Here is a 230686-nt window from a genome sequence, read left to right on the forward strand (position 1 = left end):
ATACAGGATCATACGCGCAAATAAGAGCATTCAAATTTGTATGCTCGCCACAAAAGCAACCTAATTAAATTGCTTTTATCTAAAAAATACGATAAAACTAGTAACACGTATATTAAGGAATAATAGTTTAATGCTAATTGCGGTCGAAACCAGTGACATTGTTGCATCAACGAAGCTCTCTAAAGCCTTGCGCTCAGAAGCGGTAGCTAGTATCAAAGACTGCTATTCAAAAGCCTTAGTCAATCAATATGATCAGTTTGATTTCTTTCGTGGCGACGCGTATCAGGTTCTTTATTCACAAGCGCAAAATAGTTTAAAGCAGTCATTACTGACTAAGCTATTTCTTATGTCAATGTTGCCCCAGGAAATAAGTGTTACGCAATCAATCGCGCTTGGTCATACGTCAAATATTGAAACAAACCTTGGCGAAAATATGGATGATGTTTTCGTTATTTCAGGAAGAACTTTAGATACACTTAAAAGTGGCTATTTAAACATTAATTATTCAGAATTAAGTGCTGATTTTAGCTTGCTAATGGAGTTTGCAAATCGCCTGTTATCAGGAATAACAGCAAAGCAAGCGCAAATATTATATTGGTGGATTTTGTTAGGTTTTCCTGAGCATAAGGTAATTGCTGACCAACTAAGTGTTAGTAGGCAAAACATCAATACACACCTATTACGTTCCAATGCTGATCTTTTTAAAAAATTACTCCTTAATTTTTCTGAACAGATTGAAAGGCTCACAATACATGACTAGTTTAATACCATTGTTTTCAAGTTTATTATTTGTCCATATATTAGCTGATTTTTACTTACAGCCGAATGCTTGGATAGCCTCAAAAGTAGAGCATAAAGAACGTTCTCTTGGTTTATTCAAACACATGTGTACTCATTTTGTTTTAACGGCAGCGATCTTATTTATATTTATTCAACAACTTAATGCTGAATTCTTTATTGGCTTAAGTGCAATTATTTTGACTCATTACGCTATAGATATTTGGAAAACGTATATGGGTTTTACGTTTAAGTATTTTGTAATTGACCAAGCTGCTCACCTTGCAATTCTTTTTGCCGTGAGCGTTTATATCAGTCCTATCACTTTTAACGCCTTGGTTTCTGATTTAATAACCATGGTCTCAATAAAGCATGGCGTGGTTCTTATCGCTTACTTATTGTCATTCAAGCCCTTATCTATATTGATTCAATTGTTACTTCGACCCTATTTAACACAGTTTGGTGACAATATTCAGCAACAAGGTTTGCAAACTGCGGGGGAGCATATAGGCGCACTTGAACGTGCTTTAATTATTACTTTTATATTGCTTGGACATTTTTCTGCCATTGGATTTTTGCTTGCCGCTAAAAGCGTGTTTAGATTTGGAGACATGCGAAGACAACACGATCGAAAATTAACGGAATACATTATGTTAGGAACTCTGCTTAGCTTTTCGTTTGCCATCGCTCTTGGCGTACTTGCGAGTCGATTTTTATAAAGAGTTTAACTAGCGACTTTTAATTTGATCTAAGAAATCATTTATGGGCGAAGGCTTTCCTAACAGGAAGCCTTGAAATTTACTGACACCCGATGATTGCAATATACTAAACTGGCTTTCTGTTTCTATCCCTTCTACCACCACATCTAAATCTAACGCAGTACAAATATTCATAATTGCATCAAATAATTTGCGCGCTTTAAGGTCTTGTTCAATTTCTATAATGAAAGACCGGTCTATTTTTACAAGGTCAAAATTATACTGCCCTAAATAACTTAATGATGAATATCCTGTACCAAAGTCGTCAAGGCTAATTCTAATACCTAAAGCTTTAATATCTTTGAGCTTACTCGTTGCTTGGCTATCGTCATCTATAAAAACAGATTCAGTAATTTCTAATTCTAATAAATTAGGCGAAATACCAGCACGAGAAATATAACCGTGCAATTGCGCTAAAAAATTATCATCGAGTATCTGCGATGCCGAAATATTTACTGATATAGGAACAGCAACACCGTAAGTTGACAAGGTTTTGATATAAGCAATGGCGCTTCGTATCGCTAATAATCCTAATTGAGACTCCATTCCATACTTTTCAATTAGTGGGATAAACGCAGTAGGTGAAACCAAGCCGTGCTCACTGCTAGTCCATCTACATAATAATTCGGCGCCAATTAACTCTCGAGATTGATTGTACTTTCCTTGTAGCACGAAGTTGAGTTGCTCTTTTTCAAGCGCCTCTCGTAAATTATTAACTAGACGAATTCTATTTAATATTTCACTGGCCATGCCTTTTGAGTAAATTGAAAACCGCTCTATGCTATTTTCTTTACTATAATATAAAGCTGCGTCGGCACGGCGAATAAGTTCGCCAGACGTTTCTGCGTGCTCAGGAAACATGCTTGAGCCTATATGTGCGCTAATACTAAATTTCTGCCCTGAATTGATAAATGTGTTATTGCTGATTGTTTTTTGAATAAGAGTAACTAGCCTCTGCCGCTCTGCATGATTAAGAGCCTTGTAAACTATAATAAACTCACTGCTGCCCCAAGTAGAAATGTGCAAAGCATCGTCAAGCTCTTCAATCAAACCTGTGGCCACATTTTGTAAGAGCCTATCTCGGTTTTCGTGACCTAAGGCATCACTGACTTCTTTCTCGCCGTTTAAGTCAATGTAAAACACTTCAAATTTTATCTTAGTGCTAATTAAATGATCTAATTGATTTTGTAATTCAAAGCGATTGATTAAACCCGTCACTTGATCGCGAGTAGCTAAACGATGCAGCTCTTGTTTAGTCGCTATTGATTCTGAAAGGTCTTTTGCAACTACAATATAGTATTTGCTTTGTGTATCTTTAGATTCAAATTGATTGATGAGAAGCTCAATTGGGCATTCATCTTGTTCGGGAATAGATAGCGTAGTAGATTTTTCAATAAAGCCCTTTGATTCTAGGGCTACCATATCGTGCTTTGTTATTGGTACTAAATCAGCCAACGATAAGCCGTTTAAAGAAACCTCAAATGGGTCAAATTGTTCTATCCATGCATCGTTGTATTCGCTTATCAGCATGCTTTGACTTAGTACTAGCATGGCTTGTTTCGATTTTGAAAATGCTTGTGACATAAGCGATAGTTTAGTTTGCTTGCTTATTGCATCGGTAATATCGGCGAATGTACCAACAATCGCGGTTGCCCCGTTATTATCAGTAGACGTAACCTTCCCTCTTAAAACATACCACAAATACTCCTTGTTTTTCAGATACCGAAATTTAATCAATAGTTCACTTGTTTGCCCCTTACAATGGCTTTTCCATGTGTCTAAAAAGCTTTCTGCATCGTCAGGATGAATGTTGACCGTTAAGCTGTTAAACGGTACGCTAATTTCATTAAATTCAAATCTATTCTCAACGTAGAACTTCAAATCAATAGTGTCACTTGTTTTTGACCACATCCACACCGATTGACCGCTGCCCCATAGCGCAAGTTCCAGTTCTTTTTTTGTGCTAGGAGAGCCTATATTTATATCGTCTAATAGTTCATCTTCAAGGTGAGTACCTATTTGCGAGTGTATGCCAGATTGGCTACAACCCTGTTTGATGTCGCTGTCGAATAGTTCGATAGCGTTTGTATGTTCATGTTGATCATGACGCATGTAAACAACCTAAATGAGATAGCTTGAAACAAATTGAACACCATTATTATCATCAAAATATAAGCGATGAATATGGGTAACGTTTGCTTGAAAGTGGCTACAATTATAGCTTTGCAAATAATAATTGTATACTTATCAACAAGGTTCAAAGCTTTCAAAACGCTTCTATCTGTGAAAGGTTTTAAATTTTATACTTTATTTCGCCTGCATTTTTGAGAACAATAAATAACATCATCCCAGTTTTTCTCCCACTTTTTTCGCCAAGTGAAGGACAAGTGACAAACAGGGCAAATCTTAGTTGGCAAATTTTGTTTTTTAACGTGGCGAGGCAAGCTTAAAGTTCCTTCAAAAACAACTCACTATCTTCTAGCATATGTGACAGCTTTTTTTCGTCCATGCGAAGCATTGTTTTATAAATCATAGCCATTCTAGGATTATTTTTAAATTTGTCTGCGTGTTTGTTTATGAATCCCCAATATAAATAATTGAATGGACAAGCCTGTGGACCGCTTTTTTCTTTCACACTATATTCGCAATGCTCGCAGTAATTAGACATCTTGTGAATATATGCTCCGCTTGCTGCATATGGCTTGCTCGCAAGCTTGCCGCCATCAGCAAACAACACCATTCCACTCACGTTCGGTAGCTCTACCCATTCATACGCATCTCCGTATACAATGAGATACCATTCATTTATGTATTTTGGGTCAATTCCTGCCAATAATGCAAAATTTCCCAATACCATTAAGCGTTGAATATGATGTGCATACGCATGTTCTTTAGTTTGTTTAACGCTTTGGCTAATACAATTCATTGAGGTATCGCCTGTCCAATAGAAATCAGGAAGCTTGCGTGATGCTTGTAAATAGTTTTCATCGGTGTAGCCAGGCATCATATACCAATAAAAACCACGTACATATTCTCGCCAACCCAAAATCTGTCGTATAAAACCTTCAACAGAATTTAAAGGCGCTTTTTCGTTGTAATACGCTTGCTCGGCCGCATCAATAATTTCAAGTGGCATCAAAAGGCCGCTGTTCAAGTAAAAAGAAATGTGTGAGTGATACATCCAAGGTTCGTCTTGCACCATAGCATCTTGATACTGTCCAAAGTTAGGCAAACGTTGGTCAATAAACTCATTGAGTACAATTAAGGCATCTTCTCGTGTAACGGCATAATGAAAATTATCAAGGTCACCAAAGTGCTCAGAAAACTCTACACTGACTAAATCAATCACGTCTTTCGTGATTTCATCAGGCTCAAACATAGTTGGTAAGGGAGGTTTGATGTCTTTTGGCAGTTTTTCTCGGTTTTCGGCGTCAAAGTTCCATTTACCACCAATGGGTTTGTCACCATCCATTAAACAACGCGCCTCTTTACGCATTTCGCGGTAGAAGTATTCCATGCGTAGTTGCTTTCGCCCGTCGGCCCACTCTTTGAATCGTTCTTCTGTCGCTATAAAGCGATTATCTGAATATATCGATGTTGAAATGCCTAGTTTTTTATCCCATGTGGATACATCTTCGAACAAGCGATATTCTGCGGGTTTGCTGATGTAAATGTTAGTAACATTTTTAGTGCTTACGATTTGCTCAACTACCTTGTATATGCTGCTGTTATCACGCTCATCGTTATACTTAACATACTCAACACTATAGCCTTCTGACACCAATTGCTGAGCGAAGTGTCGCATAGCACTGAATACATAAGCTATTTTTGTTTTATGATGCTTTACATAACTCGCTTCAGCTTTCACTTCGGCCATTAAGATAGTATCTACGTCTTTATTTACGGCTTGCAACGAGCTCATTTTCATTGAAAGCTGATCACCTAAAATGACACAAAGAGCGCTCATTTATTCCCCCTTAGTTTCAGCGAAGGCATCTAAGGCGCGCTGCCTTGATACTTTCAAATCTACAATGGGAGCCGGATACTCTTCACCTAAGGTCACTTCCGCTTGGGATAGTATATCTTGCGGTGCATTCCATGGTTGGTGAATATACTTCGCCGGTAGCTCATTTAACTCGGGGCAATAGTGCTTTACATACTCCCCTTGCTTATCAAATTTTTCTCCTTGGAGAATTGGGTTAAAAATTCTAAAGTATGGCGAAGCGTCTGCCCCTGAACCCGCAACCCACTGCCAACTGGCTGCATTACTGGCTGAATCAGCGTCTAACAAGCAATCCCAAAACCAACGCTCCCCTTCTCGCCAATCAATCAACAAGTTCTTTACTAGAAACGAACCTACAATCATTCTAACTCGATTATGCATATACCCCGTTCGATAGAGTTCACGCATACCTGCGTCAACAATAGGAATACCTGTGTTACCAGATTGCCAGGCTTTCAGTGCTTTTGAGTCAGTACGCCATGGGAACTTGTTGAATTTCGCATTGAAGTTGTCAGTTTGAATATGCGGGAAATGATAAAGTAAATAATACGAAAATTCACGCCAACCAAGTTCACTTAAGTAAACGTCTACGCCTTTATTTTCAGTATTTCCACCGAAGAAATCTAGTATTGAATACCATGCTTGGTTGGGCGACATAATACCAAAATGAAAATAAGGAGATAGCTTTGATGTGCCTTCAATAGACGGAATATTGCGACCGTCGTTATAGTCTTTTATCGCATCATTTAGAAATCGTGATAGCCTGTCTTGAGCGCCAGCTTCGCTAATGTCCCACAGCTTTTTCATTTCGGCGTCCCAAGGTATAGTAGGAAGCAAATTTAGGCTGTCAATATCCAGGGCTTTTAGCGAACAATCTTCTGCGCTATCTTTTGTTTTTATAAATGATAATTCAGGTTTTGCTAAGGGATACCTAGGATGAGATTTAGACAAACAACCTTTTCGATAATAAGGTGTAAAGACTTTGTAGGGGGTGCCATCTTTCTTAAGCACATCCATTGGCTCCCACAACAAACTGCCATTATAACTTTTGGCGATTTTTCCGCTCTCTTTAATAACACTCTTCAGTTCGCTATCTCGCTCTCTAGCCCAAGGTTCGTACATTCTATTCCAATGAACTGAATCTATATTATGTTCATCCATTAGTTGCGGTATGATTTTAGAAGGATTGCCCTTCAGTATGAGTAAGTTATTATTCAAGGCCTTATTTAGCGCTTGCAAAGCATGATGTAAGCACCAATCAGATGCTCCGCCTAAACGTGCGTTTTCAGGTGTACTCGTATCATAAATATATACCGGTAGCACTTCTGCGTTATCACTAGCGCCTACTAGTGCTGGGTTATCTATTAGGCGTAGATCTTGTCGAAACCAAATAATGCTATTCATGAAAGTCCTGTCATCTGTAAAATGTAAACGTATATTCACGTTTTTTTACTCAAACACTATTAAATAAGATCGGTTTGCCCTTCAAATAAGTAAACATTTTCAAAGTAGAATTGTAAGTAACAACATTCAATATGCATAAAACAGGTTTACATTGGTTTAGAACTGACCTACGAGTTAACGATAATGAAGCGTTGGCGCGCTTATCTCACGAGTGTGAACAAGTAGTGGCGGTGTTCATATTAACGCCTGATTTATTTGCGCCATCAGAGTTTGGCTTGTCGCGTTTAGGAAAGAAAAGACAGGCATTCATTAATGAAGCTTTGGATGATTTAAAAAAGACGCTGTTACCACTTAATATTGAGCTACAACTTGTTTATGGCAGTAGCGTAGAAATAATTTCAAGCATGATTGAAGAAAATGACATAGACGCTATCAGCTATGAGCATCATTGTGGGGTGTTTGAACAAGACAACATTAGCAGTTTGAAAGCCATGTTTCCGAATAAAACCTTTTACACAGGCTATAGTAATTATCTTTATAGTATTGAAAATTTACCTTTCGAAGTCTCAAACTTACCTGATACCTTTTCGCCCTTTAGAAAGGCCGTAGAAAAATACACGTCTATAAATTCGCCCAGCACATTAACTGTAAAACAGTGTGAGACATTCCTTTGTAAGGTGAAAAGTGAAGTCAAGATGAGTAACTATTACCAACTTGAAGCTGATATTGAACCTGCAAAATATAGCGGCGGCGAAAATGAAGCGCACAGAAGAATTAACGACTATTTTTATAAAACTAATGGTATTGCTAGCTACAAAGAAACACGAAATGGACTTGATGGATGGAATTTCTCAAGTCGTTTGTCAGCGTATTTAAGTTTAGGTTGCATATCACCTAGGCAAGTTTGCCAATATTTATATAGTTATGAAAAGAATGTGGTAAAAAATGAGTCGACTTACTGGCTATTTTTTGAATTATTGTGGCGTGAATTTTTTCAGTGGCAAATGACAAAACATGAAGCTCTCATGTTTGTAAAATGGGGCTTAAGAGAAAGTAAGCTCAATATACCCAGTGTCTGTCATCACAATAGTGCACTATTTGATAAATGGTGCAAAGGTGAAACTGACTTTAAGATTGTGAATGCATGCATGAAACAGTTAAACGCAACGGGCTTTATGTCAAACCGTGGGCGGCAGCTTGTTGCAAGTTGTTTTATTAATGAATTAGGCTTGGATTGGCGCTACGGTGCAGCCTACTTTGAACATCATTTAATTGATTTTGATGTAGCCAGTAACTATGGAAATTGGCAATACCTAGCGGGTGTGGGTTCGGATCCGCGCGGCTTGCGCCAATTTAACTTAGCTAAACAAACTCAAATTTATGATCCAGAGGAATCGTTTATAAATAAATGGTTGTAGAAAACGAGTTCTCCGTTGTTTGGTTCAAGCGCGATTTACGTTTGCGAGACCACGCCCCCTTAAAAAATGCAATAGATGCAGGTAAACCTGTTTTATTACTTTATATTGTTGAACCAATAATGCTTGCTGATGAGCATATGGATATTAGGCATTGGCGATTTATTAATGAATCGATTAAGGATATTAATGAGCAGTTATTACCTTACAATGTGATTTTACATACGGTTTTCGGCGATGCTGAAAAGGTATTTGAAAAGTTATTGCGCATAGGAAAATTTGGACTATTTAGCCATCAGGAAGTTGGTTTATTTCATACCTATGAAAGAGATAAATCAATACTACAGTGGTGTAAGACCAACAATGTAAGCTGGTATGAATATGAGCTCGGGGCGGTTAAGAGGCCCATGGCTAATAGAAAAAGTTGGCGGAAACACTGGAATGAACGAATGTTTACGCAGGTTCAGGATCCAGAGCTTGCCAAACTCAAGGCTTTTAATCTTAAATCCTGTTTACACACTTTTCAAATACCCAAAGCATGGAAACTGCCGCACGATAACTTTCAATCAGGTGGCGAAAAGCGCGCATGGTATACAATGAAGCACTTCTTCGCTCAAAGAGGTAAAGACTACTTCGGCAACATTGGTGACCCAACCACCTCGAGAAAGACATGCTCTAGACTATCTCCCTATTTAGCTTGGGGAAACATTTCAATAAGACAAGTCGTGCAATTTACGGAGAATTTAACAGTCAAAAAAGGCTGGCAACGCTCTGTTGATGCGTTTGGTTCTAGGCTCACTTGGCATTGTCACTTTATACAAAAATTTGAATCAGAATATGAAATAGAACATAGGGCAATAAATAAAGCATATGAGCAGTTTAGCTACGCTAACATTGACATATCAATGCAAAACCTAGAAAGATGGAAGGCAGGTACTACCGGTATTCCAATTATAGATGCCTGCATGCGAGCGGTTGTGTCAACCGGCTACTTAAATTTTAGAATGCGTGCAATGTTGGTAAGTTTTCTGTGCCATCATTTAAATATTGATTGGCGCTTAGGTGTTAAGCACTTGGCCAGATGTTTCTTGGATTTTGAGCCTGGCATACACTATCCACAGTTTCAGATGCAGGCTGGGGTAACTGGCACAAATATTATTAGAATATACAATCCTATAAAACAAGGAATGGAAAAAGATCGAGAAGGCCACTTCATTCGAAAATGGGTACCTGAACTAAAGAAGCTTCCAGCAGAATATATTCATGAGCCTCATAGAATTCCGCCACTTGAAACCCTATTTTTAGATTTTGACATTGAGCGTGATTATTATTTACCCATAGTCAATGTTGAAGAAGCCGCAAAACATGCTCGTGATAAATTATGGGCTTTTCGTTCGCGTAGCGATGTAAAGAATGAAGCTAAACGAATTTTGTATAAGCACACTAGTTAAATCTTCTCCCTATTCTAAGCTAAATTATTCATCAATTTGTTTGCTTACATTAGAATTATCGATAATTTCAGGCTCGGCCTGCGCTGACATAGACGATATGTTTTTTAATCGCTTTTTCCTATCATCTTCTTGCAACCATTTATTCAAAAAACGAATTTGTCCATTTTTATAGGCTGCGTAGGTTATGCGTAACGAGTTTGAGATAATATCATTATCAGTCCAGCCTGTTTTCTCAACAATTTCTTTATAGTTTTCCATTGCAACCGGCGATAAGTACCCTCTTACCATTTTCTTTCCCAAGGCCTTTTGTTTGTCTCGAAATCTCTTTTGCTTTTCAGCATTCGCGCTTAGTTTTTTATTTTTCATACATACACACTATTAAAATTTCCTTCATATAATCATATTAGTATACGGGAAACTAAATTTATTTTAATTATTTTACTGCTCAGAGTTGTTAAGCGTACAAGTGTTCGCTAAATTAGCACCTTAGTTTTTAAATAAGTAGAAAAAATGACTGATAAACAAAATAGTTTTAATAGAGACGAGCTACTTTCTTGTAGCACAGGTGAAATGTTCGGACCAGGAAACAGCCAACTTCCAGCGCCTAATATGTTGATGATGGATCGGATTGTTACTATTTCTGAAGAAGGTGGAGAGCACGGCAAAGGATTTATTGAAGCCGAGTTAGATATTCACCCAGATCTGTGGTTTTTCGAATGTCACTTCCCTGGTGACCCGGTAATGCCTGGTTGCTTAGGTTTAGATGCTATGTGGCAACTTGTTGGCTTCTTTTTAGGTTGGTCTGGAGGCCCTGGTAAAGGCAGAGCGCTAGGAGTAGGCGAAGTTAAATTTACTGGGCAAATATTGCCAACAGCGAAAAAAGTCAGCTATAGAATTGACTTTAAACGAGTCATTAAGCGTAAATTGTATATGGGGCTAGCCGACGGCAAAGTATCGGTAGATGGCCGCGTAATATATACAGCAAATGATTTAAAAGTGGGTTTATTTCAAGACACTTCAAAGTTCTAGGTTTTCTAAAACTTAGGCAGTAAAAACCCCGCTTAATGCGGGGTTTTGTGTATTTGATTTTACGGAAGTATTGCTACCTTGTATTCAAACCCAGTTGTCTATCGGTGAGGGCTTCTCTCCACCCCCCTAACCACTCTGAACGAGCATCTGATGCTTGAAATGGACAGATTTCTTTTGAACGACCAGTGATACCTGCTTGATAACCTTTAGCATGCGCTCTGGTCAGCTTGTCTCTTTTTTGTCTCTTCATTGATAACCTCTTTCGTGTTTATAAATATAAAGAATGTTGAGATATCATCTAGATGACAACTCTCAATTTTCCCTACACCTTATTAGTACACCTAATTATAAAATCGTTCAATGTAATAAAAGTGAAATATTGCAAAAACGTGCTTAACTAACTGAATTTATTAGTAGCTTTTTTTAGCAATAAAATAGTCTATAAATACAGTTTTTATGAAGCTAAGTTATAAAAAATAAAAAAGCCGCTAAAATAGCGGCTTTAAAGACGTTAGGATGAATATCCTATAAAAAGCACAAAGTATAAAATGGTTTGCTCATTATCTATACTTTAGTCGACGCGCTATTCCAAACACTAATAAACCAACTAGTCCAAAGAAACCCAATGAAGCACCTTGGCGTGTAGAATCGGCAATTTCAACATCTGATAATTCGCATTCTACAGGTGAGCCTCCGGTTGGGCTAAGTTTCACCGCAATGACTGTATCAACTAACACTTCTTCACCATTTGAATCAGTGACAATTTCGCCCTTTGCATTTCTAAATGGTTTCTGTACTAGGGCTTCACCTACAATTTCGTTGTTATCATTAATATCGTTAGCCGTCATAATTTCATAGTCTGAATCACAAGCTATTAAGGTGTTAATATTGGTAAAAGTATTTGCGTTTACATCATATAAAAAGGCATTGCGGCGACGTGTATCTGCATCTGATTCAGCGTCACCCACTACTAAACCGTTGTTATTAATAGCTCTAGGAATAGATGTGGAGCTAGTAAAAAAGTCATCTGGAAAGATAAGCTCATCAGTATTTATGTTGTAAACAAAGAATTTAAAGCGAGTAGCTGAGTTAATGACAACAGTATTATAACCCGCCACTAAACCATCATCGTTGATAGCAACAGCTGCGTTAGGTAATAAATCATCATCAGCAAGTAAACGTTGTGTTTGCCCGTTTTGAAAAATTGCGGCAGCTTGCGTATACGTACTTTCAATAGGGACAGGTGTTGAACCAACTGCCTGGCCTTCGTTGTTAATATCTGTCGCCACACTAGAGAATATTATATCTACGTCATTGTCAGGCTCAAATGTAAGCCCGTAGCTTTGCGTACTTATTGTATTACCAGCCGTATCAAGCTGCCACACTGTTGCGTGGCGCGTTAAGCTCGACTCAAACTCATTTATAATCGTGTAGTAACAAACTTCAAGAGGTATATCGCCGCGAGTGTCAGGGTCATCACAGTTCGCAATTGCACTCGTTACTGAATCAGAAACGGCAACACTAGAGTAACCTGCAACTTGTAAATTGCTATTGATTGCGGAAGCTTCACTTATACCACCTAAAGTTGCGTCTACAGGTAATAATGGCGCAACGTAGTCATCTACCTGTACGAACGCTCTATTTTTTACATCATTAACCACATAAATTAGTTCATCGCCAGATTCGTTAATATAAGGAATTTGCGTAAAAGCGCCCGTCATTGAACCAACAATGTAAGTGCCGTTATAAGAATCACCTAATTCAGTGTCTAAAGAGTAAGTGAAACCATTGGTAGCATCAGTTTCTGTATCAAACCCGTTAATATATTCAGTACTAACACCGTCGGTTTTATACGCTACATACTGAGCTAGTTTTTGGTTGAAAGCAGAATTTGATTGCGTGCTTGTATATAACGCCGCTGTAATAGCACTTAAGTCGGTACCATTAAAATTGCCCTGTGCAGCCGCATCAGGGTCGCTTAACGTGAGCGAATCTAAGTTAATTAATGATAAATCAATGGGTTGGTTAAATCGCTCTTCAACAATATTGAGTATAAGCCCTGTTTCATCTATTGATGATGCATATTGGTTGGTCGATAAGTCACTGGTAGGCAGTTCTACTACTTCATAAGATTGCGCTTTAGCAAGCATTGGCACTGCACTAATGGCAAGCAATGTAGGTAAAAGTGAAGCAGTGATACGGTTTAATTTCATGTAAATTCCTGTTACTACGTTTTATTTTGTTTTGATTCTAATTCTTCCCAACGCTCAAATGCGGTTTCTAATGCAGATTCAGCTACACTTAGGGCATCTAAAATGGGTTGGGTTATTTTTACATCTTTGCTAAAGAAATCATTCTCGTTTACTTTAGCTTGTAATTCTTCAATTTCTTTTTCAAATTTTTCAATTTCTTTTGGCAAACCTAATAATTCACGATTTTCATTGTACGAGAGCTTCTTAGCTTTCGAACTCGCGGCAGGTTTTGCACTTAGTTGATCTTTATTACTATCAGCCTTCGGCTTTGCCGTATTACTTTGAGGTTTGTCATCGGCCGAAGCTGCTTTGTTTTTATTCGCGTACCAGGCCTGTATATCATCATAACCGCCCACGAACTGGTTTATCTTGCCTTCGCCTTCAAAAAACAAACTTGTGGTAACTACGTTATTGATAAACTCTCTATCATGGCTAACTAAAATAATAGTGCCTTGATACTCAACCAATAATGACTCCAATAATTCAAGCGTTTCGACATCAAGATCATTTGTTGGTTCATCTAATATCAACAAATTACTTGGCTTTAGCATTAGCTTTGCCAGCATAAGGCGGTTTTTCTCGCCACCAGATAAGGTCGATACAGGCGCATTGACCCGCTCAGGCGAAAATAAATAATCTTGTAAATAACTTATCACATGGCGCGTTCCGCCATTCACTTCAACTTCGCGCTTACCATCGGCAATTACATCTATTAAGGGTTTATCTAATTCTAGTTGATTTCGATGTTGGTCAAAATAAGCTACTTCAATGTTACTGCCTTGAAAAACCTCACCGGACTGCGCTTCAAGTTGGCCTAACAATAACTTAATAAGTGTGGTTTTACCGCAACCATTTGGCCCTACCAAGGCAATTTTTTCGGAACGACTAATCAACAAATCAAGGTTCTTAATAATGAGTTTGTCAGGATAACCATAGCTCACATCATTAAGCTCAAATACGCGTTTGCCTGATTTACCACCGCCAGCACTCACAATAGTGGCACTGCCTAACTGGTTTCTTCGAGCCTTAAACTCTTCGCGCAATGATTTTAACGCTCTTACGCGGCCTTCATTTCTGGTTCGCCTAGCCTTAATTCCCTGCCTAATCCACACTTCCTCTTTGGCAAGTTTTTTATCAAACTCTTTGTTATGGGTTTCTTGCACCTCTAAATCATGCGCTTTTTGAACTAAATAAGCCTCATAATTTCCTGGATAGGAGGTCACTGCACCTCTGTCTATATCAATAATTCGCGTTGCGATACTTCTTATGAACGCCCTATCGTGACTAATAAATACAATGGAACCGTTATACGTTAATATCGTCTTTTCTAGCCATTTTACCATTTCAATATCTAAATGGTTGGTAGGCTCATCTAACAGTAGAACGTCAGGCTGAGACACTAGGGCACGAGCTAAAGCAGCTTTACGTCGCCATCCACCTGAAAGGCCTTGCAAACTCACCTCACCATCTAATCCTAGCTGAGTAAGTACATTAACGATTCGTTGCTCTAACTGCCAAGCGTTATTCGCATCAAGTAGTTCTTGTAAACGTTGAAGCTCATTCAGTGCTTCTTCAGATGTATCAGTCGCTACTTTTGCGGCTTGTGCATAGTAGGCCTTTATTGCTTGAGCATCCTCAGCTAAGCCTTCTGCCACATAATCAAAAAGAGATATGTCATTATTGCTTGGTGGGTCTTGTGCTAAACGAGCTATATTAACGTGGCTTGCAACAATGCGCTGGCCGCCGTCTAATTTTATTTCGCCGCTTAGTACTTGCAGCATAGTTGATTTACCGCTGCCGTTTCTGCCTACAATACAAACCCTTTCCTTTTCTGCTAGATTAAAGTCTGCATTATCTAAAAGTGGTGGCTGTCCAAATAAAATACTGCCTTGTTTTATTTGTATTAAATTCACGCTAAAAATATCCTAAGTGTGGCCAAATCAAATGGCCAATGTAATTCTTCTTGTGTATCGCTTCTTTTGAAAACGGGGATTTTAACCGCATACAAATGATATAAATCAACGGAGTCTCTTATGTTGATTTTTGACACTTCCCACTGGCTTGCTGGTAGCTGATGATACAAATCAAGCGCGTCATCACATAAACTACATTGTGGGCCGGTATATAAAATTAGTTTCAAAGTGTGAGTACCCAGCAATGATGAATTTTAGGATGCCTTTTAAAGTCTTCATCAATGGTTTTAGGCCCAATGTTTTCAACTTTGAACCCTAGGGCTTCTAAACCTGCTAAATCAAGTTTAAAACTTCGTAAATTGTTACTAAAATAAATAACGCCATTCGCCGATAAATGTTTTTTTGCGTTGCTAAGTAAGGCTAAATGGTCGCGCTGCACATCCCAAGTATTTTCCATTCGCTTAGAATTCGAAAATGATGGCGGGTCAATAAATATGCAATCAAATTTAGTTGATATCTTGCTTTCTTCAAGCCACTTAACACAGTCTGCCTGTATGAATTCATAAGCGCCTTGCAGTTTATTAAGCGAAAAGTTGTCTTTGCCCCACTGTAAATAGGTATTTGACATATCAACCGAAGTAACCGATTTTGCCCCGCGTAATGCGCAATGCACCGATACACTCGCCGTATAGCAAAATAAGTTTAATACATGTTTCCCGCGGCACTGCTGTGCAAATAAATCACGCGTTATACGGTGGTCAAGAAACAAACCAACATCAAGATAGTCAGTAGGGTTAATATAAAACTTAGCGTTGTGCTCATTAACTTCTACGCGCTGCCCTTTCGCTTCCACTTTTTCGTACTGCTTTTTACCTACTTGTTTTTCACGTACTTTCACTGAAATTTTGTGCTTATCTACATTTAAAATATGAGGTATATGCAGTAATGCCTGAGCGAGGCGCTCTTGTGCTACCGACTCAGGAATTGTTTTGGGAGGGGCATACTCTTGAACTACTACCCAATCACCGTAGCAATCAATAGCGAAGTTATAATTGGGTAAATCAGCATCGTATATACGATATGCATTGCTATTGAGATTTTTCACCCAATTTTTCATGCGCTTTACGTTTTTGCTTAAACGGTTACTAAATTCATCATCACTAGGTTTTGCTGAAAATTGTTGCAAATTGCCTTCATTCAGTTCGTATAAAGCCAGTTGCGTTTCAAGCTTGCCGTTAAAAAACTTATATTTTTTGCTCGCGCGAAGCTTTAATGCTTTAAGTAATTTTTCGTTTGAACATAATAAAGCAACATGCCAGTTCGCGAACTGCTCTTTTAAATGTTGCCCTAATTTATTGTAAACCGGCAATAAACCTACGTAGTCATCAAGTCGCTCGCCGTATGGCGGGTTACTTACAATATAACCACTTTTGTTAACTACACTGGCATTGTTCACATCGCATTGTTTAAATTCAATAAAATCACTTACCCTTGCGTTTTCAGCATTTTGTTGAGCAAGTTCAAGTACTTTTGTACTTATGTCAAACGCATAAATTTGAGCTTTTGGTGCCCGCTCCTGCGCCTGTGCATCTTGTTTTATGGCTTCAAATACTTTTGCGTTATGACCAAACCAATAATCAAAGCCCCAGAACCGGCGGTTTAAATTTGGCGCAATATTAGCCGCGATCATTGCGGCTTCAATGGCAATTGTGCCAGAACCGCACATGGGGTCTAATAGCACCTCATGTTGGTTGTCAGCCCAACCGCTCCTATATAGCATCGCCGATGCGAGTTGTTCTTTTAATGGCGCATCGCCTGTGCCCTCACGATAACCGCGCTGGTGTAAACTTGTGCCAGAAAGATCTAAGCAAATAGAGGCCGTTTCACGGCGCAATCTTGCGTGAACTTGAACATCTGGATGTTGGCGTTCTACATTAGGTCGCTCTTGGCCGTCTTCAACAAAGGCGTCAACTATGGCGTCTTTTACAGTTAGGGCCCCAAATTGGCTATTATTAATAGCATGGCTAGTTCCTACAAATTGCACTGCAAAACTTGATTGGTGTGAAAACTGTTGCGGCCAGTCAACTTGGTACGCTAAATCATAAAGCTCTTTAGCGCTGGCGGCAGCGCCTGTGCAAAGTACAAGTAACACGCGGTTTGCTAGGCGCGAATGCAAACATATTTTATAAGCATCGCTTATGTCGCCACTAAAGCTAACCTGTCCAGGTTGCACTTTACTCTTAGCTAATATTTCGTTTTTTAGTTCGCTGTTACCGCCGCTTAATAAATTAGCTATTTCAATTTTTAGAAGTTCGTCTAAACCCTTTGCTGCCGTTACGATAAAATTATGCATTTACAAGCTCTTTAATTAGTTTAGGGCCTTGGTATATGAAGCTAGAATATATTTGTAGCAAAGAAGCCCCGGCTTCTAGTCGGCTTTTAGCATCTTCTGCATTGCTAATACCGCCTACACCTATAATTGGAATGCGAGCGTCCAAAGCTTTTGCTAGTAAGGCTGTTATTTGCATACTTCGTTCAGTAAGTACTTCACCGCTTAAACCGCCGGCCTCGTTTGCAAACTCATGGCCTGCTACTGCGCTTCTATCTAGGGTTGTGTTAGTCGCAATCACCCCATCCATTTTACTATCTAACAACGATTTCGCTATTTGCTGAACTGCAATTTCATCTAAATCGGGTGCTATTTTTACTAAAAGCGGAACGTATTTATTATGCATTTTTGCTAAATTGGTTTGTTCATTTTTCAATCCAATTAATAAGTGATCAAGCGCATCGCCATACTGTAAATCACGTAAACCCGGCGTGTTAGGTGAGGAAATATTAATGGTAATATACGAAGCATGCTCGTATACCTTATTCATACAAATTAAGTAATCATCAAGCGCTTTGGTTTCAGGCGTATCTTTGTTTTTACCAATGTTAATACCTAAAATGCCTTTAAACTGAGACTTTTTCACATTTTCAACTAAGTAATCAACGCCCTTATTGTTAAAACCCATTCTATTAATAATAGCCTTGTGCTCAGGTAGCCTAAACATTCTAGGCTTCTCATTGCCACTTTGTGGACGTGGCGTAGTCGTACCTATTTCAATAAAACCAAACCCCATCGCGGCAAAGGCATCAATGCATTCACCGTTTTTATCAAGCCCTGCGGCTAAGCCTATTGGGTTTGGAAAATGCAAGCCTAAGCACTCTGTGGGTTTACTTGGGGTTTCTTGTGCGTATACAGATTGTAGAAATGTCCCTTGGCTACGTTGCAAAAAGTTAAGCGACACGTCATGACTCCACTCTGGGTCACACTTTAATAATGTTTTTTGAACTAATGAGTACACGGTTTTCCTGGCACAAAAAAGCCCTGCAAGCAGGGCTGATTACTTGAATGGGCTATAGTTTAATGGTTTGCGCTAATACTTAACAGCATCAATTCACGTAAAGCGACAGAAAACTTGGCAAATTCGTGATTATCAGAGGTTTTGAACTCTGTCATCATATGATGCCAGCGAGAAAGCTTACTCTCGTTTTGGGTAATCCATTGATCCAACATCGAATCTGCGTCCTTACTTTTTGTATCAGATTGTAGTAATACAATAGTAATAGCTCGCTGTTGCCAGTCTAACTCTTCTCGGTATGAAGCTCTTGCAAGTGCTTGCCAATGGTTTGCCACACTTTGTTGGTTAATTTGTTCCAAGAACCAATGCAGCTCTAACTTGTTTCCTAATTGATAATACAAGCGAGCAACCACATCAACAGGTCTATTCTCTAGGGCTGAAACTTGCGCTAAGTCTAAGCTTGAAAATAGATTACTCAAAGAAGCTATTTTAACAGCACTATCTTCAGGTACTTTTTGGCTGACTAAAAATGCAACTCGCTCTTGTACTTCGTTCACTTCAGAATCTACAAGATACTTGCTTAAGTTGTTACTGATAGTGCTAAACGCTTTACTATACGATTCAGTAACCGAATGTATATCAGCATTAAATTCACCGTGGCGAATGAACCATCTAACCGTACGGCGCAGGGTGCGACGCATTTCGTCTAGAATTTCTAACTGTAAGTCAGCATCAATAGTATTATCGAGTTGCTCTACATTTTCCCATAATTCGCCCATCTTAAAGATTTCTTTAACTACTGAGTAGGCAAAACAAATTTCAGTTACCTCTGCACCGGTTTCTTCGCTCAAACGATGAACAAAATTTAAGCCCATATCATTAACAATTTCATTGGTTAACTTAGTGGCAATAATTTCACTACGAAGAGGATGCTCTTGCATTTGAGCTGCATACTTTTTACGTAAAACTAGCGGGAAGGCTTCTATTAAGTAGCGTTCGTAGTATGGATTATTCGTAATAGATTCTATATTTAACTCTTCTTTGAGCACCATTTTACCATATGCAATGAGTACTGAAAGTTCTGGGCGAGTAAGCCCTTGTCCAATCACTACACGTTCCGATATTTCTTCATCTGATGGGATAAATTCAAGCTCACGGTTCAATGAGCCGTCGCGTTCAAGACCATGGATGAATCGAAGCTGCTCTTTTAATTGCTTAACGCCCATCATTTGAGTGATAGAAATAGACTGAGTTTGACGATAGCAATCTTGCAGTACAATTTCACTCACGTCTTCGGTCATATCGTACAGTAACTTGTTGCGTTGTTTAACGGTTAAGTCGCCATTACGAACCAAGGTGTTAAGTAAAATTTTAATATTTACTTCATTATCAGAACAATCAACACCACCCACATTATCAATAAAGTCAGTGTTTACACGCCCACCATTTGCGGCATACTCTATGCGGCCTAATTGGGTTAAGCCCAAGTTACCGCCCTCACCCACTATTTTGGCTTTAACGTCTTTACCATTAACACGTAAAATATCATTAGCGCGGTCACCCACATCGCTATGAGACTCTTTACTGCTTTTTATGTAAGTACCAATGCCGCCATTCCAAATTAAATCAACTTCCATTTTAAGTACATTATGAATAAGTTCATTTGGCGTCATAGACATCTGACGTGTACCCAGCCATTTTTTCATTTCAGGGCTTAATTTAATGGATTTTTCACTGCGCTTGAATATGCCGCCCCCCTTTGAAATTAGGCTACGGTCATAGTCATCCCAGTTTAAGCTAGGGTCGGCAAATAAGCGTTCACGTTCTTTGTACGTAGCCGCTGGATCTGGGCTTGGGTCAAAGAAAATATGCATATGGTTAAATGCGCATATAATTTGAGTTTGAGGCGACAACAGCATCCCATTCCCAAATACATCTCCTGACATATCTCCTACACCCACACACGTAAATGGCGTTGTTTGGCAATCCACACCTATTTCTCTAAAGTGTCGTTTAACCGATTCCCATGCCCCGCGTGCGGTGATACCCATTTTTTTGTGGTCATAGCCAACACTTCCGCCCGAAGCAAATGCATCGCCTAACCAAAAATCAAATTCATCAGAAATACCATTAGCTATATCTGAAAATGTAGCGGTTCCTTTATCAGCTGCAACCACTAAATATGGGTCATCTTCATCCAATCGAACCACGTCTTTTGGCGGAATAATAAGACCTTCTTTAATATTGTCAGTAATATCTAAGAGGCTTCTGATAAATATTTTGTAACACGCTTGCCCTTCTGCTTGCATTTCAGCGCGGCTTGCATTAATTGGCATTTTTTTACATACAAAACCGCCTTTCGCGCCTACCGGCACAATAACTGTATTTTTTACCTGCTGGGCTTTCACTAGGCCAAGTACTTCTGTACGAAAATCTTCCATTCGGTCAGACCATCTTAAGCCACCACGCGCAACTTTCCCGCCTCTTAAATGCACACCCTCTATTCTTGGCGAATATACAAATATCTCAAATTTTGGCATTGGTAAGGGCATTTCAGGAATGTTAGCCGGTAACAACTTAAATGAAACGTAGCTCTTCACTTCGCCTTGTTCGTTATTTTGATAAAAATTAGTTCTTAATGTGGCTTTAATTAAGTCAAGATAACGCCTAATAATTCTGTCATCATCAAGATTAGACACTTTGTCTAATTTTTCTAATACGTTGTTCTCAATACTCTCAATTTTACTTTTATTCGGACGTAGTTTCGGATTGAATTTTTGATTAAATAAATCAATAAGTAATTTAGCTATTTCTGGATAGCTTGCCATTGTATTGGCAACGTAATCTATACTAAAAGAAGAGCCAATTTGACGCATATATTTTGCATAAGCGCGAATAATTATGACCTTACGACCCGTAATCCCGCCACCTAAAATAAGGCGGTTAAAACCATCATCTTCTAACTCACCATTCCAGGTGTTTGAAAAAGCCTGTTGAAATAATTCTTGAGATTTTTCCATATCAAAATTGCCATGCTTTTTATACAGCATGGTAAAATCCATGACCCAACTAATTTCGCCTTGTTCATTGGTCACTCTGTATGGGCTTTCATCTACCACTCTCAAACCGAAGTTTTCAAGCATTGGTAAAACATCTGAAAGATGAATCGGTTCATTTTTGTGATAGAGCTTTAGTTTAACAGTATTGCTATCAGCCATTTCTTCTTGTGGCTTATAAAACAAAATATCTAATTTTTGTTGTTCGCTTAACTGTTCTATTCGTTGAATATCAACTAAGGCTGCACTTGGCAGATTTTGTTCAGAGTAACTTCTGGTAAATGCATTATCATATTTGCGAACAATTCCTTTTCCTTGCTCTTCACCGTAAACTTTAACAATTTTACTGTTAAGTTTGTCTTGCCAAGTTTTCGTTAATTCGATCAAGTTTTTTTCAATTTCGTTCACATCTAATTCCATATTATTGTTGTCAACGCGAGCTATATAATGAGTTCGAGCATATACTGATTCAGAGAAATACGTATTAAATTCTACTTCGCCAACGGCACTGAATGAACGTTGTAATAATTCTTGGGTATCTTTTCTTAACTTAGTGTTGTAGCGCTCTCGAGGCACGAAAACCATGCAAGAAAAGAAACGGCCAAAGGTATCTTTACGCACAAATAATCGTGACATACCGCGCTCTTGCATTTGGAATATACCCAAAATGATTTGCGCTAATTCGTCATCTGATGACTGAATTAATTCATCTCGAGGATACGTTTCAACAATATTTACGAAAGCCTTGTAAGCATGGGTACCTTTTTCAAAACCTGACAAAGCACACATACGGTCAATTTTTTCTTTTAGCATGGGTAGATCAGTTGCACTACTATTGTAAAATGAAGCTGAATACAATCCTACAAAGCGATGTTCACCGCACACTTGCCCATTCTCATCAAACTCTTTGATACCAATGTAATCCATATATGCTGGCCGATGCACGCGCGATTTGGTATTGGTTTTAGTTAGCATGAGTGGATTATCACTCAATGCTTCTTCTCTAGCAGAGGCGGGTGATTGAGATAACAAACGTTGTCTGTCGCTAATCGAGTTTTTCATTAAACCTAATGAGCTTTTATTCACCGGACACCAGCGATGATCACCTTCAATGGCTTTTACGTCATAGTAACGATAGCCCATAAGTGTGAAATTATGATCATTTAGCCAGTTTAAAAACGTTTTACCTTGTGCTTTTACTTGAGCGGACGCCTTGCTTTTTGATTTATCAAAATTTTGCGTCAAATTAGTAAGTTGATCACGCATCTTTTGCCAATCAGACACTGACAACGATACCTCGCTCACCACTGAGCGTAATTCTTCCGTTAAACTTTGTAAGTCTTTGTCTCTTGATTGGCGGTCTATTTCAATAAATAAAACGGTTTCTTTAGAATACGTGTTGTCATCTGCCTCACCTTCAATGAATTGTGTCACTTGGTTATTTTTATTACGCACAAGTTTCATTGGCCTATGTAATATAAGGTGTGAGGTGATATTGAACCTATTTATTGCCATACGTATTGAATCAACTAAAAATGGCATGTCGTCAATCATAATTTCAATCACAGTATGAGACGATTGCCAACCATGTTTGGCTATTTCTGGATTAAACACTTTTATGGTTGGTTCACCCGGCTTTTTGTTTTGCAGCAAGTGCCACAAGCTTAGAATGCTGCCATATAAATCGCTGTCACTTCTACCGTCAATATCATCAAACGCCATTGTTTTAAGTAGAAGCTGGCCGAATTTCATAATTTGAGATGACTGTTTGCTATCAACTTTTTCATTGATAAGTGAAAAAACACGTTCTAATAACACTGAATGTTGATGGTGAGTAACCGACATATAATTGGTCTCGTTTTGGGGTTGATTAAAAATTAGGCGAATCTGCCTTATCTATAACGGCATTTTGCTAAAAAAATTAAGGGTTTACCAGTGAATATTAACCTTATTTTTACAAACTGAATAAGCATTACAATATTTTGCATAAAAAAAAGGCCTTAACGGCCTTTTTTGTCATAACTACGCAAAATTAATTTTTGCCACGTTTGAACCATAACATCCTAGCAATAGCCGGTAAAACGATAATCGCCCCTAACATATTTACTAAGAACATAAAGGTAAGCAATATTCCCATATCCATTTGGAATTTCAGACTAGAGAATACCCAAGTACTCACCCCTATAGCTAATGTAATACCTGTAAATAACACTGCACTACCCCGCTCTTTAAGGGCGGCGATATAAGCTTGTTTAACATCCTCGCCTTCGCGTAGACGCTGGGCCATGGTTGATAGTATATAAATGCCATAATCAACCCCAATACCCACACCTAGCGCTATAACTGGCAAGGTTGATACCGTTAAACCAATTTGTAGGTAAGTCATTAGGGCCTGCGCCAATACCGAAACCACATACAAAGGAATAACAACAGACAATGTTGCGCGAAGCGATTTAAAGCTCAGCAAACATAACAATATTACCGCGCCAAAAACGTAGTAAAGCATTGGGTCTTGTGAAGCGTCTACCGCTTCGTTGGTTGCCGCCATTACTCCTACAGGACCTGATGCTAAGCGAATAGATAAATCATCTGTTTGATATTCGTCGCGAAGCTCTTTAACAGCCTTAACCACATCGGAAATAGTTTCCGCTTTGTGATCTTCCATAAACAAAATAATGGGCATAACTGAACAATCACCGTTCAATAGTCCAGAAGATGTAGGAACGCGTGACACTGCTTGAACCATAGTTGATTGATTACGCGGAAGCACTTGCCACTTAGGGTTACCTTCGTTGTATCCAGCGTTAACTTTTTTCGCTACCGAGGCTAATGATATAGCTGACTGGACACCAGGAACGTTCTGCATTTTCCACTGGAATTCGTCTATAGCACTCATTACATCGAAACTCGTACAAGCTTCCGGAGAAGTTTCAATAATAAGTGAAATATAATCGACCGTTATCTCATACTTGTCGGTAATTAAAAACGTATCTTGGTTGTATCTCGATTCCTCATGTAAAGCCGGAGCTCCTGCGTGTAAATCTCCAATCTTAAGGTTTTTCGCCTGGAAATGTCCCCAAGTAAACAAGGCTAAAGTAAGCACAGAAATAACAATTGCCACTTTTGGGGATGCACATGCGGCAACTTTTTCCCATACAGCATCCATTTTAGATGATTGATTATATTTTTCTTTATGTTTAGTTGGTAACTTAACGTATGACATCAAAACAGGTAGTAAAATCAAATTAGTGAGTATAATTACGGCTACACCCATACTTGCAGTTATAGCTAACTCCTTAATGATACCTATATCGATTACCAGTAAGGTCATAAAGCCTATTGTGTCAGACAAAAGCGCTACGCCACCAGGTACTAAAAGTGTTCTAAAAGCATGTTGAGCAGCAACTTTAACATCAATGCCTTGGGCTGCCTTTTTACCTACCGCATTGATCATTTGCACACCATGGCTAACACCAATCGCAAATACCAAAAATGGAACAAGTATTGACATTGGATCCATACCGAAACCAAACAGTGTCAATAAACCTAACTGCCAAGCTACCGCCACAATTGAACAAGCAATAGGTAAAATAGTGAGCATAATTGAACGGCTGAAGAAAAATACCATAATGGCAGTAATGGCTATGGCTATTCCAAAAAAGACAACTACATCTTTAGCGCCGTTAGCAACGTCACCAATCATTTTAGCAAAGCCAATAATATGAATGCTTATTTTATCATTCTCAAACTTGCCACGTAATTGCTCCTCTAATTCAGCGGCAATTGTAAGCGTATCTAATGGCTCACCTGTTTCTGGATTAATATCAAGCAGCTGCGCGGTAACCATTGCACATTTAAAGTCGTTGGAAACTTGTCTACCAACGATACCCGCTTTATCAATATTTTTTCTAACAGCTTGAAGCGCACTGGGGTTCGATGAATCAAAATCAGCAGGTATTACCGGGCCGCCAGAAAAACCACCCTCAACGATTTCGGTGAAACGTGTTGAAGGGGCAAACAGTGATACCACTAAAGACCGGTCTATTCCGTTAATGAAAAACAATTGGTCATGCACATCTTTTAGCGTATCAAAGAAGTGTTGATTGAAAATAGTACCTTGTGTATCACACACCGATACTAGAATATTATTCGCACCACCGAAGTTTTCTTTGTGCTTCATGTACGTTTGCATGTACTCGTGGTTCAAAGGAATGTTTTTGGTAAAGCCAGCATCTAGCTTGAGCTGAGAAGCTTGAAATACTAAATAAATAGTACTTAACAAGAAAATAAAAATAACCGCCATACGGTTACGGAAAATTAATTTTTCAAAAAAATCGACTAATGCATTCATTATTATAATTCCACGTTCACAGATTTAAGACCACCAGCTGTGATAGCGGTTACGGTTTCATTTACAAAGAGCAGTGTTAAGATTGCATCGGATAGCCCTGTATCGACCTTTTTAATCGATACTTGCGCTTTACAGCCTTCAGAGTTTGATTTCCCTTGTTCATCCCTGTTAAGTTTAGATGGATCTACGCTAAGCAACACACCATTATTGCCCGCAACGTAAAGCTTTTCACCCTGCACTTCTATTGAGTTTAGGGTCGTGGTTACGCAGCTTTCAATACGCTTCCAACTACTTTCTTGTAATAAGAAAATATTACCACGCAGACCTACAGCTAACGTTAATCCGTTTTGAATTTCTTTCACATCAAAGAAAGAACCATAATAATCAATATCTAAGCGCTTCCATGTGTTGCCTCGGTCTTGACTTAAAGCTACTAAACCGGCTTCACCTGCCACGTACAAGTTGCCATTGGCTTCACTTAACCGATTAAAATGGGGAGAAATAAAAGATAGCTCTTCAAGATAAAACTCTTCATCATCTTTGATTGAATCTAAGTAACTAATATCGTCTTGCGATAGCACCGATGCATGGCTTTCTTGAACCCAAGATTCTCCGCCATCAATACTGCGATAAAATAAACCATATGCACCTACTGCAATACCTTCACTTTCATCAAAAAAATGAACATCTAGTAAAGGTCTATCTAAGTCGGGATCTTGCTGAATAATGGTCCAAGTTTGGCCTGCATCTGAAGATTTAAGAATTGTAGCATCATGACCAACGGCCCAAACAGTGTTATTAAGGCTAGTCACTGCGGTTAGAGTCGTTTTAACAGGCGATTGTTTTTGCACAAAATCTAAAGCGTCTTTGGGGGCCAATAAAATATGACCGCGCTCACCTACGACTATACTGTTTTCGCTCGTGGTAGCGTCTAGCAACAAAGAACTTTCAACTAGCGGTGCTTCAAACGACCCGTCTAATTGAATTGCTTGAATATTAGCAGAATGGAAACAAGCAATGCTTGCGAATACAGCTATAAATTTTAATTTCACTCAATATCACTCTCGGTAAAAAAAAACGGCTGGCACTGCCAGCCGTTTCTGCGATTAACGTTTGCCTTCTCGTCTTAAGGCTTGTGGCGTAAAGTCTCTGTCATCCATTTTGATAGAGAAGTCATACATTGATTCTTCATTATCTAAACCAATTGCCAAGTAACGACGTGAATTTAGGTCATGATAAACATCAAGCGTTGACCAATGCGTTGGTACGTCATAGTAGTTTACCCCATGGGCAATGGCCACTCGGTACAAATCACCACGATTGTCATACATATCAGCTACATGTACTTGCCAGCTATCTTCGTCTATATAAAATACACGCTTTTGATATACATGGCGGAACTCTTCTTTAAGCGTCGCTTCAACCACCCAAACTCTGTGTTTTTCATAACGAGTTAGTGCTGGGTTTACATGCCCTGTATGAAGAATATCTTCATATTCAACTTTATCACTATGTAACGCGTAGTTATTGTAAGCAATATACATTTCTTGCTTACCTTTTAGCTCCCAATTGTAACGATTTGGAGAGCCGTTAAACATATCAAAATCATCGGTAGTACGCAATCCGTCAGCTTGAGTACCCGGTGCATCATACGCAATGTTTGGTGCTCTGCGAACTCGGCGTTGACCAGTGTTGTAGGTCCATGCTTGACGAGGTTGCTTTACTTGATCAACAGTTTCATGCACGAGTAAGGCAGTGCCGGCTAATCTAGCTGGCTTGGTAACTGACTGTTTAAACATAAAAAGAATGTTGTCTTCAGTGAGCTTTTCCGGTGTCATATCAGGTTCAGCATATTTAATCATTAACTGTTCATTGAAGCCTATAACGTTATAATCACCACCTGCTGTTACAGCTGCTTGACCACCCTTGCGCTCAACAGACTCACCGCGATAACGTAAAGTATGATTCCATATTGCTTCTATACCTGTTTTAGGAATTGGGAATGGAATCCCAAGCGTAGCACCCTTTAGACCGTTTCCGCCTTCTAATAAGTCAGCATTAAGCGCGTTCTTTTTCGTCGCATCGTAAACCTCTTGAGGGTTTGACGCTGTTCTACGCGATTGATACACCGGCATTTGATAAGTATCAGGGTATGCTTCGAAAAGTTTCTTTTGCCCATCACTTAAAAATTCCGAGTACTCTTTGTAGTTGCCACCGGTAATAGTAAATAAAACTTTGTCTTCTGGAAAAGGATCAATGTGAAAATCACCTTTAGAATAGCCAGCAGGAGCACTTGTAATACCACCCGTCCATGCAGGAATACTGTTATCTGCATTACCGGCTTTTTCGGCACCAAGTGGAGTTAAACTTTGTCCAAGTTTAGCGGCTTCCTCTTCAGACACTTTTGCAAACGTTGACTGGCTAGTAAGCGCAATAGCGATACTTGCTGCAACAATACCAAATTTATTCATCATAGATACGTCCTTAAATAGCATATTTGATGTTGAAAGATACAAAATCACGATCAGACAAGGCATTTGTTGTGCCTATTCCACCCCAAAACGCACTGTATGAAGCACTAAACGACCATTTACTTAAGTAGTCAAAGGTCATGCCAAGGTTGGCTGATTTTCTATCTTCTAAGAAAAGAAATAAAGGATCTGGTGTAGTTCCTCTAACGTCGTGTGCAAATGTTCCTCTTACGCGTAAATTCATGCCTGCAAATACGTTATTGTAATCAGCAATAGCTAATAAACGATAACCCCAAGCACTTCCCGTCCCAAATGGATTAGTTTCTGGTCCATCAGACAAACCTGCATGCAAGCCTGCTCTATCACTAATGATATCGCCGAATTCGTCAACAACAGGCTCTAACGATGGCGTTCTTGCCGTGCCAGGTGCATTTAAACGAATTACATCAGGGTCTGGCATATCAACAATCTTAACATAACCGGCTTCACCCAATAATATTAAATTATCTGTACCAAATTTCGGGCCAAACACGTGTGACGCGGTCATTTGCGCTTGCCAAGTATCCGACAACAAGAAGCCTTCAGCTGTTTCACCAGGCCCTACATCGCGGCCTATATTATTTAGTTGTGAAATACCTTCGAAATCAGGACGCAAACCGGCGTTAGCTAGTTGCTCAGGCATACCCATGTACAATAATTCAACGTCATCAATTTGCAAAGGTTCGTCTTGTCTATAAGCGAACTCACCAGCAAGTGCTGTTTCACCTACGGTGGTGTTAAAGCTTACGCCATACAATTTAATATCTTCAGGATATGCAAAACGAGACTTCGTGAATGCACCTAAGTCAGTTAAATTATCACGAGTAATTGTTGTGCTAGCAATTAAACCTAAGTCTGCACCAATACCTGCAGCGGTAAAGTCGGAAGTGACACCTGATACCACAGGACGTGTAGAATGATAGTTAATATGATAAAAGCCAAATTCAGTGTCATTAAGTTCTTGAGCAAACCATGATAACTTAACACCGTATTGGCCAGAATCACTGGCTTCATCGTGAGCTTCACCGCTTACGTCTCTTACAGCCACTTTTGTTGGGTAGGCTAAATAAGCCGCTCCGGCATCAGCTGGAGAAATTTGTCCATTACGCAACGCATCACCAATGCCGTTTAATTGGCTAAGTAATGTGTCTGCATCAATGTCAGGGTTACCGGTAAAGCCTAATTGCACTAAGTTAAACGAACCGCCTTCACCACCAAAGTCGTTATTTGCAAAGTAGCTTCCAGCAACCGGCAATAAAGAACGCTCATATTCGTATTGGTAGTATGCTTCAAGGCCAATTGTATCGGTTAAACCAATTGAACCATAAACCATGCCTACTGGAATAAACACTTCTTTAAGTTCTGCGCCAGGAGTACGAGCACGAGGAACATCGACAGGGTTTGTTGTATTAATACCGTGCTGAATAAACGTGCTTTCACCCCAACTGACTACTTGATCACCCAAACGGATGCTAACAGGCATGTCACCGGCGTAAAAATCGTAGTAAACAAAGAAGTCTAATAAACGAACGTCTCTACATAATTGTTCTGTCGCTTTGTCATCTCGACATGGATCAACTGTAACGCCGGTGATAGGGTTCGCCCAATCTCTATCGTTATCTGACATCTCGAAATCATAAAAATAGTAACCACGAGCAAACAAACCAAAATCACCATAACGAACATCTAATTCGTGTAGGCCAGAAATTTGTGTAGAAAAAGCTTCGCCTGGATCATGACTTAAATTACCTAAGTCGCCGTTTGTAGAGTATGCACCATCGGCTAAAGCCCAAACATCAGCACTTGGATATATAGTATTCGTAGCCGCGTTGTACCCAGACCAATTAAAATTGCTTTGGTTACTATGGCCAATTAAGTTCATGTCTCTTTCTTCAGTTCTTATACTAGTAGACAACGTAAATGTTGAATCCAAATTTACTTGTAAATCACCAAATGTCCAGTCGGCAGCACTTGCGCTGTGCGAGGTAGCCGCTAAAACAGCAGCAACACCTATTGCGATGGAGGTCTTGTTGTATGCGCTAGGCTTTATTGTCATGAGTTTACCTTCTTCAAACTAATCGTTAACACGAAAACACGCTTCGTATATTTTAAATTAACAAAATGATTACATCATTTGCGCTTGATCGCAAGAACAAATCGTACCAGTACTGCTAATATCGCTATAAATATACTGTTTTAAAAGCAAAACTTTACTAATTGATGAAAAATTGCACAGGTAAATAGTTTGTTAACCGTTACTTTATTACATCAATAGAGACAATTTTGTGTTTATCGTCAATTTCCATTTTAAAATGCCCTTTCAAACCTGATGGACTTAAAAATTTACGCATATTCTGTTTGGGTAATTGAATTCGTTTTCCGTCAATTGACGTAACAATTAAATATTTCACAGCTTGTAAATAAAGCTCTTCACATTGTGAATATGTCAAATTGACGGAAAAGATAAAATGTTTGTTTGGCATACTAATAAAACCAGTAAATGCTTAGTTTCTCACTAAACACTTACTTATTTTTTCAAATAAGTCTTTGCTAAGCTTTTCCTGCGCAAAGATTCGCTCAAGTTGGCGAGTCATTAATTCGCGCGTTTGCTCACCATATTGGTCAAGTTGTATTAAAGGAGTTATTAAACGAGAAGCAACTTGAGGATTGATTTTATCTAACTCAATTAAATAATCGCTTAAATATTTGTAGCCGCTACCATCTTCGGCATGAAAGCCCTGTGTATTATAAAAAGCAAATGAACCTACCAATGCGCGCACTTTATTTGGATTTTTGTTTGAGAAATGTTGATGTGATTGTAATAAATCAAGTTGTGACAAAATATCGTGGCGCCTGCTCGTTGCGTGCATAGAAAACCATTTATCCATAACCACTGCGTCAGTGTTAAACTGAGACTCAAACGATATCATAAGTTCATTGAAAATCTTATCGCAATAAAAGTCACTTACAATCTGCGCTGCTTGTAAGGCTGAAATTTTATCCGTCATATTGTCGCAGCTATCATATTGGTTTTTTATTAGCGCACTTACATTCTCAAAATTGCTTCTTGCTAAAATATGTAAACATGCCGATTTTAGCGCACGTTGATTCACTTGCTCTTTTTCGTAACGATAAGAGTCGGAATTTATATTCTCATGGTAAAGGTTTTTACAGGCTGGACTTAAGGCATCGGCTATAATGAGTGATAATGCATCATGCGCTTTAATGATAATTTGCGGTTCTACGTTTTTAACATGAGCCATACAAGACTCAACACTAGGTATAGCCAGTAAAGCTGCTAAAACTGATTTATCAAGCTTCAAAGTAGTTAAAACTTGCGCCATTACAGCAACGCTTTCTTTAATGCTTGTAACATCAACAGATGATTCCACATCGCCGATTTCTTTTAAGCGAGCGTACATCAATTTAAATTGTGCATAGAAAAATCTTTGATAAGCATCCCACTTGGCGTAATCGTTATCAGTATTTTCAATAATATTAATTAGGTCAGTATTCGAATAATCATAATGCACAATAACAGGCGCTGAAAAATCTTGTAATAACGACGGTGAAACACGTGAATCAAGCCCTTTTAGAACAATAGTATGTTCTTGTTCTGTTAATATTAGGGTGTCATTTTCTAGGCCCGTGTTTAACTTATCTCCATTCTCACTGAAGCACTCAAGCTTAATAGGAATGTACATCAACTCTTTAATTGCTTGATCGGCAGTAGGTGCCAGCGTTTGGGTAAAGTTTAATAAGGTATTCCCATGGACATCAATAGTTTGCTTAACGCTAACTTGAGGCGTCCCCGATTGAGAATACCAGCGTTTAAAATGACTAAGATCCGTGCTATTTGCATCTTGCATTGCGCTTACGAAATCGTCACACGTTACTGCACAACCGTCATGGCGCGAGAAATATAAATCCATGCCACGCTTAAAGCCTGAAGGGCCTAGCAAAGTATGTAGCATTCGAATAACCTCGGCGCCTTTATCGTAAACTGTAACGGTGTAGAAATTATTCATTTCCATTACTTCATCTGGGCGTATCGGGTGGCTCATAGGGCTAGCATCTTCAGCAAATTGATGCTCTTGCATTACCTTTACTTGTGAAATACGCGTGCTCAAATAACTAAACATGTCAGCAGAGAATTGTTGGTCTCGAAAAACGGTTAAGCCTTCTTTTAAGCTTAATTGAAACCAATCTCGACAAGTTACTCTATTGCCAGTCCAGTTATGAAAATATTCATGAGCAATAATTGATTCAATATTAAAATAATCAGTGTCGGTAGCGGTATTGGAATTTGCGAGGACATATTTAGAATTAAATACATTTAAACCTTTATTTTCCATTGCGCCCATGTTGAAGAAATCTACAGCTACCACCATATAAATATCCAAGTCATATTCTAATGAATAGGTTTCTTCATCCCACTTCATGGCTTTCTTCAATGAATCGAGCGCATGCTGACCTTGGTCAAGACGCCCTTCATCTACAAATAACTCAAGCTTAACGTTTTTACCTGATAGTGTGGTGTATTCATCTTCAAGACGGTCAAAATGCCCTGCCACTAAAGCAAATAAGTAGGCTGGTTTAGGGTGAGGATCATGCCATACACATGTACGTTTTCCGTTTACCATACCTGAATCGCTAATTAAATTACCATTGCTAAGAAGATACGTTAAGCTAGGATCATTACTAGTAATTGCCACCGTGTATATTGATAATACGTCGGGACGGTCTAAAAAATAGCTGATTTTTCGAAACCCTTCCGCTTCACATTGCGTGCAAAATGCTTTATTTGAGTAATACAAGCCTTCTAGGCTCGTGTTATTTTGCGGGTCAATACTCGTTTTTATAGTGAGTTCGAAATTCTCCAAGTCGCAATAAATACATAAACCATTTTCAAGTAATTCGTAATCGGTATTTTCGGATAGTAAATTCCCATCAATGCTCGCTGACACAAGGTTTAGGTTTTCACCATCTAAAAATAAGCGTGATGCGTTACTTTTATTGCGTGATATCTGCATGGTGTTTGAAACAAGTGTTTCATTGAGGCTTAAATCGAATTGAAGGTTTACTTGGCTAATTAGATGTGTAGATGCTTTATAGTCTAGTCGTTTTTTACTTAGGGAACTTGTGCTCATAACGGTCACCTTTTAAAGAAAGTTTAGCTTAATACATAAGCTAAACCCATTGTCTGTTAGTTGTCTTTAATTACCACTTTTGGGGGCTCTAAGCGAAGTATTTTAATTCCAGCGTAAGCATAGATAATGGCAAGTATAGGATTAATAAGGTTGAAGAAAGCATAAAATATATAAGCAAAAGGATGCACTCCTAATACACCGTGCATATATGCACCGCAGGTATTCCATGGAATAAGTGGCGAGGTAATTGTTCCACCATCTTCTAAGCTTCTTGAAAGATTCAATTGATGTAAATTACGCTTTTTAAATTCTTCTTTATACATTCTTCCAGGCATTACAATTGAAATGTACTGGTCTGCGGTTACTAAATTAGTACCTATGCAAGTTAATATAGTTCTGCTAACCATGTCACCAGCGCTATGTGCGCCTTTCAAGCAAGCTGATACAATGGCCGTTAATAAACCCACTTTTTCCAACACCGCGCCAAAAGACATCGCACAAATTATTAGCCAAATAGTATTCAGCATACTCGACATACCGCCTCGGCTTAATAATGAATTAAGATTGTCATCAGGAGTTGAGAAGCTTACCCCATCAAATAGTGCTGTCCAAACAACCATTAGACTGGTTATAAAATCGGAATGTTCAGTAGTTAGCATACCCATTACTAGTTCAGATTGAAAAAGAAGTGCCCAAACACCACCTAAAATAGCGCCTATTGCAACGGCCGGAAACGCCGGCATTTTATTAATTGCTAGAAACAGTAAAACGAACAAAGGAATAAGTGTGTACCAAGCTATATTAAACTCAAGAGAAAGTACTTCTTGCATTTGAATGATGCGCTCTGCAGAACTAGCAGCGTCTTCTTGAAAACCAAGAATAACAAATAGCACCATAGCAATTAAAAAACTTGGAACCGTTGTCCAAAGCATATATTTGATATGTTCAAAAAGGTCTGTGCCGGCAATTGCTGGAGCTAAATTAGTCGTTTCAGACAATGGGCTTAATTTGTCACCAAAATATGCGCCCGACACTATTGCGCCTGCGGTGATAGGTAGAGATAAATCCATGCCGGTAGCTACGCCAATAAGCGCAACACCTATGGTAGCAGCAGTAGTCCAGCTACTACCAATACTCATGGCTACTACCGCACAAATAGCGCAACTAGCTGCATAAAATAAACTAGGGCTCAGTAGCGAAAGACCATAATAGATAAGTGTAGGAACAGTGCCAGCTAACATCCAAGTACCAATTAACGAACCCACCGCTAACAGAATCAAGCAAGCGCCTAAGGACATTGAAATGCCTTTAACCATGCCCTTTTCAATGTCTTTCCAAGTATGACCGTTTTTAAGACCAATTGCCGCAGCTAAAAACATACCAATTAATAAGGCAATTTGATTGGGACCAAAAGAAGAGTCTGCCCCAAAAAGTACAACCGCACTGAACATCATCACAATTAACGTAATAATGGGAATAAGGGCATCTACTAAAGTAGGCTGTTTAATTATTTTTTGTTCCGTCATTTTATATTACCGATCTGTAAAACATAAGCGCAATAACCACGGGGCAAACAAACTTTACATACCACGGCCAAATTTTCCAAAACAGGCTAGACTCGGTGTCTTCATTGCCGTTTTTTAATTCCGTTAAGATTTGATCTCGCTTCCATACCCACCCGGCAAAAATACAAAGTACTAAGCCTAGTAGCGGCTGGCTATATTCTGTAGTAATCGTAATGACTAAACCAAACAATTGCTCAAAGTTCAGTACAATGATAGAACTAATAAAAAATACAATAACAGAGAGCAGAATGGTTGCTTTTGTACGCTTTATACCTTTGCTATCTACCAAGTAAGCCACAGGCACTTCAAGCATAGAAATAGATGAAGTCAGTGATGCAATAACCATTAAAGCAAAAAATCCAAATGAAACAATCGTGCCAATGTAACCCATTGAGCTAAATAATGAAGGAAGAACCTGAAAGATAAGATCGGGCCCCGATATCAATTCGTCACCGTTAAATATTTGTACGCCGTTGGCTAAAGCAACATACATAGCTGGGATGATTAACATGCCCGCTAATACAGCCACACCAATATCAACCAATGCCACTGAGGCACCTAATTTGGGTAAATTCTCATGTTTTTGAACATACGAACCATAAACAAGCATGGTGCCTACCCCTAAAGACATAGAGAAAAACGCTTGCCCCATTGCATCAATCATTAGGCCTGCATCAAGTACGCTTGACACATTTGGAATTAAAAAGGCTTTCCAACCATCAATAGCACCATCTAAAGTACTTACATAAATAATCAAGCAAGCAATCAAAATAAGAAGAGTAGGCATTAAACGCACCGACCATCTTTCGATGCCGTTACTCACACCACCAATTACCACTATGCAGGTTAAGCTTAAGAATAAAGCCATAAAGATAAGATTGCGTGCAATTGAATCGGCGGTAAGCCAAGCAAGTTCAATAGATGCAACACTGGCTAGCGAATCAAGCAGATAGGAAATCATCCAACCAGCTACGATGCTATAGAAAGCTAATATGAGAATTACGGTTACTGCACCTATGCTGCCAGTAAAAGTCCCCCATTTACTCCCCGAAATTTGTTTAAGGGCGTCAATCATATTGGCACGTTTTGCCCGGCCAATTATCAGTTCAGCCATCAGTACTGGATATGCTAATAAAAATGCCATAACGAGGTACATGGCAACAAATGCGGCCCCACCATTCTCAGCTACTTTAGTAGGGAATCCCCATATATTGCCCAAGCCAACAGCTGAACCTGCCGCGGCAAGAACAAAACCAAGCTTCGAGGAAAATTGACCTCGTGCACTCATAACAACCTCTTTTTATTTTTATTATAATGTTACAAAGCCACAACTATGTGGCTTTGTTTATTGGCTAAAGTATCACGACTTTTACAAGCTGTATATTATTGCTCGCTTGCTACCCTGTTTAAGGCATAACTTGAGCTATTTATCATATCAAATGTTATGTTAGCCGCCTCTGCTAGAAATGGGTCTATATCATCCAAAGCTTCAGGTAAGTCGTCTTCTAGTGAGCTTAACTTCTCTAAACCTAAACGAGATAGTCTTTCATTCACTCTGTTTAATTGCTTAGCTTCAATTTCAGTTTTCTCAGCTAAACGCTCAGATGCAACTAAGGAAATGAATTTCTGATCCTTCTTCTTATTATATTCTTCAATGTCTGAAAAGATATATTGAAACTCAGGGTCTTGCTTAGCTCGAGCTATGTGCTTTTCGTTGAGTGCAGCTATTATTTGTGAGTTATCTTGGAACGTAGTGTATTGTGCGCGTTTAATACTATCCCATGGAAGCGCAGTTTCTTCGCTACTTTCGCCCCACTCGGCAGGGTCAATTGCCGACGGATACAAAATATCAGGCTTCACGCCTAAGTGCTGAGTGCTTCCACCATTAATTCTATAAAACTTACCAGTGGTAAACTGAACCGCGCCTAGTGGATTTTCAAAAAAGTCATAAACTCGACCTAAACCACGATGTTGCTGAACAGTCCCTTTACCAAAGGTTTGTTCGCCAATTACTATACCGCGATTAAAATCTTGCATAGCCGCGGCAAAAATCTCACTGGCTGATGCGCTATAACGGTCTACCATTATGGTTAACGGACCGTTGTAATGAATGATACCGTCATTGTTTTTTTCTACGTCAATTCGGCCGCTTTCATAGCGAATTTGCACAACAGGGCCTTTGTCGATAAATAGACCACTTAAGGCGATGGCTTCAGGTAAACTACCACCACCATTGCCACGTAAATCAACAATTAAACCTTCGATTTCATCGGCTTTTAATTCGTTGATTAACTTAATCACGTCAATATGTAGCTTGTGATAAAACGACGGAATCTCAATAACCCCTAGCTTTTTGCCAGCATAATCACCTGAGTTAGGCGTGTATACTTCTGCTTTTGCTTGGCGGTCTTCAAGCTTAATTTTGTCACGCGTAACCTCTACAATATTAATTGCAGAACTTGCACTGCCTTTTTGAACCTGCAAGCGAACCTTAGAGCCTTTAGGACCTTTGATTAGTTCAACTACGTCATCTAAACGCCATCCAACTACGTCAACAAATTCTTCTTCGCCCTCTTGTGCAACACCTACAATTTTATCATCAGGCTTTATTTGCCCTGTTTTATCAGCAGGCCCGCCTGGCACTAAGCTAACAATAACAGTGAAGTCTTCATCGGGGCGTAAAACAGCGCCGATTCCTTCTAAAGACAAATTCATGTCCATTTGAAAACGTTCAGTATTGCGAGGAGACAAGTAACTAGTGTGAGCTTCTATGCTATGCGCAAAAGCGTTCATAACCGTTTGAAAAACATCTTCGCTTTTAGTTTGGGTCAATCTTCTAATTGCGCGTGTATAACGCTTTTCCAGTAATTCCTTTGCTTCTTCTTGTGTTTTTTCAGCAATAACTAAGTTAAGTACATCGTACTTTACTCTTTGACGCCACAGCTCATCCAATTCAGATGTTGTTGCAGGCCAAACAGCGTCTTCTCTATCGTAATAAAATTTATCGCCGGCTTTTTCAAAATCGAATTCATTTTTTAATTGCGTGAGTGCAAATTCAAAACGTTCTTTTCTTCGCTCTAAGTTGGCTTCGTAGATGTTATATGCCACATCCAAATCACCTAACTTAATCGCCTCATCAAATTTCTTTGCGTACTTTTGAAATGCATCAATGTCACTTTGTAAGAAAAAATGCTTACTGCCATCTAGCGTATCTAAATAGCGTTCAAAAACCTGTATTGATAGCGCATCATCAATTTTTATTTTTTTGTAGTGAGCACGTGTAAAATAATCAGAAATTCTTTTAGCGGAAATCGAATGTTGTTTTTCTTGCACCAAATCTGGCAAAACCAAAGGTTCAGTAACAACTTCTGCCAATACACTTGTTGAGAAAACTAGCGCACTGAGCATAATTGCTTTAATTGGGGTAATACGTTTAGTCATTAAAGTATTATCTTGAATCTTTTTTGCCATTAACTTATTCATCTTCACCTGCGTAATGTGAAACCGGCCCACTAAGGTCGATAAAACTATCAATAATGCAGCTATTAGTAATATTTAAGGAATCTTATATAGCTGCTCTTGTTGAACTCTGACTGTCATACCTGATTTTAGTTGCACAGAAATACCATCTTTACCAATATCAGTGATCGTTACTGGCATAGGTTCTTTACCTAATTTGATAAGTGCGTTTGTACCTAACTTGAGATCCGTATCCGAAATATTCTCTTTTACTTTAATCTCGACCGCGGCTGGTTTTGCACCGTTATTAGAGCCTGAGTTAGTTTTCTTTCTGGTGGGGAACGACTTATTGCGCTTAGATGGTGCTCTTTCAGTGCTGTTGTTTGCACCCTTGCCGCTATAGCCTTTATGTTTACTTGGCTCAGTTATACCCTGCTCTTTGTTTTTAGCTTCTTTAATTTTAGCGGCTTTAGCTTTGCTTTCTTTTAACTGCTCTGCAGCATGCTCAGCGTGTTGAAGTTCAACTTTATCACCGTCTTCACCAAGTAGGTTAATTCTAGGCACACCTTCCTTAACAGAGGCTAAATATCGCCAACTACTTGTATAATGACGCAAACTCATGCGTAACAAGCGCTTGCTAACAATATCTTTGTCTTCCAAATCTTTCGCTAAATCTTGGAATATACCAATTTTAAGCGGTTTTACTTTTCCGTTCGCGACAAAGCATTTAGGGTATTCTTTTTGTAAAAATACCAATGTATCTTTTTGGTTGGTTAGTTTAGCTTGTTCCATTAACTGCGCTTACTTCTCTTTATTCAATATCGTTTAGGGCTTCATTATCCCAATTATTCACTAGATGATCCACCCAATCAACTAAATCGTCAACCTCAATATCCGATAAATACTTATCTTGGTGCCAATGTTCCCACACAAACGAAAGTATTTTTTCTGCATCTTCGGCATTTATGTCTTCATGGAGTTGGTCATAAACCATATGCAGAACCATATTGAGCTTTTCACTCGCTTGCTCAGGGTCATCGTGCAAATCGTCCATATCCTCTGGTGTAGAAAGGATTGTGTGGATATCTATGAAGTGTTTCATCTTACATTATTCCATGCCATTGACTAATATATCGACAACCTTATTTAAATTCACAGCATCATTATTGCTAAATCTTGAAAATAAAGGGCTATCAATATCCAACACACCAATTAATTGGTCATTTTTTATAATTGGAATAACAATTTCCGAATTTGAAGCTGAATCACAAGCAATATGCCCTTCAAATTGATGTACGTCTTCAATCACTAATGTTTTACGTGCTTCTGCTGCACTTCCGCAAACGCCCTTTCCCATTGGAATACGAATACATGCGGGTTGACCTTGAAAAGGACCTAAAACTAACTGATCATCTTTAAGAAGATAGAAGCCCGACCAATTTACTTCTTCTAAACTATTAAACAATACGGCACTAATATTTGCCATATTTGCGATTATATCTTTTTCATTAAATGTTAAGGCTGAAATTTGCCCTAAAATTGTGTGATAATCGCTCTCTATTTGGTTTGTCATACACATACTTCTTTATTGTGGGATGATTAATCATCCAGTCATTTAAAATTTTTCCGCACTATATCAAAAAGTGCCGGTAGTTTATCTATTATTGCTACAGGTGCATATTGCGCAAGTTCATTAACATTGTGCGCTCCATACGAAACGGCTATGCGTGGCATATCAATTGCCGCCGCCATTTTTAAATCATGAGTTGTATCACCTACCATAATTGCTTGCGCAGGAGTAATTCCCCACTCATCAAGTAGTTGATTAAGCATGCTCGGGTGTGGCTTTGACATAACGTTGTCATCGTCAGCACAGCGAGTTTTATCAAAATAATGTGCACTATTAGAATTTTGTAAAGCGCGTGTAAGACCGCGTCGAGCCTTGCCCGTGGCTACCGCTAGTGTGTAATACTCTGACAATGCTAAAAGAGTTTCATGAGCGCCTTCAAATAAATTACATGCCACTGTATCTTGCTCTAAAAATGCACTTTTGTAGTGGTCGCGCACAACAATTGCCTCTTTGACATCAATTGAGAACAATATTTCAATCGCGGGTAACAAACTAATACCGATAATTTGTTTGACTTGCAAAGGTGTTGGAATAGGTAAATTACTGCGAATAGCGGCTTCTTGCATACAACGTACAATTTTGTCAGTCGAATCCATAAGCGTGCCATCCCAGTCAAATATAATATGACTAATTTTGGGCATGTAATTTATTCACTAATTGTTGGAGGGCTTCATCATAAGGCGCTTCAAACTTAACTCGTTTGTCATTTGCAGGATGATTGAATTCAATACTTTTCGCATGTAAGAATAAGCGTTTACAGCCCATATTTTTAATTTGCTTGGTAAAGGCTTCATCACCGTATTTTGAATCGTTTGCTATAGGGTGTCCAGCGTATTGGCAATGAACCCTAATTTGATGCGTTCGCCCAGTAATTGGTTTTGCCTGCATTAAGGTTGAATGTTCAAAATGCGCTAAACAAGAAAAATGTGTTTCACTTTGCTTTCCTTCAGGATCGGCAAATACCATGCGTTCTCCACTTTGCAGCTGATTTTTTTGCAAACGCGCCGTTACCTTATTGCGTTTTATGGGCCAAGCCCCTTTCACCAGCGCATGATATGTTTTGTCCATTACATTTTCACGTAATTGCTCATGTAAATGCCGTAGTGCGGAGCGTTTTTTTGCAATTATTATACACCCAGAGGTATCTCGGTCTAACCTATGTACTAATTCTAAAAATGGACTATTTGGGCGTAAAGCACGTAAAGCTTCAATCAAACCGTAATGCAAACCACTTCCACCATGAACAGCCATACCAGAAGGTTTATTGACAATTAGAACACGGTCATCTTCATAAATTATAGCTTGCAGTAGGTAATCAAGTTTTTGCGCATTTAAAACAGGTTCTTTTGCTTCTTCTAATCTAATGGGCGGAACTCGAACCTGATCATCAGTCTGTAATTTATAATCAGGCTTAATGCGTTTTTTATTTACCCGCACTTCACCCTTTCTTAAAATTCTATAAATTTTACTTTTTGGTACGCCTTTCATTTTGCTAATTAAAAAGTTATCAATTCTTTGTAGATGATTATCTTCGGTTATAGTGAGAAATTGCACTTGGTCGAAATCATTCGCCATTAAACATAAATTCCTGAGTTATTTTAGATGTTTGGGCATGAATGTTGTATGCCTGTCAAATTAGTTGTGATAATATCACGACTTGCAAGGAAACGCTCTACGAAATAATGCAATGCATTTGTTTGGAGAGTGGCAATTTTATACTTATTTGTAGCTTTAAGAGAACCGTTTGTTCCCTAAAATTTAGACAAATCAAGTTGTTGTAGAGCCAGTGCTTTACAATATTTAAAGTATATAATTTTGCCCTCCAAATTTCTGTAAATGCAGTAACTGTTTACGCTTTAGGCATGCTGATAAATAAGATGGACGTCTTATATTTAGTTCAGCTCTTATAATCAATCACCTAATGTGTTGACACAGAACTACAGTTTCATAGCGTGTTGAGCACTTTTAACAGTGACTTTTGATGAAGGCATCTTCTTGTAAAAATGAATTTACTGTGAACTACGTCATATCGAAATATGACTAAATGATGACAAAAAATTGGCGTAGTACACCAAACAAAATTATACAGAATTAGCAGCAAACAAAACAAAAACCCTAGTTAGAAACAATTAGGTCATTAAGATAAATCTACAATTTAGCCGTGATAAGTTGTCGCGAAATAGATTATTCACTGCACAGGCGTGAGTCTCTGTTATGCTTGTTTGCTGATAGATCTGTATATAAACAGAGCTATTAAAATATGAAAAGAATGTTAATCAACGCAACTCAGCAAGAAGAGTTGCGCGTAGCCTTAGTAGATGGCCAAAAACTCTACGATCTAGATATAGAAAGCCCAGGACACGAACAAAAAAAGGCGAACATATACAAGGGCACAATCACCCGAGTTGAGCCAAGCTTAGAAGCCGCTTTTGTTGACTACGGCGCTGACCGCCACGGTTTCCTCCCCCTCAAAGAAATTGCTAAAACCTACTTCCCGAAAGACTACAAATACGACGGTCGTCCAAATATTAAAGAAGTAATAAAAGAAGGCACCGAAGTCATCGTTCAGATTGATAAAGAAGAACGTGGTCAAAAAGGTGCTGCATTAACAACTTTCGTTTCTTTAGCCGGTAGTTATTTAGTGTTAATGCCAAACAACCCTCGTGCAGGTGGTATATCACGAAGAATTGAGGGTGAAGAAAGAACTGAACTAAAAGCGGCACTTAGTGAGCTAAGTCTACCGCATGGTATGGGGCTAATCGTCCGTACTGCTGGTGTTGGAAAATCTTCTGAAGAACTTAAATGGGATTTAGGGGTATTGATTCACCACTGGGAAGCAATCTCTCAAGCTGCTGAAAGCAAACCAGCCCCTTTCTTAATTCACCAAGAAAGCAACGTTATTGTAAGAGCTATTCGTGATTATTTACGCCGTGATGTAGGTGAAATACTTATTGATAACAAAGCAATTTTTGATAAAGCACTGCAACATGTTCAATTGGTTCGCCCTGATTTCGTAAGCCGTGTTAAGCAATACACGGGTGACGTACCTTTATTTTCACATTACCAAATTGAATCTCAAATTGAGTCAGCTTTCCAGCGTGAAGTAAGGCTTCCATCAGGTGGTTCAATTGTGATTGACCCTACCGAAGCCTTAACATCAATTGATATAAACAGTGCTCGCGCCACGAAAGGCGGAGACATTGAAGAAACAGCATATAATACAAACTTAGAGGCGGCTGACGAAATTGCACGCCAACTTAGATTGCGAGATTTAGGCGGTTTGGTAGTTATTGACTTTATTGACATGTCACCGGTTAAACATCAGCGTGAAGTTGAAAACCGCATGAAGGATGCTGTACGCTCTGATAGAGCCCGTATCCAATTAGGTAAAATATCTCGTTTTGGTTTGCTAGAGATGTCGCGCCAGCGTTTACGTCCATCGTTAGGCGAGTCTGCTCATAACGTTTGCCCACGTTGCGACGGCCACGGTACTATTCGCGGCATAGAGTCATTGGCACTGTCTATTCTACGTATAATGGAAGAAGAGTGTATTAAAGATAATACAGGGCAAATTGAAGCACAAATGCCTGTTTCTGTAGCCACTTACTTATTAAATGAAAAGCGCCCTGCTATTCAGAAATTAGAAGCCAATCATAAAGTTAATTTACTTGTTATCCCTAATCCAAACCTAGAAACGCCTAAGTTTCAAATACTTCGTCGTAAAGCGGCTGAAGTAGTAACTGACTATAGTTACAAGTTAGAATTAGTGGCGGAACAAGAAACAGCAGCTGATACTCCTGCTGCAAAAGTAGCTAAGCGTGAAGAGCCAGTTCTACAAGGTATGTCTGCACCTGGTCAAGCTCCGGCTCCTACACCTGCGACTCCGGTAGTGAAAGAAGAAGCCAAAGAAGCTGGTTTACTAAGCAAATTAGGTGCTTGGATTTCTGGATTATTTACTCCACCAGAGCCAGAGAAGCCTGAACCTAAAAAGCCAGTTCGTAAGCATAATACCAATAAACGCAGAAATAATCGCAACGATAGAAAAGATAGAAATGATCGTACAGGTGAAAGAAGCGAAAAGTCAGGCGAGCGCAACGAACGTAATAATCGCTCTAGAAACAATAAGCGAAATCGTCCGAACCAAGAAAACCGTGCAGATAAAAACGCTAATACAACTGACGCAGTAGCGACTGAACAAGTTAAAGAAAAAGCGGTAGAATCTAAAGCGAATGACAAACCTAAAGCTCCTGTAAACAAAAAGCCTCAGCAACGTAGAAATCGCAGACCGGCTCGCAACAGTGTTCGCGTAGCTGATGATAATGCCGTAGCGAAAGAAACAAAGGCTATTAAGGACAAGGTTGAACAAGCACCTAGTACTGAATCTAAAACGACTAAACCTGATGCGCAAAAAGACCAAGTAAACACTGTAGTGAACGAAATAGAGCAACCACGTGTTGCGCCAATTCAAGAAGCTAAAAGTGATGAGTTAGAAGTATCTAAAGTCGAAAATCAGGCAACTGAGTCACAGGATGTTAACCCTGAAGTGAAAGCTGAAGTTAAGCCAGAAAAATCTGATTCAACAAAGCCTGACCTTAAGACGGAAGCTAAAATCGATGAGTTAGACGAGTCAGCAGAATCTCAACCGACCAGTGAAGATGAAGACTCTAAGCCTCGCACACGCGGCAGACGTTCGGCTCGCCACGTAAGAGCAGCGGGCCAAAAGCGTAAGCAAAGCCCACAAGATGAAGCTCATCAAGTAGAATTAATGTTTGACGCTGAAGTAAGCAAACAGCAAGAAAACAATGATGAATCTACCCCTTTACAGGCTGAAATTGAACTTGGCTCTGATACTCAAGCAAGTGAAGCTGAACCTGTTAAAGCGGAAACAGCTGTGGAAACTAAAGAATCTAGCGCTAAGCCAGAAAAGCAAGTAGAACAAAAGGTAGAAACGACTAAGGAATTAGTTGAGCCTGTTGCTACTAGCGAAGCAAGTGAAAGCGAAGCTAAAGCCCCTACAGAAACGGCTCCAGAAGTTAAAGCTCCAACGCCAGTTAAAAAGCCAAAAGCGACTAAAGCAAAGGCAAGTAAAGGAATCAGTGCTTCTGATGAGAAACAAACGTATGAAAGCATGCGCTTCGTTTCTCACCCTATGACTAATCCTGAATCAGTTGAAATGCCTCAAGAAAGTGAAGCGGTTAAGCCGATGCCTAATGAGAATAGAGCCGCTTATGTTACCAGCGGTAATACTGCAGCCCTAGCTAACGCAAAAACAACAACTAGTGCACCCATGACTACTCCTAGCGCGTAACAACGCTAGGGTAAATAGTGTTAACTATTGCTGTTTAAATTTAGAACAAAAAAAGAGAGTCATTGAAAAATGACTCTCTTTTTTATTGCGTAAGATTTATATCAAGTTTTCTGAATACTTATACTATTTCTTTTTCTTAGCCGCAGGCTTTTTACGTTTATCATCAACTACCCACTTATTATCTTGATACCACGCAGACCAACCTGTCGCCTTTTTATTGCCATCTTCTGACATTACGTACTGCTGCTTTGTTTTGCGGCTGTAGCGGACCATTGTGGGGTTGCCATCAGGGTCATTAGCAGGTGCATCAGCTAAATAGTAAAATTTAGGTGAAATTCTGTCTCTGAAGCGCGCTAATTCCTCAACTAGTGGTGCTCGAGTTTCTCTTGACTTAGGGAAGGTAGAAGCCGCCATAAATACACCTGAAGCGCCATCTCTGAAAACAAAATGTGCGTCTGAATTTTCACATTTTAGTTCCGGCAAAAATACAGGATCTTCTTTTGGTGGAGCCGCTTCGCCGTTGCGAAGTAATTTACGGGTATTTTTACATTCTTCGTTAGTACAACCGAAGTATTTACCAAAACGTCCGTTTTTTAACTCCATATTGCTCTGGCATTTGTCACATTCAATTATGGGGCCATCGTACCCTTTAAGTTTAAATGTGCCTTTTTCTATTTCGTAACCACTGCAACTAGGGACGTTACCGCAAACATGCAGCTTTCTATTCTCATCTATTAAGTAGCTATCCATGGCGGTTTCACAAACCGGACAACGTTTCTTAGCTCGAAGCGCTTCCGTTTCTAGCTCATCTTCATCGTCAACCTTTATGACTTCATCACCAGGGGTAAGATTCATTGTTTGAGTACAACGCTCTTTCACCGGTAGCGAATATCCTGAGCATCCTAAAAACACGCCAGTACTGGCGGTACGTAAATTCATATGGCGTTGACATTTAGGGCATTCCACATCTACTGGAATTGCCTGATTAGGCAACATACCGCCCTCTTCTTGGCCTAACTCTGCTTGTGCCAGTTTACCTTCAAAGTCAGCATAGAATGAATCAAGTACTTTTTTCCACTTGCGCTCGCCATGAGCAATATCATCTAGCTGCTGTTCCATGTTAGATGTGAACTCATAGCTTATTAGGTCTGAAAAGTTGTCAACTAAACGATCATTTACTATTTCACCCATTTTTTCTGCGTAGAAGCGTTTGGCATCTAAACGAACATAGCCGCGATCTTGTATGGTTGAAATAATGCTCGCATACGTAGATGGACGACCTATGCCTCGTTTTTCCAACTCTTTAACTAAAGATGCTTCATTAAAACGAGCAATAGGTTTAGTGAAATGTTGTTTAGGCTCAACTTTCAAGCAAGTCAAGGTGTCACCGGTTTTCACGTTCGGTAACTCCACTTGCTCGTCGTTTTTCTTTTTCATTTGCTTAAGAACACGTGTCCACCCATCAAAGACTAACACTCGCCCTTTTGCAGATAATTCAAATTCGCCCGATTTAACTTTAATTGTTGTTGCGTCATATTTAGCGTTATTCATTTGGCATGCTAAGAATTGACTCCAAATGAGCTCGTATAAACGCTGCGCATCACGCTCCATTTCTTTCAAACTAAGTGCTGTCACATTCACGTTTGAAGGTCTTATGGCTTCGTGGGCCTCTTGAGCGCCATCTTTACTACCATATACAATTGGATTAGCGGGTAAATAGGCTGGGCCAAATTCCTTTGTTACATAGTCTCTACATGCATTAACCGCTTCAGCGCTTAAGTTTGTAGAATCGGTTCTCATGTAGGTGATATGGCCTGCTTCATACAGCCTTTGCGCCATGGTCATGGTTTTCTTCACACCAAAACCTAAACGAGTACTCGCCGCTTGTTGAAGCGTAGACGTAATAAAGGGAGCTGAAGGACGGCTTTGAGTTGGCTTAGATTCACGGCTAATGACTTCATACGAACCCGATTCCAGAGCTTTAGCTGCCGTCATGGCCTGTTCTTCATTTACGGGCTTGAAAGGCTTATCGTTTTGTTTGTTTACCAACATCCGCAAATTTTGCGCATCAGCAATGTTGGTTTTTAAATCCGAATGAATATCCCAAAACTCTTCAGGAATAAACGCCTTTATTTCACGCTCGCGCTCAACAACCAAACGAACAGCTACCGACTGCACTCTTCCTGCAGATAAGCCGCGAGCAACTTTCTTCCAGAGTAATGGAGAAAGCATAAAGCCAACAACACGGTCAAGAAAGCGACGCGCTTGTTGAGCGTTCACTCTATTAATGTTTACTTCACTAGGTTTAGAGAAAGCATCTTGAATAGCCGACTTTGTGATCTCGTTAAACACTACGCGTTTAAATTCTTTATCTTTGCCCTTTAGGATCTCTTGCAAATGCCATGCAATTGCTTCTCCCTCTCTATCCAAATCGGTTGCGAGATAGATAGTGTCAGCTTGTTTGGCAAGTTTCTTTAGTTCATTAACAACCTTTTCTTTGCCCTGCAAAATTTGATAATGGGCATGCCAATTTTGATGAGGATCAACCCCCATTCTATCAACAAGCTTATTGTACTCATGCTGTTTTAAATAATCAGCTTTAGCCTCTTCATCCCATTCTTTGAGTTCTTTGGCTGTTTTTTTAGGCTCAATAAGGCCTAATGACTTAGTAGGAAGATCTCGAATATGACCCACACTGGATTTTACGATAAAATCTTTGCCTAGATATTTATTTATCGTTTTCGCCTTAGCAGGTGATTCCACAATAACCAGTGATTTACTCATGTATAATTAAAAACCTTGTAAAAAGAGAGATTTGCTATAAAACACATTGCCATAGCGGTGTGCTTTTAACTTAAATGCTTATTAAAGATATATCTTCAAAGTGAATAGAAAACAAGCTGTTCTATATAAATATCTAATCCATATGCCCAAAAGCCTTTGTTTTTACTATGATTTTCGTAAAAAATAATTGGCAAGCAAGTTTAAGTCAGTATACTTCTTGACTAAATATCTATTCACAACTGCTTAAAAAAGGCGATATTAATATATTTAAGCAGCGATAACACGAGCGCAAGGGTAAAGTATGAAAGCAATAGAAGCAAATTTTGATGGTTTAGTTGGTCCAAGCCATAACTACGCAGGCCTTTCATTTGGTAACGTTGCATCTAAATCGAACGCTAATGCTGTTAGTAATCCTAAGAAAGCCGCATTGCAAGGATTAGATAAAATGAAAGCCTTAGCCGATTTAGGCATGTTTCAAGGGGTGCTTGCCCCCCAAGAACGACCAGACGTGCATTCATTACGACGTGTAGGCTTTACCGGCAGTGATGAGAAAGTGTTGAGCGACGCTTATAAGAAAGCGCCAGCCATATTTTTGGCTTGCTGTTCAGCATCAAGTATGTGGACGGCTAACGCAGCTACCGTTTCACCAAGCGCTGACTGTAAAGACAATAAACTCCATTTTACACCCGCCAATTTAACTAACAAGTTTCACCGCGCAATAGAGCCTAAAGTTACTGGTAATATCTTAAAAGCGGTATTTAATAATAGTGAGTATTTTGAGCACCATCAACACCTGCCTGAAAATGACCACTTTGGTGATGAAGGCGCAGCTAATCATACCCGCTTTTGCAGTGAGTATGGCGATGCAGGCACTGAGTTTTTTGTGTATGGAAAATATGCATTTGACAGCAGTAAAATTGCGCCAAAGAAATTTCCTGCTAGGCAAACGCGCGAAGCTAGCGAAGCGATTGCCAGATTGCATCAGTTAGATGATACTAAAACGGTTTTTGCGCAACAAAACCCTGATGTTATTGACCAAGGCGTATTTCACAATGACGTGATAGCCGTGGGTAATAAGAACGTCTTGTTTTATCATGACCAAGCCTTTTTGAATACTCAGCAAGTAAAACAGGATATTTTAAAAAGCTTTGGTAATAATGATTTTCACTTCATAGAAGTACCAAGCGAACAAGTGAGCGTGCAAGATGCGGTAAAAAGTTATTTATTTAATACCCAACTTATTAACTTGCCAAACGGTGACATGGTGATAATTGCACCTAGTGATTGCGAAGAAAACCAGGCGGTTAATGCCTACTTAAATACGCTTATTCAGGATAATAATCCAATAACAAATGTCCACTATTTTGATGTTAAACAAAGCATGCAAAATGGTGGCGGACCGGCCTGCTTACGTTTACGCGTAGTATTAAATGAACAGCAACAACAAGCGGTAAATAAGAACGCAGTAATGAACAATGGCTTGTACTCTAAATTAACGACTTGGGTGAATAAGCATTATCGCGACCAATTATGCGCCGCTGACTTAGCAGATCCATCATTTTTACTTGAGTCTAGAACGGCTTTGGATGAACTCACGCAAATTATGCATCTAGGCTCGGTATACCCGTTTCAACGTTAATTTTCGGCAATAAAAAAGGATCTGCTAGCAGATCCTTTTTTTATTCGTTAGTTTTAGTCACTCACACTGCAAAAAGCACTAGAACCAAATGGATTACTTGGCGGAGAAATGGCTTGTGTTGTCAAATCCTCAGCTAAAATCGGCAATCCAAATATTTGCGAAGTTTTTGACTCTGTTCCAGATGATTGGCCTAATATAGTGAGCTTGACTCGCGACCAAACCGCGTATTGTTGAGGATAGCGAACCTGAACAACGGCCTGACCAAACTCATTAGTAGTAGTTTCATTTTCTTTAAAATTAACGGTTGCTACATTACCCGGAGTGAGTAAGCCATCATCATTTGTATCTTCGCCGGAATCCAAACGACCATTTTGATTAACATCTTCAGATTGGCAGCTCGCAGTTATTTGAGCAACATAAATGTCATTTTCATCATCCCAACTCCAATAGCCTTTATAGTAAGCAATTCCACTTACCGGGACAACACTCGCTGATAAAGAAGCGTTACTTACAGGCTGGCCTGACGCATCTGTCACGAATACTGAGAACTCTTTAATATAGCTGGTATTGTCTTCATCACCAATATCATTACCCGTTCCCACTACAATATCAAAGGCGCGTGCGCCAACAGATAAATCAACCGTACTTTCAACGCCATCGCTTTGCGCACCAATAGTAACACCGTTGTCACCGCTTACTGCATTTGACGTATAAACGGTTGAAGCAATACCGTTGCTGTCGGTGGTGGCGCTATTAGGAGAAATACTGCCGCTAGAAGCGTCGGCAATTAGTCTAAAGTTAACGGTTTTTCCTTTTACTAAGTTTCCAACTTCATCACGCACCGTTGCCGTTATGGTAGAGGTTTGTCCTTCAGGGCCAATTAAATCAGGGCTTGCATCAACGAAAATGCTATCCACTGTTTCAGCTACAAACTCAAGTTGTGTACGAGCTGTAACTTCATTACCATTAGCATCGGTTCCTACAGCTGAGATAGATGTTGGGCCCGCGTAACTTGAGTTAATAGTAATACTGGCTATGCCTTGTGCATTGGTTACCGCACTATTATTACCTGCCCCAATAATGCCGCGAGATGAAGTCACAACAATATCGCCGTTTGCAAATGCGCTGCCATCTTTAAACCAACGCAGTTCTAGAGCATGATCTGTATTTAAGCTTAAATCTTCTGTAGGTAAATTGACAAAACTAAAGTCATCTTGCTGGACCGTTATATCGAAAGTAGTATTTGCTGATAAAGCACTTGCACTTATTTTATCATTACCTGACTGCGATGAAATGTAGTTAACGGTTACTTGGCCATTTGTTCCTGTAACAGGTGTTTCGTTATCTAAAGTGCCAAGCGTGGCTGATAAATTGACAACTTGATTGGCAATACCATTGCCATCAGAGTCTGACAAAACTACAGTAATAGGCGCAGAATCGTTAATTATAACTGAACTTGCACCGTTAATATTCACTTCCGTCCCCACCACTTGCACAGTTACATTTTCGCTTAATGCAGACGTGCTTGCAGAAACTTCTATATCACGATTTTCACGATTATTTTGCGTACTTAATGTTGCTCTTGCTGTTCCATCAGCCTGAGTTTGCGTATCAATAATAGTTAAAGACGCATCTTGGCCTGCTGAAAAAGAAACGGGTACATTAGCCAATAAGATATTTTGATCATTTTTAACCACAGCAATCAGTTCAATCTCATCGCCACCACTGGAAGCTAATTGCAATGAACTGGCAAACAACTCTAAGCTAAATGGGTTTTCTTGTTGAAGCCCTGCACTTTGAAAACCAATTGTTACCGATTCTGCGTCTTCCACGCTTGCTGTTATTGTGCCACTGCCCGATAAGCTCCCCACCGTTAATTCAATTGTTGCTAGACCTTCTGAATCAGTTAGAGCTGTACCGGTATCGTTATCAAAATCAGCTAATTCTGTTTGACTCAATACAAACGTAACTACCTCATTTGCAATTCCTTGCCCACTACTATTAGTAACAGACGCCCGAACGGTTAACGGAGCACCGTCACCAACTTCTGTTGCAACTTCTCCTTGTGCATCAACAAGGCTTAAAGAGATAGTATATATCTCTGTTGTATCTGTATCATCATCTGTACTCGTGTCATCTCTATCTAAAGATTCACTGCCACCGCCACACGCGAATAAAACAAACAAAGTAGCATACAGAAGAATAAGCTTAGCGATTTTCATTTAATTACCTATAAGTCAAAAATTGGTTCATATCAGTCACATGAATGTATTAGAGTGTATAAAAGGATTTAGATTTTACGTTATACTTGTTAATCTTAAGTATCTAGACTAATAACCAAAACAACAGGTCTTTACATGTCAAACGTAGTAGCTAAATCAAATTTAACCATTCAAATCCTTATCGGCATGCTCGCCGGAATCGTGATAGGTGCGTTAATACAAATGTCATATGACGAAAGTGGCGATTTCGTTTTTTCACTTTTAGGTATAAATGTTTCGTTTCAAGGGCTATTTGTACAAGGAATATTTGAGGTTGGCGGTAAAATTTTCGTCAATTCTTTGAAAATGTTAGTGGTGCCACTCGTATTTGTATCTTTGGTGTGTGGAGTCAGTAGTTTGTCTGACCCTTCTAAATTAGGTCGTTTAGGAGGGAAGTCGCTAGCGTTGTATATATTAACTACTTGTATAGCCATCACCTTTGCGTTGCTGGTTGCGCTACTTGTTTCTCCAGGTGAAGGATTCACAATGCCTACAGAGGCGCAGTTTCAAGCCAAAGAAGCGCCTGGTTTAGCCCAAGTAATTATAAATATGTTTCCTTCAAACCCTATTGCTTCAATGGCAGAAGGAAATATGTTGCAAGTCATTGTGTTTTCTTTACTGTTTGGTGTTGCTATTACAATGGCGGGTAATCATGGTACTAAGATTAAAGAAGCTTTTGAGTCTTTAAACGAAGTTATTATGAAAATTGTTATTATTATTATGAATTTAGCCCCTTATGGCGTATTTTTCTTAATGGCAAAATTAGCGGCAACTGTAGAAATGGAAGCCTTTGTCAATATACTCACCTATTTCTTATTAGTGTTTGTGCTACTTATTGCACACGCTCTAATCACATACCCTTTGTTACTCGCAAGCTTAGCCCGATTGAACCCCGTAACCTTGCTACTCAAAATGAAAGAAACGGCTATTTTTGCATTTAGCTCCTCAAGTAGCAGTGCCACCTTACCTATCACTATGGCAACTGCACGCAACAAGATGGGAGTAAACGGTTCCGTTGCATCATTTACTATCCCATTAGGGGCCACAATTAATATGGATGGCACTGCCATAATGCAAGGCGTTGCTACGGTCTTTATTGCGCAAGTATACGGTGTTGACTTAAGTACCAGTGATTTAATTATGGTAGTGCTTACTGCTACATTGGCATCTGTTGGAACCGCAGGGGTGCCAGGCGTGGGCTTAATAATGCTGGCGATGGTATTACAACAGGTTAATTTACCCGTTGAAGGCATTGCATTAATTATAGGCATTGACCGCCTACTAGACATGACTCGAACGGTGGTAAATGTTACAGGTGACTGCACAGTAGCATGCATTGTTGCTAAATCAGAAAACGAGCTAAATGAAGCGGTTTATAACAACCGCTCTTTGTAAATATTAGTGAAGATTTGCTGCAGGTTTAATGCCTGCGGCTTTCATTGCAGGGTAAAGCGTGGAGCAAATAGAAATAAATAACACTAAGCCTACGGTAAATGCCACATCTATTACATTTAGTTTTGATGGTATAACGCGAGTAAAATAAATGTCGCTAGAGAATAACTTGGTATTAAAGATAAATTCAATCGCTTGAATAATATCAGCTAAAAACAAAGCCAAAAGTACACCTATAACACTTCCCCACAAAGCCCCTTTCACGCCATGGTACAAGCCTTTTAGAACAAATATATTAGCAATATCTTGGTTGCTTGAGCCTATCGTTTTTAAGATTGCGATCTCTTTACTGCGTTCTTTCACTGACATAACCAACGATGACACAATATTAAACGAGGCAACCGCAATGACTAAGGCAAGAACAATGTACACAACGGTGCGAATGAGCTGAATATCTTGGTATAAGTGTCCATTCGTGCGTGTCCAATCTGACATATAAGCAGCTTGGTCAAAGTTATAACCATATTCGCGTACTAGTGAATAAGCTTCAAAGGGGTCCTTAAGCATTATTTCAATATGGCTTACATTATTCTGAAGATCTAATAAGTTTGCTAACATCGCCTTGTTTACTAGCCCTAACTGCTTATCTAATTCGCCGCCTAGGGAAATACTTCCCACCACTTGCAGCCAAGCTGTTTTAGGCGCTTGAAAACTTAAATCTTGGGTACTTGCGGGTAACAATATTTGAATCTTATCCCCTACACTCACCTCTAGTTCACTTAGTATCTTAGTGCCCAACACAATTGCGTTTTCATGCATTTGAAGTTTAGAGTATAAGGCTTTGTCTGAAAACTTATAGTTTATATAGCTTTCATCAACGCCAACTAATGAAACCGCCTTCATATTTTTACCGGCTTGCAACAAGCCAGTGGCTTTGTTGAGTAAAAATACATGCTCCACTCTTGCATCATTTTCTATACCAGCAATATAAGACTTATTAATTTTTAAGCCCTCACTATTAATAGCAAAGATTTCAGCATGGGGAACTACTTTTAATAGTTTGGTACGTAGCTCATGTTCAAAGCCATTCATTACTGACAACAACAATATAAGAATAGCGCAGCCCAAAGTAATACCGGCGGTTGATGATTTAGATACAAAACTTATGTATGAATCTTGTTGTTTAGACTGGCGAAAACGCTTTGATATTTCATATATATAAGAATGCAAAAGCCCTACTCCACAAATTTTCCATTCACTAGCGTTAAGGTTCTGTCTAGCTGTTTTGCTAAATCATGATCATGGGTCACAATAACAAAACTGGTTTTTTCTTCATGATTAATCTGTTTAATAAGCTCAAGGATGTCACGACTTGATTCGTTGTCTAAGTTACCGGTGGGTTCGTCAGCCATAATAATACTAGGTTCGTTTATCATTGCTCGCGCAATAGCTACCCGTTGGCGCTCACCGCCCGACATCTGATAAGGCTTATGTGATAATCGGTGAGAAAGCCCTACACGCTCTAACATGGCAGCCGCTTTAGCATGTGCTGTTTGTTTACTCTTACCTAAAATAAGTTGCGGCATGGCGACATTTTCAGTGGCATTAAACTCAGGTAGTAAATGATGGAATTGGTAAACGAAACCGAGCTCTTGATTTCTAAATTTAGCCTGCTCTTTTGCAGTTAATTTTAACAAGTCTTTGTCTTTGTATAGGACTTCACCAGCGGTGGGTGTATCAAGCGTGCTCAAAATATGTAGTAAGGTACTTTTACCAGAGCCTGACGCTCCTAAAATGGCAAGCGTTTCTTGTTCAAAAACTTGGATATTTATATGGCTTAAGATATCGACTTTTTGTTCTGCATCGCGAAACGATTGGCAAATATTGTGACCAGATAACAATGTGATAGACATGATTCTTAAAAATTGGAAATTATGTGCAAAGTGTAACTGCTAAGTGCTTAAGGGGGAAGTAATTGCGAATATATTTCTTTTACTAGAACTGCAAAAGAAATGGCGGAGTGGACGGGACTCGAACCCGCGACCCCCGGCGTGACAGGCCGGTATTCTAACCAACTGAACTACCACTCCACATGGTAATAAACCTTATTTCTCTACCAAGCTTGCGCTTAGTAATGTACACACTGTTGGCGGAGTGGACGGGACTCGAACCCGCGACCCCCGGCGTGACAGGCCGGTATTCTAACCAACTGAACTACCACTCCTCGTGATGACTATAAAACTTATAGTTAACAGTGAAATGTGCACAGGATGCTTTAAAAATGGCGGAGTGGACGGGACTCGAACCCGCGACCCCCGGCGTGACAGGCCGGTATTCTAACCAACTGAACTACCACTCCACACGATCTTTAAAACATAACGCTATAAAACAACGAGTTATCATAATTTTATGAATAGCTCCTCGTTCATTGCGGCGCAGATAATACGGTGACACGCATCTTGAGTCAACCGCTTTTTTCAATGAATCGTTCTCTTGCCTGTTTTTCAATCAATCCTTGCTTGTTTTTGTGTCTTCTTCAGCAGTTTTTGATTTTTTAAACTTAATACTACGAATTTTGACTATTAAGCGTTTTGTAATATGATCTTCAGGATTACTCCGTTTATTGGCTATTAAAAACAATACGAGTACACCCACCACTAATAAAATTAAATTTAGACTTATTATTAGCATAACAGGTGGGCTATCATCTTCTTCTAATTGCACCGGCTCTTCAAGGACTTCTTGTGATTCATCTTCGGCAACAGGCTCAACAACAATAGGCGGTGGTTCGGTAACAAATGAATACTCAGGCACAGTTAAAACTAAATCACGCCCTGATAAGGTTCTGGCAAATACTTTCATATTCACTTTATAAATACCGTATTCAGTATTAATAATTTCAATATTTTTTTCTTCGTCTGAAACATCGGTAACTGAAAATCGCACACGCTCGCCAGAGGGATGACGCACAGTACCATCAATTAAAAGGCTGCTATTTGTTACGTATTGCGGATCTGCAGCAATCGTTAACAAATGGTCTTTTTCTTCATCGTATTCAACTGTATGTGTGACCTTTATTGGAATTGGCCTTAAAATAACTTTTTCGTTGATTTGTTGTCTTGAAAACAAAGGCGTGCGAACAGTAAAAATTGGCTGCCATTCCCCCTCTGTGATAGTGAGATCAAATTGACCGGTAAAAATGCCATCGGCATTTTGTTCATCAAAGTCAGTACCGTTATCTTCAAAATTAGCCACCGCATGGGTACCTAATCCGAAATTTGGAAAGTTTGGGTTATTTGTACTCACAAACTCTATCGACAAAGACACCACATCACGAAATTGTGTCATATCAATCTTTTCGCCAGCGTTTTGTAGTATAGCCGTTTGTTTTAAGGTTTCACCAGAAAAAACGAGGTCAGGAATAGGCTCAGCTTTTAAGGTGATATCCGCAATCACCATGACTTTACTTTCTGGTAAAATGTTGCCAACTGCCTGCCAAGGACCAGGCATAGGATTGGTTAGAGCAATCATGTCGTAGGTGTCAGTTTCAAACCACGTGTAGCTGTCATCATCAGCATCACCTTCCAAAAATAGCTTGCTGCCGTCAGGACGTACTAGCACAACGGGCGCACTGCCATATTCTCGAAAGAATATTAAAGTAACTTCTTTGACATCCTCATCAACTCGAAATCGATTATTTAACAGCTTAATACTATTTAAATATTCCGTTCCAATGGGGACTACATGGTCTTTTATTTCAGCGCTTGTTTGTGCAAAAGAATGCGCAGAAAGCACGAAAATAAAGGAAATTGACAGATATAGAGTACGCAAGAAAGAGCGCCCTGCTTCTGCAAAAATGGCAGAGGGCCTAGAAAAGATTGCACATTGCTTAAGGTGCATCTTTTGAAATAATGCACCTAATTCAAGATATACCGTTTTGTAAATCGAAATCACTGTCCGCCAAAAATAGCCTGCTGCTTTGCTATATCATCGGCACTAGCACTTATAATCTTTAAGTTTGCTTCTCTTTTAATTTTTTTAACCACTTCAATGCCATCAGCACTTGCCTCTTCATTGCCCGACGCCAAGGAAAGGCTTGTTTGCCCACCCGTCATGTATAAATATACATCTGCTAAAATTTCGGAATCTAGCAATGCGCCGTGATAGGTTCTATGACTATTGTCTACGTTGTAAAAGCGACATAAAGCATCAAGGCTATTCTTTTGCCCAGGGCGCATTCTTCTTGCCAGCACCAAGGTATCTAAAACAGTGCATATATCTTCAGTTTTAGGTAAAGATGCATTGGCTAGTGCAAACTCATGATCCATAAAACCAACATCAAAAGGAGCATTATGAATCACTAATTCAGCGCCTTTTATAAACGCAATGAAATCGCTAACAACATCTTTGAATAAAGGTTTATCTTTCAGAAATTCATTGGTAATTCCATGAACTTCAACAGCTTCTTGTTCAACTTCACGCATAGGGTTTACGTACACGTGATAAGTGTTACCCGTTAGTTTTCGATTGACTAACTCAACACAGCCTATCTCAATAATTCGATGCCCTTGCTTTGGGTCAATACCTGTTGTTTCTGTATCTAAAACAATTTGACGCATAAGTACTTTTTCTTTTTCGCTTTCAATTACCTTGAGCGCTAGTATACTTGTGAATCAAATTTGTGCCTACCCAAATAATAAAATTTCAAAGACGTAAATATTAATGAAAAAAGTAAGTATATATACAGACGGTTCGTGTTTAGGAAATCCAGGCCCTGGCGGCTACGGTGCCCTTCTAGAATTTAACCAGCATGAGAAACGTATTTCGCAAGGGTTTACACATACAACTAATAATCGTATGGAGTTGATGGCACCTATTAAAGCCTTGGAACTGTTAACAGAGAAGTGTGATGTTGATATTTACACTGACAGCCAATACGTAAAAAATGGTATTAACCAGTGGATCCATAATTGGAAGCGAAATGGCTGGCGGACAAGCAGTAAATCAGCCGTTAAAAATGCTGATTTATGGAAGTTATTAGATGAACAGTGCGCACAGCACAATTTAAACTGGCACTGGGTTAAAGCTCACAACGGCCATCCGCAAAACGAAGCGGTTGATGACTTAGCACGTTTGGCCGCATCTTCTAGTGAACTAATCACCGATGAGGGGTTTTCTGAATGAGCCCACGTATTATTTTAAAAGCTGAACGAGAGAAGTCTTTATTGCGCTTTCATCCTTGGGTGTTTGATGGCGCTATTGAAGAAGAAGTTGGACACATAAAATTTGGCGCCACAGTAGATATTTATTCACATGATGGAGATTGGTTAGCGAAAGCAGCCTATTCACCGCACTCACAAATTAGAGCGCGAGTATGGACTTTTAATAAAGAACAAGTAATTGATAACACGTTTTTTAAAATGCGAATCCAACAAGCCTATGAAAAACGTAAGGCTTGGTTAGATGCAGAATCAAGCGACGCGTTTAGGCTTGTAGCTGGAGAATCCGACGGTTTACCGGGTATTACCGTTGATGTGTATGCGAATGTAGTTGTAATGCAATTGCTTAGTGCTGGTGCCGAAAAGCATCGTGATAAAATCATTCAAGCTATTAACGCACTGTTTCCTGACTTTTGCATTCACGAGCGAAGTGATGTGGAAGTGCGGAAAAAAGAAGGCCTTGAATTATACGTAAAAACTCATCAAGGAATCCTTCCTGAAACCGTTGTAATTCGTGAAAACGATATAAAAATAGAAGTTGATTTAGTACAAGGTCACAAAACTGGATTTTATTTAGATCAACGAACCAACCGTAAAATAGCTGGACAATATTCAAAAAACAAAGCTGTTTTAAATTGTTTCAGTTACACAGGAACGTTTTCTCTATATGCCATAGCCAATGGCGCTAAGCACGTTACTAATGTAGATGTGTCCCAAAATGCTTTAGATACAAGTGAGCGTAATTTACATCTGAACTTCAATCAAAATGATTGTGATAAAGTAAGCCATGAAAAACAAGATGTGTTTGAGCTTTTAAGGCGCTACAAGGAAGAAGGTAAACGCTTCGATGTGATTATCATGGACCCGCCTAAATTTATTGAAAACAAACGTCATGTTGTAAAAGCCGCCAGAGGCTATAAAGACATCAATCGCTTAGCTTGTGAAATATTAAATGATGGGGGCGTACTCATAACATTTAGCTGTTCAGGGCTTATGCCAAGTGATTTATTTAATAAAGTGATTGCAGATGCCGCGCTAGATGCTAATTGCTGCTTACAGATAGTGCAACGTCTGAATCAAGACTACGACCATTTAGTCGCTTCAAGCTTTCCTGAAGGACACTATTTGAAAGGTTTAGTCTGTGTTAAGAGCCCTAAGCTTTAGTTAGGTTTTAACGTAAAGATGTGATTACGAAAGATAAATTTAAATGATATGAATAGCGGATTATGTTAATCCGCTATTGGCAACTAAAGATATGACCACTAATCGTACCCCGTACCCTTTTCAAGGAAGATAATACGATTAGATAAAGCTCACCTAACTGCAAAATGGCAAGCTAAAATAAGCTTAGTTCATCTCGTTTATTTCTACGCCAACTAAACAACTTGAATCAGTCTCGGCATCACAGCGAACAACCTTTGCTTTAGCGACTAGAGAAGGAATTTGCTCACCATTTGTTTCAATGGTTATTTCCATTAATCCACCCACTTCTACACTAGGCGACTCTAACTCAAGTGACATTCCCGTAGCGCTAATGTCACGGCATACAGCTGATATTTGCTGTGAAGATGGGCTGTCCACCATTTGAACTTGGCAGGGTGAATTTACCATCATACGGTAAAAATTACGCTTATCGTCATACGCTAACATGAGTGACTCCTCGTTATACTCTAGTTGTTATAATACTGTTATATGGTTTGCTCATAAAAGAGTCAACAATTGTTTTAAAAATCGTTCATTTTATTCATTATTCTTTTTAAGGATATTGGGTACTGGGTACCTAATTGTTGAGCAAATAAACTGATTCGTAATTCTTCCACCATTTTATAAAGTTCTGTAAACTCGTCAAGGTTTCTTAGCTCTTTCTCGTATTTTTGGCGCTTATCATCAATCGCATTCAAGGCTTTATCTATTTCTATTTGGTTTAACCTATCTCTATTTGGGTCAACCTTAAGCTTCTCACAGCGCTGCAATAAGCCTTTTAAATATCGGTTCCAGTTTATTAACTCTTTTTCACCGGTAGCAAATACAAAGCCTTTAAATACTAATTGATTTAGGTGCTGCTTAACATTACTAATATTACTAATAATATTAATGGGTATGCTGCCTTTACAATATTTCTGAACGCTATTAGCGATGCTTAATCCGCTTTCTACCTGCTGGGCAATTTTAAGTGCTTCATCGTTAATATCCATCCTGACAATATCAAGTGCTTTTTTATACTGCGCTTGCTCACGAATATTGTATTGGCCTATCTTATTTTCCAATATACTTAATATTGCTGTATCAATAATGTCATCAATCAATAACTTAATTTCGCCAAAGGGATTAAAGTATAAACTTAATTTTGCTTTGTTCGGCAGCTTTGACTGTAAATATTTAACTGGTGAAGGAACATTATTCTTTATCAGTTTTATTATAGCTAATTTATGCTTTCTATCAGCTTCTTCTTTTGACGTAAAAAGGCTTACATCAATTTTGTGGCCATTTACAGTAAAAGCCGGATAGGCTTTAAGTTCGAAGCCATTTTGCTTTTTCGTATACACTTCTGGCAAGGTTTCAATATCAAAGCTTGAAATATCTTGTTGTTCAATTTCATTACTCACTACTTTTTCAATCGTATCCTCAAGTTGGCCCTTCAGGCGTTGCTTAAGTTCAATCAGCGACTTCCCAATGCCTAACTGCTTTCCACTTTCGTTTACAACCGCAAAGTTAAACTGTAAATGGCTATCAAGGCTGCTAGTATCAAAATCTTCTTCTTCTACTTTAACACCCGACATTCTAAAGAGCTTAGTTGATAGCGCTTGTACAATACTTTGTGTTTGCCCTTTTTTATCAAGCATAGATAACTCTTGCAAACACGCTTGTGCGTAATCAGGAGCAGGCACAAAATTCCGACGAAGCTTTTTAGGTAATGATTTAATCAATGCCACAACTAACTCATGGCGCATACCCGGTACTAACCAATCGAAGCCCGTATTTTGCAATTGATTAAGTTGCTCCAAGGGGATTTGTAAACAAACTCCATCGTATGCTTGGTTTGGTTCAAACTGATACTCTAAAGGCAAAATAAGATGATTTTGTTGCCAAACATCGGGGTAATCTTGTTCGGTGACTTCTTTGGTATCACGTTTTAAAAGTTGATGCTTTTCAAAATTTAGCAGATCTGGGGTCTGCTGAACCGTTTTTTGCCACCACTTTTTAAAACTAGCTTCACTGCATACATGACTAGGGATTCGTTGGTGATAAAAATCAATCAAATCTTCTTCATCAACAAGAATATCTCTTCGCCTAGTTTTCTTTTCAAGTAACTCCACATCCTCAACTAAAGACTGATTTTGTCGTAAAAAGGCATAATCGATTTTCGTATCGTTTTCGACCAACGCATGGCGTATAAATAAGTTTTGAGACTCTGCCTCGTTCACCTTCGAATAATTAATAAGCCGGCGGTTAACTATGGGTAAACCAAATAACAGCACGTTCATATATGCCATTACAGCCCCGCGTTTTTTACTCCAATGTGGCTCAGCAAAATTTTTCTTAGTAAGGTGCTCGCTTATACCTTCAATCCATTCCACTTCAATTTTAGCGACTTGCCGTGCGTAAAGCTGCGATGTTTCAACAAGCTCGGCAGCCATTATCCACTTTGGATTAGCTGAGAAAACACTTGAGCCAGGAAATATTTTGAATTGGCTATTTCGCGCGCCTAGGTATTGGCGATTATTATCTTTCATGCCAATTTGCGATAGTAAACCTGTCGCAATCGCCATGTGAATATGTTGATACTCGGCCTCTTCTTTGTTTAAACGTAAGCCCGCCGAAACCAACATGTTTTTAACTTGATGAACAATATCTTGCCATTCGCGCATTCGTTGGTAATGAATAAAATGTTGGTTGCACCATTTTCTTAACTGATTTTGAGTTAATAATTGTTGTTGCTGTTTAAATGTTTGAAATACATTAAATAAGCTTAGTAAGTCTGAGTTTTTATCAGCAAACTCACCGTGAGCCAAATCGGCTTTTTGTTTTTGCTCATGAGGGCGTTCTCGAGGGTCTTGTACGCTCAAGCCTGCCGTTATAATCATAACTTCATAAACGCAGTCATATTCTTTTGCGGCCAACAGCATGCGTGCATATTTAGGGTCAAGTGGCAGTTTCGCCATATTCCGCCCATAAGGCGTCAGCTTCAACTGCCCTCTTACCGGTTCTACCGCTTCTAATTCTTGTAGTAAGCGTACACCGTCTTTAATGAATTTCTCTTCAGGTGCTTGAATAAATTCAAATTGCTCAATTTCACCTAAGCCTAACGACAGCATTTGTAAAATGACACTGCTCAAATGAGTTCTGGTAATTTCAGGATCGGTGAATTCATCGCGTGACAAAAAGTCCTGTTCAGAATACAAACGTATGCATATACCACTAGATGTTCGCCCGCAGCGCCCTGCTCGTTGCTTCGCCGAAGCTTGCGAAATTGGTTCAATTGGCAGGCGCTGTACTTTTAAGCGATGGCTATAGCGCGACATTCTCACAAAACCAGTATCTATCACATATTTGATTCCTGGCACCGTTAGTGAGGTTTCAGCCACATTGGTTGATAGCACTATACGGCGCTGACCTTTAGGGTGAAATATTTTTTGCTGGTCGCTGGCCGATAAACGCGCATATAAAGGAATTACTTCGGTATGGCGATATTGTTTTTTTTGTAGCGCTTGTTGTGTTTCTCGTATTTCACGTTCGCTGCTTAAAAATACTAGAATATCGCCCTTTCCATTAGCGAATAATTCATCAACCGCAAGCGCTATGGCCTCAATTTGGTCAGGCGCATTCTCTTCATCAAGATAATCTCTGTATCGTATTTCAACAGGAAAACTTCTTCCGCTTACTTCAACAACGGGGGCATCGTTAAAGTGTTTAGAAAATCGTTGGGGGTCAATTGTGGCTGATGTGATAATAACTTTAAGATCAGGACGTTTAGGTAAAATGCGTTTTAAATAACCAAGTAAGAAATCAATGTTCAAGCTTCTTTCATGAGCTTCATCTATTATGATGGTATCGTATTGATTCAAAAATCTATCTTGTTGCATTTCGGCAAGCAACATACCGTCAGTGAGTAATTTAACTAAACTGGTATCTGATACTTGGTCAGTAAATCGCACTTTAAAGCCAACTGTACTACCAATTTCAGTTTGTAGTTCATCGGCTATACGATTAGCAACACTTCTTGCTGCTAATCGACGCGGTTGCGTATGGGCAATCATGCCTTCACGGCCACGCCCCAATTCCAAACACATTTTAGGGATTTGAGTGGTTTTACCTGAACCCGTTTCGCCCGCAATTATTACCACTTGGTGTTTTTCGATAAGAGACTTTATATCATCTTTTTTGTCAGATACGGGAAGGTCTGGATAATTTATGTAAGGCTTAATTGATAAACGTTGCTTAAGAATCTCACTTGATTTAGCCATATCTTGGTCAAGAATTTGACGTTGTTGTTCTTGCTTATCTACATCGCTTATTTTGCGGTTTTGATGGAAACGTTTTGTAAATTTAAAACGGTCTTTGAGCAAACATGTGCTTACGTCAATCTTATTTTCGTGAATCATTACACTCTTTCAATTATAAGTTTGAACATCTTAGTTTGGTTAAGATAAAAGATGAGCAACTTAATTCTAATTTAGGAAAACCCTAAGTATTTCAGAATTTCTAAGTAGATTCCAATAATGTATTGTTGCGCTTACGTATAAGACAAACTAAGAAAGCGATATGAGAGAAAGAAAAAGTCTCTAAACAATGATGTATTATTTAGAGACTTTATAATTTTAGCTAATAAAACAGCGGCTTAACGTGCAGGAATTTATCTGCGCGCTGCGATTGCTTGCCATTTATTTAGCTCTAACTGAGGGGCTACCGAATTGAGCACTTGGTGTTTAAAATCATCAAACGTGTGATACTCAAACTGCTCAGTCCCTGTCAACTCATTATATATAAGACGTAATTTACGCATGGAAAAAAACGGAGCGGTTACACCTGCTGCATTAGCATACGCAAAATTATTGATATCGCCTTGATACATTGTACTTTGTGCCACTATCGATTCTCTCATTGGTGTTCTCCATTTGAGAATTCATTTTACGCGCAAACTTAAGTACTTTTATATAAGCAAATAAACTAAATAGCTTTGTTGTTATAACTTTTTTGAGGTTGAATTATTTAATCCTTCACTACCTCTCTGCTCTGGGTTTATGTCAATTAATTGACACCCGTCATGCATACAAAAATAGTCTAATCACTCTAAATAAATTGAAAAAACAGAATAACGAGCAAACTTAAACGCTTAGAAAAAATATAAAATATAAGCACCTGAAAATATTGAGATATTTACAAGTTAAAAATAGACATGTTCTGTATAACCAAGGCTCATTTAGATTAAATTATGCACCACTTAGAACAATTTTTTATCAGTCTATTTTTGATGTACACTTACCAATAATATTCACTTCTATTTAGGACATTTAGTGTCATCTACTATTCTTTGGCATGATTATGAAACATGGGGCATTCGACCTAGTGTTGACTTTCCCGTCCAGTTTGCAGCCATTCGTACCGATTTAGACCTTAACATTATAGAAACTAGCAAAGCTATTAATTGGATGTGTGCTATTCCCCATGATTACCTTCCGCATCCGCAAGCATGCTTAGTTACCGGTATTACACCCTCTTTTAGTATGCGAAAAGGAATGTCGGAGCCTAATTTTGCTAAAAAAATTCATGCAGAAATGTCAGTCCCAGAAACATGTGTGGCGGGCTACAATAGTATAAGATTTGATGAAGAAGTAAGCAGACATCTATTTTTTCGAAATTTTTACCCCGTTTACGAACGCGAATATGCAAATAGAAATTCTCGTTGGGATATTATTGACTTAGTTAGGGCTGCCTATGCACTTCGACCTGAGGGAATAAACTGGCCAATGAGCGATGAAGGCCTCCCCATTTTTAAATTGGAACAATTGAGCAATGAAAATAGCATTGAGCATGTTAGCGCCCACGATGCATTAAGTGATGTACATGCCACTATTGCCTTGGCTAAGTTGATTAAGACTAAACAACCTAAACTTTATGATTATTATTGGAAACTTAGAAGTAAACGCGAAGTCGATAAACTTCTTGGCAAATTTCAGCAGACTATTTTGGTGTATATTTCAGCGTATATTGGTTCTAAGCAAGGCTGTTGTACCTTAATTATGCCTATATGTAGGCACCCACATAATAATAATTCGGTGATTTGCGTTGATCTCAACAATCCAATTGATGATTTGTTATCTATGACCGCCCTTGAGTTGCGCGAAAGTATATTTAAACGCTTTGATAGCAAACAAAACGATGATGATACTAAAGCGAATAAATTACGATTATTTACAGTAGCAATTAATAAGTGCCCTTTTGTTGCCCCTTTAAATACCTTAAGTGAAAACAACGCTGAACGTTTAGGCATTGATTTAGCGCGTTGCCGACAAAACTATGCGCAAATAGCCTCCATTCAAACCTTAACTGAACTATGCCAGAGCGTTTATAAGCAAGAAGATAGTAAACCCATACCCAATAATATTGACGAATGCTTATACGCTACAGATTTTCCTAGCGATGCCGATAAAATGCTGACAACTAAGGTTAGAGCATCTGAACCTGAGCAACTGATCGCTTTTCAAGGCGGGTTTGAGAATGAGCATTACAATTCCTTATTGTTTCGGTACCGAGGTAGGAACTTTCCTTTCTCGTTAGAGGAGCACGAAATACGTAAATGGCAACAATATTTACAAATGCGTTTTTACGAAAATAACAAGCGTGAATGTTTATCTTTGCAGGAGTATTTTGTTGAAATTGAGACCCTCATGTCTCAATTTATCAACGTTCCCGATAAATTGCGTATTCTTCAGGCATTAAAGCAACATGGCAACGCTATTGCTGACACATAATCATAGAGGTTAGTTTTGGAAACAAGAGGCATTAAACTCAAAACGCAAAAAAATAAGCGCGAGTTAATACTACAGGTGGAACCCTTGTTGTTAGATTCACCGATTAACGCCAAGGCTGTAACAAAAGCGGTATCTGCTTCGCCATTCAATAAGTATTTTCTTTCTGATAAAGCCATTTCTGATGCTTGCAATGATATATCTATACAACTTGCTCAGAACAATATGGAAGGCTTGGAGTATTTAATTGGAGAAGCAAAAGATGCTGGTATTGAGGTTTCAGTAACGCAAGAAAATATGTGCGCCGAATTGATTATTACCGCCGCGTATGCGGGGCTCACGCCAAATTTGTCCCAATTAAAAGATATCTTAAAATCCAATGGCGTTGTTCGCGGCATCAGCGATAAATCGATCAAGCAGCTTCTACGTATAATACTTGATAGTGGCCCTGGTATGGTTCGAGGCAGAATTGTTGCTAAAGGCCTGCCTCCTAGAAATGGCAAAGATTCTAAGCTTAAACCCATAGTGCCAAATGTGCTTGATAGAGTATTAGCTCCTAAGCAAGAAGATGAAAAAATTGACATGCGTGATTTTGGTGAAATCATTTGTGTTGAGAAAAATGCAGTAGTTGCCATAAGATTAGCGCCTTCATCAGGAAGAAGTGGCTTTACCGTTAAGGGCGAAATCATTCCGCCCACTCCAGGACAGTGGAAAAAGATTAAGCTTGGGAATAACGTGTTTGTTTCTCCCAAAGACGAAAATAAAGTGCTAGCAAAGCTTACAGGCCTTCCTAAATTTGCTAACGGCAAAGTGAGCGTGGATGATGTACTTGTAACACGCGGTGTTAATGTTGCCACGGGCAACATCAAATACGCAGGCGCCGTTATTGTTAATGGTGATGTGACTGAAAAAATGAGAATTCAGTGCGGTGGTGATATCACCGTAAATGGGTTTGTAGAGTCAGCTTATATTGAAGCGGGCGGCGACATTATTATTACTCAGGGTGCTACGGGTAGAATACAAGATGAAGATTGCCAGTTGATTGCTAAAGGGAATATTTACTTAGCCCATGGGCAGGGTTTGCATATTAAATCTGGCTATAATGTGAATGTAGCTAAACAACTGGCGTACTCAAAAGTAAAATGTCATGGTGATTTGATAGTAGGTCATGCAACGAACCCTATGGGGAAATTATTTGCCAGTTCAGTGGAAAGTCACGGGAGTGTTAAAGCCGGCCATGTTGGCGCAGTTTCAGGCAGTGAATTATTAATTGACTTTACTGTGGGTTACGAAACACTACAAAAAAAATTAGAATCAATGGTTGCGCTATTTAAAGATCTTTCGAGTAAAAATGCTGACCACGAAATCAAAATATCTAATATTAATAATCGTAAAGATTCTGACAAACAAATTGCCTTAAGAGAAAAACTCAATCAAGAATTAGAATTAGAACGCGTATTTGTTAACTGGCTAAGAATAAATATGGAAGAAGTTCGCTCGCAACTCACTAATTATGAAAACTATATCAAAGTGGTGGCTAATCGAAGTTTGTATAATGGTGTAATAGTAAAATTAGGTAAAGCTAATTTTAAAGTAGACAAAGAGTATACCCATGCAAAGCTTATTTATGATGAAACATCTTGGCAATGTCAGTCTATTTAATTGCTGTTTAATCATGTACTTTTAAAACGAATAGAGATAAAAGATGAAAGGTTTGTCATTAACCACAAATAAAGAAAAATCAGAGCTCATTGCATCAGTCGACCCTCTAATGTTTGGTCCGTTGCTAGATAAAGAAAAGCTAGTTGAATTTGTAAACACTTCTGAGTTTGGCCATTTTCATTTGTCAGCGAATTCAATACTAGAATTAGAAGAAAGTATTGCTATTGCCAGCGATGAGAACGATATGGCGATAATTACTCAAGTTATTGGCGAATTGAAAGAAGTGGCGGTAAGCGTTTCATTATCAGAAGATAATATGGAATGTACAGCAAGTATTGCGGCTAATAGTGGCAGCATGCTTCCTAATATTAATACGGTTAAAGAACAACTTAAAACTGCCGGTGTAAAACGTGGTATTAGTGAAAAACGTATTCGCCAACTACTGCAATTAGCTCTTGATAATAGCTCTGATAAACCAGTAAAAATTGTAGTTGCGAAAGGTCTTCCTCCTAAAAAAGGTAAAGATTCGATAGTTAAACCAACGGTGCCTAACGCTATTGATAGAATTTTAGCGCCTCAAGAATCAGACGACAGTAAAGTGGATATGCGTAATTTAGGAGACATACTAAGTGTTGATGCGCGCCAAGTTGTTGCTAAACGAATTGCTCCAACTAAGGGGCGAAGTGGCTTTACTGTTACCAATAAAAAACTTGCCGCCTCTCCTGGTGAATGGAAGGTGATTAAACTAGGCAAAAACACGGTTATTTCAGAACAAAATGAAAATACCGTTATTGCTACGATCGCAGGGCAACCAAAGTTTAAAAACGACGTAATGAATGTTGATGATACCTTCACTTCTAAAGGCGTAAATGTTGGTACAGGCAATATTAAATATAACGGTTCAGTAGTGGTTAATGGTGATATTACAGAACAAATGCAAGTGGTAGCAGATGGTGACGTCACGGTAAACGGCTTTGTAGAATCCGCACTTGTCCGCGCTGGAGGTGACATAATTATCACTCAGGGCGCTACGGGAAAAATGAATATAGAAGACTGTCAGCTAATTGCGGGTGGCAGTATTTTCATACAACACGGGCAAGGTTTAGATATTATTTCGGGTAAAGACATTCATGTCGCTAAGCAGTTAGCCTATTCTAAAGTTAAATGCAGAGGAGAAATAATAGTTGGTAGCGGTGAAAAACCAATGGGTAATCTATTCGCAAGCAGCATAATTTGCCATAAAACATTGCGTGCTGGTAGTGTTGGTGCAGTATCGGGAAGCCAACTCATCATAGACTTTAGTGAGGGCTACAACGTATTAGCACAAAGAGCAGAGGCCTTAACAGATTTGTTTAATACTTTATCTAACGCAAACGCCGACCATGAAATTAAAATTGCCGCATTAAATAGTAGGCACATACCCGCGCAGCTTAAGAAAAAACTAGCCACACTTACTAATGAATTAGACTCGGAAAGGATACTGTTGAATTGGTTGAGGCTAGCGAAAGAAGAAATGGCGCAAAAAAAGCAAGACTATGAAATGCACGCTAGAATCATTGCAAACAAAGAACTCTTTCCGGGTGTAATTGTGAAACTGAACAAGAAAATGTGGAAAGCAGAAAAAGAGTACCAGCGGTGCCGAGTCATTCTCGAAAATGGCGCATGGTTATATGACCCATTGACCCAGTAGGAGTCTACTTTACCAATGGGTTTACCTTTTGTATTTACATCATTTCCACAGCTATCGCTGTAGCTTCACCGCCGCCAATACAAAGTGAAGCAATGCCTTTTTTTGCATTTTTCTGCTTTAAGGCATGAAGCAAGGTCACCAAAATTCTAGCGCCTGAAGCACCTATTGGATGGCCTAAAGCGCACGCCCCACCCTTTATATTCACTTTGTTAGCATCTAGTTTAAGCTTATTAATAGCTAGCATTGTTACCATAGCGAATGCTTCATTTATTTCATATAAATCAACTTCATGTTTTTGCCAATCTGATTTCGCTAACACTTTTTCAATGGCTGAAACAGGCGCAAGAGTAAAATCTTCAGGCGCTTGCGCATGATTTGCGTGAGCCACAATTTTTGCTAAAGGTTGTAAGCCTAAACTTTTTGCCTTTGACGCTGTCATCAACAGAAGTGCTGCTGCGCCGTCTGAAATTGAACTGGAATTAGCTGCCGTAACCGTGCCGTCTTTTTTAAAAGCAGGCCTTAGTTTAGGTATTTTTTCAATGTTCGCTTTACCTGGCCCTTCATCTTCACAAATCAGCACATCACCCTTGCGACTCGAAACAGTCACTGGCGAAATCTCATCAACGAATTCAGCATTTTCTATTGCGCGTTTAGCCTTATTCAGAGAATTTACCGCAAATTCGTCCATTTGTTCTCGTGAAAAATGTTGTGCGTCAGCGGTATCTTGTGCAAAACACCCCATTGCCTTACTGTCATAGGCGTTTTCAAGGCCATCTAACATCATGTGGTCAAGCATTTGCCCATGGCCCATTCTGTAACCCTCTCTGGCTTTAGGCAGAATATATGGCGCTTGGCTCATATTTTCCATACCACCCGCAATTACAACTTGCGCGCTTCCAGCAAGAATAAGGTCATGGGCTAGCATGCACGCTTTCATGCCAGAACCACATACCTTGTTAATGGTGGTAGCCGCCACTTGTTGTGACAACCCTGCCCCTAAACAAGCTTGGCGAGCGGGCGCTTGACCTAGGCCGGCTGGTAATACGCAGCCCATAATCACCTCATCAACTGTAATATTTTCTACCCCTAAAGCAGATATTACCGACGCGCCTAGCTTTGTAGCTGGCACACTTGAAAGGCTGCCCATAAAGGCGCCCATAGGGGTGCGTTTAGCATTTACAATAACGACGGGGTCACTGTTGTGGTTTGTATTAGCCATGCTTTTTCCTTTTCTAAAATAATTATGCTGAGTTTTATGACTGTAATTTAGTCAGCAATTGAGTAATTTTGCAAACTTTACGTTTACGTTAACTTGACTTTACGTAAACGTAAAGTGCATTATTGTCACATGCTATTAATATTTAAGTAACAACTATGCCGTTAACTACCTTTACTATTGGTGAATTATCTAAACATTTTGATATTACGCCTCGTTCAATTCGCTTTTATGAAGAGCAAGAACTGTTATTACCAGAACGACAAGGCCAAGCTAGAATTTATCATAAGAAAGATAAGGTTAGACTCAAACTCATCCTTCGAGGAAAGCGTCTTGGCTTTTCTTTAGCAGAAATAAGACGTTTATTTTCTTTATACGATACTAACCCTAATTCAGCAGCGCAGCTTGAAACTATGCTTACCCTAACAAAAACAAAAAGAGCTATTTTGGAGCAACAACTGAACGACATCCAAATGTTAATGAACGAATTAGATGATGTTGAGGCCAGATGCCAAGACGAACTAAATGAATTAAAACGAGGCGATTTATGATAAGTGCACCCTACTTAAGCTTAAACTTTGGATTAGGCGAAGAAATAGATATGTTGCGTGAACATGTGTTCAACTTCGCGCAAAAAGAAATTTCGAATTTAGCTGCTCATGCAGATGAACACAATCAATTTCCAAATGAACTTTGGCCAAAATTTGGTGATATGGGCCTACTTGGCGTTACTGTTAGTGAAGAGTTTGGTGGCTCTAATATGGGATATTTAGCCCATACCGTTGCCATGGAGGAAATTAGCAGAGCATCAGCTGGCATTGGCTTAAGTTATGGTGCGCACTCAAATTTGTGCGTGAATCAGTTGCATAAAAATGGGACACAAACACAAAAAGAAAAATATCTCCCTAAGTTAGTGAGTGGGGAACACATAGGCGCATTGGCTATGAGTGAGCCAAACGCAGGCTCTGATGTAGTCAGTATGAAATTGCGCGCTGATAAAAGTGGGAATGATTACATATTAAATGGTAATAAAATGTGGATTACTAATGGCCCTGACGCTAACGTTTTTATCATTTACGCAAAAACCGATGTATCAGGTGGCTCCAAGGGGATTACCGCGTTTATTGTTGAAAAAGACACCCCTGGATTTAGCCAAGCACAAAAGTTAGACAAATTAGGCATGCGCTCTTCAAATACATGTGAGCTAGTGTTTGAAGATGCAAAAGTGCCTAGCGAAAATATTCTTGGTGAAATAGGTGGCGGCGTAAAAGTGCTGATGAGCGGCCTTGATTACGAACGCTTAGTTCTTTCGGGTGGCCCTTTGGGAATCATGCAAGCATGCATGGATTTGGTTGTTCCCTACATTCACGATCGTCAGCAGTTTGGCCAGGCTATTGGTGAATTTCAACTAATACAAGGAAAAATTGCTGACATGTATACACAAATGAATGCCGCCAGAGCATATGTTTACAGTGTGGCAAAATCGTGTGATCGCGGAGAAACCACGAGAAAAGATGCCGCTGGTGCTATTTTATATTCAGCGGAATTAGCCACTAAAATGTCACTTGATTGTATTCAATTATTAGGTGGAAATGGCTATATCAATGAGTATTCAGCCGGACGATTACTTCGAGATGCCAAACTATATGAAATTGGTGCGGGTACTTCAGAAATACGCAGAATGTTAATTGGTCGCGAGCTATTTAATGAGTCAAATTAGAAATTTTTTTCATTTTAATATCATGACTTTAAACAAGTAAACGAGGTAATCAAGTGGCAGTCATACATTCTAAGATTAATCTTAAAAGTGATGAATTTAAGCAAAACGCTGAGCATTTACAAGCGCAAGTAAATGACCTTAAAAAAACGGTTGCTCATTTAATGCAGGGAGGCTCTAAGGCATCTTGTGAGCGCCATAAAAGCAAAGGAAAACTACTTGCAAGAGAACGTATTGAAGCACTAATTGACAATAACAGCGCTTTTTTGGAGATAGCACAATTAGCCGCTTGGGAAGTATACGATGACTACGTGCCTTGTGCTGGAGTAGTGGCAGGCATAGGCTCAGTGAGTGGCATTGAATGCATGATAGTAGCCAACGACGCCACGGTTAAAGGTGGGACATACTACCCTCTTACGGTAAAGAAGCATTTGCGTGCACAAACCATTGCGCAGGAAAATAACCTACCGTGCATATACTTAGTCGATTCCGGTGGTGCGAATTTACCCCGGCAAGACGAAGTTTTTCCTGACAAAGAGCATTTTGGCCGTATATTTTTCAATCAAGCTAACATGTCGGCATTAAATATTCCGCAAATAGCAGTTGTAATGGGCTCTTGCACAGCTGGTGGAGCATACGTACCAGCCATGGCTGACGAATCTATTATTGTGCGTGAGCAAGGAACAATATTTTTAGCTGGCCCACCGTTAGTGCAAGCAGCCACAGGTGAAGTGGTAAGCGCAGAAGAATTGGGTGGCGGCGATGTTCACTGCAGAACTTCAGGAGTGGTTGACCATTTAGCGAACAATGACCACCACGCCCTGAGTATTGCACGGGATGCCATAGCACGACTGCATAAAACAAAAGTAAATAGTTTACAACGTGTTGCACCAAAAGCTCCCGCGTATTCTAGCGAAGAGATTTACGGCCTTATACCTAAAGATACAAAGCAGCCTTACGATGTACGAGAGCTTATTGCTCGAATAGTAGATGGCAGTGACTTTCACGAATTTAAAGCCTTATATGGCACCACCTTAGTGTGCGGATTTGCACATATAGATGGCTATGAAGTTGGTATTATCGCGAACAATGGCATTTTATTTTCAGAGTCGGCGCAAAAAGGTGCACATTTTGTCCAGCTTTGTTGTCAGCGTAATATTCCGCTCGTGTTTCTACAAAATATTACTGGCTTTATGGTAGGTAAACAATATGAAGCAGGCGGTATTGCTAAACACGGTGCTAAATTAGTAACTGCGGTAGCCTGCGCAAAAGTACCGAAGTTCACAGTATTGATTGGCGGTAGTTTTGGTGCGGGCAACTACGGTATGTGCGGGCGAGCTTACGACCCAAGATTTTTGTTTATGTGGCCGAACGCACGAATATCAGTGATGGGCGGTGAGCAAGCCGCGGGTGTGCTTGCTCAAGTTAAACAAAGCCAAAGTGAACGCGCTGGAACCCCACTAAGTGATGAACAGATAAATGACATAAAAGCCCCCGTTATTGCTACTTATGAAAAGCAAGGGCATCCCTACTTCGCATCAGCACGCCTATGGGATGATGGTGTGATTGACCCAGCCGATACGCGCTCAGTTCTTTCATTGGCCTTAAGTGCAGCAAGTAATAGTGAAATTAACGATACCCAATTTGGCATATTCAGAATGTAACTTCTGTAAAAGCAAAGAGAATATTAATTATGAGTGATGTGATTTTATCAATAGAAGGTGCATTGGCTAGGGTTACGCTTAATCGTCCCGATGTGCACAATGCATTTAACGAAGATGTTATAAATAGCCTTATTGATTGCTTTGAGCGAGTGGCAATTGACGACAACATTAGAGTAATGGTTTTACAAAGTTCAGGAAAGTCATTCAGTGCAGGGGCAGATTTAAATTGGATGAAAAAAATGGCGTCTTATTCTGAAGCCGAAAACATGGCCGATGCTCAACGCCTAGCTTTGATGTTAAACAAGCTTTACAACTTACCAAAACCAACGATTGCAAGAGTACAAGGCGCAGCCTATGGAGGTGCAGTGGGGCTTATTGCGTGTTGTGACATAGTAATAGCCAGCCGCTTGAGTAAATATTGCTTAAGTGAAGTCAAGTTAGGCCTTATTCCCGCAACTATTTCCCCATACCTTGTAAAAGCGATAGGCCCCCGCAACGCCAAGCATTTATTTATGACGGCACAAGTATTCTCAGCCAGAAGAGCAAGAAGAATTGGACTTATAAGTGAAGCGGTTAGCGAAGATGAATTAGATAGCCAAATAGAAGATGTTATTTCAGCTATATTGAAAAATGGACCTTATGCGGTGGCACAAGCTAAAGCATTAGTAGATGAAGTAGAAAACCAAGAGATTGATGAAAAGCTAATGTGTCTTACAAGTAAGCATATAGCCAAAATTAGAGTGTCTGAAGAAGGGCAAGAAGGTTTAAAAGCCTTTCTAGACAAGCGCCCAGCGAATTGGGTAGATTCTTATGATTAATAAAATACTTATTGCCAATAGAGGGGAAATAGCCTGCAGAATAATACGCACTGCAGCAAGGCTAAATATTAAAACGGTTGCCGTTTATTCCGAGGTTGATGCAAACGCATTACATGTTCAAATGGCCGATGAAGCCATTTGTTTAGGCGAAGCCGCTGCATCCAAGAGCTATTTAAATACTGCATTAATTATTGAAAAAGCAATACAATATAACGTTGATGCTATTCACCCTGGTTACGGTTTTTTATCTGAAAATGCAGAATTTGCGCAAGTTTGCCAAGAAAACAATGTTACATTTATAGGGCCATCGAGCGAAGCAATACAAGCGATGGGATCTAAATCTGCAGCAAAAACCATTATGGAAGCGGCTAATGTTCCTTTAGTGCCTGGTTATCATGGCAATGAACAAAATCCTGGTTTCTTACATAAACAAGCACAAGCCATGGGGTATCCAGTACTGCTAAAAGCAGCAGCAGGTGGCGGTGGTAAGGGAATGCGTCAAGTATGGAGTGACGAAGAATTCCATTCAGCCTTAATTAGTGCTAAACGTGAGTCCTTAAATAGTTTTGGCGATGACCACATGCTGGTTGAAAAGTATTTGACACAACCTAGGCACATTGAAATTCAAATATTTTGTGATAATCATGGCAATGGTGTGTATTTATTTGAACGTGACTGCTCTATTCAACGTCGCCATCAAAAAGTAATAGAAGAAGCTCCTGCTCCCAATTTTCCGAGTAATGTTCGAACAGCCATGGGTGAAGCGGCACTAAAAGCGGCTCATGCAATCAACTATACCGGTGCAGGCACGGTAGAATTTCTATACGACACTGACGGTTCGTTTTATTTTATGGAAATGAACACCCGTTTACAGGTTGAACACCCTGTTACCGAATTTATCACGCAAGAAGATTTAGTTGAGTGGCAAATTATTGTTGCTAACGGCCTCCCCTTGCCGAAATCACAAACGCAGTTGAGTATTAGTGGGCATGCGTTTGAAGCGCGAATTTACGCAGAAGACCCAAACAATGAATTTCTGCCTTCAACCGGTAAAATAGAACATTTAATTACGCCTAAGATTTCACCATTCGTTAGAGTTGACACGGGTATTCAAACGGGTGACGAGGTAAGTATATTTTATGATCCAATGGTCGCTAAGTTGATTGTGTGGGGGGAAGATAGAAACAAAGCGCTATCGTTACTTATAAACAGTTTACAACAATTTATGCTGTGCGGTATTACAAGCAACATCGACTACTTAATTAAATTGGCTCAAAGTGAACCCTTCGTTAATGCAGAATTATCAACTGATTACATTGAGCGCCATAACAAGCTAATAAACCTTGAGAAAGCCCCCCTACTGCCTGAGCAGCAAATTGCAATTTTAGGCATAATAAGCGCTCAAAATATTAGTGAAACCAACGAACTAAGTGGCTATAGAGTTAATCATGTTGTTAATAAAGCCTATGAATATACTTACAATCAAGAAACTTTCAGCTTTGAAGTGCAACAATTGGCACCTTGTTTATTTCAAACCAAGGTAAGCAAGGTGAGCTATACATTTGAGGTTGAAAAGCACGATTCACACATTACGATTATTACACCTGATAGCAAATTGACTTACGCTTACTATGAAAATAACAAGTGTATTTATTTACAAATACAGTCAGGAATGGTTTGTATTGAAAAAGCGAGTATAGATTTTGGCACAGCTGATGAATCAGCAAGTGCTGGCGATGTTGTAGCTCCCATGAATGGTAATGTGGTTAAGGTAATGGTCAGCCAGAACGAAAAAGTAAAAAAAGACCAAGTACTTATTATTATAGAAGCTATGAAAATGGAGCATAGTTTAAAAGCCCCTTTCAGCGGTGTAGTAAAGGAATGCCGAGTTAACGCAGGTGACACCGTTGAAGGCAATGAGCTATTACTGACTTTGCTAGCCAATGAGCAATAAGGCCCAACAACTATGAAAAGCACCCTATTTGACGATATTCCTCACCAAGTTGAAGTAGTAGAAGTAGGCCCACGAGATGGCCTGCAAAATGAAAAGTCATTGCTAAGTGTGAATCAAAAAATTGACCTTATTAATCAACTTAGTGATTGCGGCTTTTCTCATATTGAATCAGGCAGTTTTGTTTCGGCTAAATGGGTACCGCAAATGAGTAGCTCTGCCGATGTTATGCGCGGAATAAAAAAATTCGATAACATAGTATATAGCGCGCTAACACCTAATTTAAAAGGTTACCATGACGCCATAAATGCCAGTACAAAGCAGGTCGCTATTTTCGCTAGCGCATCACAAACATTCTCTCAAAAGAATATTAATTGCAGTATTGAAGAGAGCCTCGTGAGATTCGAAGATGTGGTTCAGCAAGCCGTATCTGACAATATACCTGTTCGGGCATATGTTTCTTGTGTGTTAGGTTGCCCCTATGAAGGCACTATTGATAAGCAAGCGGTTTTAGATTTAAGTTTGCGTTTGCTTGAAATGGGGTGTTATGAGGTGTCGTTAGGTGACACCATAGGTGTAGGTACCCCGCTCAACACAAATAAATTGCTTAACTTGCTATTGTCGCGCATAAGCGCAACTCACTTAGCACTGCATTGTCACGATACATATGGGCAAGCTTTAGCAAACGTACTTGTGGGATTACAGCAAGGCATTTCGAGTTTTGATAGTTCGGTAGCTGGCTTAGGTGGCTGCCCCTATGCGGCAGGTGCTTCAGGTAATCTTGCAAGCGAAGATTTAATTTATATGCTCCACGAAATGGGTGTTACAACCGGCGTTAACCTAACAAAATTAATTAATGTGGGGAATAATATAAGCGAGATATTACAACGCCCTAATCAATCAAAAACGGGAAAAGCCTTGGCAGCAGGTAAACTGTAATTAGCGCACCTAAAATATTTATTTTACTTGCGCTATTGAGCTTATGCCCTTTTGAGCTAAAACTATATTGAGTAAAAATTACACGGTATTGCATAAGTAATTCGTAGTATATAACTTGTTGCTAAATTTACACAGTTACATAAATTTTTAAACCACTGTTTTTAATGGCTTTTTTAGATTTCATTGAAACGGCATGACGTTTGCTATTTTATATTCATAACTCACCACTAAATTTGTTTAAATATTAACAATAAGGAAAATTATGAGTAATTTAAAAGTAGCTTCATTTACTGCACCAGGTCTTAAAAATGACAAGGCAGAGCAAACGATAAAATTTTTGGAACAACGAATGGTTGCGCTAATTGATTTACAGCTAACCTTAAAGCACATTCACTGGAACGTTGTAGGGGCTAATTTTATTGGCGTACACGAAATGCTTGACCCACAAGTAGAATCAGTGAGAGAAATGACAGACACAATTGCGGAACGCATTGCTACATTAGGCGGAGTTCCGGTAGGTACGCCTAAATCAGTAGTTGAGCGTCGCACTTGGGAAGAATACAGCTTAGGTAAAGCACTTGTAAAAGATCATCTAAGCGCCCTAAACGCTGTTTATGATGGTGTAAATGAAGACCACCGAAAAGCGATAGATGAAGTAAGTGAATTGGATCCAGTATCTGAAGATATGCTGACAAGTCAGCTTGCAGATTTAGAGCAATTCCAATGGTTTGTAAGAGCTCATCTTGAATCAGCTTCTGGTGATTTAAGCTAACACCAATATTGATATTACATCGAAGCGCCTCGCACCCAGTGTTAGGCGCTTTTTTGTTCCATCATGCCGTCTAATATTGTAAAAAGGCGTTATGAATTTGTGCATATCCAAATGGTTTCTCAAACAAGCTCTATAGAACGCCATTAAATTTAAGTATGTGTTTGCTCATACTTACAAAGTACTTTAGTATAGAAATTGCTCATAACAATAACAAGAAGTTTACATTATGGATAAAGTCAATAACCGTTATATCAGTAATTTAACACGTGACACCTACGCCCTTGTGTTAGCAGGCGGCAGAGGTTCAAGACTTCACGAACTGACTAATTGGCGAGCGAAACCTGCATTGTATTTTGGTGGTAAATTTAGAATCATCGATTTTCCTCTCTCTAACTGTATTAATTCAGGTATTCGTAACGTAGGTGTCCTTACCCAATACAAATCTCACTCTTTAATTCGGCATTTAGTAAGAGGATGGGGACATTTCAAAAAAGAGTTGGGTGAATCTATAGAAATACTTCCCGCTTCTCAGCGTTTTTCTGAAGACTGGTATCAAGGTACGGCTGATGCCGTGTATCAAAATATTGATATCATAAAGACGGAATTACCCAAATACGTAATGATATTGTCGGGCGACCACATTTATAGAATGGATTATGGGCCGATGTTGGCTCAACATGTTGAATCTGGCGCCAAAATGACAGTAAGTTGTATGTCAGTGCCTGTTGAACAAGCCCGTGGGGCTTTTGGCGTGATTGGTGTTGATGGCAACAATCAGGTCACCGGTTTCATTGAAAAGCCAAGTGAGCCAGAGACGCTGCCTCATGATCCAAGCCAATGTTTAGCTTCCATGGGAAATTATGTTTTTGATACCGAATTCTTAATTGAACAATTAGAGCAAGATTCTCAAAACCCGGGTTCTGATCATGACTTTGGTAAAGATATTATTCCCAGCATTATTGATAACCATAAAGTCTGTGCATTCGACTTTAAAAAGAGCGCTAAAAATCACTCATATTGGCGTGATGTAGGAACCTTAGATAGTTACTGGGAAGCCAATATGGAATTGGTCTCCCCTGTTCCAGAATTAAACCTATATGACAAGCGTTGGCCGATTTGGACGTATCAAGAACAACTCCCCCCAGCCAAATTTGTGTGGGAACACGAAAGCAGCCCAGGCGAAGCATTAAACTCGTTGGTGTCAGGCGGGTGTATAATTTCAGGCGCATCAGTTAAGCAGTCAATTTGTTTTTCTAATGTTACGGTTAAATCAGCAAGTGTAGTAACAGAATCGGTTTTGTTACCAGAGGTAGAAATCGGTAAAAACTGCATAATTAAAAAGGCGATAATAGATAGAGGCTGCACTATTCCTGATGGCACTATTATTGGCGAAAACCATGAGAAAGATATTGAGCGTGGATTTAGAGTATCTGAAAATGGTGTCGTGTTAGTTACCTCAGAAATGCTCTAGTTATTTTATATTTCTCTTTGCTTATTTGTTGAAATAAGCATCGAGGAATGTAAATTGCCTCTACTAAGAAGTCTTAGTTACATACCTTTAAGAATCATATTTACTTTTTTAGCGAGTTCCACAGGCTTCTCCAGTGGGAACATATGGCCGCCAAAATCGAGCTCTAAATGTTCTATATCACTATTATTTTTCAAAAATGGATTACGTAAAACGGGTACGCATACATTGGTATTTTTGCCTGTAATTAAGGTACTCGGCACTTTAAGCTTGCCTTTGTAAGAAGGTAAATTGTGCGGAATTGTGCGAAATATATTAGCCTCTATTTCAACATTAAAATTCAGGGTCTTAACATTATTTGATTCGTCAATCACCGCATCAATATAGTCGTGTATGCAATCTGCATCAAAATCTTTAAATAATGCTTTACTTGAAAAATACTCAAACAAATTATGATGACTCGCCCACTTTTGGTTTCTTAATCGCGTAATGCCCGCTGGTGTTAACTTATCAATTAGCCTATTCGTTTTGGCGAAACGAAATAAATAACGAGATAAACCTGTAATTAATGGTGGATCAAACATTATTAAACCAAAGAACAAATCAGGCCGCCTACACACAGCCATGTATGAAAGCACCGCACCGAAAGAATGACCAATGGCAATTACTTTGTCATTTGTCTTGTTTTGCTCGATATAGTCAATCATCTCGTCAATCTGATTTTCCCAATTATCATTCAGCGGATACTGTGGGTCATGTGCGTATTTATCTTTCGCGATAATTGCGTAGTCAGGTGACAGGTGATTTAGGAATTTTTTATAGCTACCAGCAGGAAAACCGTTAGCGTGGGCAAAGTGAATAGTTTTGTTGGTCACTATTAGTTTGTCCTAGTGTTTGGATAATGAAGGAAAGCCAATAAGATTATCATGTAAGACGCGCCAAGGCGCGTCTTAATTACATAACTAATTGCTAAGCAGCCGCTTGCCTTTCCTCTGCAGCAGCCCAATCTTTCTCAATTTTCTTTGACGACCAAAAGAAAATAACAATTGAAAGTACATATGGAATCGTTAGCAAGGCTAGTGAAAAGCGCAAAGCTTCACCAGAACCCATGGTTTCTGAATACATGTTACTTATTATACCTATAAGCGTTGGCCCGCCACCTAGCGCAATAATATTGAGTACAAAGAAGAATAAAGCGGTAGACATTGCCCTTGCGTTAACTGGTGCAAGTGTTTGTGCAATTGCGAAACAAGGTCCTAAATACATACCGCTGGTGAACAATAATACAGTGAGTAGTGCAATAGACACCCAAGCTGAGCCCACATAAAGTGACGCAACAAAGCATGGCACACCAATAATTAAGGCATAGGCCGGTAATAAAGCATAACCCCTGCGATTCTTTTTACCCCATTTATCAGCTATTACGCCACCTAACCATACGCCTAAGGCGTAAGCAGTACCATTAATTATACCAAACGAAATAAGCAATTCTTGAATGCTGACTTCGCTGTGGATGCGAACATAAAAATCTATTATCCAAGTAGATATTGCATAATTGCCGAACGAACCGAATGATATACCTAAGCACATGCCCCACCAAGTTGGTATCTTTAACAGTGTACGAATGGCTTCACCCAGTTTCATACTGCCAACGTTACCACTAGGCGCACTGGTTCTCTTAGGCTCTTTAACCGTAAACTTAAGTAACAAGGCTAATACGACCCCCGGGATACCCACCGCTAACATGACTGTTCGCCAATCGGTTGTTCCTCCTTGTAAAAAAAACGCTGCAGCAAAATATGCAGCCATTACGCCAAACGGAATGCCTAAGGAATAAATGGCGAGCGCTTTTGCTCGTTCGGTAGGTTTGTATAAATCAGAAATCATGGAATGTGATGGAGGACTTCCGCCTGCTTCACCAATACCCACTCCTACTCTCGCAACCGCAAGTGACATAAAGCTTGTTGCAAAGCCCGACAAAGCAGTAAATCCACTCCACACTGTTAAGGAAATAGCGACTATATTAACGCGGCTGTATCTATCAGCAAGCCAAGCGATGGGAATGCCTACTACGGTATACAATAAGGCGAACGCGAAGCCCTTTAGCCAACCAAGTTGTGCATCGTCTAGACCTAAATCAGCTTTAATAAACGGAGATAAAATACCTATAATTTGACGATCTACAAAGTTAAAAGCATATACAAGTGTTAGTATTAGTAAAACGTAGCGCCGATACGCGACGGAAGGTGCAGCTGTTACGGTGGAGTCGGTTTGCATAAAATGGTAATCCTTTTAACAACATTTAGTCTTTACACTGATACATATGTTAATAGAACGCAAATTTATGTGAATTATTTGTTAATATATACCAAATGAATGATGCCTAAGTCCGCATATAGCTTGATTAACAACTACATTTAAACAACAATAGCACTACTCCGACCAGATGAGACTTTAGTTTATATGCATATAGATGAATATTTGAGTGTAGCTCAATCTTTAAAAGACCAGCCTAATAACACCATGACCGTTAGCAAAGAATGGTCTCAAGGCCGCACTGTGTATGGAGGTTTATCAGCCGGCATTTTATACGCTGCGGCTAAAGTGTACGTTGATAGCGCCCGCGTGTTACGTTCTATGACCACTAATTTTGTAGGCCCACTACTTTCAGAAAAAGCATTTGAAGTGAGTGTTGAAGTTGTCAGGGCGGGCAAAAATGTATCTCAACTTCAAGCAAGAGCAATTCAAGATGGCAAAATATGTGTAGTATCGCAGTTTTGCTTTGCAGAGAATCGCAGCTCTAAAATTGAAGTGCCAAATACCGAAACACACGGCCTTTCTATTCCCATCAAAGGCAATTTTATTCCACAAATTCCCAAGGTAACCCCTAAGTTTCTTAGACACTTTGACCTTTCGATACAAGATGGTGGCATTCCTTTTTCTGGTAAAAAGAATAGCCATTATTATGGCTGGATGCGCTTTAAAAAGCCGCCTTTAACTATAACAGATGCTCACATTGTAAGCCTTATTGACGCATGGCCTCCTACCTTGCTTCAAATGCTTAAGTGGCCGGCACCGGCTAGCACAGTCAGCTGGAATTTAGAGTTTATTCACCCTCATAGAGAGCTTAGTCCTACGGATTGGTTTGCTTATAAAGCGGATACTAGGCAGGCAGCAAATGGATATGGACATACTGAGGCCACCATATGGGATATTCACGGTGAAGTAATTGCTATTAGCAGACAAACCGTCGCTATATTTGATTAATTTAGTGTGAAGTAAACCTTTATTAACCGCAATAAGGATGCGTTTATACTGACTGAACTCGGAAGATTGAACAGAGCGCTTCTAGTTCAGGCTTACAATGTTCAATTGCCTCATTAATAGTATCTAAATTTAACTGTAAGCTCGCATATAAGAATTCAGGAATGTCTTCCTCAATTCTGTATATGTCTGGGTAAGTTTCTACTACGGCTAAATTGTATGCTAGTTGAATAATTTGTGATTCAACAGTAACCGCGGGCGCATCATCATGGTGCTGCATAGCAACGGTTGAAACTAATGCATCAGGTATCAGCCAGCGTTGTAACAGCGACGCTGACACCTCTGCGTATGAAAAACCTAGTACAAGTTCTTGGGCTTGTTTAGGCAGGGTATTAGGTCTTAAACGATTGCACTGCTTAATAACGGAAGGCGTAACGCGCAAAATAGCAAGCTCGCCTACGTTATGCAACAAGCCGCTTGTGTACATACGCGCCACATCTTTCTCTTTTATTTTTTTTGCGAAAAAAACGCCATATAGCCCGCACAGTATACTTTGTTTCCAAAAGTTGTTTAGGTTGATGTATTTCTCGTGTTCTGGTCCAATAATATTTGTAATACCGAACACAAGCGCAAATTCGTAAACCGCTTTTACACCTATTACTTGAATAGCTTTTTCTAAAGATTCTATTTTACGTTCAAATCGAAAAATTGGACTGTTGGCATATTTTAATAAGTGAACCGCTAAACCAGGATCACCCGACACTACGCTAGCAATGTCTTTCATTGTAGAACCTTCTCTATCAAACAAAATTCTGAGTTGATTCGCCGTTTCCGGCACCGCAAATAACTCCGTTGCTTTTTGCGCATATTCAATAGCGTTCATATTGATAAATTAGCTCCTAACTTAACCATTTATTAGTAGTTCTTAATTGCATTTTCTGCCCATTCAAAAAAAGCAGTCGGTGATACCCTGTCGCCCTCTTCTGCTTTTAAAATAAAATCTACAATTTTTGCATTTATTGGTGCATCAACACCTATCTGCAAGGCGGTTTTTACAAGCTTTTGGTTTAAGTACATAATCTCACTTGTTTTACCCCCATGTAAATCCCACCACATACTTGTTCTTACCTTTGGATCGATTGCAAGCATTGATTGTGCTACGCGATTAAATATAAAGTTAGGTAAAAACAATATCTTCGGTATCCACTTATTCGGCAAATTTGCAATTTTCGGTAGTTTTATTTGTTTTTTTTCTGTGACTTGCAGTAATTCTTCCATCATTTTGGCAATTAAAACTCGATACACACGTGTCGATAGCATTTCCTTAACGGGAATATCAGCAAGTGCATTAACCGCATTACCTAAATTTAATTGTAATTTAGCCCATTGAAGTGCCGTCATGTGGTAGCTTGTATCGGTGGGAAGTAAACTAGAACTGATTTGCCTAGCTAACCATTTTATAGAATCACTTGCACTACCTTCGCACTCTAGAACAAAATGACCTTCAGAGCCTCGGTAAAAGTTGTTGCCGCTTTTAATCACAACATTAAAAGGAACCATTGCTCTTAAAACAATGTTAGCAGGAAAGGCTTGCTGAATTATCTTATGGTTGGCTACGCCGTTTTGACAACAAATAATAATCGTTTTGTCGCTAATACAGTCAACAATAGTAGGAATAACCGATTCTAGAGCTGTACACTTTACACTAAGCCACAAAACATCAGCTCGCGCCTCTAAATTGTTGAGCTCGTGATCATTGATTGCAGAAAAAGTTAAAGGAACATCGAACGCGTTATTTTTGTAATCACTTATTGTGAAACCGTTCTCAATGATGCGCTTAAAACTATTTCTAGCAATAAATGTTACTTTCTGTTGGCTATGAATAAGCGCCCCACCAAGATAACAGCCTATTAATCCGGCACCTAAAATAACGTGATGAGCTTGATGTTGTGGTATCATTCTAGATCCATTGTTACGTTGTGGGGCTTAGGTAAATAGGTATATCGCCTATGCTTTATCGCCAACTACATTTACAGCTTATATCACTATATACAATAACTTAAGCCTAAGGAAAGAAGAATTGCGAGTTTTATTTATTGGCTTTGTATGGCCTGAACCAAAATCATCAGCGGCCGGTCAAAATATCCTAAGCTACATGTACGCTTTAAGGGATGATGGCAATGAAGTTTTCTTCTGTAGTGCCGCAGAAAAAACGGAACAATCTCAGAATCTTGAAAACGATGCTATTCCTTCTTTTCCTATCGTATTAAATTGCAGTAGCTTTGATTCGCAAGTTACAGAACTCGCCCCTGATATAGTCATATTTGACCGCTTCTTATGCTACGAACAATTCGCTTGGCGCGTTAAAAAGTCTTGTCCAGAAGCACTGTTAGTATTAGATGCTGAAGATTTACATTTTTTACGCAAAGCTCGCCAACAAGCAGCCAAAGTATTAAGTCATCGCTTTGTTTCATCGGCATCAATATTAGCAAATGAACAGCGCTCTCTATTACTAAACGAACTGACAAAACGCGAATTAGCTTGTATTTATCAAGCCGATTTAACCGTCGTTTTATCAGATTTTGAACAAGAGCTGCTGACAGACATAATGCATGTGCCTAAAAATCAAATCGCTCATTGCCCCTTTATTATTAATAGCAAAAATGCATCATTAACTAACCTTCCCAGATTTCAAGAGCGCGAAGATTTTGTATTCATAGGTAATTTTAGACATGCTCCTAATTACCACAGCGCTAAAATTTTACGCGAAAATATTTGGCCTTTTATTGTAAAGCACTTTAAGAAACTAGGTATAACGGTAAAGTGCCACGTATATGGGGCTTATTTATCGCCAAAAGCTAAACAACTTGAAAACGCCGCGATTGGATTTCATGTGCATGGGTTTGCTGAAAATCAATTTGACGTCATTAAAAACGCTAGAGTTATGTTAGCGCCAATCCAGTTTGGAGCGGGAGTAAAAGGAAAATTTCTAGATGCAATGTTGTGTGGCACGCCTAGTATAACGAGCCCGATTGGGGCTGAAGGCATTTCTAAGCAAGCTTGGGGTGGTTTTATAGTGGATGATTTTGAGGCCTTTATTTCAAGCGCAATTGAATTGTACAGCAACGAGAAAGCATGGACTAAGGCAGTGAAAAATGGCGAAAAAATCATCCAAATGGACTACGCACCCGCACTCATATCTCGCAAATTCATTGATATTATACAAAGTGGATATACCAATAGAATGCAAAATAGATCTTTGAATATACTCCAACAAGTAATGAGTCATCATCAGTTTCAGACAAGCCAGTATATGAGCCAGTGGATAGAAGCAAAAACCCAATTAAGTAAATTATTGTAGCTAAAACTACCAGTTAGCACTGTATTTTTCGTTAGCTTTAAAAGCTTCTACTTCTAGCGGCGCTTTATCATACCTTACTAACACATCGCCCACTTGAGCAAACAAAACCTTGGCTATAATAGTTAATCGAAATGTAGCCAACACCATTTAATTTAATATAGCCCATCATAACTTTCTAATTTAAATGATTTCATAGTTAACTGCATTAATAATGTATAAGTGCTTAAAAAAACTAATTATCTGTCGATAAACTATACTAAAGAGTTGTTTAAAAAATTCACCTTCTTAAGTGTACTTAAACAGCATCATGTCGCTGCAATTTAAAGCATTATTCTTTTAATTTTCTTTCGTGTAGGAATGAGTTTGGTGAATATAACAAAAAACCTAGCATGGCCATTATTATTGATTTCTCCATTGGCGATAGCGTCATCTCTCAATAATGAAGATTTTGATCTCGATGCCCTGATGGGAATGGATGTGCAAGCCACCTCTGCAATGAAGCGAGCGCAATCGGCTTTTGATACCGCGTCTTCTATTTATGTTTTAAGCAAAGAACAAATAACAAACTCCGGTGCAATGTCGGTACCTGAAGCGCTTCAGTTAGTACCGGGGCTAATAGTTAGAAAGCTCGATAACAATCAATGGGCTATCACTGCTCGCGGTGTCGCCTCGCGTTATTCTAGTAAATTATTGGTAATGATTGATGGCCAAAGTTTATATTCACCTCAATTTGCTGCCGTTTATTGGGAAGCATTGAATGTGCCTTTATACGATATTGAACGCATTGAAGTTATCCGTGGACAAGGCGGCTTATTATGGGGAAGTAACGCCAATAACGGGGTTATCAATATAATAACTAAACATAGTCTTGATACCCGAAACGGTTATGCAGATTTTTCTCTTGGTAATCAAATTAAACATGATGCAAACATTCGCTATGGAGGTGACATTGGTAATAAAGGCAGTTATCGAATTTATGCTCATTTTAATGATGGTAAAGCGTCTAAAGATGGCACAATTTATAGAGATGAAATCATCACGCCCGTTGATACTGCAGAGCAGTATGCTTTTGGTTTTAGAACAGACTTTACGCCAAATAACGAGTGGGATGTATTACTTCAAGGTGATATTACGTATTCAAAATTAGCTCAGAACTTAAGAGCAGCCATTGATGAAACGAATACGAACCTAGCATTTTCTGAAAACTTTGACCGCACCGATACGCGTTTAATGGCGCGTGTTGACAATAGAATATCAAACACAGCTAATCAGATGTTACAGCTATCATGGTTGAAACAAAGTGGAACCGAACTGTATTTGAAGGAAGATTTTGAATCGATAGATATTGATTATCAAATGAACTTTATCTACAGCAGTGTTCAGCTAGATTGGGGGCTGAATTATCGATACAACGCGGTTAACTCTGAAGAAGGGATTGTGTTTACTTCAGATAAAGACATTCATTTTTTAGAGCAATATGGCGGGCTATTCCAAATGCAATATAGTGTTGTTCCCGACAGCGTTGATCTTATTGTAGGAACAAAACTTGAACACAATGATCTAACTGGATGGCAAAACCAACCCTCCGCTAGGTTAACTTACAAACCAGTCGCCAACCATTTGGCATGGGGCGCTGTTTCAAGAAGCGTAAGAATCCCTATGCTTTTAGAATACGATTACAATTTTAAAGTGAGTGGAATAGAGCTTAGTCGCCTGTTAGGTGAAAGCACCGGAATCCCTCAACTTGATAATTATAGAATAGAAACCTTTTTGAATGGGAATGATGAAGTTGATTCTGAAACCTATGTCTCTTATGAGCTAGGCTATCGGTTTAGTAATAATTATTGGTCTATCGACTTATCGTTATATAAAACTGAGGGGGAAAATGTGGTGGCATATACCTCAAATTTTGAAGACCAATCCGCACAATTTCTACCGGCACTGGCACTATTACAAGCGAACCAATTCGAACTGGCAGGTTTAGCGCTAACCACAACTAAGCTTGAATTAGATGTGGTGTCTGCAGCCGAAGCTACTACCAATGGAGGTGATTTTGTATTGGCTTGGCAAGCCGCAAAAAATATAAAAATGGAGCTTGGCTATAGCTACACTGATTTAACGTACGATTTACCACTAGGCACCACGCCAGCAATAGGATACAACTCAACAAATAGACAATTATTCGCTAAAGCTGACTACTCACCTTTTACTAATCACGCGGTGCTTGCGACTATTCGCATAGAGAACTCAAATGCTTATAACACTAACAATTACGCGGCATTAGACATAACGTGGAATTGGCTAGTCGACTCGCATTGGTCAGTAGGCTTGACGGGTAAAAACTTATTTGCGGGTTCACATTTAGAGTTTAATAATGTTAGTGAAACCTACACCATCCCAAATTATATTGATGAAAATTTTGCGCTTACCATCTCAGCAAACTTCTAAAATATAAAGAGTTTTCAATGAGAACCTTCTTTTTCAGCATATTAATAATACCACTACTTTCTTACAGCAGCGGCTCTTTTGCGAACGAGAAAGAATACAAGTTAAAAGCTGGTTTTTTGTATAACTTTGCGCGATTTGGGCATTGGGAAACATCACTAGAGAGTAATGAATATTTCGAATTATGCAGCACAAGCTCAGACTTCGTAAAGGTAGCAAGCAAGACCCTACAGGGTCGCAATGTTCACAACTTACCTATTCTCATTCGTCATATCTCCCTTGAAAAAGAAATGCTAGCTTCTTGCCACATGCTTTTCATTACAGAAGACACTGCGACTGATGCGCAAAATAGTGAACTAATATCGCTTAAAAATATCATGCTTGTAGGCGAAGCAGATACTTTTATTGAAAACGGCGGGCAAATCCGATTTTTTTTGACGGGCGGTAAAATACGCTTCGAAATTTACCCCCAAAGACTCAGCGACGCTGGCATAACCATGAGCTCCAAAGTTCTCCGCTTGGCCCGAATTGTAGAGAATGTGGAATGAGGAAGCTCTTTGCACTAAACACAATGAATAAAAAGCTACTTATTATCTTAATGAGCGTAGCGATAGTATCAACAGCCACAGTAACAATTGCTTTTAGTACCTATGAGATATCAAGCGCTAAAAATGAACAAATCAACAGTTTAAATTCCATATCCAAGATGCTTGCTCCTAATATTACGACTGCCTTAATATTTCAAGATATTGACGCGATTGATGAGCTTATAAAGCCCATGTTGATTCGCAGGGATATTGTATCTGTTATTGTAAATGATAATGAAGGCCGTCAAGTGGCAATAGCCTCTAATGTTAAACCCTCTAGAGCTGAAGAATATAGCCTAGAATTAACATCGCCTTTATTATTTGATTCGTTTCAATACGGTGAATTAATAATACGTACAAATAATAGTTATATAAATGATAGGAACCGTTTTTATACTAAGTTTAGCATTGCTTTGATTCTGTTTACGTTTACAGTAAGTCTGCTCTTATCCTTATTACTAAGACGGCGCTTTTTAAAACCCATTCTGTATTTAGCTGAAACAGCTCAAGAAATCACAAAATCAAGCAACTATAGCCTACGTGCGAAACAGCAATCACTTGACGAAGTTGGTCAGTTAACGGATTGTTTTAACAATATGCTTCAAACAATAGAGCAACGGGAGAGCTCGCTTGAAAATCAGGTTCAAAAGCGCACTAAAGAACTTGAAACAGCAAATGATAAGCTATATTCATTTGCCTATAAAGATGGCCTGACAGGCTTACCTAATCGGCGTTATTTTTATGAAAAAATCAGTGAACTGATTAAAAATGATATTAAATTCACATTAATATTTTTGGACTTAGATGGTTTTAAAGATGTAAATGATAGTCTTGGTCATGATTTTGGTGACTTACTTCTGATAGAAGCTGCAGAAAGATTAAAAACCTGCATAACAGAAAAAGACCTTATTGCACGCCTAGGCGGAGACGAATTTACGCTTATTTTAGAAGGCATAAATGACTCCGTTTATTCGACCAAGGTTGTGTCTTGCGCAAAAGCGGCACTAAATAAACCTATGAAAATTAAATCCGAAGATATAAAAATTAGCGCAAGCTTGGGCATCACTTTTTATCCTATAGACGGCCAAAACGTAGACGAAATGGTGAAACGAGCTGACCAAGCTATGTATTTATCTAAAAAGAAAGGTCGTAATCGATACGAGTTCTTTACTTATGAAATTGAAGAGCAAGCGATTAAGAAACGCCGTTTGATTGAAGAAATGCGCATTGCACTTTTAGAGGACCAATTTGAACTTTACTACCAACCTATTCTCTTGAATGATGGTGTAAATGTAGACAAAGCAGAAGCTCTAATTCGTTGGAATCATCCTGAAAAAGGTATGATCCCGCCTAATTATTTTATCCCAGTAGCTGAACAGAATGGCTTAATTGCTGAAATTGGCCAATGGGTGAAATTACAAGCCATTCGAGATGCTGTTGAATTTCAGTCAATATGTGATACCGGAATTCAAATTAGTATTAATACATCACCGCTTGAAATTGACCGCGCAGGAAAGTGGGTAGAAGAATGGATTCAAGCATATAAAAAATATAACTTGGCTCCCCATAGTATATTAATTGAGGTAACTGAGAATACCTTAATGGACCCCAATTCACTTATACAGCACCAATTAAAACAGCTGCACAAAGCGGGCATTGATTTAGCTATTGACGACTTCGGTGTGGGTTATTCTTCCTTAGCCTACTTGCAACGTTTAGATATTGACGTACTTAAAATTGATAAATCATTTATTGATGGCTTAACGTCAAACTACAACAACGGTGATCTTATCAAAGCAATCATTACCATGGCGCATAACCTTGATATTCAAGTAGTTGCTGAAGGTGTTGAAACCCAAGAGCAATATACTCGCTTAAAAGACCTAAACTGTGATTTCATGCAAGGCTATCTATTTTCAAAACCCATTTGCAAAAACGAATTTATGGCTAAATATATCAACAAACAAATCGCGCCTTAGTAAGCTAGCAACTAAGCCCCCCTACTGCCTTATCATTTAATAACTGCACCATCATGTAATCATATGTTCGAATAATGCCTACAAATTAAAGCTCAACAGTAATTATCCAAACTAAAAATTTCTCAAACGTCTTTAATAGATTAAATTTTACTGAGTAATTGTGTAATTCGCTTTGCTATTTGGAGCATTCCGTCACGCCTACCTTGGCTAAAATACATAGGTAGCCCTAAGCTATTTAAATAAGCTAATTGATATTCTGTTGAATAAACAAGATTCGTTGTTTCACTATTATCATCTTTCAGTGACAAAGTTTCGTTTATTGCGCTTAATAAAACAGCCAGTAATCCCCTAATGACTTTACTACTTGAATAAGCCATTAATTGGTTATTATAAACATCAATCCAAACGGATGATTCACAACCGCCTACAAAGTTACTATCCACGCGGTTTTCTGGCGCCAACAAAGGTAAATTTTTACTTTGTAGCAGCAATAAACGGTGCTTTTCATTCCACCCTGTAGCGGTCGAAAACTGAGTTTGCAAAGACGCTTTTATGGATAAGGCATTATTGTCAATAAACTGCTGCTTACTTAGCGTTTCTGTTCCAGAATCATAGTCCGCAATATTGTTTTTTATAGCGTCAATGAATAGATTTATTTCGCTTATATCATTGTAACAAGCTAAGGATATTCGTAAGGTTCCCTCTACATTTAATGCATCCATTAAGGGCATCGCACAATGATGCCCTGCTCTAAGCGCAATGCCTTGCTGAGCCAAAGCACTTGCCATGTCATGGGCATGAATATCATTTATATCTATAGACATAAGCGGTATTGATTCGTCAACGTTACCCAATACATTTATTGCAGAAACGCTTGTAATTTTGGCCAGCAACTCTTTATACAATATTTGTTCATGTTTATGTATTGCATCTGCATTTTCAACAATGAAATTCATCGCAGCGGCTAAGCTGAGCGCACCCGCAATATTGGGAGTGCCTCCTTCAAATTTCAAAGGCGGAGCTTGAAAATCACTACTATCCCATCTTACGCTTCGTATCATTTCGCCGCCAAATTTACTGGGGAGCAAACTTTCAAGCGCATTATACTTTCCGTAAAGTACGCCAATGCCAGTTGCCGCATACATTTTGTGCCCGCTTAACACGTAAAAATCACAAGCAATTTTTTGCACATCAATAGCTATATGTGCACCCGCTTGAGTGCCATCAATAACACTTATGGCCCCCATGCGGCTCGCTTTGGCACATAGCTTTGCTACCGGGTAAATATTTCCCAGCACATTGGATACATGGGCGCAGGCTAAAATTGCAGTGTTTATGGTGATCATACCTAGCCACATTTCTAGGGTAGCGTCGGTAAATTGTCCGTTCTCAGCTAAAGGCATGACTTTCAGGCTAAGATCAAATCGTTTAGCTAACATTTGCCATGGAACCAAATTAGCATGATGCTCACTTTCACAAATAAGTATTTCTTTACCATTTAGATGCTCTGCACGAAGGCCGGCGGCAATAATATTAATAGCTTCAGTGGCTCCACTGGTAAACACAATTTCCTTACTATTTGGTGCATTAATAAATGATTGAGCGGTGCTTCTAGCGGCTTCATATTTTTTGGTAGCTTGTTGCGCGATTTTATAGCCGCCCCTGTGCACATTAGAGGCGTAATATAAATTGTACTCATTCATAGCGTCTAATGCAGGTTTGCATTTTTGAGAGGTGGCAGCACTGTCTAAATAGATAGTGCTTTGTGCAACATTGCTTGAATTGGCACTGTTATAAAACGGAAATTGTGATCTAAAGGGGTGAGTCATAAAACGAACAAGGCTATTTTATCAATATAAAAATCAATTGTACCTTAGCTTTACATCAAATTACGATTCTTTTGAATTGGCTATAGCAGAGTAATTAATAGATTTGCTACACTACAGCCACTAGCGCTCAATACATGCTAGTAAATTCCTCAATCTACCCTTTTCACAAGCCTTATTAGCCAGCGGCCAATAAACTAATTATTGTGTAAATTTTGAGACCGGGGTAGGAAATCATCTTTTTAGGAAAGTACGTGACAATTTTACAAACATTAGCGGCTGTAATTAGTTTTTTTACATTTATGTTTATCGTTAAAAATACTAATTTTAAAAACATTATTGTAAACAAAAAATTTCAACATATTGTATTTGGTTTCACCACCCTCATTTTTGTGCTTTGGTTATTTCGCGTGAGCATTTACGATGGTTTAATCATTCATTTTATAGCCCTTACCACGCTTACGTTAGTATTAGGTTTTAGGTGGGCGATGTTAAGTGCCAGCTTTGTGTTACTTATTCTAACGGCAATAGGTTATGAGAGTTGGAGTATGTTAGGGGTTAATGCCTTATTGGGCGTGTATCTACCTATACTGGTAAGTTACGGCATCTTTGTAATCACTTTTCACAAACTACCTCGGCACCCTTTTGTATACTTATTCTTATGTGGGTTTTTCCCTGGCGCAATCACCATTGGTCTAAAAATGCTGAGTTTGAGCGCTTACTTTTACCTTGATGGCGTTTATGAATGGGATGTTATAGTTTACAACTACACCAATATGATTTGGTTAATGATCTTTCCCGAGGCCTTTTTTAATGGATTTAGTATGACATGCTTGGTTATTTACAAGCCTGATTTAATCTATACCTTTCACGATAAATTTTATATCGACAATAAATAAAAATGCCACTTGTGGTGAACACCAAGTGGCATTTTCAAAATATAGAAAACAATTTAGCGCTAGGCTGAATTACTCGTCTTTATCAAACAAAATATCAGCTATTTCAGACAATTCATGTTTACCATCTAAAATTTCTTCTTTACTCAAACCTGATAATTCATGAGGAAAAACTAACCAATCTTCAGAATTATGCACGTAATAGTCAGGCACAAGTGATTGCTCTGTTTTATTGTTTTGAGGCTTAAAGTAAGGCGTAGCAATTCGAATATCTTTTGGCGCATTTAAACGCATTAAAGAATGTATTTGATTAATTAAAGCTTCAATGCTTCTGCCTGAGTCAAACACGTCATCAACAATAAGTAGTTTGTCACCCGCATTAGCGTTTTCAACTAAATAATGTAATCCATGTACTTTAATTTCTTTGGCTTGTTGCCCAATAGCGTAATAAGAAGATGTTCTTACTGCAATATGATCCGTCGGTGCATTTTTAAATTCAAAAAACTCTTGAACTGCGATACCAATGGGTGCCCCTCCTCGCCAAATGCCTACTATAAAATCAGGTCTGAAGCCATCGTCGTAAACTTTTGCCGCAACTCTAAAAGAATCTTGCAACAAAGAAGAAGAGCTAATATAAACTTTGCTCACATTAAGTTCCTTAACATTGGATTACTGTAAATAACATAAATTAACTGTTTGTTATTTATGCATTTTGCACTAAACCCACATCGTGAATTCGTGCATATGTACTAACAGTTTGATTATAGCAACTATTCACTGCGCAGGCTATTTGCTGGTGTAATAGATTGTGCTTTATATGCAGGATACCAACTTGCCAACAAACACAACACTAAGGCTATAACACTTATATATATTAATTGAGGGTACTGTATATCAATCGGTAGGCCTTGGCCGTTTTCACCAAATGCCAAGTTAGAACCCACTAAGGCAAGAAGATCATTTAAGAAAAAGCAACCTAACACCCCCAATATAAGGCCCGAAACAATCCCTTTTAAGCCATTGAACACGCCGTTAAATAAAAAAATTTTCATAATATCGCGTTGGTTCATACCTTGCGTTTGTAAAATAGCAATGTCAGCCCGTTTTTCAGAAACCACCATAACCAAGGCTGACACCACATTAAACGAAGCAACGGCAATCACTAAGAGCAACATTAACGACATCATGTTTTTTTCCATTTTTACGGCATCAAACAATGGACCCTGGCGCTCTCGCCATGTTTCATATACTAAGTTTTGTGTGTCTAAGTAGTCACTTATTTGCTTATACGTAAAGGCATCTTTTAAAAATAGACGTGTAGACTGTATTTCTGAATTGCGCTTTCTACTTAAACGCGCAACGTCATCCAAATGCATAACTATCACTTTATCATCCATTTCTGAATTGATATCAAAAATGGCACCCACAGTAACTAAACGTTGGCTAGGTAAGCGCCCTAAAGGAGAGTAGACACTGGCTTGTGTACTAATAAGGCGAAGCTCTTGGCCTAAATCAATACCAAGTTTAGTTGCTAGAATACGGCTTATTCCTACCTTGAAACTTTTACTGGCTATATTGTCCCAATTACCCGCAATAACTGAATTTGCAATTATTGAGTATTGATTAGCTTCAGCATGTTTACCCAATAGTATTAAACCGTTAACTTTGTTTCTAGATTGCACAATGACTTCTTGCTGCGCAAATGGTACTTGTGCAAGCACTAACGACGAAAGCGCTGGCGGAAAATCTATAGGCTGGGCTTGTTCTACCACAATATGTGGCAATATACCCAAAATGCGTTGTTTTAACTGGCTTTCTAAACCATTCATAACCGACGCCACTATAATTAAAGCGGCGATTCCTAAACTAATACCAATAATCGAAAATCGGTTAATGAAAGCAACAAAACTTTGTTTAGTCCCTGATTGAGAATAGCGCATGGCGATAAACGCTGAAATTGACATATATTGATGAAAACCTAACAAAAGTTGCTGTTATTTGTGAGTAAGTTTACTATCATTTGCGGGTCTGTGTACATTAGACAATACATAAGTGATTAAAAAGGAAGAAGCCTTGTTATCTAAAGAGCAAAAAAAAGCACGTTTTACTGAATTTTATCTAATTTCTCATCCAATTAGCGCGAACTTGCTGTGCGACAAAGATAATCACTTAATGCTCAAAGACCAGTCAATGGATGAATTTGAAGCGTCTATGCCCTATGCGTTTCGCATTGCAGGTGAAATGGCTGAAATTCAATCACAAAGCTTAAAGCCCCTTCGTGGATTAGGCGAAAAACTCACTGACTTACTCGATTATTTAAAATTCCAAGCGAAAAAAATTGATTTAATGATGTCGTACATTTTGCAGCAACAAGATGATCCAAACAATCGTGTTTCAGCTATTAAGTTCGGCGGCGGTGGTGTGGTTATTGAAACCACTCAAGAAATTGAATTGGGTGAAACCTGTATTGTTAAGCTGTTTTTAGAAACAGAATCTACTGCCGTATATTGTTACGCTGAAGCGATTGAGTTTGTTGAATTAGATGGCCGCAATCAAATTAGTTTTTTGTTTACGCATATCCGAGACACTGATCAAGAACTATTGGTTCGTGCCAGTTTACATTTGCAAACAGCGGCCTTAAGAAAGCAACAAAACAAAGCTGACTAACCCTAATGTATTTTAATTTTATACCCAACGAAAGAATATAGTTGTTTATGCCGTCAATTATCGATCCACGTTTACCCCAAACGACTTCTCAGAGAAAAATACCAGATCATATAAAGTGGACTGGCCTTGCAGGAGCGTCTACATCTTTAGCCATTGCGCAAGCGGCCAAACAACATAAAGGCCCGCTAATTGTAATCACAGATGACACGGCACAAGCCTACCAGTTAGAAAAGGAAATACGTTTTTTTAGCGGCGATACCGCACTTGATATTCATTTGTTTCCGCATTGGGAAACCTTGCCATACGACCACTTTTCTCCGCATCAAGATATTGTATCGAAGCGCTTAGAAACACTCTACCTATTAAGCAAAAAGCAAGTTGGTGTATTTTTGGTCCCGGTTAGCACTTTATTGCAACGCTTGGCGCCGGTGGAGTATGTAGGCCAATATCTTCTTTATTTACGCTCAGGGCAAACCTTGGATCCCAGTGAATTTAGACGCAATTTAGAAAAAGCGGGTTACCTTCACGTTGGGCAGGTTATGTCGCACAGTGAGTTTAGCGTGCGAGGCTCAATAGTTGACCTATTCCCTATGGGAAGTGACAAACCCTTTAGAATCGATTTGTTTGATGATGAAATAGATACCATTCGCTATTTTGACCCAGCTACGCAGCGAAGCTTAGACTTAGTTGAAGAAATTCGTTTACTACCCGCCCGTGAATTCCCAACAGATAAAGACGCTATATCTCGTTTTAGAACGCAATATTTAGAACAGTTTGAACAACGTAGTTCAAATGAACAAGAGTCTGTTTTGTACCAAGTAAGTAAAGGTACAATGCCTGGCGGCGTGGAATACTATCTACCTCTATTTTTTGATAAAACAGCGACTCTTTTTGATTATTTACACGAAGATGCAATATTCACTTATTCTGACAACCTCAGTACCGCTAGCGAAAAGTTTTGGTCAGATTTAACGAATCGCCATGAGCAATATCAATTTAATTTATCTAGGCCTCTATTAAAGCCAGAGCAACTGTTTATTTCACAACAAGAGCTGCAAGCAAGTCTTAAAGCTTGGCCTAGTGCTAGGATTAGTAGTGATGAAGCAGCAAAAGGCAAGGCAAACGTTGACTACAAAACCAGCGAATTAGTTAATATAGGCATTAATACTTTAGCTACTAATCCTTATTCGGCCATACAAGCTGAAGTCAAAAAGGCAAAGGAAACCAGCAAAAAAGTGCTGTTTGTTGCGGAATCAACGGGCCACAAAGAAAGCTTAATCAATATTCTCCGTAAAGCAGATATTGAATTACAATCAATAAGTCACTTTGGGCAAATATTAGAAAGCAGTAAAGACAACTCATATATATGTGTAGGCCAAGTAGAAGATAGTTTTGATTGCACGGCATCTGATTCAGCCTTGTTGTTTGTTACCGAAAAACAATTGCTTGGTTACAAGGTTGGCAAACGTAAACAACGCAGTAAAGCCACTAATATAGACGAAAGCGCAATAATTCGTAATTTGGCTGAGCTGTCAGAAGGTTCTCCCGTTGTGCATTTAGAGCATGGTGTTGGGCGTTTTCTTGGCCTTCAAACCTTAGACGCCGGTGGCGTAACCACCGAATATTTAACCATACAATATGCCAAAGAAGCTAAATTGTATGTACCGGTTTCGTCACTGAATTTAATTAGCCGATACAGCGGCGGTGAAGCAGAGCACGCTCCCTTACATAATTTAGGTAATGATACTTGGTCAAAAGCGAAGCAAAAAGCCGCTGAGAAAGTGCGTGATGTTGCCGCGCATTTACTGGATATTTACGCCAAACGTGCCGCCAAACCCGGTTTTGCTTATCCCATTGATTGGCATGAATACGAAAGATTCGCAAGAAGTTTTGCGTATCAGGAAACGGTTGATCAAGAAACCTCTATAAATGCGGTACTACAAGACATGGGTAGCAAGAATGCCATGGACCGCCTCGTGTGCGGTGATGTTGGTTTTGGTAAAACGGAAGTGGCAATGCGAGCGGCTTTTATTAGCGCAATGCATGGTAAGCAAGTAGCAATACTGGTGCCCACTACCTTGCTGGCCCAGCAGCACTATGAAAACTTCAAAAATCGATTTTCTCAGTTTCCCTTTGAAATTGATGTGGTATCTCGCTTTGTAACGGCTAAAGACCAAAAGCGTGTTATGGAACGCCTTGAGCAGGGTAAAGTTGACATAGTCGTAGGTACACATAAGCTCATCCAAAAAGACGTTAAATTTAACGATTTGGGCTTAGTCATTATAGATGAAGAGCATCGTTTTGGGGTAAGGCAAAAAGAGCGCTTCAAGGCACTTAGAGCTGATGTTGATATTTTAACGCTTACAGCAACGCCTATTCCGCGTACTTTGAATATGGCGCTTAGCGGTATGCGCGATTTATCAATTATAGCCACGCCGCCAGCGAAACGATTAGCCGTTAAGACCTTCGTGTTACAACGACAAAAAGAGATAATACGTGAAGCAATCATGCGCGAAATATTACGTGGTGGGCAAGTGTATTTTCTTCACAATGAAGTTAAAACAATTGAGCAAACTGCTGCCGATATAGCCGAAATAGTACCCGAAGCGCGTATTGCAATTGGCCATGGCCAAATGCGTGAAAATGAACTCGAAAATGTGATGAATGATTTTTATCATCAACGCTACAATGTATTAGTGTGCTCAACCATAATTGAGACCGGAATAGATGTAGCCAGCGCTAACACAATTATTATTGATAGAGCTGATCACTTAGGCTTAGCGCAACTGCATCAGTTGCGAGGGCGTGTTGGGCGTTCGCACCATCAAGCGTATGCTTATTTACTCACCCCCCATCCTAGAAGAATGACAAAAGACGCTACAAAGCGCCTAGAGGCAATTGCCTCGCTAGAAACGCTTGGAGCAGGCTTTGCCTTAGCCACACACGATTTAGAAATACGCGGTGCAGGTGAGCTATTAGGCGATGGCCAGTCTGGTCAAATCAACGCAGTTGGCTTTACTCTTTATATGGAAATGCTTGAAGCAGCAGTAGAATCTTTAAAAGAAGGTAAAGAACCCAGCCTTAATGATACATTAGGTAAACAAACTGAGGTTGAATTAAGAATACCAGCCTTACTTCCCGATGATTACATTGGTGATGTAAACATGCGCTTAGCTATGTACAAGAAATTAGCTAATTGTAAAACAAATGATGAAATTGACGATTTCCAAATTGAATTGATTGACCGCTTTGGTTTATTGCCACAAAGTGCTAAAAATCTAGTACAATTGGCGGTTACAAAATTGCTTGCGGCAGCATTAGGTATCAATAAAATTGAAGCTAATGAATTGGGCGGCACCATAGATTTTGCACAAGAAACAACAGTTGACGCTGGATTTTTGATTCAACTTATTCAAAAACAACCACGCAAATTTGCGTTTGATGGGCCCTCTAAATTGAAGTTCACCCATAAAACAGAAGCCAATCAACAACGTTTAGATTTTGTGCATAATTTGCTAGAATCATTTACCAAGGATAGTTATGCGTAACGCCATTAACTTTACATCAAAAGCACTACACAATAGGCTAGCAGTGCTTTTCGTCGCTTTGCTATTATCTTCGTCAAACGCTTTTTCACAAAGTAAGCAAGCGCAACAATGGTGGTTTACGGTAGAACTTATTGCTTTTGAAAGAGACATATCGCCCAGTAATAGTGAGAATTTTGAGTATGCAGACTTTGAATTTAGCGATAGTAATATAGTAGATATTTATAGCTTAGCACTTACTGCTAATAGTTTTGCGCAAAACCGATATTTGTACGCTTTACCTAAGTGCAATCAACACCAACCAAACATAAATCGCATACTGGCGGCCCCAAATATTGAATTAAGCTTATTCAACGACTCCACTAGTCAACTGGATTTTTCTTATTTTAATGCGGTGAGTCAATCCATTAATTTAAGTGATTATCAAATTACGTGTGTTTCTGAATATCAGTTAAATCAGCTAAGTGCTTTAAGAGGATCTCTTAAAGAAATACCAAAAGAAATTTTTGCTACGGGCGATGATTATAGCGCAGGTCCTCACCTAGTCAGTAAATCACAGTTGTCATTAGCAGACTATGCAAAAACGGTCTATCGCCAACGAGATATACGCCCTCTTCTATACACCGCATGGCGACAACAGGTTGTATTTGGCAAAGACAAAGCGAGTTTTTACAAAATTAGAGCCGGTGAATTACTTGATGCCAATGCTGTAAATTCAACAATCAGCCCAATAGCGCTATCTGATCAGGCTACATTAGCAACAGAACAAACTCATAAGAATGATTTCTTTGAGCAACTTAAAGAGCGCTTGAACAATCCGAATAAAGTAGACTGGCTGGCACTTGAACACGCCGCTAACGATTCAAACGAAGAGCTTGAATACCAAACTAAAAAGTGGTCATTAGATGGCTTATTAAAAGTCTATTTAGAATATGTAAACCAAGTACCGTACCTTCATTTAGAAAGTGAATTTAAACAACATCGAATCAAAATGGATACTGACGGCCTTGCGCAAATATCTACTTACCCTTTCAAACAAAGGCGACGAATCATAAGTAAACAAATTCATTATTTTGATCATCCCGCTTTTGGGTTAATTGTCAGGCTTGAGCGATTTGAGCCACCTGTCCCTAAGCTTAACTTAGACGAATAAGAAATTTATGAAAATATACACCAAACAAGGTGACAAGGGTCAAACGTCGATTTACGCGAAAGAAGTGTTGAAGGTCAGTAAAGATGACATTTTAATTGAATGTTATGGCACCTTAGACGAATTAAATTCTCAACTTGGCCTTGTAGCAGCTTTAATAAACAAAGGCGATAAAGTATTACAAACATGGGCTAGCAACATTAATAAATGTCAGCAGCACATTTTTTTAATTGGTTTTGCATTATCTGATGAAGATAAATTACATAATGAGCACGTTAAAATGCTCGAAGAATTTATAGACGAAATACAAAGTACTCTAGCTCCTCAAACGCGATTTATTTTGCCAGGTGGTTCAATAAATAGTGCTCAGTGCCACGTAGCACGCACAATAGCTCGGCGAGCTGAGCGAGCTCTTGTAAGTGCATCAAAGGCGCATACAACTAATCCATTGGCTCTTAGCTATATCAATCGCTTGTCTGACTTTTTGTTTGTGTTGGCGCGCTTATGCAACGTGCATGCTGAAACTCCAGATATTGAAGTTTAAGCATTTAGATAATAATGACTAGATTACGTGCTAAAGTGCAGTATCTAACTATAGATTTTTTAGCGTATCTTGCCAACGACGTTTAGCTTCTGCCACTGCATTTCCTTCAAAACCTTGCACCGATAAGTCATTCGCCATATTAGCAATTAACGCATCTCGTTTAATCACTAAGGCCTTTGATTGCTCTTGGAGGTCTTTAAATGCAGGGTATTTTGCGTAAACTGCATTTAAATCTTCAAAGTTAACAAACGCAGATTCAAACTCTGTTTGATAGTTTGTTTTCATACCCTGAAATTTTAGGAATAAGCGCCCCTGCTTACCAGATATTAACTTACGCTCTTTTGCGCGTAAATTTACTTCATCGGCAGCTTCAAGCAACATGTTCTGCCAATATATTAAGCCGCCTTCATCATCTATCGCAGCCGACTCTGCAAGACCTAATTTTACATCTTGAGCGCTGAGTAATTCACTGAGTGACAACAAGGGAGGACCATCAACATCAACAGCATGATTTGGAGGCTCAGGACTATCTTCAGAGCTTTTCTCATACTCACTATTGTCAGTGCATGCGAAACACAATAAAAAAGCGCTCAATATAATTGAGCGCTTAAATAACGTGTTTGTAACTTTTAGCATTCCTACCTTACTCGGAAGGCGTAATGTTTTCGACACGGCTTTTTAGCTTTTGACCGGGGCGAAAAGTAACGACTCTTCGTGCTTTGATAGGGATGTCTTCCCCCGTTTTGGGGTTCCTTCCTGGACGCTCGTTCTTTGTACGTAAATCAAAATTACCAAAGCCGGATAGTTTAACTTGCTCACCCGCTTCTAAGCACGATTTGATCTCTTCAAAGAACAATTCTACTAAGTCTTTCGCTTCTTTCTTATTAAGGCCAAGTTTTTCGAACAAATGTTCGGCCATATCCGCTTTGGTTAACGCCATATTTTAATCTCTCAATGCTGCACTAAAATTGTCTCGCAAATGTCTAACTACTTTATCGACAGTATTTTGAATTTCTTCATCTTCCAGTGTTTTTTCAACACTTTGTAACCAAATAGACAATGCGAGGCTTTTTTCACCCTCGTTTATGCCGTCTCCAGTGTACACGTCAAATAAGTTTAAGCTAACCAAGTCAGATATTCCAATTTTTTCGATACTTTTTAGTAATTTACCTGTTTCTACCTGGTCAGAAACGGTCATTGCTAGGTCACGTCGAATAGCTGGAAACTTAGAGATGGCAAGGGCTGACGGCAGATTTCTTTGTTCGATTTTTGACCAGTCCAATTCAAAGGCAAAGGTTCGACCATTTAGGCCTAATTTCTTCTCAAACTGCGGATGAATAGCACCAAGATAGCCTACAAGGTCTCCATCAACATAAATGGCTGCACATTGTCCCGGATGAAAAGCCGTATGTTGCGCGCTTTCATAAGTTGCATCATTTAGGCCAGCGCTTTGTTGTAAAATTTCTTCTACTACCGCTTTTGCATCAAAAAAGTCTACGCTCTTATTAGCTATCGCCCAATGCTCATTCGATGTATTTCCAGAAAACACACCCGCAAGTTTACTTGTTTGGTTCACCCCATTCTCTGCGCTTTCGTCAGCTGAAAACACCAAGCCGCTTTCGAATAGTGACAAATTGTTTTGTTGGCGCTTAAGATTATACGATAACGCTTGTAGTAATCCGGGCAACAAACTCACGCGCATTTCTGACATATCAGCACTGATAGGGTGTGGTAACACTAATGTTTTAGCTTCTGGAAACAACAAAGCTTGCTTTTTAGGGTCAACAAAAGAATAAGTAATAGCTTCGGTTAATCCACGATGACACAATAAGTGCTTAACATTGTTAAGCGATATTTTACGCTCAGTACGCGAAGTCATTGCGAGGCTCGCCAAAGGGGCTTGATTTGGTATGTTGTTATAACCAAACACACGCGCCACTTCCTCAATAAGGTCTTCTTCAATTGCAATATCAAAACGGTAGGAAGGAGCCTGAACCACCCAGTTAAAGGTACTTCCCTGAGCAATTAACTCAACTTGCATGCCTAAACGGTTTAGTATATCAGTTACGCGATCGGTGTCGAAACTAATGCCAAGAACACGTTCAAGACGAGTACTACGCAATGTAATTTTATTTCTTACAGGCAATGAAGCTGATTCTTCAGCAGTAATAATTGGCCCCGCTTTACCCCCAACAATATCAAGCAACAATTGGCTTGCTCTTTCCATGGCTTGTAATTGTAGCTCTGGGTCAACACCTCGTTCGTAACGGTGCGATGCATCGGTATGTAAGCCATATTGGCGGCCTTTACCTAAAATTGCATCGGGGCTGAAAAAAGCTGATTCTAAAAAGATATTGTTACTTTGAGCGGTTACGCCTGATTCTTCACCACCAAAAATACCCGCAAGTGCTAACGCTTTTTCAGCATCGGCAATAACAAGCGTATCACTATTTACTTCAATTTTATTGCCATCAAGTAATACTAATGATTCTTTATCTTGAGCAAAACGAACAGTAATATCACCCTTGAGTTTGTCATTATCAAATGCATGCATAGGATGACCAAGCTCAAGCAATACGTAATTAGTTACATCCACTACGGCATCAATTGAACGGATACCGCTGCGGCGAAGCTTCTCTTGCATCCACAGCGGAGATTTTGCACTTAAATCAACATTTTCAATTACACGGCCTAAATAACGCGGGCACGCTTCAGAATTTTGTAAAGTAATTGCGCGGCTAGCATCTGATTCTACACTCACGTCAGCGATAGAAAGATTACTGACATCACTTTGGTTTAATACGCCTACTTCTCGCGCAACGCCTTTAATGCCTAAGCAATCAGCGCGGTTTGGTGTTAAATCAATTTCAATCACTTTGTCGTTTAAGTCAAGGTATTCAATAATATCTTGGCCTATTGGTGAATCAGCTGGTAGTTCAAGTATCCCTGAATGGTCATCGCCCATGCCTAGCTCAGAAAAACTACAAAGCATGCCATGAGAAGGCTGCCCACGTAATTTCGCTTTTTTAATTTTAAAGTTGCCGGGTAATACTGCGCCAACTACTGCAACAGCTACTTTTAAGCCCTTTCTGCAATTAGGTGCGCCGCACACTATATCAAGTAGTTCTTCGCCACCTACGTTTACCTTCGTAACTTGTAATTTGTCAGCGTCTGGATGTGGTCCGCATTCAACCACCTCTCCTATAAGCACACCAGAGAAATCACCGGCAACTGATTCTATGCCATCTACTTCTAGGCCAGCCATGCTAAGTTGCTCGCTTAGTTCATTTGTATCTACGCTTGGGTTAACCCATTCTCTTAACCAAGATTCACTAAATTTCATGCTGTACTCTAATTATTTAAACTGATTCAAAAAACGTACGTCGTTTTCAAAAAACGCGCGTAAATCATTAACACCGTAGCGGAGCATAGTTAATCGCTCAACACCCATCCCAAAAGCAAAACCTGTGTATTCTTCTGGATCAATGTTAACGGCTTTAAGTACATTAGGATGCACCATTCCGCAACCTAATACTTCCAACCACTTACCGTTTTTACCCATTACATCAACTTCAGCTGATGGCTCTGTGAATGGAAAATATGAAGGTCGAAAACGTATTTGTAAGTCTTCTTCGAAAAAGTGATGCAGGAAGTCATGCAGAATGCCTTTTAATTCAGCAAAGCTTACATTTTTATCAATCATCAAGCCTTCTACCTGATGAAACATAGGAGTGTGAGTTTGGTCATAGTCATTGCGGTAAACGCGGCCAGGAGAAATAATACGCAAAGGCGGCTTTTCTGCTTCCATAGTACGAATTTGAACACCTGAGGTTTGCGTACGCAACATCAAATTTGGATTAAAATAAAAAGTATCATGGTCAGCGCGGGCTGGATGATTTTTAGGAATATTTAAAGCATCAAAGTTATGGAAGCCATCTTCAATTTCTGGCCCTTCTTTTACAGCAAAACCTAAATCACCGAAAAACGACTCAATACGGGCAATAGTGCGACTCACTGGATGAAGATTACCTGTTTGTACACTTCTTCCAGGCAAACTCACATCAATTGCTTCAGCGGCTAGTTTAGCATTTAGCTCAGCTTCTTTTAAACGCTGTATTTTGCCGTTTATTAAACCTTGTACGGTTTGCTTGGCTACGTTAATTTGTTGGCCTGCGGCAGGTCGCTCTTCAGCCGATAAGGCACCTAGGCCTTTCATTAAATCGGTTACCTTGCCTTTTTTACCCATAAAGGCAACGCGCACGGCATCAAGTTCAGCTGGCGTATTCGCCGTTTCTACTGCACTTCGCGCTTCATCGATGATCGCTTCAAGATCCATGTTTTCCTCTTTTTGGAGCGTATAACAAGCAAAGTCAACACAGACGATGCTTATTGTTTTAAACTAAACCCCGCATTTTACACACTTTTATGTGTTTTTACGCTGTTAATTTACGCTTTTTTTAAGCAAAAAACTGGAATCTACGGCTTAACTAATACATTTTGTATGGCAAGAATTTACCTGACATCACAACACTGACTCTATCGCCCTTTTCGTTCTCTTCTCGTTGTAAATCCATCGAGAAATCAATAGCACTCATAATACCGTCACCAAACTCTTCATGAATGAGTTCTTTTAAGGTAGTACCGTATACATTTACCAGCTCGTACCAACGGTATATAAGCGGATCAGTTGGCACTTCGGTAGGCAACGAACCTTTATATGGGGCTATTTGCAACCATGCTAAGGCTTCATCTGGTAAGTCGAGCAACTTACCCACCGCTTCCGCTTGCGCTTTCGTCAAAGTCATTTGCCCTAAACAAGCCGCAGTAGACCATTCTTTTGACTGCCCTATAGCTTCACTTATTTGCTTCCAAGAAATACCTTTATTTAATTTCTGAATTCGAATTAATTCTGTTACTTCTGATCTATTGGCTATCATTTTTATTTTCCTTTTTGATGTAAATTGTTGTTTGCTAGTAAATAGTATTAAAGAAAAGCTGCCAGCAGTGCTAAATTCGACATTAGTAAAAGCAGCGAGAGTACTTGCCAAAATCTTACTGGATGGCGCTCAATTAAAGGCGCTTTAATACGTTCAATAAACGATGGACTAGGATGGCGTAAGTGGTACAAAAACTCAGATATTGCTTGGGTACGCTTAGCGGGATTAGGCTGCAATGCTTGCTTAAGCGTTTGATCTATCCATAAAGGAATGGCTTTACCTGAATCCAAAACACTTTGATACTTCAACTTATTCAAATATTGCATGGTGGTACATTTAGCTACGTTAGGTCCATAAGCAAAACTGCCGCTGAGCATGTAGTAAGTTAGCATGGCTAGCGAATACAAATCTGACTGCTCTGTGCCCAATTCTCCTAAAAAGTATTCGGGGGCTGCATACATAGCCGTACCCAACACATTACTATCTATATCACGCACCAATTCACTTAGACCTGCTACTCGAGCAGCCCCCATATCAATAATTTTTACACGAAAAGAATCATCGATCATGATATTTTCTGGGCGTATATCTTGATGTAAAATTTGTGCCCTATGCATGGCGGTTAAACCTTTAGCCACTTGTTCAATAATTTCTCTTACCGTTTCTAGGCTAGGGTTTGGATTATCAATTATCCACTGATGCAAGTGCTGGCCTTGAAAATAATCGCTGATCATTGTTACGTAATGTCTAGGCCTGCTAGGGCTTGATACTTTAATTACATAAGGCGAATTTATTCTTTTTAAAATCCATTCTTCAAGCCCAAATTGGCGTAATAAAAATTCGTCATCTTGTAGTTCTAGTGATGGAACCTTTAAGGCAACCTCTTTATTGGTGTAAATATCTTTTGCAAGGTAAACATGACTTCGCGCAGAACAATATAGCTCCCGCTGAATAATAAACTCATCTATTTCGTCACCTTGTATAGGTAAAGCACTGAGGATTTTTGCATTTTGCTGCGGGAGTAATTGTTGTTGTGGGTTTATTTGCTTTATTGATACAAACTGCACACTTAAATTATCAGGGCTGCCATTTTCATAGGCAAGGTCGTGAATTGCGTCAACAAGTGCTTGGTTATTTTTATAAACTGATTTATTAGATACAAGGTTAAATAACGTAGCATCGTTAATGTACTCATATATTCCATCACTCATCAATAAATAAGCATCATCATTTTGAGCTACAAAATTACTGTATTCAATGTCGACTTTAGGCGCTGCGCCTAATGCCCTGCCTAAGAAACTTTGTTGCGCTTCAGAATTAACGCGATGAGAGCTCGTAAGTACCTCATAGGATTTATCTCTTATACGCATAATTACACAATCCCCAACATGGAAAACGTGTGCAATTTGGCCTTTTAAAATTAATGCGCTAAAAGTAGAAACATAGCCTTTTTCAATATCATAGCGAAATGGACTTTGGCGAGTAGTTGCATATAAATTGGCGTTAATTTCTTCAATAGTTTGCTGAGCACTTTTTTGAACACTCCAAGTATCAGAGCTCAAATAGTATCTTTCAATAAATTTATTAAGCGCTTGATCGCTCGCAATTTGACTCACCGTACTCGAGCTCACGCCATCGGCACATAAAAAGCATGCACCTTTTAATAGCAATACGGCTGGGTCATGGGGGATTTCACTTTTAAGTGCATCTTGATTGATGGCCTTACGCCCTTTCGAGGTACGCATTGCCGACACTACTGAAATGGATTCTTTCATAAAAATATTGGAGTTACTTTAAGTAAAAAAGTAACTCCCTTAGTATGATTAAGAAATAGTAGCAGTAGCAGAAGTTGCCGTGCTAGCTGTTTCTTTTTCAGTTAACACACGTTTTGCTTTAGTTCTATAGTGAGTGGTGTACAAAGTTAAACCTGTAAATGCTAAACCACCAACTAGATTACCTAAAGCAGTTGGAATTTCATTCCAAAGCAAATAATCCATTACCGAGAAATCACCACCCATGATGATACCAAAAGGGAATAAAAACATGTTCACAACAGAGTGCTCAAAACCCATGTAGAAGAACAAGAATATTGGCATCCACATAGCCATTACCTTACCGCTAACGTGTGTAGAAATCATTGCACCTACAACACCCATTGATACCATCCAGTTACAAAGCATTCCACGAATAAAAATAGTAAACCACCCTGCTGTGCCGTACTCAGCGTAACCTAACGTTCTAGCTTCACCAATACTGGCTACTTTCTCTGCAATAGCGCCGCCGTCAATACTGAATCCGTAAGTAAAAATGAAAGCCATCATAATGGCGGTGGTAAGTGCACCAGCAAAGTTACCTACAAACACTAAGCCCCAATTTCTTAATATTTGCGGCCACGTGACCCCTGGTCGTTTTGCTAGCCAAGCTAAAGGGCAAAGTACGAAAACACCGGTTAGTAGGTCAAATCCCATCAAGTAAAGCATGCAAAAGCCAACTGGGAATAAAATAGCTCCTAGTAGAAAGTTGCCAGTGTTTACTGCAATAGTGATAGCAAATACTGCCGCAAGCGCAAGAATTGCGCCTGCCATAAATGCACGAATAAGGGTATCTCTGGTAGACATGTATATTTTTGATTCACCAGCATCTACCATTTTTGTAACAAATTCTGTAGGTAATAAATAAGCCATTAGCTTGCTCCGTTTAGTAAATTAGTTGAGTACAAAAGAAACAAGGCATATTCATTACAAATGAAATCCAAAAAAAAACGGCGTCCCGATCATCACTGTGAAGTGAGATCTTGGACGCCGTTATCCTTTTAACTTAAATTGTAGTGATACATCTACCTGTATCAAATGTTACTAAAAATACAGCAAGTAAAGTGCCAATAAAAATCACAGTGATTAAAATCAATAAAATCAATAAGCTATAAATATGAATACTATTAACCGTTAAAAAGAATGAGCCTGCGAAGTTTTATTGTGGTGCAAACTGCACTGAAATGGCCATAATTTAAACAAGTAATGCAAAGCAATTTGAATTTATGAATCGTAAGATCCAAAAAAGCGAGCATCCTGCTCGCTTTTTCGAAAAAGAACTTAAACTAATGTTTAATAGTTTACGCTAATGCGCCTTTTGCTGCATCAACAAGGGCAGTAAATGCCGCTTTGTCGTGAACAGCGATGTCTGCAAGTATCTTACGATCAATTTCAACAGAGGCTTTTTTCAAACCGTTGATGAAACGAGAGTATGACATACCATTTTGACGTGCAGCTGCATTAATACGAGCAATCCAAAGCTGACGGAATTGACGTTTACGTTGACGACGGTCGCGGTAAGCGTACTGACCTGCTTTAGTTACTGCTTGTACCGCTACGCGATAAACACGTGAGCGAGCACCGTAATAACCTTTAGCTTGTTTTAATACTTTCTTGTGACGTGCGCGAGCTACTACGCCGCGTTTTACTCTAGCCATTTTTCAGTCTCCTAAGTCTAAGTTATACGTACGGCAACATACGTTGAATAAGAGCGGTATCGTTCTTGTGAACAAGCTTCTTACTACGTAGATGACGTTTACGCTTAGTACTCTTTTTGGTCAAAATGTGACGCAAGTGAGACTGTTTACTTTTAAAGCGACCTGAACCCGTTTTACGAAAACGTTTCGCGGCTCCGCTGTTTGATTTCATTTTAGGCATTGCTAAAACTCCGCATTGTTTTAAACCTCATTAGCTATTTAATAAAACGCATAATGAGAAGTTAGTATTTGCAGCAAGGTGTTACTAGTTGTGCAGACCAATAAACTTTAGACCGTTACTACTTCTTGTTTGGTGCGAGAACCATGATCATTTGACGACCTTCAACACGATTGGGAAAAGACTCAACCGTGGCAATATCTTGCAAATCGGTTTTGACGCGATTCAATAAGTCGATGCCAATCTCTTGGTGAGCCATTTCACGTCCACGAAAACGTATGGTTACTTTGGCTTTATCTCCACCTTCTAGAAAGCGACGCAGGTTGCGCAGTTTTACCTGGTAATCGCCTTCATCAGTGCCAGGGCGAAATTTAATCTCCTTGACCTGAATTTGCTTTTGCTTTTTCTTTTGCTCTTTTTGGGCTTTGCTCTTTTCAAACAAGAACTTACCGTAGTCCATAATTTTACAGACCGGGGGATTAGCATTCGGGCTAACTTCAACTAAATCTAAACTAGCTTCAACAGCCAGTTCCATTGCTTCGTTTATTGGGACCACTCCGGCTTGTTCGCCATCAGCTTTCACTAAACGTACTTCATTAACCGTGATTTCTTCGTTAATACGGGATTTATCACCCTGAGATTTATTGCTAACGCCTTTAATTTGCTATTCCTCCAAGAACTAAAAAAATGGCGAAAACGGAAAAACTGAGTTAAGACCGTTCTCGCAGCCACGTATTATACTTATTTCGGCGCGTTGTGCTATTGAATTTTTTTACTTTTTACATCTTTTAACAGTAATTCTGCAAATTCATCTACACTCATCACGCCTAAATCATCACCTTTTCGGCTTCTAACCGCGACTTGGCCTGACTCTTTCTCTTTTTCACCTACGACTAACAAGTAAGGTACTTTTTTCAAGGTATGTTCGCGTATTTTGAAACCAATCTTTTCGTTTCTTACATCTTGCTTAGCCCGTAAACCTTTGCTACTGAGGGTTTTAACAACCTCTGCCACATATTCAGATTGCGAGTCAGTAATGTTTAAGACCGCTACTTGAGTAGGTGCAAGCCAAATTGGGAACGCTCCTGTGAACTCTTCGGTTAATATACCAATGAAGCGCTCTAAAGAACCTAAAATAGCACGGTGAATCATAACCGGCACTTTACGCTCGCCGTCTTCGTCTACGTAAGTAGAACCTAAACGCCCTGGCATTGAGAAATCAAGCTGTACTGTACCGCACTGCCATGCTCTATCTAAACAATCATAGAGGGTAAATTCAATTTTAGGTCCGTAAAACGCCCCTTCTCCAGGTTGATAGTCAAATTCAATATCATTTCTAGTAAGCGCGTCTGCTAAGGCCTTTTCAGACTGATCCCAAATTTCATCACTTCCTACACGTTTTTCAGGTCGTGTAGATAATTTAACGGCAATTTTATCAAAACCGAATGTAGCATATGTATCGTAAACCATTTTAATACATTCGCTGACTTCATCTAAAATTTGATCTTCGGTACAAAAGATATGTGCGTCATCTTGCGTGAAGCCACGTACACGCATTAATCCGTGCAATGCGCCTGACGGTTCATTTCGATGGCAGCAACCAAATTCAGCCATTTTTAAGGGCAAGTCACGGTACGATTTTAAACCTTGGTTAAATATTTGTACGTGGCCTGGGCAATTCATGGGTTTAATCGCATATTCACGCTTTTCAGACTCTGTAGTGAACATGTTTTCGGCGTACTTGTCCCAATGACCTGACTTTTCCCACAAGCTGCGGTCCATCATTAAAGGTCCTTTCACTTCATCGTAGCCATATTCACGTAATTTTTCGCGAATAAAGCCCTCTAATTCAGTGTAAATAGTCCAGCCGTCATTGTGCCAAAATACCATCCCTGGGGCTTCTTCTTGCCAATGCCATAGGTTGAGTGCTTTACCTATTTTACGATGGTCACGCTTTTCTGCTTCTTCTAAACGATTTAAATAGGCTTTCAACTGCTTTTTGTCAGCCCAAGCGGTACCATAAATACGTTGTAACATTTTGTTGTCACTGTTGCCGCGCCAATAAGCGCCGGCTACTTTCATTAATTTAAAAAAATGACAAAAACGCATGTTTGGCACATGGGGGCCTCGGCACATGTCAGTATATTCTTCGTGATGATACAAACCAGGTTGATCAGTCTTCTCAATGTTTTCATCAAGAATTTGAATTTTATAGGTCTCGCCTCTTGCTTCAAACGCATCTCGCGCTTGTTGCCAAGTCACCACTTTTTTGACTACATCGTAATTAGTTTTAGCAAGCTCAAGCATGCGCTTTTCAAGTTTAGCTAGGGCTTCTTGATTAAGTGGCTCTTCTAAATCTACGTCATAGTAGAAGCCATTATCAATGGTAGGGCCTATTGCCATTTTTACATCAGGGTATAATTGCTTTATTGCATGCCCCAACAAATGCGCACAAGAGTGGCGTATAATTTCTAAACCCGCGTCATCTCGTGCGGTAATAATCTGCAGACTTGCGTCTTGTGTGATCATGTCAACTGCATCAGCAAGTTGGCCATCAATTTTTCCAGCAATAGTAGCTTTGGCTAAACCAGGGCCAATATCATTTGCTACATCTAAAATTGAAACAGGTTTGTCAAAACTACGTTGACTTCCATCAGGGAGAGTAATTACAGGCATAAAAGTCCTTCCAGTGGTGACACCTACCAAGCGCCACATGTATTTTTATTTAAGAAATTTGTTTGATTAAAATATAAAAATTAAATACGTAACAATGTACTACACCTTAATCAGTGCGCAGAGTATACCGACATGCGCATACGCCTTGCAAATAGACTTTATAATAAATTAATATTTCTATGAATTTAGACCCCCTACTGGCGCTATTTCCCATTGCTCTATTGTTTTTTTATTGAGCTTATTGCTTAAATTACCGTATCAAAGGAAATCTAACACCCATTACATCAATTATGATACACCGCAATAATTTAACCACTATTTTGATCGCAGCCGCTACAATCGCGCTTAGCGCTTGCTCTAAGCATCATCAACTTGAAAGTGACCTTGCATCCTACACACAACGCTTAGAAGACTTTACTGAGCTTCAATCCCATAGCACTGATTTTATCAAACCAATTAGCCTTGCGCCTTTACCTAGTAAATCTGAGCTTATATATAGTATTGCCCCAACCAATATTAATTTACGTGAATTTAATGCTTTTAATGCATGCACCTTAAATACGTTGATAGCTGAGCGAAACACCGCGCTAGGAAAGATGCAATTGCCCTCAAGCCGTTTTATATATGAAAACCAACTGCTCACTGAATTTGATAAATGCCTAGAGTTTCTAAACAATACACAAGCTGATAAAGAACTAATCAACAAACTTGAAGAATTAAAGAGTATTAAACTAGCCCAATATTCTAAGGTTTGGTCTAATTTCATTACCCAGTCTAATGAAATTACGCGCCAAATAAGTGGAGCAAGTGACTACATAACCGCTAGCAGTTCTGACAACTTTTTTGCTACAAAGCAAGCTTTTACGTACTTAGCCAAAACTTACCACAGAAATTCAACGCCACACATTAGCGTTTCCTCCAAGGAACTTGAGCGCCATATGCAAACTCTTGAGCAGTCGCGTTTGCTAGGGCGCATATTTAAAAGCCAAATAGTTATTACCCAGTATTTAAATGCTAATAGCCCTATTTTGGAAAAATATCTTGATATAAATAAATGCGAAAATGTGACACAAGAAAATGACATAGCCATAATGCGTAATATCTTCACCTTATTTTTTGCCCAAAAGATACAAGCTGTTGCGGGTGAGTTGAATAAATATATGTATCACCTACGCCCAATAGTACTTAGCTTAGTTGAACACACTAATTTACCGCCTGCATATAGCGCGTACTTGCATCACAATTTAGAGCTAGAACACAGCAAATACAAAGCGAGTATGCAAAAGCATATTTCTTTATGGCAGAAGATTTTTGCAAGGTGTGATGCAAGGTAGATAAGTAGTTTGATTTTCGCACTTTGAAATGGAATGTTTATGCAAATTTTTGAGAATTGCAAATGCGTGATATCCTTAAGGATTGCACTTATACAACTCTTTTATATCCGTTTTTACATTAGTAAGTGAGACTCAATTTTATGTATTCAATTCCTCATATTGATTTACGCGGTAAAGTTAGCGCCGTTGAATGGCAAACTCGCGTAGAATTAGCGGCTGCTTATCGTTTATTGGTAATGCACGGATGGGATGACTTAATTCACACCCATATTTCGGCGCGCATACCCGGCACAGAAGATTTACTCATTAATGCGTTTGGCTTAGCGTTTGAAGAAGTAACTGCCTCAAATTTAGTAAAAATTGATATTGAAGGGAATGTGCTAGATGAAGACTCCCCTTTTTCTATTAATCCAGCGGGTTTCACTATTCATAGTGCTGTGCATCATGCAAGGCCTGAAGACCAATGCGCCCTACACATACATCATCCAGATGCCATTGCAGTTGGCAGTTGTAAAGATGGCTTATTACCGTACAGCCAATATGCAGCCTTCGCTTTAGCCAGCATGAGTTATCATAGTTATGAAGGCTTGGCCGTGAACCCTGATGAAATAAAACGCCTACAAGAAGACCTAGGGACCGCTAACTTTATGCTCCTTAGAAACCACGGCGCACTCACTATGGGAATGACCATAGGCGATGCATTTATGCACATGTATGACCTTATTCGAGCCTGTGAAATACAAGTTAAATTACAACATAGCCTTGACTCAGTGCATACTGTACACGCCAGTGTAATTGACGGCATAAAAGCACAAGCCGCTATTGTGCATACGGGCGAAACCGGTGGGCAAAAAGCATGGCCAGCCATGCTTAGAAGAGTAAAACGACAATATCCTCACTTTGACATTTAAACGCTATAGTAGATAAATATGAAAATTACCCATGTAGAAATATTTGATATTCATTGCCCCGAGCGACCGCCTTGGAACCCTATTTTTGTTCGCATTCATACTGATGAAGGTATTCACGGTGTAGGTGAAGCCGGTTTAGCTTATGACTGGGGGCACAGTGCTGCTGCAGCCATGATAAAAGAAATAGCTGAAGCCGTTCTCATAGGATTTGACCCTTTTAGCACTGAGCTTTTATGGTCACGTATGTTACGTGAAAGCTTTTGGGGGCTAGGTGGCGGCCCAGTATTATATTCGGCGATGAGCGCCATTGACACCGCACTTTGGGACATAAAAGGCAAAGCCTTAAATGTGCCGGTGTATCAGCTGTTGGGCGGAAAAACCAATGACAAACTGCGCACTTATGCAAGCCAATTGCAATTTGACTGGAGCCAAGACTGCGTAAAAATGTTAAGCCCCGATGACTACGCGCGTTCCGCAGCAAAAGCCATGGCAGAAGGTTACGATGCGGTAAAAGTAGACCCTATTGTTTATGACGAAAATGGTGATTCTAGCTTTGATCGCACAAAGTTATTTACGCCAAAGCAAATGAAGCTATTTGGCGATCGTTTACGTGCTATTCGCAAAGAAGTTGGTGACGAAGTTGATATTATTTTTGAGGCACATTCACTTATGGGATGTGCATCTGCGATTCAAATGGGAAAAGTAATAGAAGAAGTGGGCTGCATGATGTTTGAAGAGCCTGTGAATTACTTAAATTCAGCTGTGCATAAAAAAGTATCTGACCGCGTAAATGTGCCTATTGCGGGTGGTGAGCGATTATACCATCGCTGGGATTGCCGCCCATATTTTGAAGACCAATCTATTGATGTACTTCAGCCTGATGTAGGGCTATGCGGCGGATTTACCGAAGCGAAAAAAGTATGCGATTATGCTGATGTTTATGATATTCGCATTCAAGCGCACGTGTGCGGTGGTCCTGTTGCTACGGCGGCGGCCCTGCAGTTAGAAGCGGCAATTCCGAATTTCTTGATTCACGAACATCACACATATGCGATTAAACATTGGAATCGTGAGTTGTGTATTCAAGATTACCAACCGCAAAACGGTGTGTTTACCGTGCCTGACTTACCTGGCATTGGTATTGAGCTAAATGACGAAATTGTTAATCGTTCACCTAAGGTAACGGTTAAATAAAATTATTTAAGCGATTACCACTACGCTAAGCGTTGAAAAATGCGTTTATGGCTTTAGTTGATAAAGCCTAGACGCATTTTTTTGCATTACGGCTCTAATATCAGCAATATTGTTATTGAATAGTAGCCCTACGGCATAATGTATCTTTTCCCAATACTCTTGATAGCTGCATGAAAAAGTAGTCAAGGGATAATTACTCGCGCACATTACGCGTTGTTTCCCAAATGCACTTATGCACACACTCAATACCTGATTAATTTGTGTGGAAGTGTACTGCCTACTCACCATTTCAAAACCCGAACACTTTACGTATAACTGAGGTAATAAAGATAACTTTTGGATGTTTAATTGCCATACTTGAAACAAGTTAGATGTATAACAAGGCGCAAATCCGGCATGATTGAGCACAAGGTTTAACGAAGGGAATTGCGAAAAAAAGTCGTTAATAATTGTAGTATGACGCAAATTACTTACATCAAACTGCAGTTCAAATAGCAGGTTATGCTGAGCTAAATAAGCAATATTTTTGTTTATCTGAGTATTACTACAAATTATTTCAATATCATCATCAATTATGTGGCGAACGCCTTTAACTCTTTGATGCCTTGTTAATTGCTTTATCTTGTATACAAAATCCTGATGCGCTAAACGAAGATCCACATGCGCAATGCCGCCTAATTGAAGAAGCTCGTTCTCTTGCATAAGACCATCAATCCACGCTATTTCTAATTCTGGTTGGCCGTTATCGAAACCCGCTTCAATATGAACCGCGCCTTGTAAATGCAAACCATTTGCTAGATGCAATTCCTCAACACCCACATTACGATCAATCAAGGGCTTGTCAGGCCAAAAAGGAGCATTGCCTGGCTTCAGCCATTCATATTTACCTTTGTTTATATCAAGTAAATGTATGTGGGGGTCTACAATATTTAATACGTGTTCGTTTTTCATGATTTGTATTAACCGGCGGTATAACCGCCATCCACAGGGTAGCTGCTACCGGTAATAAAAGACGCTTCATCGCTTGCTAAAAAATAGGCTAAAGCAGCCACATCTTCAGCCTGCCCTATCCTCCCTAGGGGCTGCTGAAGCGCTTCTTCTGCATGCACCTTATCTATTTCTTCCCCTGATTTTTCACAATAGCGATTTATAGCCGCATGATATAAAGGTGTTTCAATGGTGCCTGGACAAATAATATTAGCTCTCACATTAAATTTTGCATAATCCAAAGCCGTAGACTTTGCCATGGATGCAAGCGCGTGTTTTGTTAGCCCGTAAATAAAAGAGTTCTGCTTTGCCACTAAAGATTGATCAGAGCCGATATAAATAATACTGCCGCTGTTTTGGGCTCGCATAAAAGGAATAGCAGCACGTGTTGCATAGTATGCGCCTTTCACATTTATATTTAACACTCGTTCAAAATCGTCGTTGTTGGTATTTTCTATATTGCCTGAAAAATGTACGCCCGCGTTTGAAATAAGTACGTCAATACCATAGGCTTTCCCAATACGCGCTATCTCTTCATTCACTTGAGCTTGGTTTGTTACCGAGCACTCAATAAACGTCCCGACGGTTGATGGAACAATATCTAGATTAAATACATTATAGTTTCGTGTATCAAAGTATTTGGCTATTGCCAAGCCAATACCAGATGACGCCCCAGTGATAACAAGCGTTTTATTTATTTGATGATTGGTAAGGTTTTGGTTTTCAGTCACGAATGTACGGTTTCCTAAAGGCTATTTTTCACAAAATATTGTTAATATCAACATTATGCTAATAATACACGTAAATCGTTCAATAATGGCTGACTATTTTACTATGTACGAAACTTACTATTTGTTAGTGTATTTTACTAAAATACGTTTGCGCTTTTAACTATTTAAAATTTTTAAAACACTAAGCTCATGATTTAACTAAAAATAAATTATGGCTTACATTTTGCTAAATGCCTATATTATTACAACAATTTTAATGGAGAAATATTATGGAACCTAATTTATGGACGTTTTTAATTATATGTACATTAACGCTAGGTGGCTTCTTGTACATATTGATTACCACGGTAAACAAAAAACAAATACGCGATCTTGAGTTTGAAACGAAAAAACTAGAAAAAATGGATATTAAAACTGAAGTGGATGCAGCTGTGGATAAGAAACTTAAAGACGTTTTCGCACGTATTGAAGTGCTAGAATCCATTGTTACAGATAAAACTGTTGCGCTTGATAACGAGATTTCTAAATTAAAATAACACAATATCTTGTGGGTATGGTGCATAAAAAAGCCTCATACAAGATGAGGCTTTTTTAGAATTTGGTGCGTCCACCCAGATTCGAACTGGGGACCTCTACCATGTCAAGATACAGCGGTATAACTCAAATAAACTATTTATTACAATGATTTACCGCTATATTTTGCGTATTTTACACATAGCAAAAACGCCAAACTAGACCAATATTAAAAATAGTAAAAACATAAACTTAGCAATTTACAACCACTGTATAAGGTTACACAAAAACAAGTGAAGAATAGCCGCTAACAACTAGCTAGCGGCATGCCATTTACAGCATTCTAAGTATTGGCGCTGATTTCATGCCAGGGCCAGCTATAACAATTCCGTTGCTGTCACCTGTTACATAAATAACAATCGTTACCACTGGTGTTCCCACACCGTTAATACTTCCAAACTTCACATATAAATGTTCATCTTTAAATTGAACGTCTTGCGTGTCGCTTGATATTGCTACATCGTTATTAATAATCACTTCTACTCGCGCAATATTGTTAGAATCAAAATCTAAGTAACCATTTTTATCTACAATATCAGTTGAAGTATTTTTGATTTTAAAACGAATAGTTTCAACATTCGAGCGTCCAGCATATCGAGCAAATGAAGTGCTACCATCTATTTCAAATACCGCTCTCGACAATGCGTTAAACGACTCACTTGAAAGTAGTTCGTCAACTGTGATTGCAATTGCTACTGGTGTTGCTGCAAGTCCGTTAGCTGAGCCCGTCCATTCAACTGTATAATTACCCGCTGCTTCAGTATCAAGATTATTAGTGCTAGGCGTTAATATTGTTTCATTACCTAGATAATCTGTCATTGTCGCAACTGGCAATATAAAGCTATCACCTTTGTTTATTGTGTAACTTGTGTTGGATGGGCTAAGTGTAATCACTGGGGCCGTGACCACAATATCAGCAGCAACATTCACACTTACACTTTCACTCACTTCAACACCGTCAGCATTAGTCGCTACTGCTGTGACTGTCACAGTGCTAGCAGTTGTTAAACTAGGCGCTGTAAACGTACGTGTTAAGCCTGTGCCACTTAGCGTAGCTGTGCTAGTGAACGATACGTTAGTCACGTTACTTGTTGCCGTTACTGTTACCGTTTCACCGCCTTGGGCGCTTGTTGGTGATGCCGTTAGGCTTAGTGTGGGTAATGCTGCGGCGGGTGGTGCATCTAGCGTTACTGTTCTTTGAACTATATCTGATTGATTACCGCTTGCATCCGTTCGCACATAAGAAAGCACTTGGGGGCTTGTGCTGTTTCTGTCTAGTTCATTAATAGCGTAAACAGTTTCATACCCATGTAGAGGGCTGAATGTTTCCGCACCGCCATCTTGCCAATCGTTTGCTACTTGCAAGTCTGAGCCGCCATTCAAATCAATCGTAGGCTTAAGGTCTTGGCTTGTTTTTAAGTGGTGCGTAGGCGTGAAGTTTAAAACAGGAACTACTAACGCTCGTAATCTTCTAAAGTTTGCATGTGAAGAATTGTTGTTGTCGTTTAACCTATCTCTTTGTGTAATAGTTAAATCATTATCAAAGATTATAGGGGCGTATGTGTTTGTAGCAACATCATTAATAATAAGTCCATATTTCTTTATTGCTGTAAGTAGTGCGTAAAACTCATATGACCATTTGTTAGAAGATTTGCCATTTTCTGCTACATCTTGCAATATACCGCGCTTAAACTCTGCGCGTAAATCAAGGTTAGGATCTATCGTAAAAACAGCGCCCATTGGAACACCGCCAGCGTATACGTTAGCAAAACCCCCATCTGCTAATCCTGACGGGTAGCTTGTAACATTGCCTGAGCCATGCGATTGAGTGAACATTTCAGTAGTATCAAATATTGCGCCTGTACCATTCCCACTTGTTCTTGTTGGTGCGTGAGTGGCGCTTGATAAATCACTCTTATGCTGTCCGTTTCTAGTTACGAAAGCTTTTATGATTGAACCGTTTGAATCTACAGACTGCACAGCGTAAGTGGTCGGTGAATGTGTATCTGACACGTCATCACAGTAGAAGTATAAAACATCTCCCTCACTGTAGCCGCTGCCGCCATTAACTACCTTTAGCGGCTTGCTATAATACCTATGAATAAAATAACTGGCTCTTGTGCCTTGGTCGCTGTAGTCGGTAAGATACTGATTAGCCATCATTTGGCAAGCTGATAAATAACCCGCAAGCGCATGATTAATAGCCGTTTCTGCGGTTGTTAAATCGGCTTCAATACTTGCATCATCCCAACCGCTGTAATTAATTCTATCTAATTCGCGCTTGTGTACGATACCCCCAGCCGCGCTAAATCCTGACGCTCTTGGGCTGTTTGTCATGCCTTGCGTATTTTCAGGTCGCCATTCTGTTTGGGATACAGACCATTGGCTTAAGTCGTGCGCTGTACATCTACTACAAATCCAGCGACCATCAACATCTGTACTTCTCATGTAATACATGTGCAAAGCATAGCGTTTATTTGGAAGTATAAATAAATAGTTTCTATCAGAGTTCCACGCGGTATGGTAAGCTGAATCGTAATCACCAACTGGTAAATCAAATTGAGCGTTTATAATACGCTCGCCGCCAAATTCGGCATCTAGATCCTCACCCTCAAAAGCTGCTATAAAGTTATTTTGTGGGAGTAAATAGTTAAACCCAAACTCGCCTAATTCGTCTAAGCTTTCAAGCTCTCTTACTTCTATGCTTGCTGAATAATCAATAGCTGAATTGCTAGATTTATATATGTAATTAACTATTGAGTTTGACCAGCTGCCATCTTCATCGCCCACCATAAACGCGGCTTGCTCGGCTGATAAAGTAAATAAGCAATAATATCTTCCCGCGTAGTTCACGCCATCGTCAGTAGAATTATATGTTGTTAATGATGGTTCGCTCATTCTAATTCTTGAGCCTTGTTCATCAATTTCTACTACATACCGCGCAAAGCCTAGCGTATCCTTTGTTTTTTGAGATGCGATTGATCCTGTTAATCTATTTTGATAAGTATTGAAGCCCTCGTAAGCTTGATTATAGTTTGTGCCAATGGCGCACAAGTCACCTAATCTTACCCCCTCAACACTTTCAACTATCGCCCAATCACTTCCCGCTGTTAAAGAAAGGTGATTAGCATTAACATTGTTTTTATTTCCTGTCATAGCTATATCGCTATAAACAATATTATCAGGTAAGCCTTTGTTTAGCGGGTCGTCTGGTCTAAATGGTGTTAGGTAGTGATCGCTTTTACCCCTCAGGTAATGACCGTCTTTGTTGTAGATAGACTCACCGACTACAGCGAAAGCGTTGATTGATGTTATTACCGCATCACCGCTATCATTACCAAATTTATTATATATAACTATATCGCCATCACTTCCCAAACCCACATCGTGAAACTGTCCGTTGTTACCGCTGTATCGGCTTGGATCTAATGCCGCTGTTCCGTTGCTTGTGATTCTAAAGCTTGTGTCATGGTACGGACGCATCAAAAATTCCATCTTAATAGTATTTGTACCATTAGAATTTTTTAATATTCTGTACCACTCTTGCACTCTAAAGTTACCAAAAGCGACCTGTATTTGACTTCCGTCAACTGGTTTGTCATATGTAACTTCTACACTAACAAGCGTTTTCTCGGCTTGCCCTAGCGCATCGAACGGAACTTTGATTTTTCCGCATATTTGGCTATCAGTTGTATCGTTAGTTAATAGAGCTAGTTCGCTAGCATTTACAGTTGTTTCATCTTCAAAACCGTAAGCCCATGTGTGCCCATCTGGTGAGTCGAAACGCTTTAAGTTCCAGCCGTTAACAGTTATATTTTCTTCACCGTATTTCTGTACAGTACTAGCCCAATCTGTAGAAGTGATATTTTCCTTAGCTAATACAGTTACAGTAACGTCAACTTGATCAGCACTAACACCTTGACTGTTAGTGAAATTGTATTGATAGATGGTTGTGCCTATATTGGAAATATCTCCAACTACTGTAGGCGTTATTTTGTTGTAACCATCAATCGGATCTGAATAATAGCCTGTTGGGATATGGAAAGGCTGACCTTGACTAATAGTGAAATCAGTTCGTTTGCCTGATATTATTATTTGCGGCTTTGCTACATATGTGACAGTTACCGATTTACTAGCTATATTTCCGTCACTATCAACTACCGACCATGTTTTAGTTTGTTCACCTGCTTGCGTATCGTCAAAGCTGCCTGTTGTGGTTATTGATGAAGTTAAATCACCATCTTCAATATCACTAGCCGTAGCTGTTATTGTTGGCTCGCCCTCTCCTGTACCTAGCGTGTAAGTTTCGGTGGTGGGTGTAAGCGTGATAGTGGGTGCATTGCCTGTTGCTGGTAGCTCTGACGCATCACCAAATGATGATGAATTAACCGAACCGCCTGTGTCATATAGTCTTAAGCCGCATTTAACATTATCAACACCAAATGATTCAGTAATACTATAAACTTGATTCCCCTCTAACAGCACTGTGATCTGCTCTCCATCAAGCTGAACTTCAACTTCGTATGGGGTATTGGTTGCAAAATTTGGTACAAACTGGCCCTCAGCGATTGTTGTATGATCACCTGCTATTCGAGTTACAATTTTAAGCTCGCCAGTTGCTATTAAAACAGCAAATATATAAGCGTCACTTGTACCAGAGCCTCTAAAGAAAAATCCTGAACTCTCTGAACTACCTGTTGATAAAGAGTGAGTATGAACACCATCAGAAGATGGGGCGGTATAAAAAGCTAATGCGGCTAGCCCTGATGGTCTTGATGTAGCAACGGCTGAGTTGTTTTGTATTTCAAAGGCCGAACCTTGCAAAAAAGAAAATCCGCTTGGCAACGGGTCGCCATCGTTACCCGTATATGTAAACACTTGTGTAGCCATATATTATTATCCTGTGTTGATGTTTAAACTGTTCTGTGAATTATCTTTTGTGAGCCATACTTGCGAGTATATGAGTAGCCCATGAAGCCTAGTGTTTGCCCCTTGGTTGCTATCTCTAGCCAAATATCATCGTTAAATCCAACTTTCGAGTGCAGCATTTCCACTAACACTTCGTGATTGTCGATTTCTTCTAGCAAGCAAGTTGCGCGTAAATCTATGTCATTTTTATTTATTGTGTAGCCGTCAAGCTTTTCAATGTAATCATTCATAGCAACCGCTGTTTCAAAGTCTTTAGCATTGAAAGCGTCAATTGACTTAGTGCTAGCGTTAACTATATAACTTCCGATTACTCTTGTTTTACGGTGGTTTACTTCTTCAATAAAGCGAACTTTTACGCATGATTTAGGCTGTATTTCTTCAAGCGTAGTTTGTGGGCCCACTCTACAAAGCCATGCTTTTTTTTCATTGATGTCTTGCGTGATTTTCATGATAGATACTCGATTGTATCTGTACGACTTAAACAGATGCTATTGAAAGGTTTTCTAGTTCATTTATGTATTGTTCAGCGACTTGATTAAACTGACTTGGTTGCGCGTTATCTATTGCCGACTTGCCCTTTAATCGTAAGTTTCTAATTTGCATTAGTGCATCATCCCAAACGGCTTTTATGTTCTCTACATCTTGCGCGGCTTGTTCTATCGTTTGGCCTTTTTCAATTCGCCAATCGTCATTAATTGCGCGGGGTGCATCAGCTTCAATACTTCCAGCGTTGCGCCATGCTTGCACCTGATTTGCTACCTCAGTGTATTCAAGGTCAATTAATAAACCTTGACTAACTAAGCGCATACGTGCTCGTCCTGCGGCTTGGTCAATTGCGTTATAGCAATTTAATCTTGTGTTTAAGTTTGTAATGTGATGTTCGGTATTTAAACCAGCTTTACGCATTGAACGCGATAATGAATTGATTAACGTGCGGTCGGTTTGCTTGTTGATTACATCGTTATTGATTAAATCAAACGTAGTGCCGTTATACGTATAAACGTCTTTGGGGTAATTTCCTTTGTGTAGCGTTTGGCCCTCTTTTACTTGGCTAGTGTGCCATTTAGCAGGGCAATACATCGTTTTGACTATTTCGTTTGTAGCGTCATCGGTAATAGTAATTTTCATTGCTACACTTCCTCAGCTTGCAAATAACCGTCATAATAAGTGCGTTGGTTATCAACACTCCCGCTTGTCTCAGTTGTTAGTTTTACTGAATATTCATTGCCGCCCGGCTGATTAGTAAAAACAGCACTAAAGCTAAATGAGTTACCCAATTCGTAAGTGCTGTTTGATGGGTCAAAATAATCACTACCTACCTGAGTATTGCCCCTAAATAATTCAAGTTTCACTCTTGTCGAGCGGTCGCGCTGCTCAGGCTCTGGCCCTCCAATTGTATAACTTGCTTCTGCATACCCTGTTACATTAAAACTCACATCGAATGTGCCGGCGGGTGCATTAACGCTTAAAATTTCTAAGCTTGAACTAGTGGTGCTGCTATCCACTTCATCACGCACAACATTTGAATTTAACCCATCGGCGCCAGGTGTGCCCGGTCTGCCGTCTTGACCATCTCTCAATAAAAAGAAATAGACAATTAACACCGCATCTTGATATTTAATTTCAGCGGTGGGCGTGGCTGTGCTGTTGTTAATAACGGTTAAAGTCATGCCGCCGCCCAAAGGAGGGGTGCTTGCGCTCACATAAATAGCGGTATCTGCTCTCGTTACACGCGCTCTTATAAAGTCTTGTGTAACTGTTGCACCGTCACGATTGAAGCCCACTTTAATTGTTGCCGTATCATTAGCCGGTACTAGTACATTTTCGCTATCTATTTTCCATGATAAAGTATTTGACTCAACCGATGAAAAGCCCACCAAGGCACTTGTGCCATCGGCGCCATTAGGCCCTTGCAAATCATAGCGGTAAGTCCACGTTGAACCGTCCGTTTTTTGATAGACGTAACGCCCCTGCACTAATGCAAAGTCGTTAACGCGTCCAGTTGATGCGCTAGGTGTGCTTGTAGCGTATATCCAAGCGTTACCGGGTATACCGTCATTGCCATTTAAGCTATCAAGAAAAGTGCTTATTGAGCCGGAATTCCCCTCACTCAACCATATTTCATAAGCTGATAAACCATTTGAGCCGCCAGCCGAAATCCAAACGAACTTACTTAAGTCGGCTAGGCTTGCCGTTTCTGTTAATTGATTAAAAGCAAAGCCAATAAATGCTTTTGAACTATCTGTAAGACTGGCACCATTGCCGTTTATATCATCTGCGTACGCGCGCCATGTGAAGCTGTTTATTGTTTGGTCTACTGATATTTGAAAATCAACATAATCAGATTTAAGAACAACACCGACCGCTCTGGCTCTAAATGTGTAATTGCCTTGGCTTAAGTTTCTAAGCTCAAAGAACTTACGCGCTATCACTTGGTGTTCAATGATTACACCGATACTGTTTAATAACTGTATTTCATAGCGTGTAGTCGTGCCGCTCCATTGAACTTCTAACTGTTTAAGTTGGTTGTAATACTGGTTTAACGTAAAGTTGCTAGGGCTTTGTGGTTTAATGACTTGGTGATGTGTTGCCGGGTAAGTTGGCAAATCACCTGAAAAGTTAAAATCATAAATAGAGGGTTGATGCTCTCTTAATGTTAGCTCAACCTCTGTATTACTTTCTTTAGTGCTTGTTACTCGAAAGGGCTTAGCAATAAAGCCGTAATCGTCATAAGTAACAGGCACAATATCACCTACTTCGTAAATGATGCCCCATAGCTCTAATATAACGGTGAATGTTTTTAAGTCGCGGCTAACCTCGGCTTTTGCTTTTGCAAATGCTTTGGCTTCGTAATAATTGCGGCATGTGTCAAGGCTTACCGATTGCTCTAATACAACACCGTTATCAGCGGCTAACCAAGCAGTTTCAATTGCTGAATCTTTTTCAGGGTATATTACTTCTTGCTTTGTCGAGTTCGCTTCATCATCGGTATACTCAACAACCACCCTATTAAAACGATTGTTTTTTGATGTAGATGTTAAATTACCCGCTTCAATAATATCGTCATGCAAAATAGGCACCGATACAACTGGATCGTCTTTTTCTATGATGGGTGTTAGCTTGCCATCTATTATAGGCATTAAGCCCCTAAAACCTTTTAGTAGCGCATTGACGTTATCAAGTACTGACTCGCCTGTATCAATTGCCACATTGGATGTGAACAGGGGTCGTGTTTCTGTTGCGCCCTCGTAAATTGGTACAAGCGTATCGGCAGTGCTTTCAGCGGCATTAAATGCGGTTAAATCTAAACGGCTTACGCTTTCGCCTTTGCCGTAAATGTTAGATTGAAGAAAATCTTTTAAGTGCGTTAATGGGTTTTGGCTAGTGGTGCCGGTTATATCTGCTGTAAATGCTGGCTCACTTCTAAGCTTGTTTTCGCCCTCTGCATATTCAAGGCGAATATATGAACAGGCTTTACCTAAACATTTGTCGCTTGTGCGCCAACCGGCTTGGGTTAAATATTGGTCGCTGTAGCCGTCCATACCATTTGGGAAGTTACGCACATGAAGAAGTTTATCACCGTTATCGGCTGTGAATAATTCACTGTTTGAAGTTACATCTATATCATCAACATATACAGCGTCTATGCTTTCAACCTGCTCAGCCCATACAATAACTATGTGCAGTAGGTCGTTTGCAATGTCATCGTCATCAGCGTCATTTGTCGCTTTGAAGATAATCGTGCCAGTGTGCTTTTTAACGGTGCCGTAAATCTTGTGTATATAAGCATCTGTAGCGGCTTTGGTTAGCTCTGCACCCGATAACTCTTGTTTTGGCGCGTCTGGTGTAAGCCAGCCAACAAAGAAGTCAAAAACCTTAGTAAATAAACCCATTATTGCATCAACACGCTAGGGCCAGAGAATGAACTACCACCACCGCCACCTGTGCCGGTTGATTCTGTAACAGGCGATTCTTGCCCCCAATACACTTTGTCAATTGCGTTTGAAGCGTGATCGAATGCTGTATCAGTTGGGTAATGTCGCTGTTGTGATGTTGTATTTGTTTTAATACCAGTTACCCGCTCGTAATCAGCCCAAATTGATGATTGCGTTATCTCAATAAGGTTATCTTCTGCGTTTATATCAACGCTTGAGATTAAGCCCTCAAAAACGGTCTTAGTAACGATTTCATCACCAAAGTAATTAGTTATATGCTTAAGAGTTTTAATAGGCTTGTTCATGTAGTTTTCATTCAAAAATAGCGCTTTGAGTGTGGCGCTTGGGGAATGTAGAGAAATATTTGAATCATCAGTTTTGGGTGTTGATGTTATTTCTATATCTTCAATTGATTCGTCATCAACTACGCCAGCAATATAAGTGTTGCCGTTGTAAGTATCGTTGGTGTCGCTAGTTGTGAAGTAATACGTTGTAGCCCCAACTTCCATTTCAATTAAATATGTGATTGTGGGCCGTTGGCGTAACTGAGCGATAATACTAGAGCCGTAATTCTTCATAGCTGTTCTATTAACTCCACATCAATAATGCCGAACTTGCTTTGCTTAACGTCAATAGTCGTGGTGTGTGTGTCATTAACGCACATTTGAAACTGCACGTTTTTACCGTAATAAACTGACTCACCCGCTGCTATGTCAGTTAAAAGTGGATGCGTTAGCGTTATGCTTTGGCCGTCAACTTCCATGATTCTGTAAGCTTTTGTGCTGCCTGAGAATTGAATAAAATCACCCGCGCTATAATTGCCAGTGTAATCAATGCCGATTGTCTTAGAGCCTTTGGGTTCAAAATCAATGGTATTGTCGTTCTCGTTCTCATAAATTGAGGGAATAGGGTTTTGTACAACGAATATTTCTAGCGCGCCCTCGTAGCCGTCAACTGCGGCAGATAAGGGAATGTATTCATTGTAAGGAATTGATGGTGTGGTAAGCATTAAAGCGAAATAAGGGGATTTAGTTCCCCTTGCTCGGTTTCTGGTTAAGCGTTCTTTTGATGCGCGTATATCATTGCGCTGTTCAATCTCAACCTTTGCAAATTTATCTACAGGGAAAATCATATAGGAGTACTCATTGCAGATTGAAGCATTCTAACCATTGGCTTTTTAATGGAGTTTATTTCGTCCATTATGTCGTTAGGTCTGCGGCTGTTGACGCTTAGATTTAGGTGTACAGTGGGTGAAGCGTTTGAACCGATACTTTTTTGCAGGTTGTCATTACTTGTAATTTGACCTGTTGCACCTGGTGTAAATAGCTCAGGCCCTTTCTCGCCTACTAGGTAAGTTTTACCCCCCGATACAGGCCCGCCCATCTCTCTTGCACCCGCTATAGTTTGAGCAGCAATTAAACCCATAGAGGTGTAACCCATTGCACGAATAGCTACGGAATAAGGCGCGCCCGCTACAGGCCCCAAGCCTATTGGGGGTGGTGCTAGTGCAGCAATGGCCGCCATTTCAGTACTAATAAATGTACTTGCTAAGGCGATTGCTTGTTGAGCAACAAAGGCTACTTTTTGCGCCTTACTACCCTCTTCTGACATTGTGGCAATACTACCCGCTAAAGCCGCTGCGTTATTCATTAATGATTGTTGCATTGATTGCGAGGCTTGAAGCTCTGCATTAATCATGTTTTGTGTTTGCTGTCGCTTCTTCTCTTCAACGTCAAACATTTGATCGGCTGCAAGGGCGCTTGATTTTTCAAGGTAGTCTTGTTGTAAATCCAGTAAGGTTGCATAACCCTGCGATTGTATTTCAGCCTCAGATAAAACAAGCCCCTCAATAAGTTCGTTTCTAGATTCCCATTGAGAAATTATCTTTTCGTTTTCTGTGCCTAGTTGGTTATTTAAAGCATCTAGCGTTGTTGCGCCAGCGTCTTGCTCAGCTTTTAATTTAGCGGCTAAGGCTTGCTTTCTGGCATCCTCTCGAAGTCTCTCGCCCTCTTTAATAATGGCGGTTTGTTCATCTTCTTTTTGTTTGTATGCCGCTAGTTGCGCATCAATACCAGCTTTTTCAGCAGCTAAAGCTTTTCTTGCTGATTCGCTGATTGCATTATCAGCAAGGCGATCATTAATAAAGTCTAACCGGCTGTTTAATGTGTCGATGTTTGAGCTATCAAGAGAATCGAAAATGCCAGATATATTCTCAAGACCTCCCGCAATTGCATTCAAAGCGCTAGTTGTTGCAGTTCCTACGCCTGTTGTTTTAGCTAATGACTCAAGCATTTCATCCCAGCGTTGCCCTAATAAATCAACTGCGCCAGATAATCCCGCGCCCTCGGCTGCACCCGCACCACCAACTTGTCGTTCTAGCGTGTCTAGTATGATTTTTTGCGCTTCTGCCGTTCGTCCTGTTTCAACAAGGTCTTTTATGACTTCTTTTTGCGCGGCTGAAAAACTAACGCCTGACCTACGAAGTGCAGTTAAGCCAACTAAAGGTTCTTCAAGCGCTTTACCTAGCTGTAATGCGGCTGTTTTAATATCAGAACCCATTACAGCGGCTAAATCTTGAGATAAGTTTATTGCAGATGTGAATGTGTCACCTGAAACTGACTTAAAGGTTTGCAATACATTAATGGCGGCTGTAGTTCCTGCTACAGATGCTAGTGTATTTTCTGCAACTTCATTGGCTAAATCTGAAAGCTCAGAAGTAGTTAACCCCGCGGCGCCGCTAGTAGCTTTAAATAACGCCTCAGTTCTTAATAAACGCTTTTCCATAGCTGCAAATTTAGCTACAGCCACTCCCATAGTCACAGCTAAACCACTTATTGCTAAACCTGTAGCAACACCAGCAACGCCAACGGCTGAAAAGCCACTAGCAATAGTACTTAATCTTGAAGCAATACCACCCATAGGCCCTTGCAAGGTAGATGCAGAGTTAGCCGCCTGTCTAAAGGCTTGTGACATTTTCTTGCTACCGAAAACACTATCATTTGCGGCTTTTGTTTGAGATTTCCCAAAAGCCGCAGTTTTAGCGGTTGTTTTCTCAAGCTCTTTCTTAAACTGTGAGGACTCAACCGTCATTTTCGTGACAAGTTCAGCAAGTACGGATTTAGCCATGTTTAATTTTTGCCTTTTGTGCTTTTTGAGCTTCTTTTAACTTTTGATTTTGATGGTCATAAAAAGCCATCCAATAGGTAAACTCTTCACTGCTCATGCCCGCGAGTTCTTCTACTGTTTTTCCTAAGTCCCGCGCCAAAACGAAAAGAAACATATTCCCTTCAGCGCTAGTTAGTTTTTTTTGGCTTCCTCAACATCATCTACAGTGACTTTAGAAAGGTTGTTAGCGGCTTTGTATAGCGTGTACAAGTCCTCTAGTCCGTCCTTACTTTGGCCTAGTACATCAAACATGCTGATAACTTCGTCAATAGAAAGTGAATCAACTAGTCTTTGCCCATCTTCCGCAGCGGATAACGCAATCATTAGCAATAAGAAATTGCGCTCCCCTTCTACTAGGTCTTTTTTGTGGAACTCACTTCGATGTGACATATAAAGTGGCAAGAGTTGAACCTTGCCCAGGGTTTTAGTGTTTACGGTTTCTGAAAGCGTTTTTTCCTTATGCTTTAGAAGTCGCTTAACTAAGTCCATTATGAAGTGGCCTCAGTAAACGTAATACTGCCAGTTCTGCGCATCACACAAGACCATTGCTTAGTGCTTGGTGCGTCACCGCCATTAATACCGTAGTTTTTAAGTTTAATTGGTGCCTCGGCTATATCGCCATCGCTATAAGTAGCGCGAATAATACATGCACCGCCATTGCTCGCTAGCGCTCTAAATGCAAGTTGAGAAGAATCGGCTTTTAAGTAGTTAGCAGTTAAGGTAACTTCAGTTGGTGATTCCATCTCTTCGTCATATTGGCGGGTAGTATCTCGAATTGTGGTAACTTCGCGCTCGCCTTTTTCTTCTCGAAATTCCGGCACTTCTGGAACGCCTAAAATTTCTATAAAGGTTGTGCCTTCATCTACAGAATACTCAAGTTTAGTTCCTGCAATCATGCTAGTAGTCATTGTAAAACCTCATTAAAAAAGCCGCTTTAAGCGGCTGTATGGTGGAATGTGTAATCTATTGATATTTCAGTAATGTCGGGGTCTAAAAGTTGGTCCTCTTTTTCATCCTCCAATACTGATAAATAAATTTTAGGCTCTGTTATTTGGGTGTATGGCCCCTTAACTGAGCGCTTAATAATTTCTGAAATCTGTTTAGCTGCTGTGTAAGTGGTTGCCCTAGCTGTAATAGTGAAAGATGTTCTTACAATGCCGGTGCCGTTGCCTGAGATATCTATATCTTCCTCTCGGCCTGTTTTTTCATACGTTACACTTGGGTATCCATCGCGCTTTAATGGCGATATTTGGCCTTTAACTGCTGAGTACAAATCAGTGTTGTTTGTAAGTATATTACCTAGCGCTTTTTCCATATTTCTTTACAGCCTCTAATATAATTCGCTCTTTTAAACGCTGTTTAAGAATTTTGATTGCGTTTTTATGTTGTGCGTCAAATGCTTGTTTAAGCATTGGGTAGCTTTTAGTGCCTGGATGGTTTGTTGATGAACGGTAAGAGCCGTTTATCTTAAGTACTTTTTTACCGCCTTTTGCCCTGGGCTTTATGGTGTGCTTTTTTGCTCCACGCTCAAGTATTTGGCCGTACCAAGATGTTTGGCGATGAAATCCAACATGAAGAGTGGCGACGCTATCAGATTTCCCTTTTCCTCTGAAAACCTGTGACCGAATACCTTTTTTTAATTTGCCTGTATTACCTTTAGGTGCATTATCCCTAGAAGCTTTTATAATTGGTTTAGCTGCGTCCCGCATAGCACCTGTAAGCACCTTAAACCCTGATTGCTTGCCAAGTTCAGCTATGGCTTGTTCTAGGTTTTTTAAGCCGCTAGTCTTGTATGTAGTTGACGGCATCTATTAACATTTCGCGCTGAGTGGGATCGGTTGCGTCAATACTGGTAATTTCAAAGTTCTGGCCATCAACTGTAATGATTAAGCCCTCTTTTACTCTCCGGTTGTATCTAATTCTAAATACAGATACTTTTTGATGATCGCTACCATCAGATGTAATACCCTTTGATACTTCTGAACTAACAGGTTCGCCACGAGTACTTAAAATGCTTGATAGCGTTTCAATAGTCTCGTTATATTCATTTCTAGTTTTGATGACCTCTGAAAATAAAAGGTGCTTTTTTAATCGGCCAGATAAGATCATAAATTTATAATCCTGTAAGGGTTGGTGATTTCTTCAAATCCCATAGGGACTTCATTAAGATTTATGGCGCTGGTTGATTCCCTATTAAGAAACCAATGCCCAATCAGCATTAGAAGCGCTAATTTCAAATCATCAGTAATGACCATTGCTGATTCAGGCGCGTTAACATCAGCTAAAAGGCTATCTTCTGATTCGTAAATTTTTCTATTGATAGTGTTTGAAAGAAACGCCACAGCAGCGGGGATTGTTTGCTTAAACCAAGGATCGTACTCCACTTCATCTTCAAGCAAATTACATTGAATTCTGCACTGGCTGATCGTAATCACTATTTTTCTGCCTTTGTTGCCACTTTCGCTTTAACTGCCGCTTTTTCAGCAATACCCGCTTCAATTAAACGGTTAGCATCATCAACGGTTAAATCAGAATCTTTGTTTGATGTATCCACAACGTCACCAGGGAATAATTCAAAGTCGATACCAACCATTGACTGTAAAATTTTAATTTTCATTATTTGAACCTAAAAAAATGGCGGGAAACCCCGCCTTTTTAAATTTAGTGAGTTACCCCACCGGCTTATGCGTGTTGTAACTTGCCGATTGCACTTGTATCTTCAAGAACAGTGTCAAAACGGTGGAAAGCAAGGAAGCCGGTTTGATCGAACTCAGCATAACGTTCAACAAGACGCTTAAGTGTCATGTACTGAACGCGACGAAGAATAAAGCGGTTAAAGTCACCGTAAAACGCTGAGCTATTACCTGTACCAATATCTTCAATAGCCTGGTCAATAAAGAACTCGTCACCATCAATAGTTGAAGGTGCAACGCCAGCGATTGATGGCAACCATAAAGGGCGGTTTTGAGAATCTTTAAGTAACTTGATAGCTTTAAATGTGTTGTCATTAAAACCAAAACGAACACTTGGCCCATTTCTGTATGATGGGTCAACCTTATGTTTAAGGTTCATCAAATCCGAATAGGTGATAGCTGCGCTTGCTGCGGCTGCTTGGCTCAATGTAACAGATGTGTTTAAACCTTTAGGCTGCAAGCCTGCGCCTGTGCCTTGAACAGCATACTTTGATTCCCCACGACCTAAGCGAGAAGCAATACGACCAGTAAGAAGCGCTTCAATAGATACACCGCTATCATTTAGTAATTCATTAGAAATACGAATGATTTTAGAGCTTAACTTTTTAGCGCCTAAGTTTTCAGTACCAAAAGTAACATCTTCTTCTGATGCTTCTGCGTTTTCACCCAGTAATTCACCTTCTTCTGATGTCCCGTCAGTAGTTGCCCATTCAATAGTTTGGCCATTGATGGTATTTAGAATTTGACATACAGAAGCAAGGCCGCCGTATGACTTCATTTTCTCAATAACTTCATTACGGAATTCAACCGGAACGGTATAACCGCCTTTAGCATCTGTGCCTACAGACTGGGCGCGTGTTTCGTTCATTAACTTGCGCTGTTCGCCTGTTAACTCAGAGCCGCCATTTCTAACAAAAGTATCAAAGGCTTCTTGATAACGCTTGTCTAGGTTTACTTCATCGTTATCAAGGTTTGCACTTGAACGCTCTTCATGGGTATCTTCAACATAAAGCTGATCGTTAGCTTGGATAGTCTCAGAGCGTTTAATTTGCTCATCAAGTTTATCTAGCTCACCGGTCATACCGTCCCATTTGGTACGTTGTTCATCATTCCACGCATTATCAGCAATATCTTCATGCAGCGCGCGCATTTGTGTAGCAATTGTAGTTCGCTTTTGGCGAAGTTCATGCAGTTTCATAGGTACTTACCTTTTTTTAGTTACAAAAAAACCCGCGCTGCGGCGGGTGTGTTAAAAACCAGTTTGATCAATTCTTAATTAGTTCTAAAAATCGTTCTCTAGCAGCTTTGTTATTTACTGCTTTTTTAATAGCGCCTGATTCGCGCGCCTCTTTCCATGCGTTAAGTGAGCGCACAGCAGAGCCAGCATCGGGATAAGCTGGCATTGATACCGGGCTTACATCGAAAAGTCTTTGCATTTTAGTGATGGTTCGAACAATAACGCCCTCGTCATCTTCCTCCCACTCTTCACCATTTTGTGCAACGCGAAAAGCAAAAGAACTTTGGTTGACGTCACCACGGCCCATAGGCGCTAAAACTAAATCACGAATGGTTTGTGTTTGTGGTGCGTCAATTTCGTAGGCCAGGCCCTCTTCATTAACTGAAAGGCGCAAGGTGCCGCTAGTGGTTCGCCCTAAAATAAAGTTATGATCATGATTAAAGAATGCTCTTACATCATCTTCAAGTACATTATCAAAAGCACCGGGGGCGATTATTTCTCTAAAGCCGCCAAGGTTTTCACTTCGCTTGTTAAATACAGAACCAAAGCCTGTTATTTTTGTTGTTTCTTCTTCATTTTGGGCGCGAACCTCGCACTGAAAAAAGCGCTTTTCATATTCACTCATCGTTTTCACCTGTATTTGTTGCGGGTTGCGAAGCGTTCACTGACACTAAGAATTCGTTTAAGCCCTCTTCTGGGTTCATTTCCTCAAACACGCGCGCTTCATTTCTATTCATCCAACCATCAGTTATGCCGTAATGATAAAATTCAGCACGTTCTTTGGGCGTTCCGCGCAGTAAGCCAGCAAGGTTAAACTTGCAGTAGTAACCGGCCATTCTTTCGGCTTTAGTAAATATTTTACGATTAGCTTCTTGCTCCCACTTAACAACCCAAGGCATTACAGTGTGTCGAACAAATTGAATGGCTTGCTCTGATATGTTTGAAAAAGTGGCTTTTTCTAAATCGTTAATCATGTGAGCGGGTACGTTAAATAAACCGGCAATTTCAGAGCGGTTAAATTTACGTGTTTCTAAAAATTGGGCTTCTTCTGGTGGAACCGTCAATGATTTGTAATCAAGATCATGCGGTAGAAGTAACGTTTTGTTTTCAGATGTTTTTAAAGCTGTCGCTGATTTTTTCCAAATCTCTTTGAGTCTGCCCCAAGAATCTGTATTTAAAGCGCCTTTAGTGGTAACTAAGCCGGTAGGTCTACCGCCACCGCCAAAGAATTGATTGCCGTAACTTAATGCAGAAATACCTAAACCTATGGTGTCGGCATGTTGGCGAATGATACTTGAACCTATACGGCCCTTAGAGCCTAGCGCTCTTACATGCATCATATCGTCAGGGTTAACCGCTAAAGCCCCCTCTTCGCTATCGTCAACTGCATAAGTCCAACGGTTAGCCGTTTTAATTAGCGATGTTTCCCAAGGCATGGCTGGGCGTAGTTCAATCAACTCACCTTTATTATTTCTTATTAGCCTTGTATAACCATTGCCCCAACCGGCTACATGGCTTTGCTTAGTTTCGCGCCAATCATAGCTAGACTGCCAGTAGTTTGAATCGTCATGCAATAAGTAGTAAGCGGGGTGATCTGTTGCCTTTTCAACCTTATTGTCTTTTACTCGAAGTACGTGCAGCGGTAATTGAGCAATACTTGAAGATAAGATGTAAATACAAGAGTGAACAGCGGCCAACTTCATTCCGGCTTCCACCGAAACAGAACCACCAGTTACACCTTCTATATAGTTACTAAGCTCTTCACCTGAAAGCGGTGTATTAGGGTTTTCAATACTTGAACGCCCCTCAAATAAATCAAATAACATTATTTAGCCTTACTTTTGATTAGGGCCCATAACACCACCACACCACCACCTGACATAAGCGTGATTGAATGGCCGTACTGCAAATAAACACCGTAAAGGAATGCGATTAGGCCAAGTGCGCCAGTTATATCAATAATGATTTGCTTCATATAATTAGGTCGCTTATATCTTCTAAGTCTTTTAGTGCATCGTATTGAGTATCTTCTTGATCAGGTATTATTCTTGATAAAGCCATAACCAATGCAACTGCACCGTCTATTTTACTTTCGCGCTTTTCTTTAACAGGGCGCATCATTTTTTCATCGCGGGTAACTGCGGCAATCATATTGCCAAGGCACCAAGTCATAATAGGGTTTCCATCATGGTGAAAGCGGCCAGATTCAATTGCGGCTTCTAGCTCTTTCATTGGCGCGGTCATTTGCGTGTAATTCTGAGGAACTGTGACAACTTCAAGCCCCTCGTCTAACAAGTCATGAGAAATACCAGTAGCTCCATGAGGGTCTATTGGTATGCTTGTTATTTTGAATGATTCTCTAAGCTCTAAGATTTCATCTTTAACTTCTCTGAAATCTACCTCTGCACCTGGTGTTGGTGTTAAGAAGCCCATGTTTACCCATTTTTCATAGCGCTCGGCTAATTTAGGGTTTTCACTATTTGAATAAACGGTATCTTCTGGAATATAGAATGATGGGGCAACGCAGTAATAATGGCGCTGTCTTTCTATATCCCGATAAAATATTTGTACGCGAGCGGTTAAATCTAACTTTGATGCTAAATCTAGTGAAACGGTTGCTTCACACCCTGCAAAATCATTAAGTGAAAGCGTTTCATCAAAACAAGCTTTCCACTTTTCAAGGTTGATAAATGCATCTTTAGCTTGAACCCAAATATTACAATGCTTGGTTTTAAACTGTGATTGTCTGCGCTTACTGGCTATTGCTCGTTTTAACTGGGTTTCTAAATATTCTTTTGAAACCGATACGCCATAATTTGGATTGGCTTTTTTAACCGATTCGATTTTAGTCCAGTCATCATCTGGATCTAATGTATAAACTAAACCGAACATTTTTTCGTTTCGGCTTATACCCTCTAAATTATCTATGACTTCTTGACGGATAGAATAACAAGGCCCCTCAATGTCATAACCAGAGGTTGTAATAAAGGCTTGAATAGGTTGCTCTCTGGCACCCATTCCAGTATCCATTGTATCTATTTGCGCAGATGTTTTATGTTCGTGAACTTCATCATGTATAGCGCATGATGGGCTTGAACCATCACCGGGGTCACCAATAACAGGTTCAAACCTTGAGTTATCAGCGGGTTTATTTAAGTTTTGGGCGTTAATCTCTACACCGAAGTAGTCAACTAAATCAGGTAGCTTTTTACATATCTGCTTAGCCGGCCTAAATACTTCAAGGGCTTGCTTTTCAGTAGTTGCACCGCAATAAACTTCCGCGCCATACTCACCGTCAGCGCATAGCATATATAAACCAATACCAGCAATAAGAGCAGTCTTGCCATTTTTTCTTGGCACCTCTATATAAACGGTTTGGTATCTACGCTTATTAGTTGATTTTCTTTTCCAGCCAAAGACAATGCATATTATTAATAACTGCCAAGGCTCAAGCACAAGAAGCTTTTTCTCAGCGGCCCATTTGCCTTTGGTGTGCGGTAGCTTTTGAATGAAAACGCAAACACGCTGCGCAGCCGCTCGGTCAAACTTATATTTAAACCCGCGCTTTTTCTCTCTAGCCAAATCGTTTATATGCTGCTCACATGCTAAGCGAACATATCTGCATACTTCTATTCTTCCGTTAACAATATCTCTAGCATACTTGTTAGCTGCGTTTACAAAGTTATTGCCGTTAGAAGCCATCGAATGAATTATCTTTTTTAGTTTTAGATTTGCCGATTAAGCGTGTTCGGCTGCTTGGGTCTAAACCTAATAAGGCCCCGAAAGATTGTATTTGACGCTTAGCTTCATTAACTGCGGTTAATGCTGGGTTCTTTACATAACCACCTTGAGAACCCTCAACCACAATACCTAATTTACAAACCTCTATTTCAGCCATTCGCCAACGCTCGTACGCCATGCAATAAGATTCAAGATTAACTAAGTCAACTTCGGTAACTATTTCTTCACTACATAATCGCGGGGCTAACCATTCCCACATGCCCTTAGCATTTTCAAAATCTGCCATCCATTCAGGAACGGCTATATTTTTTAAGGGCGCAAAGTTTGGCTCGTTATGGTTAATTTCTCTTTTGCCCGGATTACCAGCCAGCAACTTTTGCTTAGTTGGCTTGGGCTTTCTACCTCTAGCCATAACGTGCCTTTTAGAAAATCATGAATTTTTTAATTTCGCGGGTGTAAAAATGTCTCTGGGATGCTGTATAGCGTTCCAAAGGTAGTAGGGATTTGACCTCCCCCCTCTATGCTATATGTAGTTGTTTTTATTATTGTTTTCAATAGCTGTCTTGAGTCCGTGGCACTTACTACAGAGCGTTTGTAAGTTTGATGGGTGGTCTTTGCCGCCTTGGTGCTTGGGTATCTTATGATCGCAGTGAGTACCTGTCTTAGCTATCCCTTTAGCTAAACATGATTGACATAAATGTTTATCACGTTGATGCACTAACGCTTTAAGTTTGCGCCAGTTGTGGTCATAGCCTCGCTCATGAGCGTTACCTTTAAGGCGCTCATTGTTACCCCAACCAGCTCTATCCTTATGCTTTAAGCAGTAGCCTTGGTTACTGTGATCACGTACTAACTCTTTACACTTAGCAACTCTACAGCACTTAGCGGGACGTGAGGGCATATGCAGATCCTATTCACTATTTAATATATATTACCGTGATATTTCTAACTGCTATTCACTTATGCAGTTATTATTCACATCTTATGCAGTTAATATAGGATCGTTAACACTAGGTCTTGTTATTAAGTTGACAGCAAATTCTCTATTTGATTTGATAAGCTCATTCATACTATTAACAAATGATTGCTGTGTAATGATTTCTACTAGCCTGTGCATATTGATAGGCTTGGTAAGGAAGTCTATGCAACCTACTTGGTAACAACTTACCTCTGTCTTATCACACACATCGGCTGTAATAAATAAAATAGGTATATCAGCAGTAACAGAAGAACGCGCCAACTTACCCGCCACTTCTACACCATCCATACCAGACATTATTACATCTAATATAATTAGGTCAGGCTTTATCTTGATAGCCATATCAATCGCATCAATTGGGGTGCATGCGAATGATTTTGTAACCTCACCTATCTTACTAATGGTTTCATTAATAATAGATAAGTCTATTGGGCTATCATCTACAATAAGTATTTTCATGATTTAAGCAGCGTCTTTAAATAAGCGTTAAGGTCGTTTAGGGTTTTATCATTTCTATCAATAAAATCTTTCAACTCAACCTTAGAAACAAAGCGCTCTGCAACATGGTATTTATTATCGTTAATAGTGGAGTTTAAATCTTTCGCTTCACTCTCAAGCGATTTAAGCCTTGCTATAATGGGGTTGTATAAGAAGAATGCGACGAACGCACATACAGCATTAAAAGCAACAACACCTACCATGATCCAATTGTAAGTAGTCATTACTTTGTAACACCCTTTATTTTTTCAATAGTTCGCATACCTGCTAAACCTAACAGCATTGCTGTTAATTCCATTAATCCATTACCAGTAAACGGATAAGCTACAAGCTCATTGGCCTGTAGTGATAGCTTGGCCCATATGTAGGTGCCAATAGCGTAACGGATAGGAAAGAACATAAATAAACCTAATGCAGCAACCCATAATAAAGCTGGACGGCCACCGGCAACCCAAACACTTCTATGTGATGCAGATGTGACATTTGCCATGGCTTGCATTAAGTGAGGCTTTTGCTTTAGTTCTTCTAATTGGTTCTTGAGCTTCAGCTTATCTTCATCAGAAGTAAATAATTTATCACCTGCATCACCAATGCTATCAACTAAGGTAGATGCACCACCTGTAAATAAATCACTAAACCAACTCATTAGTTAACCTCAATTATATGTAATACCCAAGAATGCGAATAGAAAAATGATTTTATTAACTCGCATGCTTCTCTACTACGAATTGCGGTTTTGGTTTTTCTGTGAAAATCAATACAAGGTGCCAAACAACCTTGAAGTTGTTCAACCTTATTGGCTGGATGAATCTCTATCTCTGTTCTGCCTGGTACGTCTTGCAATTCAAAGTATCGGAATTGACCAGTAGTGTCATGATCTACAATATATTGCCCAGCGGGTACACATGACACGAAAGGTTCGTTATCTAACCATGGGCGTTCAAGAACATAAATTAATTGACCATCAGGCAGGATTAGTTCACTTAAGCAATGTGTGTCGTGTTTAGTACGGTACATTGTAAGCATATTATATCCAGACATAAAAAAGCCCCGATGGTTAAATCAGGGCTAATCAAGCGGCCATTGCAATACGTTATAGCCAGTCGATGAATTAATTATAATGGAAGTAAGTTTTGCATCTACTGAACACAAGTACAGTTTAGCTAACTTTTACAACCTTAACTTATTTAAGCATTAAAAAGCGGTCAAAAAAACCCAAAATATTGTGCATTACAGCTCATTCATAACAATTCTTTCGGCTTTATCTATCCAAAAGCCCTTAATTGGCAATTTACTGATGTATTTTTGAGACAAGGCGCGTCTGCATTCAACTTTCATATTTTCAATTAAATCGTCAATAGCACGTAAATCTATTGGCACGTATACATCTTGATTATGATTACCTGGTGTTGACCTTGTTGGGGAGCAGCTAGCGGAATATGAAACATCAACCCCTTTGCATTTATTATCTATTTTAACGCTTGGGCGCTTATGGTATTTAGTCGCGCTCTTTTGGCTTTGAATGAAGCTGGCCATTAAACTTGAACCGCCTGTGTTAATAGTATAGCTCTGCCAAAACTTACCCCACGCTCTAAGTTCGGCCCTAGCATGCTTTATTGTTCTAGTGTCTTCTACCATTGGCATAATCATAAATTTCCTCTATGGAGTAATTCATCATCTTTAGGATCTCAAAGACCATTAAAAAAGATGGTTCAGTTTTACCAGTTTCATAATTAACAAGTGTATTCCTTGAAATACCATATTGTGCTGCTAGTTCATCTTGCGTATATCCTCTATGTTTTCTTGCTGTTTGAATTACAAGACCACCGGCGGGAATAGCTTCATGAACATCAGGCATTATCATTCACCTTAACTATGTATTGATTGGTTTTTGGTTGATTGTCGTTTCTGCGGGAGTCGATAATTAATTCATTTTCAACCTTTAAAAGATTTAGATAAATACCAAAAGGGTCGCTTAAAACCCCAATATATTTAACTGCATTATCCATAAGCGCTTTTATTTTATTAGCCTTAAATTCCCTAGTTATCTTTCTAGTTTCTACTGTGTAGTAAGAGAAACGGATATAAATCCCCTCATAAAACACTATTCTCATTCTTGTCCTAACCCTCATTAACTGCTCATTATCCCAATTAAGCTGGTCGATTTCGTGCGCTTGCTTTTGTGCAGGGGATAAGTCATTCCAGTTAATCATTGTTATCACCAATCTGGTGTTTCATATCAGCTAACTTCTTTTCAAATTCCTCTCTTCCTTGCTTGATCCTGCACTTCATAAATTCCAAATATTCAGCCCTTTCAGCACCTCTTTTTTAGACTCTTTCAACTCCAATGTTAAAAAACCTATTAATATAATGAGCGCACTAATTGATAAGGTATATAAAACTGGTCGTAATATACCAATCTCCATTAGTGCGACTCCAAATAAGAAAACCAACAACGATGCTAAAGCTAGAGTTATTGCTGTTTGCACTCCGGCAATGAAAAACCTACATAAATTTTTAATCATTAGCCTTTTCTCCTTTCACATCTTCAGTCGGCTTAGTTTTCTTCTTGCCGAATATGCGCTCATAGTTATCAGCGTAAGCATTGCGGTTTTCTTTTTTACGTCCCGATTTAATAGGGCCGTTGTCGTTAATGTTCCCTTCTCTACTCATGATGATGCACCCGCTTCTAAAAAACCAAAGTATGCAGCGCTTCGTGTATCTTCATTACTTCGATGCCTCCAACCGGTTACTAGCTCAAACTGTTCACGGTTCTTAGCCCAGTTCTTTCTTGTAGGCTTATGTAGCTTATAGGGAATACGAAAGTGCTTAAGCATTCTTATTAGCTCGACTTGTGATTGCTGACAAGCCCCTACCTTTTTTGCGATGTTAGATTGAATGCGCACATTCTGGTGAGTGTTACGGCCATATACAAAGTTATTAGCACATACATCTTCAATAGAGAAAGAAACAGATTTAACAGGGTGTTGACCAATCAAGCTAAAATCAACAATAAATTCTTTTATTAAATCAATTAGGGTTAACTGCTTAAGTTCTTTAAGTTCGCCCCCTATATATATAGCTACGCCATGGCGTTCACTGTCAGGATCAATACCTATTACCATTTTCATAATTTAGAACCGCCCTTACCTGTTTTAATTAATCGTTTGTAATGTGTTTTAAGTGCTATTAGCTGATTAACTGAATAATGGTTAGCCTCATGTGGGCCCATTAACCAATCGTATTGTTCTTGGCCGATGCGCTTAGGTAGGTTCTTTTCATACATCTTTCTATTACCTCCTAGCGTGATATTGCATTTAGAACATTGCTTATGTACGTTACTGGGCTCAAACCTTAAAGTTGTATTGGCGCCTACTGAGATAAAGTGCCCTGCATGCCATTCACTGGCTATTGGTGTATCACACGTTATGCAGCCTTTTCGTTTATCTCTAATCTTTATCCAGGTGTTAAATAAATCTTGTAGTTCTTTGGTGTGTTTACCAAATGACTTAAACGTATTTTTACGCAACTCTTTTTTTTGCTTGGTGCTTTGCGTTTTCGTTTTAATATTTAATTTCTTTTCACATTTAGCAGAGCATACTTTCTGCAGTGAGTTGTACTGCACGAACTCCTTTCTACATACCGGGCACTTCTTCATTAAGCCTCGCTAACCGCTAAAACTAATTTATATTTATGTGACTCTTGTTTAATAGTCCATGTTTGGGGTTTCATGCTGCATCACCGAACATATCAAGCTGTCTTACAAAGACTTGTATTGGAAGTTCCATTTGACTGTATATGTGCGCTATTGCGTCAACCGTCCAGCCGTTACCTAGCATTTTGTAGCGCTGCGTGTTGCTTACATGATTTGTGTAATTGTCTGGTACTGTTTGCAATCTCTCGCATTCGATAGGGGTTAGCTTTCTGTAGCTGTCTTTAATTTCATTTAAAAAAACAAGCTGACGTCTATTTTTCTCAAAGTAGCTTTTTAAGTTGCCCCCCTTGTAGTAGCTAGCATCAAGGCAGTGCGATTTATCGCGGTCAACATGACCTAGCCCCAAAATATCAGCTAATACAATTCCCTTATCTTCTGGTTGTTCAACATGCCAATTGCACCAATAAAAGCGATTGCGGTTTTGAGCGCTTACTAATGCTGAGTTGATTGGAACCTTGTTAACTTCGCCCAGGGCTTGCTCAGTGTGAAAGGTTATATATTCCTCAAACTCCTTTTTCATTTTCACGTTTTCAATCAAGAATTTGATTTTAGGGTTAGATTTTTTAGCGTGTGACATAATGTCGAGCATTACCCAAAACAACATACCCCGCTCGTCTTTATCGCCCAATTGTTTACCAGCCATAGACCACGCTTGGCAAGGGAAGCCACCTGTAACTAAATCAATACTTGACCAGTTAATATCCCAATCTCGCCACTTTGTTACATCGCCTAACTGAATAGTGTTAGGGTAGTTAGCTTGCGTTACTTGTATAGCGTGTTTATCTATCTCAGCGGCATAATACGCAGTCGGCTTAATGCCGATTTTATTAATTGCAATTTGACCGCATGACATACCATCAAATAAGCTTAAAATATTCATGCTGCACCCTCGCTATACTGAGCAAGTAATTGACTGGTGTTATTGCACCAAGAAAGCTTAGATTTATTTTCAAGCCTTGGCTGGGTTGTAACGTGTTTTAGAATATCCGGCACCTTTGGAAAGAACTCGTTAGTTGCTACTTCTTGCGCTACAGCGTTGATAAAATCTTTATCAGTCATACCCTTTAGGCCATTCCAATAAACGTTGATAGCTAAATCACTTAGTTCACGGCGGTAGTAGTCACACAAGCCAGTAATTTGCACGTTAAACGTTTGGCGGTTCATCAGTTGAGCTCCAAGTTTGCAAGACGGTCTGCCATGGTTTGTCCTATACGACTTAGGCTGTTACTTGCGGCTTGAGGTGTTGGTGGTATTTCATCATTCCAATTCTCACCGTTTAACCAAGTGGTTGGATTTTTCCACTCAGGCTTGAAAGCACCGTCTGATTGTTTTCTCCATTCAATCTGTTTAGCTAATCCGCTCATAATGCGTTTGAATTTCAAATCATCTGGTTTAATTTTAGTGAATGCAGCTAGTGCTTTTTTCTTATCGGTCTTTTTGGGATAGGTTAACCAAAACTCAGCAAAGCGATTTTTTATTTGCGCCTTGTCTTGATTGGGCGTTTCCGTCAAATTTTGATTTGCGGTGTTAAGGGGTTCAGGAATCAGGTTAAAGGAATCAGGAATCAGGTTAAAGGAATCAGCACGATTACTACTAGAGTCTTTCGTATTTATTCGGGATAAATCGCGATTAATCGTGAGTGTAGTTAAATCAATGACTTGCGCTTTATCTTCGCTAAATACTGATAACTCTGCGCCTTTGTCCCTTTCATTTTTATGAGGGTTTTGATGTTTAGTGAAATTGCATATATGTAAGCAAATTTTATCATTATCGGCATAGAACCGAATGAATCCAGAGCGCTCTAGATTAATCGCGATTTCTTTAATATCACAATTATCATATGGTAGAAGTTTTGCTTTTAACTTCTTTTCTCTCCATTCAACATTTCCGTTATAGTCAGCAACCGTCCATAAGGCAATAAAGAACAACCGACCTAATGCGCTAATCTCTGCTAGTTCATCATTATCAAAGAATGATGGTTTTATGTTTCTTGCTCTAGCCATTTGACACCACCTTGATTTTAAATCTACTGTATTGCATACTTACCTCTCTATTAATGATTAGCCCCTAGCGTTACAGCGCTTTGATGGGGCTTTTTTATTACCTAATATTTACGCTTACGTTTAAACTTTTCATTAAGCTGTTTAGCCAGTGCTTGCGCTTGTTCTCTATATTCAAATAAAGAACCCTCAATACCATTAATAAACACTGCCCACTTAAACCTGCCTTTCGTTGCCCTGCCTACTTCATACTTCAAAATAAGGTTCCTTTTAAATACTTGCCCCTTTATCACCACCGGCGGGGCCACCGGCCATAAGGTCAAAACCAAACCTGGCTAGAATATTTACCGCTACCTAACCGCTACCCCCGGAAGAAAGGATCAGAGCAAAATTAGACGGCCCACATATTCAAAATGCACTACTAAACAAGTAATAATGAAAATGAAATAAGACTGGCTATACCTGCAGCTACTAGTAATTCTTGTTTGCTAATTCCTACATTCTTTAACCAGGCTAATAATCTGTAATCAGTCCTGCGATTTCCATACGGCTTACTCATTGGGTAACTCCTTGTTGTTGGCTTGTTAAATCAGTTAAGTGATATAAATCTAAATCTTTTATTCTCTGTACAGTGTCGTTAATCTCATTAAGGCGCTTAATACTTCTTACTAAATTGGGTTGACGAATGTCATATATAAAACAACAGCCCTCTACGTCCATTCCATTTACAAAGTAACGGCATAAAGCATCCTCTGTATTCTGGTTGAACTTACCTAAGCTAAGCAGTAATTTGATACGCGCTAAGCTTTCGGTACCTGGGGCCATTGGAATAATCATTACTCGTTTCCTTGTTTGCTACTTTTGAGTGACTTAAAACTAACTATTTGCGCTGTTTTAAGTGAATTGATACTTGTAATACTCTGTAAATAAGCCCTTGTGTAAGATTCAATAAAGTCAGCTACAGTCATTCCCCGCGCGGATGCTTCACGAGAAAAGTAACTCATTTGAGTATCAGAAAATTCAAGCTCTTTGAGTGACTTCAATTACACAACCTTTGAATTAAAATGATCACACTCTTTATTTACTTGGTTAAGCACCATTTCATATATGAATGCAGCCGTTTGTTTTCTTTTAAGTACAGCTAAAGCGCGTATAGCTTCAATTTCATCTTCGTTAAAACGAACTAATACCTTGTTATCTCTTACGTGTTTTCTGTTGTCATACATAATTAAATATCCTTTTTATAAAATGCTTGGGTTAACTAACTTCTTTATATTCTTCTGGTGGGTAAAGGTCTGGTCTAAGCTCATGGCGGGGGGTTCCTGTTACTTTCTCAAGCTCCAAAACTCTATTAGAGGGTATACCCGCTTTAAACCACTCATAAACAGCTTGTCGACTAACACCAAAGTGTTTAGCAATTTCAGACTTGTTAATTTTTTTCATTTCTCGTCAGACTTTTGTTATACCTGCCTTAAATGTAAGCCTAAGCTTTACATGTGTCAAGCTGAGATTGGTTTTATTTTAAGTGTTTGTAAAGCATAATTTGACGCATGAATAAAACTCAGGCGCAAACTTACGAAGAAAAAGCTATTTCAGAATGGCTTAAAGAAGGCTTTTCTAAAAAAGGCAAAGTAAAACTTCACTTGGCTGAAATTTGCGGGGTTTCAAGACAGGCTGTAGGGGATTGGGTAAAGAGCGGCCAAGTTCATAAGCGGCATTTATTGAAAATATCAGAATACTTAGATTCCCCTATACCTAATAGCGCTTTTGGATTTTCTCATATAATGCCAATAAGGGAACCAAGCCCTGAATTTGACACTGAAGATAATGGAATATTTATTGATAGTATCACCCATAAATTAAAATCAAATAAAGATAAGAAACCCCAGGCAAAAACTATCTTTAATAAGGTATGCGAAGTTAAAAATGAATACCCTTCAATAGATAAAATTAATAATATCAGGGGTGTTGTGGATAATTTGGATCCAGTTAAAGATAAAGAAATAATTGAAGCATTGCATACCGTTTGCCAGTTAATTAGAAAAAATGTAGATTTAGATAAAACTTAATACCCCTCTAAATTAGATAAAGGATTAGCTATGAGAAAATATTCAACTGCGGCTTTACTTGCGCTCACTATATTAATGACTGGTTGCGTATCAACCATGAATAAACTAGCTGATATTGGCGTTGTAAGAGTCACTGAGAGCGCGTTCGATAAATCTACTGAGGTTACCATCTCTAAAACACATAACTTTAGTGGTGATGATTACAATACCCCTAGCACCCAATTCTCTGGATACTGGACTGAATCAGATAAAAATCACTTTAAGCTAATCTTAGAAATGCATGGCAGCAGTGGAACTCGGGCTTATACGGATTTTAAAAGAATTGATTTTAATTTTGATGGTGACATTAGGTCTTTCAATGTAGGCCCAACCTCGCTAAGTGATGATGGTTATAACTCAGTCGCCGGTACAATCTTTACCCAAAGCAAAGCTGTAGCCTACTTGCCTATAGAAGTTTTAGATAAAATGATGAATGATCCTGACGTTAGAATTAGGGTTTACACCTCTGATGGTTATGAGGATATTATTTACCATGTTGGTAATTCAGGTCTAGCCAGTTATTCAAAAGAAATGTTTAAACCATTCTATGATGAAATAAATAAGTACCGTTAACCATTTTACAGCGAATAAGCGAACATCAACTAAATTTCAAAAACATTTAAAGTTTTAACAAGGAAAGTAAATGAACGGAATTGAATCTATCGACAAAGAAGAAAGTAAAAAAGAGCAAGCGAAATTTAAAATTTCGTTTATATCATCTGATGAGAGCGACCACGAAATAGATGCGGAAACACTTGGGCGAAGCCTACAAGACTTAACTAAGTTAGTGAGGAATTCTTTAAAATCGATTCAGGGAGAAGAATCAAGAGCTAAAATTAATGTTGCTGCTCACGAACCAGGGTCTTTTGTTGTCGATTTTATTGCTTATCTAGATGCCGGTGGTATCGAAGCCTTGCGAACTGTAGGTATTTTGGCTCCCACTGCCGCAGTAACGGCTCCCAGCTTAATCACCCTTCTCCTTAGACTAAACAAACGTAAAGTAGAGACTGTTGTAGAGAAAGACAATGGGAAAACTTTTATTATTGCCGATGATCATGAAGAAATAGATGTTACTCCTGAGGTAGCTAAGCTTGTTGAAAATTACTCAGTAAGAAAAAACCTTGAAGAATTTATATTAAAACCTATGGAAAACCCAATCATAGAGAAGGTCGTTATAAAAGATACTAACATCAGAGCGGATGGCGAAAATGAAGAGTTTTTTGCTGAGTTTACGAAAGACAAACGCGCTATGTTTGTGGCGCCACCGAAAAAAGATCTAACTTTATATTCTGAGAAGGTTCACAGAGAAAATATTGAGTTTACTGTTATCTCATTTGAGAAGGTCACTGGCTGGAGTATCAAACTTGACGATAAGACGATTAATGTAAAAATAAATGATAGTGAATTTTGGACTCGGATAGCCTCTAAAAGAGAAGAGTTTAAAAAAGGTCAAATATTTGAAGTGGATTTAAAAACTGTAATAAGCAATACTAATGGAAGCGAAGCAACAAAGTATTCCATAGAGAAAGTACATTAAGTAATGTTAGAAAACGACTCACTTATCATTGAAGGCTTAATATGGATAAGCATAATTATGTGCTGCCCTTATCTAGCTTTTGTATCTTATCGCCTTAGCATTCCTTTATGGGAGTGGGCTTTTCCAATTAAAGAAGTTGTTTTAAAATACAGCTACAACGGAAAAACCTTTAAAGCGACTGTTCCCGCAGACTCAAATCTAGCTGATGCCTCCATTGCACTAATGGAAGTTGCGGAGAAACAGAGTTGAGTTTCAAAAAAGCATTTAGCAGTAAAGATACAGCATCGGCAGGATTAAGCACTTTAGTCATTGCTGCAATTGGTATTTGGTTACCAGACGACAAGCTAAAAGACACTCTTATTATATTCTCCCCCTTAGCTATTTACATTGTATTATATATCGGTGAGGTAACCATTTTGAAGCTAGGTATTTCATCCGTAGAGGAGCGGAAATCTGAAAAAATGAAACAAAAGTTACTTGACGAGTTTTCGGAGAAAATCGAGCGGCTTGAAGAGGGTATTTCAAATACACTCGTTTCAGAAGTAGATAAGGAAAAAATGAGAAAAGAGCTTGGTAAAACAGTGATTGCTAAAGCCAATGTGAATGTAACCGCAAATTAACTGATGTTTTATATTAAAGACCTGCCATTCGAGCGGGTTTTTTATTGCCTACAAAATAAATGTAAAGTTATAGTTGACATAAGATAATATTGAGACAATACTAATGTAAAGCTCAGGCTTACATAAATAATCTTAATAACGCTTAGGTCTAATTATGAACAACGTAATTCCATTTAAATTTAATCTTAACGACATTCGTGTCGTCGACACACAAGAAGAACCTTTATTTGTTGCTAAAGATGTAGCAGACCTCCTTAAATACACTAACTCACGCAAGGCTGTTTCTGACCATTGCAAGGGGGTAACGAAACGTTACATCCCCACCTCAAGCGGTGAACAACAAGTGTCTTTAATACCTGAACGTGATGTTTACCGCCTTATCATGCGCTCTAAATTGCCAGAGGCCGAAAAGTTCGAAGAATGGGTAGTTAGCGAAGTAATACCATCTATTAGAAAGAAAGGCGGCTACCAAGCCCCACGCCCTAACCTTTCACGCCTTGAAATACTCAACATGGCCATTGAAGCAGAAAAGCAATCCATAGAACTAAAAGAACAACTGGCCATTGCTAAACCTAAAGCTGAGTTCGCTGATGCTGTTATGAATTCTACCAACGCTATTACCGTTCAAGACTTCGCTAAGCTCATGGGAACAGGTCAAAACAAGATGTTTTTAGCACTTAGAACACATGGCTACCTAATGGCCGGTGGACTGAACCACAATAAACCGTATCAAAAGTTTATAGATCAAGGCTTGTTTAGATTGCAAGAAGGTGTATTTAAAAATAACCATGGTGAATCTAACACGTATTTTAAGACCATGATCACAGGCAAAGGTCAGCAATACTTTCAACAACACTTATTAGCAAAAATAGCTTAAGGGTTAACCAATGCAAACAACATACTACCAATCCATTACAGCAGCTACTTACGCCAAAATAAGCGCACATATCAATGGGCAACGCTTGGTAATGAAATGTTCTCGCAAAGGGTTTTACTTAATTGATATGAATACCGAACTACAAAATAGAATAAATGGAGTAAATGCATAATGGCATCGCGTGGAGTAAATAAAGTAATACTGGTTGGTAATCTTGGTAATGATCCAGAGGTGCGCTACCTGCCTAATGGTGATGCAGTAGCCAATTTGAGCATTGCCACTAGTGAAAGTTGGAAAGACCAACAAGGACAACCTCAACAGCGCACCGAGTGGCACCGAATAACTATGTATCGCCGATTAGCTGAAATAGCAGGTGAATGCCTCAAAAAGGGTTCACAAGTTTATTTAGATGGGAAGTTACAAACTAGAAAATGGACTGATCAACAAGGTAATGACCGTTACACGACTGAAATTATTGCTAATAACATGCAAATGCTAGGGGGTGGAAACCCTGAACGGCCACCGGCACAAAACAACAATAAACATCTTAAGTCTGATGGTACGCCTAAAACCCCTGCTGAAATGCAATCCAATGAACCTAATATTGATTTTGATGATGACATCCCATTCGCGCCTATTGGCTTGCAGTATCCAGCTTTACTTAATTGCATGTAAGGCTGATTAATATGTATACCGATTTAATGCTTGACCTTGAAACTGTATCTACCAGAAATAATGCGGCCATTGTTTCTATTGGCTACCAGTTCTTTAACCCTACTACTGAAGAGTTTGGGCCAAATAAAGAAATAGTCATAGATACCACTTATGCAGTAGAGCCAGAGTTTAATCCAGGTTATCACGTTTGCGCCAGAACTATGAATTGGTGGAGTAAACAAGGGGCTGAAGCTAAACGCATATTTGAAGATGTAAATAACGTGTCTATCAGCTACGGCCTTGAATTGCTTATTGATGAAATCCTAGATCATAGTGAAGCGAATGATTTGCTCGTATGGGGTAACGGTAGCACGTTTGATATTACCATTTTAAAAAATGCCTTTTTACTATCCCATGATAGTGAACCACCTTGGCAACATGAAAACGTGCGTGATGTAAGAACGCTTGTGGCTATAGGTCGATTGTTTGGAATAGATCCTAAAGTAGATATTGAGTTTACAGGGGTTAAACATAACGCTGCAGACGATGCAAAACATCAAGCTGTTTACTGTACTGCAATACATCAATTGCTTTTAGCTAAAGCAAACTAATTAGATTGAATTGATAAACCAAAGGAAGATACACAGTGAAGAATACACTTACTGATTTAAATAACCATTTATTCGCGCAGTTAGAGCGCTTAGGTGATGAAGATTTGAGTCCTGATGATTTAAACGCTGAGATTAATCGCTCTAAAGCTATTCAAGGTATTGCTGCAGTAGCTATTGGTAATGCAAAGCTCGTCCTCGATGCCGCTGAATTTAAAATGAATCACATTAAAGGTGATTTACCGCCCATGTTAGACGTAAATAAGCCTAAAGCTGTTGCGGGCCCTAACAATGGCTAAGCGCTGGACGTACACCAAGCCTATGCTTAATTTTTTAACTAAGCATTACCCTAATTGTTTTGTTGATGAATTAACAAAGCGTTTTAACAAGCGTTTTAATTTAAATAAAACTGAGGTGCAAATTAAAGCCTGTTTGTTTAATCACAATATTAAAGCGGGTGTTAGACGCAGTAGACCTGTACGTCTTTATACAGATAAGCATTTAACCTGGTTAAAGCAGTGGTACCCAAAACTTAAACTGCCTGAGTTAACCGAAGCGTTTAATAAAAAATTTAAAGGTATGAATGTTTCAGCAAACTCTATTCGTGGGTGTCTTAAAAACAACAAAATAACATGCGGTAGAACTGGGCACTTTGTAAAAGGTGGCGCTAGCTGGAATAAAGGTATGAAAGGTCTTGATACTGGTGGTAGTGCGGGTTGGTTTAAGCCAGGCAGTATACCAGTGAATCATAGGCCACTAGGTACAGAACGAATCAATATATGTGGTTACGTTGAAGTTAAAGTTGCTGAGCCTAACAAATGGGATTTAAAACATAGAGTTGTTTGGCGTGAACACCATGGCGAGATTACCAGTGATGATTTTATTCAGTTTAGAGATAACAACCGCCTTAACTGCAGTATAGATAATTTGTTTTTATCTAATAAGTTTATTAATGGCCTTATGAATTCAACTGGTTTAAATCAGTTAACCGGCGAACTTAAAGATACCGCGCAAACATTCGCAAAACTTAAAATCAAAACCAAGGAATTACAATAATGCAAAATGCCGTTTCTCTTGAAGTAACACCAGAACAATTAAATGTTCTTGATAATGTATTTAGTGCACTTAGTGAAGATGATTTAACTAGACGTGGGTTTAGTGGTGATGATGTTAAAAATGTTTATGGCCTTATAGCACAAGTTAGATGGACTAAAGATGTAAATCAGTTATGGGAGTTTACTTCCAATGAGTAAGCAAACGATTACATCAGCAGTACTTAAAGCAATAAGCTTCTCTGCGTTGTTCTTCCTAGTTGTTTATAACTTTGTTTTTTTAATAAATTATTTAATGGGGTGACTTATGGCTCACGAAGAATACAAAGAAAAACTAGTAAGCTTTGCCACCGCACCAAGAGTATCAGCGGGGCAGCTACACGATAAGAAATTTAATCCTTATTGGGCTGGAAAATTACGCGGTAAATATATTTCTTTGGGTGGCAAGTTCAAGTTTGACACTAGAGAAGAAGCTTTAAATTTAGCGCGAGAATATAAGCAATCATGCATTGATGAAGCTAAGAAAAGGGGTTTGATGTGAGTAATTACACAATCGAAGAATTACAAGATAAGTCTAACAAATGGCGTACAAAAGATGGTCAAGAGGTGATTATTTACTGCGTCCATAAAAACGGGCAAGGTTACCCGTTGCATGGGGCGGTTAAATCCCAAGAAGACAATGAATGGAATACTGAATCATGGGAATTATCAGGCGATTATCTGGTAGGTGCCTCAGGCTGTGGTCTCGACCTAGTAAAAGTTAACCCTTATGAAGATTTCAAAGTAGACGAGCCTGTAATGGTTTGGGATGAAAAGTGCCCTGATGTGCCTCGTCATTTTTCTCACGAAAAAGGCGGCAAAGCTTATTGTTTCGCAGACGGTCAAACATCCCACACTACGGATCGCACTTTAGTCTGGAGAAACTGCGTAAAGGTAGCAGATTATGAAAACAACTAACCTAATCAAAACGCGAGCGATGGTCGGCATTATTCTCATAGCCGTTGGCATTATCGCGTTATTAACTAACCTAACCTAAAGGGGTGTTATGTGAGCAATTCAAAAAATAATAGCGGTAATGGTATGGGTTTTCTAAGTGTTTTAACCCTAATTTTTATTACATTAAAGCTAACAGGGTATATTACTTGGGGTTGGTTTTGGGTTTTATCCCCTATAACAGTTCCATTAACTATAGGCGTTTTGGCTTTGTTGTTTTATGCATCCTATAAGGTTTTAAAAGGCTAAGGGGAAATTAATGACTAACCAAAACCAAACCCGCAAACCCAACATAGAAAACATGGCTTGCTTTGAGCAAGTGGCAAAAGTAATAGGCAAATCACAGGCGCGGCTTGAGCAAGGTGATTCTGATCCACACTGGTTTGCAACGGATAGCGCCCCAGTTGATTTTCGCATGCGCTCACTAGCAGACATTGAACGCATCGTAGAAATTGAAGCCGAGAACGAAACTTTAAAAAAGACTAAAAATGCACAAGCAAGTCTAATTAAATCACTTGAAAAAGTGCAGGCGCATCTAACGAACAAAGATTATTCACTTAGCGAGGGTAATTTAAAGTCACTTGAATCATCGCTTGAATCTGAGCGTGAAATGAACGCTGAACTAACCGAAGAAAACGAGCGGAGAAATAGAATGATTAAAATAACGGGATTTGGGCAGCTAAGCATTGGTGATAGAATTAAAATCATAGGAAAGTCTGAACGCGATTCTTATAAATCAGTAACCGTCAAAGATGTTTTAAATAAAGGTCGTGTAAATGAGGAGGTTATAATAAACAAAAGGTTCAACCACTACTTTATAACTAACATGCTTATTAACGGTGGCAGTTGGGCTGTAGAGGCTTTTAAACAAGCGGAGGGCGAATAGTGAAAAAAGATACCTACACAAAATCAAGATATATGATACTTAATCAAGTGCTGAGCTACCCAATCCTTGCAGGTACGGAATGGGAAACGGACGCAAGAAACCCTAAAGTGGGTGATTTAGTATCCATGAATTGTGCGCCTGCTACTGAATATTATTTGTCATGGGTTGTCGGGTGTAATGGAGATAAAGCCCTATTAAAAAGCATTGAAACTGGAGGTTTATGCTGGTGGTCAAATGTAGGTTTTAATATCTACAAAGATGATTTACCCGAACAATGCAAGTGGTCGGACGCGCAGTACGAGTTCTGTAGAAAATGGCAAAAAGCAGCTGATAAATGCGGGGCATATATAATTATGCCTATTTTAGATTTTGAGAATAATAAAGCTGTTTTAGGGGTAAGAAAAAGGTATGGAATAGGTGAAGTCACAAAAGAAACTATTAAAATAAAATCTTGGAGAAGTGCGACTATAAAAAGCCTGGCGCCACACTACAGATTCCTTGAAAGTGAAACCCGTAAACTGGAAACGGAGGGCGAATAGTGTTTGATAAAATATTCAACCTAGTAGAAGAAAACCCACGCTTAACAGCAACGCTTTCCTATCATGGCATAAGTGATTATACAATGGTAATTGAGAATGCAAAGGGTTTAGGTAACTACACTGAGGTATCCAACTGCCAACATAGCGACTTAGATTTCGTGTTAGCTACTTCTTACGCAAATCTGGCGCAATGGCTTATTGATAATAAAGGGGGTTACTAGTGACTGAATACACCTTTGATAAACTAGGCCGTTTAAATTTTCATCCTGATTTACATGCTAATCAAGGTAAGCCCTGGACTAACTATGATCAAAACTACTTAGCTGATAATTACTATATAGATGGCCCTGAATGCGTATCTTTAGCTTTAGAAAGAACCATTAGATCAATCATGGTGAAAGCTAATGAACTTAGAAAAATAGGCCTAATGTCAGCACCCACTAAACGCAAAAACCATAAACGGGTTTTTAGAACCAATCTATTAAATAAGGATGATTGCAATAATGGCTAATAACAATAACTGGAAAACGCCTAAAGAAGTGTTTGCTTATTTTAATGCTACCTATGGTTTTATTTTAGATGCTGCAGCTAGCGATAAAAATGCGTTATGTCATCAGTATATAACCGAAGAATTTGATTGCCTTAAAACTTGCTGGGGTGCTTATGTTAATCCGGGCTCATACGCTTGGCTAAATCCTCCCTACTCGCGCCCTCTTCCATTCGTTAAAAAAGCGCTAGAAGAAAGCCGTACCCATGGTATAGGTACAGTCTTGTTACTTAACTGTGATCTATCAGTGGAATGGTCAAAGTTATTAACTGAAATACAATGCGAACTAATTATATTAACTGCCAGCGGCAAAAAGCATCTTAATACGTATAAGAATGGCCGTATTGCATTTTTAAATGAACATGATAAACCCGCAGATGGTAACGCTAAAGGTCAAATGGTGGCTGTTATTCCTCCTTATGTAAGATGGGGTTCGCCTACCACTACTTATTTACCTTTAACCGATGTAATGACCGTGGGCGCCGATATTATAAGAGGAAGAAAGGTAGCTGTATGATTTTAACTCCTAACCAGTACGCAAAGAAATTCTATGAAGGCGGTGTTACATGCGCGACTATAAGAAACTGGATTAAACAAGGAAGATTACCAGTTGATCATGTCGCTGAAAGAACGCCAACTGGCCATTATATTATTAGAGTTAGTGACTCACCTAAAACGAAAGCGCAATCATTGGCTGAATTAATGAAGAAAAGAGCATAGCAATGGCACCAAGACGCAAGCAAGCAAGTAATAGTGATATGCCCACAGGATTAAGCCCAGTTAAACACAGGGGCGTTATTAGGTTTAGGTATCGCTATCCATCAGGTAAAGATTTCTGGTTCCCTATGGGCACAACTAGGAACGATGCTGTTGAAGCTGCTTGCATATTCAATGCTGAATATAGAAACCCGCACATATTGGCTATGGAAAACGCTGATAAGTACAACCGGCCATTAGCTAAGTGGTTGCCTAAAGTAATTAGAAGAGTGCGAACCGATGAACGCTTAAGCCCTCAAGTGCTAAAAACCTTTTTAAGTAACTGCGATAAGTTAATAGAAACACATGGTAGTGTTTATTCAAAATCTATAAACCTAGAAATGGTAAATGATTTTATTGAACAACACGCTTCAAACAAAAGCATTGAAGTACAAAATAGAAAAATACTTTTCCTTTGCAAAGTGTTTGATTACTTAGTTGATATGTCAGCAATGAGTAAAAATTATGCCAGGGATAAAAAGTTAAGGCCCACTGCTAAAAAATTAAGGCAGCGATTAAAGGTTGAAGATTTTGAGCTTATTTATAATGCGGCGCCCAATTACCTTAAAACAGCTATGGCGTTATCTATTCAAACTACACACGCAGTTTTAGAAATTAGCCTGGCAAAGTATAAAGATTGTCGCATGCTTGATAAGCCTGAATTGTTAGATGGTGTGCTTGTGTTTGGTTATATGCGCATCCACCGGCAAAAAGTGAAAACAAAAGAAAGCTCTAGGGTTGAAATACCTATAACTAGTGCACTAAAGCAAATTATTGAAGATAGCCGCAATGATAAAGTATTAAGCCCTTATATTGTTCACGCTATTGCTAAGAGAAAAAATATACCTAAAGTGTGCGACCATCCCACACAGCTAACTAGTGATTACTTAAGTAAAGCGTTTAGCCGGGTTCGTGATGAATTAGGAATATTGGGCAATATTGAGAAAGCCAAGCGCCCTACTTTTCATGAAATAAGGGCCCTATCAATACACTTATACGATTTAGCCGGGTATGACCCACAGGCAAGGGCTGCACATGCTAATGCAGAAACAACAAAGATTTACAAAGATGGTCATATTGAATGGGTACGTGTACCCGCTGGTGAGATAAAAATAGGATAAATTAGACTACTGTATAAGGTTACGGATAGGGTACAAATAGGTTACACATTTTTAGCCTAAAATCTAAAGCCCTTAGAAATAGTGGTGCGACTAACTAGATTCGAACTAGTGCCCTCTACCATGTCAAACAAATTTAAAGAATTTTTAAATATTTCAATATAAACAACAAAAAACAATTATATTCATATAACTCAATTACTTGCTAAAAAACACCACTTAACAAAAGACCTCTACCCTGTTTTATTTGTTGCTCATAGTTTATACTTGATGCCAATCAATGGCCCCACTTTGGTCCCACTTTCAAAATAGATGGAAGTTACATGGCAAATATAAGCGATACGTCAATTACAAAATCATCAAGCGCCGCATTTGTAAAAAATGCAGATAAAGACAGACAACTAACTTGCACCAAAATTAAAGGCTTTTACTTACGTAAAACTCAAACCGGTGGAACTTGGTATTACCGATATACAGATTTTGCTGGTAAGCGCAGAAAACTAAACTTAGGTAAATTTGTAGATGGTGCTGCTTGCCGAATGACTGCTGTCGATTTGATTACTGAATTTAGAAATCAACGCAATAAGGGCGAAGATCCAAAACAAGAGATAGATAAAAAGAAAGCGAACTTTGTTTCTGACAGTGAAAGAAGAGATAGTAAGCTTGTTTCAACCTATTTAAATGGCTCTTACACAACTTACCAGCAAGATAAGAAAAACCAAGGTAAGCACACAATAGACATGCTCAAACGAGCCTTCGATTGCTTTATGGACACGCCAATGGACGAAATATCAAAGGCTGACTTGGCTGAGTGGCAAGCAGAGTACACGAGAGGCGATATAGTGAAGAAAACAGGCAAACGTAAGCCTAGGTCGCATGATACTGTTTCAAGATCATTCAAGGCCCTTAAAACAATGGTTAGGCATGCTTATATCAATGATGTCCTTAACTCATTCCCCGCAGACTTTGAAAAGTTCAAATTAAAGCCAGAAAGCGACATTGAAAAGGAACAAAGGCAAAACAAAAATCAGAATAAGAAAAGGCGTTTGTTAAGTGACAATGAAATCATCCAAATAAACCAAGGCTTAAGTGCTTATCATCAACAATTGGTGAACGGAAGAGAAAACAGTCGTAATCATGGAAAAGCTCACCTGCCGTCAATGAAAAATTTAGCTTTTGCCAATTGGTTCTTTCCTTTTTTCAGACTTGCCGCATATTCCGGTATGCGCCCGGGCGATCTATATAACCTACATTGGCATCAAATTAACATCAATTTTAAAGTGCTAGTAAAAACACCTAATAAAACTCGACATCATGCGAACCCAGCAAAGCTTAATATTCCGTTAAACAATTCAATCATACAAGTACTAAACAACTGGAGAATGCAACAAGGTAATCCGAGCGATGACAGTATAGTCTTTCCTTCGCCCATCACCGGAAAAGAATTAAGCAGAGACGCGCATGAAAAGCCTTGGGCTAATGTTTTAAGACTAGGTAATGTAGCCGATAAACTAGACTTTTATGCGCTTAGGCATCACTACATAAGCAAGCTAGTAGCTAACAATACTCCCCTACTTACCGTTGCACAGTTAGCTGGTCACAAATCGACAAAAATGATTGAAGAGCATTACGGACATCTCGCGCCTAATCAAGCAGCTAAAGCTTTAGATGATATTAGTAACGACTTTGGACCTACAGAACAAGCAATCAGCGAGGAAGTTAGAATATGAAGGATACGGCTATCAATGATTTACATGTAAGCGAGAAACATGAGAAAGCATATTTATCGCATTTCAATTGCTTCAAAACCGACCATAAATATAGGGATTTTTATAGAGAGTTAGTAAGGATTAAATTTATGGTCGATAACTTCAAAGATACAAACAATGACACTCCGTCAAATCAACGTAGGGATCTTAATGATATATCGAAGGCCTTAAATAAGGTGATTGATAATCTAAGCAAGCTTGACCATCACCAAGAATTATTGAACCAAATTTATTATCTAAATAAATATAAAACTCTTGAAAATATACCTAAAAATGAAGCGCAAGGAATGCTAGGTCGGAAGTTTAGCGAATCAATGGGATTAAATGAATTAAAAATTGTTTGTGAGTCCATCGCAGAAACAGCAAGTGAAATTCAAACCAATAAAGCTAAGACCCCGGTTAAGTTTGAAACTGTAAAGTTGCTATATCCATACTTTGAAAATAATGGCAATGGTGAAAAAGTTGCAAATGATATGATTAATTATCTATTAACTATTTCATTTGAGATATTAGGGATAGATTGTGAAGGAGGCTTTAAATCAGCCATTAAAAATGTCAAGAATTAATAGCGCATATTAAAATATTTATTTTTATTTTGTTATGACCTAGGTTTAGTCGAACATATTGTTTTCACTGGTATTATTTGTTTTGTCAGCAATCACAACCAAAGAGAATTAATTATGTTAGACGACAAACAAACAGAAAATATTGAGTATGAAAAAAGACTCGCAGCTTTCAAAAAAAGATATAACCTCAAAGAAATAAACACGAGCAAGACAACGGCTAGTGCTTTCTGCATTTCTGATTACACATTAAGGCTTTCACGCTCAACAGGCAAATTGCTCGGGACTGAAGCACCAAAATATACTAAATACGGACGCGCCGTTCGCTATCACGCACCAAATTTGATGTCATGGAATGAAAAATTCAATAAGGCGGAGCTTGATAATGAATAATCAAACTAAAATTTTTAAAGCAGTAAACGCGCTTTTAGCCCCCTTAGAAATACCTACAAAAAGAGCAAGAGCAAATAACTGCTATTTGCATGTTCGAACAATAAATACTGTTTCTACAAAGACTAAATCTTTGTTCTTAGAGCAGCTTGAATGGCTCATTGACGAAATCACTGACAAAAGAAAGGAAATGTATCCAGATCGATATCAGGACTTATCAACGCCAGTTTTAAGAGAGCAACTAAGCCAGCTTGAAAAAGAAAAAGAAACTGTTTTATCAGGCTTATCGCTAATGGAAGCCTTGGAGCATGAGACGGGATCAAGGTTACCGTCAAATGACAAGCCATACCCGGTAGAAGCATTAAACTCTGACGACGAACTAGAAGGAATGTAGATCATGATGAAATCGACTAAAAACCAAGCCATGCGCGATTTACTTCTTGAGCTAGTAGTTGCTCGAATGGATGCGCTAAGAAATGAGCTAAAAATTAGTGGTGATATTGATTCGAATCAATACATATTGCTGTTTGAACTATTTTTGGAGCTTGCTCCTGATGAAGCCATTTTAGAGGTTGAAAAAGCAATGAATGATAAAGGCTTAATTCAATCAACAACTGCAATTTTGAAAGCATAGTGAGGTTATAATGAATAATTATTACGGAAATGCCGCCACCCATAATTTAGATGACAGCACCGACCTGAACACCGGTAAGTCTATAGCAAAACGCCCACCTTTCAAACTTGAAATATCTTTATTGCTATTTCTTCGACTTGGTAAAGAAGGAATGAATGGTCCTGAAGCATACCAAGCCTATGGTGAATCATGCTTAAATACAACAGTCAGCACCTTACAGAATGAACGAGGTATTTGTTTCTGCAGGCGTTCCGAACAGTGGACACATCGCCACAATGGAAAAACGCATTTTCACCGGTATTGGTTAGCCGATGGTAAAGCGGAACTAATGGCAATTAGCCTGCTAAACGAGCTACGCAATAAACGCGGTATGTATCCTATACAGCCCCGTGATTATTACAACTTGCCAAACAAAGCAGCATAGCCCTTCGGGGCTTATGGTTCGCTCAGATGAACAATACTAAGGCGCGGTCTACGCGCCCACTTAAAATATTCCTACAACATCAAATAATCGTAAAAGATGGGCTCTTAGATGCGATTATAATTGGTGAGTTATTTTACTGGATAGCAAAGCAAGAGTCACCTTGGCGCAATGCTGGCGATTATTCAGCATGGCTTATGACGAACCCTGATACTATTCTGAGTAAATTTAAAAGTATCTGTGAAACAAATCAATACCTGAGACGGGATAGAACGCGCATGAAAAACGGCTATCTTGGTGCGTACAAATTTAACGCTAATAAAACACAAGATTCAAAAACGCTTAAAGAAATTTATTCGTCAATATTGAATAACTCCAATATAAATATTGATTATGGTGAATTTAACCCAGATGAGCCAAGTTATAAAGAAATACCAGAGAGCCAGCTTATAGTGCTAGATACTATCGACTTAGTTGGTTGCTATAAACAAGCTTATATTTTAGACCGAATTTCTTGGGCATTGGTGTCTAGGTGCGCGGACAATCTATACTTTAGAAGCAAGCAACATTTTGATGACTGGTGCGGATTAGGTACAAAAACAGGACAACGATTATTAGCAAAGCTGACCGCAAAAGGTTTTGCGTTTGGTAAATCAGCGAATAACCAGTTTGTTGTATATGCCGATAAGGATACATCTTCGTATCAGTTTTTTAGTGAATATATGTGCGATAAACAGCAAACAAGAAAAGCAAGCATAAGTGAAATGTTTGATTAAGGTTGGCTATCCTATAGCCTCACCTAACGGACAAAATTAGGTTTAGGACTGAACAAAATTGGGTTTAGGACTGGACAAAAACCCGTGTAGGATTGGACAAAATTGGGGCGCTGAATAGTTTCTTTATAATAGTTTCATTTAATAGTTTCACTTTAATAGCAGGCCATAAGCTAACGCTTAATGGCGCGCATTATCACTTCAACTTATTCTCACACGCATTTTTAACCCACTGGCTAAAAGACTCGTTTGTCAATTGCCTATCAATTTCAATTTTTGCTAACAAATCATCTTCAAATCTAATTTGTTTACGAGTTGAGTTCTTACGTTCAAATAACTTTTTGTTAGATTTATCTTGCAATGGTACGTACCACTATTTATATTGTATATGTACAACGATTGTACAGGCTTAAACGTAAACTAAAAAGGTGAAGAACATGGAAAACTTAGAATCATTGACTAATGACGATTTACAAAATTTAATTGATGCAAATATTGAAAAAGTGGCTTCATTGTCACTTTTACTAGTAACTGAAATGAATGAAAATTCACACGGAGAAATTGTTAAACACGATTTAGCATGGACTATAAGTGATTTATCAAGAGCATCAAGACAGGCATCAGAAATATTAACATCAAGAAACAGTGTTGCGGCGCATATAGAAGCAAGTAAAAATGCCGTGAAGTAGAAACTGTACTTTAAGGCAGTTATGTAAAGCCACCCTATCAGTAATAATAAACACTCACTCGGCTATAACGTATTGCAATGGCTGAGTGAACCTAAGCCCTGACCTAGCTAGTCGGGGCTTAACTTTTATATGTTCCTTTCATCTATATCCATAATGTAACTTTTTCAAAAAGTAGCGCGATTAAAAAAGCGTATTAATTTGGCTGAGACTCAACTAAAAGGAGCAGTCAATTATGTTTAAAGTTCTATTAATTTGCTGGGTATTTGCAATCTTTACTTATTTACTAGGTTCAATCTATACATATATAACTAGGGATATAGGCATAATATTTATATTAGGAATAGCCTTTTTAATATTAGCGTTCTTCATTGTTAATCTCATAGTAAAAGGCAGCAATGATAAGGAATGATCTAATAAAGGGCTCAGGTTCGTCCTGGGCCCTTGCTTACTATATAAATCAGAAAAGTGGTTTAAGTGAATTTTGCAACTAAACGAAATGCAAAGAGAAGTTTTTGACAAAAACCTTGATAAGGCTGCGCAAATTATTGAGTTTATATTTGACGCAAGTACGGTCCTTAAAGATGTATAAAAAGTTTTGATTACACGAAAGGAGCTTACAGGCTGTGAATCTCAAGAAAAAAACCCCCTTACATAAGAAGGGGGCCAAAACCATACATCATTTACATGGTGAATGACCAAGGAGATAACCATTCACCTGTTGAATAATACTCTTGTTTAGGTTAAAATTCAATCAACAAAACCTAAAAAGAGCAATTTTATAATGAGCATAAAAAATACTAAGCTCACACGTTTTTTAGACGTCAGTGAAACTAAGGTTAGCGATACATCGCGCTTAGTTAAACTGGCGTTTTCATCCGAGCAACCAATTGAACGAGTGTTCGATGGTCGCGAGGTACTTGAAGTTCTCGACCACTCCCCCGAATCAGTAGATTTAAGTCTGTTAAAGGACGGCGCGCCTTTACTAGTAGATCATGATGTTACTGACCAAGTCGGAGTAATAGAGAACGCAACAATCGATAACGACCGAATAGGTCGAGTACAAACCCGATTTGGCAAATCAGTACGAGCCAGTGAAGTGTTTGAAGATGTGAAAGATAAGATTAGACGAAAGGTATCTGTAGGCTATCAGATACTCGAATATTCAATTGAAGCCGGTGCGGGGCGCAACGGTGTTGATATCTATCGAGTAACGAAATGGCGTCCACTTGAGGTGAGTATTGTAAGCATTCCTGCAGACAATACCGTTGGAGTGGCGCGAAATCTAATTAATTTGAAAGAGACAAAAAAAATGACCGACATACAAACCCAAAGCGCCCGAGATAAAGAAGCTAACCGCTGTGATGAACTATTGAAAATTGGGCTTAACTATCACGAAGCAGAATTAGCTAAACAAGCTATAAGAAGTGGCGATTCTACCGAAGATTTAAGACTAGCCATTTTAGCTAAACGTGGCAATGAAGAGCCTATACAAGCTTTTGAGCTCCAATCGACTGATTTACACAGGGAAAAGCGTGAGTACTCAATAGTAAATGTGATTCGCTCACTAGCTGGTGATCATGGCGTCGATATTGGTTACGAACGAGAGTTAAACCAAGAAATACAGCACAAAAGAGGCAATAAGAGCAAAGGCTTTTCTATACCGATACAAGCGCTACAAAAACGAGCAGCCGTTGACGCAGCTAGTATAGGTCAAAGCTTAGTTGAAACGCAGTATGCCCCTAATATGATGGTTGATTTCTTACGCAATAAATCAGCCGTAGTGAATAGCGGTGCTACATCAATTCCAGTAGGTCAAGGTGGAGATTTAATCATTCCCAGACAAACTGGAACAGCAACGGCTACATGGTTAGATCTAGATGGCACTGACGACATTACCGAATCAAATCAGACATTCGATCAAGTTAACCTTTCAATGAAAACTCTTACTGCAATGACAACCTATACACATAGAATGTTAAAGCAAGGATTACCTGACATTGAAGCAATCATTACAAATGACCTAGCCGCCCTATTTGCAACGGAAATAGATAAAGCAGCATTGCAAGGTTTAGCCAGTAATCCGAAATCGCCAACAGGTATATTAAACCTTAGCGACATCGGTGCGTTAACGGCAGCCGGAGGAATGCCAACCTTTGCAGAATTAGTAGAAATGGAAGGTGTATTAGCTGACCAAAACGTTGATACTAGCAACCTTACATACCTAACTACTCCTACAATAGGAACAACGTTAAAAACCATTGAAAAAGCGACAAATACAGGACAATTTATTTGGACTGATAATGGTCAAGGCGATGGCATGGTAAATGGCTACAGGTCAATGTATACCAAGAACATGCCCGGCGGTAATGTATTACTAGGAAATTTCAGCGACCTACTAATGGCTTACTGGGGTTCGATTGACATCGAGGTTGATCCTTACGGCGATAACTTTAAGAAAGGCAATGTAGCAGTACGAGCAATGCTAGACATGGATATCAACGTAAGACGGCCTGAGAGCTTCTGTAAATTAGAAGTTAGCTAGAAACTTTACTGACAAAAGTACAAGGGGCTAATCAGCCCCTTTTTTATTTATGAAAAAAATACGCAATAGAAAAACACAGTGGTTCTATATTCATCAACCCAACAGCCTAATAAAAAAGCGGGTCCTTTCTAGGGTCTTGCGTGTGGGTACGCAGCATCGCGAGGTTTACATTCTGCGTGGAATTTTAAAACGGACTGACGATGACGACAGTTAACTTAAAGGGAGCTTTATATTTTTACTACCTGATGTTTAGGAAGTTTCCGTAGATTTAAAATTCTTTTATGCTTAACAATTCAACATTGGTCAGTCCTCAAAAATGTATTCATAGTAGCTAGAGATAGCTTTAGTTTTATGCCATCATTTCTACTAATTAAAATAAAAAAATGGATTTGCTATGCAAACAGTATATGTCGTAGGCGCTGGCGCAGGAGTTGATTTAGGCTTTCCAACAGGTGAACAGTTAAAAAAAAATATAGCTAATTTTCTTAGATGCCAAGTTGACCAATGGGGGGACTGCAAAAAAATGGATAAAACCTTAAAAAGGATTATCTTGACAGATCAAGACTCTAATAAACATACAACCGATATGGCTTTGTGTAATCGAATTGCTGATAGCATGCCGCTCAGTATGTCCATTGATAATTTTATTGACAGTAATAGAGATGATGAAAGAATTGCAAGTCTATCTAAGATAGCAATAATAAAATGTATAGCTGAAAGTGAGAAAAATTCTACGATCTACGGATTTTCAAAACAGTTAAAAAATTACGCGAATTTGGATAATATTTGGCTTTCAAAATTATTCCAAACTTTATCTCAAAATTGCACTTTAGGAGAATTAAAAAATCGCTTCTCGCAAATTTCATTTATTATTTTTAATTATGACCGTTGCGTGGAAGAATTTTTAATCCGATGTGTAGAAACTGTGTATGGGGTTAAAAGAGGTGAAGCAGAAAGCACTGTTAATAGTATTGAGTTCATCCATCCCTATGGATCTTTAGGTAGCTTATTTAAAGCAAAGAACAATGTTATAGAATTCGGCAAAGAACTCGATGCCACAGAAATTGAAGAGTTATCTTCCAATATTCGTACGTTTACAGAAGGACTAAGATACGTAACACAAAGAGAAAGATTACAATCAGTTTTGAACAAAGCAGAGAGGATTATATTTTTAGGTTTTGCATTTCACCCAATTAACATGGAGCTTTTCAAATGTGTTGCGGAAAAGAAAGAACCCGAAAAACTTATATACTCGACTACGTTTGGGATGTCAGACAGTGATAAAGAAATGGTAACTCGGCAGCTAGAAAGTCTATTTAGCGTGGACGCTTCGAAAATTCAAACAAAGGATGTAACTTGCTCAAAATTATTCAGTGAATATCAATTAAGCCTAGGATACATACAACGGCCCCAGCTCGGCCCCACTTGCGACTCAAATTAAAAATGTTAGCAACCACTTTCACTCTAAGCCTTTAAAAATGGTGCGACTAACTAGATTCGAACTAGTGACCTCTACCATGTCAAGGTAGCGCTCTAACCAACTGAGCTATAGTCGCAAAGAAAACAGCTTGTGGTGCAAAATAACTAAGCACCAAAGCGGCGCGTATAATAGCTAGGCACAGCCACATGCGCAAGTAATTTTTAGTTTATCTATGTAAGTTAATTGGTTTTACTAAGGCTTCAACGTTTTGTTTAGTCACAATGTTCAAAAATTCGTCGCCTAAGCGTTCTGATTCTAAAAGTACTCGCTGCCAATATTTGATTCGCTCTGGTGCGTCCATTGTTTCAAAATCTTTCCGGTCGGGTATTTTGCCATAAGGTAAACTAGCAACAAACTCCTCACTAGGTACAAGCATCACCACATTTTTATAACTATCATGATGGCAGACTCTGCGCTTAATTGATTTATCAAACCAACCTGGAACCGGTGTTGAATAGAAGTGAGGGTATAAAACCAGGCCTGGCGTGTTAATTCGCATATCGAAATGATAGTCAATAATCCCGCCATCTCGATACATTCCCGCCTTTGCACCTGCAATATTTTTCACTCCCTCTATTACTACAGGTATAGATCCCGAAGCCATTAAGGCAGGAATAAAATTATTCTCTTTCAGCTGATATTGTTCGGTATTTAACGGGACTTTTTCTGAAAAATCCAAGTGTTTTTCGTTTGATGAAAAAATTGCTCTAGTAAAACTTTTTTGTAGTTTTCGACGCGAAATAGCATTTCTACCTGCCGCCATAGCCAGCCCAGAAAACTGTTTAGCTTTATTTTCACTCGCCACTAATCCATGACACCTAGCCGTAACAATGTGAACCCTTTTATTAACACTATTTAGTACTTCATTAATACCCGTTTCACCCATCATGTGCCTTAGAATATCTAGGCCTTTAGCGGTAATTTCTTGGGGTGAGGGTTTATCAGAATAAACCGTATTAGCGTATTTATCAGCAAGTCGGAGTATTGCTTCTTTGGGGTTATCTTGCCCAAAGCAACAAGCTCTAAAGGCACCCGCTGAGCTACCTATAATATCTATGTGCTGTGGGCTTTTATCTAAAAATTCGTTAAAAACCACTTGGTCTAAGCCACTTAGTACGAACCATTTAGGCCCGCCACTGGCGCCAAGTAATGCCGTGAACATATTAGCGTTAAAACCAGAAGATTGGATTTCGGACAGTGCTTCTTCCCCGGCATAAATTGATAAAGGTGAATTCATTTTTTTATTTTTCTTGTATTGAGTTATCCCCATACCCTACTTTGTTCAACAGGTGCATGAGTGTGTAATTGGGGTGTTAGCATATAATTATGCATAACAAAATAGCTAAACGTGACTTAGTAATACTAAAACAAGGCCTAAAGTTCAACTCATCTTGGTGAATGAAAGGGAATAAGCACGAATCGTACGTATAATGAGCTATTAAAAATATCTATATTTATTAGCGGCTTAGTTAGTAACCCCTACACTACTCACAAACTTATCCACAGATTACGTGGATAACATTGAATAACTTTAGCGATCTCAAAATTTTTTAGCTTAATTTACTTTTTGAGCATTCAGTAAGCAGAATAAACCCTATCACTATGTTAATATTTGAGCATTATAGGCAGTTAATTACACTAAGCTCTGATTTTATCCACATTAGAGGTTCTAGCTTGCTTTAGAGTTAGCTTAAAAGAATAGAGATATACACAGCAAAATTTAAAAAATGAGATTCTAATTATGACGACCATGTATGGCATCGCGAATTGCGACACTATAAAAAAAGCGAAAAAATGGCTGGAGCAACATAACATTGCTTTCACGTTTCACGATTATAAAAAGCTAGGCGCAGATGCTGAGGTATTAGCCCAAGCCATTGATGCAAGCTCCCTTGATACTGTGGTAAATAAACGTGGTACTACTTATAGAAAATTAAGTGATGAACAAAAAGCTAATATAACACCAGAAAATGCTACTGAATTGCTTATAGAGCACTCATCAATGATCAAGCGTCCCATAATAAAAAGCGAAAATGGTATTATTGTTGGCTTTAATGAATCTCAATATAAGGAGTTTTTTAACATTGTCTGATGTCATCGCATTAACTAAAAGCTTAGTATCAAAAGCATCTATTACTCCTGAAGACGCCAATTGTCAAGTGCAAATAAAAGAACTATTGGCACCACTTGGGTTTAATAACGAAACAATGGTGTTTGAAGATACCACTAACTTGTGGGCGCGAAAAGGCAGCGAAAAACCCGTTTTTTGCTTTGCTGGCCACACTGATGTAGTGCCAACGGGCCCAGTGGACCAATGGAAGTATCCTCCTTTTGAACCCACCGAAGAAAATGGTTTTTTGTATGGTCGAGGAACGGCCGACATGAAAGCTAGTTTGGCCGCTATGCTGGTGGCAACAAAACGATTTGTACTTGATTACCCTAATCATAAAGGCTCTATTGCTTTTTTAATTACCAGTGATGAAGAGGGACCCTTTATCAATGGTACGACTCGAGTTATTGATACGCTAGAAGCTCGAAATGAAAAAATAGATTATTGCATAGTAGGCGAGCCATCAAGTACCAGTGTGACAGGCGATGTCATTAAAAATGGTAGGCGCGGCTCTTTAACGGGTAATTTAACGGTAAAAGGCGTACAAGGCCACGTAGCCTACCCTCACTTAGTTAAAAACCCAATACATGAACTGGCGCCTGCATTAACTGAGCTATGCACTACCACTTGGGACGCTGGTAATGCATTTTTCCCAGCAACTAGTATGCAAGTGTCCAACATAAATGGAGGTACGGGCGCTACAAATGTGGTGCCTGGCAGCGTAAATGCGGTATTTAATTTTCGCTTCTCAACTGAAGTTACCGCTCAAGAGCTTCAAACTCGTGTGCACGCAATATTAGATAAGCACAAACTAGATTATGACTTAGACTGGATAGTGAATGGCCAACCTTTCTTAACTGCAGAGGGTGATTTAGTTAAAGCCTGTGTTGATGGCATCAAAACCGTGATGAATATTGATACTGTTTTATCAACCGCTGGCGGCACCTCAGATGGCCGCTTTATTGCACCTACTGGCGCTCAAGTAGTCGAGTTAGGGCCTGAAAATGACACTATCCACAAACTCAATGAATGTGTAAATGTTAGTAATGTGATTGCCTTAGAAAAAGTCTACTACCAAGTACTGGTTAATTTGCTCGCATGATAACACCTCATCAAGCTATGGGTTTAAGTAGTGCGCACTTAGTTGAAGTCACTGACGGGCATTTCCTTCAAGGAACCGTAAAAAGCGCATTTGAGCAAATGCAAAAGGCCGCTCTTAGGCAAAAAATAGATGTGCAAATTTGCAGTAGTTTCAGAAGTTTTGAACGCCAATTATCTATTTGGAATAGGAAATGGAAGGGCGAATTGCCGCTGTATCGCTTAAATGGCGAAAAGTTAAATGCAAATACCTTAAGCGACGAAGAAAAAATACACGCAATTATGCTTTGGTCTGCTTTACCTGGCGCTAGTAGACATCATTGGGGAACTGACTTTGACGTTTATGACAAAGCTAATGTAGAGGCTTTACAGCATGATTTTCAGCTTATCCCCCAAGAGTATGAAGGCTCAGGGCCATGTGCTAAGTTAAGTAGTTGGCTAACTACTTATGCTAAAGACTTTGGGTTTTCCTTCCCATATGCAGAATATGTAGGTGGAGTGGCTAAAGAGCCTTGGCATTTATCACATACAGAATCCGCGAGCGCAATAGAAACGCAATTTAGTACAGAAAGGTTAGCTAACACGCTAAGTGAATCCACTATTTGTGGAAAAGACACTATTCTAGAAAATTTAGATAATTTGGTATATCGATACACATTTAACGAAGGGAAAAAATCATGACCTTAAGTACCACATGGGTGGTTGTTATTATTGTAGTGGCAATTGCGGCCATAATTGGCACCATTACCGCCCTTAAGAAAAATAATAAACCCTTTGAATTTCCAGAGGGATACGAAAATCCAGCACCTTACAGCAAGGATGATGAAGCAGAAGATGCTGATAAAACCGACAAAGATAAAAGTAGTTTAATTTAGCTAATTTTGACCGCAGTACCGCTAATACTAACCATTAGCATACTGCCATTCTGCCCTACTACTTCATAATCTAGGTCTACGCCTACTACGGCATTCGCGCCTAAAAGAAGCGCTTCTTGCTGAAGCTCGGCAAATGCAACTTTGCGAGCTTTGGTAAGCTCAGCTTCGTAAGAACCTGAGCGGCCACCCACAATATCTCGTATTGATGCGAACAAATCTTTAAACACATTTGCGCCCATAATTGCTTCACCAATTACAATTCCATAGTATTGTTCAATTGACTTACCTTCTACGCTATTCGTTGTAGTAATTAACATGTATTTCTCCTTTGTTTTCGTGCTCAATCGCTTTACAAATACTGGCTACGCGCCCAGAAAAAATTTCGGGCGCATATGCTTTTTCTTCACCTAAGCCCCAAATAGGAGCAGGCCATGCTTCATCATACTCAAATCTTGCCACATGGTGTATGTGCAATTGTTTCACAATGTTTCCAATGGCGGCAATATTGAGTTTATCAGGCGAAAACACCTCAGTTAAGGCTTTACTAACTAGATTAGACACCGCAAGAACTTTATACTGTTGCTGCTGACTCAACTCATACATTTCACTTATGTCGTTGATTTCCGGCACTAACAATACCCATGGGTAGCGAGCATCTTTACTTAATCGTATTTGAATGAAGTCAGCTTGGGCAATTAAAACAGAGCCATTTGCTAAGCGCTTATCAAGTTGAAAAGGTTCAAAGCTCATAAGGAATCACCGTTAAAATGGCGCGTTGGCCTATTGCTACATTTGCATTGGGGAAAACAATTGCTTCGTTATCAAACTGCGCTCGATACTCTGTTCCCGATTCGGTAGCTAAAATATCTCCTGCTTTAAATTCGCTGAAATTAACCATATCGTCGGCGAAATTTAGCGTAAAGTCGCTCTTATGTTTATTTATAACTTGATTAACAGTATAAATTGTTAGAGGGCACTTTTCATATTCGGGTAACGACACCTCAGCTTCGCTCAGCAATTCAACTAATTTTTGAAAAACAGCTTTAAACTTGCCCATATCATTTTGGCCAAACGGTTTAACTTTACCAAGTTCAACCGTAAAAGCATGAGCTTGGTGTTGATAAGACGAGAAATAGCTAAAAGTACCGGTTGGTGATTGCGAAAGTAAAATGGTGTTTACCTCACAAGCTGACAAGAACGCTAATTGTTCTTTACTATAGTCACGCCCGTGCAAATACGGATAAACGGCAAACTTTTCATTTTTAGATGGGCGAATAGCGGTATGTAAATCATAATGCAACTTAGTTGAGGGCGCTTTTTCAAAAAAATCATCTACCTGTTTCATCAACACTTTCGCTCTGCGCCCTTCAAGACTTTCACTCGAAATATCACGGCTAAATAAACGATTTAAATTTTCGTCGACAAAACGCTCGGAAATAGCCATAGCAGGTATATTTCCGAAAATAAATAAAACACGGTGCGCTGTTTCTAATTCTTCTGACAAAAGTTTATGTATTAATAAGCAGCAGATCTCAATTGGCGCAGTTTCATTGCCGTGCACAGCGCAAGATAAAACAATGCTTTTGGATTGTTCGGCATTCGTGTGAGTACTATGCTGGTTTAAGTTAATAGCCAGTATGCCATCGTCAAGTAAAGTAACGTGGCTTTTGTTATCTAAAACAAAGCTTAGTTGCTGGCCGTTGAGGGTATATTTAAGACAAAAATCGATATAGTCTTTTGTAATAAGTGTTTTGAGTTCAGAACGAGATAAACCTGAAATGTCTTTTTGCTGCACAAATATGTCCCATGTGTCTGGTTAAGATATACATGGTATCAGGTTTATTTAGTAATTCGAGCCTGAGGGTTAACAATATGGTTAAAATTTCCTATATGTAGTTGTTCAATGTATTCGGTAATCGGCACTGCTTGCGAGAAAAGAAAGCCCTGCCCTTTATTTATACCCATTGCTTGCAACATAGCGAGCTGCTCAACGGTTTCAATTCCTTCTGCATACGTTTCACACCCTTTAGCATCGCATATTGTTTTTGTGGCTTGAACAATGGCTGAATTCACTGGTGAGTTATTTAATTCAAGCACAAAGGTTTTGTCTATTTTAATGGCACTTAATTCAAGGTCTCTTATAAAACTCAAATTTGAATAGCCTTTGCCAAAATCATCCATGGATATGGCAATTCCAAGATTTTTGATATCCGCTAATTGGCGCTTCACTAGCAGAGAATTAGAAAGTGCCACGTCTTCTGTTAATTCAATTTCAAGTAAATGAGTTTGCACGTCATATTTATTCAGTAAGCGTTTTAGAGTAGTTACGAGTTGTGGATCGTACAACTGAGTTGGAGATAAATTAACCGAAATAGGCACAAAATACCCCGCAGCATTCATAGCGGCGATGGATTTTAAAGAGTGTTCTAAAGTCCAGTATCCTAATTCATTCATCATGTTATATGACTCTGCGGCTTTAAGTAATGTACCTGGAAACACTACCCCATCTAATGGATGATTCCACCGCAAAAGACACTCACCGCCTATAATTTCATAAGTATTTAAGTCAACTTTAGGTTGAAAATATAACTCTAGCTCATCATTTTCGAGCGCTCTAGTTAAGTCAGCCTTTAAGGTGAGTCCACGCCCACTCGCTTCGTTTGTATCATCATTGAGTAAGGTGAAATTCTCATGTCTGTTTGATTTTGATTTTTTAAGCGCAGTTTCAGCTAAGGAAATAATAGTGTTAATGTTTGAATCAGGATTTTTTCGGATTGCTACGCCAACGTTAAAATCAGCGATAAAGGCGGTTTTGTTCACTATTAGTGGTGTTTTAAAATGATTGTATAAGCGAGCATGCTCGCTTCTCAAGGAAGAAGCTGTTACAGCATGAACAAACACAACACCAAAAATGTCACCGCTAATGCGCCCCACGGCTACTGAATTAGAAAAAATACAATTGATATGATTAACAATTTTTAAAAGTAAGTCATCTCCAGCCTTATGACCAAATGCAGATGACACATCCGAAAAACGCATCACATCAAGCAACATTAAGCTAAAGTACTTTTCTTTAGCTGCTATCTGCTCAATAATTTCGATAAAATGATACCTGTTAGGGATTTCATTTAGATGGTGAATGTCATTTACTTTCATAAAGCAGATATCAGTCCTGAACTTGTAATAAATCTTTCCTGTATATCTATATATCGTATATTTATCTTTTACCTTTACTAAAAAAGCCGGGAAAACCGGCTTTTTTCTTCAATCCACGTTAACGCATGCTTGAACGCTAAGTTATACCTTACATTTCTCTAATTTCCATATTCTATCGACATAATCATTTATTGACCGATCTGACGTAAATTTACCCATTTTAGCGGTATTTAAAATTGCCATCTTCGCCCATCTTGATTTATCTTTATAAGCTTCATCCAGTGCTTTGTTAGACTCACTATACGAATCAAAATCAGCTAATACTAAATAGGGATCGCCGCCGCTTAACATGCTATTTTTCAAGCTCGAAAGCGCACCTGGTTGGCCCGGGGTAAAGTAATCACTATCTAACCAATCTAACAATGCCTTCAGCTCTTTGTTTTGGTAATAGTAATCATAAGGGTTGTAACCCGCCGCATTAATGGCCGCTACCTCATCTACGGTTTTTCCAAAAATAAAAATGTTGTCATCGCCCACTTCCTCGGCTATTTCAATATTTGCACCGTCTAAGGTACCAATGGTAACCGCACCATTAAGAGCAAGCTTCATATTACCAGTACCAGAAGCTTCTTTCCCCGCCGTTGAAATTTGCTGAGACACATCCGCTGCAGGAATCATTTTTTCCGCTAATGACACTCTATAATTGGGTAAAAACACGACTTTAATTTTATGGTTAACGCGGTTGTCATTATTTATTTTGTCAGCGATTTTATTAATCGCGTAAATAATTGTTTTTGCTAATGCGTAACCTGGTGCGGCTTTCGCTCCAAATATAAATACGCGAGGATGCATATCGTACTCAGAGTTTTCTAACAAACGACGATACAAGGCCATAATGTGCAACAAGTTAAGATGCTGGCGTTTATACTCATGTAGGCGCTTAATTTGAATATCAAAAATAGCTTTAGTTGACACCTCTATTCCGGTTAAGGCTTTTATTTCTTTTGCCAGTATTTCTTTGTTTTTTAACTTCACCCGCATAAATTGGTTTTGAAATGTTTTGTTGTCAGCGTATTGCGATAAATCATCGAGTTTATCGAGCTGCAGGGGCCATTCATCGCCTATCTTTTTAGATATTAAATCAGATAAGAGTGGATTACAGGCTTTTAACCAACGTCTAGGTGTAACACCATTTGTTACGTTCGTTAATTTACCTGGATAAAGCTGATCAAATTCAGGAAACAAGTTTTCTTTGACTAATTTGGAGTGAATTTCAGCCACACCATTTACAGCAAAAGACCCAATTACCGACAAATTACCCATGCGAACCATTTTTTCGCCGGCTTCTTCTATAATTGAGAGCTTAGCCTTGATTTCATTATTACCCGGCCATTTGCGTTCAACTTCTTGCATAAACCTATGGTTAATTTCATAAATAATTTCTATGTGGCGAGGTAGAATCTTTTCAATCATACGAACAGGCCATTTTTCTAGCGCTTCAGGCAACAAGGTGTGGTTAGTGTATGCGAAGGTATTTTTAGAAATATTCCACGCTGTATCCCAATCTAACTCGGCTCTATCCACCAAAATACGCATAAGCTCGGGAATGGCAATGGCTGGATGCGTGTCATTTAGTTGCACCACTACTTGTTCAGAAAAACGATCCCAGTTATCTCCATGGGCACGCTTATAGCGACGAATAATATCTTTTAATGAGCAAGCACTGAAGAAGTACTGCTGAATTAATCGAAGTTCTTTACCTGCTTCAGTCTCGTCATTAGGATATAGGACCTTAGAAATTGTTTCTGCTTGCACGTTTTCACGCTGTGCATCTACGTATCCGCCGGCATTAAATACATCCCAGTTAAAATGCCCTGAAGATTGGCTCTGCCATAATCGAAGTACATTAACCGTACTGCCGCCAAAACCAACAACCGGAATATCCCAAGGAACCCCTTTAACAATTTCACCTGGGTGCCATTCTTTTTGAATATTGCCATTTTTACCGTATTTGGTTTCAACATAACCGAAAAGCGGCACCTCTTGAATAGATTCTGGACGGCAAATTTCCCAAGGGTTACCATAATCACGCCAGCTATCAGGGCGTTCTATTTGTGCACCATTTTTAATTTCTTGACGAAACAAGCCATTTTCGTAATGAATACCATAACCTATAGCGGGGTAATCCATGGTGGCTAATGAGTCTATAAAACAAGCAGCAAGCCTACCTAAGCCGCCATTTCCCAAAGCCATATCTGGCTCTTCTTCTAAAACATCACTTAAATCTACACCCAACTCTTTTAGCGCGGCATCAGCCACTTCAAATAAGCCAAAATTATGCATGTTGTTTGATAATAAACGGCCCATTAAGAACTCAGCCGAGAAATAGTGAACAGCACGGGTATCGTTTAAGTAGTGAGATTTCTGTGTTGACCTAAGACGGTCAAGTACTAACTCTTGAATAGCAGCACTGGTGGCTTTAAACCAAGCATGATTATCTGCTTTGTTTTCGTCAGTACCTAGGGAACCATGCAGATGTTTGATAACCGTTTCTTTAAACGCTTTTTTATCAAACAATTCGGCTGGAATAGCGCCGTTCAAATTACCTTTCGCAGATTTAGCAGCCCTATTTTTACCAGGACTGCGTGATACCTTCGCTTTACTTGTGTTCGGTGATTGCGTGCTCATGTTTATTCCAAGAGTGAGTGAATACTCTGTAATTTTATTACAGAAACACACCTAACTCCATACTGAATAAGACAAAACATACGTATGTTTGTTACATATACGTTAAATTTTAAGAGCTTTTAACTATATACAAAATAATTAAGCGTTTAATTAACCAAAAAGCACATAAATAGAAACAAATCACCAACAAATGGCGTTTCTAGAGTACGCTCGCCACTAATTCTTCAGCTTCTTTAACTATTTCTTGTAAGTGGCTTTCACCATTAAAACTTTCTGCGTAAATTTTATAGACGTTTTCGGTGCCTGATGGTCTAGCTGCAAACCAACCATTGTCAGTACTGACTTTCACGCCACCAATTGCTGCGTTATTTCCGGGTGCATGAGTTTGTATATTGGTAATGGGTTCTCCTGCCATAGAAGATGCACTAATGTCACTTTTACTTAAAGAAGACAAGGTTTTCTTTTGCTCAAGTGTGGCAGCTACGTCAATACGGGTATAGCAAGGGTCTCCAAACTGTGATGTTAAAGACTGATAATGTTCGCCAGGGTCTTTCCCTGTAACGGCAGTAATTTCTGCTCCCAATAAACACATAATAAAGCCGTCTTTATCAGTCGCCCAAGTGTCGCCATTTTGTTTTAGGAAAATTCCGCCTGCCGATTCTTCCCCGGCAAAGGCGATACTTTTTTCCGAGAGCCCATCAACAAACCATTTAAATCCAACAGGCATCTCTAACATATTTTTGCCTAAGTGTTTGACTACTCTGTCAATCATGCTGCTTGATACCAGCGTTTTTCCAATACCAACGTTTGAGTCCCAATTGGGTCTATTCTGGCACAGGTAATTTATTGCTACGGCCAAGTAATGGTTGGGATTCATTAAGCCACTTGATTTGGTCACTATGCCGTGGCGATCAAAATCAGGGTCGTTACCAAAAGCTAAATCAAATTTATCTTTTAACTTAATTAAACCAGACATCGCGTAAGCTGATGAGCAGTCCATTCTTATTTTACCATCACGATCACACGGCATGAATGCGAAACGTTGGTCAATAACGGGGTTAACAACGTCAATATTTACGTTGTACTTATCTGCAATTCTATCCCAGTAATGAATACCTGAACCACCTAGTGGGTCGGTGCCTAACTTTAACCCAGCTTCACTTATTGCCTGCATATTGACAACTTGATCTAATTGATCAATATACTGCGTAGCAAAGTCAATTTGACTTACATATTCTGAATTCATTGCACTGGTTAAAGTAATGCGTTTAATCACATGGCCGTTAGCAATAATTTCATTAGCTCTATTTTGAATCTGGCTAGTAACGCCACCGTCAGCTGGGCCGCCATGGGTTTGATTGTATTTAAATCCGCCGTCAGTTGGTGGATTATGCGAAGGCGTAATTACAATTCCGTCAGCTAAATCTTTAATTCTATTTCGGTTGTACGAAACAATAGTATTTGAAATAACCGGCGTAGGCGTAAAACCATTATTTTCTTGAATGACCACGTTTACTTGGTTCGCGCACAACACTTCAATGGCAGTTACCAAAGCCGGCTCTGACAAAGCATGAGTATCTTTTCCAATGAATATTGGACCGGTAATATTTTCGCGTACTCTAAATTCAGCAAGCGCCTGACATATAGCCGCAATATGTATGTCGTTAAAACTAGCATTTGAAGAAGTGCCTCGGTGCCCTGAAGTACCAAAGCTAACCGCTTGAGTAGGGTCATTTACATCAGCTTGTAAGGCGTAATAATCACTGGTTAATTTAGCAACGTTTATAAGGTCGTTTTGTGAAGCAGGGTTTCCTGCATTGGGATGAACAGCCATAAAATTAAATCCTTTTCAGTGAGTATTATTAGGTAAACCAAATTTATTATTGCAGAAGCGAAGTAACAAAGAAATGGGTATTTCAGGACTAATGTATAATAAATAAGGTAAAAGTATTATTGTTTTTGCTCTCTAAATTTCAAAGATAAACTATAAAACGTATTTATTATCTAATCATGACAATATTGAGCAGTAGTGAATTCTAAAATTATGCTCACCTAATCTGGTTTGGCGAAATTACAAAAAGCATTCATACTAAGGTATTTAATTTAATATGCGAAAATTGTGGCGCTCATATACACTTAGCTTATGAGAACCAAAACGCTCGGCGGTTTAGGGTTCACTAATTATAAAAATAACTGCCGACTATAAACATAGAAGAATATCACTGCCATGCGATCAGATATAGATACTTGTATTAAACAAATTAGTAGAGTTATAAAAGGCAAAGAAGTTGAACTTGAACTTGCCCTGGTGTGTTTATTGGCAAACGGCCATCTTTTATTAGAAGACTTACCCGGAATGGGTAAAACAAGCTTATCTCATGCTTTAGCTGAGGTGCTTGGTTTTGATTTTGCTAGAATTCAATTTACATCTGATTTATTACCCGCAGATATGCTGGGTGTTAATATATTCGAAAATGCGACGCAATCATTTCGTTTCCACGCTGGCCCCATTTTTAACCAGCTTATTCTTGCCGACGAAATAAATCGCGCTAGCCCTAAAACGCAAAGTGCTTTATTAGAGGCAATGGCAGAAAGACAAGTCACAATAGATGGCATAAGTCGTGATTTGCCCTCCCCATTTTTTGTAATTGCGAGTCAAAACCCTTTGCATCAATCTGGTACTCACCCTCTTCCTGAATCCCAGTTAGATAGATTCAACATGCAACTATCTTTAGGCTATCCTAGTTATGAATCTGAAAAAGCCATGCTGCAAGAGAGCAACGTAAAAACAGTACTTAATACAGTCATTAATTTTGAACAGTTAAGCTCTTTACAGAGCCGCGTGAATCAAGTTGTAGTAAGTGATTCCGTGTTAAATTACATATTAAATCTGGTTACTCTAACACGTGAATCTTCTGACTTCCCAAATGCTATTTCACCAAGGGGAACAAAAGCTTTATATCGCAGTGCGCAGGCAGCCGCTTTCGTAAAGCGGCGAGATTTTGTGAGCCCAGAAGATGTGCAATTTGTATTGCCTGCCGTATTCGAACATAGGCTACGCGGCCAATTAATGTCAGCAACGGCAACTACCTATTGCGAGCATTTATTGCAACAAGTAGACCCTCTCGCCGCTTGATGAACGGCATAAAGCAAGACACTACTTTTAGTAAATTACGTAAATGGTATTTAGACCTTAGGCGTGAATGGCTAGGGAAGCAAAGTTCTAATAAAAACGAAATTCAGTTTAACATTAATAACACTTTTATTATGCCATCTGGCTTTGGCTGGGTAATAATTGCGATTTCTAGTAGTTTATTTATTCTAGGAACAAACCTGCAAAATAACACCATATTACTTTTGTGTTATTTTTTAAGCGCCATACTTTTGTTATGTGTGTTTCACTCTTTTTTCTACTTTACCCAGCATACTATTTTATTCACCCCCATTCAGGCTGATTATGAAAATAGGCAGTTTCATTTACCTATTCAAATTCACTCGCTCTACAATTACGAAGGGGGAAGCTTAAGAATAAGCATCAAGCACATTAAATCTCTAGCGCTGACTAAAAGTAACCCTCCCCTAGCAGAACTTAACGCAAATATTAATGGCCAACTAACCCATCTAAAGCTGCCTTTGCCGCCCCAAACTCGGGGAATACATCAATGCGCTAAAATTACAATTTCCGCACATTATGGTTTTGGCCTAATTAAGTGTTGGACACATTTATCTCCTAAATTAGATATCGTAGTGTACCCCAAAATGAGGAAGTCACCTCTGATACTCAATCGTTCAAATAGTGAGAATCAGTTGGCGCTATCAAGCGACTCTCAATACGCCATTTCTGATAACTTGCAAGGAATACGAGAATATCAAACGAGTGATCCTATACATCATGTGAGCTGGAAACATGTTGCAAAAGGACAAGGGATGCTCACAAAAGACTTTAATGAAAATATGAGTTTAACGGGTTGGTTGCGCTTGAGCGATTACATACATTTAGGTATTGAAGAAGCTTTGCAGTGTTTGTGCTTTCAGGCTCAACAATTGGAAAAAGACCATGTTAGTTTTGGCTTAGATTTAGAAACAAATACAATTTTACCTAATCAAGGTGAAAAGCACTTGCAAGATTGTTTGCATCAACTCGCAATATATACGCCCAAACAGCCCCTTATGTCAGATCGTGAGGAGCTCTAAAAATGCAATACCGCTCAGTCAACAAAAGTACTCGCGCCTCTGTTTATTTGCCTCTATTACTCGTTTTTGTAGCGGTGCTTTTAAGCATGGCACAAGTATTAATGTCATGGGTTTGGGTCTTAAGCGCTTGTGCAATGGTAATTGCCTTGTTAAGAGTCACGCGCAAATTACCTAATATTAAAAGTATGACACTAAATTTGCTCGCAATTTTTTGCATGGTGCTATTAGCGTTCTTATCAAATGAGCACGGCCTTATGGCTACCATGGTAAATTTACTGGTGGTTGCTGGGTGCTTAAAGCTAATTAACATGCAAAACAAACGAGATTTTTATTTAATTTTAGCCATACAAATGTTTTTGATAGCATGTGGGCTTGTTTATCACCAAACTTTCGCATTTGTGATGACGTATTTTTTATTGCTTGTATTGCTACTTATTAGTGCCTTTTTAGTCAACAGAGGGGACTTAAAACTAAGTAAAAGTTATCAGCAAAGTATAAAGATTATTGCTCAAGCCCTTCCTATAACCGTTGCCTTATTTATTGTAGCTCCTCGACTTCCCCCCTTTTGGCAAACAGTTGTAGATAAAAGCGCTCAAACAGGATTATCGGAATCATTGACCCCTGGTGATATTGCTAGTTTAGCCAAAACAGATGATCTTGTTTTTAGAGCTGAATTTACCGGCGCAGTACCACCGCCTGAGCACAGATACTGGCGCTCAATAGTACTTGATTACTTTGACGGAAATACATGGTCAATCGCTTCAAATGTATTGCCAACTAATCAAATTTACAGTGATCGCCTAGAAAGCAATAGTAATAATGATGAACCGAATTACCATTATTTAGTTATGGCTGAGCCTAACAATACAAAATGGCTCTTTTCATTAGATATTCCCAACATCGAAGATAATATGGGCAGTGATGAAATATACGTTAATGGCCAGTATCAATTATACACCTCAGCTATTTCAAACAGTCCCTCGCTCTATATTTTGCGCTCTAGATATCACGCGCCACTTAGTAATTTTACACCCATAATAGATAATGAAAGATACTTGCAACTACCACAAGATAGTAATCCTAGAACTGACACTTGGGTTGAGATGAATGTTGTTCCTAAAAAGACATTTGAAGGAAAACTAAATGTTATTAATAGCCTATTTGACAAGCAAATCTTTAAGTACACGCTTCACCCACCATTGATGCGCAATAAACCTATTGATGCATTTTTATTTGACCATCAAAAAGGCTTTTGCTCGCACTATGCGTCAGCACTGACCTACATTTTACGAAAAGCAAATATCCCGGCGAGAATGGTGGCAGGATATCAAGGTGGTGAGTTGCAAAGTGATAATATGCTTAGCGTAAGACAATATGACGCCCACGCATGGGTTGAGGCATACCATCCTGATAAAGGGTGGCTACGCTATGATCCAACAGCCCTTATTGCCCCCAATAGAGCACTATCAGGCTTAATGTCGTCTTTAAGTGAACACGAAACCCATTATTATAACGATACATTTTCTAGTATATTCCCTGACTCTTTTCTAAGTAGAATGCGAAAAAACTTAGCTGTTATTGATTTTAATTGGAATACATTTGTACTCGAATTCGGGCAAGATTCTCAAGCAAGTTTAATTGAAAGAATTTTTGGTGAATTGAATCAAAAAAATCTGACTTCTTTTTTGATTGCGACATTTGCAGCCATCGCATTGTTTTTGGCGTTACTGTTTGTTCCATACAAAAAGTGGTTTTCATATAAACCTAGATCAGATTTAGATAAGGTTCTTAGAAAATTAGATAAATTAGGATTTTCACGCAAGAACAGTGAGCCCTTGTATAGCTTTTATCAACGAATAGAATCGCAATTACCGTCTGACTTAAAAATGGTGCTGGCGCAGTACATCAGTATTTTTTATCGCCATCATTATCAAGCAGCGCCAAGTATAAATGCCAGTAGTGCTAAGATTCGCAAAGACTTACATTCAATAAGCCGCAAGCTTCTAAACATCAAAGTAAAGCCAAATTCCGGCATTAAATAGAACAAAAAATAGTATTGTTTGCCAAAAATACTCAAAAAAAAAGGCCCGTAAAACGGGCCTCTTTTAAAAGCAATTTAACTTACTTTTTCGCTTCTTTACGTGCTTTCACTTCTTCAATTACTTTTTCCGATACATTCGCAGGACACGGATTGTAATGAGAGAATTCCATAGAGAACTGACCACGGCCAGAAGTCATAGTACGCAAGCTTCCGATATAACCAAACATCTCTGAAAGAGGAATGTCTGCTTTAACACGAACACCAGTTGCACCGGCTTCTTGGTCTTTAATCATTCCACGACGACGGTTCAAGTCACCAATTACATCACCTACGTGATCATCTGGTGTAAACACGTCAACTTTCATGATTGGCTCAATTAACTGAGGACCAGCCTTAGGAATTGACTGACGGAATGCACCTTTAGCTGCAATTTCAAATGCAACAGCTGATGAATCAACTGCGTGGAAACCACCGTCATAAAGCTCAACTTCAACGTCTAACACAGGGAAGCCAGCTAATACGCCTTCTTCCATCATGCCTCTGAAACCTTTCTCAATCGCTGGGAAGAATTCTTTTGGAACGTTACCGCCCACAACCACAGAGTTGAAAGTGAAACCACTGTTTGGCTCACCAGGCTTAATACGGTAATCAATTTTACCGAACTGACCAGAACCACCAGATTGCTTCTTGTGCGTGTATGAATCTTCAACTTCTTGAGTAATCGTTTCACGATACGCTACTTGCGGTTGACCTACTTCTAGCTCAACGCCGTAAGTACGCTTCAATATGTCTACTTTGATATCTAAGTGTAACTCACCCATACCTGATAGAATGGTTTCACCTGAATCTTCATCAGTTTCAACACGGAAAGTTGGATCTTCTGCAACCATTTTACCAATCGCAATACCCATTTTCTCAGTTGAACCTTTATCTTTAGGCTTAACAGAAATTGAAATTACTGGCTCTGGGAATACCATCGCTTCCAAGATAATTGGATCTTTAGGATCACATAGCGTGTGGCCGGTTTGAACATTACTCTTCATACCAACAATCGCAATAATGTCACCCGCTTGCGCTTTATCTAATTCGTTGCGATCATCAGCTTGCATTTCACACATACGACCAATACGCTCAGTTTTACCTGTAGCCGCATTTAAGATTGTGTCACCTTTTTTCAGCGTACCTGAATATATACGTACGAAAGTAAGTGCACCAAAACGGTCATCAGTAATTTTAAACGCTAGCGCTTTGAAAGTTTCTTCAGCAGAAACTAAAGCTACACGACCTGTAGGCTCACCTTCTTCATCAGTAAGTGGCTGAGGATCAACTTCTGTAGGGCTAGGTAAATAATCAACAACAGCGTCAAGAATTAATTGAACACCTTTGTTTTTGAATGCAGAACCACAGTATGTTGGGAAGAAGTCCATTGTACGTGTACCTTTACGGATACAACGCTTGATGTCTTCAATAGACGGCTCTTCGCCATCCATATATGCCATCATAAGATCGTCGTCTTGCTCAACAGCAGTCTCAACTAGCATTTCACGGTATTCTTCTACTTTATCAACCATGTCAGCTGGGACATCTTCGATTGAGTAGTTTTCAGGAAGACCAGTGTCATCCCAAATGTAAGCTTTGCGCGTTAATAGGTCAACAACACCCACAAACTCATCTTCAATACCAATAGGCAATACCATAACTAGAGGATTTGCAGCTAGTACGTCTTGAGTTTGCTTAACAACACGGTAAAAATCAGCACCCATACGGTCTAATTTGTTTACGAAGATAATACGTGCTACTTCTGAGTCGTTCGCATAACGCCAGTTAGTTTCTGACTGCGGCTCAACACCACCAGAACCACAGAAAACACCAATACCACCGTCAAGTACTTTTAATGAACGGTAAACTTCAACTGTAAAGTCAACGTGTCCAGGAGTATCGATAACGTTAAATCTGTGATCTTTCCAAAAACATGTTACCGCAGCTGATTGGATGGTAATACCGCGCTCAGCTTCTTGTTCCATGAAGTCAGTAGTAGATTCACCATCGTGTACTTCACCCGTCTTATGTATTTGACCAGTAAGTTTCAAAATTCGTTCTGTAGTGGTTGTTTTACCCGCGTCAACGTGAGCAAAAATACCAATATTTCTGTAATGAGCTAAATCAGACATGCTTCCCACTTTAATTAGTTCGTTAAAATTTTCGGGCGAATTATATAGATCATTGAACAGAATTTACACCACTTTCATGCTTATTTTTTTCAAAGTCTATCTTTAAGGGTATTTTAGCCTATTTTAGCATCAAATTTGGATAAAAATTTGCTGTAAAATTGAGCCTCTTACTTAATTTGATGATTGTAGGCGCTCAGCAGTTGGCTATTAACAATAACAAATACTGTTACTTCATCTCTATTGTGATAAAGATGCTTAGCTTTTATAACAACATGTCCAAATTTATCACTTAACGCGCTATTTAAATTATCTAGTATAGGTTGTACTACTTTAAAGCGTTTATTCATGGGAAGCTTTAAATTGAAAATGGCTGCATTTGCCAAGCCGGATACTAACCAGTGTAGCATCAACTCACTTACCCGCGTGGGTTGTTCAATCATATCGCATACTAGCCAGTCAACATTGCCCTGTTGGGGCTGATACAAGAATCCATCTTCACTATAATACTCTACCAAACCTGTAGCCATTAATTCTGCTTGAATTTCGCCGTGGTCAACGGCTTCTACGGTTACTTTTCGCTGAACAAGTTGGTAACTCCAGCCTCCAGGGCATGCCCCTAAGTCAACGGCTCGCATACCCGCGCTAAATAATTCAGCTTCTTGTTGAGGTGAGCAAAATAATTTTATTGCCTCTTCTAATTTCAGCGTAGAACGACTTGGCGCTTCATTAGGCATTTTCAAACGCTGAATACCTAAATGATGCTCGCTTCGGTCATGGGGTAAACTTATGGCTAGGGTACACTTAGTGCTATCAGAAAAAATTAAATGCAGATAAGCCCCTTTCTTGTGCGCTTGTTTACTCAACAAACCGGCTTTTCTAAGTTGATTTCGAAGTGGTACCGCAAATTTTTTGCAAAACTTCGCCATTTGTTTCCCATTTTCAGTGTCTGCATACTCGGTGAACACATCAGTAAACGCTGGCAAATTAGCATATTCATTTTTATGGTTTTCCAACAAAGTTAAAATTTCGCTTACTCTGTCGTTAGTTTCAAACCTTAGTTCACTAATCCCAATTAGCTTTTGCCTAGCAAATACAAGTTGTTCCAATGCGGGCAGTTTTTTATTAAGTTCAGTATAAGCATTTGGCGTATTTGCAGCGGAAAGTTGCGGCATAGTGAAGGTAAGCTCTGCGCTGTTTTTAGTTAATTTGGCATATCCATACAAGCCTTGTTTTGCACAAGCGTGTTCAACTTCACCAAGCAAATCTGCTTCATAACCGCTTCTACAATAAAATATTAAATCCAAGCCACTTACCTTAATTTAAAGAATGCAAACATCAGCCAAAACCAGGCTAATAAGAACGAAAACCCACCTAAGGGCGTCAAATATGCAAATATTTTCATTTGGCTAAACGCCAAGGCATACAAACTGCCACTAAATAATATAATACCAACAGTATAAAGCACATTGGCTTGATGCAGCATATGTTTAAACTGAATGATTTTTTGTTCTACTGAATTTACGCTTAATATCAATAATATAGCACTAATCACCAACATAGCTAAGGCATGGTACATTTGATACTGAGCGGCCTTAGCCATAATATCTAACTGATATGTATCCATAGTATGTTTTAAGCCATGTGCAGCAAATGCTCCCATTGCTACGCTCGTTAGCGCGAAAAACGAAGCTATACAGCCCCAAAGCCATGTGTGCTTACCCTTGTCATCCGTATTCATAAATTCAAATCACTTACTTCATCTAACATCCATTGGCTAAACACCTTAATTTTACTTTGGTCAGCCTGATGCTCTTTACACACCAAGTAATGGCTCAGCTTAGATTCTATTCTCTCTTCAAAAGGACACACTAAACGCCCGCTATCAATATCAGGTTTGGCCAATACAGTATCTGAAAGTGCAACACCTTGCCCTATACTTGCTGACTGCAAAACCAACATGGTATGGCTAAAAATAGGGCCATGATTAACGTTAATATCTTTGATGCCAAATTCGCGTAGCCAACTCTTCCAAGCACCACGGGTATTATCATGTAGCAAGGTGTGCTGTGCTAAATCTTTCAATTCCCGTAAACCATCGCCCTTTTTTAATAATAATGGGGAGCAAATAGGCGTTAAGTATTCCGACAGTAATTTTGTGACATGCAAGCCAGGCCAATTGCCTAAGCCGTAATAAACAGCAATATCAACTGAGTTATCAAGAAAATCGTCGTCTAAATCAACGGCTTTTATTCTCACATCAATATCAGGGTGTAAAGATGAAAACCGGTGCATTCTAGGCACTAACCATTGACTTGCAAAACTAGGCGGCGTTGCAATAGTAATGGCGCCTTTCTCACCCATTGCCACTAATCTATCAGTGGCTTCTTGCATGTGTACAAAAATATCGCGTAAATCTTGAAAATAAGACTGCCCTTCTTCCGTTAGTAGCAAGGCTCTATTTTTACGATGAAATAATTTTATCGATAAATAGCTTTCTAAACTTTTGATTTGATGGCTCACCGCCGCCTGTGTAACAAATAATTCGTCAGCCGCTTTTGTAAAACTCAAGTGGCGAGCCGCTGATTCAAAGGCTTTTAGCGCATTTAATGGAGGTAATCTTTTTGACATAGGAAATATACTTAATTATGAACTCATATACATTAGTTATTTTTATGCGAAAAATCAATTTATATCGTTAAACGTTTTCTATAAACAGTCGTAATATACAGCAACAAAATTAAATAAGCACTTTCATATCAATACTTTGCAAGTGTTAATGAGAAAATTTAGTTTTGTTAATTTACGCAACATTAATTTTAAATAAACTTTTAACTTGGATACAAAATGAAAACATCATTATTATTACTAAGCCTAAGCGTCTCAATAAATAGCTTTGCATTCGAAGGCGAATTGAACGCTAAATCAACAATTAATAAAGAAGAAGTTATTGCCGCTTTGCAAGAAACTCAAAAGCAACAAATCACTCTTAAAGATATTAGCTTTGCTAACACTTCTTTTACACTATCTGATACAGATATTGAAGGTAAAGTTATCGCTAAAGCGTCAAGCTTTAAAAACAATGCTAAATTAACTAGCGCACAGGCAAGTGAGTAATGTGCATAAATGTGCTTAAAACAAATAGAAATGAGCAATTGTATTAAAGCTCCTTCTCTTTTTAAGCACATTTACATCTTCTCTTTACAAAGATTACCCATATAGAAACAGCCCCACATGTTTATACCGCGCTTATTGCAGCTAACACTTCAATTGGATGCTTTGGCCTATATTTTTCAAAACGTTTGACTTGGCTTCTACAAGAATAGCCCGTTACAACAATCTCTTCATTTTGTGAGACCTTAGCTGCCGCTTGCCAACTTAAGTTATAAATTCCTGTAGAGTTTTCAAGGTGTTCAGCTTCATGACCATATGTGCCAGCCATACCACAACAACCAACGGCTTCAACATTTAGTTGCAAACCAAATTGTGCGAAAACTTGCTTCCATGTAGCTTCTGTTTCTGGCAGCGCTGTTTTTTCAGAACAATGTGCCAGCAGCTTATATTGAGTATTAGAACCTTGAATACCGGAAAGATTAAAGTCATGAGCATGTTGTTTAAGCCACTCTGTAACCGTTAACACCGAGAAATTAGTTAACTCATTCCCCAGTAGTTTAGTGTACTCATCGCGATAACATAGCACCAACGAAGCATCTGCACCTATCATTTGTATACCCAGTTGATGTACCGAGCTTAAAAACGAAGCTGTACTGCGAGCGGTTTTTTCAAATTTATCTAAAAAACCTTTCACATGCTGCGGCTTACCATTGGGAGAGAATGGTAAAAGGACAGGTGTTTTCCCCATATTCTTTAAGAATTTAACTAAATGCTCAATTACATCAGCATCGTAAAATGAGGTGAATGGGTCTTGAACAATCAAAACATGTTGTTTTTTGGCTTCATCACTTAGGCTTGCTAACTGATTTAAGTCATGTTGATTATTGACAACATATGGCTTAACCAAGGTTCTTTCTATTAACTTTGGTGTAGATAACGCAGGAGTATCCACATAGCCAATAGCATTCTTAAGCAACCATTCACTGGGTTTATTTTGTACAAGAAAGTTAAATAAGCGTGGAGCTTTGGCCATCATAGGCGCTAGGCTTTCGACATTGGCTACAAAATAATCTTTTAAAGGGCGCAAATATTTTGAGTAGTAAATGGCTAAAAACTTAGCTCTAAAATCTGGCACATCAACACCTACGGGGCATTGACTTGAGCAGGATTTACACGCTAAACAGCCGTTCATTGCCTCAAACACTTCAAAGTTAAAATCTGTTTTATGAGATTTACCCCAAGTATTGCTCACTTTACTGAACAAGCTGTGTTTGAAACTTGAAGGGGCAATATTGTCAGGGTTAATATTATGTTTACTTAACTGATACAGCCATTCACGAATAAGACCCGCTCGCCCTTTCGGACTGTGCCTGCGGTCTTGAGTGATTTTACTTGACGGACACATTGGCGATTTCACATCGTAATTAAAACATAAACCATTGCCATTACAACTCATAGCCGGTTCAAAACTTTGTTTAAACGCAATAGGAATTTGCCTATCAAATGTGGCTCGCTTAGTGTCACTCACTTTAACTAACTCAAAGTTAGTTTCAATGGGCGTACAAATTTTGCCGGGGTTCATTTGATTATGTGGATCAAAAGCCGCTTTGAGCTTTCTGAGTTCTGTATAGAGCTCTTGCCCAAAAAACGCAGGAACGTACTCACTTCTATACCCTTTGCCGTGCTCCCCCCACATTAGGCCACCGTATTTCGCGACCAAAGAAACCACTTGTTCAGAAATAACATTAACCAGTTTCTCTTGTTCTGGATCGCATAAGTCTAGAGCTGGACGAACGTGCAATACTCCCGCATCAACGTGCCCGAACATGCCATAATCTAAACCATGCGCGTCAAGTAATGCTCTGAACTCCATAATAAAATCAGCAAGGTTTTCAGGCGGCACAGCTGTGTCTTCAGTAAAGGCAATTGGTTTTTTCTCGCCTTTGCTTTTACCTAGCAAGCCAACGGCTTTTTTGCGCATGGCATATATTTTCTTAATATCGGCTTTATCAGTCGTTAACTGGTAACCAATCACCCCATTTTTGTTTTGTGCAATTTCGTCGTCAAGCCTAGACGTTAACAGTGCAATTTTTTCTGTGATTTCATCTTGATTTTCACTGTTGTATTCCACCATATTTAAGCCATCCATTGCCTTATTAGGTACATCGCTAATAAGGCTAGATACACTGTGCCAAATAATATCAGCACGGGCTAAATTCAATACTTTGCTATCAACAGTTTCTACCGAAGTTGCATTGGCTGCAATCATACTTGGGGCGTGTCTTAAAGCAGACTCAAAGTTGTCGTATTTGATGTTTACCAAGGTTGTAAAAGTAGGAATTTTGGTAATATTAAGCTTTGCTTCACCAATAAAAGCGAGTGAGCCTTCTGCACCGGCAATTAAACGGCCTATGTCTATAGTCTCTGACTCAAAGTCATATGCATGCTCTAAGTCATAACCGGTTAAGAACCGGTTTAAGCGTGGGAATTTATCAATTATAGCCTGTCTTTTTTCAACGCAGGTATTCAGTACCTGTTGATAAATACTGCCCAGTACGCCACCTGTTTGCGCAATATCTTGGGCTTCTTTTAATGATATTGGCCCAGTGCTAATCAAGCTTCCATCAACTGCCACGGCTTCTAAACCAAGCAGGTGATCGCTTGTTTTACCATATACTAACGAGCCTTGGCCTGAAGCATCGGTGCTAATCATCCCGCCAATAGTGGCTCGATTGCTGGTTGAAAGGTCAGGTGAGAAAAAATAGCCATGGGGGGCTAAAAAATCGTTTAATGCGTCTTTCACTACGCCTGATTGCACTCTTACCCATGATTCTTCCAAATTAAGTTCAAGAATTTCTTTCATGTAGCGTGATGTATCTACAACCACACCTGGCGTGAGCGACTGCCCGTTAGTACCCGTGCCGCCTCCGCGGGCACTAAAGCTTATGTCTACATTACCATGGGCGCTTTTGGCTATATGTTGAATATCTTCAATTGATTTGGGCAGCACAAGGGCTTGTGGTGTTTTTTGATAAATCGAATTATCTGTAGCCACCGCTAAGCGACTTGAATAAGAGTATTCAATATCCCCTGTAAATTCACTGGCGCGCAATTTATTAATAAAGTCACGTGTAGCAGGCGTGATGTTGTCCAATGACGACAAATGAGGTAGTACGTTCAACAAGTTAACTCCCAATTTAGTGAAACAACAGTATACCTATACACTTCAAACGACTCTAGTCAAAATGCTAAAGCATTGCATAATTCCTGTGTACGTGTGTAAACCACCAACGGGTGCAATTAAAATAAAAAAACCCGCACATCGGCGGGTTTATCATGCTTATTAAGACTTGCAAACAGTAAGTTCACATACTGTAATAAGGCTTATTTATGTTGTTCAGCTAAGTACAACCATGTTTCTACCACTGTATCTGGATTTAATGAAACACTATCAATGCCCTGCTCTACTAGCCAAGCAGCAAAATCTTCGTGATCAGATGGGCCTTGCCCACAAATACCTACATACTTACCACGCGCTTTGGCGGCTTTTATTGCCATAGACAACAAAGCTTTAACTGCATCGTTTCGCTCATCAAACAAATGAGCAATTAAGCCAGAATCACGGTCTAATCCAAGGGTTAACTGAGTTAGGTCATTAGAGCCAATTGAGAATCCATCAAAGATATCTAAAAATTGGTCAGCTAACAAAGCATTAGAAGGCAGTTCGCACATCATAATTACACGTAAGCCGTTTTCACCTTGAACCAAACCTTGTTCAGCCAATAACTCTATAACTTGCTGACCTTCTTCAAGGGTTCGAACAAACGGGATCATAATTTCAACGTTCACTAAACCCATTTTATTTCTTACGCGTTTAATTGCTTCACATTCAAGTGCAAAGCAATCTCTAAAGCTTTCTGAAATATAACGGCTAGCACCACGGAAACCTAGCATTGGGTTTTCTTCATGAGGCTCGTATTGATAACCACCAACTAAGTTAAAGTACTCGTTTGACTTAAAATCAGACATACGAACAATCACTTTCTTAGGTGAAAACGCAGCCCCAATTGAAGCAATCCCTTCAACCAATTTTTCAATATAAAACTCAACCGGTGAAGCATAGCCCGCAATCATCTCTTGCACTTCTTCTTTAACATCATCAGGTTGCTCATCAAAATTAAGCAAGGCTTTAGGATGTACGCCAATCATTCGGTTTATAATGAATTCTAGGCGGGCCAATCCAACCCCTTCATGAGGCAAACGGGCGAAGTCAAACGCTCGATCTGGATTACCAACGTTCATCATCACTTTTAGCGGTAAATCAGGCATTGAGTCAATACGCGATGTAGTCACTTCAAAATCAAGTTTTTGACCATAAATATACCCAGTATCCCCTTCTGCGCAAGATACGGTTACTTCATCATCAGTAAGAATAAGATCAGTTGCATTTCCACAACCCACTACAGCTGGAATCCCCATTTCACGAGCAATAATTGCTGCGTGGCAAGTTCTACCGCCTCGATTAGTTACAATCGCAGACGCTTTTTTCATGATCGGTTCCCAATCTGGGTCCGTCATGTCGGTCACCAATACGTCACCTTGTTCAATTTTGTCCATTTCAGCTATAGAGCCAAGCACTTTAGCTTTACCAGCTCCAATTTTATGTCCAATGGCACGGCCTTCACACACAAGTTTAGCTTGGCCATTTAACTGGAAACGCTCAATAACTTGCATATCTTCGCGGCTTCGTACAGTTTCAGGGCGCGCCTGAACAATATAAAGCTTGCCATCAACGCCATCTTTTGCCCACTCTATATCCATAGGGCGTTTGTAATGCTTTTCAATGATCATAGCTTGCTTAGCAAGTTCCATCACTTCATCGTCATTAATTGAAAATGCTAAGCTGTCAGATTTGTCTATATCAACAATCTCAACCTGTTTACCGTGTTCTAAATCTTCTGAGTAGATCATCTTGGTCATTTTACTGCCAATATTTCTACGAAGAACGGCAGGATTGCCTGCGTTTAACGTTGGTTTATGCACGTAAAATTCATCAGGGTTAACTGCGCCTTGCACAACCATTTCACCTAAACCGTAAGAACTTGTAATAAACACAACGTCTTCGAAACCCGATTCAGTATCTATAGTAAACATAACGCCCGATGCTGATAAATCGCTTCGCACCATACGCTGAATACCGGCTGATAATGCAACGCCTTTATGGTCATAACCTTGGTGAACACGGTATGAAATTGCACGGTCATTAAACAATGAAGCAAATACATGTTTAATGGCGACTAAAACCGACTCGTAACCTTTCACATTAAGAAACGTTTCTTGTTGCCCTGCAAATGATGCATCGGGCATGTCTTCGGCGGTTGCTGATGAACGAACGGCAAACGATGCTTCATTACCGCTACCTTCGCACAATGTTTCAAAAGCACTTCGAATCTCGTCTTCTAATTCACTTTGAAAAGGCGTTTCTAAAATCCACTGTCTTATTTGACTTCCCGCTTCAGCTAAGGCGTTAACGTCATCAACGTCAAGTGCATCTAACAATTCGTGAATTTTTGCTTCCACACCACTTTTATCTAAAAATTCATTAAACGCGTAAGCCGTGGTGGCAAAACCACCTGGTACTTGCACACCGGCATTAGATAAGTTTGATATCATCTCACCAAGCGAAGCGTTCTTTCCGCCGACTCGATTAACGTCATCCATGCCTAACTCTTGATACCAAAGAACATATTCTTGCACTGTAGGAGCCTCCAGCAAAACTTCTTAAACAAAGCTTAAAAATTAAAATCTCATTAGCCAAAGCTGACTAAACATTGTAGGTTTTCAATTACTATTACAATTTCATAAATCGTGTTAGGTTGAGCACCTAATGATTGTAAATTGGCTTGTAATTGAAAGTAAAATTTATTTTTTTTCGTAATTAAATTACAACATTGTTAAGGAGATGTTGTGCGTACAGCATTCTATATATCTGACGGAACGGCAATCACTTCAGAGGTGTTTGGGCACGCTTTGCTGTCATTGTTCCCCATGGAGTTTGAACATATTACTGTCCCATTTGTTGAAACAGAACAACATGCAAAACTTGTTGTTGAACAAATTCGACGTGCATTTGAGCAATCAAACGAGAGGCCCTTGGTGTTTTTCACAACCGTTAATGTAGACATTGGTCGTATTATTAGCAGTTCGGTTGGAATTAACTATAATTTTTTAGACCAATTTGTGGCTCCGCTTGAGAAAGTGATTGGCGTGCCCTCTAAACCTGAAAAGCACCGAACTCATTCGATGCATGAAAAAACCTATGATATTCGCATTGAAGCGGTTAATTATGCCTTAGCCAATGATGATGGTTCGAATATAAAAGACTATCAAGAAGCGGATATTATTTTAGTGGGAGTATCACGCTCAGGTAAAACGCCGGTAAGCTTGTATTTAGCTTTGCAGTACGGAATTAAGGCAGCGAATTACCCATTTACTGAAGAAGATATGGGCGATATTTTAAAGCTTCCTCCTATCCTGAGGCGCTTTCAAAGTAAACTGTTTGGCTTAACAATTAGCGCAAATCGCCTACACGCAATTCGCTCGGAGCGAAAAGCCAATAGCCGTTATGCTTCAATGCCGCAATGCAGAATGGAATTACGCGAAGTTGAAAACTTGTATCGCAAAGAAAAAATACCCTGCTTAAATAGCACAAAGTATTCGGTAGAAGAAATTTCAGCTAAAATTTTAGCGCAAACAGGATTAAAGCGTAAAAAATATTAGTTGTTATGAGGCTTTGGGGCGCCCGCCAGTTACCTTGTTGGCACGCCCTTCGTCTACTGCTTTTGCCGCACGCTTTTTGCGTACTTCTTTAGGATCGGCAATTAAAGGACGGTATATTTCAATTCTATCGCCATCATTCAATGGGGTATCAAGCTTGGTAGCTTTATACCAAATACCCACTTTATTTTCGCTAAGGTCTATTTCAGGATGTAAAGCCAATATACCCGACTGTTCAATTGCGTCTTTAACTGAACAATTTGTTGGCACCGACAAATTTATTAAGCTTTGTTTTTCTGGCAATGCATAGGTAATTTCAATCGAAATAGAATTATTCACTATTTGTAAACCTCTTTAGCGCGATCTGAAAATGCTTTAACCATATTGTTGGTCAAGGCTTTAAATACTTTACCAAAGGCCATATCTACTAGGCGGCTTGAAAACGTAAAATCTAAAGATAGCTCTATTTTGCAGGCTTCGTCAGATAGCGGCGTAAAAGTCCATCCACCCCCTAACTGTTTAAATGGCCCCTCAGAAAGCTGCATTATAATTTGTTCATTTGGTATTAAGGTGTTTTTAGTCACTAACACTTGTTCAATGCCCGCTTTAGCCAATGTCATTTTCGCATGCATCTGAGATTCAGACTCGCTGATGACTTCACTTGAGCGGCAACCAGGCAAAAATTCTTGATAAGAATCTACGTCGTTGACTAAGTTGTACATTTGCTCAGCACTGTAAGGTACTAAAGCATTTTTATTAATTGTAGGCATGCGTTAAGTTTAAATTGGCCTTATATCTTGATTATTTTATCCACTATGGCTTAAAAGTGAGGGTTGATTACAAAAAATTCAACCACATAATCTTTATTAATAAAGATAACTTGTTTCCCAGCCCAGCATTTCGAGGGTATACTAGCGCATATGAAAAAAAAGCAAACAAATAATAACACGATCGCCTTAAATAAAAAGGCGCGCCACGATTACCATCTCCTCGATAAATTTGAAGCAGGCCTTACCCTACAAGGTTGGGAAGTGAAAAGTATACGTGCTGGTAAAGCGAATATAACTGACGCCTACGTTTACATAAAAGACGGTGAAGCGTTTGTTACTAATATTGGCATCATCCCTTTAACTCAAGCTTCTTCTCATGTAATTAGTGACCCTACACGTACGCGAAAGTTACTGTTAAATAAGCGTGAAATTGAAGAATTAATGGGCGGATTAGACCGCAAAGGGCTGACTATTGTTGCCACAGCAATGTATTGGAAAGCCTGTTGGGTGAAACTTGAAATTTATCTTGCCAAAGGTAAGCAAGATCATGATAAACGCAATGACTTAAAAAACAAAGAATGGGATAGGCAAAAAGAACGCATTATGAAACATGCATAATGCGTTTGCTTGTTAAGGCGTATTGGTCTAAAACTGATACGTTAAATAAGCGCCTATGTTTCTACCCGCCCCCAGTTGCTTGCTGCCAGCAGGCAACTCAATATTGCTCACTCTACTTAAGCCCGATAAATGATCAGCATACGTTTTATCGAGTATATTTTCAGCCAGCACATTCAATGTAAAGCCGTTATTGAAATAATAAGCAACACTCAAATCAAATAAAGCATATCCTGCAGTGCTCGTTTCATTTTGCGAAGCCGAAACGTCATCTTGTTTAGATACAATATATGAATGTAAATTTACTTGATAATTATTTTGAGTATACGCAATACTCAGGTTTGCTGAGAGCGGCGCAATTCTATATAAATCTTGCTGTATTGCGCCAGTTTGCTTTCCCCTAACGTACTGAGCATTCATGCGCATCGACAAATATTGATTAACTTGGTGGGAATAAGTTACATCAAGGCCTTTAATAAGAGCTTCATCATTGCCCCACACCAAAGGATTAGCAATTCCATTCATTGCAGCAATCATATTGGCGGGCATATTGGTAGAGGGCAAGCCAATAATATAATCATCAATATGCGAATAGAAAACACTGGGACTAAATGACCAGTTATCGCCTAAAATATGCGCCGAAAAATCTATCTTTTTTGCACTCTCTTTTTGTAAATCTAAGTTACCTAAGTAATTTCTGCCGTCAGCAAGCCCAGCAGATACACCAAGAGGAAACCAAACGTACAGTTGCGAATAGCTAGGTGCATTTTCTTTGATACCCACTGAAGCTTGCAATTGAATATTGTTATTTACCATATAGTTAGTTTTAGCCACAACATCAGCCAAACTAAAATCTTTACTTTTATCGGCATTGTTAAACGCATCGCGAAGCGCCATTGCTGGCGGCATCATCATAGCCATACTCGTATCTACGTTGTTTGCCTTAGCACTTACTTGGCTTAAACGCGCTCCTACTTGCCATGATTGCCAGCCGCTATTTACCGCATAGGTTTGAGAAAGTTGCCCGTAAACAGAGCCTAAGCTGCGCTCAATATTCGCAAAACTTTGTAAGAAAAAGCCACTTGCATTAGGGTTGGTTATACGAGAATTTTGCTCTTTTGTTTTGTATTCTGCGCCGTATTCATTTGCCCAATTGCCCTTTTCATAAAGTAAACTTGTAGCTATACCTCGCCCTTCACTATCAACAGTATTTATCCTAAAAGAAGTAGGCAAGCTATTGGGTCTTAGCGCGAAATTGTTCATTTCATGTTCATTGTTATTAGCCGATAACTTTGCTTTAAAGGTCCACTGATTATCAATAAAGTATTTGTAATCAAGCCCTGATACCAATGCATCAATGAAATCTATGTCCATTGCTAAGGTTGGCGTACCGGAAGCACCCGTTGTGCGCGAGCTTAAGTACCAGTCAATTTGATGACTTTGATTTCTATAGCCCATTCTAACTTTTGCGCCATGGCGATCATAAAAAGTGTTAGGCACTGTGATTCCACTTCCAGCCTGAACATTATCACCGCTTTGAGTGTCGCCGCTCAGCGATAAATAGCTAGACTTATTTACTGCGTTAATAGTGCCACTTGCGCTATTAGATTTATTGTTGAACCAACCTAAGGTTAGTGCTCCGCTGAAATCATAGTTATCATTACTGCTAAAATTCGGTTTCTGTTCGCTTATATCAAGTGCGCCCCCTATTGTTTCGGCGCCTGCGCTTACCGGCGCAATACCTTGATACAAGGTCACTTGTTGTGACAAAGTGCCAATCACATGTGAAAGCGGGCTATCCATTGCATTTGGGCCTGCACCAGCAATGTGAGTACCATCTATGCTCAGTTTAACTCTATCTGAGAACATTCCCCTATATTGAACAATGCCCGTTACCCTCCCATTACCATTTACACTTAAGCTTGGAAATTGTAATAGCTGTTTTCGTAAGTCAGGCGAGCTGGTTTGGCTCAGTTCAATATCTGACTCAATTGCCAAGGTATTAATTTGCCCTATCACCTCTATAGATTCAATAGAACCTGAAGCGGCACTTTCGTTAATTTCATTGGTAGTAGCGTAAGTATAATTAGATAGTGCAGTATATACAGCACAAGCAATAAGTGGCCTGTGAAGGCTTACATAATGGGTATTCATAAATAATTCCAGTTTAAAAAGTAAAAATGTGGCGTATAACTAAATTGGAATTAAAAAGGAGGAGCACGCGCGGTGGCAAGATTAAAAGGAGTAAATGTGTACGGCTTTACAGGTAGGCTCAAAGACTTAAGACTAAGGCTTGTGCGATAAGAGCATAGTAAACTATAGGGCTCACTTACTAAGTCTAATGCTTGTAATGTATTTTCAACTGGGCAAAGCGGCTTTTGCTCAGTATCAAGATTACTATTAACTTCAACTATTTTGCCAAACTTAAAGTAATCGACACTTGAAATATACTTAACTTGCGAACCTGTGCAAATAACCAACACACTATCATCTACTTTATTTACGGCATGCGTAAATTGATTAGCGTTTGCTATAGAAGCAAGGCACTGATTAAATAAAAGTATGATTAATAAAAATAAACTTTTTGTTCGCACCGGCGTATATACCTTTGTGTGTGTAAGTTTAATTTATCAACCATTGATCTTAAAATCTACTCTTTATTGCAACTCAAAGAGTGAAAAATGATGTAAATCAACTTTGCACATGCTAAAATTACTAATTACTTCGGGGCTGCTCTGGATTCGACAGGATTCAATGATGCTTGAGGTGCATGCAGAGGTGCGGTTGGCCTCTTAAAAAAGCCGCAAAAAAATAGTCGCAAACGACGAAAACTACGCACTAGCAGCTTAATACCCTGTTCAGAGCCTCTTTGCCCTAGCTTCCGCCTTTAAGACGGGGAATTACAAAGAGTCAAACCCAAAAAGGATCGTGTGGAAGCTTACACCTGATAGCTGAAGCACTAAAACTAAATCAGGTATGTTTCTAAGTGGCCTGTCTGTCGGCAGCTTATTAACGAGAATAAAGACTGACTAAGCATGTAGTGCCAACGGTTGACGCTTTCTGGACGCGGGTTCAATTCCCGCCAGCTCCACCACTTTTAATAACTAAGGCTGATTTTTCAGCCTTTTTTTTGCCTAAATTTTATTAAAAATCAAGTATTTAAAGGGCTGTAGAGGTATTTCTGTGCTTATAGTTAATTGTAGTTAACTATATTATTTAGTAACATGAATGGTAACACGGTGTTACTAACCCCCTATATGGTGTTACTAAAATGGCTAAAATAGTTAAACCTCTAACCAACACACAACTTGAAAATGCAAAGCCGAAAGCAAAGGAATATTCACTTGCTGACGGTAACGGCTTGTTATTAAGAATTAAGCCCACCGGCACAAAAGTTTGGTTGTTCAATTACACTCATCCATACACAGGCAAGCGCAAGAACATAGCGCTAGGCAAATACCCTGCCCTCAAGTTAGTAGACGCTAGAAAGATGCGCGAGGACAATTTAAGCCTATTAGCTAAGTCTTTAGATCCTAAAGAGTATAGAGACAATAACCTGGCATTAGAGCAAGAAAAACATTCAAACACTTTGTTTGCTGTCGCTAGCCGGTGGTTTGAAGTAAAGCGAACACAAGTGAGCCCTAGCTATGCTGTCGATATTTGGCGATCTCTTGAATTGCATGTTTTACCAAGCTTAGGCAAAGCCCCTCTTTCACAAATAACGGCTAAACAAGCAATTGAAGTACTTAATCCATTGGCCGCTAAAGGTAGCTTAGAAACTGTTAAACGTGTTTGCCAGCGCTTAAATGAGGTTATGTACTTTGCTACAAACACAGGGATCATATTAAACAATCCGCTTGCAGCCATTAATAAAGCGTTTGAAGCGCCGAAAGCAACCAACCTACCAAGCCTTGCACCTGATCAATTGCCTAGAGTTATGAGCGCATTATCTACGGCTAATATTAAAATAGTCACACGCTGCTTAATTGAATGGCAATTACATACAATGGTAAGGCCAAGCGAGGCGGCAAAAGCTGAATGGTCAGAGATAGATTTAGTAAAGCGAACTTGGACTATACCAGCCGAAAAAATGAAAAAAAGCAGCAATGGCGATCACGTTGTGCCATTAACTGATCAAACTTTAGCTCTATTGGAATATATAAAACCTATTAGCGGCCACCGGCCTTTTATTTTTCCATCCGACAGAAACCCTCTGCAGCATGCTAATAGCTCAACCGCTAACATGGCCCTAAAGCGTATGGGTTTTAAGCAACAACTTGTAGCACACGGCTTGCGCTCATTAGCTAGCAGCACACTGAATGAACAAGGCTTTGATGCTGATGTTATAGAAACATGTTTAGCGCATGTTGATAGTAACACCGTAAGGCGTGCTTACAATCGGACTGACTATTTAGAGCGCAGACGCACTGTAATGGATTGGTGGAGTTCGCATATAGAAAACGCCGCAAATGGCAACTTAAGCTTAGGTGCCAATGCAAAAACATTAAACGTAGTTAATTTTAAGTAAAAGGAAATACCATGAACAATGAAACGATGATCAATAAAGATGATGTATTTACAGTATCAGCAAAATTAGAGAACTGTATTCAGTTGTTAAACCTAACGCTAGGGCAAGCACAAGAGCTTGAAACCGCAAGTCCTGAGAACAAAAAGCTAGTAGCAGCAATGACAGGTGTTAAGGATTATCTAAGTTCAATAGACAGCGATCTAGAGCGTTTAGTTAGTTAATAGCCCGCCGGTGGAGCATTCCCCCCGCTCCACCTTTTGCCTTAACATCGCGTTCTACACATTTATTTAAACTATAATTAAAAGTTAAAACATTTTTTTTATTTATATTAATAGACGCAAATGAACGAATATAAAAGAAAATGAAGGAAATCTGAAAATTCAACACATCACCCGCCACAAATGACCCACAAGACAATTATAAACATGTGTGTTTTACTTTTATCTCGCTGGTGATAACTACAGGTCGCTATCTGTAATTATCTACTCGATAGGCATGCAAGAACTAGAAAAATTAGGCGGGTTTAGAACTTTTCGCCATAAAAACATTTTTTTCAGTTATTAAAACAAGGTCCTTTTAGGTCTTTTTAGGTCTTTTGGGGTCTTATTAGTAACCCCTTGAATGCCACGCCAAATATGGCCTACAAGACAATTATAGTTAAGTATGCTTAACTGTTTTCAGCATTTAACAATCAACCAAAGGTAATACAAAATGTACGATATTAAACAAACTAGATTTATGACAAAAGTTGAAGCAAAGCGTTGTTTAGCGATTAGCGAAACAAACTTAAAGCACATCATATCAAAAGGGTTAATGGTTCCTTTAATTTCACTAGGTGAGCGGTCAGTTGGTTTTATTGAACAAGAAGTTCACCACATAATGGCCGCTCGTATTTATGGCAAGTCTAACGAAGAAATACAGCAGTTAGTACAAGACTTGGTGGCACATAGAAAAAGCCTTTCATTGGTGGCCTAATATGCTTTCTTGTAAACCAGCTAAACCACCACTTAAAGTAGAGCTTTGCTTGTCTATGATGCTTGCCAATGGACCCAATGGTTCGAATCAATTAGAGGCATTTAGTGAGTATGGTGAAACCTGCTTACACTCTACAATTTCAACTCTGGCGAACTCACATGGGATCTTAATCCACCGGCAGACGGAAAAGCATAGGAATCGCGCCGGTGGTTTTGCTCATTTTACTAGATACACACTAGCAGATCCTTATTCTGTAGAGCTAGCGCACGCTCTATTGCAGCGCCTTAAAGCAAGGCGAAATGCGAAAGGTGAATTAAGTGGAGTGGTTTAGTTTATGTCGTTCAGTATATCAGCACTAGTCTGGTCAAAAGAGTTTCACAGTGCAAATGCTAAGTTTGTAATGCTAAAGTTAGCAGATAATGCAAATGACAAAGGTGAATGCTGGCCTAGTTATCTAACGATAGCTAAATATTGCGGGCTTAGCCGGCAAACTGCGATTGCTCAAATTACTAAGTTAGAGAGTTATGATCTTTTAAAGATTGAGCCTCGAAAAGGTAAAAAAGGATCGGCTAGTAATCGCTATAAACTCAACCTTAAATCAATTGAGTTATTGCCGAATGTAAAAGTTCATTCAAGCAGCGAAGATGAACCGCCCTTAGACAAACAGATTGACCACCCTAGTCAAACAAGTTTACTACCCCTAGTCAAACAACTTGACCACCCTAGTCAAACAAGTTTACTACCCCTAGTCAAAGAGCTTGACCCAGAATCTATAAGTAAACCTATCATTGAATCTAAAAAGATAGAGCGTGAAAAGAAACGTTTTGTAAAACCGTCTGTAAGTGAAGTTTATGATCATATGAAATTGCAAGGTCAAGTTGATTACAATATTGCGGAACAGTTTTTTCACTACTACGAAAGTAATGGTTGGCTGGTTGGTAAAAATAAAATGAAGTCGTGGGAGTCAGCTATAAATGGTTGGTTGAGTAGAAATAAATCAACAAAGCCAAAAAACAGCACAGCATACGCGCTTACAATCGCATATGACGCAGCCGAAAAGAGGAGTGGCAATAGTGAGTTTTAATAATAAGAAAAGCAACAAATTCACCTTAGCAGAATATGACCTTTTAGAAAGTGATTCAATATCTTTAGAAAGTAGGCTCTTATACGCGCTTGTTTACCGTCGATTTATGAACAACACTAATGGCATAACGTTAGTTGCCAATTCGGATCTTCTTTACTGCCTAAATTATGCAAAACAGAATCGAATTAAAAATAAGCGCATCAGTTATTCAAGGGAAAATATTAGAACCTTTCGTGGCGAATTAATAAAAATAGGCTTGCTAACTGAGGTAAATACCGAAAGATTACCAGGCCAATCAATTCACTATTTACTTGCTTACGCTGACTATGAGCTAAAATCTACAGGGTTCAATAGTACGGCGTTACTGGGTACCGATTCGTTTTTAGTTATAAGTACTGATTGGGAAGATAAGTTGCAATAATTCACCACGGCGATTCAATAGGGAATGCTCATATAATGAAGCGCTTAACAAGCGTCCCAGAGCGCTGTTAGAACGCACCCCATGTCAATTACCATTATTATACTTAAACAAAGCACAAGCTTGCACAGTGACAATTAAAGCTAATTTCATTTTATATCAAGTATCATTAATTTATTGCAGGCGAAAAACAATCGTTAAATTACCCCTAGGTAAAGTTAAAACATAAGTAAGAGTTATAATAAATTGCTAAAATAGTTTAATCCCTACACTGGCAATTTAAGTTAATACATATGTTGTATGCGATAAAAACGAAATTAAATGACTTCATCAAAGAAAACCTAGAGCACGCTATGCTTATTCGCGTTGATGTAGCAAGCGATGTGCAATACCCGTTCACGCAATCGGTTGACATAGACGACGGCGTTATTATTTCAGCCGGTTATGACGAATACTTACCTGGCTCGACGCTGAAAGAAATAACCGGGCGGTTTGAGTATGACTCCGACAACAGCGAAATAAGAGTGTACCAGGGGGATAAGCTCAAATTTAAGATTGTTAAAGCCCAGGGGCCCGCCTATAACGATATTATGAGTTACGAGGGCCAGTATAGGCCAGAGGACGTAGCACGCATTAAAAAGCATATAGCGCAAATGCAAAGCGCCGGGCGGGGCTATATTTAAACTCTTTTGAACCTGTCAAAACCTGTCATTTAAATCAAAAGCAGCACACTCTTAATAGTTAATATGTGTTAATAAATGTTAACATTGAAATCACTTCAATAGTGATTGACAGTAGGTTAACTTCTATACAATATTAAGCTAACTATTAAAGGGACTTTTTCTATGAAAATATTTATCTATTTGTTACTTGTCGTTAGCCTACAAGCTTGTGTTATTCATCTACCATCTATACCTCAAAAAGCACCTAAGGATGCTAGCAAAGTTAGCACTGATATAACTGTAGAGTATGACAAATTTAACAACACCACTTCTATACGAACGCCCCTATACTTAAGCCGCAAAGGATTTACTGACACATTCCCAGTGCAACTAAGGTTTAGAAGTACCTATCAGAATGACGCACGGTTATTTATTCAGCTTTATGTTGTTGTGTCGGATGTTGATTGGGGTTTTTATCATTCAGCCAATGGCGAAGATGGATATTCATTTGATTTTATTGATATAGATAGTAAGGCTTCAGTTGAGCTTAACATGGTCAACACGAAAGAGGTTTTCGGAGTTTCGGTACCAATTGAGTATCTAAGAAAAATCGCTGGTAAGGACTGGGAAGTAAAAGCTTATGGCAAACGTAAAGAGGGGACGTTCATAATACCAGGCTCATTATCAGCAGCGTTTCTAAAAGAATTAGAATGTTTTGAAGAAAAAAATTGTTAATTGATAAATCATATCAAATTTCATATTGATGACAATTGATAATGGTAACACAGGAAGTAACACGACGACCCCAATCAACGTTCAATATTTATTTAATACAATAACTTAAACGCTCTATATAATTCCCGCCAGCTCCACCACTTTAATAAATTAAGGCTGATTATTCAGCCTTTTTTTTGCGTCAAATTTAGCACAAATGTAAATATCTATAGATGTGCTCAAACACCCGTGCTTAAATGCAAGCAACTACCATATATTGCCAATTGCCCTAAGCTCAAAGTCATTGTTCTTAAAGTGGCAATTAATAGCGCGCTACACTCAGCAACGCGGCATTTGCTTACACTAAAGTTAAATTCGTAATTTACATCAGGAATAGATAATTATGCTATACGCCATAAAAACCGAACTTAATAGCTTTATCAAAGAACATTTAGAACACGCTATGCTAACTAAGCCAAGGCTTGATTTTGGCTGGCCTATATCGCAGTCTGTAAACATTGACGGCGGCGTCATTATTTCAGCCGGCTATGACGAATACTTGCCAGGTTCAACACTTCGCGCCGTTATTGGTCGCTTTGAATATGACGAAGAAAACAAAGAGGTAAGAATATACGACGGCGAAAAGCTAGCATTTAAAATAGTGAAAGCCGATAAAATAGCATATGAGGCCATTATGACCTATGAGGGGCAATATAGGCCCGAAGATATAGCCAGGATAAAGAGACATATTAAGCAAATGGAAAGCGCTGGACGAGGTGATATTTAAGGAAAGCCGCCTTTAAATTACGTCCTTGTTTGTTCAGCTAATGCTTATTTATCACTTCGTATGTTTTATTTTTTCCAAAATAACTTTATTTGCATAAGAGATGGGCATTGCCTTAAAAGGACTCACATCCGAGCCACCTGTATTACCATCTGGCAACAAGCCAATAGCCGTTTTAGTTAATGCACCTATTAATCTAAAAATTTGACCAAGCACCTCTTTTAGGTCCTTGCGTTTTAATCCAAACTTTAACATTTCATAATGCACTTGAGTGTGGTAAAAAGTTGAGTATTGGCCAATCACGTGTGCATCTTCTAAGGCTTTGAATCCTGCATCATCATTGTTGTTCTTAAACAATTTATTTGCTTCGCTTAGCTTTTGAACTATATAGGGTTTTGCAGCTTGATTAAAATTCACAATACGTATCCATCACGTGTTTTTTATTGGGGAACTTGCGCAAGATCAAAATACTTATTTTCAAACTCGTTAGGCTCAATGGGCCGGCTAAAATAATAGCCCTGCAATAACACTTCCCCATTTAACATTAACCATTCTACTTGAGATTGTGTTTCAACGCCCTCGGCAACAGTAACTAAACCTAAATTTTTAGATAGTTGTATAATAGAACGCACTAAGTTTTCGTCTTGCTTGTCGACCGTAATATCATTAATAAACGAACGGTCAATTTTCAATTTATCTACAGGTAAATCTTTTAAGTGGCTCAATGAGGAATAGCCCGTACCAAAATCATCTAGAGAAAATCCAATTCCCATTTTTCTCAATAATTTAATTTTGGCGATAGTGTCAACCATGTTATTTAAAGCAACACTTTCAGTAATTTCAAACTCTAAGGCACTCCCTTTTACGCCATGTTTCGTAAGTACCTTAGAAACGGTTTCAATGAAATCATTTCTTGCTAGTTGTTTAACACTAATATTAACAGCTATTTTAAAGTCGCTTGGTAATATGCCTTTATCAGAAGCACTTTTAATATATGCACATACTTTACTCAATATGCGTTCGCCTACATCTACTATCAGTGCACTTTCTTCTAAAAACGGAATGAAATCTCCAGGATTTACTATTTCGCTACCTTTACGCCAGCGCATTAAAGCTTCGGCACCTTTCAATTCTTGTGTAGTAGAATCAATAAGGGGCTGTAGTACAAAAAAGAATTCATCTTTAAACATCGCTTTCATAATATCGCGTTCTAGTTGCAGTAATTCGGCAGCTTGTGTGGCCATTTCATTTCTAAACAACGTGACGCAATTTCTTCCTGCTCGTTTTGATTCGTACATAGCCGTATCAGCATATTGCAGAATTTCATCAGCGCTCACCTTATTCTTTTTATATACAACTACGCCCACACTGGCTGACAAAGCATAACTATGTAGGCCTATTTCGATTTCTTTACTAATACAACTGCGTAAACGTTCACCTAATACTTCAGCGCCATTTTTTGCGACTTGCAGATCATTTGATACTCCCTCTTCTATACAAAGAAATTCATCTGCTCCTAGCCTAGCAATCAAATCAGAAAACGAAAATTCATTACGTAATCTGTTTGCTAGCTTCACAATTAGCTGATCTCCCGTTGAATGACTTAGGGTATCGTTAATACGTTTGAATTGGTCTAAATCTGCTATAGCAGCAATGCCGTACACATTGTCAGTTTTATGATTTTGCTGATTTAGCACTTCATAAACCTTATTTCGGTTTGGCAAGGTAGTGAGTGGATCAAAATAAGCTAGTGATTCTATTTTTTCTTCAGCTTGTACCCGTTTAGTCACGTCTGTTGCAGTAACTAAAATACTGTGGCCTTCGGGCGTTTTAAATTTAACAAAAGTAACTTCCATATAGCAATTGGCTTGGCTTGCATTTTGAAGATGTAAAATTTCATTGAGCTGGCGAGTGGTAGAACTGATAAAGTCGTTTATAGCACTCATCATTTGTACGTCAATAGGTTCAATTACATCAGTAGCACTGCGCCCTTTTAACTCATAAATGGAATAGCCATAAAACGTGGCAGTCGCCTTGTTTGCAAAAACGAAATTTAGATGGTTATCAAGTGAGAAAATTAAGGCAGGAGCAGTATCTAATATTAAACGGAAGCGTTGGCTTCTTTCTGTTAATAACACTTGGCTACTTGATATTCTATACAGCATGTCATTTGCCGCGTTTACAATGAGGCTAAATTCATTTCTTTCATGACCAATAAGATGGCTAATTTTTTGAGTGGCAATAGACTTAGTGTTTACGCGTTGGAAGCGTTTAGATAACCTGATAAGTGGCGCGGCTAATGAAAAGTGATACAGGTAACTTAGTGCTAGTGTAAGTAATATATAGCCTGCAATGGAAATACTGAAAGTACGCACCGCGCGCTCATATACACCTAACAAGGCAATATGATTATTAATAACCAATACCATTTCACCGTAGGTTTCAGTTTCCGATGTTGATAAATTTGTGCCTGTTAATGGGACCGTTATACGACTTAAATTATCAGATACAAATGATAAAAAAGGATTATATGTATCAAGGGTGACCACGCCATCGTCAAAATCATCGTCTCGATGAAATTCGGCCATAACATTCCCTTGTTCATTAATAATGGCAATGTAACTAAAGAATTCAAAGTTGGCTAAGCCAGTGATAACTTGCATTGCCATGGCTTCTTCTAATAAAAATACGGCATTGCTAGCTGAGCTTTGAGAAGAAGAAACAATAGCGTTAATGGTGGTCTTTACTTCGGATTGGCGTTGTTTGAAGTCAAAAAATGTTTGTAAAAACGCCATTACTAAGCCTAAGCATACTAATAGCGCTAAGCTGCGAATGCCTAATGTGAATGATAATTTACTTTTTAATTTCATGCCAAAAAAAGCCTTTTAGCCACATAGCGAATTTACTTATTAAATTAAATAAATTGTAAAAAAATCAAGGTTATCATAACACCTTTTGATTTATATAGGTGTTTTAGTATGCTCTTATGCATATTGTTAGATTATGAGTTATCACTTTCGTTTACTTGTTGTATTATATCGGCTAGGAACTTTAAAAAATAACTTAAAATTAAAAAAAGGACAGTGTAAATGTCTAATAACAGTAAAGATAACGACTTTGCACCTATAAATGTTGAAATTAGTGATCGCCTTCCCATGGCGAGTCAACGACAAGGCAGCGCAAAGAATACAAAGACTCAAGTGGTAACAAAGTCTAACAACGCTTTAGTTAGCTTTTTAATGGTTTTATCAGTAGGTGCTATAGCCGCCAGTGGCTATTTGTATTGGATGAATACAAAGCAAACAAGTGCTTTGTCTGCCAACGAGGCACGAATAGAGAGTTTAGAAAATAGATTGTCGGCCACGGGAGAAGAGATGGATAACTCAACCGTTGCATTGCAGATTAAAGTCACTGAGTTGAGTAATAAATCTGAACAATTATGGGAGCAAATGGACAAGCTTTGGGCTTCGGCATGGCGCCGCAATCAGCAAGAACTTCGCACGGTAGAAAAGAAAGTGAGCAGCTTTCAAAGTGACGTTAACGCCTTGTTGAAGAAAACCGATACTAAAATTGCAAGTAGTTTAGATGGAATTAAGCAAGTTCAAAACCGTGTTGACAGTGTAAATAATAAAGTGAGTGGGCAGAGTAATGATATTCTTGCTATTAACGTAGAACAAGAAAACTTACAAAACACAATTAACAAACAAAACGCGGAATTACGTCAAATGAGTGAAAAACTCATTTTATTAGAGAAACGCAATACGTCTCTTTTGCAAAAACTTCAGCAAGTAGAAAATAAGCTTAATGAACTGGTAAACCGCTCAGTATAATTTTCTATCACTTATTTTTAGACAATAAAAAAGCACCCAATGGGTGCTTTTTTTAAGCCTTAAATTTACGACTATCGACGTAAACCTAAACGCTTAATAAGGTCTTGATAACGCTCAACGTTTTTACGCTTTAAGTAATCTAAAAGCTTTCTACGTTGGCTAACCATTCTTAAAAGGCCACGACGTGAGTGGTGATCTTTTTTATGGTCAGAAAAGTGACCTTGTAATTTATTGATATTATGCGTTAAAAGGGCAACTTGTACTTCAGGTGAACCTGTATCGCCTTCTTTTACGCCGTAATCGGCAACAATTTTTGCTGTTTCTACTGTAGTTAGTGACATATTTTTCTCCAAAGAAAAGTTTGAGCGGTTCCGATCACTAATTCAGAGCCGCCAGAAAGAGCGCGTAGTATATAGAGCTCAGTGAAAAGTGCAAGTCAAAAGGCCATGATACTTACGAATTAAGCAATATTCAGTGTAAACTTTATTCACTTAAGCTTCTAATGTATCGCTTGCGTAAACCACAACTCGTTTCGGCTGCAATAAATTCATTTCATTTACGGTAGCTACGCCCAGAAATCGTTGCGTTGTTTCCTCATACAATCTGACCACCTCACCCTCATTTAGTCTGGGGCTCGATAAGTCAATAGAGCTTACAGCTTGTCCTAAACAAAACTGAATAGCTTCTTCTTCTGACACAACACGCTTCGTTAAAGACGCAATCGCGGTATCCATAGGTAAAAGAATGTCATCTAAAGGTGAAAATTTATCTTCTTCCTGCAAAGACTCAAGTTGTTCGAAGGTATACATTTGCGCTGACTTATAATGTGCAACCTCTGTGCGCCTTAGTACGCTTACGTGGGCACCGCAACCTAGGAGTTGACCTAAGTCATCTATTAAGCTACGAATGTACGTACCTTTTGAGCATTGCACATTTAATGAAAGTACATTGTTTTCTAGCGAAACCCACTCAATATCATAAATGGTGATGTCTCTGGCAGGACGTTCAATAGTGATTCCTTGCCTAGCGTAATAGTACAAAGGTTTCCCTTCGTGTTTTAAGGCTGAAAACATAGAGGGAACTTGTTTTATTTGACCTCTAAATTGCCCTAAAGCAGCGCGAATATCACTTTCGGTAACATTTACGGGTTTAGTTTCAACTATTTCACCATCAGCATCAGAGGTATCGGTTCGCTCGCCTAATATTGCACTTACAAAATACGATTTATCAGCGTCTAATAAGAATTGAGAAAATTTTGTTGCCTCACCTAAACACACCGGTAACAAACCCGTTGCTAAAGGGTCAAGTGCACCGGTATGACCTGCTTTTTGTGCCTTATAGATGCGTTTTACCCGCTGAACAACGTCGTTTGAAGATATCCCCTGTGGTTTATCAACAATTAATACGCCGTTGATGGCTCTGCCTTTACGTTTACGCCCCATTTAGTTACTTTCTTCGTCAGGCTTGTCAGACTTGCTTTTTTCTTCATCGGCAGCAATAGCTTTATTCACTAAAGCAGATATCCTTGCGCCTTCTAGAATAGAAGCATCTTGGAAGAAGTGTACTGCAGGCACGTTACGCATTCTTATGCGTTTACCTAATAGGCCTCGCACAAAACCTTTCGCATCTTGTAACTTTTGAAGATCTTCTGCCACTTTAGCTTCATCATTTTCATAAAAGGTAATAAACACCTTCGCGTGCGCTAAGTCTCGTGATATTTCAACGCCCGACACGGTGATCATGCCTACTTCAGGCTCTCTGTGTTTAAATTCTTGCTGTAAAATACTAGCAATTTCTTTGTGTATTTGTTGACCCACTCGGTCCGTTCTAGAAAATTCTCTAGGCATAACTATATCCTATTATTTAAAGTGACAAAAACGGAGGCACTAGGCCTCCGTTTTATTGAAGTCGTAAGCGAAATTTAAATTTCGCGCTGAACTTCTACTATTTCAAATACTTCGATTTGGTCACCCACTTTCACGTCATTATAATTCTTAACGCCAATACCACATTCAATGCCTTTCTTAACATCTTGAACGTCGTCTTTGAAACGTCTTAATGACTCAAGTTCACCTTCATAAATAACCACGTTTTCACGTAATACGCGAATTGGGTTATTACGCTTGATGATACCCTCAGTTACCATACAACCGGCAATTGCACCAATTTTAGGTGATTTAAACACATCACGAACTTCCGCTAGGCCAATAATTTGTTGTTTAAATTCTGGCGCAAGCATACCGCTCATTGCTTGTTTCACTTCGTCAATTAGCTCATAAATAATGCTGTAATAACGTAAGTCTATTTCTTCGGCTTCAATCATCTTACGTGCAGTGGCATCAGCACGAACGTTGAAACCTACAACGATAGCTGATGACGCCGCTGCTAAACTTGCATCAGTTTCTGTAATACCACCTACACCGCTACCTACAATATTTACTTTAACTTCAGAAGTAGATAATTTGATCAAGCTATCAGCAATCGCTTCAATGGAACCTTGAACATCAGCTTTAAGAACAATGTTTAAGTCGCTAACATCACCACTTTCCATGTTTGCAAACATGTTCTCTAACTTAGCCTTTTGCTGCTTGGCTAGCTTAAGCTCACGTTGCTTAGTATGGCGCTTGGCTGCTACTTCACGAGCTTTACGTTCGTCTTGAACAACTAATGCACTTTCACCAGCAACCGGTACGCCTGACAAACCTAACACTTCTACAGGAGTAGATGGGCCAGCTACGTCAATGCTTTTCCCGTGTTCGTCTCTCATTGCACGAACGCGGCCATATTCCTCACCACAAAGTAAGATATCACCGGCGCGAAGTTCACCTTCTTGAACTAATACAGAAGCTACTGGGCCACGGCCTTTATCAAGTCTAGATTCAATAACAATACCGCGTGCAGAACCGTCTCTTACAGCTTGTAAGTCTAGTACTTCAGCTTGTAAGCTAATGGCTTCTAGTAATTCATCAATGCCTAAGCCTGTTTTAGCAGATACGCTTACGAATTGGTGATCACCGCCCCACTCTTCAGAGATAACCTCTAATTGAGACAGTTCAGTTTTAACACGGTCGGGATCAGCCGCTTCTTTATCCATTTTGTTAACCGCAACAATAAGAGGTACACCTGCAGCTTTTGCGTGCTGCACCGCCTCTTTGGTTTGCGGCATAACGCCATCATCAGCAGCAACAACTAGAATAACAATATCAGTTGCCGTTGCACCACGGGCACGCATTGCGGTAAACGCGGCATGTCCTGGTGTATCTAAAAATGCAATTCGGCCATTGTCAGTTTCTACGCTGTAAGCACCAATATGCTGAGTAATACCACCCGCTTCGCCGTCAGCAACTTTTGCTCTGCGAATGTAATCCAATAGTGATGTTTTTCCGTGGTCAACGTGGCCCATAATTGTTACAACAGGTGCACGAGACTCTTTACTACCCGATGAAGGTACTGCAACTAGTTCGTCTTCTAATGCATTTTCGTTCACAATTTCATACTTGTGACCCATTTCTTCAATTACAAGAACAGCTGTTTCTTGGTCAAGCACTTGGTTAATAGTGGCCATCTCGCCCATTTTCATCATAGTTTTGATTACTTCTGTGCCTTTAACCGACATACGGCTAGCAAGATCACCTACAGTGATTGTTTCACCAAGCTTAACAATTCGTTCAACCGGTGCAACTGGCTTGTTGAAGCTATGCTTCAAATCTTCACCAGCGTTCTTTTTAGACTTTTTACGTCTACGGCCGCCGCGCTCAACTTGCATATCTTCTTCATCTTCTGCTTCTTGCGCATAGCGATTAGAGTGAACATGCACTTCTTTGGCTTCTTCTTTTTTGCGTCGCTCTTCTTCTTCTTTCCAGCGACGCTCATTTTCTTCAGCTAACTTAAGCGCTTCTTCAGCCGCTTTTTTAGCTTCTTTTTCTAGTTTCTTCTGAGCTTCTTCTTCTTGCGCTTTTTGCAAACGTTCAGCTTCAGTGCGCGCATCTTCTTGTGCTTTACGCTCTTCATCGGTCAGCTTGGAGTCAGCAGATTTTCTCTCTTCTGCTTCTTTCTTCGCTTTTTCTGCGCGCGCTAAACGCTCAGCTTCCTGTTTTTTCTTCGCTTCTTCTGCTTTTTTCGCTTTTTCTTCAGCGGCAGCTTTAGCGGCTTCAGCTGCTTGCTTTTCAGCTTCTAAGCGCGCCTGCTCTTCTTGTGCTTTAAGTTTCGCTTCCTCTTCAGCTTGTTGCTGAACTTCCACATCAGAGCGTTTAACATAAGTGCGTTTCTTGCGCACTTCTACCTTAACTGCTCGCGATTTGCCAAGGCTAATCGTGCTCGTGGTTTTACGCTGCAAAGTCATTTTCTTCGGCGCTTGCGCACCCGCTCCGCCATGTTGCTTGCTTAAAAAGTCTAACAGGGTTTGCTTTTCTTCTTCGGTTACGCTGTCATCAAGCTTTTTCTCGATGCCTGCATCTTTGAACTGCTTTAACAATCGGTCAACCGTGGTGCTGATATCACTTGCTAATTTTTCTATGGAAACTTCTGCCATATCGATAAGTACTCCTAATTGACCTATTCTTCGTTAAACCAGACAATATTTCTTGCGGCCATAATTAACTCACCCGCTTTTTCTTCGGTAAGTTCTTCTATGTCGCTTATTTCATCTGTACCTTGCTCTGCTAGTGCTTCTAGATCAGTGATGCCGCGACTTGCTAATACAAATGCAACGTGTCGCTCCATGCCTGCTAAATCTAGTAGCTCTTGCTTAGGTTCTGAAGATTCTAATGATTCTTCATTTGCCAAAGCTTTCGTGGTTAATGCCGCTTTTGCACGTTCGCGCAACTCTTCCACTAACTCTTCGTCTAAGCCATCTATTTCTAATAATTCGCTTACTGGAACGTAAGCAATTTCTTCTAAACTAGTGAATCCTTCATCTACTAAAACTAATGCGAAATCTTCATCAATTTCTAAGCCTTCAGTAAATACCGATAACACTTTCTGATTTTCTTTTTCGTGCTTGGTCGATAAATCTTCAACCGTCATCACGTTCAATTCCCACTCGGTTAACTGGCTAGCTAAACGAATGTTTTGACCGTTTCTGCCTATGGCTTGTGCTAAATTATCGCTTTCTACAGCCACATCCATTGCACGAGCATCTTCATCAACCACAATTGAAGCCACTTCTGCCGGAGCCATTGCATTAATAACGAATTGAGCTGGATTTTCATCCCACAAAACAATATCTACACGCTCACCACCAAGTTCACTTGAAACCGCTTGTACTCGTGAACCACGCATACCAACGCACGCGCCCACAGGGTCTAAACGTTTGTCGTTAGTTTTAACGGCTATTTTAGCACGCGCACCTGGATCGCGAGCGGCGGCTTTTATCTCTAGTGTTTCTTCAGCAATTTCTGGCACTTCTAGTCTAAATAACTCTACTAGCATGTCAGGGTGGGTACGGCTAATAAACAATTGGGCGCCGCGTGCTTCAGGCTTAATTACATACAATAAGCCACGAACACGGTCACCTGGTCTGAAAGTCTCACGCGGAAGCATATCATCGCGGAAAATCACACCTTCAGCGTTATTTCCTAAATCAATGATAATGTTGTCGCGGTTCACTTTCTTAACCGTTCCGGTAACCAGCTCACCTACTTTATCTTCATATTCGGCAATCATTTGAGCACGTTCAGCTTCACGCACTTTTTGTACAATTACTTGTTTAGCCGTTTGTGTAGTTATTCGGTCAAAAGCAATTGATTCAATTTGTTCTTCAACAAATTCACCAATTTTAATTTCTGGTTCATCAATTTGTGCTGCTGAAATAGTAATTTCTGCAAATGGATTTTCTTGCACATGATCATCTTCAACTACTTCCCAACGACGGAAAGTGTCAAAATCACCGGTTTCTCTGTCAATTGAAACTCTCACTTCAATTGTGCCTTCATTTTTCTTTTTAGTGGCACTTGCTAAAGCAAACTCCAATGCCTCAAATATTTTCTCTCTTGGCACTTGTTTTTCATTTGATACTGCTTCAGCAACTAATAAAATTTCTTTACTCATCTTCGCCTCATTGCTCCATTATTGAGCACAATAAGATTAATCAAAATCTGGTACTAAATTCGCCTTGATAACGTTGTCATAAGCTAATTCAAAACGTTCGTTGTCTACTTCAATTACAAAACTAGACTCACTACTTGAAACAAGTAAGCCTTTAAAATTACGCCTACCTTCTTGAGCCATTTGTAATTTAACCGTAATTGTTTGACCAACTACACTTTCATAATGTGCAGCCTTAAACAAAGGTCGGTCCATACCAGGAGAAGACACTTCCAAGTTGTACTCGGTGCTAATTGGATCTTCTACATCTAGTATGGCACTTGCCTGATGGCTTACATCAGCGCAATCATCTACATCAATACCATTTTCAGAATCAATGTATAAGCGCAAGGTGGAATGTTTTCCCGCCCGCACAAACTCTACCCCAACTAACTCAAAACCAATTGCCTCAACGGCTGGTGTGAGTAGTTCAGTTAATTTTTTCTCAAGTTGTGACAATCCCAACTCCAAATTTACATACAAAAAAAGGGCAAATAGCCCGTTAATCATTAGTTGGCATCAACTAATGCATACAAAAAAGCCCCGGACAAGCGGAGCCAATTATAATCAGTACTTTACACCTACCGTTAATAAACTAGGGTAACTGTATACTTCAGCACTACAGCTCAACTCAACAAACGCTATGAAGAGTGGCAGCTTGCTTTGCGCGCTACTTTGATTTTATACATGTATTTATTGACTGAGGATATATGCAAAGCATATATAAGCACCATTTAGGTAAAAGGCGTTATGCTTTGAAATTTTACTCATTCAAGGCAGCACAATAAAATCAGGGAGTTCGCGATTTGCGGCAAGTATACAAGCCTATTGCTAATATCGCAAACCTTATATTGATATATACCCATATAGTTAGCAGTTGCGGGGCACTTAATATGAGAACAAGCAATCCGATTGTTTTTTGAGCGATGCAACTTGTTGTTTACATCAATTCAGCGTATCTTTAATTAAAAAAAGATATACGTTATAAATTCATTAACGCAAGTATACAAGGAGTAGTAAATGGGATTGCAAAAAGCATTAGTTTTTAGCAATAAAGTGCCAGAATCGGGCATAGCACGACACACATCATTCACGCATTTTTTAGATTTAATTGATGCATGTGGATATGATTTAAAAATCACTTCAGGCCAGCCTAGTAATGAAGCACTAGCCACTTATAAAATTATCTTTTTAGATGTTTCTGACTATCCAAGCTCAGCCCTTTTTCAGCATGCATTGTTCACTTCAGAATATAAACACAAAATTGTCTTATTTGACGCAGAGCGAGCGCAAAAAGATGTGGAACTTACTGCGTTAAAAAACGGTGTTAAAGGCGTGTTTTACATAGATGACAAATTGGAGATATTAATAAAAGGTATTCAAACTATTAAGAATGGCAAATTTTGGTTTAAACGCGAAACCCTTGAAATGATGATAAAACAATTAGTAGGCGAGTTTAACCAACAAAATCTATATTCACCTGATTGTAATGAAGTGTCTGATACCTTAACTAAACGTGAACGTACTATTGTTAGTTTAATTGCTCAAGGCGCTAGAAACATAGAGATTGCTGAACAATTACATATTAGCGTTAATACTGTTAAGACCCATGTGTATAGCATCTTTAGAAAAACCCACTGTCGAAACAGAGTTGAACTAATCAAGTGGTCTTTGAAAGACCACTCAGTGTTGTCCTAAGGCATAAAAGGCTGCTAATCGCGTGTTAGCGGTCTACATATACTACATCAACCTCATTACATAGCGCTAAAGCACGCTGCTTAGCTGGTTCAACAAAATCTTTTCTTGGAATCCAAACATCAATAGCATTATTACTTTTACTAAAAATAGTAATCATATTGCCCGCAATCTGAATTCTATCAATGTTAGATTTAGGAACAACCTTAGCAAAACGAGTAAACACTCTCGCTAGTGGTACATGCGCGATTAGTAAATCATCATCTAAATCAACAAAAACTTTAGACGCTTGCATGTATTTTTTATTAAAAATGAGATACCACATCGGTAAACTCGCTAGTATGCATATAAGCCAAAAATAACTTAGAAAATCCACTTCAATCCTTTCATATAATGTAAACTACAAATTATTACGGCTTAGCTTAAGCCGCTTCTCTTGCTCGCCAAACGCCTTTATCAATACCTTTTATAACTAGTTCTCCCACGGCTTTTTCTATGCTTTGTTTTACACATTCAAACATAGGTTCGTTCGTGGTAAAGCCGGTTTCTATTTCAAGTAAGCGTTTGTAAGAAACATAGCGAAATAAACCCGCTCTAATTTCTTGACTCAGTACCTTTTTATTAGTGGAAACCGACACCAACACCTGACCTGTTCTTACGTCAACAGCACGCATGAATACGGTAATTTGGTCTTCCCTGTATAGGGTTGAAGCGCCAATTCCAAAATATTCAGCTCCCATGCCTCCGGTTCTAGTATTGGTATCATAACTCACTATACCACCTTCAATAATTATCTTTGCAGTGGTAAGCGGAGGAAGCTCACTTTGATCGTTTTCAGCATTAGCGGCTCTTACAATTTTACGCTCTGTTAAAATGTTTTGTAAACCTTCACGTTCAACAGGCATAAACCAACTTGTTTCACCCAGAGTTTGCATTAAAATTGAGGTTGCGCCTTGTGTTACCGCCGTTGAGAAAGAACTCGCACCAGTGGTAGGTTTATATTGCCCAGTTTGGTCCCTAAAACCATACACCGACACAGGAATACGTCCTACAGGTTTAGGTAATGCAAGGAGCGCATTTAAACTGTCAGAGTTCTCGATTACGGTTGCATCCTGCTCATAAGGCGGAGCCCAGTTTGTCATTGAAGAGCAACCACCTAACAAAAGTGTTGCAGCAAACGTTAATAGTATTTTTTTCATTGTTTATCCGAAGCGTGGTATTTCTACAATAGTAATTTCACCCGTTAAAATATTAGTAATTTCAACCACTAAACTATCTGTATTCTCAGTAATTAACTCTACTTGAAAATCGCCACTTACAAATAATGCATTATCATCAAATATACTTGGAATAACGTTACCGTCAGCATCTACTGATTCTTCACCAAACGCTATGTCAGTAATTTCACTCACAATTCGGCTAATATATGCGCGCTCAATAGATTCTTGTAATCTATCCGCATAAGTTCGCGTAGTGGTAGGCGCGGTTTTTGTGTTTTGCGCGTTAGCCTTATTCAATAAGTAGCTACCGTTTAAGGGGCTTCCACCAAAACTAGGATTTATTGGAGTGTATACGAGTTCTTGTGCAAAACTCATTTGAGTACAAGCAAGTGAGATAACCGCTCCCACTATCACATTTTTTCTTTTTATTTTCATTTTATTCACCATTCATCGTCAGCTAAGTCAGGGCTTGAGGAGCGACTGTCAGACTGAGCTATTGCATCTACTAATCGGTATACAGCTTGACCCACGCGCTCATCTATTGGCATCAAACGTCTTCCTAAGTAAGTTCTATATACAGATTTATTATCAAAAATGACGTCTAGCTGGGTACCCGCTTGCGGTACGATTATTTCTTTAATTACAACGTTTTTACCAAAGGTATTAGGGATTTCTTGCCAGAAACGACTAAGTTGGTTAGCAAACTCGTGACCTTGTCTACTAATTGTGTTGTCTAAAATAAGCCCAGATAATTCAATTTCTTCCTGTGCAATACTTTTACTGGTATTGGCGAAAGAAAAAGTGATTAAAAAGGCTAAAACACAGTATTTAAATTTCATCTACTTCATTTATTATTATTTTTAAGCATTTCAAATAAAAGCTTGAATTAATGAAGGAGCAAATCATGAAAACTTACTCCTTCTACACTATTTACATTTGCGTAACTGTCGCTACGTTGAAATCACCGGTTTGTGAAACAAGAACAGAACCACCTGTACCTGAAATATCACCAATAACAAGGTTATCGTTTCCAATTTGCTCAACAGTAAAAGCGGTATAATCTGAATTCATTTGGAATGCAGAACCATCCTCAGCACTTATCCAGTTACCTGAACCCTCTTGCATTATATCAACAAGGTTTCCGTCACCGTTTACAACTAAATCAAGTAAGTTTAAATCACCTGATTGCATTACAGTAATTTCGTTAAAATCAGCTACACCAACCGAAGCTAGCGTAACAGCCCCGTCATTATCGTTACCGATTTGTGAAAGGCTGATGGTGTTAAAGCTAGCTGATTCTGAACCAGCATCCAGTACCGCTTGTGCTAAACCTAAGTTGCCACTGCCTTCCTGAACTATTTCAACTTCATTGGCTATGCCGGCAAAATTAATCGTGTTAGCTTCATTAAAATCACCTATCTGTGTTACGGTTGAAACATTATCAACACCAATAACGCCAGCATAACCAAAGTTAGATGAACCAATTTGCGTTACGGTTAAATCATTTCCTGCGCCACCAGCTGTTTCTATAACACCCTCGTTATAATCACCAATCTGTATGACTTCAGCTTCGTTTTCAGCTCCTTCGAAAATGCCAGAGGAAACAATGTTATTATCACCTGATTGATCTACTTCAAAGCTGTTATCATTATTTACGATAGAAAAGCTAACAGAGTTGTTTTCACCATCACTCTCAACTTCAACATCGTTATCAATACCGTCTACTGTAATATCAGCGATATTGTAAAAACCACTTTGCTCTACTTCCACTTCGTTATCATCACCGAACACATTCACGTATGACTCATGCCACTCGTCGTCTTGAGTTATTTCAATGCTGTTGTCAGAACCTACTACTGTGTTGTCAGTCCAATTACCGCCGTCACCCGAGTAAATATCGAGTTCGTTGCCATCACCTTCAATGTAGTTAATGGTTCTATTATCAATACCAAACAAACCACCATCGCCTTCTTGCACAATCATGATTTCGTTTTCGTTTCCAACCACCGTTGTATCAGCGGTAAGTTCTAGGCCATCCTGCGTAACGTACATAATATTGGCATCACCGGTAATACTACCAATAACAATATTGTCAGCACCGAATTGTTCTACCATAACATCATTAGCTTCACCTACGATGTCAATTTGCGCGCCGTTATAATCGCCTACTTGGGTCACTGCCGTTTCATTACCTAGCACTGAACCTTCTGGGGCTTCCTGGGTAATAATTATAACATTACCTTCTGCATCAGCCGTAAAATCGGCTTCTAGTACATAAGTATCTACTTTACTTTTATCTGCTTCTTGAGCCATTACGCTGCCGCTAGCTGCAAGCGCTATAAGAAGTGCACTCGTTATGTTTGATTTTGTAAATTTCACAGTATTCTCCGTTAATGATCGAAAATTCACGCTTTATTTTTGATACTGCGTGATATTAACCGTCATTTCGTTCCCTATTTGATGAACAATAAAGTTTTGCTCACCAAGTTGATTAACGTTAGCAACATTACCGTCTCCATCTTGGATGATTTTAAATAAGTTATTTTCGCCCTCTTGAAGGACATTAACTGTATTGTCGACACCCAACTGCGTTATATCAGCTGTATTATTATTGCCTTGTTGAATAACTGAGATGGTATTGGCATTGCTGCCTGCTTGGATGATATTCGTTGTGTTGTATAAACCGTACTGACCAATCGTAATAGAGCCGCCTAAAGCACTACTAAAATTAATAGTTGTTGAAAGACTTAACGATAAATTAGAGTCTTGTAAATCAGTGTTGTTACCTAGATCCTGAGCGTGTCCTAACTGTGGTGACAAAATATAACAAAAAAACATGACCCAATTTATCAGCGCTCTTTTGAATGCTAATATGTTAAACCTTGAGAAATGTTTCTTATTATTTCCTATCACGTTGTTACTTCCTTGTTATAACGGCAAAGGTATATTTAACTAACTGACCCTTCTATAGAACAGCGTTCTGTTACTATTTACCATCACCCAAAATCATTATTTAGCTATCCTCTTCAATTACAAATTAAATCTAACTCATTGTAATAATTATAATAATTGAGAAATTAAATGGTACTAAAGTGCTAATAATTTTAATGTAGCGATTCTTTATTTAAATTGAAAATCGGTTTAGAGACTAAATGCCTCGTATATAAACCGTATTTGAAAATGAAAAATTGGTACTAATTCATTAGTTTAATGAGAGTGAATCGTAAATTTATTACTGATTTAGTCGTATTTTCGGCACTTCCTATGGCGGGTTAGTACTTATTAAGTTTAGATTCATATTGTTGTGTAAAAAGCCTAATGTTGGAAGCCTCATCGATATTACTAATAACTTTATAGCAAAGACTTTTAAGTTTTAGCTTTAATATCAATTGGGATTTCTTATCATGAAAACAAAACTATCGTTACTTACGCTTGCATTAATGCCCGTGTTATCTGCATCGGGTGTGCATGCGTCTGAAACTTCGTTGTTTGACGACTCAGTACTTGTTGTATACAAAAAGGATGTTAGCAAGTTAACCAAGATGCGAGCACGTAGTTCTGTAGGCGCTCGTATATCTGATGTAAACCGCGATGAAATTGATGACCGTTTTAAGAGTTTATTAGACGGGCGTATAGCTAATTTATCACTTCGCGGTAAAACGGTTAAAGAAGCAATGGAGATTTTGAAAAACAATCCCGCAGTTGCTTATGTAGAGCCTAATTACGTTTGGACGAAATCACTAACGCCTAACGACCCAAGCTACGGCGATTTGTGGGGATTGAATAATACCGGCCAAAGCGGTGGGACAGTAGATGCTGACATTGACGCTGCAGAAGCCTGGGATATTACAACGGGTAGTAGCGAAGTAGTAATAGGTGTTATCGATTCCGGGGTTGATTATACTCATGAAGACTTAGCCGGCAATATGTGGCAAAACCCCGGTGAAGTGCCAGGCAATGGCATTGATGACGACGGTAACGGATATATTGACGATATTTATGGTATTGATACTGCCAACGTCGATTCAGACCCAATGGATGATGATTCTCACGGCACTCACGTTGCAGGTACTATTGGTGCGGTGGGCAACAATGGTATTGGTGTGGTTGGCGTAAACCATGAAGTATCAATTGCCGCTTGTAAATTTTTAACGGCAGCAGGAACCGGTTCAACTGCTGGTGCAATAGAATGTATCAATTATTTCACTGAACTAAGAAACAGCGGTATAAATGTTCGCGCCACTAATAATAGTTGGGGTGGTGGTTCTTTCAGTCAAGCACTTCAAGATGCTATTACCGCGGCTGGAGAGTCTGACGTCCTATTTTTAGCAGCGGCTGGAAACTCAGGCGTTGATAATGACGCAAGCCCTCATTATCCGTCTAGTTATGATAATGATTCACTAATAGCAGTAGCGAGTATTGGCCGAACTGATGGTGATGTTGGCCATTCATATGGCTTAACGTCTGTAGATTTAGCTGCCCCAGGCGGTTCAATTTTATCTACCACTCCTGGAAATAACTATTCTGTTTTCTCAGGTACATCTATGGCAACGCCTCACGTTACTGGCTCTGCAGCATTAGTGTGGTCAATTAATCCGGCCCTTACCGCCCTAGAAATGAAAGACATACTATTGTCTAGCGGTGATGATAATGCCTACGCAAACGGAAGAACTGTTTCAGGTAAACGCTTGAATGTGTTTAACGCACTAGAAGCGGCAGATCCAGATCCAGGCTTCTTGTTAGGTGTTACGCCTTCAAGCCAAGAAATAGTAGCAGGTGAGTCAACCAGCTATACAGTTGACCTTAGTAGCATAGCCGGATTCACCGACGAAATTACTTTGTCACTTGATGATCCATCAGGCCTTGGTATGTTATCAAGCACGACTGCCTCGCCTGATGACATGGTAACACTTGATGTAATGACAATGGATGACACCCCTTGGGGCGAGTACTCAATGACCGTAAACGCGGTTAGCGGCGACATAAGTAAATCTAAATCTGTTAGCTTGAGTGTTATTCCACAAGGCTTAAATGTTATTTCGTATGTAGCAACAGATGTTCCTATTCCAACGCTACCAAACGAAGATGATCCTGATGATGTAGGTATTGACTCTGTTATTACTGTGGCTGATCCAATCACTGTATTTGGTATGTCGGTATCAGTTGATATTACACACACATACAGTGGTGACTTAGTTATTACCTTAGTATCACCTGAGGGTACGTCAGCCTTATTACGTTCTAACTCTGGTGGCGGCGATGATGATATTGTAGAAACCTATGAGACAGATGCATTTAACGGTGAAGTGGGTACGGGTGATTGGACACTCAACATTGTTGATACCTTTAACGGTGATGACGGCACACTTAATAGCTGGGGCATGGATATTTCAGCAATTGGCGAAGTGGGTCCACGCCCACCTATGGCTGAGTTTAGTTTTGTTGATGAAGCGCTTACCGTGACCTTCAGTAACATGAGTAGCGATGCAAACGATGATATTGTAAGTTACGCATGGGACTTCGGTGATGGCGCTATGTCAAGTGATACGAGCCCTGTACATACCTACGCAACAAACGGTACGTATGATGTGAGTCTAACAGCAACTGATTCAGAAGGCTTAACAGACACAATGATGCAACAAGTTACTGTGTCGAGCAATGTGATAGAAGCGAGCGTAACTCGCGCCATGCTGTCACGCTTTGGCAATCTTCTGGTTGATTTAGAGTATGTTGGCACAAGCTCTGAGACTATTAGTATTTATCGTGATGGCGTGTTAATTCACACCGGCGAAAATACGGGTACTTATAGAGACCGTGAACGACGCGCAAGCGCAGTATCGTTTACGTACATTGTTTGTGATGAAACGGATGCATGTTCTGATCCACTCATTGTGACGCCATAGAAATATGTAGGTAAGTCAAAAATGAAAAAGCCCCGCTCAAGTGCGGGGCTTTTTATTACTCTTTTATTCCGATTGCTTTTACATCACTTTTACCGATGAAACAAAACAAGATAAATAAAAGCAACTAATACATACAAAAAAACCACGCTAAATAGCGTGGTTTTTAATGTGGTTGCGGGAGCGTGCAACACTAGGGATATACCGCTTGTTATTAATGACATTACCACTCGTTACGGAGTATAAACGTAGAATGAATTTTAATGATTTCAAGACGCGCTGTTGTTAACAATTGGCAAACGACTTAGTTCAAATTGTGGTTAACAACCATATAATCTAGCGAAATAACAGAACTTTTTCAGTCATCTTTATTCTGCAAGTCTTTGCCAAGTTAGTGCGACCTTAACGTCGCTGCTTAATTGTTGTTTTCGGCTGTACCTGACATATTTTAAGTATAATAAAAACCTCGTCATTCTAAACTTGATTTGGGTTCTTCTTAGGGCACGCTAGTTTTAGCAAATGAAGTAAAGCCTCTTTAAGCAACTATGACTTTCATTAACTAAAACAAGAGACTGAGTAATCAAAAATGTTACTAATCTTCGGTGTGCGCAAAAATCGCTTAGACTGACTATATACTGTCAATAAAAAACACCAGGCACTAGACATTAAAAGAATCTTTATATTCTTGTGTTACATCTGCCAGTTTACCCTCTTGCAATGCATAGATAAAATCAGCATTTAATATTGTTTCTTGCCTGTGTGCGATGACAATGCGTGTGATATTGAGTTGTTGTATGGCTTGGTTGACGTAATGCTCTAACTCACTGTCTAAATGGCTAGTGGCTTCATCAAGCAGTAGTATTTTAGGTTGGCGATATAAGGCACGGGCAAGGAGTAATCGTTGTTTTTGACCGCCCGACAGTGCGCTACCCATGTCGCCCACAAGTGAATTATAACCCATATTCATTTGCGATATATTTTGGTGAATACCTGCAAGCTGCGCTGAATGCGTAACTTGTGCCATGTCTAATTGAGGGTCAAAAAAGGCGATGTTTTCCGCTAGCGTGCCTGACATCAGTTGGTCGTCTTGCATGACCGCACCTATTTGACTGCGATAATTTCGCAGGCCAATATGATTAATGTCGATACCGTCAACTTCAATTTTACCGGACTCAGGTATTTGCAAACCTAACATTATTTTCATTAAGGTTGTTTTACCGGCGCCAGACGGACCAATAATTGCGATATTGCTGCCTTGCGTGATGGTGATGCTTAAGTCACTGAACAATAAGGGTTCGTTATTAGCGTAGCGAAAACTAAGTTTAGCTAAACTTAACTGACCATTTATTTGACGTTTTGGCGCATCTAAACCCTCGTTCTCTTTATCGGTAAGTGCGATATCCGACAAACGCTCAAGGTGTAAGCGCGTCATTTTTATATAAATGATGTTATCAATTAAGCCCGACATTCTGTTAGTAAACTGGTTTTTATAAGCCATGAAGGCAAATAACATCCCTACACTAAAGCCGCCCGCCATAACTGCTATGGCTGCTAAGTAAACAATAACAATGTTTTCGAGACCAAATAGTACGGCATTAATGGTTTGATAGGAAATGGTCCATTTACCGAGTTTATAGCTCTGATTTACTGCATCTGCGTATTTGTTCTGCCAGCTGTTTAAGCGTTGGATTTGTTGGCCAAACAATTTAATGCTTTGCATGCCACGCACGGTTTCCATAAAGTTAGACTGCTCTTTTGCCTCGGCCATAATGCTAGCCTCGGTCAATTGATGTAAAGGACGATACAATGCAAAGCGGATAATAGCGTACAGTGCCACTACACTCAGTACAATGAAGGATAGTGTGGGGTCGTATAAAAACATCATGATAAGCACGATAATGGCCATCAAGCCATCGACCACGCCTTCGACCAAGGTGTTGGTGAATAAATCACGGATGGCGTCTAGTGAGCCAAAACGCGATACTACGTCGCCCATATGACGTTTATCAAAATAATTTAAGGGCAAGTGCACTAAATGCCGCATGAGGTTAGTGGCCAGTTGCACGCTCATTATGGCACTTAGATGCAATACTACCCAGCTTCTAAAGGTTTGGGTAAGCACCTGAATGAGCACTAAAAAGCCAAAACCAAGCGCAAGGACAACCAACAAAGATTTATCTTCGCTCACAAGTACCTCGTCTACTACAAGTTGGGTGTAGTATGGCGCGGCCAACATAAAAATTTGGAGTAACAACGATAAAACAAACAGTTTAGTGAGAGAAGGTATTAAACCTTCAATATTTGTCCAAAAGGCACTGATACCTAATTTGACGCGCTCGTCTTTCTTTTTAAATTCAGTGGTAGGTGATAATTCTAAAGCAATTCCAGTAAACGATTTGTCTACGTCCTTCATTAATATTTTGCGCTCACCCATTGCAGGATCTAAGATGGTGATACTACTGCCTCGGACCTTGCTCAACACTACAAAGTGATTCATATCCCAATGCAAAATACACGGGGTTTTGAGATTTTTAAGTTCATCCAAATCCAATTTAAGCGCACGGCCTACCATACTAAGTTGCTCAGCAAGCTTCATAAGCTGCTGCATATTTGCGCCTTTAAACGAAACGCTATAGCGGTTGCGCAGGGTGGTTAAATCTAGCTTGTGTCCATTATGGTTGGCGATCATAGCCATGCACGCAAGGCCGCATTCAGCAGCTTCGGATTGGTAAATCAAAAAACACTCCAACTTCTCTTATTTTCGTAAATATATTATGTTTTGGGACTATCTTTATTATGTTTAAGTTATAAAAAACGTTATGCAATAAATAAAGGCTAGCGATTATCATTAAAATGATGCCTACGCAATCAAGGTTTGAATAGGACCATACATTCAATCCGAATAATAATAAGATAATTTCAAATAACATTGAAAATATGAAATTGTTAGTTTTGGAAAAACTTCGATAAGCTAATAAAAATCGTTATAAGTAAAAAGTATACTCACATGTTTTTAAATTATAAATATAATTCCAATACCAACAATTACTGTTAATTTTATTAAGCAGCCATGCTCATTGATTAAATTTTCAAAAGACTTTTTGGCCCTATTTACGCTCAATAACGTGGGATAAAACCGCTCACCCCTAGGTGTTTTGAGAATCTGTCTTTAGTTTCTTTTCATGATAATAAATATCAACTAACGCCAACGGTAACAACAATAAAAACAAAGTATATGATGGAAGACCAAAAAAATCATCATTCCACCCTAGCGTGAATGAAAGTGTCATATAGGTAAAGCAAGACGCTATTAATCTCATATCAATTCCCCATGTAAAAATCTGTAAAAAATGAACGCAGTATTTATGCGTTCATTTTGAACTATTGAGTGTTATTCACTAAAATGATCTGCTGCCGCGGCCATTTGCATGGCGCCGCCGACTCCAATCATGGCGCCACCTACTGCTTTTGCGGCACCGTGAGGTATCTTAGACACTCCTTGTCCCGCCGCCGCAATTGCAGCACCCGCCATGGCGACGTCTGTTGCGCTTATAGGATTACTTCCTATAGTAGATCGGCGATCTCTGCGGCGTGTTCCCGGATTTGCTCCACCATTTACATCTTCTACTTGCTCAAATTTTAATTCTTGCATATTATCTCTCCTTGAGATTTATTTTAAGTTTTGGTCTTATACTTGCCCTTTTAGGCTTAAAATAGGCTCAAGCAACCAGCTGAGTAAACTGCGTTGTTCAAGCACAACATCTGCGCTTAAGGTCATGCCCGGTTGCAACGGGACTGAGTTACCATAAGCGCGGATTTCTTGCTTACCCAAGGCTACCTCTACACGGTATACAGGCTCTTGGATATTAATTGGCATTTCTACTTCACCCGGCAACAAAATTGAATTGGCTGCATGGGTCACTTTTCCTTCAAATAAACCAAAACGTTGGTATGGAAAAGCGTCGAACCTAATACGTGTTTGCTGACCTGACTCAACAAAACCAAAGGCGCGAGTAGGCACAAGTAATATAGCTTTTAACACATCATTGTTGGGCACAATGGTTGCCAATGGCAATTGCCCGCGGATTGCTGTGCCGGTCTCGGCCACTAAGTTCGTGACTTTACCTGCAATGGGGGCAGTCAATAGTACTTGCCCGCGTGCGCTCGCTTCTGCTAGCTGTTGATTAATGCGGGTTTTTTCTGCGTTTAACATGGCTAATTGCTGCGTATGCTCTGAGGGTAATTGAATTAACTGTGCGTTTAATTGATCTACTTGACTTGTTTGTGTTTGATAAGAGGTATGTAGTTCCGATACTTGTTGTTTAAGTGACAGCATTATATCCTGCTGTTGGCTGGCGTCATTTTTGGCAATAGCGCCAGTGCCCACTAGATGTCTAATGTTACTGTAGCGCTTAATTTGTATAACGAGGCGTTCATTGAGCAGCTTCAGTTGCGCTTGAGTTTCTTTAAGAGATTGTTTGCCCATTATAATGCGCTGCGTTAAGGCTAGTTTTTGTTGGTTAAACTGGCTAGTCAGTTCACTAGTCCGAATATCAACAAAGTTGAGTTGTTGGTTAAGCGTATTTGCTAGCAGAGCACTGACGTTTTGACCGTCTGACAAAAACTCTGGAATATGAATAAGTGCTAAAGGGTCGCCTGCGTTTACAGTGTCACCATTATCTACAAAAAGTGTATTGACGATACCCGAACGCTGCACCATTATTTTAGCAAGGCCAGCAGAGGGCTGTAAATAACCCATCACGGTTTCTTTACGATGAAAAGAGGCGTTTATTAAGAATATGAGGGTAATAACAACGACCGCTAATAAAGCAGTCAGAAGTACTTTTGACGCCAATGGCTGCGCAATAATCACATTTCCATCTAATTTTGCAGATTGGTTCGCCA

At 39.2% G+C, this 230686-nt stretch carries 222 protein-coding genes, 4 tRNA genes and 1 other RNA gene (1 of these 227 running past the window's edge); 90 read left to right on the top strand and 137 right to left on the bottom strand.

The features are described from left to right. The first annotated feature begins 130 nt into the window (after positions 1 to 130). Both ACOI22_RS02835 and ACOI22_RS02840 read left to right on the top strand, forming a co-directional pair. Positions 131 to 760, top strand: a complete 630-nt coding sequence (locus ACOI22_RS02835) for a hypothetical protein (RefSeq protein ID WP_420669996.1) — start codon at positions 131 to 133, stop codon at positions 758 to 760. Next, positions 753 to 1496, top strand: coding sequence for a DUF3307 domain-containing protein (locus tag ACOI22_RS02840; protein ID WP_420669998.1), 744 nt, complete (start codon positions 753 to 755; stop codon positions 1494 to 1496). The genes ACOI22_RS02835 and ACOI22_RS02840 overlap by 8 nt, the downstream gene beginning before the upstream one ends. Before the next feature lie 9 nt (positions 1497 to 1505). Here the strand turns inward: ACOI22_RS02840 and ACOI22_RS02845 are convergent, their stop codons facing one another. The 4 genes from ACOI22_RS02845 to ACOI22_RS02860 all read right to left on the bottom strand — a co-directional run bounded on the left by ACOI22_RS02845 (position 1506) and on the right by ACOI22_RS02860 (position 6942). Then, entirely contained in the window at positions 1506 to 3647 is a 2142-nt protein-coding gene (locus tag ACOI22_RS02845; protein WP_420670000.1) for an EAL domain-containing protein, read from the bottom strand. A gap of 188 nt (positions 3648 to 3835) precedes the next feature. Beyond that, positions 3836 to 3979 (bottom strand): DUF2256 domain-containing protein, encoded by a 144-nt coding sequence (locus ACOI22_RS02850; protein ID WP_420670002.1) that lies wholly within the window; start codon positions 3977 to 3979, stop codon positions 3836 to 3838. 2 nt (positions 3980 to 3981) lie between these two features. Beyond that, entirely contained in the window at positions 3982 to 5502 is a 1521-nt protein-coding gene (locus tag ACOI22_RS02855) for a cryptochrome/photolyase family protein (protein ID WP_420670004.1), read from the bottom strand. Continuing rightward, a complete protein-coding gene (locus tag ACOI22_RS02860) occupies positions 5503 to 6942 on the bottom strand; it encodes a cryptochrome/photolyase family protein (RefSeq protein ID WP_420670006.1) in 1440 nt (479 codons plus the stop codon). It lies immediately after the preceding gene. Positions 6943 to 7073: 131 nt separating this feature from the next. On the opposite strand from ACOI22_RS02860, the gene ACOI22_RS02865 reads away from it, so the two are divergent. Both ACOI22_RS02865 and ACOI22_RS02870 read left to right on the top strand, forming a co-directional pair. After that, a complete protein-coding gene (locus tag ACOI22_RS02865) occupies positions 7074 to 8360 on the top strand; it encodes a DASH family cryptochrome (RefSeq protein ID WP_420670008.1) in 1287 nt (428 codons plus the stop codon). Then, positions 8351 to 9808, top strand: coding sequence for a deoxyribodipyrimidine photo-lyase/cryptochrome family protein (locus tag ACOI22_RS02870; RefSeq protein WP_420670010.1), 1458 nt, complete (start codon positions 8351 to 8353; stop codon positions 9806 to 9808). The genes ACOI22_RS02865 and ACOI22_RS02870 overlap by 10 nt, the downstream gene beginning before the upstream one ends. Positions 9809 to 9832: 24 nt before the next feature. On the opposite strand, the gene ACOI22_RS02875 is transcribed toward ACOI22_RS02870, so the two are convergent. After that, positions 9833 to 10174, bottom strand: a complete 342-nt coding sequence (locus tag ACOI22_RS02875; RefSeq protein WP_420670012.1) for a hypothetical protein — start codon at positions 10172 to 10174, stop codon at positions 9833 to 9835. A gap of 144 nt (positions 10175 to 10318) precedes the next feature. On the opposite strand from ACOI22_RS02875, the gene fabA reads away from it, so the two are divergent. Further along, positions 10319 to 10837: a bifunctional 3-hydroxydecanoyl-ACP dehydratase/trans-2-decenoyl-ACP isomerase gene (fabA, locus tag ACOI22_RS02880; RefSeq protein WP_420670014.1), complete on the top strand. Its 519-nt coding sequence runs from the start codon at positions 10319 to 10321 to the stop codon at positions 10835 to 10837. Positions 10838 to 10910: 73 nt separating this feature from the next. On the opposite strand, the gene rmf is transcribed toward fabA, so the two are convergent. From rmf to rluC, 21 genes are all read right to left on the bottom strand, one after another. Next, positions 10911 to 11087, bottom strand: coding sequence for a ribosome modulation factor (gene rmf / locus ACOI22_RS02885; protein WP_420670016.1), 177 nt, complete (start codon positions 11085 to 11087; stop codon positions 10911 to 10913). A 310-nt stretch (positions 11088 to 11397) separates the two neighbouring features. After that, the gene (locus tag ACOI22_RS02890; protein ID WP_420670018.1) at positions 11398 to 13050 is read right to left on the bottom strand and encodes a DUF3466 family protein; all 1653 of its coding nucleotides are present in this window, start codon (positions 13048 to 13050) and stop codon (positions 11398 to 11400) included. A 14-nt stretch (positions 13051 to 13064) separates the two neighbouring features. Beyond that, positions 13065 to 15002: an ATP-binding cassette domain-containing protein gene (locus ACOI22_RS02895; RefSeq protein WP_420670020.1), complete on the bottom strand. Its 1938-nt coding sequence runs from the start codon at positions 15000 to 15002 to the stop codon at positions 13065 to 13067. Then, complete coding sequence (locus ACOI22_RS02900; protein ID WP_420670022.1) at positions 14999 to 15229, bottom strand: glutaredoxin family protein; 231 nt, start codon at positions 15227 to 15229, stop codon at positions 14999 to 15001. The genes ACOI22_RS02895 and ACOI22_RS02900 overlap by 4 nt, the downstream gene beginning before the upstream one ends. Continuing rightward, positions 15226 to 17355, bottom strand: a complete 2130-nt coding sequence (gene rlmKL, locus ACOI22_RS02905; protein ID WP_420670024.1) for a bifunctional 23S rRNA (guanine(2069)-N(7))-methyltransferase RlmK/23S rRNA (guanine(2445)-N(2))-methyltransferase RlmL — start codon at positions 17353 to 17355, stop codon at positions 15226 to 15228. Before rlmKL ends, ACOI22_RS02900 begins: the two co-directional genes overlap by 4 nt. Further along, positions 17348 to 18352 carry a quinone-dependent dihydroorotate dehydrogenase gene (pyrD, locus tag ACOI22_RS02910; protein WP_420670026.1) on the bottom strand — a complete coding sequence of 335 codons (1005 nt, stop codon included), beginning with the start codon at positions 18350 to 18352 and terminating at the stop codon, positions 17348 to 17350. Before pyrD ends, rlmKL begins: the two co-directional genes overlap by 8 nt. A gap of 59 nt (positions 18353 to 18411) precedes the next feature. Next, on the bottom strand, positions 18412 to 23250 hold the full coding sequence (locus ACOI22_RS02915; protein WP_420670028.1) for an NAD-glutamate dehydrogenase: 4839 nt from the start codon (positions 23248 to 23250) through the stop codon (positions 18412 to 18414). Positions 23251 to 23437: 187 nt separating this feature from the next. Next, entirely contained in the window at positions 23438 to 25756 is a 2319-nt protein-coding gene (locus tag ACOI22_RS02920) for an efflux RND transporter permease subunit (protein WP_420670030.1), read from the bottom strand. A gap of 2 nt (positions 25757 to 25758) precedes the next feature. After that, on the bottom strand, positions 25759 to 26808 hold the full coding sequence (locus tag ACOI22_RS02925; RefSeq protein WP_420670032.1) for a WD40/YVTN/BNR-like repeat-containing protein: 1050 nt from the start codon (positions 26806 to 26808) through the stop codon (positions 25759 to 25761). 54 nt (positions 26809 to 26862) lie between these two features. Next, positions 26863 to 28230 (bottom strand): DUF1329 domain-containing protein, encoded by a 1368-nt coding sequence (locus ACOI22_RS02930; protein ID WP_420670034.1) that lies wholly within the window; start codon positions 28228 to 28230, stop codon positions 26863 to 26865. A gap of 10 nt (positions 28231 to 28240) precedes the next feature. Beyond that, positions 28241 to 30322 (bottom strand): DUF1302 domain-containing protein, encoded by a 2082-nt coding sequence (locus ACOI22_RS02935; protein ID WP_420670036.1) that lies wholly within the window; start codon positions 30320 to 30322, stop codon positions 28241 to 28243. A gap of 199 nt (positions 30323 to 30521) precedes the next feature. Next, a complete protein-coding gene (locus ACOI22_RS02940; protein WP_420670038.1) occupies positions 30522 to 30749 on the bottom strand; it encodes a DUF2835 family protein in 228 nt (75 codons plus the stop codon). 21 nt (positions 30750 to 30770) lie between these two features. Continuing rightward, entirely contained in the window at positions 30771 to 33416 is a 2646-nt protein-coding gene (gene pepN / locus ACOI22_RS02945) for an aminopeptidase N (RefSeq protein WP_420670040.1), read from the bottom strand. A gap of 56 nt (positions 33417 to 33472) precedes the next feature. Then, positions 33473 to 34942: a Na+/H+ antiporter NhaC gene (gene nhaC / locus ACOI22_RS02950; RefSeq protein ID WP_420670042.1), complete on the bottom strand. Its 1470-nt coding sequence runs from the start codon at positions 34940 to 34942 to the stop codon at positions 33473 to 33475. A gap of 1 nt (position 34943) precedes the next feature. Next, positions 34944 to 36269 (bottom strand): sodium-dependent transporter, encoded by a 1326-nt coding sequence (locus ACOI22_RS02955; RefSeq protein ID WP_420670044.1) that lies wholly within the window; start codon positions 36267 to 36269, stop codon positions 34944 to 34946. Between the two features lie 95 nt (positions 36270 to 36364). Then, positions 36365 to 38422, bottom strand: coding sequence for a carboxy terminal-processing peptidase (gene prc / locus ACOI22_RS02960; RefSeq protein WP_420672302.1), 2058 nt, complete (start codon positions 38420 to 38422; stop codon positions 36365 to 36367). A gap of 114 nt (positions 38423 to 38536) precedes the next feature. Beyond that, entirely contained in the window at positions 38537 to 39232 is a 696-nt protein-coding gene (proQ, locus tag ACOI22_RS02965) for an RNA chaperone ProQ (protein ID WP_420670046.1), read from the bottom strand. A gap of 19 nt (positions 39233 to 39251) precedes the next feature. Further along, the gene (locus tag ACOI22_RS02970) at positions 39252 to 39542 is read right to left on the bottom strand and encodes a hypothetical protein (protein WP_420670048.1); all 291 of its coding nucleotides are present in this window, start codon (positions 39540 to 39542) and stop codon (positions 39252 to 39254) included. A 6-nt stretch (positions 39543 to 39548) separates the two neighbouring features. Next, positions 39549 to 40013, bottom strand: a complete 465-nt coding sequence (locus tag ACOI22_RS02975; RefSeq protein WP_420670050.1) for a GAF domain-containing protein — start codon at positions 40011 to 40013, stop codon at positions 39549 to 39551. A gap of 38 nt (positions 40014 to 40051) precedes the next feature. After that, entirely contained in the window at positions 40052 to 40711 is a 660-nt protein-coding gene (locus ACOI22_RS02980; protein ID WP_420670052.1) for an HAD family hydrolase, read from the bottom strand. Continuing rightward, complete coding sequence (gene rluC, locus ACOI22_RS02985) at positions 40698 to 41645, bottom strand: 23S rRNA pseudouridine(955/2504/2580) synthase RluC (protein ID WP_420670054.1); 948 nt, start codon at positions 41643 to 41645, stop codon at positions 40698 to 40700. Before rluC ends, ACOI22_RS02980 begins: the two co-directional genes overlap by 14 nt. 694 nt (positions 41646 to 42339) lie before the next feature. Between rluC and rne the strand changes: the two genes are divergently transcribed. Further along, positions 42340 to 45378 (top strand): ribonuclease E, encoded by a 3039-nt coding sequence (rne, locus tag ACOI22_RS02990; protein WP_420672303.1) that lies wholly within the window; start codon positions 42340 to 42342, stop codon positions 45376 to 45378. 123 nt (positions 45379 to 45501) lie between these two features. On the opposite strand, the gene topA is transcribed toward rne, so the two are convergent. Then, a complete protein-coding gene (gene topA / locus ACOI22_RS02995; RefSeq protein WP_420670056.1) occupies positions 45502 to 48162 on the bottom strand; it encodes a type I DNA topoisomerase in 2661 nt (886 codons plus the stop codon). A 301-nt stretch (positions 48163 to 48463) separates the two neighbouring features. Here topA and astB point away from each other — a divergent pair, with 301 nt between their 5' ends. Then, positions 48464 to 49801, top strand: a complete 1338-nt coding sequence (gene astB, locus ACOI22_RS03000; protein WP_420670058.1) for an N-succinylarginine dihydrolase — start codon at positions 48464 to 48466, stop codon at positions 49799 to 49801. A gap of 53 nt (positions 49802 to 49854) precedes the next feature. On the opposite strand, the gene ACOI22_RS03005 is transcribed toward astB, so the two are convergent. Beyond that, entirely contained in the window at positions 49855 to 52023 is a 2169-nt protein-coding gene (locus tag ACOI22_RS03005) for an Ig-like domain-containing protein (RefSeq protein ID WP_420670060.1), read from the bottom strand. Positions 52024 to 52158: 135 nt separating this feature from the next. Between ACOI22_RS03005 and ACOI22_RS03010 the strand changes: the two genes are divergently transcribed. Next, positions 52159 to 53457 (top strand): dicarboxylate/amino acid:cation symporter, encoded by a 1299-nt coding sequence (locus tag ACOI22_RS03010; protein ID WP_420670062.1) that lies wholly within the window; start codon positions 52159 to 52161, stop codon positions 53455 to 53457. A gap of 3 nt (positions 53458 to 53460) precedes the next feature. On the opposite strand, the gene ACOI22_RS03015 is transcribed toward ACOI22_RS03010, so the two are convergent. From ACOI22_RS03015 to dnaQ, 7 genes are all read right to left on the bottom strand, one after another. Then, a complete protein-coding gene (locus ACOI22_RS03015; protein WP_420670064.1) occupies positions 53461 to 54684 on the bottom strand; it encodes an FtsX-like permease family protein in 1224 nt (407 codons plus the stop codon). A gap of 5 nt (positions 54685 to 54689) precedes the next feature. Further along, the gene (locus ACOI22_RS03020) at positions 54690 to 55367 is read right to left on the bottom strand and encodes an ABC transporter ATP-binding protein (protein WP_420670066.1); all 678 of its coding nucleotides are present in this window, start codon (positions 55365 to 55367) and stop codon (positions 54690 to 54692) included. Between the two features lie 100 nt (positions 55368 to 55467). Beyond that, positions 55468 to 55544 (bottom strand) — tRNA-Asp (locus ACOI22_RS03025). 57 nt (positions 55545 to 55601) lie between these two features. Then, positions 55602 to 55678, bottom strand: a tRNA-Asp gene (locus tag ACOI22_RS03030). 58 nt (positions 55679 to 55736) lie between these two features. Next, a tRNA-Asp gene (locus ACOI22_RS03035) sits at positions 55737 to 55813 on the bottom strand. Positions 55814 to 55962: 149 nt separating this feature from the next. Further along, a complete protein-coding gene (locus ACOI22_RS03040) occupies positions 55963 to 57408 on the bottom strand; it encodes a TIGR03503 family protein (RefSeq protein WP_420670068.1) in 1446 nt (481 codons plus the stop codon). After that, positions 57405 to 58073: a DNA polymerase III subunit epsilon gene (dnaQ, locus tag ACOI22_RS03045; protein ID WP_420670070.1), complete on the bottom strand. Its 669-nt coding sequence runs from the start codon at positions 58071 to 58073 to the stop codon at positions 57405 to 57407. The genes ACOI22_RS03040 and dnaQ overlap by 4 nt, the downstream gene beginning before the upstream one ends. Before the next feature lie 103 nt (positions 58074 to 58176). Here dnaQ and rnhA point away from each other — a divergent pair, with 103 nt between their 5' ends. After that, positions 58177 to 58638, top strand: a complete 462-nt coding sequence (gene rnhA, locus ACOI22_RS03050) for a ribonuclease HI (RefSeq protein WP_420670072.1) — start codon at positions 58177 to 58179, stop codon at positions 58636 to 58638. Continuing rightward, positions 58635 to 59837: a class I SAM-dependent rRNA methyltransferase gene (locus ACOI22_RS03055; RefSeq protein WP_420670074.1), complete on the top strand. Its 1203-nt coding sequence runs from the start codon at positions 58635 to 58637 to the stop codon at positions 59835 to 59837. The genes rnhA and ACOI22_RS03055 overlap by 4 nt, the downstream gene beginning before the upstream one ends. A gap of 183 nt (positions 59838 to 60020) precedes the next feature. On the opposite strand, the gene ACOI22_RS03060 is transcribed toward ACOI22_RS03055, so the two are convergent. From ACOI22_RS03060 to ACOI22_RS03070, 3 genes are all read right to left on the bottom strand, one after another. After that, positions 60021 to 60323 (bottom strand): PilZ domain-containing protein, encoded by a 303-nt coding sequence (locus ACOI22_RS03060; RefSeq protein WP_420670076.1) that lies wholly within the window; start codon positions 60321 to 60323, stop codon positions 60021 to 60023. A gap of 74 nt (positions 60324 to 60397) precedes the next feature. After that, complete coding sequence (gene hrpA, locus ACOI22_RS03065) at positions 60398 to 64276, bottom strand: ATP-dependent RNA helicase HrpA (protein WP_420670078.1); 3879 nt, start codon at positions 64274 to 64276, stop codon at positions 60398 to 60400. Positions 64277 to 64527: 251 nt separating this feature from the next. Then, complete coding sequence (locus tag ACOI22_RS03070; protein WP_420670080.1) at positions 64528 to 64776, bottom strand: hypothetical protein; 249 nt, start codon at positions 64774 to 64776, stop codon at positions 64528 to 64530. Between the two features lie 412 nt (positions 64777 to 65188). Between ACOI22_RS03070 and sbcB the strand changes: the two genes are divergently transcribed. The 3 genes from sbcB to ACOI22_RS03085 all read left to right on the top strand — a co-directional run bounded on the left by sbcB (position 65189) and on the right by ACOI22_RS03085 (position 69995). After that, the gene (gene sbcB, locus ACOI22_RS03075) at positions 65189 to 66646 is read left to right on the top strand and encodes an exodeoxyribonuclease I (protein ID WP_420670082.1); all 1458 of its coding nucleotides are present in this window, start codon (positions 65189 to 65191) and stop codon (positions 66644 to 66646) included. Positions 66647 to 66730: 84 nt separating this feature from the next. Then, a complete protein-coding gene (locus tag ACOI22_RS03080; RefSeq protein ID WP_420670084.1) occupies positions 66731 to 68305 on the top strand; it encodes a DUF342 domain-containing protein in 1575 nt (524 codons plus the stop codon). A 43-nt stretch (positions 68306 to 68348) separates the two neighbouring features. Further along, on the top strand, positions 68349 to 69995 hold the full coding sequence (locus tag ACOI22_RS03085) for a DUF342 domain-containing protein (protein ID WP_420670086.1): 1647 nt from the start codon (positions 68349 to 68351) through the stop codon (positions 69993 to 69995). Between the two features lie 34 nt (positions 69996 to 70029). On the opposite strand, the gene ACOI22_RS03090 is transcribed toward ACOI22_RS03085, so the two are convergent. After that, positions 70030 to 71214 (bottom strand): acetyl-CoA C-acyltransferase, encoded by a 1185-nt coding sequence (locus tag ACOI22_RS03090; RefSeq protein WP_420670088.1) that lies wholly within the window; start codon positions 71212 to 71214, stop codon positions 70030 to 70032. 155 nt (positions 71215 to 71369) lie between these two features. On the opposite strand from ACOI22_RS03090, the gene ACOI22_RS03095 reads away from it, so the two are divergent. The 8 genes from ACOI22_RS03095 (at position 71370) to glgC (ending at position 80543) form a co-directional block, all read left to right on the top strand. Beyond that, positions 71370 to 71762, top strand: a complete 393-nt coding sequence (locus tag ACOI22_RS03095; protein ID WP_420670090.1) for a MerR family transcriptional regulator — start codon at positions 71370 to 71372, stop codon at positions 71760 to 71762. Next, positions 71759 to 72931: an isovaleryl-CoA dehydrogenase gene (locus ACOI22_RS03100; protein WP_420670092.1), complete on the top strand. Its 1173-nt coding sequence runs from the start codon at positions 71759 to 71761 to the stop codon at positions 72929 to 72931. The genes ACOI22_RS03095 and ACOI22_RS03100 overlap by 4 nt, the downstream gene beginning before the upstream one ends. A gap of 53 nt (positions 72932 to 72984) precedes the next feature. Further along, positions 72985 to 74592, top strand: a complete 1608-nt coding sequence (locus ACOI22_RS03105; protein WP_420670094.1) for a carboxyl transferase domain-containing protein — start codon at positions 72985 to 72987, stop codon at positions 74590 to 74592. Positions 74593 to 74621: 29 nt separating this feature from the next. After that, positions 74622 to 75410 carry an enoyl-CoA hydratase/isomerase family protein gene (locus tag ACOI22_RS03110; RefSeq protein ID WP_420670096.1) on the top strand — a complete coding sequence of 263 codons (789 nt, stop codon included), beginning with the start codon at positions 74622 to 74624 and terminating at the stop codon, positions 75408 to 75410. Further along, positions 75403 to 77364 carry an acetyl/propionyl/methylcrotonyl-CoA carboxylase subunit alpha gene (locus tag ACOI22_RS03115; RefSeq protein ID WP_420670098.1) on the top strand — a complete coding sequence of 654 codons (1962 nt, stop codon included), beginning with the start codon at positions 75403 to 75405 and terminating at the stop codon, positions 77362 to 77364. The genes ACOI22_RS03110 and ACOI22_RS03115 overlap by 8 nt, the downstream gene beginning before the upstream one ends. Positions 77365 to 77376: 12 nt before the next feature. Beyond that, positions 77377 to 78300 carry a hydroxymethylglutaryl-CoA lyase gene (locus tag ACOI22_RS03120; protein ID WP_420670100.1) on the top strand — a complete coding sequence of 308 codons (924 nt, stop codon included), beginning with the start codon at positions 77377 to 77379 and terminating at the stop codon, positions 78298 to 78300. 262 nt (positions 78301 to 78562) lie between these two features. Then, positions 78563 to 79072, top strand: coding sequence for a DNA starvation/stationary phase protection protein Dps (gene dps / locus ACOI22_RS03125; RefSeq protein WP_420670102.1), 510 nt, complete (start codon positions 78563 to 78565; stop codon positions 79070 to 79072). 226 nt (positions 79073 to 79298) lie between these two features. After that, positions 79299 to 80543 carry a glucose-1-phosphate adenylyltransferase gene (glgC, locus tag ACOI22_RS03130; RefSeq protein ID WP_420670104.1) on the top strand — a complete coding sequence of 415 codons (1245 nt, stop codon included), beginning with the start codon at positions 79299 to 79301 and terminating at the stop codon, positions 80541 to 80543. A gap of 77 nt (positions 80544 to 80620) precedes the next feature. Here glgC and ACOI22_RS03135 read toward each other — a convergent pair whose 3' ends face one another. Beyond that, positions 80621 to 81415, bottom strand: coding sequence for an alpha/beta fold hydrolase (locus tag ACOI22_RS03135; protein WP_420670106.1), 795 nt, complete (start codon positions 81413 to 81415; stop codon positions 80621 to 80623). A gap of 94 nt (positions 81416 to 81509) precedes the next feature. Further along, positions 81510 to 82817 carry a spinster family MFS transporter gene (locus ACOI22_RS03140; protein ID WP_420670108.1) on the bottom strand — a complete coding sequence of 436 codons (1308 nt, stop codon included), beginning with the start codon at positions 82815 to 82817 and terminating at the stop codon, positions 81510 to 81512. A 186-nt stretch (positions 82818 to 83003) separates the two neighbouring features. On the opposite strand from ACOI22_RS03140, the gene ACOI22_RS03145 reads away from it, so the two are divergent. Beyond that, positions 83004 to 83807, top strand: a complete 804-nt coding sequence (locus ACOI22_RS03145) for an acyl-CoA thioesterase (RefSeq protein WP_420670110.1) — start codon at positions 83004 to 83006, stop codon at positions 83805 to 83807. 43 nt (positions 83808 to 83850) lie between these two features. Here the strand turns inward: ACOI22_RS03145 and ACOI22_RS03150 are convergent, their stop codons facing one another. Beyond that, a complete protein-coding gene (locus tag ACOI22_RS03150) occupies positions 83851 to 84687 on the bottom strand; it encodes an HDOD domain-containing protein (RefSeq protein ID WP_420670112.1) in 837 nt (278 codons plus the stop codon). Positions 84688 to 84719: 32 nt separating this feature from the next. Next, on the bottom strand, positions 84720 to 85763 hold the full coding sequence (locus tag ACOI22_RS03155) for a 2-dehydropantoate 2-reductase (protein WP_420670114.1): 1044 nt from the start codon (positions 85761 to 85763) through the stop codon (positions 84720 to 84722). Between the two features lie 121 nt (positions 85764 to 85884). On the opposite strand from ACOI22_RS03155, the gene ACOI22_RS03160 reads away from it, so the two are divergent. The 4 genes from ACOI22_RS03160 to ACOI22_RS03175 all read left to right on the top strand — a co-directional run bounded on the left by ACOI22_RS03160 (position 85885) and on the right by ACOI22_RS03175 (position 92176). Beyond that, on the top strand, positions 85885 to 87165 hold the full coding sequence (locus tag ACOI22_RS03160; RefSeq protein WP_420670116.1) for a glycosyltransferase: 1281 nt from the start codon (positions 85885 to 85887) through the stop codon (positions 87163 to 87165). A gap of 366 nt (positions 87166 to 87531) precedes the next feature. Beyond that, on the top strand, positions 87532 to 89613 hold the full coding sequence (locus ACOI22_RS03165; protein WP_420670118.1) for a TonB-dependent receptor plug domain-containing protein: 2082 nt from the start codon (positions 87532 to 87534) through the stop codon (positions 89611 to 89613). Positions 89614 to 89630: 17 nt separating this feature from the next. Continuing rightward, a complete protein-coding gene (locus ACOI22_RS03170) occupies positions 89631 to 90158 on the top strand; it encodes a YfiR family protein (RefSeq protein WP_420670120.1) in 528 nt (175 codons plus the stop codon). Further along, positions 90155 to 92176 carry an EAL domain-containing protein gene (locus tag ACOI22_RS03175; RefSeq protein ID WP_420670122.1) on the top strand — a complete coding sequence of 674 codons (2022 nt, stop codon included), beginning with the start codon at positions 90155 to 90157 and terminating at the stop codon, positions 92174 to 92176. Before ACOI22_RS03170 ends, ACOI22_RS03175 begins: the two co-directional genes overlap by 4 nt. 140 nt (positions 92177 to 92316) lie before the next feature. Here the strand turns inward: ACOI22_RS03175 and ACOI22_RS03180 are convergent, their stop codons facing one another. Next, positions 92317 to 94005 (bottom strand): aminotransferase class V-fold PLP-dependent enzyme, encoded by a 1689-nt coding sequence (locus tag ACOI22_RS03180; RefSeq protein ID WP_420670124.1) that lies wholly within the window; start codon positions 94003 to 94005, stop codon positions 92317 to 92319. A gap of 251 nt (positions 94006 to 94256) precedes the next feature. On the opposite strand from ACOI22_RS03180, the gene ACOI22_RS03185 reads away from it, so the two are divergent. Beyond that, positions 94257 to 94901: an energy-coupling factor ABC transporter permease gene (locus ACOI22_RS03185; protein WP_420670126.1), complete on the top strand. Its 645-nt coding sequence runs from the start codon at positions 94257 to 94259 to the stop codon at positions 94899 to 94901. 69 nt (positions 94902 to 94970) lie between these two features. Here ACOI22_RS03185 and ACOI22_RS03190 read toward each other — a convergent pair whose 3' ends face one another. Together ACOI22_RS03190 and ACOI22_RS03195 are read right to left on the bottom strand one after the other, a co-directional pair. After that, on the bottom strand, positions 94971 to 95546 hold the full coding sequence (locus tag ACOI22_RS03190; RefSeq protein ID WP_420670128.1) for a phosphoribosyltransferase: 576 nt from the start codon (positions 95544 to 95546) through the stop codon (positions 94971 to 94973). 122 nt (positions 95547 to 95668) lie between these two features. After that, positions 95669 to 96862 carry a lipoprotein-releasing ABC transporter permease subunit gene (locus tag ACOI22_RS03195; RefSeq protein ID WP_420670131.1) on the bottom strand — a complete coding sequence of 398 codons (1194 nt, stop codon included), beginning with the start codon at positions 96860 to 96862 and terminating at the stop codon, positions 95669 to 95671. A 109-nt stretch (positions 96863 to 96971) separates the two neighbouring features. Here ACOI22_RS03195 and ACOI22_RS03200 point away from each other — a divergent pair, with 109 nt between their 5' ends. From ACOI22_RS03200 to ACOI22_RS03215, 4 genes are read left to right on the top strand one after another with little or no spacing between them, the layout of a single operon-like run. After that, a complete protein-coding gene (locus tag ACOI22_RS03200; protein WP_420670133.1) occupies positions 96972 to 97565 on the top strand; it encodes a PilZ domain-containing protein in 594 nt (197 codons plus the stop codon). 47 nt (positions 97566 to 97612) lie between these two features. Further along, positions 97613 to 101113, top strand: a complete 3501-nt coding sequence (gene mfd / locus ACOI22_RS03205; RefSeq protein WP_420670135.1) for a transcription-repair coupling factor — start codon at positions 97613 to 97615, stop codon at positions 101111 to 101113. Next, positions 101106 to 102263: a CsiV family protein gene (locus tag ACOI22_RS03210; RefSeq protein WP_420670137.1), complete on the top strand. Its 1158-nt coding sequence runs from the start codon at positions 101106 to 101108 to the stop codon at positions 102261 to 102263. Before mfd ends, ACOI22_RS03210 begins: the two co-directional genes overlap by 8 nt. 7 nt (positions 102264 to 102270) lie before the next feature. Then, positions 102271 to 102804, top strand: coding sequence for a cob(I)yrinic acid a,c-diamide adenosyltransferase (locus ACOI22_RS03215; RefSeq protein ID WP_420670139.1), 534 nt, complete (start codon positions 102271 to 102273; stop codon positions 102802 to 102804). A 48-nt stretch (positions 102805 to 102852) separates the two neighbouring features. On the opposite strand, the gene ACOI22_RS03220 is transcribed toward ACOI22_RS03215, so the two are convergent. From ACOI22_RS03220 to thrS, 11 genes are all read right to left on the bottom strand, one after another. After that, a complete protein-coding gene (locus ACOI22_RS03220) occupies positions 102853 to 103440 on the bottom strand; it encodes a hypothetical protein (RefSeq protein ID WP_420670141.1) in 588 nt (195 codons plus the stop codon). Positions 103441 to 103447: 7 nt separating this feature from the next. Next, positions 103448 to 103744: an integration host factor subunit alpha gene (locus tag ACOI22_RS03225; protein WP_420670143.1), complete on the bottom strand. Its 297-nt coding sequence runs from the start codon at positions 103742 to 103744 to the stop codon at positions 103448 to 103450. 3 nt (positions 103745 to 103747) lie between these two features. Further along, positions 103748 to 106147 carry a phenylalanine--tRNA ligase subunit beta gene (gene pheT / locus ACOI22_RS03230; protein ID WP_420670145.1) on the bottom strand — a complete coding sequence of 800 codons (2400 nt, stop codon included), beginning with the start codon at positions 106145 to 106147 and terminating at the stop codon, positions 103748 to 103750. A 12-nt stretch (positions 106148 to 106159) separates the two neighbouring features. After that, on the bottom strand, positions 106160 to 107140 hold the full coding sequence (gene pheS / locus ACOI22_RS03235) for a phenylalanine--tRNA ligase subunit alpha (protein ID WP_420670147.1): 981 nt from the start codon (positions 107138 to 107140) through the stop codon (positions 106160 to 106162). A 151-nt stretch (positions 107141 to 107291) separates the two neighbouring features. Beyond that, entirely contained in the window at positions 107292 to 107741 is a 450-nt protein-coding gene (cynS, locus tag ACOI22_RS03240; RefSeq protein WP_420670149.1) for a cyanase, read from the bottom strand. 47 nt (positions 107742 to 107788) lie between these two features. After that, the gene (locus ACOI22_RS03245; protein ID WP_420670152.1) at positions 107789 to 109516 is read right to left on the bottom strand and encodes a protein kinase domain-containing protein; all 1728 of its coding nucleotides are present in this window, start codon (positions 109514 to 109516) and stop codon (positions 107789 to 107791) included. Positions 109517 to 109564: 48 nt separating this feature from the next. Continuing rightward, complete coding sequence (locus tag ACOI22_RS03250) at positions 109565 to 110425, bottom strand: formate/nitrite transporter family protein (RefSeq protein WP_420670155.1); 861 nt, start codon at positions 110423 to 110425, stop codon at positions 109565 to 109567. A 428-nt stretch (positions 110426 to 110853) separates the two neighbouring features. After that, positions 110854 to 111210 (bottom strand): 50S ribosomal protein L20, encoded by a 357-nt coding sequence (gene rplT, locus ACOI22_RS03255; protein WP_214450043.1) that lies wholly within the window; start codon positions 111208 to 111210, stop codon positions 110854 to 110856. Positions 111211 to 111232: 22 nt separating this feature from the next. Continuing rightward, positions 111233 to 111430: a 50S ribosomal protein L35 gene (gene rpmI, locus ACOI22_RS03260; protein ID WP_420670157.1), complete on the bottom strand. Its 198-nt coding sequence runs from the start codon at positions 111428 to 111430 to the stop codon at positions 111233 to 111235. Positions 111431 to 111548: 118 nt separating this feature from the next. Beyond that, a complete protein-coding gene (infC, locus tag ACOI22_RS03265; RefSeq protein ID WP_420672304.1) occupies positions 111549 to 112088 on the bottom strand; it encodes a translation initiation factor IF-3 in 540 nt (179 codons plus the stop codon). A 98-nt stretch (positions 112089 to 112186) separates the two neighbouring features. Continuing rightward, on the bottom strand, positions 112187 to 114103 hold the full coding sequence (thrS, locus tag ACOI22_RS03270) for a threonine--tRNA ligase (protein WP_420670159.1): 1917 nt from the start codon (positions 114101 to 114103) through the stop codon (positions 112187 to 112189). A gap of 290 nt (positions 114104 to 114393) precedes the next feature. Here thrS and ACOI22_RS03275 point away from each other — a divergent pair, with 290 nt between their 5' ends. The 3 genes from ACOI22_RS03275 (at position 114394) to ACOI22_RS03285 (ending at position 117542) form a co-directional block, all read left to right on the top strand. Then, positions 114394 to 115437, top strand: a complete 1044-nt coding sequence (locus ACOI22_RS03275; RefSeq protein WP_420670161.1) for a DUF3080 family protein — start codon at positions 114394 to 114396, stop codon at positions 115435 to 115437. Positions 115438 to 115577: 140 nt separating this feature from the next. Continuing rightward, the gene (locus tag ACOI22_RS03280) at positions 115578 to 116348 is read left to right on the top strand and encodes a class II aldolase/adducin family protein (RefSeq protein WP_420670163.1); all 771 of its coding nucleotides are present in this window, start codon (positions 115578 to 115580) and stop codon (positions 116346 to 116348) included. An 18-nt stretch (positions 116349 to 116366) separates the two neighbouring features. Next, positions 116367 to 117542, top strand: a complete 1176-nt coding sequence (locus ACOI22_RS03285) for a mandelate racemase/muconate lactonizing enzyme family protein (protein ID WP_420670165.1) — start codon at positions 116367 to 116369, stop codon at positions 117540 to 117542. A gap of 45 nt (positions 117543 to 117587) precedes the next feature. On the opposite strand, the gene ACOI22_RS03290 is transcribed toward ACOI22_RS03285, so the two are convergent. After that, positions 117588 to 118493: an amidohydrolase family protein gene (locus ACOI22_RS03290; RefSeq protein ID WP_420670167.1), complete on the bottom strand. Its 906-nt coding sequence runs from the start codon at positions 118491 to 118493 to the stop codon at positions 117588 to 117590. An 8-nt stretch (positions 118494 to 118501) separates the two neighbouring features. Beyond that, the gene (locus ACOI22_RS03295; protein WP_420670169.1) at positions 118502 to 119260 is read right to left on the bottom strand and encodes an SDR family NAD(P)-dependent oxidoreductase; all 759 of its coding nucleotides are present in this window, start codon (positions 119258 to 119260) and stop codon (positions 118502 to 118504) included. A gap of 269 nt (positions 119261 to 119529) precedes the next feature. Between ACOI22_RS03295 and ACOI22_RS03300 the strand changes: the two genes are divergently transcribed. Next, on the top strand, positions 119530 to 119796 hold the full coding sequence (locus ACOI22_RS03300) for a hypothetical protein (protein ID WP_420670171.1): 267 nt from the start codon (positions 119530 to 119532) through the stop codon (positions 119794 to 119796). Positions 119797 to 120106: 310 nt separating this feature from the next. On the opposite strand, the gene ACOI22_RS03305 is transcribed toward ACOI22_RS03300, so the two are convergent. The 42 genes from ACOI22_RS03305 to ACOI22_RS03510 form a co-directional block, all read right to left on the bottom strand. Continuing rightward, the gene (locus ACOI22_RS03305; protein ID WP_420670173.1) at positions 120107 to 124723 is read right to left on the bottom strand and encodes a hypothetical protein; all 4617 of its coding nucleotides are present in this window, start codon (positions 124721 to 124723) and stop codon (positions 120107 to 120109) included. A 23-nt stretch (positions 124724 to 124746) separates the two neighbouring features. Then, a complete protein-coding gene (locus ACOI22_RS03310; protein ID WP_420670175.1) occupies positions 124747 to 125211 on the bottom strand; it encodes a hypothetical protein in 465 nt (154 codons plus the stop codon). A 28-nt stretch (positions 125212 to 125239) separates the two neighbouring features. Further along, positions 125240 to 125890, bottom strand: coding sequence for a hypothetical protein (locus tag ACOI22_RS03315; protein ID WP_420670177.1), 651 nt, complete (start codon positions 125888 to 125890; stop codon positions 125240 to 125242). 2 nt (positions 125891 to 125892) lie between these two features. Next, positions 125893 to 128655: a hypothetical protein gene (locus ACOI22_RS03320; RefSeq protein WP_420670179.1), complete on the bottom strand. Its 2763-nt coding sequence runs from the start codon at positions 128653 to 128655 to the stop codon at positions 125893 to 125895. Next, positions 128655 to 129275 carry a hypothetical protein gene (locus tag ACOI22_RS03325; protein WP_420670181.1) on the bottom strand — a complete coding sequence of 207 codons (621 nt, stop codon included), beginning with the start codon at positions 129273 to 129275 and terminating at the stop codon, positions 128655 to 128657. The genes ACOI22_RS03320 and ACOI22_RS03325 overlap by 1 nt, the downstream gene beginning before the upstream one ends. After that, positions 129272 to 129829, bottom strand: a complete 558-nt coding sequence (locus ACOI22_RS03330) for a hypothetical protein (RefSeq protein WP_420670183.1) — start codon at positions 129827 to 129829, stop codon at positions 129272 to 129274. The genes ACOI22_RS03325 and ACOI22_RS03330 overlap by 4 nt, the downstream gene beginning before the upstream one ends. Further along, positions 129826 to 131823 (bottom strand): hypothetical protein, encoded by a 1998-nt coding sequence (locus ACOI22_RS03335; RefSeq protein ID WP_420670185.1) that lies wholly within the window; start codon positions 131821 to 131823, stop codon positions 129826 to 129828. Before ACOI22_RS03335 ends, ACOI22_RS03330 begins: the two co-directional genes overlap by 4 nt. Then, entirely contained in the window at positions 131816 to 131977 is a 162-nt protein-coding gene (locus ACOI22_RS03340; RefSeq protein ID WP_420670187.1) for a hypothetical protein, read from the bottom strand. The genes ACOI22_RS03335 and ACOI22_RS03340 overlap by 8 nt, the downstream gene beginning before the upstream one ends. A 17-nt stretch (positions 131978 to 131994) precedes the next feature. Beyond that, the gene (locus ACOI22_RS03345) at positions 131995 to 132351 is read right to left on the bottom strand and encodes a hypothetical protein (RefSeq protein ID WP_420670189.1); all 357 of its coding nucleotides are present in this window, start codon (positions 132349 to 132351) and stop codon (positions 131995 to 131997) included. After that, positions 132351 to 132770: a hypothetical protein gene (locus ACOI22_RS03350; protein ID WP_420670191.1), complete on the bottom strand. Its 420-nt coding sequence runs from the start codon at positions 132768 to 132770 to the stop codon at positions 132351 to 132353. The genes ACOI22_RS03345 and ACOI22_RS03350 overlap by 1 nt, the downstream gene beginning before the upstream one ends. A gap of 26 nt (positions 132771 to 132796) precedes the next feature. Next, complete coding sequence (locus ACOI22_RS03355) at positions 132797 to 133177, bottom strand: hypothetical protein (RefSeq protein WP_420670193.1); 381 nt, start codon at positions 133175 to 133177, stop codon at positions 132797 to 132799. After that, positions 133158 to 133670 carry an HK97-gp10 family putative phage morphogenesis protein gene (locus tag ACOI22_RS03360; RefSeq protein ID WP_420670195.1) on the bottom strand — a complete coding sequence of 171 codons (513 nt, stop codon included), beginning with the start codon at positions 133668 to 133670 and terminating at the stop codon, positions 133158 to 133160. The genes ACOI22_RS03355 and ACOI22_RS03360 overlap by 20 nt, the downstream gene beginning before the upstream one ends. After that, positions 133645 to 133971, bottom strand: a complete 327-nt coding sequence (locus ACOI22_RS03365; protein WP_420670197.1) for a head-tail adaptor protein — start codon at positions 133969 to 133971, stop codon at positions 133645 to 133647. The genes ACOI22_RS03360 and ACOI22_RS03365 overlap by 26 nt, the downstream gene beginning before the upstream one ends. Then, complete coding sequence (locus ACOI22_RS03370) at positions 133968 to 134297, bottom strand: head-tail connector protein (protein WP_420670199.1); 330 nt, start codon at positions 134295 to 134297, stop codon at positions 133968 to 133970. Before ACOI22_RS03370 ends, ACOI22_RS03365 begins: the two co-directional genes overlap by 4 nt. After that, positions 134297 to 134479 (bottom strand): hypothetical protein, encoded by a 183-nt coding sequence (locus ACOI22_RS03375; RefSeq protein ID WP_420670201.1) that lies wholly within the window; start codon positions 134477 to 134479, stop codon positions 134297 to 134299. The genes ACOI22_RS03370 and ACOI22_RS03375 overlap by 1 nt, the downstream gene beginning before the upstream one ends. Before the next feature lie 65 nt (positions 134480 to 134544). Continuing rightward, entirely contained in the window at positions 134545 to 135753 is a 1209-nt protein-coding gene (locus ACOI22_RS03380) for a phage major capsid protein (protein ID WP_420670203.1), read from the bottom strand. A 67-nt stretch (positions 135754 to 135820) separates the two neighbouring features. Then, on the bottom strand, positions 135821 to 136417 hold the full coding sequence (locus ACOI22_RS03385) for an HK97 family phage prohead protease (RefSeq protein ID WP_420670206.1): 597 nt from the start codon (positions 136415 to 136417) through the stop codon (positions 135821 to 135823). Continuing rightward, positions 136410 to 137618: a phage portal protein gene (locus tag ACOI22_RS03390; protein ID WP_420670208.1), complete on the bottom strand. Its 1209-nt coding sequence runs from the start codon at positions 137616 to 137618 to the stop codon at positions 136410 to 136412. Before ACOI22_RS03390 ends, ACOI22_RS03385 begins: the two co-directional genes overlap by 8 nt. Next, on the bottom strand, positions 137618 to 137767 hold the full coding sequence (locus tag ACOI22_RS03395; protein WP_420670210.1) for a hypothetical protein: 150 nt from the start codon (positions 137765 to 137767) through the stop codon (positions 137618 to 137620). Before ACOI22_RS03395 ends, ACOI22_RS03390 begins: the two co-directional genes overlap by 1 nt. Further along, positions 137764 to 139494: a terminase large subunit gene (locus tag ACOI22_RS03400; protein ID WP_420670212.1), complete on the bottom strand. Its 1731-nt coding sequence runs from the start codon at positions 139492 to 139494 to the stop codon at positions 137764 to 137766. The genes ACOI22_RS03395 and ACOI22_RS03400 overlap by 4 nt, the downstream gene beginning before the upstream one ends. Next, entirely contained in the window at positions 139484 to 139945 is a 462-nt protein-coding gene (locus ACOI22_RS03405) for a phage terminase small subunit P27 family (protein ID WP_420670214.1), read from the bottom strand. The genes ACOI22_RS03400 and ACOI22_RS03405 overlap by 11 nt, the downstream gene beginning before the upstream one ends. A 111-nt stretch (positions 139946 to 140056) precedes the next feature. Continuing rightward, positions 140057 to 140434: an HNH endonuclease gene (locus ACOI22_RS03410; RefSeq protein ID WP_420670216.1), complete on the bottom strand. Its 378-nt coding sequence runs from the start codon at positions 140432 to 140434 to the stop codon at positions 140057 to 140059. Positions 140435 to 140515: 81 nt separating this feature from the next. Then, a complete protein-coding gene (locus ACOI22_RS03415) occupies positions 140516 to 140971 on the bottom strand; it encodes a response regulator (RefSeq protein ID WP_420670218.1) in 456 nt (151 codons plus the stop codon). Continuing rightward, the gene (locus tag ACOI22_RS03420; RefSeq protein ID WP_420670221.1) at positions 140968 to 141234 is read right to left on the bottom strand and encodes a hypothetical protein; all 267 of its coding nucleotides are present in this window, start codon (positions 141232 to 141234) and stop codon (positions 140968 to 140970) included. The genes ACOI22_RS03415 and ACOI22_RS03420 overlap by 4 nt, the downstream gene beginning before the upstream one ends. Then, entirely contained in the window at positions 141234 to 141656 is a 423-nt protein-coding gene (locus tag ACOI22_RS03425; protein ID WP_420670223.1) for a hypothetical protein, read from the bottom strand. Before ACOI22_RS03425 ends, ACOI22_RS03420 begins: the two co-directional genes overlap by 1 nt. After that, positions 141656 to 142036 (bottom strand): DUF5675 family protein, encoded by a 381-nt coding sequence (locus ACOI22_RS03430; protein WP_420670225.1) that lies wholly within the window; start codon positions 142034 to 142036, stop codon positions 141656 to 141658. Before ACOI22_RS03430 ends, ACOI22_RS03425 begins: the two co-directional genes overlap by 1 nt. A gap of 204 nt (positions 142037 to 142240) precedes the next feature. Beyond that, complete coding sequence (locus ACOI22_RS03435) at positions 142241 to 142660, bottom strand: hypothetical protein (RefSeq protein WP_420670227.1); 420 nt, start codon at positions 142658 to 142660, stop codon at positions 142241 to 142243. Then, entirely contained in the window at positions 142632 to 142868 is a 237-nt protein-coding gene (locus ACOI22_RS03440; RefSeq protein WP_420670229.1) for a helix-turn-helix transcriptional regulator, read from the bottom strand. The genes ACOI22_RS03435 and ACOI22_RS03440 overlap by 29 nt, the downstream gene beginning before the upstream one ends. Next, entirely contained in the window at positions 142861 to 143223 is a 363-nt protein-coding gene (locus tag ACOI22_RS03445; RefSeq protein ID WP_420670231.1) for a hypothetical protein, read from the bottom strand. Before ACOI22_RS03445 ends, ACOI22_RS03440 begins: the two co-directional genes overlap by 8 nt. Before the next feature lie 75 nt (positions 143224 to 143298). After that, entirely contained in the window at positions 143299 to 143535 is a 237-nt protein-coding gene (locus ACOI22_RS03450) for a hypothetical protein (RefSeq protein WP_420670233.1), read from the bottom strand. After that, entirely contained in the window at positions 143528 to 143683 is a 156-nt protein-coding gene (locus tag ACOI22_RS03455; protein WP_420670235.1) for a hypothetical protein, read from the bottom strand. Before ACOI22_RS03455 ends, ACOI22_RS03450 begins: the two co-directional genes overlap by 8 nt. After that, on the bottom strand, positions 143680 to 144141 hold the full coding sequence (locus ACOI22_RS03460; RefSeq protein ID WP_420670237.1) for a hypothetical protein: 462 nt from the start codon (positions 144139 to 144141) through the stop codon (positions 143680 to 143682). The genes ACOI22_RS03455 and ACOI22_RS03460 overlap by 4 nt, the downstream gene beginning before the upstream one ends. Next, the gene (locus ACOI22_RS03465; protein ID WP_420670239.1) at positions 144138 to 144668 is read right to left on the bottom strand and encodes a recombination protein NinG; all 531 of its coding nucleotides are present in this window, start codon (positions 144666 to 144668) and stop codon (positions 144138 to 144140) included. Before ACOI22_RS03465 ends, ACOI22_RS03460 begins: the two co-directional genes overlap by 4 nt. 70 nt (positions 144669 to 144738) lie before the next feature. Then, positions 144739 to 145605 (bottom strand): DNA cytosine methyltransferase, encoded by an 867-nt coding sequence (locus tag ACOI22_RS03470; RefSeq protein ID WP_420670241.1) that lies wholly within the window; start codon positions 145603 to 145605, stop codon positions 144739 to 144741. Further along, positions 145602 to 145889 (bottom strand): hypothetical protein, encoded by a 288-nt coding sequence (locus ACOI22_RS03475; RefSeq protein ID WP_420670244.1) that lies wholly within the window; start codon positions 145887 to 145889, stop codon positions 145602 to 145604. The genes ACOI22_RS03470 and ACOI22_RS03475 overlap by 4 nt, the downstream gene beginning before the upstream one ends. Continuing rightward, on the bottom strand, positions 145889 to 146728 hold the full coding sequence (locus ACOI22_RS03480) for a hypothetical protein (protein WP_420670246.1): 840 nt from the start codon (positions 146726 to 146728) through the stop codon (positions 145889 to 145891). Before ACOI22_RS03480 ends, ACOI22_RS03475 begins: the two co-directional genes overlap by 1 nt. A 101-nt stretch (positions 146729 to 146829) precedes the next feature. Beyond that, positions 146830 to 146982, bottom strand: a complete 153-nt coding sequence (locus tag ACOI22_RS03485; RefSeq protein ID WP_420670248.1) for a hypothetical protein — start codon at positions 146980 to 146982, stop codon at positions 146830 to 146832. A 164-nt stretch (positions 146983 to 147146) separates the two neighbouring features. Further along, complete coding sequence (locus ACOI22_RS03490) at positions 147147 to 147284, bottom strand: hypothetical protein (RefSeq protein ID WP_420670251.1); 138 nt, start codon at positions 147282 to 147284, stop codon at positions 147147 to 147149. Continuing rightward, positions 147281 to 147562: a hypothetical protein gene (locus tag ACOI22_RS03495; protein ID WP_420670253.1), complete on the bottom strand. Its 282-nt coding sequence runs from the start codon at positions 147560 to 147562 to the stop codon at positions 147281 to 147283. The genes ACOI22_RS03490 and ACOI22_RS03495 overlap by 4 nt, the downstream gene beginning before the upstream one ends. After that, positions 147562 to 147768 (bottom strand): hypothetical protein, encoded by a 207-nt coding sequence (locus tag ACOI22_RS03500; protein WP_420670255.1) that lies wholly within the window; start codon positions 147766 to 147768, stop codon positions 147562 to 147564. Before ACOI22_RS03500 ends, ACOI22_RS03495 begins: the two co-directional genes overlap by 1 nt. Further along, complete coding sequence (locus ACOI22_RS03505; protein ID WP_420670257.1) at positions 147769 to 147951, bottom strand: hypothetical protein; 183 nt, start codon at positions 147949 to 147951, stop codon at positions 147769 to 147771. 31 nt (positions 147952 to 147982) lie between these two features. Beyond that, the gene (locus tag ACOI22_RS03510) at positions 147983 to 148168 is read right to left on the bottom strand and encodes a YdaS family helix-turn-helix protein (RefSeq protein ID WP_420670259.1); all 186 of its coding nucleotides are present in this window, start codon (positions 148166 to 148168) and stop codon (positions 147983 to 147985) included. Between the two features lie 107 nt (positions 148169 to 148275). Between ACOI22_RS03510 and ACOI22_RS03515 the strand changes: the two genes are divergently transcribed. The 29 genes from ACOI22_RS03515 to ACOI22_RS03655 all read left to right on the top strand — a co-directional run bounded on the left by ACOI22_RS03515 (position 148276) and on the right by ACOI22_RS03655 (position 163573). Continuing rightward, the gene (locus tag ACOI22_RS03515) at positions 148276 to 148794 is read left to right on the top strand and encodes a hypothetical protein (RefSeq protein WP_420670261.1); all 519 of its coding nucleotides are present in this window, start codon (positions 148276 to 148278) and stop codon (positions 148792 to 148794) included. A 30-nt stretch (positions 148795 to 148824) separates the two neighbouring features. Beyond that, entirely contained in the window at positions 148825 to 149406 is a 582-nt protein-coding gene (locus ACOI22_RS03520; protein ID WP_420670263.1) for a hypothetical protein, read from the top strand. Positions 149407 to 149476: 70 nt separating this feature from the next. Next, positions 149477 to 150370 (top strand): hypothetical protein, encoded by an 894-nt coding sequence (locus ACOI22_RS03525; protein WP_420670265.1) that lies wholly within the window; start codon positions 149477 to 149479, stop codon positions 150368 to 150370. Positions 150371 to 150373: 3 nt separating this feature from the next. After that, a complete protein-coding gene (locus ACOI22_RS03530) occupies positions 150374 to 150619 on the top strand; it encodes a hypothetical protein (RefSeq protein WP_420670267.1) in 246 nt (81 codons plus the stop codon). Continuing rightward, positions 150616 to 150990 (top strand): hypothetical protein, encoded by a 375-nt coding sequence (locus ACOI22_RS03535; RefSeq protein WP_420670270.1) that lies wholly within the window; start codon positions 150616 to 150618, stop codon positions 150988 to 150990. The genes ACOI22_RS03530 and ACOI22_RS03535 overlap by 4 nt, the downstream gene beginning before the upstream one ends. Positions 150991 to 151144: 154 nt before the next feature. Beyond that, positions 151145 to 151867 carry a phage antirepressor KilAC domain-containing protein gene (locus ACOI22_RS03540; RefSeq protein WP_420670272.1) on the top strand — a complete coding sequence of 241 codons (723 nt, stop codon included), beginning with the start codon at positions 151145 to 151147 and terminating at the stop codon, positions 151865 to 151867. A gap of 10 nt (positions 151868 to 151877) precedes the next feature. Next, positions 151878 to 152039 (top strand): hypothetical protein, encoded by a 162-nt coding sequence (locus ACOI22_RS03545; RefSeq protein ID WP_420670274.1) that lies wholly within the window; start codon positions 151878 to 151880, stop codon positions 152037 to 152039. Further along, the gene (gene ssb, locus ACOI22_RS03550) at positions 152039 to 152542 is read left to right on the top strand and encodes a single-stranded DNA-binding protein (RefSeq protein WP_420670276.1); all 504 of its coding nucleotides are present in this window, start codon (positions 152039 to 152041) and stop codon (positions 152540 to 152542) included. Before ACOI22_RS03545 ends, ssb begins: the two co-directional genes overlap by 1 nt. Before the next feature lie 11 nt (positions 152543 to 152553). After that, positions 152554 to 153132: a 3'-5' exonuclease gene (locus ACOI22_RS03555; protein WP_420670278.1), complete on the top strand. Its 579-nt coding sequence runs from the start codon at positions 152554 to 152556 to the stop codon at positions 153130 to 153132. Positions 153133 to 153167: 35 nt separating this feature from the next. Then, a complete protein-coding gene (locus ACOI22_RS03560) occupies positions 153168 to 153428 on the top strand; it encodes a hypothetical protein (RefSeq protein ID WP_420670281.1) in 261 nt (86 codons plus the stop codon). Then, positions 153421 to 154185 (top strand): HNH endonuclease signature motif containing protein, encoded by a 765-nt coding sequence (locus ACOI22_RS03565; protein WP_420670283.1) that lies wholly within the window; start codon positions 153421 to 153423, stop codon positions 154183 to 154185. Before ACOI22_RS03560 ends, ACOI22_RS03565 begins: the two co-directional genes overlap by 8 nt. Then, positions 154185 to 154382 carry a hypothetical protein gene (locus tag ACOI22_RS03570; protein WP_420670285.1) on the top strand — a complete coding sequence of 66 codons (198 nt, stop codon included), beginning with the start codon at positions 154185 to 154187 and terminating at the stop codon, positions 154380 to 154382. The genes ACOI22_RS03565 and ACOI22_RS03570 overlap by 1 nt, the downstream gene beginning before the upstream one ends. A gap of 106 nt (positions 154383 to 154488) precedes the next feature. Then, positions 154489 to 154722, top strand: coding sequence for a hypothetical protein (locus ACOI22_RS03575; protein ID WP_420670287.1), 234 nt, complete (start codon positions 154489 to 154491; stop codon positions 154720 to 154722). Continuing rightward, positions 154719 to 155138, top strand: coding sequence for a hypothetical protein (locus tag ACOI22_RS03580; RefSeq protein WP_420670289.1), 420 nt, complete (start codon positions 154719 to 154721; stop codon positions 155136 to 155138). The genes ACOI22_RS03575 and ACOI22_RS03580 overlap by 4 nt, the downstream gene beginning before the upstream one ends. 90 nt (positions 155139 to 155228) lie before the next feature. After that, the gene (locus ACOI22_RS03585; RefSeq protein WP_420670291.1) at positions 155229 to 155423 is read left to right on the top strand and encodes a hypothetical protein; all 195 of its coding nucleotides are present in this window, start codon (positions 155229 to 155231) and stop codon (positions 155421 to 155423) included. Between the two features lie 10 nt (positions 155424 to 155433). After that, positions 155434 to 156060, top strand: coding sequence for a hypothetical protein (locus ACOI22_RS03590; RefSeq protein ID WP_420670293.1), 627 nt, complete (start codon positions 155434 to 155436; stop codon positions 156058 to 156060). Beyond that, entirely contained in the window at positions 156060 to 156599 is a 540-nt protein-coding gene (locus ACOI22_RS03595; RefSeq protein ID WP_420670295.1) for a hypothetical protein, read from the top strand. Before ACOI22_RS03590 ends, ACOI22_RS03595 begins: the two co-directional genes overlap by 1 nt. After that, positions 156599 to 156820, top strand: coding sequence for a hypothetical protein (locus ACOI22_RS03600; protein ID WP_420670297.1), 222 nt, complete (start codon positions 156599 to 156601; stop codon positions 156818 to 156820). Before ACOI22_RS03595 ends, ACOI22_RS03600 begins: the two co-directional genes overlap by 1 nt. Beyond that, on the top strand, positions 156820 to 157110 hold the full coding sequence (locus ACOI22_RS03605) for a hypothetical protein (RefSeq protein ID WP_420670299.1): 291 nt from the start codon (positions 156820 to 156822) through the stop codon (positions 157108 to 157110). The genes ACOI22_RS03600 and ACOI22_RS03605 overlap by 1 nt, the downstream gene beginning before the upstream one ends. Continuing rightward, positions 157103 to 157663, top strand: coding sequence for a phage N-6-adenine-methyltransferase (locus ACOI22_RS03610; protein WP_420670302.1), 561 nt, complete (start codon positions 157103 to 157105; stop codon positions 157661 to 157663). Before ACOI22_RS03605 ends, ACOI22_RS03610 begins: the two co-directional genes overlap by 8 nt. Continuing rightward, complete coding sequence (locus tag ACOI22_RS03615) at positions 157660 to 157866, top strand: hypothetical protein (RefSeq protein WP_420670304.1); 207 nt, start codon at positions 157660 to 157662, stop codon at positions 157864 to 157866. The genes ACOI22_RS03610 and ACOI22_RS03615 overlap by 4 nt, the downstream gene beginning before the upstream one ends. 2 nt (positions 157867 to 157868) lie before the next feature. After that, entirely contained in the window at positions 157869 to 159023 is a 1155-nt protein-coding gene (locus tag ACOI22_RS03620) for an integrase (protein ID WP_420670306.1), read from the top strand. 320 nt (positions 159024 to 159343) lie between these two features. Then, on the top strand, positions 159344 to 160750 hold the full coding sequence (locus ACOI22_RS03625; protein WP_420670308.1) for a tyrosine-type recombinase/integrase: 1407 nt from the start codon (positions 159344 to 159346) through the stop codon (positions 160748 to 160750). Further along, entirely contained in the window at positions 160747 to 161355 is a 609-nt protein-coding gene (locus ACOI22_RS03630; protein WP_420670310.1) for a hypothetical protein, read from the top strand. The genes ACOI22_RS03625 and ACOI22_RS03630 overlap by 4 nt, the downstream gene beginning before the upstream one ends. A gap of 114 nt (positions 161356 to 161469) precedes the next feature. After that, a complete protein-coding gene (locus ACOI22_RS03635; protein ID WP_420670312.1) occupies positions 161470 to 161745 on the top strand; it encodes a hypothetical protein in 276 nt (91 codons plus the stop codon). Next, the gene (locus tag ACOI22_RS03640) at positions 161738 to 162136 is read left to right on the top strand and encodes a hypothetical protein (protein WP_420670314.1); all 399 of its coding nucleotides are present in this window, start codon (positions 161738 to 161740) and stop codon (positions 162134 to 162136) included. Before ACOI22_RS03635 ends, ACOI22_RS03640 begins: the two co-directional genes overlap by 8 nt. A gap of 3 nt (positions 162137 to 162139) precedes the next feature. Beyond that, the gene (locus tag ACOI22_RS03645; RefSeq protein WP_420670316.1) at positions 162140 to 162376 is read left to right on the top strand and encodes a hypothetical protein; all 237 of its coding nucleotides are present in this window, start codon (positions 162140 to 162142) and stop codon (positions 162374 to 162376) included. Positions 162377 to 162386: 10 nt separating this feature from the next. Beyond that, positions 162387 to 162800, top strand: coding sequence for a hypothetical protein (locus tag ACOI22_RS03650; RefSeq protein ID WP_420670318.1), 414 nt, complete (start codon positions 162387 to 162389; stop codon positions 162798 to 162800). 26 nt (positions 162801 to 162826) lie between these two features. Next, on the top strand, positions 162827 to 163573 hold the full coding sequence (locus ACOI22_RS03655) for a hypothetical protein (protein ID WP_420670320.1): 747 nt from the start codon (positions 162827 to 162829) through the stop codon (positions 163571 to 163573). Positions 163574 to 163766: 193 nt separating this feature from the next. Here the strand turns inward: ACOI22_RS03655 and ACOI22_RS03660 are convergent, their stop codons facing one another. Next, a complete protein-coding gene (locus tag ACOI22_RS03660; protein ID WP_420670322.1) occupies positions 163767 to 163931 on the bottom strand; it encodes a YlcI/YnfO family protein in 165 nt (54 codons plus the stop codon). Positions 163932 to 164007: 76 nt separating this feature from the next. Between ACOI22_RS03660 and ACOI22_RS03665 the strand changes: the two genes are divergently transcribed. From ACOI22_RS03665 to ACOI22_RS03675, 3 genes are all read left to right on the top strand, one after another. Continuing rightward, positions 164008 to 164259: a hypothetical protein gene (locus ACOI22_RS03665; protein WP_420670324.1), complete on the top strand. Its 252-nt coding sequence runs from the start codon at positions 164008 to 164010 to the stop codon at positions 164257 to 164259. 781 nt (positions 164260 to 165040) lie between these two features. After that, on the top strand, positions 165041 to 166801 hold the full coding sequence (locus tag ACOI22_RS03670) for a phage major capsid protein (RefSeq protein ID WP_420670326.1): 1761 nt from the start codon (positions 165041 to 165043) through the stop codon (positions 166799 to 166801). A gap of 394 nt (positions 166802 to 167195) precedes the next feature. Further along, a complete protein-coding gene (locus ACOI22_RS03675) occupies positions 167196 to 168242 on the top strand; it encodes a hypothetical protein (protein ID WP_420670328.1) in 1047 nt (348 codons plus the stop codon). Positions 168243 to 168280: 38 nt separating this feature from the next. On the opposite strand, the gene ACOI22_RS03680 is transcribed toward ACOI22_RS03675, so the two are convergent. Both ACOI22_RS03680 and ACOI22_RS03685 read right to left on the bottom strand, forming a co-directional pair. Next, positions 168281 to 168357 (bottom strand) — tRNA-Val (locus ACOI22_RS03680). Between the two features lie 90 nt (positions 168358 to 168447). Further along, on the bottom strand, positions 168448 to 169518 hold the full coding sequence (locus tag ACOI22_RS03685) for a patatin-like phospholipase family protein (protein ID WP_420670330.1): 1071 nt from the start codon (positions 169516 to 169518) through the stop codon (positions 168448 to 168450). A gap of 504 nt (positions 169519 to 170022) precedes the next feature. Here ACOI22_RS03685 and ACOI22_RS03690 point away from each other — a divergent pair. Genes ACOI22_RS03690 through ACOI22_RS03705 form a run of 4 tightly spaced genes read left to right on the top strand, consistent with a single transcriptional unit; the run spans position 170023 to position 172364 of the window. Continuing rightward, positions 170023 to 170373 carry an ArsC family reductase gene (locus ACOI22_RS03690; protein WP_420670333.1) on the top strand — a complete coding sequence of 117 codons (351 nt, stop codon included), beginning with the start codon at positions 170023 to 170025 and terminating at the stop codon, positions 170371 to 170373. After that, complete coding sequence (dapE, locus tag ACOI22_RS03695; RefSeq protein ID WP_420670335.1) at positions 170336 to 171493, top strand: succinyl-diaminopimelate desuccinylase; 1158 nt, start codon at positions 170336 to 170338, stop codon at positions 171491 to 171493. Before ACOI22_RS03690 ends, dapE begins: the two co-directional genes overlap by 38 nt. Continuing rightward, positions 171490 to 172170, top strand: coding sequence for a M15 family metallopeptidase (locus ACOI22_RS03700; RefSeq protein ID WP_420670337.1), 681 nt, complete (start codon positions 171490 to 171492; stop codon positions 172168 to 172170). Before dapE ends, ACOI22_RS03700 begins: the two co-directional genes overlap by 4 nt. Then, positions 172167 to 172364: a DUF2897 family protein gene (locus tag ACOI22_RS03705; RefSeq protein ID WP_420670339.1), complete on the top strand. Its 198-nt coding sequence runs from the start codon at positions 172167 to 172169 to the stop codon at positions 172362 to 172364. Before ACOI22_RS03700 ends, ACOI22_RS03705 begins: the two co-directional genes overlap by 4 nt. Here the strand turns inward: ACOI22_RS03705 and ACOI22_RS03710 are convergent. From ACOI22_RS03710 to pgm, 6 genes are all read right to left on the bottom strand, one after another. Then, the gene (locus tag ACOI22_RS03710; RefSeq protein ID WP_420670341.1) at positions 172361 to 172681 is read right to left on the bottom strand and encodes a heavy metal-binding domain-containing protein; all 321 of its coding nucleotides are present in this window, start codon (positions 172679 to 172681) and stop codon (positions 172361 to 172363) included. The two genes, ACOI22_RS03705 and ACOI22_RS03710, sit on opposite strands and share 4 nt — an antisense overlap. After that, complete coding sequence (locus ACOI22_RS03715) at positions 172659 to 173114, bottom strand: HIT domain-containing protein (protein ID WP_420670343.1); 456 nt, start codon at positions 173112 to 173114, stop codon at positions 172659 to 172661. The genes ACOI22_RS03710 and ACOI22_RS03715 overlap by 23 nt, the downstream gene beginning before the upstream one ends. After that, the gene (gene astE / locus ACOI22_RS03720) at positions 173104 to 174159 is read right to left on the bottom strand and encodes a succinylglutamate desuccinylase (RefSeq protein WP_420670345.1); all 1056 of its coding nucleotides are present in this window, start codon (positions 174157 to 174159) and stop codon (positions 173104 to 173106) included. Before astE ends, ACOI22_RS03715 begins: the two co-directional genes overlap by 11 nt. Positions 174160 to 174203: 44 nt before the next feature. Further along, positions 174204 to 175520 carry a putative bifunctional diguanylate cyclase/phosphodiesterase gene (locus ACOI22_RS03725; RefSeq protein WP_420670347.1) on the bottom strand — a complete coding sequence of 439 codons (1317 nt, stop codon included), beginning with the start codon at positions 175518 to 175520 and terminating at the stop codon, positions 174204 to 174206. 141 nt (positions 175521 to 175661) lie between these two features. Further along, positions 175662 to 178208 (bottom strand): glycogen/starch/alpha-glucan phosphorylase, encoded by a 2547-nt coding sequence (locus ACOI22_RS03730; RefSeq protein WP_420670349.1) that lies wholly within the window; start codon positions 178206 to 178208, stop codon positions 175662 to 175664. 199 nt (positions 178209 to 178407) lie between these two features. Then, complete coding sequence (pgm, locus tag ACOI22_RS03735) at positions 178408 to 180042, bottom strand: phosphoglucomutase (alpha-D-glucose-1,6-bisphosphate-dependent) (RefSeq protein WP_420670351.1); 1635 nt, start codon at positions 180040 to 180042, stop codon at positions 178408 to 178410. Positions 180043 to 180435: 393 nt separating this feature from the next. On the opposite strand from pgm, the gene ACOI22_RS03740 reads away from it, so the two are divergent. From ACOI22_RS03740 to ACOI22_RS03750, 3 genes are read left to right on the top strand one after another with little or no spacing between them, the layout of a single operon-like run. Further along, complete coding sequence (locus ACOI22_RS03740) at positions 180436 to 181344, top strand: AAA family ATPase (protein WP_420670353.1); 909 nt, start codon at positions 180436 to 180438, stop codon at positions 181342 to 181344. Next, complete coding sequence (locus ACOI22_RS03745) at positions 181302 to 182402, top strand: DUF58 domain-containing protein (protein WP_420670355.1); 1101 nt, start codon at positions 181302 to 181304, stop codon at positions 182400 to 182402. Before ACOI22_RS03740 ends, ACOI22_RS03745 begins: the two co-directional genes overlap by 43 nt. 2 nt (positions 182403 to 182404) lie before the next feature. Beyond that, complete coding sequence (locus tag ACOI22_RS03750) at positions 182405 to 184444, top strand: transglutaminaseTgpA domain-containing protein (protein WP_420670357.1); 2040 nt, start codon at positions 182405 to 182407, stop codon at positions 184442 to 184444. Between the two features lie 79 nt (positions 184445 to 184523). On the opposite strand, the gene fusA is transcribed toward ACOI22_RS03750, so the two are convergent. From fusA to ACOI22_RS03770, 4 genes are all read right to left on the bottom strand, one after another. Then, a complete protein-coding gene (fusA, locus tag ACOI22_RS03755) occupies positions 184524 to 186614 on the bottom strand; it encodes an elongation factor G (RefSeq protein ID WP_420670359.1) in 2091 nt (696 codons plus the stop codon). Between the two features lie 167 nt (positions 186615 to 186781). Next, positions 186782 to 187918 (bottom strand): 23S rRNA (cytidine(2498)-2'-O)-methyltransferase RlmM, encoded by a 1137-nt coding sequence (gene rlmM / locus ACOI22_RS03760; RefSeq protein ID WP_420670361.1) that lies wholly within the window; start codon positions 187916 to 187918, stop codon positions 186782 to 186784. A 5-nt stretch (positions 187919 to 187923) separates the two neighbouring features. Beyond that, a complete protein-coding gene (locus tag ACOI22_RS03765; protein ID WP_420670364.1) occupies positions 187924 to 188352 on the bottom strand; it encodes a DUF423 domain-containing protein in 429 nt (142 codons plus the stop codon). Then, entirely contained in the window at positions 188349 to 189242 is an 894-nt protein-coding gene (locus tag ACOI22_RS03770) for a transcriptional regulator GcvA (RefSeq protein ID WP_420670366.1), read from the bottom strand. Before ACOI22_RS03770 ends, ACOI22_RS03765 begins: the two co-directional genes overlap by 4 nt. 216 nt (positions 189243 to 189458) lie before the next feature. Here ACOI22_RS03770 and ACOI22_RS03775 point away from each other — a divergent pair, with 216 nt between their 5' ends. Then, positions 189459 to 189728, top strand: a complete 270-nt coding sequence (locus ACOI22_RS03775; RefSeq protein ID WP_420670368.1) for a hypothetical protein — start codon at positions 189459 to 189461, stop codon at positions 189726 to 189728. Between the two features lie 121 nt (positions 189729 to 189849). On the opposite strand, the gene ACOI22_RS03780 is transcribed toward ACOI22_RS03775, so the two are convergent. Then, positions 189850 to 192906, bottom strand: a complete 3057-nt coding sequence (locus ACOI22_RS03780; protein WP_420672305.1) for an FAD-binding and (Fe-S)-binding domain-containing protein — start codon at positions 192904 to 192906, stop codon at positions 189850 to 189852. Between the two features lie 203 nt (positions 192907 to 193109). Next, entirely contained in the window at positions 193110 to 195482 is a 2373-nt protein-coding gene (gene ppsA / locus ACOI22_RS03785; protein ID WP_420670370.1) for a phosphoenolpyruvate synthase, read from the bottom strand. A 210-nt stretch (positions 195483 to 195692) separates the two neighbouring features. Here ppsA and ppsR point away from each other — a divergent pair, with 210 nt between their 5' ends. Further along, the gene (ppsR, locus tag ACOI22_RS03790) at positions 195693 to 196505 is read left to right on the top strand and encodes a posphoenolpyruvate synthetase regulatory kinase/phosphorylase PpsR (protein WP_420670372.1); all 813 of its coding nucleotides are present in this window, start codon (positions 195693 to 195695) and stop codon (positions 196503 to 196505) included. A 3-nt stretch (positions 196506 to 196508) separates the two neighbouring features. On the opposite strand, the gene ACOI22_RS03795 is transcribed toward ppsR, so the two are convergent. Continuing rightward, entirely contained in the window at positions 196509 to 196841 is a 333-nt protein-coding gene (locus tag ACOI22_RS03795; protein ID WP_420670374.1) for an RnfH family protein, read from the bottom strand. After that, positions 196841 to 197272 carry an SRPBCC family protein gene (locus tag ACOI22_RS03800; protein ID WP_420670376.1) on the bottom strand — a complete coding sequence of 144 codons (432 nt, stop codon included), beginning with the start codon at positions 197270 to 197272 and terminating at the stop codon, positions 196841 to 196843. Before ACOI22_RS03800 ends, ACOI22_RS03795 begins: the two co-directional genes overlap by 1 nt. A 150-nt stretch (positions 197273 to 197422) precedes the next feature. Between ACOI22_RS03800 and smpB the strand changes: the two genes are divergently transcribed. After that, a complete protein-coding gene (gene smpB, locus ACOI22_RS03805; RefSeq protein WP_420670378.1) occupies positions 197423 to 197890 on the top strand; it encodes an SsrA-binding protein SmpB in 468 nt (155 codons plus the stop codon). 27 nt (positions 197891 to 197917) lie between these two features. Here smpB and ACOI22_RS03810 read toward each other — a convergent pair whose 3' ends face one another. Then, positions 197918 to 200041 (bottom strand): TonB-dependent receptor, encoded by a 2124-nt coding sequence (locus tag ACOI22_RS03810; RefSeq protein WP_420670380.1) that lies wholly within the window; start codon positions 200039 to 200041, stop codon positions 197918 to 197920. Positions 200042 to 200091: 50 nt separating this feature from the next. Beyond that, on the bottom strand, positions 200092 to 200481 hold the full coding sequence (locus ACOI22_RS03815) for a hypothetical protein (RefSeq protein ID WP_420670382.1): 390 nt from the start codon (positions 200479 to 200481) through the stop codon (positions 200092 to 200094). A 132-nt stretch (positions 200482 to 200613) separates the two neighbouring features. Between ACOI22_RS03815 and ssrA the strand changes: the two genes are divergently transcribed. The 10 genes from ssrA to ACOI22_RS03865 all read left to right on the top strand — a co-directional run bounded on the left by ssrA (position 200614) and on the right by ACOI22_RS03865 (position 207055). Then, positions 200614 to 200981, top strand: a transfer-messenger RNA (tmRNA) gene (gene ssrA / locus ACOI22_RS03820). A gap of 177 nt (positions 200982 to 201158) precedes the next feature. Then, positions 201159 to 202415 carry an integrase domain-containing protein gene (locus ACOI22_RS03825; RefSeq protein ID WP_420670384.1) on the top strand — a complete coding sequence of 419 codons (1257 nt, stop codon included), beginning with the start codon at positions 201159 to 201161 and terminating at the stop codon, positions 202413 to 202415. Positions 202416 to 202426: 11 nt separating this feature from the next. Then, positions 202427 to 202636, top strand: a complete 210-nt coding sequence (locus ACOI22_RS03830; protein ID WP_420670386.1) for a hypothetical protein — start codon at positions 202427 to 202429, stop codon at positions 202634 to 202636. Positions 202637 to 203126: 490 nt separating this feature from the next. Then, positions 203127 to 203390, top strand: coding sequence for a helix-turn-helix transcriptional regulator (locus ACOI22_RS03835; RefSeq protein ID WP_420670388.1), 264 nt, complete (start codon positions 203127 to 203129; stop codon positions 203388 to 203390). 1 nt (position 203391) lies between these two features. Then, positions 203392 to 203721: a hypothetical protein gene (locus tag ACOI22_RS03840; RefSeq protein WP_420670390.1), complete on the top strand. Its 330-nt coding sequence runs from the start codon at positions 203392 to 203394 to the stop codon at positions 203719 to 203721. A 3-nt stretch (positions 203722 to 203724) separates the two neighbouring features. After that, on the top strand, positions 203725 to 204474 hold the full coding sequence (locus ACOI22_RS03845) for a helix-turn-helix domain-containing protein (RefSeq protein ID WP_420670392.1): 750 nt from the start codon (positions 203725 to 203727) through the stop codon (positions 204472 to 204474). Continuing rightward, positions 204464 to 204895, top strand: coding sequence for a hypothetical protein (locus tag ACOI22_RS03850; protein ID WP_420670394.1), 432 nt, complete (start codon positions 204464 to 204466; stop codon positions 204893 to 204895). Before ACOI22_RS03845 ends, ACOI22_RS03850 begins: the two co-directional genes overlap by 11 nt. 290 nt (positions 204896 to 205185) lie before the next feature. Next, on the top strand, positions 205186 to 205575 hold the full coding sequence (locus tag ACOI22_RS03855; RefSeq protein WP_420670396.1) for a hypothetical protein: 390 nt from the start codon (positions 205186 to 205188) through the stop codon (positions 205573 to 205575). A 162-nt stretch (positions 205576 to 205737) separates the two neighbouring features. Then, the gene (locus ACOI22_RS03860; RefSeq protein WP_420670398.1) at positions 205738 to 206289 is read left to right on the top strand and encodes a hypothetical protein; all 552 of its coding nucleotides are present in this window, start codon (positions 205738 to 205740) and stop codon (positions 206287 to 206289) included. A gap of 382 nt (positions 206290 to 206671) precedes the next feature. Continuing rightward, positions 206672 to 207055, top strand: coding sequence for a hypothetical protein (locus ACOI22_RS03865; protein WP_420670400.1), 384 nt, complete (start codon positions 206672 to 206674; stop codon positions 207053 to 207055). Positions 207056 to 207106: 51 nt separating this feature from the next. Here ACOI22_RS03865 and ACOI22_RS03870 read toward each other — a convergent pair whose 3' ends face one another. Both ACOI22_RS03870 and ACOI22_RS03875 read right to left on the bottom strand, forming a co-directional pair. Continuing rightward, entirely contained in the window at positions 207107 to 207469 is a 363-nt protein-coding gene (locus tag ACOI22_RS03870) for a DUF3703 domain-containing protein (protein WP_420670402.1), read from the bottom strand. 23 nt (positions 207470 to 207492) lie between these two features. Beyond that, on the bottom strand, positions 207493 to 209922 hold the full coding sequence (locus tag ACOI22_RS03875; protein WP_420670404.1) for a putative bifunctional diguanylate cyclase/phosphodiesterase: 2430 nt from the start codon (positions 209920 to 209922) through the stop codon (positions 207493 to 207495). Positions 209923 to 210141: 219 nt separating this feature from the next. Between ACOI22_RS03875 and ACOI22_RS03880 the strand changes: the two genes are divergently transcribed. After that, positions 210142 to 210882 (top strand): hypothetical protein, encoded by a 741-nt coding sequence (locus ACOI22_RS03880; RefSeq protein WP_420670407.1) that lies wholly within the window; start codon positions 210142 to 210144, stop codon positions 210880 to 210882. A gap of 71 nt (positions 210883 to 210953) precedes the next feature. Here ACOI22_RS03880 and rpsO read toward each other — a convergent pair whose 3' ends face one another. The 6 genes from rpsO to rimP all read right to left on the bottom strand — a co-directional run bounded on the left by rpsO (position 210954) and on the right by rimP (position 217425). Then, entirely contained in the window at positions 210954 to 211223 is a 270-nt protein-coding gene (gene rpsO / locus ACOI22_RS03885) for a 30S ribosomal protein S15 (protein ID WP_420670409.1), read from the bottom strand. A 150-nt stretch (positions 211224 to 211373) separates the two neighbouring features. Beyond that, complete coding sequence (truB, locus tag ACOI22_RS03890; RefSeq protein WP_420670411.1) at positions 211374 to 212324, bottom strand: tRNA pseudouridine(55) synthase TruB; 951 nt, start codon at positions 212322 to 212324, stop codon at positions 211374 to 211376. Continuing rightward, positions 212325 to 212729 (bottom strand): 30S ribosome-binding factor RbfA, encoded by a 405-nt coding sequence (rbfA, locus tag ACOI22_RS03895; protein WP_420670413.1) that lies wholly within the window; start codon positions 212727 to 212729, stop codon positions 212325 to 212327. A 74-nt stretch (positions 212730 to 212803) separates the two neighbouring features. Further along, complete coding sequence (gene infB / locus ACOI22_RS03900) at positions 212804 to 215413, bottom strand: translation initiation factor IF-2 (RefSeq protein ID WP_420670415.1); 2610 nt, start codon at positions 215411 to 215413, stop codon at positions 212804 to 212806. A 23-nt stretch (positions 215414 to 215436) separates the two neighbouring features. Further along, positions 215437 to 216930 carry a transcription termination factor NusA gene (gene nusA, locus ACOI22_RS03905; RefSeq protein WP_420670417.1) on the bottom strand — a complete coding sequence of 498 codons (1494 nt, stop codon included), beginning with the start codon at positions 216928 to 216930 and terminating at the stop codon, positions 215437 to 215439. A 36-nt stretch (positions 216931 to 216966) separates the two neighbouring features. Beyond that, entirely contained in the window at positions 216967 to 217425 is a 459-nt protein-coding gene (gene rimP, locus ACOI22_RS03910) for a ribosome maturation factor RimP (protein WP_420670420.1), read from the bottom strand. Positions 217426 to 217986: 561 nt separating this feature from the next. Between rimP and ACOI22_RS03915 the strand changes: the two genes are divergently transcribed. Beyond that, complete coding sequence (locus ACOI22_RS03915) at positions 217987 to 218664, top strand: response regulator transcription factor (protein WP_420670422.1); 678 nt, start codon at positions 217987 to 217989, stop codon at positions 218662 to 218664. Positions 218665 to 218689: 25 nt separating this feature from the next. Here the strand turns inward: ACOI22_RS03915 and ACOI22_RS03920 are convergent, their stop codons facing one another. The 6 genes from ACOI22_RS03920 to ACOI22_RS03945 all read right to left on the bottom strand — a co-directional run bounded on the left by ACOI22_RS03920 (position 218690) and on the right by ACOI22_RS03945 (position 222701). Further along, positions 218690 to 218956, bottom strand: coding sequence for a hypothetical protein (locus ACOI22_RS03920; RefSeq protein WP_420670424.1), 267 nt, complete (start codon positions 218954 to 218956; stop codon positions 218690 to 218692). A 127-nt stretch (positions 218957 to 219083) separates the two neighbouring features. Beyond that, the gene (locus ACOI22_RS03925; RefSeq protein WP_420670427.1) at positions 219084 to 219860 is read right to left on the bottom strand and encodes a CsgG/HfaB family protein; all 777 of its coding nucleotides are present in this window, start codon (positions 219858 to 219860) and stop codon (positions 219084 to 219086) included. 3 nt (positions 219861 to 219863) lie between these two features. Then, the gene (locus ACOI22_RS03930; protein ID WP_420670429.1) at positions 219864 to 220316 is read right to left on the bottom strand and encodes a curli assembly protein CsgF; all 453 of its coding nucleotides are present in this window, start codon (positions 220314 to 220316) and stop codon (positions 219864 to 219866) included. Between the two features lie 5 nt (positions 220317 to 220321). Next, complete coding sequence (locus ACOI22_RS03935; RefSeq protein ID WP_420670431.1) at positions 220322 to 220720, bottom strand: CsgE family curli-type amyloid fiber assembly protein; 399 nt, start codon at positions 220718 to 220720, stop codon at positions 220322 to 220324. Positions 220721 to 220811: 91 nt separating this feature from the next. Then, a complete protein-coding gene (locus ACOI22_RS03940; RefSeq protein WP_420670434.1) occupies positions 220812 to 222260 on the bottom strand; it encodes a curlin in 1449 nt (482 codons plus the stop codon). A 33-nt stretch (positions 222261 to 222293) separates the two neighbouring features. After that, complete coding sequence (locus ACOI22_RS03945) at positions 222294 to 222701, bottom strand: curlin subunit CsgB (protein WP_420670436.1); 408 nt, start codon at positions 222699 to 222701, stop codon at positions 222294 to 222296. A gap of 584 nt (positions 222702 to 223285) precedes the next feature. Between ACOI22_RS03945 and ACOI22_RS03950 the strand changes: the two genes are divergently transcribed. Further along, positions 223286 to 225784, top strand: a complete 2499-nt coding sequence (locus tag ACOI22_RS03950; protein WP_420670438.1) for a S8 family serine peptidase — start codon at positions 223286 to 223288, stop codon at positions 225782 to 225784. A 655-nt stretch (positions 225785 to 226439) separates the two neighbouring features. Here ACOI22_RS03950 and ACOI22_RS03955 read toward each other — a convergent pair. From ACOI22_RS03955 to ACOI22_RS03965, 3 genes are all read right to left on the bottom strand, one after another. Continuing rightward, on the bottom strand, positions 226440 to 228518 hold the full coding sequence (locus ACOI22_RS03955; protein WP_420670440.1) for a peptidase domain-containing ABC transporter: 2079 nt from the start codon (positions 228516 to 228518) through the stop codon (positions 226440 to 226442). 654 nt (positions 228519 to 229172) lie between these two features. Beyond that, the gene (locus ACOI22_RS03960; protein WP_420670442.1) at positions 229173 to 229433 is read right to left on the bottom strand and encodes a hypothetical protein; all 261 of its coding nucleotides are present in this window, start codon (positions 229431 to 229433) and stop codon (positions 229173 to 229175) included. Positions 229434 to 229469: 36 nt separating this feature from the next. Then, on the bottom strand, positions 229470 to 230686 hold the 3' portion of the coding sequence (locus ACOI22_RS03965; RefSeq protein ID WP_420670444.1) for an HlyD family secretion protein. 40 nt of this gene lie beyond the right edge of the window; only the last 1217 of its 1257 coding nucleotides appear in the window; the start codon falls outside the window, past its right edge; it ends in the stop codon at positions 229470 to 229472.

Source organism: Glaciecola sp. 2405UD65-10, assembly GCF_048820975.1.
In the GTDB taxonomy this organism is placed as follows: Bacteria; Pseudomonadota; Gammaproteobacteria; order Enterobacterales; family Alteromonadaceae; genus Glaciecola.

Bases quoted from the DNA above. Each gene is read 5' to 3' on its own strand.
- ACOI22_RS02835 (WP_420669996.1), top strand. From the start codon at position 131: ATGCTAATTGCGGTCGAAACCAGTGACATTGTTGCATCAACGAAGCTC.
- ACOI22_RS02840 (WP_420669998.1), top strand. From the start codon at position 753: ATGACTAGTTTAATACCATTGTTTTCAAGTTTATTATTTGTCCATATA.
- ACOI22_RS02845 (WP_420670000.1), bottom strand. From the start codon at position 3,647: ATGCGTCATGATCAACATGAACATACAAACGCTATCGAACTATTCGAC.
- ACOI22_RS02855 (WP_420670004.1), bottom strand. From the start codon at position 5,502: ATGAGCGCTCTTTGTGTCATTTTAGGTGATCAGCTTTCAATGAAAATG.
- ACOI22_RS02860 (WP_420670006.1), bottom strand. From the start codon at position 6,942: ATGAATAGCATTATTTGGTTTCGACAAGATCTACGCCTAATAGATAAC.
- ACOI22_RS02865 (WP_420670008.1), top strand. From the start codon at position 7,074: ATGCATAAAACAGGTTTACATTGGTTTAGAACTGACCTACGAGTTAAC.
- ACOI22_RS02870 (WP_420670010.1), top strand. From the start codon at position 8,351: ATGGTTGTAGAAAACGAGTTCTCCGTTGTTTGGTTCAAGCGCGATTTA.
- ACOI22_RS02875 (WP_420670012.1), bottom strand. From the start codon at position 10,174: ATGAAAAATAAAAAACTAAGCGCGAATGCTGAAAAGCAAAAGAGATTT.
- fabA (WP_420670014.1), top strand. From the start codon at position 10,319: ATGACTGATAAACAAAATAGTTTTAATAGAGACGAGCTACTTTCTTGT.
- rmf (WP_420670016.1), bottom strand. From the start codon at position 11,087: ATGAAGAGACAAAAAAGAGACAAGCTGACCAGAGCGCATGCTAAAGGT.
- ACOI22_RS02890 (WP_420670018.1), bottom strand. From the start codon at position 13,050: ATGAAATTAAACCGTATCACTGCTTCACTTTTACCTACATTGCTTGCC.
- rlmKL (WP_420670024.1), bottom strand. From the start codon at position 17,355: ATGCATAATTTTATCGTAACGGCAGCAAAGGGTTTAGACGAACTTCTA.
- ACOI22_RS02915 (WP_420670028.1), bottom strand. From the start codon at position 23,250: ATGTCGGTTACTCACCATCAACATTCAGTGTTATTAGAACGTGTTTTT.
- ACOI22_RS02920 (WP_420670030.1), bottom strand. From the start codon at position 25,756: ATGAATGCATTAGTCGATTTTTTTGAAAAATTAATTTTCCGTAACCGT.
- ACOI22_RS02930 (WP_420670034.1), bottom strand. From the start codon at position 28,230: ATGATGAATAAATTTGGTATTGTTGCAGCAAGTATCGCTATTGCGCTT.
- ACOI22_RS02935 (WP_420670036.1), bottom strand. From the start codon at position 30,322: ATGACAATAAAGCCTAGCGCATACAACAAGACCTCCATCGCAATAGGT.
- ACOI22_RS02940 (WP_420670038.1), bottom strand. From the start codon at position 30,749: ATGCCAAACAAACATTTTATCTTTTCCGTCAATTTGACATATTCACAA.
- pepN (WP_420670040.1), bottom strand. From the start codon at position 33,416: ATGAGCACAAGTTCCCTAAGTAAAAAACGACTAGACTATAAAGCATCT.
- nhaC (WP_420670042.1), bottom strand. From the start codon at position 34,942: ATGACGGAACAAAAAATAATTAAACAGCCTACTTTAGTAGATGCCCTT.
- ACOI22_RS02955 (WP_420670044.1), bottom strand. From the start codon at position 36,269: ATGAGTGCACGAGGTCAATTTTCCTCGAAGCTTGGTTTTGTTCTTGCC.
- prc (WP_420672302.1), bottom strand. From the start codon at position 38,422: ATGACTAAACGTATTACCCCAATTAAAGCAATTATGCTCAGTGCGCTA.
- proQ (WP_420670046.1), bottom strand. From the start codon at position 39,232: ATGGAACAAGCTAAACTAACCAACCAAAAAGATACATTGGTATTTTTA.
- ACOI22_RS02970 (WP_420670048.1), bottom strand. From the start codon at position 39,542: ATGAAACACTTCATAGATATCCACACAATCCTTTCTACACCAGAGGAT.
- ACOI22_RS02975 (WP_420670050.1), bottom strand. From the start codon at position 40,013: ATGACAAACCAAATAGAGAGCGATTATCACACAATTTTAGGGCAAATT.
- ACOI22_RS02980 (WP_420670052.1), bottom strand. From the start codon at position 40,711: ATGCCCAAAATTAGTCATATTATATTTGACTGGGATGGCACGCTTATG.
- rluC (WP_420670054.1), bottom strand. From the start codon at position 41,645: ATGGCGAATGATTTCGACCAAGTGCAATTTCTCACTATAACCGAAGAT.
- rne (WP_420672303.1), top strand. From the start codon at position 42,340: ATGTTAATCAACGCAACTCAGCAAGAAGAGTTGCGCGTAGCCTTAGTA.
- topA (WP_420670056.1), bottom strand. From the start codon at position 48,162: ATGAGTAAATCACTGGTTATTGTGGAATCACCTGCTAAGGCGAAAACG.
- astB (WP_420670058.1), top strand. From the start codon at position 48,464: ATGAAAGCAATAGAAGCAAATTTTGATGGTTTAGTTGGTCCAAGCCAT.
- ACOI22_RS03005 (WP_420670060.1), bottom strand. From the start codon at position 52,023: ATGAAAATCGCTAAGCTTATTCTTCTGTATGCTACTTTGTTTGTTTTA.
- ACOI22_RS03010 (WP_420670062.1), top strand. From the start codon at position 52,159: ATGTCAAACGTAGTAGCTAAATCAAATTTAACCATTCAAATCCTTATC.
- ACOI22_RS03020 (WP_420670066.1), bottom strand. From the start codon at position 55,367: ATGTCTATCACATTGTTATCTGGTCACAATATTTGCCAATCGTTTCGC.
- dnaQ (WP_420670070.1), bottom strand. From the start codon at position 58,073: ATGCGTCAAATTGTTTTAGATACAGAAACAACAGGTATTGACCCAAAG.
- rnhA (WP_420670072.1), top strand. From the start codon at position 58,177: ATGAAAAAAGTAAGTATATATACAGACGGTTCGTGTTTAGGAAATCCA.
- ACOI22_RS03055 (WP_420670074.1), top strand. From the start codon at position 58,635: ATGAGCCCACGTATTATTTTAAAAGCTGAACGAGAGAAGTCTTTATTG.
- ACOI22_RS03060 (WP_420670076.1), bottom strand. From the start codon at position 60,323: ATGTTAGCGTATGACGATAAGCGTAATTTTTACCGTATGATGGTAAAT.
- hrpA (WP_420670078.1), bottom strand. From the start codon at position 64,276: ATGATTCACGAAAATAAGATTGACGTAAGCACATGTTTGCTCAAAGAC.
- ACOI22_RS03070 (WP_420670080.1), bottom strand. From the start codon at position 64,776: ATGAGAGAATCGATAGTGGCACAAAGTACAATGTATCAAGGCGATATC.
- ACOI22_RS03085 (WP_420670086.1), top strand. From the start codon at position 68,349: ATGAAAGGTTTGTCATTAACCACAAATAAAGAAAAATCAGAGCTCATT.
- ACOI22_RS03090 (WP_420670088.1), bottom strand. From the start codon at position 71,214: ATGGCTAATACAAACCACAACAGTGACCCCGTCGTTATTGTAAATGCT.
- ACOI22_RS03095 (WP_420670090.1), top strand. From the start codon at position 71,370: ATGCCGTTAACTACCTTTACTATTGGTGAATTATCTAAACATTTTGAT.
- ACOI22_RS03100 (WP_420670092.1), top strand. From the start codon at position 71,759: ATGATAAGTGCACCCTACTTAAGCTTAAACTTTGGATTAGGCGAAGAA.
- ACOI22_RS03110 (WP_420670096.1), top strand. From the start codon at position 74,622: ATGAGTGATGTGATTTTATCAATAGAAGGTGCATTGGCTAGGGTTACG.
- ACOI22_RS03115 (WP_420670098.1), top strand. From the start codon at position 75,403: ATGATTAATAAAATACTTATTGCCAATAGAGGGGAAATAGCCTGCAGA.
- ACOI22_RS03120 (WP_420670100.1), top strand. From the start codon at position 77,377: ATGAAAAGCACCCTATTTGACGATATTCCTCACCAAGTTGAAGTAGTA.
- dps (WP_420670102.1), top strand. From the start codon at position 78,563: ATGAGTAATTTAAAAGTAGCTTCATTTACTGCACCAGGTCTTAAAAAT.
- glgC (WP_420670104.1), top strand. From the start codon at position 79,299: ATGGATAAAGTCAATAACCGTTATATCAGTAATTTAACACGTGACACC.
- ACOI22_RS03140 (WP_420670108.1), bottom strand. From the start codon at position 82,817: ATGCAAACCGACTCCACCGTAACAGCTGCACCTTCCGTCGCGTATCGG.
- ACOI22_RS03145 (WP_420670110.1), top strand. From the start codon at position 83,004: ATGCATATAGATGAATATTTGAGTGTAGCTCAATCTTTAAAAGACCAG.
- ACOI22_RS03150 (WP_420670112.1), bottom strand. From the start codon at position 84,687: ATGAACGCTATTGAATATGCGCAAAAAGCAACGGAGTTATTTGCGGTG.
- ACOI22_RS03155 (WP_420670114.1), bottom strand. From the start codon at position 85,763: ATGATACCACAACATCAAGCTCATCACGTTATTTTAGGTGCCGGATTA.
- ACOI22_RS03170 (WP_420670120.1), top strand. From the start codon at position 89,631: ATGAGAACCTTCTTTTTCAGCATATTAATAATACCACTACTTTCTTAC.
- ACOI22_RS03175 (WP_420670122.1), top strand. From the start codon at position 90,155: ATGAGGAAGCTCTTTGCACTAAACACAATGAATAAAAAGCTACTTATT.
- ACOI22_RS03180 (WP_420670124.1), bottom strand. From the start codon at position 94,005: ATGACTCACCCCTTTAGATCACAATTTCCGTTTTATAACAGTGCCAAT.
- ACOI22_RS03195 (WP_420670131.1), bottom strand. From the start codon at position 96,862: ATGTCAATTTCAGCGTTTATCGCCATGCGCTATTCTCAATCAGGGACT.
- mfd (WP_420670135.1), top strand. From the start codon at position 97,613: ATGCCGTCAATTATCGATCCACGTTTACCCCAAACGACTTCTCAGAGA.
- ACOI22_RS03210 (WP_420670137.1), top strand. From the start codon at position 101,106: ATGCGTAACGCCATTAACTTTACATCAAAAGCACTACACAATAGGCTA.
- ACOI22_RS03215 (WP_420670139.1), top strand. From the start codon at position 102,271: ATGAAAATATACACCAAACAAGGTGACAAGGGTCAAACGTCGATTTAC.
- ACOI22_RS03220 (WP_420670141.1), bottom strand. From the start codon at position 103,440: ATGCTAAAAGTTACAAACACGTTATTTAAGCGCTCAATTATATTGAGC.
- ACOI22_RS03225 (WP_420670143.1), bottom strand. From the start codon at position 103,744: ATGGCGTTAACCAAAGCGGATATGGCCGAACATTTGTTCGAAAAACTT.
- pheT (WP_420670145.1), bottom strand. From the start codon at position 106,147: ATGAAATTTAGTGAATCTTGGTTAAGAGAATGGGTTAACCCAAGCGTA.
- pheS (WP_420670147.1), bottom strand. From the start codon at position 107,140: ATGGATCTTGAAGCGATCATCGATGAAGCGCGAAGTGCAGTAGAAACG.
- cynS (WP_420670149.1), bottom strand. From the start codon at position 107,741: ATGATAGCCAATAGATCAGAAGTAACAGAATTAATTCGAATTCAGAAA.
- ACOI22_RS03245 (WP_420670152.1), bottom strand. From the start codon at position 109,516: ATGAAAGAATCCATTTCAGTAGTGTCGGCAATGCGTACCTCGAAAGGG.
- ACOI22_RS03250 (WP_420670155.1), bottom strand. From the start codon at position 110,425: ATGGCTTATTTATTACCTACAGAATTTGTTACAAAAATGGTAGATGCT.
- rplT (WP_214450043.1), bottom strand. From the start codon at position 111,210: ATGGCTAGAGTAAAACGCGGCGTAGTAGCTCGCGCACGTCACAAGAAA.
- rpmI (WP_420670157.1), bottom strand. From the start codon at position 111,430: ATGCCTAAAATGAAATCAAACAGCGGAGCCGCGAAACGTTTTCGTAAA.
- thrS (WP_420670159.1), bottom strand. From the start codon at position 114,103: ATGCCTGTAATTACTCTCCCTGATGGAAGTCAACGTAGTTTTGACAAA.
- ACOI22_RS03275 (WP_420670161.1), top strand. From the start codon at position 114,394: ATGATACACCGCAATAATTTAACCACTATTTTGATCGCAGCCGCTACA.
- ACOI22_RS03280 (WP_420670163.1), top strand. From the start codon at position 115,578: ATGTATTCAATTCCTCATATTGATTTACGCGGTAAAGTTAGCGCCGTT.
- ACOI22_RS03285 (WP_420670165.1), top strand. From the start codon at position 116,367: ATGAAAATTACCCATGTAGAAATATTTGATATTCATTGCCCCGAGCGA.
- ACOI22_RS03290 (WP_420670167.1), bottom strand. From the start codon at position 118,493: ATGAAAAACGAACACGTATTAAATATTGTAGACCCCCACATACATTTA.
- ACOI22_RS03300 (WP_420670171.1), top strand. From the start codon at position 119,530: ATGGAACCTAATTTATGGACGTTTTTAATTATATGTACATTAACGCTA.
- ACOI22_RS03305 (WP_420670173.1), bottom strand. From the start codon at position 124,723: ATGGCTACACAAGTGTTTACATATACGGGTAACGATGGCGACCCGTTG.
- ACOI22_RS03310 (WP_420670175.1), bottom strand. From the start codon at position 125,211: ATGAAAATCACGCAAGACATCAATGAAAAAAAAGCATGGCTTTGTAGA.
- ACOI22_RS03315 (WP_420670177.1), bottom strand. From the start codon at position 125,890: ATGAAAATTACTATTACCGATGACGCTACAAACGAAATAGTCAAAACG.
- ACOI22_RS03320 (WP_420670179.1), bottom strand. From the start codon at position 128,655: ATGGGTTTATTTACTAAGGTTTTTGACTTCTTTGTTGGCTGGCTTACA.
- ACOI22_RS03325 (WP_420670181.1), bottom strand. From the start codon at position 129,275: ATGAAGAATTACGGCTCTAGTATTATCGCTCAGTTACGCCAACGGCCC.
- ACOI22_RS03330 (WP_420670183.1), bottom strand. From the start codon at position 129,829: ATGATTTTCCCTGTAGATAAATTTGCAAAGGTTGAGATTGAACAGCGC.
- ACOI22_RS03335 (WP_420670185.1), bottom strand. From the start codon at position 131,823: ATGGCTAAATCCGTACTTGCTGAACTTGTCACGAAAATGACGGTTGAG.
- ACOI22_RS03340 (WP_420670187.1), bottom strand. From the start codon at position 131,977: ATGTTTCTTTTCGTTTTGGCGCGGGACTTAGGAAAAACAGTAGAAGAA.
- ACOI22_RS03345 (WP_420670189.1), bottom strand. From the start codon at position 132,351: ATGGACTTAGTTAAGCGACTTCTAAAGCATAAGGAAAAAACGCTTTCA.
- ACOI22_RS03350 (WP_420670191.1), bottom strand. From the start codon at position 132,770: ATGACTACTAGCATGATTGCAGGAACTAAACTTGAGTATTCTGTAGAT.
- ACOI22_RS03355 (WP_420670193.1), bottom strand. From the start codon at position 133,177: ATGGAAAAAGCGCTAGGTAATATACTTACAAACAACACTGATTTGTAC.
- ACOI22_RS03360 (WP_420670195.1), bottom strand. From the start codon at position 133,670: ATGCCGTCAACTACATACAAGACTAGCGGCTTAAAAAACCTAGAACAA.
- ACOI22_RS03365 (WP_420670197.1), bottom strand. From the start codon at position 133,971: ATGATCTTATCTGGCCGATTAAAAAAGCACCTTTTATTTTCAGAGGTC.
- ACOI22_RS03375 (WP_420670201.1), bottom strand. From the start codon at position 134,479: ATGAAAATTAAAATTTTACAGTCAATGGTTGGTATCGACTTTGAATTA.
- ACOI22_RS03380 (WP_420670203.1), bottom strand. From the start codon at position 135,753: ATGAAACTGCATGAACTTCGCCAAAAGCGAACTACAATTGCTACACAA.
- ACOI22_RS03385 (WP_420670206.1), bottom strand. From the start codon at position 136,417: ATGAGTGAATATGAAAAGCGCTTTTTTCAGTGCGAGGTTCGCGCCCAA.
- ACOI22_RS03390 (WP_420670208.1), bottom strand. From the start codon at position 137,618: ATGTTATTTGATTTATTTGAGGGGCGTTCAAGTATTGAAAACCCTAAT.
- ACOI22_RS03395 (WP_420670210.1), bottom strand. From the start codon at position 137,767: ATGAAGCAAATCATTATTGATATAACTGGCGCACTTGGCCTAATCGCA.
- ACOI22_RS03400 (WP_420670212.1), bottom strand. From the start codon at position 139,494: ATGGCTTCTAACGGCAATAACTTTGTAAACGCAGCTAACAAGTATGCT.
- ACOI22_RS03405 (WP_420670214.1), bottom strand. From the start codon at position 139,945: ATGGCTAGAGGTAGAAAGCCCAAGCCAACTAAGCAAAAGTTGCTGGCT.
- ACOI22_RS03410 (WP_420670216.1), bottom strand. From the start codon at position 140,434: ATGCCCTCACGTCCCGCTAAGTGCTGTAGAGTTGCTAAGTGTAAAGAG.
- ACOI22_RS03415 (WP_420670218.1), bottom strand. From the start codon at position 140,971: ATGAAAATACTTATTGTAGATGATAGCCCAATAGACTTATCTATTATT.
- ACOI22_RS03420 (WP_420670221.1), bottom strand. From the start codon at position 141,234: ATGACTACTTACAATTGGATCATGGTAGGTGTTGTTGCTTTTAATGCT.
- ACOI22_RS03425 (WP_420670223.1), bottom strand. From the start codon at position 141,656: ATGAGTTGGTTTAGTGATTTATTTACAGGTGGTGCATCTACCTTAGTT.
- ACOI22_RS03430 (WP_420670225.1), bottom strand. From the start codon at position 142,036: ATGCTTACAATGTACCGTACTAAACACGACACACATTGCTTAAGTGAA.
- ACOI22_RS03435 (WP_420670227.1), bottom strand. From the start codon at position 142,660: ATGATTATGCCAATGGTAGAAGACACTAGAACAATAAAGCATGCTAGG.
- ACOI22_RS03440 (WP_420670229.1), bottom strand. From the start codon at position 142,868: ATGCCTGATGTTCATGAAGCTATTCCCGCCGGTGGTCTTGTAATTCAA.
- ACOI22_RS03445 (WP_420670231.1), bottom strand. From the start codon at position 143,223: ATGATTAACTGGAATGACTTATCCCCTGCACAAAAGCAAGCGCACGAA.
- ACOI22_RS03450 (WP_420670233.1), bottom strand. From the start codon at position 143,535: ATGATTAAAAATTTATGTAGGTTTTTCATTGCCGGAGTGCAAACAGCA.
- ACOI22_RS03455 (WP_420670235.1), bottom strand. From the start codon at position 143,683: ATGAGTAGAGAAGGGAACATTAACGACAACGGCCCTATTAAATCGGGA.
- ACOI22_RS03460 (WP_420670237.1), bottom strand. From the start codon at position 144,141: ATGAAAATGGTAATAGGTATTGATCCTGACAGTGAACGCCATGGCGTA.
- ACOI22_RS03465 (WP_420670239.1), bottom strand. From the start codon at position 144,668: ATGAAGAAGTGCCCGGTATGTAGAAAGGAGTTCGTGCAGTACAACTCA.
- ACOI22_RS03470 (WP_420670241.1), bottom strand. From the start codon at position 145,605: ATGAATATTTTAAGCTTATTTGATGGTATGTCATGCGGTCAAATTGCA.
- ACOI22_RS03475 (WP_420670244.1), bottom strand. From the start codon at position 145,889: ATGAACCGCCAAACGTTTAACGTGCAAATTACTGGCTTGTGTGACTAC.
- ACOI22_RS03480 (WP_420670246.1), bottom strand. From the start codon at position 146,728: ATGGCTAGAGCAAGAAACATAAAACCATCATTCTTTGATAATGATGAA.
- ACOI22_RS03490 (WP_420670251.1), bottom strand. From the start codon at position 147,284: ATGAGTAAGCCGTATGGAAATCGCAGGACTGATTACAGATTATTAGCC.
- ACOI22_RS03495 (WP_420670253.1), bottom strand. From the start codon at position 147,562: ATGATTATTCCAATGGCCCCAGGTACCGAAAGCTTAGCGCGTATCAAA.
- ACOI22_RS03505 (WP_420670257.1), bottom strand. From the start codon at position 147,951: ATGTATGACAACAGAAAACACGTAAGAGATAACAAGGTATTAGTTCGT.
- ACOI22_RS03510 (WP_420670259.1), bottom strand. From the start codon at position 148,168: ATGAAAAAAATTAACAAGTCTGAAATTGCTAAACACTTTGGTGTTAGT.
- ACOI22_RS03515 (WP_420670261.1), top strand. From the start codon at position 148,276: ATGAATAAAACTCAGGCGCAAACTTACGAAGAAAAAGCTATTTCAGAA.
- ACOI22_RS03520 (WP_420670263.1), top strand. From the start codon at position 148,825: ATGAGAAAATATTCAACTGCGGCTTTACTTGCGCTCACTATATTAATG.
- ACOI22_RS03525 (WP_420670265.1), top strand. From the start codon at position 149,477: ATGAACGGAATTGAATCTATCGACAAAGAAGAAAGTAAAAAAGAGCAA.
- ACOI22_RS03530 (WP_420670267.1), top strand. From the start codon at position 150,374: ATGTTAGAAAACGACTCACTTATCATTGAAGGCTTAATATGGATAAGC.
- ACOI22_RS03540 (WP_420670272.1), top strand. From the start codon at position 151,145: ATGAACAACGTAATTCCATTTAAATTTAATCTTAACGACATTCGTGTC.
- ACOI22_RS03545 (WP_420670274.1), top strand. From the start codon at position 151,878: ATGCAAACAACATACTACCAATCCATTACAGCAGCTACTTACGCCAAA.
- ssb (WP_420670276.1), top strand. From the start codon at position 152,039: ATGGCATCGCGTGGAGTAAATAAAGTAATACTGGTTGGTAATCTTGGT.
- ACOI22_RS03555 (WP_420670278.1), top strand. From the start codon at position 152,554: ATGTATACCGATTTAATGCTTGACCTTGAAACTGTATCTACCAGAAAT.
- ACOI22_RS03565 (WP_420670283.1), top strand. From the start codon at position 153,421: ATGGCTAAGCGCTGGACGTACACCAAGCCTATGCTTAATTTTTTAACT.
- ACOI22_RS03570 (WP_420670285.1), top strand. From the start codon at position 154,185: ATGCAAAATGCCGTTTCTCTTGAAGTAACACCAGAACAATTAAATGTT.
- ACOI22_RS03575 (WP_420670287.1), top strand. From the start codon at position 154,489: ATGGCTCACGAAGAATACAAAGAAAAACTAGTAAGCTTTGCCACCGCA.
- ACOI22_RS03590 (WP_420670293.1), top strand. From the start codon at position 155,434: ATGACTAACCAAAACCAAACCCGCAAACCCAACATAGAAAACATGGCT.
- ACOI22_RS03610 (WP_420670302.1), top strand. From the start codon at position 157,103: ATGGCTAATAACAATAACTGGAAAACGCCTAAAGAAGTGTTTGCTTAT.
- ACOI22_RS03615 (WP_420670304.1), top strand. From the start codon at position 157,660: ATGATTTTAACTCCTAACCAGTACGCAAAGAAATTCTATGAAGGCGGT.
- ACOI22_RS03620 (WP_420670306.1), top strand. From the start codon at position 157,869: ATGGCACCAAGACGCAAGCAAGCAAGTAATAGTGATATGCCCACAGGA.
- ACOI22_RS03625 (WP_420670308.1), top strand. From the start codon at position 159,344: ATGGCAAATATAAGCGATACGTCAATTACAAAATCATCAAGCGCCGCA.
- ACOI22_RS03630 (WP_420670310.1), top strand. From the start codon at position 160,747: ATGAAGGATACGGCTATCAATGATTTACATGTAAGCGAGAAACATGAG.
- ACOI22_RS03635 (WP_420670312.1), top strand. From the start codon at position 161,470: ATGTTAGACGACAAACAAACAGAAAATATTGAGTATGAAAAAAGACTC.
- ACOI22_RS03640 (WP_420670314.1), top strand. From the start codon at position 161,738: ATGAATAATCAAACTAAAATTTTTAAAGCAGTAAACGCGCTTTTAGCC.
- ACOI22_RS03645 (WP_420670316.1), top strand. From the start codon at position 162,140: ATGATGAAATCGACTAAAAACCAAGCCATGCGCGATTTACTTCTTGAG.
- ACOI22_RS03650 (WP_420670318.1), top strand. From the start codon at position 162,387: ATGAATAATTATTACGGAAATGCCGCCACCCATAATTTAGATGACAGC.
- ACOI22_RS03655 (WP_420670320.1), top strand. From the start codon at position 162,827: ATGAACAATACTAAGGCGCGGTCTACGCGCCCACTTAAAATATTCCTA.
- ACOI22_RS03665 (WP_420670324.1), top strand. From the start codon at position 164,008: ATGGAAAACTTAGAATCATTGACTAATGACGATTTACAAAATTTAATT.
- ACOI22_RS03670 (WP_420670326.1), top strand. From the start codon at position 165,041: ATGAGCATAAAAAATACTAAGCTCACACGTTTTTTAGACGTCAGTGAA.
- ACOI22_RS03675 (WP_420670328.1), top strand. From the start codon at position 167,196: ATGCAAACAGTATATGTCGTAGGCGCTGGCGCAGGAGTTGATTTAGGC.
- ACOI22_RS03685 (WP_420670330.1), bottom strand. From the start codon at position 169,518: ATGAATTCACCTTTATCAATTTATGCCGGGGAAGAAGCACTGTCCGAA.
- ACOI22_RS03690 (WP_420670333.1), top strand. From the start codon at position 170,023: ATGACGACCATGTATGGCATCGCGAATTGCGACACTATAAAAAAAGCG.
- dapE (WP_420670335.1), top strand. From the start codon at position 170,336: ATGAATCTCAATATAAGGAGTTTTTTAACATTGTCTGATGTCATCGCA.
- ACOI22_RS03700 (WP_420670337.1), top strand. From the start codon at position 171,490: ATGATAACACCTCATCAAGCTATGGGTTTAAGTAGTGCGCACTTAGTT.
- ACOI22_RS03705 (WP_420670339.1), top strand. From the start codon at position 172,167: ATGACCTTAAGTACCACATGGGTGGTTGTTATTATTGTAGTGGCAATT.
- ACOI22_RS03710 (WP_420670341.1), bottom strand. From the start codon at position 172,681: ATGTTAATTACTACAACGAATAGCGTAGAAGGTAAGTCAATTGAACAA.
- ACOI22_RS03715 (WP_420670343.1), bottom strand. From the start codon at position 173,114: ATGAGCTTTGAACCTTTTCAACTTGATAAGCGCTTAGCAAATGGCTCT.
- ACOI22_RS03725 (WP_420670347.1), bottom strand. From the start codon at position 175,520: ATGAAAGTAAATGACATTCACCATCTAAATGAAATCCCTAACAGGTAT.
- ACOI22_RS03730 (WP_420670349.1), bottom strand. From the start codon at position 178,208: ATGAGCACGCAATCACCGAACACAAGTAAAGCGAAGGTATCACGCAGT.
- pgm (WP_420670351.1), bottom strand. From the start codon at position 180,042: ATGGCTGTTCATCCCAATGCAGGAAACCCTGCTTCACAAAACGACCTT.
- ACOI22_RS03740 (WP_420670353.1), top strand. From the start codon at position 180,436: ATGCGATCAGATATAGATACTTGTATTAAACAAATTAGTAGAGTTATA.
- ACOI22_RS03750 (WP_420670357.1), top strand. From the start codon at position 182,405: ATGCAATACCGCTCAGTCAACAAAAGTACTCGCGCCTCTGTTTATTTG.
- fusA (WP_420670359.1), bottom strand. From the start codon at position 186,614: ATGTCTGATTTAGCTCATTACAGAAATATTGGTATTTTTGCTCACGTT.
- ACOI22_RS03765 (WP_420670364.1), bottom strand. From the start codon at position 188,352: ATGAATACGGATGACAAGGGTAAGCACACATGGCTTTGGGGCTGTATA.
- ACOI22_RS03770 (WP_420670366.1), bottom strand. From the start codon at position 189,242: ATGTCAAAAAGATTACCTCCATTAAATGCGCTAAAAGCCTTTGAATCA.
- ACOI22_RS03775 (WP_420670368.1), top strand. From the start codon at position 189,459: ATGAAAACATCATTATTATTACTAAGCCTAAGCGTCTCAATAAATAGC.
- ACOI22_RS03800 (WP_420670376.1), bottom strand. From the start codon at position 197,272: ATGCCTACAATTAATAAAAATGCTTTAGTACCTTACAGTGCTGAGCAA.
- smpB (WP_420670378.1), top strand. From the start codon at position 197,423: ATGAAAAAAAAGCAAACAAATAATAACACGATCGCCTTAAATAAAAAG.
- ACOI22_RS03810 (WP_420670380.1), bottom strand. From the start codon at position 200,041: ATGAATACCCATTATGTAAGCCTTCACAGGCCACTTATTGCTTGTGCT.
- ACOI22_RS03825 (WP_420670384.1), top strand. From the start codon at position 201,159: ATGGCTAAAATAGTTAAACCTCTAACCAACACACAACTTGAAAATGCA.
- ACOI22_RS03830 (WP_420670386.1), top strand. From the start codon at position 202,427: ATGAACAATGAAACGATGATCAATAAAGATGATGTATTTACAGTATCA.
- ACOI22_RS03835 (WP_420670388.1), top strand. From the start codon at position 203,127: ATGTACGATATTAAACAAACTAGATTTATGACAAAAGTTGAAGCAAAG.
- ACOI22_RS03840 (WP_420670390.1), top strand. From the start codon at position 203,392: ATGCTTTCTTGTAAACCAGCTAAACCACCACTTAAAGTAGAGCTTTGC.
- ACOI22_RS03845 (WP_420670392.1), top strand. From the start codon at position 203,725: ATGTCGTTCAGTATATCAGCACTAGTCTGGTCAAAAGAGTTTCACAGT.
- ACOI22_RS03855 (WP_420670396.1), top strand. From the start codon at position 205,186: ATGTTGTATGCGATAAAAACGAAATTAAATGACTTCATCAAAGAAAAC.
- ACOI22_RS03860 (WP_420670398.1), top strand. From the start codon at position 205,738: ATGAAAATATTTATCTATTTGTTACTTGTCGTTAGCCTACAAGCTTGT.
- ACOI22_RS03865 (WP_420670400.1), top strand. From the start codon at position 206,672: ATGCTATACGCCATAAAAACCGAACTTAATAGCTTTATCAAAGAACAT.
- ACOI22_RS03875 (WP_420670404.1), bottom strand. From the start codon at position 209,922: ATGAAATTAAAAAGTAAATTATCATTCACATTAGGCATTCGCAGCTTA.
- ACOI22_RS03880 (WP_420670407.1), top strand. From the start codon at position 210,142: ATGTCTAATAACAGTAAAGATAACGACTTTGCACCTATAAATGTTGAA.
- rpsO (WP_420670409.1), bottom strand. From the start codon at position 211,223: ATGTCACTAACTACAGTAGAAACAGCAAAAATTGTTGCCGATTACGGC.
- truB (WP_420670411.1), bottom strand. From the start codon at position 212,324: ATGGGGCGTAAACGTAAAGGCAGAGCCATCAACGGCGTATTAATTGTT.
- rbfA (WP_420670413.1), bottom strand. From the start codon at position 212,729: ATGCCTAGAGAATTTTCTAGAACGGACCGAGTGGGTCAACAAATACAC.
- infB (WP_420670415.1), bottom strand. From the start codon at position 215,413: ATGGCAGAAGTTTCCATAGAAAAATTAGCAAGTGATATCAGCACCACG.
- nusA (WP_420670417.1), bottom strand. From the start codon at position 216,930: ATGAGTAAAGAAATTTTATTAGTTGCTGAAGCAGTATCAAATGAAAAA.
- ACOI22_RS03915 (WP_420670422.1), top strand. From the start codon at position 217,987: ATGGGATTGCAAAAAGCATTAGTTTTTAGCAATAAAGTGCCAGAATCG.
- ACOI22_RS03920 (WP_420670424.1), bottom strand. From the start codon at position 218,956: ATGCAAGCGTCTAAAGTTTTTGTTGATTTAGATGATGATTTACTAATC.
- ACOI22_RS03925 (WP_420670427.1), bottom strand. From the start codon at position 219,860: ATGAAAAAAATACTATTAACGTTTGCTGCAACACTTTTGTTAGGTGGT.
- ACOI22_RS03930 (WP_420670429.1), bottom strand. From the start codon at position 220,316: ATGAAAATAAAAAGAAAAAATGTGATAGTGGGAGCGGTTATCTCACTT.
- ACOI22_RS03935 (WP_420670431.1), bottom strand. From the start codon at position 220,720: ATGAAATTTAAATACTGTGTTTTAGCCTTTTTAATCACTTTTTCTTTC.
- ACOI22_RS03950 (WP_420670438.1), top strand. From the start codon at position 223,286: ATGAAAACAAAACTATCGTTACTTACGCTTGCATTAATGCCCGTGTTA.
- ACOI22_RS03960 (WP_420670442.1), bottom strand. From the start codon at position 229,433: ATGCAAGAATTAAAATTTGAGCAAGTAGAAGATGTAAATGGTGGAGCA.